This window comes from Chthonobacter rhizosphaerae (assembly GCF_013839525.1).
Classification (GTDB): Bacteria; Pseudomonadota; Alphaproteobacteria; order Rhizobiales; family Pleomorphomonadaceae; genus Chthonobacter; species Chthonobacter rhizosphaerae.
Genome location: NZ_JACDIS010000007.1, coordinates 1 through 227,199, shown reverse-complemented (window position 1 = coordinate 227,199; position 227,199 = coordinate 1). Strand labels below are relative to the sequence as shown.

Genomic DNA, 227,199 nt, shown 5'->3' with positions numbered 1-227,199 from the left:
TGGCTGGACACCTCGAAGGTGCGCTCGGCCCGGTTCCGTCCGCTGTTCAAGATCTTCTTCTGGGTGTTCGCGATCACCTGCGTGATGCTCGGCTGGCTGGGCTCGCGCCCGGCGGAGGGCGGCTACGTGCTGGCGGCGCAGCTCTTCACGGCCTACTACTTCGCGCACTTCCTGATCGTGCTGCCGCTGCTCGGCTTCCTGGAGACGCCGAAGCCGCTGCCGACGTCGATCACGGACGCGGTGCTGGCCAAGAACGGCGGCCACGCGCATCCGGTGGGCGCCGCGGCGTCGCCCGAGAAGCACTGACGAGACCCGACGGAAGGATCGATCCACCATGACCAAGACCATGATCCGTTGGGCCGCCGCCGCCGTTCTCGGCGTCGGCCTCGGCTTCGGCGGCTTCGCCGCCGTCGCCCAGGAGGAGCACGGGGCCGAGGAGGCCCACGCGCCCACCCACTTCCCGATCTACAAGCCCGAGTACGTGGACTGGAGCTTCGCCGGCCCGTTCGGGACCTTCGACAAGGGCCAGCTGCAGCGCGGCTACAAGGTCTACAAGGAGGTCTGCGCCAGCTGCCACTCCATGAGCCTCGTGAAGTTCCGCAACCTCGCCGAAGAGGGCGGGCCGGGCTTCACCGAGGAGCAGGCGAAGGTGCTGGCGGCCGAGTACACGATCGTCGACGGCGTCGACGACTCCGGCGAGCCGCTGGAGCGCCCGCGCGAGCTGAAGGACCCGTTCCCGTCGCCGTTCCCGAACGACAACGCGGCCCGCGCGTCGAACGGCGGCGCCCTGCCGCCGGACTTCTCGCTGATCGCGAAGGCCCGGGCGGTGGAGCGCGGCTTCCCGCAGTTCGTGTTCGACATCTTCGTGCCCTACCAGGAACAGGGACCGGACTACATCCACGCGCTCCTGACCGGCTACCAGGATCCGCCGGAAGGCGTGACGGTGCCGGAAGGCCAGTACTACAACCCGTATTTCATTTCCGGCATGTCGCTGGCGATGGCCCCGCCGCTCTCCGACGAGGTGGTGGAGTATACGGACGGTACGCCGATGACCGTGGACCAGTATTCCAAGGACGTGGCCGCCTTCCTGATGTGGGCCGCCGAGCCCCACCTGGAAGCGCGCAAGCGCCTGGGCTTCCACGCCATGATCTTCATGGCGGTGTTCGCGGGGCTGCTGTACCTGACCAAGCGCAAGGTCTGGCGCGACGTGGCGCACTGATCCGAACGGACGGCGATGCGAAGGGGGCTCCGGAAACGGGGCCCCTTTTTCGTTGGGGCGGGAGATGCGTGGGTGGTCCGCCTGCGCGGACCATGACGGTGGAGGATGGTGGGAGGTGGGTGGGGAAGCTGCCGACGGTGGTCGCCGCCGGCGACGTGGCGGACGGGTGACCCTCGCCATCACCCCTCACCCGTCATGGTCCGCGCAGGCGGACCACCCACGCATTTGGTGCGGCGGGGGAAGGATGCGTGGGTGGTCCGGATGAACCGGACCATGACGGTCGCGGGTGATGAGCACGGCGGTGGAAAGCGCCGACCGTCGCTCGGGTTTCCTCCTAGCGAGCGTCCAACCCGTCATGGTCCGCGGAGGCGGACCACCCATGCATTCGGCGCGGCTGGGGAAGGATGCGTGGGTGGTCCGGATGAACCGGACCATGACGGTGGAGGGGACTGTGGCGGGGACGGCGGTGGAGAGGGCGGCGGGGAGGCGGGAGAGGGACGATGCCGGGCGGCGGGCGCTCTTTTCCCTGAACGGGCGGCGTGGTCTTCTGGCCGAACTGCAAACGGGAGCGGACGGACCATGGCTAGGACGGTGCTGGGGGTGATCGGGGGGTCGGGGCTCTATGACCTGCCGGGGCTCGAAGGGGCGGAATGGGTGACGGTGGAGAGCCCGTGGGGCGCGCCGTCGGACCAGGTGCGGGTGGGCTCGGTGGACGGGCTGACGGTGGCCTTCCTGCCGCGGCACGGGCGCGGGCACCGGATCTCGCCGACGGGCATCAACTACCGGGCCAACATCGACGTGATGAAGCGCCTGGGGGTGACCGACCTCGTATCCGTGTCGGCGGTCGGGTCGCTGCGGGAGGATCTGGCGCCGGGCACCTTCGTGCTGGTGGACCAGTTCATCGACCGCACCGTCGCGCGGGAGAAATCCTTCTTCGGCGACGGCTGCGTCGCCCACGTGGCGTTCGGCCATCCGGTGAGCCCGCTGCTGGTGGACGCGGTGGCGGCGGCCGCGGAGGCGGAGGGCATCCCGGCGGTCCGGGGCGGGACCTATCTGGCGATGGAGGGTCCGCAGTTCTCCACCAAGGCGGAGAGCGAACTCTACCGGGCGTGGGGCTGCTCGGTGATCGGCATGACCAACATGCCGGAGGCCAAGCTCGCCCGGGAGGCGGAGATCTGCTACGCGACCGTCGCCATGGTGACCGACTTCGACTGCTGGCACCCGGACCACGACGTGGTGGACGTGGCGCAGGTGGTGAAGGTGCTGCACCAGAACGCCCACAAGGCCCAGGCCCTGGTGGGGCGGCTCGCCCGGACGATCCCGCGCGAGCATCCGGCCTGCCCGGTGGGCTCCGACACGGCGCTCGAATACGCGCTGATCACCCGGCCGGACGCGCGGGATCCGGCGATTCTCGCCAAGCTGGACGCGGTGGCCGGGCGGGTGCTGGGGCGCTGACGGCCGGGTGCCGGGGTGCTGACGGCCAGGTGCCAGGGCGCTGACGGCCGGGTGCCGGGGCGCTGACGGCCGGGTGCTTCGGCGGCCGACCGGGACCGGGATTGCGGCCGCCGGATCGGGCCGGCTCGTCACCAGTGCATGGAGCCGGACATCATGCCTCCGAACAGGAGGAAGACGAGGCCGACCACCACGTTGACCAGGATGGCCAGGATGATGGCGGCCGGGATGGACGCGAGGGCGATCTTCAGCAGGATGAGAATCAGCCGGCCGAACGGGATGTCCACGTCGGTGATGACGATGCGGGTGGGCGTTTCGGGCATGACGGGCTCCATGAGGTCTGCCGAGGGGCGTCGGGAGGCTGCCGGGATCGGCACTTCCGGTCGGCGGGCTCTCGCGGATGCGAGCGGCCCGTTGTAGGAAGGACGACAGCGTTCCCGCTCCTCACACCCGAGTCCAGCCATGAACCTCGCCGACACCATCCGGGCCATTCCGGACTACCCGAAGCCGGGCATCGTCTTCCGCGACATCACCACCCTTCTCGGCGACGCGCGCGCCTTCCGGCGCACGGTGGACGAGCTGGTGCAGCCGTGGGCGGGCGGCAAGATCGACAAGGTGGCCGGCATCGAGGCCCGCGGCTTTATCCTGGGCGGCGCGGTGGCGCATCAGCTTTCGGCCGGCTTCGTGCCGGTGCGCAAGAAGGGCAAGCTGCCGCACGAGACCGTGTCGATCGCCTACAGCCTGGAATATGGCGTGGACGAGATGGAGGTCCACAAGGACGCCATCCTGCCGGGCGAGCGGGTGATCCTGGTGGACGACCTGATCGCCACCGGCGGCACCGCCACGGCGGCCGCCACCCTGATCCGCGGGCTCGGCGCGGTGGTGGAGGCGGCCTGCTTCATCGTGGACCTGCCCGACCTCGGCGGCGCGAACAAGCTGCGCGCCATGGACGTGCCGGTGCGCACCCTGATCGAGTTCGAGGGACATTGAGGAAGGCGCACTCGCGCGGTCCGATCGTGCGGGTCCTGGAGGGAATGCGTAGATGGTTCGCCTTCGCGGACCACGACGAGTTGGAACGTCGAGCTTGGTTTAACGTGGTCCGCCCTTCGCGGACCATGAGGTGCCAGCGCTGCGAGCCTGGTTTGAGGTCATGCGGGTGGCCCGCCGTCGCGGACCAAGACGCGTTGGCCGGAGGCTGCCGCTTCCCGGCTCCGCTCGGCCTCGGACAGCATGGTCACGAAGGCGGTGACCTTCGCGGGCCGAAAGCGGGCGGGCGGGAAGACGGCGTGGATACCGCCTGAGAGCAGCCGCCATTCGGGCACCGCCTCGACGAGGCCACCGGTGGCGAGATCGTCCTCGATCTGATAGCCCGGCAGCACCGCGAGCCCCGCCCCGGCTTTCACCGCAGCCAGAACGGCTGGCGTGGCGTTGGTCGAGATCGCCGCCTTCATGCGGACGGTGCGCCGGGCGAGATCGCCACGACTGAACTCCCAGACGAGCGGCTCGCGGAGGGCCGTGTTGGCGACGAAAGGAAGATCGGAGAGCGCCTCCGGATCGACGATTCGGGCGAGCCGGTCGGCAAAGACCGCGCCCGCCACCATCCGCTGCTGAAAGGATCCGATCCGACGCGCCTGCAGGCTGGAATCCGTGAGCCAGCCGAGCCGGATCGCCATGTCGGCGTCGCCGGCCGCAAGGTCGGTCCGCTCGTCGCCGAGCGTGAGGTCGACCCGGCAAGCCGGATGGCGAGCCACGAAAGCGGCCGCCACAGGCACGACCGCCGTGGTGCCGTAGTCGTTGGGCGCCAGGATCCGCAGAGTTCCGGTGGGTTCGGCCGCCGCCTCGGCCAATTCGGAGAAGGCGTCCTCCGCTTCCCTGAGGATCAGTCGGCAGCGGACGTGGAAGGCAAGTCCGGCTTCCGTCGGGCGGACGCGGCGGGTGGTGCGCACGAGGAGCGTGGTCCCGACATCCTTTTCCAGCTGCGCGACCTGCTGGCTGACGACGGCCTTGGTGATCCCGAGCCGCTCTGCCGCCTTGGTGAACGAACCCGTGTCGACCACGGCGGCGTAATAGGCGAGGCGATTGAGGTTCAAGGCGGCCCTCCACGGCCGGTCGGTGGATCAGGATTGTTAGTCTTGGACTGACAGTCCGTCAAATTCGTAGGTCTTCTGTATCCATTCGCAGAGCGCCATCTTGCTGTCGACCAACGAGGTTGAGATGAGCGAACCGACCACGATCACCTATCTTTTCGATCCCTTCTGCGGCTGGTGCTACGGCGCCATGCCGGCCCTTTCAGCGCTGTCCGGGCGGCCGGGCATCACGGTCGAGATGGCGCCGACGGGTCTTTTCTCGGGCGACGGCGCCCGGCCGATCGACGAGGGCTTCGCGGCCTTCGCCTGGTCGAACGACCAGCGGATCGCCCGGATCACCGGCCAGCGCTTCTCGGACGCCTATCGCGAGAAAATCCTGGGCGAGCGCTCGCGCCGGTTCGATTCCGGCCCGGCGAGCCTGGCGCTCACGGCTGTCTCGCTGGAGGCGCCCGATCGGGAGCTTCAGATTCTCCAGGCCTTTCAGACCGCCCGCTATGAGGACGGCCGCGACACGGCGGATCCGACCGTGCTGGCCGCGGTGCTCGTCGAAATGGGCCTCCCGTCCGTGGCGGCGCGCATTGCCGCGCCGGACGAAGCGCTTCTGGCCGCCCACCGGGACCGGGTGGCGGCGGCGCGGGCCGCGATGCGCCGCGTGCGGGCCGAGGGGGTTCCGACCGTGATCGCCGAAACCCCGAGCGGCAGGCGGGTGATCCCGTCCGCCGTGCTCTACGGGGACGCCGACGGCCTTCTGGCCGAACTCGGCGCATGAGACCGGCCCCGCCCGTCAAGGTGGGGCGGGGACGGAGACCGACCACCATCGCATGACAGCATTGGAGATACGCGTGTTCACCAGGAGAGAGATCATGAAGACGACGCTCGCGACCGGTGCGGTCGCTTTCATGGCGCCCGCGGGCCTCGGCAATGCCGCCGCCCCGACCCTCCGCTGGCAGCATCTGCCGGCCGGCGAGAATGGCTTCTATCGGGCGCCCGTCCTTCTGACCGGCCCGACCGAGGCTCTGCTGATCGACGGCGGTTTCACGTATCCGGACGGCCGCGCCGTGGTCGAGGCCATCAAGGCCACCGGCCGGACGCTCGGCACGATCTACGTCAGCCAGTCGGATCCCGACTACTACTTCAGCCTGAAGCCGGTGCGCGAGGCTTTCCCGAACGCCCGCGTGATCGCGGCGTCGGCGACCATCGAGGCGATCCGCGGCAACCTGGAGAAGAAGCTGGAAACCTGGGGCCCGCAGCTTGGCGAGAACGGTCCGCAGACCGTGGCCGACATCGTGATGCCCGAAGCCTTCGACGGCGACAGCCTGACGGTGGACGGCGAAACGGTCGAGATCGTCACCGTCGCCGACATGGAGAACCGCCGCTACCTCTGGGTGCCGTCCCTCAAGGCCGTGTTCGGCGGGGTGATGATCTTCTCCGGCGTCCATGTCTGGGTGGCCGACACGGCGACGCCTGAGGTCCGGGCCGTCTGGCGGGCCAATCTCGACGCCATCGCGGCCCGGAACCCGGCCGTCGTCGTCGCCGGCCACATGACGCCGGACGCGCCGACGGACCTCTCCGGCGTGCGGCACACCAAGGCCTATCTGGAGGCCTTCGAAGAGGAACTCGCCCGCGCGGCCGACAGCGCCGCCCTCAAGCAGGCCATGCTGGCCCGCTATCCGAACCTCGGCATGGGCATCGCGCTGGACATCGGTTCGAAAGTCGCGACGGGCGAGATGAAGTGGGGCTGAGGCCGTGTTCGATCACGTCGACGGACGTGGTCGATGGGAGGCTGCTTCGGATCATCGGACCTTGAGCGGTGCGTCGTCGACCGGACGATCGAGTCCGGTCGACAATCGCTTCAGTCTGACGCCATCCCGCACCGTTTCACGAGACGGCATCGTCATGGTCCGCCTGAGCGGTCCATGACGGGTTGGATGGTCGCGCGCGGCTAGAATTTCCAGGTGAGCGACTTGGAGACGCGGGTGGTCACGCGGTCGTAGGTGCTCTTCTCGGAGGCCGGGTAGATGATCTCCACCGTGTGGGCGACCTCGAGGGAGCGGGTGAGCATCAGCTTGCGGTAGAAGATGCGGTCGCCCTCGAAGCCGGACATGACGAACCAGCGGGGGCCGTTGGTCTGGTAGGTGACCCGGTGGGGCGCGGCGTCGTCGTTGGCGGCGGCGAGGAGGTCCTTGAGGGAGAGGCGGTCGACGTTGTAGCCGCCGTAGACGGTGATCTCCGCGCGGCCGTCGGCGGACACGAAGCGGCGGCCGTCGCCGTTGGCCGATTCCGGCTCGGGCGTGAAGATGTCGGCCGGGTAGGTGATGGTCGTGCCGAACTTGGGGTTCGTGTAGGTCTGCCAGTCCTCGGCGAGCGCCGGGGCGGCGGCCGTCACGAGGGCGAAGAGGGCGACGAGCAGACGAACCATGGCCAGACGTCCTGACGGGACAAGGGTTTCCGGGTCCGCCGGGCGGGTCGCCGGGTCGGAGAGCGACCGACGCCGGGGCGGGCCGCATGGTTAAAACACAGTTGATCGGTTCTTGTTAACCCCGGCCGGTTCACGACACGGCGAGCGGATCGTCGCCGGGGGAAGGGCGACGGCAGGGACGGCCGTCGGGTCCGGTGCCGCCGGATGAGGGGCGGCGGGTCGCGGGGGGCGGTCGCAAGGTCAGGTCACGTCATTACATCACGGGCGCCCAGACCACGTCGTCGATGGAGCGGGCGCCGCTGGCGAGGATGACCAGCCGCTCGAACCCGAGGGCGATGCCGGAGGCCGGGGGCATGTGGGCGAGGGCGGCGAGGAAATCCTCGTCGATCGGGTAGCGCTCGCCGTAGATCGCCTGCTTGACGGCCATCTCCTCCTCGAAGCGGCGGCGCTGCTCCACCGGGTCGGTGAGCTCGCCGAAGGCGTTGGCGAGTTCCACCCCGCAGGCGTAGAGCTCGAACCGCTCCGCCACCCGGCCGTCGTGGGCGCAGGGGCGGGAGAGGGCGGCCTCGCAGACCGGGTATTCGCAGAGAACGGTGGCGCGGCCGAAGCCGAGCTCGGGCTCCACGGACTGCACGAGAATGCGCGAATAGAGGTCGGTCCAGCTGTCGTCCGCGACGACCCGGTAGCCGGCTTCGGCGGCCTGCCGGGCGAGGGCGTCGCGGTCCGGGGCGGCGGGGTCATCGGTGAGGGTGGCGAGGAGGTCGATGCCGGCGTGGCGGCGGAAGGCCTCCGCGACGGTGAGGCGTTCCGGCTCGGCGAACGGGTCGGCGGTGCGGCCGCGCCACGTGAAGGCGGAGGCGCCGACGGTCCCGGCGGCGAGGCGCAGGAGGGCGGCGCAGTCGTCCATCAGGGCCTCGTAGGGCGCGCCGGCCCGGTACCACTCCAGGAGCGTGAACTCGGCCGAATGGAGCGGGCCGCCCTCGCGGTTGCGGAACACCCGGGCGAAGTCGAAGATCCGCGTCTCGCCGGCGGCGAGCAGCTTCTTGGCGGTGAACTCCGGCGAGGTGTGCAGGTAACGGCGGCGGGCGACGCCGTCGGGGCCGAGGAGGTCGGTCGCAAAGGCGTGGAGGTGCGCCTCGTTGCCGGGCGAGACCTGGAGGGCGGGACATTCCACCTCGGTGAAGCCCTCCGCCTCGAACCAGCGGCGGACCGCCGCCTTGATCCGGCCCCGCGCCTGAAGGAAGGGGCGGCGGGCCGCGTGCCGCTCGGCGGACCACCAGGGGGAGGAGGGCGGGATCGTCGCCTTGGCCGTCAATGCCTCTTCCTTTTCGGGCTCGAAAATGTCAGGAGAGACGCCAGCGCGCGGTCGCGCCGGGCCTCCGGCGTGAGCGCTTCCCTTTTGTCAAACTCGAGACATCGATTACGCCATGGTCAAGGTCATCGCCAGCCAGATCCGCAAGGGCAACGTGGTGGAGCTCGACGACAAGCTCCACGTGGTGCTCTCGGCCGAAAACTTCCACCCGGGCAAGGGCACCCCGACCACGCAGATCGACATGCGGCGGATCGCGGACGGCACGAAGGTTTCGGTTCGGTACAAGACCACGGAGCAGGTGGAGCGGGCCTTCATCGACGAGCGGCCCTACACGTATCTCTACGAGGACGAACAGGGCTTCGCCTTCATGAACATGGAGAGCTACGAGCAGATCTCCGTGCCGAAGGACGTGGTGGGCGACCAGGCGGCCTATCTGGCCGAGAACATGGAATGCCACGTGGGCGTCTACAATGACGTGCCGGTGTCGATCGAGCTGCCGGCGCGCGTGGTGCTGGAGGTCGTCGAGACCGAGCCGGCCATGAAGGGCCAGACCGCGACCTCGAGCTACAAGCCGGCGGTGCTCTCCAACGGCGTGCGCACCAACGTGCCGCCGTTCGTCACCACCGGCACCAGGATTGTCGTGATGACGGCCGACGGCTCCTATGTGGAGCGGGCCAAGGACTGACCCGGCCTGCCAAAGGCGGCGAGACGACGGGAAGGCGGCCTTCGAGGGCCGCCTTCGGCGTTTCAGGGGGAGGGGATAGAGGTGGCGGGCCCGGGATCAGGGTCCAGGATCGGAGCGCGGGATCAGGGCCAGGGATAGGGGGCGACGGGCGCGCCGTCGGCCTTCAGCCGGGCCGCCACGTGGCGGCGGAGGGCCACCACGTCGGTGCGCGGCAGGGCCTGGGCGGCGGCGACCTCCTCGGCGGTGAAGAGGGGCGTGCCGGGTTTCCACGACGGGCCGGCGAAGGCCTCCACCACGTAGTTGAGGACGGCGGCGGTGCGGGCGGCGTCGAGGTTGGCGCTGCGGACGCCCGGCACGCGGGTCATGTAGGACCGGCCGTCCGGATCGGCGGCGAACGCCCCGACATAGCCGGCAAGATCCGGCACGCCGGCCTTGGCGGCCGCGCCCTTGCCGGCGAGGCCATGGCAGCCGCTGCAGCGGAGCACGTAGTTGGTGCGCGGCGAGTAGTCGGTGGCGGCCCAGTCGGGCTGGGCCGACCGGACCGGATCCGCCGGACCCGCCACCGTCGCCGCCGCGGCGAGCGCGACGGCGGCGATCGGCAGGGCGGCGCGCCGCCAGGGACGGGTACGGCTGGTCATCGCTCGGCTCCCGTCTCGGCGTGCCGTCACTCGGCGAGGCCGACCAGCACCGCGACCGTGCAGTGGTAGCCGACCGAGGTGTTGGCCATGCACCAGTTGATGTCGTTGTGGAGCGCCATCCGGTAGCCGGGCTTCTCGCCTTCGTTGAAGTTGCAGAAGGTGGCGTTGCCGCAGAAGGTCTTGCCGCAACAATCGTTGTAGCTGATCAGGTAGTCCTTCGTGTCGTCCGGGTTGCGGCAGGTGCCGACCCAGCTGACGGTGGACGCCTCCGAGCCCGGCGGGCACATGCTGAGGCTGCCGCCGCACTGGGTGCAGAGAGTGCCGTCGAGCGAGCAGTAGCGCCAGTAGTCGCATTGCAGCGGGTCGGACCCGGCGGCGATGCTGCCGCCGCCGCTGCCGGTGGCGTGGCTCTTGTCGAACGGCAGCATGGGGGCGAGCGCGCCGCCGAGGATCAGCGTCCCGGCCTTGGCGAGAAAGCTGCGCCGGCCGCTGGTCTGGGCGACCCGGCGGGTCCCCGTCTCGGTCAGCCGGTCGAGCCGGGCAAGCATGGTGTCGAAGAAACCGGTCACGGCCGTGGCTCCTCTTCGGGTGGGTTCGGGTTCAGCGGCTGGCGACGGGAGCGCCGCCGAGGTAGTCCTGGATCGAGGCGACGCCCATGTCCTTGGCGTTGAAGAGGCTCTCCAACTGCTCCCGGTTGTTGACGAGGCCCTTGGCGCGGATGGTGCCGGCCGGGTCGATCAGCACCGCGAAGGGCAGGCGCGAAACCCGGTAGGAGATGCCGAGCTCTTCCGAGAGCACGTAGGGGAAGGCCTTGAGGCCGGCGGTCTCGATGAAGCGCTCGTGCTTGGCGCGCTCGCCGTCGGAGGCGAGCACCACGTCCATCCAGCTCTTCTCGGCGGTGCGGACGGACTGGAGGACCGGCAGGAGCTTCTTGCAGACCGGGCAGGTGGGCGAGAGGAAGAAGACGAGGGTCGACCGGTCGGGGCGCGGCCCGATGGTGATCTCGCCGCCGGTGAGGCTCTTCAGCCGCCAAACCGGCGAGGCGTCGCCGACCTTCGGGCCGCTGTCGTTGACGAGGGCGCCCATGGGGGAGACCCGCTCGAAGAGCACGCCGACCTGACGGGCGAGGGCGAACAGCGCGACGGTGAGCCCGATGACCATCAGGACGAGGACCGCCACGACGAAGGTGAGTGCGTTCATGGGATGGAATGACCTTTGACTTGAGGCGTGTCGGTCAGGTGCGGGGCTTCAGGTAGGCGGCGTTGCCGAGGATCTGTTCGACCAGCAGGTAGCCCAGGAAGACGGTGAAGCCGCTGGCGATCACCGCCGCCGCCTCGCCGACGTCGAGGGCGAAGGGCGAGCCGGCGGCGCCGAGAAGCGCCAAGGCGGCCAGCGCGACGTTGCGGCCGACGAGGGTCCAGGACACCGGCTGCACCGCGCCGCCGCAGCCGCACTCGATCCAGCGCCGGCCCATGCGGACGGCGCCGCCGATGGCCGCCGCGTAGCCGAGGAGCATGAGGGCGGCGAGAACCGGCCCGAGCGGCCAGAGCGCCGGCACCACCAGGGCCGCGAGGGTGAGGCCCTCGGCGGCGACGAGGGCGTGGGTGGCCGGGCGCACGAAGTGCTCCGGCAGGAGGCCGTAGTCGGCCACGAAGCCGGAGAAGGCGGTCACGTCCGACAGCTTGTGGACGAGCGCCCGGGCGAACAGGAGGGCGGTGAACACCACCGCGCCGCCCGACGCCAGGAAGAGAAGGCCGCCGCTCATGGGGTGGCCGTCGCCAGGAAGGGCAGGTCCACGAGCGGCAGTTCGCCGGCGACCTTGGTGGCGTAGCCGCCGGCCACGTCGACCTCGTGGCGGATCAGCTTGATGTCGGCCATCAGCGTGTAGAGGACCGGCTTGTCGCCGGGCGCGGCGGTGATGGAGAGCGCGCCGGCGAGCGGCGTGCGGCCGACGACGGCTTTCTTCTCCAGGTCGACCGTCCACACCTCCTCGCTCGGGTTCTTGTGGCTGCCGTCGTAGCCGCCGGAATGCATGAGCACGAACAGGCGCTTCAGGCCGCTGCTGTAGGTGACGAGGTTGTAGCCGCCGGGCACCCAGCCGCCCTCGACGCCGGCGGTCATGGAGAAGCGGTCCACCTTCTTCGGCGTGCCGTCCGCGTCGGACGCGATGACCACGTCGCCCTTGAAGGTGACCATCACGATGCCGGCCTCGGAGCGGGCCGTGGTGGCGAAGACCGGGTCCTCGTCCGGATCGAAGATGTCCGTGCCGGTGGTCTCGGTGGCGGTCTTGCCGTCGGCCGAGAGGGCATAGGTCATCAGGCTGCCGTCGCCGCAGATGGTGGTGAAGCCGCTGCCGGTGGCGGTGGGGTAGATGCCCCAGCACCCGGGCGTGGGGATTTCCTGCGCAACGGCGCCGGCGGCGACGTCCACCACCGTGATGGACGAGGCGGGGGTGGCGTTCTGGGCGAACACGAACTTGCCGTCCGCGCTCTGCTGCAGGAGCGCCGCGTAGGAGAGCGCCATGACGCCCTTCGGCGGCAGCACCACCTCGGACTTCACCGTCAGGGTGGCCACGTCGTAGATCTGAAGCACGGTCTCCATCGGACCGTAGGCGTAGCGCTTCAGGAAGGTGGACAGAGAGTAGGCGACCTTGCCGGCCGGGTCGACCAGCATGGTGCCGAAGCTGCCGCTCGGCATGGTGCCCTTCATGGCGAGGTCGTCCGCCCCGAGCACGACCAGGCTGCCCGGACCGGACAGGCTCTCCTGGTAGACGATGACGTTCGGGCCGGGATCGATGGCCTCCTTCACGCCGAACGTTTCGGACGGAAGGGGATCCTGCGCCAGGGCCGGAGCCGCCATCACGGCGCACGCGACAAGTCCAAGAATGGGTCTGATCAACACCGTGATGTCTCCCGGTTTCGACGGTCCGGACCAGGGTAGGCCTGTCGGTATTGACGGTGCTATCCGGTTTGGGCGTAGTATCTTGCCTAACTGGTGTGCAGATCGGTCTCTGCATACTGATTAGGCTTTGATGGATCGGGGGATTGCCGTGGCCGAGATCCCAGTGCCCTACAGCCGGGCGACATTCGCGGACGCGTCCGAGCAGGAGCGCGGCCTGACGGGCTGGCGGCAGTCCTATTGCCAGCTGAAGCCCGGCCTTTATCGGGGCGAGGTGGAGACGCTGGCGCTGGACGGCGTGACCATCCACCGGGAGCGGATCAACCTGGCGGTCCAGCAGCGCACCGCGCCGCCGCTCGGCAAGGCGGTCTACGCCAAGCTGCTCGGCGACAGCGATCCGTGGCGGGTGAACGCCATGGCGATCGACACGGAGTCGCTGACCATCCTGCGCCGGCCGGAGGAGCAGACCGTCGCCTTCGCGGACAACAGCGACCTCCTCATCCTCTCGGTGGACGAGGCGGCGGTCGGCGCGCCGGAGACGGGCGATCCGACCGCGTCGGCGGCGCCGGCCGGAGAGGCGTTCGGCTTCCTGGCGTCGTGGGTGCTGTCGCTGATGGCGCACTTCTCGGCGGTCGAGGGCGGCGTGGCGGGCGAACTCGCCACCGTGCTCCCCGGCATGATCATCGACCGGGTGCAGTTCGTGCACGGCAAGGTGGTGGAGCGGACGAGCCCGGGGCGGGGCGTGGCGGCGAACGACGTGCGGCTGTTCCGGCTGGCGCGGGACGTGGCCGAGGCGGAAGCCGGCGACGGGCTGACGGTGGCGGACCTGGCGGCGCGCACGGGCGTGCCGCCGGACGTGCTGCGCGACGCCTTCATGCGGACCGTGGGCGTGGGGCCGGGGACATGGCTGCGCAGCCGCCGGCTGGACGGAGCGCGGCGCGATCTCCTGGAGGCCGGCCGCACGGGCGCGCGGGTGACGGACATCGCCGCCAAGTGGGGATTCTGGCACTTCGGCCGGTTCGCGGCGAGCTACGCGGCCTATTACGGCGAGCCGCCGTCGCGGACCGCGCGCCGGGGCGGCGGGGCCTGAGGCGGCCCGACCGGGCTTGCCGGCGCTCGAACCGCGCGAGCCTGGTCTCAGTCCTCGATCGGCACCATGACCGGGCCGCGCATGCGATAGACCTCCTCGCCGCGCTGGTTGAGGCCGAGGGCCTCGTTTCCGATCATCGCCCAGCCGGGGCGGGAGGCGAGCCGGCGCCTGGTGCGGACGGTGTTCGAATAGCGGATCGTGTCGCCCACGTAGACCGGGCGCTTCCAGAGGATCTCGTCGATGCCCGGCGAGATGCCGGCGAGCGTGCCGGTGGCGCGCGCGTGGTCCACCGTCAGGCGCATCCAGGCGGCGGCGGTGTGCCAGCCGGAGGCGCAGAGCGCGCCGAAATGGCTGGCCGCGGCTGCCTCCCCGTCCGTGTGGAAGGGCTGGGGGTCGTAGAGGCGGGCGAAGGCCAGGATGGCCTCCTCGGTGAAGGTGTAGCTGCCGACCTCGACGGGCGTGTCGAGGGGGATGTCGTCGAACCGCATGGGGAAGGCTCCGCGCCGGAACAGGGGCTCAGCGCCCGACGATGATGGTGGTGGCCATGGCGAAGACCGGCTCGCCGGCCTGGTTGGTCATCTCGAAGGCCGCGTCCACATAGCCGCGGTCGTGGCGGGTGGCGGACGGGCGCACGGCCAGGACCGTGTAGCGGGCCGTCAGGGTGTCGCCGACGAGGACCGGCTTCAGCCACTTCAGATCGCGCACGCCCGGCGAGCCCATGGACTTCACCCCGGCGAGAAGACGGGTGGCGAGCAGCCTCATGAGAAGACTCGCCGTGTGCCAGCCCGAGGCCGCGTGGCCGCCGAGGGGCGAGGCGCGGCCGGCCTCCGCGTCGAGGTGGAAGGGCTGGGGATCCCAGTCGGACGCGAAGGCCACCACGTCGCCCGCCTCGATCACCACGCTGCCGAGGTCGCCGGCGTCGCCCTCCCGGAAGCTCTCGAACCCTCTGAGGGCAGGAGCCGCTGGCTCGTTCATGGGACACTCCTTCCGCGCACGTCAGGTGGGAGTGCTAGCACGACGGGCGGAGGCTTGGCGAGGCCATCCCGCGCGGCGGCGGTCGGTAGAGGCCGGCCGGGAAGCACGAGCGGCGGCTCTGCCATGGGATATCATGGGACGAACGGGTGGGTCGTTGCATCGCCCGGTTCTCCACAGGCTGTGGACAAGTTCCGCGCGAGCAACGCAACTCCATGAGACAGCGGCGCGAATGGGTCTCTCTGCGCGTGGATAAGTACGGGAAAACACGGTGACGGATGCGACTAATATGCAACAGTTGGCTCAACTCATATGTGTCGCAAAGCCCAGGGTTCGGGCTGTGAAAACTTGCCGTCAACGCTTTGTTAATCCTAAATAAGATTGAATGAGGAGGCACAGACGGAGCGGCTTCCGGCGGGTCCCGTCGCGTTGACGCCCATAGGCTCCCATGATATCCCAAACGCATCCCGAACCACGCGTCGGACCGGTCGAGATTTCGGCCGGCGAGAGCGCCGGTGCTCGCCACCGGAGCGGGAATTCGTGTGCCGATCGGCAGCGACGGACGAGGGGTCGGGGGGCTCCGCCGGCATTCAGCCGGCACCGGGCTTGCCGGCGGGCATTTCCCTTCCGCGCGGGTCGGCAGGTGCTTTTCAGGGGCAGGCCCCCAAGGGACCCGATGAGCGGCTTCGTTTCGCGCTTCACCAACCGGATCGACAGGAAGGGTCGGGTCTCCGTCCCGGCGTCGTTCCGTCAGGTGCTGGCGAAGGACGGCTTCGACGGGCTCTACTGCTACCCCTCGCTCGACATGATGGCCGTGGACGCGGGCGGCAACGGCCTCCTCGGCGAGATCGAGAAGCGCCTCTCCCGCTTCGAGCCGTTCACCGAGGAGCACGACTACCTGTCGACGGCCTTCTACGGCCTGTCCGAGCGCCTCACCATGGACCCGGAAGGTCGCGTGGGGCTGACGCCGACGCTGGTGGAGTTCGCCGGCATCACCGAGGAGGTGACCTTCGTCGGCCAGGGCTACAAGTTCCAGATCTGGGAGCCGAAGCGCTACCTGGAGCACGAGGCGGAGGCGCGCAAGCGCGCGCTCGCCCTCCGCCGCCCGGCGCGGCCCGACGGAGGGACCGTGCAATGACCGCCCAGACGCCCGTGCCGGCGCCGCACATCCCCGTGCTCCTCGACGAGGTCCTCTCGGCGCTCCGGCCGATCGAGGGCGGCGTGTTCGTGGACGGCACGTTCGGGGCGGGCGGCTACACCCGCGCGCTGCTCGGCGCCGGCGCCCGGACGGTGATCGCCATCGACCGGGACCCGACCGCCATCGCGGCCGGCGCGGCGCTGGTGACGGAGAGCGGCGGACGGCTCAAGCTGGTGCACGGCACATTCTCCGAGCTCGACGCCCATGCAGAGGCATCCGGGCACCCGGCGGTGGACGGCGTGGTGCTCGACATCGGCGTCTCTTCGATGCAGCTCGACGAGGCGGAGCGGGGCTTCTCGTTCCGCCAGGACGGCCCCCTCGACATGCGCATGAGCCTGGACGGCCCATCCGCCGCCGACGTGGTCAACGAGATGGACGGGCGGGACATCGCCCTCATCCTGAAGCTCTACGGCGAGGAGCGGCAGGCCGGCCGGATCGCCCGGGCGATCGTGGCGGCGCGCGGGACCGCGCCGCTGACCCGCACCCGCGACCTCGTCCAGGTCTGCGAGAAGGTGCTGGGCGCCAAGCGCTTCGGCGAAGCCCACCCAGCCACCCGGACCTTCCAGGCGATCCGCATCTACGTGAACCGCGAGCTCGACCAGCTGGTCGAGGCGCTCGCCGCCGCCGAGCGCCTGCTGCCCGAAGGCGGCCGGCTCGCCGTGGTGACCTTCCATTCCCTCGAGGACCGCATCGTGAAGCGCTTCGTCCAGGACCGCAGCCGGACCGTGGCGCAAGGTTCGCGCCACCTTCCGGAGGCTATGGTGCCGCCGGCCACCTTCCGCTTGATCGAGAAGGGGGCCGTGGAGCCGAGCGAGGCCGAATGCGCCCGCAATCCCCGCGCCCGGTCCGCCCGTCTCCGGACCGCAGTCCGGACGGCGGCGGCGCCGCGCCCCGTCGACGGCCGAGCCCTCGGCCTCCCGGACGTCGAGCTCTCCGACCGGAGGGCCGGCGCATGACCCGCTTCGTCAACGCCCTCCTGATCTTCCTGATGGTGCTGAGCGCGGCCGCCGTCTACGACATGAAGTACGAGGCCGAGCTCGCCGCCTCGAACGTGGCCAGGATCCAGCGCCAGATCGCCCAGGAGCAGGAGGCGATCAGCCTTCTCAAGGCCGAGTGGAGCGTGCTGACCCAGCCGGCCCGCCTGCAGGACCTCGTCACCCGGCATGCCGACATCCTGGAGCTGGAGCCCATGCGCGCCGAGCACGTGGGCACGCTCGCCGACGTGCCGCCGAAGCCGGTGGACGTGCCGGTGGAGGAGATGCCGGACGAGCCCGAGGCGCCGGCCACCATCGAGCGCTCCGCCCAGGCCGCCCCGGCGGCGGCCGGCGACCCCATCGACATCCAGTGAGGGAGACGGGAACGATGTCCGCGACGTTCAGGCTGTCCTTCACCAAGTTGGCGCGCGCGGGATCCTCGCACGCCGGCGAGCCGCAGCGCTCGGCCGCCCTGCGCCGCCGCGACGCCGGCGACACCACGCGCAACCGTCTCGTCATCGCCATGGTGGCCTTCGTGGCCGTCTACGGGACGATCGCGGGCCGGCTCGTGCAGTTCGGCCTCTCCACCCCGGCGGACGCGGTCGCGCTCGGCTCGGCGCAGAGCTCCATCGCGGCGTCGCGCCCGGACATCGTGGACCGCAACGGCCAGATCCTGGCGACGGACATCAAGACCGCCTCGCTCTACGCGGAGCCGCGCCGGATCGTGGACCCGGACGAGGCGACGGAACTGCTGGCGACCGTGTTCCCGGACCTCGGCACCGACGCGGTGCGCCAGAAGCTCGCCTCCAAGTCGGGCTTCGTGTGGCTGAAGCGCGAGATCACGCCGACCCAGCAGGAGGCCGTGCACAAGCTCGGCCTGCCGGGCGTGGGCTTCCTGACGGAGAGCCGCCGCTTCTACCCGTCGGGCCGGACCGTCGGCTACGTGGTCGGCCACACCAACGTGGACAACCAGGGCATCGCCGGCATCGAGAAGTACGTGGACGACCAGTGGCTGGGCGACCTGCACCAGCTGGGCTTCGCCATGACGCCGAACCTGGAGCCGGTGAAGCTGTCGGTGGACCTCTCGGTCCAGCACGTGCTCCACGACGAGCTCTCGTCGGCGATGCAGAAGTACACGGCGCTGGCCGCCGCCGGCATCGTGATGAACGTGAAGACCGGCGAGGTGGTGGGCCTGTCGTCGCTGCCGGACTACGACCCGAACAACCCGGTGGAGGCGCTGCAGCCGGACCGCATGAACCGGATCTCGGCCTCGGTGTTCGAGATGGGCTCTACCTTCAAGCTGTTCGCCACCGCCATGGCGCTCGACAGCGGCAAGGTGAAGATCACCGACAGCTTCGACGCCAGCGTGCCGCTGCGGGTGGGCGGGTTCACGATCAACGACTTCCACGGCAAGCACCGGGTGCTGACCGTGCCGGAGATCTTCATCTACTCGTCCAACATCGGCACCGGCAAGGAAGCCCTGAAGGTGGGCCAGGAGGGCCAGCGGGACTTCCTGAAGCGGCTGGGTCTGATGGACAAGCCGCGGACGGAACTGCCGGAAGTGGCCGGCCCCATCCTGCCGAAGCGCTGGTCGGACCTCGTGACCATCACGGTCTCGTTCGGCCACGGCATCTCGGTGTCGCCGCTCGCCACCGCCGTCGCGGCCTCGGCGGTGATGAACGGCGGCTACCTGATCCCGCCGACCTTCTTCCCGCGCACGGAGGAGGAGGCCAAGCTGAAGGCGGAGCGCGTGCTCTCCCCGCAGACCAGCGAGGAGATGCGCTACCTGATGCGGCTCAACGCCATCAAGGGCTCGGGCACGCGCGCCAACATTCCCGGCTACCGGGTGGGCGGCAAGACGGGCACGGCCGAGAAGGTGGTCAACGGCCGCTACTCGTCGAACAAGCGCTTCAACGCCTTCCTGGCGAGCTTCCCGATCGACGATCCGCAGTACCTCGTCCTCATCGTGATCGACGAGCCCAACCCGGAGAAGCCCGGCATGCCGGCCACGGCCGGCCTCAACGCCGCCCCCACCGCCGGCAACGTGATCAGCCGGATCGCCCCCATGCTCGGCGTGATGCCGCGCTTCGACGAGGTCGATCTTCCGCTGCTCGTGTCGTACTGATTTCCGTCCGCCGCGTATGGGCGGACGAGCCTGTTTGCGTTCCCTCCGCCGCGGTCCGGACCGTCCTCATTTCGATCATGAAGTGAAGGCACGGTCCGCCCCGATTCGAGATCACGGAACCGAGAGCCTGGACCATACCCCATGAAGCTTGCCGAACTCGCGCCCGACATCTTCACGCCCGACGCCGCCGTGCGCCGGCTCGTGATCACCGGCGTCACGGCCGACAGCCGTGACGTGCGGCCGGGCGCCCTGTTCGCTGCGCTGCCGGGCACCAAGGTGCGCGGCACGAGCTTCATTCCGCAGGCCGTGCAGGCCGGCGCTTCGGTGATCCTGGTCGGCGAGGGGGAGGACCTGCCGGGCGACGTGGCCGTGCCGGTGCTGCGCGACCCGGACCCGCAGCGCCGCTTCGCCAAGCTGGTGTCGCGCTTCTATTCGCCCCAGCCGAAGACGGTGGTGGCGGTGACCGGCACCAACGGCAAGACCTCCGTCGCCGCCTTCGTGCGCCAGATCTGGGAGGCCCGGAACACCCCGGCGGCCTCGGTCGGCACCATCGGCGTGGTGGTGAACGGGGAGACCCGCTACGGCAACCTGACGACCCCGGACCCGGTGACCCTGCACCGCACCCTGTCGGAGCTCGCCGGCGAGGGCGTGAACCACGTGGCGCTGGAGGCTTCCTCCCACGGGCTCGTGCAACGCCGGCTGGACGGGCTGACCATCGCGGCGGGCGCCTTCACCAACCTGTCGCGGGATCACCTCGACTACCACGGCTCCATGGAGAACTACCTTGCGGCCAAGCTGCGGCTCTTCAATGCGCTGCTGGAGCCGGGTGCGGGCGCGGTGGTGAACGCGGACGACAAGTATTCGGACGCCTTCACGGCGGCCGCCCGGATCGCCGGGCTGGACCTGATGACGGTGGGGCGGAACGGCAAGGCGATCCGCGTCACCGAGGTGGCGCGCGACGGCTTCGCCCAGGTGGTGACGGTGGACGTCGGCGCGGGGCCGCGCAGCATGCGCGTGCCGCTCGTCGGCGCCTTCCAGGTTTCGAACGCCCTGGTGGCGGCCGGTCTCGCCGCGGCGAGCGGCGTGCCCCTCGGCGAGGCGCTGGACGCGATCTCGGACATCAAGGGCGCGGTCGGCCGGCTGGAACTCGTCGCCTACGCGCCGTCGGGGGCGCCGATCTTCGTCGACTATTCGCACACCCCGGCCGCCCTGGAGACGGCGCTCGAGACGCTGCGGCCCTATGTGGACGGCAAGCTGGTGGTGGCGTTCGGCGCCGGCGGCGACCGGGACAAGGGCAAGCGCCCGGAGATGGGCGCGGCGGCGGAGCGGCTGGCGGACCTCGCCATCGTGACCGACGACAACCCGCGCAGCGAGGCGCCGGCGGACATCCGCCGCGCCATCCTGGCCGGAGCGCCTTCGGCGATCGAGATCGGCGACCGGGCGGAGGCGATCCGCCACGGCATCTCGCTTCTCGGCGACGGCGACGTGTTCCTGGTGGCCGGCAAGGGCCACGAGACGGGCCAGATCGTGGGCGCGGAGGTGCTGCCCTTCTCAGACCACGAGGCGATCCGGGCCGCGCTGCCGCAGGGCCCGGCGGAAGAGCGGGCGCTCTGGCCGCGGGCGGACTTCCTGGAGGGCGTCGGCGGCGACCTGATCGGGACGCTCGGCGGGGCGATCAACGGCGTTTCCATCGACAGCCGGACCGTGGAGCCGGGCGAGGCCTTCTTCGCCATCGCGGGCGACCGCTTCGACGGGCACGACTTCGTGCCGGAGGCGCTGAGGCGCGGCGCGGCGGTGGCGGTGGTCTCCACCGACCGGGCGCTCGACTATCCGCCCGAGGTGAAGCCGCTCCTGATGGTGGACGACGTCCTCGACGGGCTGCGCCGGCTCGGCGCCCACGCGCGGGAGCGGTCGACGGCGCGGATCGTGGCGGTGACGGGCTCGGTGGGCAAGACGTCCACCAAGGAGGCGCTGCGGTTCGCGCTCGGGGCGGACGGCCCGGTGCATGCGTCCGTGGCGTCGTTCAACAACCACTGGGGCGTTCCGCTGACGCTCTCGCGCCTGCCGAAGGCCGCCCGCTACGGGGTGTTCGAGATCGGCATGAACCATGGCGGCGAGATCACCCCGCTGACAAGGCTGGTGCGCCCGCACGTGGCGATCGTCACCACGGTAGCGGCGGTGCACCTGGAGCATTTCGACGGCGTGGAGGGGATCGCCCGGGCCAAGGCGGAGATCTTCGCCGGCCTGGAGCCGGGCGGCACCGCCGTGATCAACCGCGACAACGAGTGGCACGGCCTGCTCGCCGAGACCGCCCGCGCGCATGGCGCCGAGGTGGTGACCTTCGGCGAACACGAGGAGGCCGGGGCGCGGCTTCTGAAATGCATGCTGCACGAGACCTGCTCGACCGTGACGGCGTCCATCCTCGGCGACGAGATCACCTACAAGATCGGGGCGCCGGGTCGGCACCTGGTCGACAACTCGCTCGCGGTGCTGGCGGCGGCCAAGCTGGTCGGCGCCGACCTGGTGCGGGCCGGCCTCGCGCTCCAGCGCCTGGAGCAGCCGAAGGGCCGCGGCAAGCGCCACCTGCTGAAGACCGGCACCGGCAGCGCGGTGCTGATCGACGAGAGCTACAACGCCAACCCCACCTCGGTGCGGGCCGCCGTGGCGCTGCTCGGCCAGACGTCCACCGGGATGCTGGGCCGGCGGATCGCGGTGCTCGGCGACATGCTGGAGCTCGGCCCGGAGGCGCCGGACCTCCACGCCGGGCTGGTGGACGCGCTCGTGGAGGCCAAGGTCGACAAGGCCTATCTCTGCGGGCCGCTGATGAAATCGCTCTGGCAGGCATTGCCGCGCCCCATGCGCGGCGCGTATGCGGAAACGTCGGCCGGTCTGGAAGCCACGCTTCTCGACGACGTCCGCACCGGTGACGCCGTGATGATCAAGGGCTCCTTCGGCAGCCGCATGGGGCCGCTGGTCGAGGCCCTGATCAAGCGCAACGGAACCGTCGACGACACTCTTTGAGACGGGCCGCGCGAACGGCGCGACCCGGTACGGGGGCTCTATTCCATGCTGGTCCTACTGGCCGAACTCGCAGGACAGGTGTCCGTCCTGAACGTGTTCCGCTACATCACGTTCCGGACGGGCGCCGCGGTGATGACCGCGCTGCTCTTCGTCTTCCTGTTCGGCCCGGCGATCATCGCCTCGCTGAAGATCCGCCAGGGCAAGGGGCAGCCGATCCGCGCCGACGGCCCGCAGAGCCACCTGATCACCAAGAAGGGCACGCCCACCATGGGCGGCCTGATGATCCTGTCGGGCTTCGTGGTCTCGACCCTGCTGTGGGCGGACCTGAAGAGCGCCTACGTGTGGATCGTGCTGTTCGTGACGCTGGCCTTCGGGTCGATCGGCTTCTACGACGACTTCCTGAAGGTCACCAAGCAGAGCCACAAGGGCTTCTCCGGCCGCTTCCGGCTGGGGATCGAGTTCGTGATCGCGGGCTTCGCCGCCTATGCCATCGCGGCGGTCGGGCCGGAGTCGCTCGGCACCTCGCTGGCCTTCCCGTTCATCAAGGAGGCGATGCTGAACCTCGCGTGGTTCTTCATACCGTTCGGCGCCTTCGTGATGGTGGCGGCCGGCAACGCGGTGAACCTGACCGACGGGCTGGACGGGCTCGCCATCGTGCCGGTGATGATCGCGGCGGCGAGCTTCGGGCTGATCGCCTACCTCTCCGGCAACGTGGTGTTCTCCAACTACCTGCAGATCACCTACGTGCCCGGCACGGGCGAACTCGCCGTGCTCTGCGGCGCGGTGCTGGGGGCGGGCCTCGGCTTCCTGTGGTTCAACGCCCCGCCGGCGGCGATCTTCATGGGCGACACCGGCTCGCTCGCCCTCGGCGGGCTCCTCGGCTCGATCGCGGTCGCCACCAAGCACGAGATCGTGCTGGTGATCATCGGCGGCCTGTTCGTGCTGGAGGCCATGTCGGTGATCATCCAGGTCTTCTCGTACAAGACCACCGGGCGGCGCGTCTTCAAGATGGCGCCGATCCACCATCATTTCGAGCATCTCGGCTGGACCGAGTCGCAGGTGGTGATCCGCTTCTGGATCATCGCCGTCGTCCTCGCGCTGATCGGGTTGTCGTCCCTGAAGCTGCGCTGACCGCCCTTATCCGAGGAGGAAAGCCATGATCCCCGTCACCTGTTACCGCGGCAAGCGCGTCGCCGTCTTCGGCCTCGGTGGCTCCGGCATCGTGACGGCGGAGGCCCTGATCGCGGGCGGCGCCAACGTGATCGCCTGGGACGACACCGAGGCGAGCCGCGAGGCCGCGGCCGCCCGTGACATTCCGGTGGTGGACTGGCGGGACACGGAGTTCGGCGCCTACTCGGCGCTCGTGCTGTCGCCGGGCGTGCCGCTGACCCATCCGAAGCCGCACTGGTCGGTGGAGATCGCCAAGGCGGCCGGCGTGGAGGTGATCGGCGACATCGAGCTGTTCGCCCGGGAGCGGCGGGCGGTGGCCCCGAAAAGCCAGTTCGTCGCCATCACCGGCACCAACGGCAAGTCGACCACCACGGCGCTGATCGCCCACATCCTGGCGACGGCCGGCAAGGACGTACAGCTCGGCGGCAACATCGGCCGCGCGGTGCTGTCGCTCGAGCCGTTCTCGCCGGAGAAGGTGTACGTGGTGGAATGCTCGTCCTTCCAGATCGAGCTCGCGCCGTCGGTGGATCCGACGGTGGCGGTGCACCTCAACATCTCCGAGGATCACCTGGACCGGCACGGCACCATCGAGGCCTATGCGGCGGTGAAGGAGCGGCTCGTCAAGAACGCCGGCGTGGCGGTGGTGGGCATCGACGACGCCTGGAGCCGCGCCATGGCCGAGCGGCGCGAGGAGATGGGCCTGGAGGTGAAGCGCATCTCCACCCACGAGAGCGTCAAGCACGGCGTGTGGGCGATCGCGGGGCGGCTGACCGAGCCGCACGGGCTCGCCCAGATGGTGGTGTCGGAAATGTCCCGCCATCCGGTGCTGAAGGGCGTGCACAACGCCCAGAACGCGGCGGCGGCGGTGGCGGCGGTGCGCTCGCTCGGGCTCGGCCTCGACGAGGTGCGGGCGGGGCTGATGAGCTTCCCCGGCCTCGTGCACCGCATGGAGCCGATCGGCCGGATCGGCCGCGTGACGATCGTCAACGACAGCAAGGCGACCAACGCGGACGCGGCGGCCCGGGCGCTGGCGAGCTTCGAGCGGATCTTCTGGATCGCCGGCGGCAAGCCGAAGACCGGCGGCATCAACGGCCTGTCGGCCTACTTCCCGCGGATCGCCAAGGCCTACCTGATCGGCGAGGCGGCGGAGAGCTTCGCCGCGACGCTGGAGGGCAAGGTGCCCCACGACCTGTCCGGCACGCTGGAGGAGGCGGTGCCGGCGGCGATCGCCGAGGCGCTGGCCACCAGCGAGGCGACGCGGCAGGACACGGTGGTGCTGCTGTCGCCGGCCTGCGCCAGCTTCGACCAGTTCAAGAACTTCGAGGAGCGCGGCGACCGGTTCCGGTCGCTCGCCCTCTCGTATCCGTCCGTGACGCCTTTCGCCTAAGGAGCAGCCCCGATGGTTTCCCGCGCCGAACGTGGCGTCATCGCCGACTGGTGGTTCACGGTGGACAAGCTGCTGCTGGCGGCTTTCCTGACGCTGATCTTCGGCGGCATCATCCTGTCTCTGGCGGCGAGCCCGGCGGTGGCCGAGCGCATCGGCATCGCGGACAGCTACTACTTCGTGAAGCGCCAGGCGGTGTTCGCCATCCCGGCGGTGATCGTGCTGGTCGGCATGTCCTTCCTGGACCCCAAGCAGATCCGCCGCTTCTCGCTGGTCTTCTTCGGCGTCTGCGTGCTGATGCTGATCGCCACGCTGTTCGTCGGCCCGGAGGTGAAGGGCGCGCGGCGCTGGCTCAATCTCGCCGGCATGTCGGTGCAGCCGTCGGAGTTCGTGAAGCCCGTGTTCGTGGTGCTCTGCGGCTTCCTGCTGGCGGAGACGCAGAAGCGGCCCGACATGCCGGGCCGGATCTTTTCCGCGCTCCTCCTCGGCATCGTGATGTCGCTCCTGATCGCGCAGCCGGACTTCGGCCAGACCATGCTGGTCAGCCTGACCTGGGCGGCGCTCCTCTTCCTGTCGGGCATGTCGTGGCTGCTGATCATCGGGCTCGCGGGCCTCGGCGCCGGCGGCATCCTGATCGCCTACACGGAAATCCCGCACGTGCGGGGGCGCATCGACCGCTTCCTCGATCCGGACGCGGGCGACACCTTCCAGGTGGACACCGCCATCGAGAGCTTCGTGCGCGGCGGCTGGTGGGGGCAGGGGCCCGGCGAGGGCACGGTGAAGCGCATCCTGCCGGACAGCCACACGGACTTCATCTTCGCCGTGGCGGCGGAGGAGTTCGGCCTCGTGCTCTGCATCGGCCTCGTCCTGGTGTTCGCCTTCACGGTGCTGCGCGGCTTCGGCCACGCCACCCGGGAGAACGACGGCTTCGTGCGGCTGGCGACGGCCGGCCTCGTGATCCTGTTCGGCCTGCAGAGCTGCATCAACATGGCGGTGAACCTGCACCTGATGCCGGCCAAGGGCATGACGCTGCCGTTCATCTCCTACGGCGGCTCGTCGCTGGTCGCCATGGCGATGTCCATGGGCATGCTGCTGGCGCTGACCCGTCGCCGTCCGGAGCAGACGCGCTTCGTGCAGCCGATCGAGTTCGAAGCCTTCCCGGCGCGGGCGTGAGGGAGGACCGGATGGCGAACCCGGTGCTGATCACGGCGGGGGGAACGGGCGGGCACCTCTTCCCGGCCGAGTCGCTCGCCCATGAGCTGACGCGGCGTGGCATCCCGGTGCATCTCGCCACCGACCACCGGGTGGCCTCCTACGGCCAGGATTTCCCGGCCGAGGCGGTGCACCTGATCGCCTCGGCGACATTCGGGGACCGCTCGCCGCTGGGCCTCGCCAAATCGGGGCTGAAGATCGTGCGCGGGGGCGTCCAGTCGTTCGGGCTGGTGAACCGGATCCGCCCCCGGGCGGCCATCGGATTCGGCGGCTATCCGACCCTGCCGCCCATGCTGGCGGCGGTGGCCCGGCGGGTGCCGACGCTGATCCACGAGGCGAACGCCGTGGCCGGCCGGGCGAACCGCTTCCTCGCCCCGAAGGTGACCGCGGTCGCGACCACGTTCGAGACCACGGGCCTTCTCGGCGAGGCGGCGGCCAAGGCGGTGGTGACCGGCAATCCGGTGCGGCCGCGGGTGATCGACGCCGCGGCGCCCTATGCGACGCCGAGCCCGGACGGGCCGTTCGAGCTGGTGGTGTTCGGCGGCAGCCAGGGCGCGCGGGTCTTCTCCGACCTGGTGCCGCCGGCGCTGGCGGAACTGCCCGGCCATCTGCGCACCCGGATCCGCCTCGTCCAGCAGGCCCGCCCGGAGGACGTGACGCGGGTGGAGGTGCTTCTGAACGGCCTTGGCGTGACGGCCGAGATCGCGCCCTTCTTCACCGACCTGCCGGCCCGGATCGCCCGGGCGCACCTGGTGATCGGCCGGTCCGGCGCGTCGACCGTGAGCGAGCTCGCCATCATCGGCCGGCCGTCGGTGCTGGTGCCGCTGCCGCACGCGCTGGACAACGACCAGAAGACCAACGCGCTGGAACTGGAGCGCGTGGGCGGCGCGGTCATGGCCGAGCAGGCGAGCCTGACGCCGCAGACCCTGGCGGCGCTTCTGTCGGACCTGATGCAGGCGCCGGACCGGCTGGCCGGGATGGCCGAGAAGGCCAAGGCCATGGGGCGGCCCGACGCGGTGGCGCGGCTCGCGGACCTGGTGGAGCACGTGGCCAGCGGCGGCAAGCCGGCGGACTTCAAATCCGGCGAAGCGCCGAAAGGGCTCAACACAGGCGAAGCGCCGACAGAAGCAAAGACCGGCGAAGCGCCGACAGAGGCAAAGACCGGCGAAGCGCCGACAGGACGCGGCGCGTCGCCCAGCACAGAGACCGGCGTTTCGCCGGCGGACCAGACAAGGACCTGATTTCCATGAAGATGCCCCGCGATATCGGGCCCGTTCACTTCGTCGGCATCGGCGGCATCGGCATGAGCGGCATCGCCGAGGTGCTGCTCAACCTCGGCTACCGGGTGCAGGGGTCCGACGTCTCCGAAAGCGCCAACGTGGAGCGCCTGCGCCAGAAGGGCATTCCGGTGACCGTCGGCCACGCGGCGGAGAACCTCGGCCGGGCCGAGGTGGTGGTGGTGTCGTCCGCCATCCGGCGGGACAACCCGGAGCTGATCTCCGCGCGCGAGCGCCATCTTCCGATCGTGCGCCGGGCCGAGATGCTGGCCGAACTGATGCGATTCAAGCAGGCGATCGCCATCGGCGGCACCCACGGCAAGACGACGACCACGTCGCTGGTGGCCGCGCTCCTGGACGCGGGCGGGATCGACCCGACGGTGATCAACGGCGGCATCATCAACGCCTACGGCACCAACGCCCGCATGGGCGCGGGCGACTGGATGGTCGTGGAGGCGGACGAGAGCGACGGCACCTTCGTGAAGCTGCCGGCGGACGTCGCCATCGTGACCAACATCGACCCGGAGCACCTGGACCATTACGGCACCTTCGAGAGGGTGCAGGCGGCGTTTCGGCAGTTCGTCGAGAACGTGCCCTTCTACGGCTTCGCCGTCATGTGCCTGGACCACCCGGAGGTGCAGGCTCTGGTGAGCCGCATCGAGGACCGGCGCATCATCACCTACGGCGAGAACCGGCAGGCGGACGCCCGCTTCGTGGACGTGCGGTTCGAGAACGGCACGTCGCGCTTCTCCGTGACGATCCGCGACCGGGTGACCGGCGAGGAGACCGAAATCCCCGACCTCGTGCTGCCGATGCCGGGCCGGCACAACGTGTCGAACGCCACGGCGGCGATCGCGGTGGCGCACCAGCTGGGCATCCCGGCTGATGCGATCCGGCGCGGGCTCGGCGCGTTCGGGGGCGTGAAGCGGCGCTTCACCAAGACCGGAACATGGAACGGGATCAACGTCTTCGACGACTATGGTCATCATCCGGTCGAGATTCGGGCGGTGCTGAAGGCGGCCCGCGACGGGGCGTCCGGCAAGGTGGTGGCGGTGGTGCAGCCGCACCGCTACACCCGGCTCCAGAGCCTGTTTGACGAGTTCTGCAAGGCGTTCAACGACGCCGACACGGTGATCATCGCGGACGTGTACGCGGCGGGCGAGCAGCCGATCGACGGGGTCGACAAGGCCGCGCTGGTGTCGGGCGCGAAGGCCGCCGGCCACCGCGACGTGCGCGCGCTGCCCGGTCCGGAGCAGCTGGCCGCCATGGTGCGCGAGGTGGCGGAGCCGGGCGACACGGTGGTGCTCCTGGGCGCGGGCAACATCACCCAGTGGGCCTACGCGCTGCCGAAGCAGCTGTCGGAGCTGTCGGTGGTGACGGGAGGCCCGGCGGAATGAGGGCCTGCTCGACCGGCGCGACTGCTTCGTCATGGTCCCCGCTGGCGGACCACCTCCGCATCGGGCGTGCAGGATCCGGGAATGCGTGGGTGGTCCGGATGAACCGGACCATGACGGTCGGCGGTGGGTGTGCCGGGTGCGGGAATGCGTGGGCGGTCCGGGTGAACCGGACCATGACGGTGGGGGGTGGCGATGGGCGGGGCTGAGCTTCTGGCCCGGCTGGGCGATCTCTCCGGCATCCGGGGGCATCTGGAGGCGGACCGCGGCCTGAAGGAGCTCGTGTGGTTCCGCGCGGGCGGGGCGGCGGAGGTGCTGTTCCAGCCGGCGGACGAGAGCGATCTGGCGGGCTTCCTGAGGCTTCTGCCGGCGGACGTGCCGGTGCTCGTTGTGGGGCTCGGGTCCAACCTGCTCATCCGCGACGGCGGCGTGCCCGGCGTGGTGATCCGGCTGTCGGCGCGCGGCTTCGGCCAGGTGGAGCGGATCGGCGAGACGCGGCTGAAGGTGGGCGCGGCGGTGCCGGACAAGCGGGTGGCGTCGGCGGCCCTGGAGGCGGGGCTGTCGGGCTTCGCCTTCTACCACGGGATACCGGGCGGAATCGGCGGCGCCCTGCGGATGAACGCGGGCGCCCACGGCTCGGAGACGCGCCAGCGGGTGGTGGAGGTGCGCGCGGTGACGCGGGCGGGCGAGACGGTGACGCTGTCGCTCGACGACATGGGCTACGCCTACCGGCATTCCTCGGCGCCGGAGGATCTGATCTTCACCTCCGCCATCCTGGAGGGCGTTCCGGAGGACCCGGACGCGATCCGGCGCGACATGGACGCGGTCGCCGAACACCGGGAGAAGGCGCAGCCAATCCGCTCGCGCACGGGCGGGTCCACGTTCAAGAACCCGGACGGCCACTCGGCCTGGAAGCTGGTGGACGCGGCCGGCTGCCGGGGGCTGACGATCGGGGACGCGCAGGTGTCGGAGATGCACTGCAACTTCCTGATCAACACCGGCGCGGCGACCGGCCACGACCTGGAACTCCTGGGCGAAACCGTGCGGGCGCGGGTGCTGCAAACGACCGGCATCCGCCTGGAGTGGGAGATCAAGCGGCTCGGCCGCTTCGAGGACGGACGGGCCGTGGAGCCTTTCCTCGGCCTCTGACCGATGCCTTGGCCCTGAGGGCGGACCGTCCTTCCAAGGGCCGCGCGCCCTGACGGGCGGGACGCCTGGACGAGTGGTTTGCCCCGACGCGCGGGACGTCCTGACGGGGGACGCCCGCGAGGAGGGCGAAGACGAGGCCGCCGGCACCGGCGGCGCAATGACGAACGAGGGAATCAGCCCCATGGTGAAGCACGTCGCCGTCCTGATGGGAGGCTGGTCCTCCGAACGGCCGGTCAGTCTCAACTCGGGCCGGGCCTGCGCGGCCGCGCTGGAGACCGCCGGCTACCGCGTGACGGCCATCGACGTGGACCGGACCATCGCGAGCGTGCTCGACGAACTCCGGCCGGACGTCTGCTTCAACGCGCTCCACGGACCCTACGGGGAGGACGGAACCATCCAGGGGATCCTGGAGGTGCTTGCCATTCCGTATACGCATTCCGGCGTCCTCGCCTCGGCGCTCGCCATGAACAAGCCGAAGGCGAAGGCCGTCATGAAGGCGGCCGGCATACCGGTGGTCGAGCATCGGCTGGTGAATCGCTTCGACGCGGTCCGCGAGCACGCGCTGCCGCCCCCCTACGTGGTGAAGCCGCCGGCGGAGGGGTCGAGCTTCGGCGTCCTCATTGTTCCGGCTGATGCGGCTTTTCCGCCACAGGAGCTCGGTAGTTCTGACTGGCCGTATGGCGATCTCGTCATGGTGGAGACCTATGTGCCCGGACGGGAGCTGACCTGCGGCGTGATGGGCGACCAAGCCCTTGGCGTCATTGAGGTCGTTCCGGCCGGAGAAGGCTTCTACGACTACGACGCGAAGTACCGTCCGGGGGGGTCGCGGCACCTCCTCCCGGCGCCTCTTTCACCCTTTGTTTACCATTATGTTCAAAAGCTTTCACTCGAGGCCCACAAGGCCCTCGGGTGCCGCGGCGTCAGCCGCGCCGACTTCCGATTTGACGACAAGGGCGACGGGACCGGCGACATCGTCTGTCTCGAGGTGAACACCCAGCCGGGGATGACGGCGACGTCGCTTGTGCCGGAGATGGCCGCCCACCTGGGCATGGACTTCCCGGCGCTGGTGAGCTGGATGGTGGAGGACGCAAGTTGCATGCGTTGACGACCAGGTGGTTCGGAAGAGCGACCGGCGCGGGACCGAGGCGGTCCTGGCTGCGCCGTCGCGGCGTTCCGCGCCTCCACCGCCAGCCGGTCTGGCGGCAGGCGGGCGTCCTGGCGCAGCTTCCCCGCGGCGCCGGCGTCATCGCGTCGGTGCTCTACCTGGCCGCCTGGGGCACCTACGGCATGGTGCTCTCCGACAAGACGCTGGACGTTCTGAACGACACGACGGCGCGGGTCGGCTTCAAGGTCTCGGCCATCAAGATCACCGGCCAGCGCGAGCTCGACGAGCAGGACGTGCTCGACACCCTGTCGATCCCGTCCGGCCAGTCGCTGTTCCTCTACGACATCGAGGCCGCGCGGAGCCGGCTGCAGCAGAACCCGTGGCTCTCGGCCGTCTCGGTGATGAAGATCTACCCGGACAAGCTGCGCGTGGTCCTGGAGGAGCGGGTTCCGGCCGCGCTCTGGCAGAAGACCCCGGCCGATCCGGTCGCCATCGTGGACGGCGGTGGGGCGGTGATCACCACCCACCTGGAGCCGCGCTTCACCGCGCTGCCGCGGGTGATGGGCGACGGCGCGGAGACCCGCGTCCACGAGATCATGTCCGTCCTCGACGACGTGCCGGAGCTGAAGGCGCGGGTGCGCGCCTCCATGCTGGTGTCGCACCGGCGCTGGGACCTCTTCCTCGACAACGGCGTGCAGGTGATGCTGCCGGAGCACGATCCGGCCCAGGCGGCGGCGGAACTCGCCCGCGCGGAGGCGGAGAACGGCTTCCTCGACCGCGACCTCACGGCGGTCGACCTGCGCCTTCCCGATCGGATGGTCGTGCGCCTCTCCGACACCGCCAAGGCGGCGCGGGACGAGCTGATCGCGGCGCGCGAGAAGGCCATGAAGAAGAAGGCGAGGGACGCATGAGCCGGTCCGGCGACCATCGTGTCCAGCGCATGCGGCCGCTGCCGGCCCGTCGGCCGGTGATCGTGTCCGTGCTCGACGTGGGCACGTCCAAGATCTGCTGCATCATCGCGCGGCTGACCCCGCGCGCCGCCGGCGACGTGCTGCCGGGGCGCACCCACGCCATCGAGGTGCTGGGCTTCGGCTACCAGCGCTCGCGCGGCATCAAGGCCGGCGCGGTGGTGGATCTCGACCAGGCCGAGAAGGCCATCCGGCTGGCCGTGGACGCGGCCGAGCGGATGGCGGGCCTGACGGTGGAATCGCTGATCGTGTCGCTCTCCTGCGGTCGGCTCGGCAGCGAGACCTTCTCCGCCGGCTTCGACCTGTCCGGCCGCGAGGTGGGCGAGGCGGACATCCAGCGGGTGCTGGAGGCGGGCAGCGAGCACACGGCGAAGGACGGTCGCGCCATCGTGCACGCGCTGCCGATCGGCTACGCGCTCGACGGCAACCGCGGCATCCGCGACCCGCGCGGCATGCTGGGCCAGCGCCTGTCGGTGGACACCCACATGGTGTCGGCGGATTCGGCGCCGGTGCGGAACCTGGAGATCTGCATCAACAGGGCGCACCTCGAAGTGGAGACCATGGTGGCGACGCCCTACGCGTCGGGCCTCGCGGCGCTCGTGGACGACGAGAGCCAGCTCGGCGTGGCCTGCGTGGACATCGGCGGCGGCACCACCAAGATCGCGGTGTTCGCGGACGGCCAGTTCGTCCACGTGGACGGCTTCGCCCTCGGCGGCCACCACGTGACCATGGACCTCGCCCGCGGCCTGTCCGCCCGGCTCGTGGACGCGGAGCGGCTGAAGACGCTGCACGGCTCGGTGATCGCCACGGACAGCGACGAGCGCGACATGGTCACCGTCGAGCCGGTGGGCGACGACGACGTGCCGAGCCATGTGCCGCGCTCGCAGATCGTCCACATCATCCGCCCCCGGGCGGAGGAGATCCTGGAGGTGGTGCGCGACCGCCTGCACGCGTCCGGCTTCGCCGGGCGGGTCGGCCGACGCATCGTGCTCACGGGCGGCGCGAGCCAGCTGACCGGGCTGACCGAGCTCGCCCGCAAGATCCTCGGACGCAACGTGCGTCTCGGCCGGCCGGTCGGGATCGCGGGGCTGCCGGAAGCGGCGCGGGGCTCTGCCTTCGCGACCGGCGTCGGCCTCCTGATCTATCCGCAGGTGGCGCAGATCGAACAGTTCACGACCCGCCGCAAGTCGGTGGCGATCGCCGCGAACGGGGGCTTCGTCTCCCGCGTGGGACAATGGTTTCGCGAAAGTTTCTGAAGGCAGAATGCCGGATCGAGCTTGACGCGACAGAGACACAGTGGATTGGGGCGGCAAGAACAGCCGCCGAGATTTTTCGACGCCAGGGCGCGAGACCGGCGAAGAGGATGACGAGGGTGCCATGACGATCAACTTGAAGATGCCCGACCTGACGGAACTGAAGCCCCGCATCACCGTGTTCGGTGTCGGCGGCGCCGGCGGCAACGCCGTCAACAACATGATCACCTCCGGGCTTCAGGGGGTCGAGTTCGTGGTGGCCAACACCGACGCCCAGGCGCTGACGATGTCCAAGTCGGACCGCATCGTGCAGATGGGCGTGGCGGTGACCGAGGGCCTCGGCGCCGGCTCGCAGCCGGAAGTCGGCCGCGCGGCCGCCGAAGAGGTGATCGACGAGATCAACGACCATCTCGCCGGCTCCCACATGGTGTTCATCACGGCCGGCATGGGCGGTGGCACTGGCACCGGCGCCGCCCCGGTCATCGCGCGCGCGGCTCGCGAACACGGCATCCTCACCGTCGGCGTCGTCACCAAGCCCTTCCAGTTCGAGGGCGTGCGCCGCATGCGCGTTGCGGACGCGGGCATCCAGGAACTGCAGGCCTCGGTCGACACCCTGATCGTCATCCCGAACCAGAACCTGTTCCGGATCGCCAACGAGCGCACCACCTTCGCCGACGCCTTCGCGATGGCCGACCAGGTGCTCTACTCCGGCGTCGCCTGCATCACCGACCTGATGGTGAAGGAAGGCCTCATCAACCTCGACTTCGCCGACGTTCGCTCGATCATGCGCGGCATGGGCAAGGCGATGATGGGCACCGGCGAGGCCTCCGGCGACAAGCGCGCCATCCAGGCGGCCGAGGCGGCGATCGCCAACCCGCTGCTGGACGAAGTGTCCATGAAGGGCGCCCGCGGCCTGCTGATTTCGATCACCGGCGGCAAGGACCTGACCCTGTTCGAGGTGGACGAGGCGGCGACCCGCATCCGCGAGGAAGTGGACCAGGACGCCAACATCATCCTCGGCGCCACCTTCGACGACAGCCTGGAAGGCGTCATCCGCGTGTCGGTGGTCGCCACCGGCATCGACCAGGAGGCCATCCAGCCGAACGAGACCCAGGCCGCCCGCGTGGCGGACGTGTCGAGCCGCGCCGCCCGCGCCCCGTCGCCGGTCGTCGCCGCCGAGGCCCGCCAGTACGGCGCCCGGACGGCAGCCCCGCAGGCGGCTCCCGCCCCGCAGCCGGCGCCCGAGACCGCGTCGGCCGATGCGGCCGCCGCGGCGGCCATCGAGGCGGCGCTCGACCTCGCCCATCACGAGGCGCCGCGCGCCACCCAGGACCCGCGCGTCACCATCGAGCCCTACCAGCCGGCGGCCGCCCACTACGAGCCGGCCATCCCGGCCGATCCGGAGCCCCGCGCCCCGGTGAACGACGTGGCCGAGCCGGCCCCGGCGCCCTACATCCCGCCGACCGCCGAGCGGCCGTCGGGCATGGTGCGGACCCCGCGCATCCCGGAGATCGGCGAGTTCCCGCAGGTCGCCCAGCGCGAGTTCCGCAGCGGCGCCGCCCCGCAGCCGGCCCACGAGGAGCACGAGGAGGAGCGTCGGCCGATGAGCCTTCTGCGCCGCCTCGCCAGTGTAGGTCTCGGCCGGCGTGACGACGACCATGCGCCGGAAGCCGTGACCCCGCGTCCGGCCCCGCAGGCGGCCCGCCCGGCCGCGCCCGCCCCGCAGGCGCCGCGCCAGGCTCCGCCGCAGCAGGCCCGCCCGGCCTCGGCCGGCAGCGAGTACGCCAAGCGTCCGGCGCCCCAGGCGCCGCAGGGCGCCGCCGGCCGCCTCGACCCCCAGGGCCGTCCGCAGCCGCAGCGCGTGACCGAGGACGACCAGCTGGAGATCCCGGCCTTCCTGCGCCGTCAGAGCTGATCCAGCCGGCGAAGAGCCGGACCTGAAACGACGAGGCCCGCGGAGCGATCCGCGGGCCTTTTCTCGTTCAGGCGGGTGGGACAGGGGGGCGGCGACGGACCCGGGAGGGCGGCGCTGCCCGGCTTCGCCTTCCGTCAGCCGACGAGGAGCCGGAAGCCGGCCGCGCTGGCGACGCCGATGGCCACCACGGCGAGGAGCGGCAGCCGGAAGGCGGCCGCGACCGTGACGGCCCCGGCCAGCATCTCCGCCGGACCGGCCAGCACGGCGGGGGCGATGACGGCGGTGAGCACCGCCGGCGGCAACGCCTCCAGGGCGACGCGGATCCGGCCGGTGCGGGGCAGGCGGTCGGCGAGGAGAAGGCCGGCGGCCCGGGTGGTGTAGGTCGCAAGGCCCATGGCCACGATGGCGAGAAGGTTGACCGGGTCGAGGGTCACGGGGCGGTCTCCTCCGCAGGAGCGGGGGCGGGGGCGGGGGCGTCGGCCGGCGTCGTGAGGACGGCGGCGGCGATGCCGGCGAGGGCGCCCGCGATGACGTACCAGGCGCCGGGCACGAGGGCGTGGACGGCGACGGCCGTGAGGGCGGAGGCGGCGATCACCGGGCCGGTGCGCCAGCCCTTCCAGAAGCCGAGCGCCAGGGCGATGAACACCGCCGGGAAGGCGAAGTCGAACCCGTAGCGCTCCGGTTCGGCCACGAGCCCGCCGAGCAGGACGCCGAGCACGGTCCAGATCTGCCAGTTGACGAAGAGAAGCGCGCCGGCCGCGAACCAGTAGGCCGGCGTCAGCGGCCGGTCGAGGGCCCGCCGCTCGGCGAGGGCCCATGTCTCGTCCGTCATCAGATGCGCGCCCGCGAAGCGCTGCCACGCCGGGAAGCGGTCGAGCTTGCGGGCGAGCGAGGCGCCCATCAGCACGTGGCGGAGGTTGATCAGGAAGGCGGCGAGCGCGAGGGCGGCCCACGGAGCCGGGTCGGTCCAGAGGCCGACCGCCAGGAACTGGGAGCCGCCCGCGAACACGATCGACGACATGGCCAGCATGTCGAGCGCCGACAGGCCTTTCTGGGCCGCCTGGCCGCCGAGGAGAAGGGCGAAGGGAATGACGGCCAGGGTGGCCGGAAGGACGTCCGCCAGACCGGCGCGGGCGTCTGAGGACGGGGATGGGGGTGCGAGCATCAGAAACCCTGGAGGGGGAGGGATGAGCGGGTCATTCGTGTCGGTTCGCCCGCCGTGGTGAGGACGGCCGGGACCATGACGGCAAACTGCTATTTCGTCTTGAACGAAATTGCGGGTCCGGCGAGGCGGCGGCCGCCGACAGGAGACGACGGGAGCGTCGGTTCAGGCCACCCGAAACGCGCCGGGCGGCACGCCGACCCGTGCCTTGAACACGCGGGTGAGGTGGCTCTGGTCGCTGAAGCCGCAGGCGGCCGCCACGTCCGCCAGGGCCTCGCCCGCGCCGAGGAGGCGGCGGGCGGTGCGGACGCGCCGGTCGGTCTGGAAGGCGTGGGGTGTCAGGCCGGTGTGGCGCTTGAAGGCCCGGACCAGGTGATGGCGGGAGAGGCCCGCCACGGCGGCGAGGGTGGCGAGGTCCACGTCCTCCGTATGGTGGGCGTCCAGATAGTCGCGGGCGCGCTGGACAGCGGCGGGCGCTTCGGCCAGGGGGCGCGCCGGCACGTCGGCGTGGCGCTCCACCAGGAGGGCGTAGGCTGCCAGGAGGGCCTCGTCGGCCCCGAGGGCGCCGGCGCCCGCCTCCAGCAGGCGATGGGCGCGTCCGAACAGCGCGAAGGCCTCCGGGTCGGTCACGACGGCCGAGCGGAAGTGCGGCACGCCGTGGGCGTCACGGTCCCTGAGATCCGCCGCCACGGCGGCCATCAGCGCCTCGGACGGATAGGTCATGCGATAGGCGTAGCCGTCGCCGAGGGGCTCTCCGTCGTGGACCTCGCCCGGGTTGACGAAACAGACGTCGCCGGCCATCGCGTAATGGCGCTCGCCGCGCAGGCGATAGGCCTCGCAGCCGGCCTCGATGACGCCGATCACAAAGGTGTCGTGGCTGTGCGGCGCGTAGCGATGCACCCGGAAGGCGGCGCTCAGGCATTCGAGCCCGCCATGGCGGGTCTCGCGCCAGAAGCGCGCGCGGTCCGTGTTGCCGAACGTCGAGGGGTCGAGCGCTGCCGACTGGGCGATCGTGTCCATGGATGATGATGTAGGCCGTCGGGTCGCCGCCGTCTTGAACGAAATTGCGCCGGCGGCTCCATTCGTCAGAGGATTTCGGCCGACCGGATGCGGCTAACGCCCGCGGCGGCCATGTCGTCCCAGGCCTTGGCCATGGAGCCGCCGAGGTCGATGCCGCGGCTGGCGTCCTCGATCACCAGGGCGTCGAACCCGGCCGCGCGGGCGTCGAGGGCGGTCCAGGCGACGCAGTAGTCGGTGGCGAGGCCGGCCACGAAGACGCGCAGGATGCCGCGCTCCTTCAGGTAGCCGGCGAGACCCGTGTGGGTGGCCCGGTCCGCCTCCTGGAAGGCGGAATAGCTGTCCACGGTCGGGTGGTAGCCCTTGCGGATGATGAGCTGGGCATGGGGGACGGAAAGATCCGGGTGTAGGTCCGCCCCGGGGGTGCCCTGCACGCAGTGATCGGGCCAGAGCACCTGGACGCCGTAGGGCATGTCGGTGGTCTCGAAGGGCGACTTGCCGGCGTGCGACGACGCGAAGGACGCGTGGCCGGCGGGGTGCCAGTCCTGGGTCAGGATCACGTTGCGGAAGTGCGGCGCGAGCCCGTTGATCACCGGCACCACCGCGTCGCCGTCCGCCACGGCGAGCGCGCCGCCCGGGCAGAAGTCGTTCTGGACGTCGACCACGATGAGGGCGTCGGTCGGGAGAAGGACGAGGGACATGGGCGGTCTCCGGGAACGAGGGTGGAGCGACTATGGGGAGAGGCGGGAGGTCGGGCAAGGGGCGGAGGGATGGGATCCGCCGCATCGGGGAGGGATGGGCGGTGCCGAGGGAAAGGTCGCGTGCGTGACGGGTTCGGTGCGGCAGGAGCATGCGCCAGGCGTGGCATGAGCGTTGAGAGACCGTCCGCACGGTCCTTCGAAAGGCGGGCGACTCCTTTCGGGGCCGTTGAGCGGGTCGCGCAGGTCTGGTAGCATTGCCAAGTGCGAGGCTTGGCTTCCCGCCGTGATCCGCGCGTCCTTTTCGACGAACGCGGACCCTCCTGGTCCCCAGACCCCGCCGAGTATGCGGTAACCGGGGCTGCGTGTCGCGAGCCGGCCTGTACTCTCCCTGACCGAATGACGACCCTTGTTGGGCCGCCCGCCAAGGCTTGTGCAGGCCCCGCGCTGCCCTCCGACCACCTTCAAGGGTGGCCGCGCTCGTGTCGTCGCACCAGGGAGATCACCATGAGACACATACTTGCGCTTCTTCCCGCGCTTGCACTGGTCGCCGTGGGCAGTTCCGGACAGGCCCAGGACCAGCCGACCACCGATGACGCAGCCCTGATCGCCAGCGCCGAAACGGCTGCTCCGACCGCCGTTTCGAGCAATGCCACCGTCTACGCCATGGGGCAGGACGGGACGATGCGGACGGTGCGCGAAGGGACCAACGGCTGGTGGTGCATGCCCGACAGCCCCGCGACGCCCGGCCCCGATCCCATGTGCGGCGACGCCAACGCCATGGAGTGGGCCATGGCCTGGATCAGCAAGACCCCGCCTCCCGAGGACAAGGTGGGCTTCATGTACATGCTGGAAGGCGGCACCGACGCCAGCAACACGGACCCCTATGCCACCAAGCCCACGGAAGAGAACAGCTGGATCACCACCGGCCCCCACGTGATGGTCGTGAACGCGGGCAAACTGATGAGCGGCTACCCTGACGCCGCCGCCCCGGACACCTCGGTGCCTTACGTCATGTGGCCGGGGACGCCCTACGCCCACCTGATGATCCCGGTGGAGTGACGATCGGGGCAGACCGATCAGCCAGAGCGATGCGGACGCCCGGTCGGGCGCCCGCTCCACATCGACCCTCAAGCACAAGCCAAGGGAGGCCGACATGGACGTGTCCAACGTGGTTCGGATGCGAGTGAAGCCGGGGTTCGAGATGCAGTTCCTCGACACGCAGGCGCAGGCCCGCTCGCAGGACTGGTCAGGTTTGCGCGGCGCCTACATCGTCAGGACCGGGGAGCGCGACTTCTGCTTCGTTGGCGAATGGGACAGCATGGAGGCGATGGCGGCCAACCGGCCCGCCATGATCGCCGAACTCGACAAGGTCCGGCACATGCTGGAGGACCGAGGGGGCGGGCTCGGCGTCACCGACCCGGTCTCGGGCGAGATCGTGCTGCGGTTCAACGCCCCTCGGGCGAAGAGCCAGCCGCAGGTGGCCTGACAGGGACCGAACAGGGCCGTCCGGGAAGACCGACGAGGCCGGACCTCACTCGCCCATCACTCTCGCCCATGACCAGGGACGGGGCTCTGGTGAAGACGGCCCCGTCCCGCGCCCGCCGTCAGAGCCCGTTCACCCGCTCCAGCCAGGCGTCCTCGTCGATCACCTCGATGCCGAGTTCGGTCGCCTTGGCGAGCTTGGAGCCGGCGCCGGGGCCGGCGACGACGAGGTCGGTCTTCTTGGAGACGGAGCCGGCCACCTTGGCGCCGAGGCGTTCGGCGGTGGCCTTGGCCTCGTCGCGCGTCATGCGCTCCAGGCTGCCGGTGAAGACGACGGTCTTGCCGGCGACGGGGGAGGCGACCACCGTGGGCGCTTCCATGGGCTGCGGGGCGATCTCGTCCAGGAGCGCGTCGAGGGCTTCGCGGTTGTGCGGTTCGGCAAAGAAGTCCACCACCGCGTCGGCCACCACCTCGCCGATGCCCTCCACGGCGTTGAGTTCGGTCCAGGCCTCGCCGGCCTTGTCGGCGGCGGCGACCATGGCCTCCTCGAAATGCTCCCAGGTGCCGTAGGCGCGGGCGAGGATCTTGGCGTTGGTCTCGCCCACGTGGCGGATGCCGAGGGCGAAGATCAGGCGGTTGAGCGCGATCGCGCGCCGCGCCTCGATGGCGGCGAAGAGGTTCTTCACCGAGGTGGCGCCGAAGCCGGGGAAGTCGCGCAGGCGCTTGAAGCTCTTCGCCTCGCGCCGCTCCAGGGTGAAGATGTCGGCCGGCGTGCGGATGCGCAGTTCCGGTTCCTGGAGCGCGTGGAAGAACTCGATCTGCTTGTCGCCGAGGCCCTCGATGTCGAAGGCGTTACGGGAGGCGAAGTGCTTCAGCTTCTCCACCTGCTGGGCCGGGCAGACGAGGCCGCCGGTGCAGCGGCGGACCGCGTCGAGGCGCCCGTCGCCGCGCTCCTCGCGGACGGCGTGGCTGCCGCAGGCGGGGCACGTGGTGGGGAATATAAAGGGCGCGGAGGTCTCCGGCCGCTTGTCGACCACCACGTCGACGATCTGGGGGATCACGTCGCCGGCCCGCTGGACGATGACCGTGTCGCCGACGCGGATGTCGCGACCTTCGCGGATCGGCAGGCCGGACTGGCCGATGCCCTTGATGTAGTCCTCGTTGTGGAGCGTGGCGTTGGAGACGACGACGCCGCCCACGGTGACCGGCTCCAGCTTGGCGACCGGCGTGAGGGCGCCGGTGCGGCCGACCTGGATCTCGATGTCCTTCAGCACCGTGAAGGCCCGCTCGGCGGGAAACTTGTGGGCGGTGGCCCAGCGGGGGCTGCGGGAGCGGAAGCCCAGGCGCTCCTGGAGGGCGAGATCGTCGACCTTGTAGACGACACCGTCGATGTCGTAGTCGAGCGCCGCCCGGTCCGCCTCGATGCGGTGATAGTGGGCGATCATCTCCTCCACCGAGGCGCAGCGCACCATCAACGGGTTCACCGGAAAGCCCCAGTCGGCGAAGAGGCGCACGGTGTCGTACTGGGTGGCGGCGAGGCGGGGCATCTCGCCCCAGGCGTAGGCGAAGAAGCGCAGCGGCCTTCTGGCGGTGATCGACGGGTCGAGCTGGCGAAGGGAGCCGGCGGCGGCGTTGCGCGGGTTGGCGAACACCTTGCCGCTCTCGGCGCGCATGCGCTCGTTGAGGGCGAAGAAGTCCTGCCGGCCCATGTAGACCTCGCCTCGGATCTCCACCACGTCCGGCACGCCGGCGGGCAGCTGGTTCGGGATGTCCGCGATGGTGCGCACGTTGGCGGTGACGTTCTCGCCGGTCAGGCCGTCGCCGCGGGTGGCGGCAACCGCGAGCCGGCCGCCCTCGTAGCGGATGGAGAGGGAGAGGCCGTCGATCTTCGGCTCGGCGGTGAAGACCGGGACGGTGCCGGCCGGCAGGCCGAGGAAGCGGCGCACGCCCTCGGCGAAGTCGACCACGTCCTCGTCGGCGAAGAGGTTGTCGAGGGAGAGCATCGGCCGGGAATGGCGGATCTCGCCGAAGGCTTCCGACGGTGTAGCGCCGACCCGCCGGGACGGGCTGTCGGCGCGGACGAGGTCCGGGAAGCGGCCCTCGATGGCGAGGTTGCGGGCCCGGAGGGCGTCATACTCCGCGTCGGAGATGAGGGGAGCGTCCTCGGCGTGGTAGGCCCGGTCGTGGGTGGCGATCTCGGCCGACAGGCGGGCGAGTTCGGCTTGAGCCTCGTCCAGGGTCAGGGTGTCCACGGGCTTCAGGGCAAGCGAATTGTCCGACACGGGGGCACCTCGATCCTCTACGCCATACACGACGCGCTGCGCACCGCGACCGGTGTCGCGATCCACAACGCGATTCCGGGCGCATTCGACACCGGACCGCATGGGATCTCAAGTGCGCGTCCGAGGCTGTCAGGAGAGGGCGGCCGCCATGGCGGATCCGGCGAGGAGCGACGCGAAGAGGGCGAGGACGAGCGCGGAGGCGCGGGCGATGCGGGCGGGGGTGAGCCGCGCGCCGGCCGTGCGGGCGAGCGCCTCGCCGAAGAGCGCCCAGCCGCAGGCGACGACCCCGACGAGCGCCGCGAACACCGCCGCGTGGGCCGCTTGGGGCGGCTGGGGGAAGACCGCGAACGCGAAGACGAGCGCCTTGGGGTTCAAAAGCGTGGTGACGAAGACGCGGGCGGGGCCGATCGGCTTCGGCGTGCCGTCGAAGCTGGCACCGGCCTCGCGCCAGAGCCGCAGGGCGCACCAGGCGAGCCAGGCTCCGGCGACGATCCGGAGCGCCGACTGGAGGGTGGGCTCGGCGGCGACGGCCGGCCCGAGGGTGGTCGTCAGAAGGCCGATCGACAGGGCGTAGGCGGAGAGCTCCGCCGGCACGAGCCGCAGAGAGCGCCGGAAGCCGACGCTCGCGCCGGAGGCGGCGATGAGGGTGTTGGTCGGCCCGGGCGTGGCGAGGAGCGCGAGGACGGCGAGGGCGAAGGGGACGAGGTCGGTCATGAGCGGTGAGTAGAGCATGACGGACGCAGGGGCATTGAGGGAGCGCAAACAGGGACGAGGGGAGGGGCGTGAGGGCTGGTGTGGCGCAATGCGTGGGTGGTCCGCCTTCGCGGACCATGACGTTTGGCGGGTTGGGTGTGGGTGGTCCGCCTTCGCGGACCATGACGTTTGGCGGGCTGGGTGTGGTGGTGTGCTCTGGTCTGGCCGGACGTGGGCGATGTTGCCGCGGATGGTCCGCCTTCGCGGACCATGACGTTTGGCGGGCGTGCAGCGATCGGCCTTGTTTCGCCCTTCGCCGTCATGGTCCGCGAAGGCGGGCCACCCGCGCATTTGTCCTCGTCGGCACGAAGGCCTGCCGTCGTCGGCGTCAGGCCGCCTCGCCTCACTCTCCGGCGATCAGCTTCTCGGCGGCTTTCCGGGCTTCCTCGGTGATGCGGCTGCCGGCGAGCATGCGGGCGATCTCCTCCCGGCGGTGGAGCTGGTCGAGGGGCGAGACGCGGGTGGCGACGCGGGCGCCGTTGTCGACGGCTTCCTTGGCGATGAGGAGGTGGCTCATGGCGCGGGCGGCGACCTGGGGCGCGTGGGTGACGGAGAGCACCTGGACCGTCTCCGACAGGCGGGCGAGGCGGGTGCCGATCGCCTCGGCGACCGCGCCGCCGACGCCGGTGTCGATCTCGTCGAAGACGAGCGTCGGGGCCGAGCCCTTGTCGGCGAGCGAAACCTTGAGGGCGAGGAGAAAGCGGGACAGCTCGCCGCCGGAGGCGACCTTCATCATGGGGCCGGCGCGGGTGCCCGGGTTGGTCTGGACCCAGAACTCCACCGTGTCGACGCCGTCGGCGGTGCGCGCCTCCTTGTCGGAGGTGATCTCCACGATGAAGCGGGCGCGCTCCAGCTTCAGGGCCGGCAGTTCGGCCGCGACCGCGTCCTCCAGGTGCCGGGCCGTGACGAGGCGGCGCTTGGTGAGCTCCTCCGCGGCCGCATCATAGGCCGCGCGGGCGGTGGCGCTCTCCTTGACGAGGGCGGCGAGCTTGTCCTCGCCGGCGTCGAGGTCGGCGAGGTCGGCCGCCATGCGGGCCGCGATGACGGGCAGGTCGTCGCAGAGGACGGAATACTTGCGGGCGGCGGCGCGCAGGGCGAACAGGCGTTCCTCGGTGCGCTCCAGCTCGGCCGGGTCGTAGTCGGCGGCGCGGAGCACGGTCTCGAACTCTAGGCGGGCCTCCTCCAGCCCGTCGAGGGCGGCCGAGATGGCGGCGATCGGACGCTCGACGAGAGCGGCGAGCTCGCTCTTGCGCTCCAGGCGGCGGACGAGGGCGGCGAGCTCGGGAATGGGCGAGCCGGAGCCGTTCAGCTGTTCGTAGGCCTCGCGCAGGTCGCCGACCACCTTTTCGGCGCGCATCATGGTCTGGCGCCTCTCGGCGAGCTCGGTCTCCTCGCCGGCGACCGGGTCGAGCCTGGTCAGCTCCTCCACGGCGGCGCGCAGATAGTCGGCCTCGCGGCGGGCGGCCTCGATGCGGGCGGTGAGGTCGGCGAGCGACTTCTCGGCCTTGCGCCAGGTCCGGAAGGCGTCGGCGACGGCGGCCACCTGGGGCTCCAGGCCGCCGAAGGCGTCGATGAGGGCGCGATGGCTGGACGGGTCGACCAGGGCACGGTCGTCGTGCTGGCCGTGGATCTCCACCAGCCGGGCGCCGATCTGGCGCAGGAGGCTGGCGCTGACGGCCTGGTCGTTCGCGAAAGCGCGGGTGCGGCCGTCGGCGGTCTGGACGCGCCGGAGGATCAGGTCGCCGTCGTCGTCGATGTCGTTCTCGCGCAGGAGCGCGCGGACCGGATGGGTCGCCGGCAGGTCGAAGACGGCGGTCACCTGCCCCTGATCGGCGCCGTGGCGCACGAGACCGGCGTCGCCGCGCCCGCCGAGGGCGAGCGACATGGCGTCGAGCAGGATGGACTTGCCGGCGCCGGTCTCGCCGGTGAGCACGGTGAGGCCGCGCGCGAAGTCGATCTCCAGGCGCTCGATCAGGACGATGTCACGAATCGCCAGCGACTGCAGCATGCGGCGGGCGTGCCCCCTCGCGACGTCAGCCGAGGACCGTCTTGAACGCCTTGGAGATCCAGGACGTCCCTTCCTCGCGCGGCTCCAGGCCGTTGGTCTGCAGGAGCACGTAGGCGTCCTTGTACCAGCGGCTGTCGGGATAGTTGTGGCCGAGCACGGCGGCGGCGGTCTGCGCCTCGTTGACGACGCCCATGGCGAAATAGGCCTCGGTGAGGCGCATCAGCGCCTCTTCCACGTGACGGGTGGTCTGGTAGTTGGTGACCACCGTCTTGAAGCGGTTGATCGCGCCGATGTACTCGCGCCGGTTCAGATAGTAGCGCCCGGTCTCCATCTCCTTGGCGGCGAGCTGGTCCTTGGCGATGTCGATTTTCTTCTGACCCTCGGCGGCGTAGGGGCTCTCCGGATAGCGCTGGACCAGTTCGGTCATCGCCTCCAGGGCCTTGTTGGTCATCGCCTGGTCGCGGGTCACGTCCGGCATCTGGTTGAAGTAGGACTGGCCGACGAGGAACTGGGCGTAGGCGGCGTCCTCGGAGCCCGGGTAGAGCGTCACGTAGCGGCGGGCCGAGATGATGGCGTCGTCGTAGGAGCCGCGCGTGTAGTTCGTGTAGGCGGACATGATGAGCGCCTTGCGGGCCCATTCCGAATAGGGGTGCTGCTTGTCGACCTCGTCGAACCGCTCGGTCGCCTGGCTGTAGCTGCCTTCCTTTAGGTAGAAGATGCCCTCGTTGTAGAGCTTCTCCGCCGGGATCTCCACGAAGGGCTCCAGCGGATCGTCGGACGAGCAGGCGGCAAGACCCGAAAGGCTCGCCAGTGCGACGGCGACCACGGCGGAACGAAGGAACGACTGCCTCATGAAGACCCCATGCCGGAGACGGGCGGACCGGGCCGACCCGGTGACTCGCTGCCGATCCGTTGCTTGAACCCGTGCGGTTCTAGCGCAAAGTTTTCCCATGCGCTACGGACCGCCCCTCTTCCATGACGATTAAGGCGGAGCGGCGGCAACCGACGGAGATTCAGGCCTTCGCGGGCGAAAGCGCCGGAACCGCGACGGACAGGCCGCCGGCGGTTTCCACGTGCCGGGTCTCGCCGACCACCTCGAAGGCGGTCTCGTCGGCGAACAGGGCCTTCAGCACCAGCCAGTTCATCTTGTGGCCGCCCTTGTAGGAGCGGAAGTGGCCGATGAAGGGCAGGCCGGCGAGCGCCAGGTCGCCGACGGCGTCGAGCGTCTTGTGGCGGACGAACTCGTCGGCGAAGCGAAGGCCTTCCGGGTTCAGGACCCGGTCGTCCCCGATCGCCACGGAGTTCTCCAGCGAGGACCCGAGGGCGAAGCCGAGCGTCCAGAGCTTCTCCACGTCGCGCATGAAGCCGAAGGTCCGGGCGCGGGCGATCTCGCGGCGGAATGCCGCCGGCGACAGGTCGAGCACGTAGGACTGGCGGCCGATCAGCGGGTTGGCGAAGTCGATGGTGACGTCGTAGCGGGTGCCTTCGAACGGCAGGAGTTCCGCGTAGGCGTCGCCCGCCTCCACGCGCACGGGCTTCAGGATCCGGATGGCCTTACGCGGCGCCTTCAGGGTGACGACGCGCGCGTCCTGGATCGCCGCCACGAAGGCCGCCGAACAGCCGTCGATGATGGGCATCTCCGGGCCGTCGATCTCGACCACCGCGTTGTCGACCGCCATGGCGGCGAAGGCGGCCATCAGGTGCTCGATGGTCGCGACGGTGAGGCCTTCCGCGCCGATGACGGTGCAGAGTTCGGTCGCCACCACGTGGTCGAAGCGGGCTGGGATCTCCACCTCCGCGCCGGTCGGGGCGGTGCGGACGAACACGATGCCGCGATCGGCTTCGGCGGGAGACAGGATGATGGACGCCGGCTTGCCCGAATGAACGCCCACGCCCGTCAGGGTCACGCGACGGGAGAGGGTGGTCTGCTTGCCGAGGATTTTACGCATCGGTGGGATCTGTCTTCTTGTCGTGGCGTCGCCCGAGCGGGCATCCGAACCGTCGTTGCGGCGGCTGGTACTCATTTCCGGGGAGATTCGCCACCCGCCGCCCCCGCGGCGGGTGGCCGGGATTCCCTCCCGTATCTCGTCGGCGACTGCCGGCACGGGCCCCGAGGCGCCCGTTTACTCTCAACCGTGATTAATCACGGCCGTTGCGCCGGCGCTAATCAAGGTTTGTTACCGAATCTTACGCGGCAACCGGCGGCTGCGCGGCCCATCCCGAAAGGCTGCCCGCGGCCGCTTTTCGAAGCTCGGCCGGAAGCGGCGCGGCGCCAGGCGCGCCCCGGTTCAGAGCGGTTCCGTGGCTTCGATCAGGAAGGCCCGGTCGGCGTCGTCGAGGTGCGGCGCGACGGTCTCCCGCACGGCCTGGTGGTAGGCGTCGAGCCAGGCCCGCTCCTCGGCCGAGAGGAGCGAGGGCTCGATCAGGCGGCGGTCGATGGGCGCGAAGGTGATCGTCTCGAATCCCATCATGGGCCGGTCGCCGCCCTCGACGGGCGTCGGCTCGGTGACGACGATCAGGTTCTCGATCCGGATGCCGAACGCGCCTTCCTTGTAGAAGCCGGGCTCGTTGGAGAGGATCATGCCCGGCTCCAGGGCGACGCCGCCGGTCTTGGAGATGCGCTGCGGCCCCTCGTGCACCGACAGGTAGACGCCGACGCCGTGGCCGGTGCCGTGGTCGAAGTCGAGGCCGGCGTCCCAGAGCGCCTGGCGGGCGAGGATATCCAGGTGCGCGCCGGTGGTGCCCTTCGGGAAGCGCGCCCGGGCGATGCGGATGTGGCCCTTGAGGACGCGCGTGTTGCGGTCGCGCATCTCCTCGGTCGGCACGCCGACCACGAGGGTGCGGGTGATGTCCGTGGTGCCGTCCTCATACTGGGCGCCGCTGTCGACCAGATAGATCTCGCCGGTGCGGATCGGCCGGTTGGTGGCAGTCGAGACCCGGTAGTGGGGGAGGGCGGCGTTCGGGCCGGCGCCCGAGATGGTCTCGAAGGAGATGTCCTTGAGGGCGCCGGTCTCGGCGCGGAAGCGCTCCAGCGCCTCGGCCGCCGCGATCTCGTCGAGGCCGCCCTTCGGGGCCTCCCGGTCGAACCAGGCGAGGAAGCGCGTGAAGGCGACCGCGTCGCGCCGGTGGGCGCCACGGGTGGCGGCGAGTTCGGCGGGGGTCTTGCGAGCCTTCGGCAGGACCACCGGGTCGCGCCCGTCCACCACGGCGCCGCCGGTGTCGGCGACCAGGGCGGCGATGCGGGCGGCGGCGGTGGAGCGGTCGATCAGCACGCGCGCGTTGGCGCGGCCGAGCTTTTCGAGGGCGGGCTCGAAGGCGACCGGCTCGAAGATCTCCGCCGCCTCGGCGAGCGTGTGGCGAACCTCGTTGGAGAGCTTGCGGCCGTCGATGAAGAGCGAGGGCTTGCCGTCCTTCGGGACCACCGCGAAGGAGAGCGGCAGGGGGGTGTGCGGCACGTCCGCGCCGCGGATGTTGAGGAGCCAGGCGATGGAATCGGGCTGCGTCAGCACGGCGGCGTCCGCGCCGGCGTCGGCCACCGCCTTGGCGATGCGCGCGACCTTGGCGGCGCGGGCCTCGCCGGCGAGGGCTTCCGGATAGAGCGTGACGGCGCCGAGCGGGGGCGCCGGCCGGTCGTCCCAGACGGCGTCGACCGGGTTGTCGCCGACGGGAACGAGTTCGGCGCCGGCCTCCTTGAGGGCCTTCTCGAACCGCTCCGCCTCGGCGGCGGTGTGGAGCCACGGGTCGAACCCGATCCGCGCACCCTTCGGCACGGCCGTCTTCAGGACGGTGGACGGCGGCTCGTCGATCAGGTGGCGCGGCGTGAAGGCGGCGGTGTCCACCTGGGCGCGGACCTGCACGGTGTAGCGGCCGTCGACGAAGATGGACGCCTGATCCTTCAGCACCACGCAGAGGCCGGCAGAGCCGGTGAAGCCGGTGAGCCAGGCGAGCCGGCGGGCGGCGGCGGGGATGTATTCGCCCTGATGCTCGTCCGCGAGCGGGACCAGGAATCCGTCGAGCCCCCGCCGGGCGAGCTCCGCCCGCAGGAGCGCGAGCCGCGCCGGACCGGTGGACGGGTCGCTGAGGGTGTCGAAGGTCTGGAACATCGGGGCACTCCGGGCGGGCGGGACGGACGGGAGATGAGACGGGGAGACGGGCGGGGCGTCAAGGCGGGGGGTGACGCCACCTTCCGGCCGTCATGGTCCGCGCAGGCTACGGCTGTCCGTTCGGCGGCATCGGACGGGAAAGGGCGTAGATGGTCCGCCTGCGCGGACCGTGACGGCCGGGGGCGAGGCTGTGCCGGCGCCCCGCGCCTATCCGCGCCGCTCCAGGACCAGCGTCGTCCAGCCTTCCTTCGGGACGGTGAAGAGGCGGGTGAAGCCGGCGGAGCGGTAGGTGGCGAGCACCGACGGGGCCTGGGTGGACAGGATGCCGGACAGGACCACGACGGCGCGCGGCGAGGTGTGGGCGAAGACCTTGGGGGCGAGCGCCTTCAGCGGATCGGCGAGGATGTTGGCGACCACCAGGTCGAAGGTGCCGCGGAGCGCCGCATGGTCGAGGCCGGCGGCGGTGACGGCGGTGACGAGCGACGGCACGCCGTTGAGGCGAGCGTTGTCGGCGGCTGTGACCACGGAGATCGGGTCGATGTCGCTGGCGATGACGCGCCGGCGCGTCATTTTGGCGACCGCGATGGCGAGGACGCCGGTGCCGGTGCCGAGGTCGAGCGCGCGCGGGAAGCGATACGCGGGCAGGAGGCGGGAGAGCGCGACGAGACAGCCCCAGGTGGTCGGATGGTGGCCGGTGCCGAAGGCCTGCGCGGCCTCGATCTCCAGGCCGATCAGGCCGGCGGGGAGCTTGTCCCGGTCGTGCGCGCCGTGGACGACGAAGCGCCCGGCGACCACGGGCTTCAGGCCCTCCAGGGACAGCTTCACCCAATCCTCGTCGGGCGTCTCGAACACCGTGACGGGGGCGCCGAAGCCGTCCGCGCCGAGGATGTCGAGCACGCGCGTGCGGACGGTCTCGGCGTCGTCGCCGAAGATCCAGGCGTCCACCGCCCAGCCGTCCGGCACCTCGAACCAGGAGACGGGCGCGCCCTCGTCTTCGAGCGCCGCGTCGAGGAGGCGCGCGATGCGCTCGGATTCCTCGCGGTCGGCGCGGATCTGGACCTGGTACTGGCGCATGGAGGCTCCGGCGGTGTTGCGTCGGCCGGTGGTTTAGGCGCGGGGGCGAGGGGAGGCAAGGGGGGGCGGTGTGGGGAGGGAGGGGCGACGCGCGGTGGCGGTTTCGCCCTCAGCCGCGCTGAGCCGTTCGCCGTCATCCCGGCGACCGCCGGGATCCAGCGGGTGGAGAGGCCCGCACGACGGTTGCCGGCCCGGGTTTGTCGGTGCGACTGGCGCGACGATCGGATGGATCCCGGCCTTCGCCGGGATGACGGGTTTCGGGGGTCAGAGGTCGGCGCAGGCCGACAGGTGTCTCACCCTCCGCCGTCGTGGTCCGCCCTGAACCGCCGGTGGTGGGGACCGTCGTGGTCCGGGATGAACCAGCCGGTGGAGGGGACCGTCGCCCCCTCAGTCCTTGCGTTCCACGAAGCTGTCGACCACGCGTTTCTGGCCGGCCTTGTCGAATTCCACGGTCAGCTTGTTGCCGTCCACGGCGGAGACGATGCCGTAGCCGAACTTGACGTGGAAGATGCGCTCGCCGGTCTTGAACTTGGGCTCGCCGCCGATGACCGACTTGGCGATGAGCTCGCCCTCGATCACCCGGGCGTTGCCGGCGGTGTAGGGGGAGCCGGGGGAGGCGAAGCCGCGCTGGGAACCGGCGGCGGCGCGGTTCTTCTGGGCGCGCTGCCAGCCGGGCGTCTCGTAGGACGAGGCGAAGCGTTCCACCTGGTCGAACCGGGACTGGCCGTAGGGGTTCTGGCGCCCGAAGCCGCCGCCGAGCGCACCGCCGCCGCGGGCCGCGTAGCTGGAATAGCCGCCGTAGTTGGACTGGCTCTCGCTGACGTGGACGTGCGGCTCGGGCAATTCGTCGAGGAAGCGGGACGGCAGGCTCGACTGCCAGGACCCGTGGATGCGCCGGTTGGCGGCGAACCAGATCAGGCAGTGCTTCTTCGCCCGCGTGATGCCCACGTAGGCGAGCCGGCGCTCCTCCTCCAGGCCCGAGCGGCCGCCCTCGTCGAGGGCGCGCTGGTGGGGGAAGAGGCCTTCCTCCCAGCCCGGCAGGAACACGGTGTCGAACTCCAGGCCCTTGGCCGAGTGGAGCGTCATGATCGAGACCGCCTCGTCGGAGGCGTTGTTGTCCCGGTCCATGACGAGGGAGATGTGCTCCAGGAAGCCCGCCATGGAGTCGAAGTCCTCCATGGAGCGGATCAGCTCCTTCAGGTTCTCCAGCCGGCCCGGCGCCTCGGCCGAGCGGTCGTTCTGCCACATGGCCGTGTAGCCGCTCTCCTCCAGGATGAGTTCGGCGAGTTCGGTGTGCTTCAGGGCGTCGAGCTGGTTGCGCCAGCGGTCGACGCTCTCGATGAAGTCGCGGAGCGCGAGGCGGATCTTGCCCTTGAACTCCTCGGTGGCGATCAGCTGGCGCACGGCCTCCGACAGCGGCACCCGGTTGGCGCGCGCATAGTCGTGCAGCACCTTCACGGTGGCGTCGCCGAGGCCGCGGCGGGGGGTGTTGATGATGCGCTCGAAGGCGAGGTCGTCGGCGGGCTGGCTGACCAGCCGGAAATAGGCGAGGGCGTCCCGGATCTCCTGGCGCTCGTAGAAGCGCGGACCGCCGATCACCCGGTAGGGCATGCCCATGGTGATGAAGCGGTCCTCGAACTCGCGCATCTGGAAGGAAGCGCGCACCAGGATGGCCACCTCGTTGAGGTTCACGCCCTTGCGCTGGAAACGTTCGATCTCCTCGCCGATGGAGCGGGCCTCCTCCTCCGAATCCCAGGCGGAGGCGACGTTCACCTTGGCGTCGTCCGGGCCCTCCTCGGCGTCGGTGAAGAGCGTCTTGCCGAGGCGGGCCTCGTTGTGGGCGATGAGGTGGGAGGCGGCGGCCAGGATGTGGCTGGTGGAGCGGTAGTTGCGCTCCAGCCGGATCACCTTGGCGCCCGGGAAGTCGCGCTCGTAGCGCAGGATGTTGTCCACCTCCGCGCCGCGCCAGCCGTAGATGGACTGGTCGTCGTCGCCGACGCAGCAGATGTTGCGGGCGCCCCGGGCGAGCAGGCGCAGCCAGAGGTACTGGACGACGTTGGTGTCCTGGTACTCGTCGACGAGGATGTACTTGAACCGCCGGTGATAGTCGGCGAGGACGTCCGGATTGTCGCGCAGGATGCAGAGCGTCTCCAGGAGGAGGTCGCCGAAGTCGCACGCGTTCAGGACCTTCAGGCGGGCCTGATAGGCGGCGTATAGCTCCCGGCCCTTGCCGTTGACGTAGGCCCGGGCCTCGCCCTCCGGGATGTCGGCCGGGCGCTGGCCCTTGTTCTTCCAGCCGTCGATGGCGGAGGCGAGCTGGCGCGCCGGCCAGCGCTTCTCGTCGATGCCCTCGGCGACGATGAGCTGCTTCATGAGGCGCAGCTGGTCGTCGGTGTCCAGGATGGTGAAGTCGGAGCGGAGGTCGGCGAGCTCCGCGTGCCGGCGCAGCATCTTGACGCCGATGGAGTGGAAGGTGCCGAGCCAGGGCATGCCCTCCACCGTGCCGCCGACGAAGCGGCCGATGCGCTCCTTCATCTCGCGCGCCGCCTTGTTGGTGAAGGTGACGGCGAGGATTTCCGACGGAAACGCCCGGCGGGTGGCGAGGATGTGGGCGATGCGGGTGGTGAGCACGCGCGTCTTGCCCGTGCCGGCGCCGGCCAGGACCAGCACCGGTCCGTCGAGGGCCTCGACCGCCTCGCGCTGCTCCGGATTGAGGCCCTGGAGGTAACCGCCGGCCGGCGGCGCGGCGGCCGCCATGGCGCGGGCGGCGATGCCGCCGGAGCGGGGAGAGGGGTCCTGCACGGCGGGCTCGATGTGATTCTGCTTCGGCTGCATGGGGGAACAATAGAGCAACGGTCGATCCGGAGCGAGGGGCGGCGGATGCTTTTCGGCCAACCGGCCGGAACGGCCCCGGGGGCGTGGCGGACCGGTGGGCGCGCTCCGGCCGGCCGGGGTCAGCGGTGGCGCTCGGCGAAGTCGGCCGCCATGGCGTCGTTGAGCGCCCGCAGCGCCGACACGTGGGAAGCCCAGCCGACGATCCGCTCCGGATCGTCGCCCTCGGCGACGGCGAGATCGGCGCGGCCGGAGAAGTCGAAAAGCTTCAGCGCGTGGGCGAGCGTGTCGCCCGGGGCGAGCAGGGAGTCGCTCGGATAGTCGGCCGGCAGCTTCGCCTTCGGCAGGGCGGGCGTCATGAAGGCGGCGACCTTGAGGGTGCGCATCAGGTGCCGCTGCGGGCCGCTCTGGAGGAGGATGCCGCGCATCTCCAGCTGCCACTGGATGAGCGAGCGCCCGTGGAGCGCCTGGTTGGTGGCGGTGGCGATGGCGACGGTCAGGAGGAGCGCGATGGAGAGCTGGAACCCGCCGGTGAGTTCGAACACCATCACGGCGGTGGAGACCGGCGCGCCGAGCACGGCGGCGGCCACGGCGCCCATCCCGAGGATGGCGTAGAGCGGCTGGGGCGAGGCGAGGTCTGGCGCGACGGAGGCGGCGACCGCCCCGAAGGCGCTGCCGGTGAGCGCACCGAGGTAGAGCGACGGGAAGACGATGCCGCCGCCGAAGCGGGACGCGAGGGTGATGGCGGTCGCGATCATCTTGGCGGCGAGGATGAGGAGGAGCCCGAGGAAGACGCCGTCCGTGTGGAGGGCGCGGTCCATGGCCTCCGCCCCGATGCCGAGCACCTCCGGCATGGCGACCCCGATGGCGCCGACCAGGAGGCCGCCCGCCACCGGGCGGCACCAGAGCGGCATCGGCACCTTGCGGGCCATCACGTCGGTGCCGACCAGGGTCCACTGGAACAGGACGGCCACCACACCGGCGGCGAGGCCGAGGATCGCGAAAGCCGGGAACTCGGAATAGGACTCGATGGCGATCGGGTCGATGTCGAAGATCACCGCCTCGCCGAAGAGGAGACGCGCCGGGATGACGGCGGTGGTGGCGGCGATGACGGTGGGCACGAAGGCGGTCAGCCCGTAGTGGCCGAGGATCACCTCGTGGGCGAACAGCACCCCGGCGATGGGGGTGTTGAACGACCCCGCGATGGCGCTGGCGGCGCCGGCGGCGAGGAGCACGCGTTCCTGCCCGCTGCCGAGGCCGCGCCATTCGCCGAGCTTGGTGGCGATCACGCCGCCGAGGTGGACGATCGGGCCCTCGCGGCCGGCGCTCGCCCCGGCGCCCAGCGACACGATGGTGGCGAAGGCGCTGCCGACGCCGGGCCAGAAGGCCAGAACGGGCTTGCCGGAGGCGCGCGCCTCCACCACGTCGGCGAGGCCGGCGGTACGCTGGCCGGGGTGGACGCGCTGGAGATAGAGGCCGACCACGAGGCCGCCCACCGTCGGGCCGGCGATCACCACCCACCAGGGCGCGGCCGCTGCCACGTCCAGCATGTGGTCGGACGTGGTGCCGAGCCAGAGCCACTGCACCCAGCCGACGCCGTAGTGGAAGAGGATGGTCGCACCCGACACGGCCAGCCCCACCACGAACGCGAGCAGCCACAGGAGCGGCTGGCGCGTGCCGATGAAGGCCGTGAGATGCACGCCGACGGACCGGCGGAAGAGATCGTCTAAAGGGGTCATGCGGGACGACCGGTGGGCGGACAGGGAGGCCGGCGCCGCCCGCATGGGCACCAGGTGCGGACTTTGGGCCGGCAGGCTTCGGGTGGACGGCTTGAGGGCGGCAGGCTTGAGGCGGGGGCAGGCTTCTTATGGCGGAGGTCCGGCTCGCGCCGGCGAGGAGCGATCCCGTCCGACGCGTCGGCGTTCGCGCGGACCGTTCCGCCGGAACGCCCCGTCGACCCGCCGGGTGTTCAGGGTGCGATCGGGCCGGTGGCGTCGCCCGAGGCGCCGACGCGCGTGGACGGGACGCCGGCGTCGGCGAGAAAGCGCTGGACGCTGTCCGGGCCGATCAGGTGGGCCGCGCCGACCGCCACGAAATGCGTGCCGGCGCCGCCGTCCATGACGGCCTTGATGGTGTCCGCCATGCTGGCGTTCCGCCGGGTGACGAGGGTGTCGTAGACCTCCGGGCCCATCTGGCGGATCTCGTCGAGGGCGCGGGTCTCCAGCGTGTGGGTGTCGCCGGAGACCCAGGCGGCCGCCACCGTGTCGAAATAGTCGGACGATCGGGATGCCTCGTCGACGGAGGCGCGCAGGACCGAGAGCTCCGCTTCCGGAGACAGCCCCGCGAAGAGGGCGAACTGGCCGGCGCTCGTCTCGAAGCCGCGCACGGGCTTGCCGGTGCGGGTGGCGAGGCGGGCGAAGACGGCGTCCGGCCCGGTGCTGACGTAGCCGGCCCGCTGCAGGGCCTTGCGGGCGATCATCACCGAGGCGAGCCAGGGACGCATGGGCTCCAGGGTGGCGAACGGGATGTCCAGCTCGGCGGCCGCCTCCTTGACGCGGGCGAGGTCCGCCGGGTCCAGGGCGGCGGAAAGCGGGCGCTCCGGGCGGGTGCCGAGGCTCATCACGCCGGCGCCGCCGCCGGCGGTGGTCAGGTCCACCTCCAGCCAGAGGTCGTCGCTCTCCAGGAAGGCGTTCATGGTCTCCTCGTGCTCCCAGCCGACGCCGCTGCGCAGCACGTGGAAGGTGCCGAAGAGATAGACGGTGCTGTCGGCGTCGCGCGCCATCCAGAGCGCGGGCGTCGCCGCCGCGGGGGCGAGCGTGCCCGCGAGGGCGGACAGCGCCAGAACGAAGCCGCCGAGCGCCCGGACGAGGGTGCTTCGGCGCGACCGGCCGTCGGCTTTCATGGCTTCCTCCGCCTCCTTAGCCTTATCCTCAAAAGATACATCGCTTTTCACCGGACCGCCGTCAAAGGTTTTGGCGGCCGGGCAAGGGTTTGATAGGGTCGCAGGCGGCGCCGCAGGGAAACGTTTCCCAGGCCGCCGGCCCGGCGCCGCGATGGCGATCGGCGCGGCGGCCGCAAGGCGGGCCTCGGCCAGACCGAAAGGGTTGACCCATGGGGACAGTCACGCGCCTCGTCCGCAACGAGACCGGCATCGGCGTCGTCCTCGAAACGCTCGCCGACCTGTTCGGCGACCGCTTCAGCAGCGCTCTATCGGTTCGCGAGCAGCATGGCCATACGACGACCCGGATCGAGAACCAGCCGCCCGACGGAGTGGTGTTCGCCACCACCAACGAGGAGGTGGCGACCGTGGTTCGCCTGTGCGCCGCGAACGGCGTGCCGGTGATTCCGTTCGGCACCGGCACGTCGCTGGAAGGGCACGTGAACGCGCCGGCCGGGGGCATCTCGATCGACCTGTCGCGGATGGACCGGATCCTCGCCGTGCGGCCGGAGGACCTGGACTGCACCGTGCAGGCGGGCGTGACCCGCAAGCGGCTGAACGAGACGCTGCGCGACACCGGCCTGTTCTTCCCGATCGACCCGGGCGCCGACGCCTCCATCGGCGGCATGGCGGCGACCCGCGCCTCGGGCACCAATGCGGTCCGCTACGGCACCATGAAGGACGCGGTGCTCGCCCTCACGGTGGTGACGCCGGACGGCGAGATCGTCCGCACGGGCACGCGGGCGCGCAAGTCGTCGGCGGGCTACGACCTGACGCGGCTGATGGTGGGCTCGGAGGGGACGCTCGGCGTCATCACCGAAATCACCTTGCGCCTCCACGGCATTCCGGAGGAGATCGCCGGCGGCGTCTGCCCCTTCCCGAGCATCGAGGCGGCCTGCGAGACGGTGATCACCACCATCCAGGCGGGCATCCCGATCGCCCGGATCGAGCTTCTGGACGCCCTCCAGGTGAAGGCCGTGAACGCCTATTCCAAGCTCGGCCTCGCCGAGACGCCGACGCTTTTCGTGGAGTTCCACGGCACCAAGGCGGGCGTCGCCGAGCAGATGGAGATCTTCGACGCCATCGCGGCCGACTTCGGCGGCGGTCCGGCGGCCTTCGCCACCAAGGCGGAGGAGCGCACGCGGCTGTGGCAGGCCCGGCACGACGCCTATTGGGCGTCCGTCGGCCTGGTGCCGGGGTGGAAGGGGACGTCGACGGACGTCTGCGTCCCGATCTCCCAGCTGGCCGCCTGCGTGACCGCGACCCAGGAGGACATCGCGGCCTCCGGTCTGATCGCGCCGATCGTCGGCCACGTGGGCGACGGCAACTTCCATGTGCTGGTGCTCGCCGACCCGGCGGACGCGGCCATGAACGAAACGGTGGACGCCTTCATCGGACGGCTCAACGAGCGGGCGATCGCCATGGGCGGCACGTGCACGGGCGAGCACGGCGTGGGGCAAGGAAAGATCGCGTATCTTCCGGCCGAGCACGGCGGCGCGCTGGAGCTGATGCGGGCGATCAAGCGGGCGATCGATCCGCACGCCATCATGAACCCCGGAAAGATCCTGGCGCCCTGACCCCAATGGGACAGCGGCGCCGTCCGGCGCCGCGACGCGCCGGATGAGGACCACGGAGACAGGACCCTGAACTCGATTTACTTCAGCGTCGGTCTGGCCATCATCCTGGCGCTCCTGGTGGCGCTGGTCGGACCGCTGTTCGTGGACTGGACCGCCTATCGGGCCACGTTCGAGCAGCAGGCGACGGAAATCCTCGGCCATCCGGTGCGCGTCACCGGAACGGCGGACGCGTCCATCCTGCCGGTGCCGACGCTCGCCTTCACCGACGTGATCATCGGCGCGCCGGACAGCCCGATCATGACGGTGGCCCGATTCGACCTGGAGGTGGAGCTGTTCCCGCTCCTCTCCGGCGAGGTGCGCGTCACCCAGATGCATCTGGCCGAGCCGGAGCTGACGGTGCGGGTGTCGGAGGAGGGCGCCTTCGAGTGGATCGCCGCCAAGGCGCGCGTGCCGACCGACCCGCGGAAGGTGGTGCTCGACCGGGTGGACATCGTCGGCGGCCGGATCACGATCGCGGATCGGCGGCACGACAGGCCGCTGCAGATCTCCGACGTCAATGCTGTGCTCGACGCCCGCTCGCTGATCGGCCCCTACAAGCTCGACGGGTCGGCCATGGTGGGCGACGACCGGGTCATGATGCGCGTCTCGACGGGAGAGGTGGACGCCGCCGGCGCGGTGGTGGTGAAGGGCGCCTTCACGCCCGTGAACCGGCCCGTGGCGATCTCGATCGACGGGCGGGCGCGGGTGGAGGCCAACGAACCGAAGTTTGCCGGCACCCTCCGGCTGGACCGGGCGGTGGAGAAGGGCGACCCCGCCGAGGCCGCGACGCCCTGGTCGGTGACCGCGACCGTGGAGGCGGACGCCTCGCGCACCGTGGCCAAGCAGCTGGAATATCATTACGGGCCTGAGGACCGGCCGTTCACCGTTTCCGGGTCGGCCTCGCTCGACTATGCCTACGAGCCCCTGTTCGACGCGGTGCTGTCGGCCCGCCAGATCGACCTCGACCGCACGCTGGGCGAGGGTCCCGACAAGCCGGTGTCGTTCGACACCGTGCTGGCGGCGCTCTCGGCCGGCCTCCGGGAGATGCCGGCGCCGCCGGTGCCGACCCGCGTCGGCCTGGACATTCCGGGCATCGTGGTGGGCGCGAGCATCGTCCAGTCGGTCCGGCTCGACGCGTCGAGCACGGCCGACGGCTGGATGATGGAGACGGTGGAAGCCGTGCTGCCGGGCCGTTCGACGCTGCGCGCGCGGGGGCCGCTGGTCACCCGTCCGGTGCTCTCCTTCGAGGGCGACGTGGTGGTGGCCTCCGAACAGCCCGCCACCCTGGTGGCCTGGTGGCACCCGGGCCGGAAGCCGACGACGCTGCAGGCCTTCTCCGCCCAGATGGGCATGTCGGCCTCGGAGGCGGGCCTCCGGCTCGACAACCTGGACGCCACCGTGGGCGGCGCGTCGATCCGCGGCACGGCCGCCTACACGCCGCCGCACGCGAACCGCACCGCGCGGGTCGCGCTGTCGCTGACGGCCGACAGAGTGGCCGTGGAGCAGGTGCAGGCGATGGCCGCCCTCGCGGCGAGCGACGACGGCCGCACGCCGTTCGCCGACGCGGAGCTGGACCTGGAGCTTTCGGCCGGCGCCCTGACGGCCGGCGACGCGGTGGCCGAGGGCGTGGACGTGCGGGCCGCGCTCACGGACGGAACGCTCGCGATCGACCGGCTCTCGGTCGCCAATCTGGCCGGCGCGCGGCTGTCCGCCGCCGGGCGAGTCACCGATCTCGCCACCACGCCGGACGGCTCGATCCAAGCCCGCGTGTCGGCGGAAACCTTCGACGGCGTGACGGCGCTGGTGCGGGCGCTGATGCCCCAGTCGGACCTCGCCGACGCGCTCCAGACCGCCGGACCGGTGCTGGCCCCGGCCGCCCTGGAGGCGACCGTGGAGGCCCGGGCGGCGGCGGACGCCACCGCGCTCACGGTCCGCCTGTCGGGAACGGCCGGAGGATCGATCCTCGACGGATCGCTCGCCTTCGACGGCCGGGTGGACCGGTGGGAGACCGGCACGGTGGACCTGTACGCGAGCGCGGAAGGGCCGAACGGCGCCCGGCTGATGCGCCAGCTCGGCTTCGACGTGCCGGACCGGGGCGGACCCGGCGCCGGCCGCGTCACCGTGGAAGCCAAGGGCACGCCGGAGGCCGGGCTCGCGCTCGTCGGTCGCGGCTCCCTCGGCGCCACGGAGGCGTCGGTCGATGGCACCTTGCGGCTACCCCGGGCGGCGCCGGCGGCCGCCGATCTCGCTGTCCGGTTGAAAAGCGACGACGTAGGGCCGATCCTGGCGCTCAGCGGCAATCTGATGGCCGATCTTCTCGGCTCCATGCCGATCGACGCCTCCGCCGACGTGGCGGTGGTTGGGGCGAAGGCGACCGTCTCGGGGATCACCGGCACCCTCGACGGCGAGCCGATCGCCGGCGACCTGACGACCGACTTCACCGGCGCGACGCCGCGCGTGACCGGGCAACTGGCGCTCCGGTCCGCCACGCTGGAGGGGCTCGGCGAGCTCGCCCTCGGGGCGGGCACGCTCGCCATGCCGTTCGAGACGAGCCGCAACCCATGGCCGGAGGCCCCGTTCGGGGTGGGCGCTCTCGACGGGGTGGACACCGACGTGGCGCTGGCGTTGGAGCGGCTGGAGCTGACGCCGACGGTGGCGGCCGACGGGGTCGCCCTCGCGATCCGCAACGGCGCGAGCGGCCTCGCCTTCGACGGGATCTCCGGCCGGATCGCCGGCGGGACCCTCACCGGCAGCGTGGTGGTGAAGCGCGACCTGGAGGGACAGGCGGCGGTGGACGCCACCTTCAAGCTGGACGGCGCGCCGGTCGACGCCTTCGCGTGGCGGCGGGGCGACCGGCCCGTGGTGACCGGCCGGCTGGGCGTGGACCTCGACCTGCAGGCGAACGGCCGTACGGTGACCGGGCTCGTGTCGTCGTTGTCGGGCGGCGGCGCGATCCGGGTGGAGGACGGCGTGATCCGGTCCATGAACCCGAGCGCCTTCGGGGCGGTGATCCGGGCGGCCGACGCGGACCTCGACCTCAACGACGACGAGATCCGCCAAGTCTTCACAGCCAACATCGACGCCGGAGACCTGCCGTTCGAGCGCCTGGAAGGCGCCTTCACCCTGTCGTCCGGCACGCTCCGGGCGCCGAACCTGGTGGTCTCGTCCGGCACGGCGACCACCAGCGGGTCGGCCGTGCTCGACCTGCCGCGCTGGCGGCTGGAAAGCGACTGGCAGCTCGCCGTCGATCCGGGCGCGGACGCGGTGGCCGGGGCGGTGCCCCAGGTCGCGCTTCTGTTCCGCGGGCCGATCGACGACCCGTCCCGCACCGTGGACGTGACGTCCTTCACGGCATTCCTGACGCTCCGCGCCTTCGAGGCGGAGGTGGAGCGGGTGGAGGTCATGCAGGCGGACATCCAGGAACGTGAACTCCTGCGCCGGACCCTGCAGCGCAGCGAGGACGCGGCGGTCCGTCGCCGACGCGCCGAGGAGGCGGCCGCGCGCCGGGCCGCCGAGGAGGCCGCCGCGCGGCAGGCCGCCGAGGCCGAGGCTCTGCGCCGCGCCGCCGAGGACGCAGCCCGCCGGGCCGTCGAGGACCCGGGTCGCCGGTCCGACACCGGCGGGGCTCCCGCGCCTCCGGCCGGCGCCTCACCGACGACGCAGGACGGCGCGGCGCTCGGCAACGAGGACGACGGCGAGTTCGCGGACGCCATCCGGCGCAAGCTGGAAGCCCTGCGCGACGAGCGCCTCCGCCAGGACGGCACCCTGCAGCCGCTGCCGCAGTCCACGGTGGGCCCACCGCCCGGCGCGGCCTTCCTGCCGGGGCAGCCGCTGGACCTGACGCTGCCCTGAGAGGGCGGGACGGACGGCGGCGCGCCGGTCCATCGGGACGGCTGCGGGAGCGGGTCAGCACAATGTGAAGCGCGCTCCGCCAGCTGGCATCTACAGACGATGAAGTGAACCGCGCCCTCTCGGCCGGACGACGACCGACGTCCTGCGGATGCCATAGGGTTGTTGGCTTGGCAGGCGCACAAACATCGTTGCCGAGCGCAATTTACATGGCTGATCTCTAACCGAAAGGCGTAGACATACGCCTCTGGAATACTCGATCGGGCAACTTGCCCGGCTTCGCAGACAACCCGACAGTCAGATCACGTTGGGACGTGGCCATCGACGATCAAACGATGCTCGGAACGCGCGGTGCAAGTTTTACGATTTGCCGCCAGAAGATCTGCTTCATGTTTCTGGGCGACCGATGCTTCAGCGAACGGTTTTCGTCGCATCGATCGTAAGAAAGATCGTCTACATTACAATATCTATCAGCTTACTGCTAAATTGTTTCCAAACTGATCCGGCTGACCGCATCATCATGAGTAGATTTTGGAGTATAAAAAATGGGCTACCAAATATCTGCCAACGTGAGTACCTTTTTGAATTGGCGGGTCGCTTATCTGAAGCCCAATTCAACATTCACTATTCTAGCCGTTTCTGCCATCTGCTTATTCTTTTTGATCTATGGTCCCTTCTTTGTGGATCCAGGCCCAACAATGGCTTTGAGCTTGAACCCATTCAGGCTGGAAGATCCAGATTTCGAATACTTCACCAGTTCGTTTCTGTTGTATTTTCTGGGCTACGTAGCCGGCTTGGATAGTCGCGTGGAGTACATCATCTTCTACACAGGTGCTGTGCTTCTGGCTGGCTTTTCGCTCATATTCTATGTGCTTAACCGATGGTCGTCTATGGAGGATCGCGCGACCGCTCTGGCGCTGATCGGCCTCTCGCCAATTTTCCTCGTCTTGATTTCCTGGATAGGCAAATCAGATCCGGCTGTCGTGTTCTTCACAGTTCTGCTTACACTGTCCCCAAACCCTGCTGTGATCTGGCTGTGGGCAGCTCTTCTGTTGTGTGCCCATCAGGAGCAGGGACTCGCTATCATCGTTATTCACTGGCTTGCCCGAGAAACAAACGGCATCAGACTTGCATCCCTCGTCGCGGGCGTCATGGTGGGTCTCATCACGGGCTACCTTTACAAGGCAACGCTTGGGCTGGAGAGCAGCGGGCGAGCGGATATGCTCGGCGACATCTTCTGGCTCGTCGTTGCCAGTAATCTCGCCCAACCTGCGTCAACTCTGATGCTCGACCTTACGTGGTTCTGGGGCGCGATCGCCCTTGCGGCCATCTCGGGCTTGATGCGCTGGCGCTTGTGGGCAGCGCTTGCGATCGCGATAGGTGTCGGCGCTTTCACCGCCGATACAACCCGCGTGACTGTATTGCTCAGCCTCCCGGTCTTACTTGCTGTCACCGAACTTTTGATAGACCGCCACGGGCGCAGACTAGCGCCAGTTCTCCCGATCATCGTCATCGCAGCCTTCGTCCAAGCTCAGAAGCTGGGCTTTGGTGATGGCGCTCCACGCGTGCGAGATATCAACTGGGTTCATGTCTGGAAGTACACAACGAACGAACCTGTACAGCGCTAGTCACATCCTGCAGTTTTTTGCTCGAACGAGAAAAACAGAAGGCGCAGGCCTATTCATCACCATTGTGAGACTCTCATGCTTGCAACTCGACACCTTTCCACTTCTGTACTTGTTGTGGACTTGGACAGCTTGCTTCCCCGGCCAGCTGTGCTGATTGAGGTATTGAGATCTAACAGCTTTCGGGATTGGCTTCGCGCTTTGTCGGAATGGCGCGCAAGTTCTGAGATCGAACGGACTTGGGACGCGCTCGTGTCGAACCTCGATGTTGCAAAGCTTTATTTTGATGACGCCGCGATTGCGGTTGTGCGCGCCTGGCGCGATCAAGGCGGACGTACCGCACTCGTATCCGGCTATGGCCAAGCGTTTTCAGAGCGAATTGCTGAAAGCCTCCAACTTTTCGACTTCGTCTGCGGCGCTGGTGTGAAGAATGTATTCAGCAGCACAGAAAGAGACAGGTCTCACTCCGAAGACGTCGGATGCGAAACCTTTGCTTACATGGGGCACTGCAACGTCAAACCATCCATGTGGCGCGAAGCCAGTCATATCATTGCTGTAAATGTGCCGCCGTCTCTACGCAGTAAACTCGAAGGCACGAATAGGACAGTAGAGTATTTAACCACCACTAAAGAATCGCCAAAAATGTACCTAAGGGCCCTGCGGCCTCATCAATGGATCAAGAATATTCTCATTTTCTTGCCTATGCTGGCCGCTCACGAAGTCACCGTGTCGAATTTGTCGCATGCCCTGCTCGCTTTTTTTGCTTTTTGCCTAGTCGCGTCCAGTGCTTACGTCATCAATGACCTTTTCGATCTCGCGTCGGATCGAGCTCATCCACGTAAACGCGTCCGGCCATTCGCATCCGGAAGCATACCGGTGCAGCATGGAATCGGGATGGCCGTGGGTCTTCTTGCTTTCGGTTCGGCATCGGCGGCGTTCATCAATGGAGCTGCACTATTACTGCTGCTTGCGTATTACTTGATAACGTTGGCGTATTCTGCTCACCTGAAGCGGTTCGCGGTTGTAGATATATGCGTTCTCGCTGGGCTGTATTCCGTCAGGATTTTTATGGGCGGGCTTGCGACGGGGATAACTCTTTCAGTCTGGTTGCTGGCGTTTTCGCTCTTCTTTTTCTTTGCCTTGGCGGCGGTCAAGAGACAGGCGGAACTCGTCGATATGGAAAAGCGAGGCCGATTTGTTCTTGCGGGACGAGGCTACAGCGTAAGCGATCTTCCAATTATCAACATCATTGCAATCGCCTCAGGTTATATGTCTGTGGTGGTTCTGGCACTGTACGTGAATTCACCAGCGGTAAATGCGCTTTACCAGCAGCCCGCGGCACTGTGGGGCATCTGTTGCGTGCTGCTGTACTGGCTTACACGCATTGTTCTGATCACGCATCGCGGGGCCATGCACGATGACCCTGTTATCTACGCCGCCACAGACAGAACCAGTCAGGTTTGCTTCGCGATGGCTTTCGGTTTTGCCTTAGGTGCAACGTTTTCGTGATGTCAGGAAAAGGAACCGGTATGTAATTAATGCGGACGATGGTTGAGAAATCAACCTGCCATCAGGTTGGTCATAGCAGGAGGCCTGTGGAGGAGGGGTCGTATTTTGGAGGGGCTCAACGAGCTTCTTCGTCGTCTCGCCCTCCGACAAACGAGAAACGGCCGGTCTTGTGACCGGCCGTTCGTGTTGGGTTATGCGGCCGGGCTCGGGGCTCAGTCGATGCGGACGGCCACGAAGCGCAGTTCGCCGGCGGGGTTGGCGAGGAGGAGGAGGGCGGACTTGCGGCCCATGTCCTTCAGGCGCTTCACGGCCGCCGCGACCGCGTCCGGCGTGGTGACCGGTTCCTGGGCCACCTCCACGACCGTGTCGCCGGCGGCGATGCGCTTCTCGGCGGCCGGGGAGCCGTCGTCCACGGCGGTCACGACCACCCCCTTCACCTCGGGGCTGATCTGGAACTGGCCGCGGTTGGTATCGTCGAGTGGCGCGAGGCTGAGGCCCAGCACCTTCTCTGCGGGCTTCGGCGCCTCAGGAGCCGGCTGTTCGGCGCTCTGCTGCTCGGCGGCGGCGAGGCGCTCGCCTTCCTCCAGGCGGCCGAGGGTGACCTTGACGGTGATCTCCTGACCCTTGCGGATCAGCTTCACGTCCACCTCGCGGCCGATCGGCGTGTTGGCGACGAGCCGGGGCAGTTCGCGCATCTCGCGGATCGGCTGGCCGTTGAAGGAGACGATCACGTCGCCCGGCTCGATCCGGGCCTCAGCGGCCGGGCCGCCCTCGGTGACGCCGGCGACGAGCGCGCCGCGGCTGGAGCCGATGTTCAGGCTTTCGGCCAGATCGTCGGTCACCTGCTGGATGTTGACGCCGAGCCAGCCGCGCCGGGTCTCGCCGAACTCGCGGAGCTGGTCGATGATGCTGACGGCGGTCTCGGCCGGGATGGCGAAGCCGATGCCGATGGAGCCGCCCGACGGCGAGATGATGGCCGTGTTGATGCCGACCACGTTGCCGAACATGTCGAACAGCGGGCCGCCCGAGTTGCCCCGGTTGATGGCGGCGTCGGTCTGGATGAAGTTGTCGTAGGGACCGGCGTTGATGTCGCGGTTTCGGGCCGACACGATGCCGACCGTGACGGTGCCGCCGAGGCCGAACGGGTTGCCGATCGCCATCACCCAGTCGCCGACGCGCAGGGTGGTGCTGTCGCCGAAGCTGACCGCCTTCAAGGGCTTCTCGGGCTTCACCCGCAGCACCGCGAGGTCGGTCTTCAGGTCGCGCCCGACGATCTCGGCGGTGAGCTTGGACCCGTCGGAGAAGTTGGCGATGATCTCGTCCGCGTCCTCGATCACGTGGTTGTTGGTCACGATGATGCCGGAGGCGTCGATCACGAAGCCGGAGCCGAGCGACTGGACGCGGCGCGGCTGGTTGCCGCCGCCTTCGCCGTTGGGGCCGCCGCGCTGGTCGAAGAATTCGTCGAAGAAGTCCTGGAAGGGCGACCCTTCGGGCACCTGCGGCAGGGGCACGGAGCGCTGGTTCGCCACGGTCTGGGACGTGGAGATGTTGACGACCGCGTCGAGCAGATCCTCGGCGAGGTCGGCCACCGAGTCCGGGCCGTTCCGGCGGCCGGGCGTCGTGGGGGCGGGCGCCGCCGGCGGAGGCGCGATCTGCGAGGGGGCGGGCATCGCGGGCGCCGCCTGGGCCAGCGCGGCGCGCGGCGCGAGCGGGCCGGCGAGAAGGGTGCCGCCCACGGCCAGCGCGGCAACGGTCGTCGTCAGCCGGCGCCGCCAGGATGTTCCAGTTACCATGTCGAGGGCCATCGGCCGTTCACCTCCGCTCCCGCATGGCCGCCCGGCCTTGTCTCGCCGATTCGGCCGATCGCGCCACTGCCCCGTCCGGCCGCCAAGGCCGCCGGTCCGCGCCGTGGAGTCTGCACCATCCGGCGCCCGCACGCGAGCACCGGCCACCAACTCATTTTTCAAGCGATAACATGCTGCCGTCAAAAATGTGGCAGCGACCACGGGCGTAAAGGGCCGATCACCGGACGGTGACCCCGGATCAGCCGCGGACCAGCCAGACGACGACGACGCCGATGGTCATGGCTGAAAGGCCGACGATCCTGACCGTGGCGTCCGGCAGGTCGAGAACCTGCCGGATGCTCCGTTTCATGGCGGCGGGAGCCGCCGCATAGAGGACGCCCTCGATGACCGCGACGAGACCGAGGGCGACCAGGAAGTCCTGCATCGGACCTCCGTCAGGGCGTCGCGGCCGTCGGAGCCGCAGGAGCCTGGGCCGCGGTCGCCGGCGGGGGCGCCGCGGGCGCGGGAGCATCCGGAGCGGCCGCCGTGGACGCCGGCGGCGGGGCGCCCGGAGCGCCGACGTCCGGAGCGGTGGCTCCGGGGCCGGGCGCCGCCGGCGGCGCCGGGCGGACGGCGGTCTCGCCGGCGCCGTTGAAGTAGCGGAAGAAGTCGTTGTCCGGCGAGAGCACCATGGTGGTGCCGGTGTTCTCGCCCATCGCCTGACCGTAGGCCTGCATCGAGCGGTAGAACTCGAAGAAGCTCGGGTCCAGCGTGTAGGCCTCGGCGAAGATGCGGCTCCGCTCCGCGTCGCCCTCACCGCGCAGGATCTCCGCGTCGCGGGCCGCCTCGGCGACGAGCACCGTCGCCTGGCGGTCGGCCTCGGCGCGGATGCGCAGGGCTTCCTGCGTGCCCTGGGCGCGCAGTTCCGCCGCTTCCGCCAGACGCTCGGCGCGCATGCGCTCGAAAGTCTGCTGGCTGACCTCGGGGACGAGGTCGGTGCGCCGGATGCGAACGTCCACGATGTTCATGCCGAGACCCTCGGCCTCGGTGCGGACGAGGTCGCGCAGCTCCACCATCATCTCGGCGCGCTCGGAGGAGAGCGCCGCGTCGAAGCTGCGCAGGCCGTAGACCCGGCGGAGCGCCGCGTCGAGGCGGGTGCGCAGGCGCTCGGCCGCAAGGCTGAGATTGCCCGAGACCGACTCGCGGAAGCGCCGCGGATCGGTGATCCGGAAGGTGGAGAACACGTCCACCACGTAGCGCCGGCCGTCGTTGACCTGGACCACCTTGTCGCTGAGCTCGATGGCGAGCAGGCGCTTGTCGATGATCTGCACCGTGTCGACGGTGTTGGTCGGCACCTTGAAGTAGATGCCGGGCTCGGTGATCACCCGCTGAATCTCGCCGAAGCGCAGCTGGATGGCCTGTTCGCGCTCAGAGACGATGAAGGTGGAGGAATAGACGACGAGTAGGACGATGGCCGCCACGATGAGGCTGGCCGGGAACGCGATGGCGCGCATCACTGCGTCTCCCCCTGCTGGGTGGCGCGGCGCTGGATTTCAGGCAGCGGCAGGTAGGGCACGACCCCGTTTCCGCTCGACTGGTCCAGGATGACCTTGTTGGAGTTGGCGAGGACGCCCTCCATGGTCTCCAGGTAGAGGCGCTTGCGCGTGATCTCCGGAGCCTTGGCGTATTCCTCGTACACGTCGCGGAAGCGCTGGCTCTCACCGGTAGCCTCGGCGACGACGCGGTCGCGGTAGCCGAGCGCCGCCTCGCGGATCTGGGAGGACTCGCCTCGGGCGTCGCCGAGCCGCTTGTTGGAGTAGGCCTGTGCGTCCTGCTTGAACTTGTCCTGGTCCTGCTGGGCGCGCTGGACCTCCTCGAACGCGTCGATGACCTCGCGCGGCGGGTCGGCCCGCTCCAGGTTGACGGCCGTCACCGTGATGCCGGCGTCGTAGCTGTCGAGCGTGCCCTGGATGAGGTTGCGCACCGCCTGCTGGGCCGCCTCGCGGCCGCGGGTGCGGAACTCGTCGGCGCGGGTCCGGCCGACGTATTCGCGCATGGCGGATTCGGCCACGACGCGCACCACGTTCTGCTGGTCCGCCACGTTGAAGAGGAACTTCACCGGGTCGGAGATGCGCCAGAGGACGGAGAACTCCACGTCGACGAGGTTCTGGTCGCCCGACAGCATGATGGACGTGTCGTTGGCCGACCGGGCGACGGAGATGCCGATGTTCTCCTGGTTCTCCTTGAGCACCGCCGGCAGTTCGACGGACTCGACGGGCCAGAGATGGAAGTGGATGCCCGGGTCGTTGAGCTCGGGCTTGACCTCGCCGAAGCGAAGCTCGACGCCCACCTCGTCGGGCTGGACGACGTAGATGCTCTCGTAGAGCCAGAGGCCGACCAGGGCCGCGAGCACCAGGGGCACAGCGAGCCGGGAGCCGCCGCCGCCGGGGCCGCCGCCGCCACCGCCGGGCAGGACGCGCTTCAGCCGGTCCTGGCTGCGCCGGAGGAGCTCTTCGAGATCCGGCGGCGCGCCGCCGCCACCGCCGCCGCGGGGAGGCTGGCCCCATGGGCCGTTGCCGCCGCCTTTCCATCCGCCGCCGCCGCTCTGGTTGCTCCAAGGCATAGGGTCGTCTTCCTCTCCGGTCTCACCACCTGGACGATCCGGCGGCTTATACGAACTTGAGCGCGAGGCTGCAATTCGCCGGGCACCAGCCGTCAGTTGCCCAGGAGGTGGGATCTGGGCGCCCTCAAGTCAACGTGAGCGTCGCCGTTTTCAGGGCCGAGCGGACGCGATTCCGACCGATTGGTCAACGGGACGCACCTTGCGGCCGCGAACAGGCTCCGCTGATCATGAACGGACCCTCTCGTAGGTGACCCATCGGGCGTCCGCGTCGTCACGATCGGTTCGCGGCATCGGCTCGTCGTCCACCGGGCGCCAGAGCGCGGGATCGATGGTCGGGAAGGTGGTGTCGCCCTCGACCTCCACGTCCACGTGGGTGATCCGCAGCTGGTCCGCCCGGCCGATGGTCTCCGCGTAGATCTGGCCGCCGCCGCCGATGATCACCTCGTCCGCCGCGGTTTCGGCCGCGATGCGGCGCGCGGCCGCGATGGCGGCGTCGAGGTCCGGGAAGACGGACACGCCCTCGGTGGACGGATCGAGGCTGCGGCTGACGATGAGGTTCGGGCGCCCGGCCAGGGGCCTGCCGATCGCCTCCAGGGTCTTGCGCCCCATCACGACGGGCTTGCCCATGGTGATCCGGCGGAAGTGCCTGAGGTCGGAGGAAAGGCGCCAGGGCATGTCGCCCTCGCGGCCGATCACGCCGTTGCGCGCCACGGCGACCACGAGGGTAAGCGGGATGGCGGCGGGATCGGTCATGGGGCGCTCGCCGCCAGCCTGCGGAGCGCGTCGCCGGTGACGCGGCACGGCTCCCATCCGGTCATCAGTTCGGCGCCCTGGGCCTTGTAGAAGTCGATGGACGGCTGGTTCCAGTCGAGCACCTCCCACTCGAACCGGCCGAGGCCTTCGTCCACGCAGCGGCGGGCGAGAGTGGCGAGGAGCGCCTTGCCGATGCCGTGGCCGCGCATCTCCGGCTTGACGAACAGGTCCTCCAGGAAGAGGCCGTGCCGGCCAAGGAAGGTGGAGAAGGTATAGTACCAGAGCGCGAAGCCGGCCGGCTCTCCGTTCCACTCCGCGATCTCGCAGAACACCTTCGGGGCCGGCCCGAACAGGGCGGCGCGGATGTCCCGGTCGGTCGCCTTCACGTCGTCGAGGAGCTTCTCGTACTCGGCGAGGGCGCGGATGAAGGCAAGGACGAGCGGCGCGTCGTCAGGGCCGGCGGGGCGGATCGTGAGGGTCATGATGCTTTCGCGTGGAGGAGTGGCGCCCGCGGGGATCAGACCGCGAGGCGGATGATGATGCTGTCCGGGTGGTAGATGCCGTTGACCACGGACGCGCCCACCTTGATGGCGGCGATCCTGGCCGCAGAAACCGTGTCGGCGAGGCCGCGCAGGACGTCGTCCTTCGGGGCGACGTACTGGACATCGCCGAAGTCGATTCGCGTCGCCTTGCCCTCGGGGGTGGCGAGCACGCCGGAGACGGCCTTGTAGTAGCCGGTCCTCTCCTCCGCATGGGGCGGCGGGGCCAGCCAGAGGCGCCAGCTGTCGGTCTCCTCCCGGTAGACCCAGAGCGCCGCCTGGGGCGTCAGCCCGGCCTGGTCGAGCAGGCGGACGAGGTCCTGGGCGCCCGCCACGTTCGCCGGCTGGCGAGGGCTGCGGGACGAGCGGGAGGAGGCGCGGCGCGTGTTCATGACCCGGAGAGGTCGGACGAAACGTCCGCGCCGTCAAGGGCGAACGGGCCAGGTCCGTGCCTGTGAAGAGGGGCCCGAAGCGGGCGGAACACTTCGCCCGCCGGGCGGAGGGGCCTTCGTGCCCTGAGGGTGGCGATGGGATGGGAGCGTCGGGGGACTTTGGCGAGCACGGGGACGGGTGGAAGCCAGCCCCTTCCCCCCGCGGCCATTCCCGATGAGCGTTCAGGTGGATCAGGTCGAAGAGGCGGGGTCACGACCGGCCGGGTCTCGGACTGCGAGCGCCTCGGACGGGGTTCGGGCCCCGTGGCTCTATACTCGGCCTTAACTCGGTTAGGTAATTTTGCATTTGAGAACTGGCTTCGCAAAGGCCGGGCCTGTTTCGGCGCGAGGATGGCAATTCCATGCGGTTGATCGTCGGCACACTCGTCGTCTTCGCCTGCGTCTTCGGCGGCTATGCGGCGATGGGCGGCAAGCTCTACGTCCTTTGGCAGCCGTTCGAGTTCGTGATCATCCTCGGCGCGGCGATCGGCGCCTTCATCATCGGCAACACCGCGCCGGTCATCAAGGCGGTGCCGGCCATGTTCGGCACGCTGGTGAGGGGTCCCAAATACACGCAGGCGGCCTATGTCGAGCTGCTGGCGATGCAATACGCCATGTACAAGCTTGTGCAGCAGAAAGGTCTGCTCGAGATCGAGTCTCACCTTGAAGACCCGGGCAATTCGACGCTGTTCAACGCCTTCCCGACTTTTGCGGCGAACCATCACGCGGTCGAGTTCGTCTGCGACTACATGCGCATGGTGACGATGGGCGCCGACAACGTCCACGAGATCGACGCTCTCATGGACGAGGAACTGGAGACGCACCACCAGGAGCAGGAGCGCGTCGTCGCGGCCATGCAGTCGATCGCGGACGGAACGCCGGCGCTCGGAATCGTCGCCGCCGTGCTCGGCGTGATCAAGACCATGGGGTCGATCACCGAGCCGCCGGAGGTGCTCGGACACCTGATCGGCGGCGCGCTGGTCGGCACCTTCTTCGGCGTCTTCGTCGCCTATGGCTTCTTCGGACCCATGGCGCAGTCGCTCAAGAACATCTTCGAGGCGGAGTCCAAGTACTACCTGTCGCTCAAATCGGGCCTCCTGGCCCATATCGGCGGCCAGCCGCCGGTGATGGCGGTGGAGTTCGCCCGCAAGGCTCTGATGAGCGACGTCCGCCCGACCTTCAACGAAGTGGAAGCGGCGACCGCCAAGCTGCCCGCCACGACCTGACCCGATCTCCAGTAGGACCGCGATGGCCAAGCCCAAGTCGCCGATCATCATCAAGAAGGTCAAAAAGGCCGCTCACGCGCACCACGGCGGGGCCTGGAAGATCGCCTATGCGGACTTCGTGACCGCCATGATGGCGTTCTTCCTGCTGATGTGGCTGATCAGCATGACGACGCCGGAGCAGAAGGTCGGCCTGGCGGAGTATTTCGCGCCGGAGGCTGTGAGTCTCACCACCAGTGGCGCCGGCGGCGTCCTGAACGGCAATGCCATAGCCCAGTCCGGCAACCAATCGTCCGGCTCGCGACCCGATATGGTCCGGCGCGATCCTGCCGCGCCTCGCGACGCGGCGAACGGCACCGCCGGGAGGGAGGACGGAGGGCAGGACAGCGCCGGCGACAGCCAGGTCAACCGCCCGGCGGCCGACAAGCAGGCCTACCACAGCGCCGCGGTCAGCATCCGGCAGGCGCTGCAGGCGATGCCCGAGGTGACGCCCTACCTCAGCAACCTCATGATCGAGGCCACGGACGAGGGCCTCGACATCCTGATCGTGGACCAACACGGGCGGCGGATGTTCGCGGAAGGCTCGAAGGTCCCGATGGATCCGACGCGGGTCATGGTCGCGGCCATCGCGCCGATCCTGCAGAAGCTCAACGCGCAGGTGACGATCTCCGGCCATACGGCGGCCGGCGGGCGCTACGCCGACCGTGGCTACGGGCCGTGGGAGTTGAGCGCCGACCGGGCCAACGTGGTGCGCGCGCTCCTGAACGAGTCCGGGCTGTCCAACGACCACATCGATTCGGTGGTCGGCCTGGCGTCCACCGAGCCCTATTTCATCAACGATCCCTACATGTCCTCCAACGAGCGGGTGCGCGTGAGCGTCGTCTTCCCGCCGCCGCCGCTGCCTACGGAGTGGACCCCGTAGGACGGTTCGCGAGCCGAGCCAACCCGCCGACACGGATTCGTTCGATCGAGGCGACGGCGGCAGCCGTCGTCTTCGAAAATGTCGCGGGTCTAGGGGGAGCGCACGCCCGGAACCAGGGCCTAGACGGCCACGTCGGCCTTGATGGACGGGTGCGGGTCGTAGCCCTCGATGGTCGCGTGCTCGTAGCGGAAGTCGAGGGCCGAGCGGACCGACGGGTCGATCGTCAGGCGGGGGAGTGGGCGGAGGTCCCGGGAAAGCTGGAGTTCCGCCTGCTCCAGGTGGTTCAGGTAGAGATGCGCGTCGCCGAGGGTGTGGACGAAGTCGCCGGGCTTGAGGCCGGTCGCCTGGGCCATGACGGCCGTCAGGAGGGCATAGCTGGCGATGTTGAACGGCACGCCGAGGAAGACGTCGGCCGAGCGCTGGTAGAGCTGGCAGGAGAGCCGGCCGTCGGCCACGTAGAACTGGAACAGGGCATGGCAGGGCGGCAGCGCCATCTCGGGCACGTCGGCCGGGTTCCAGGCGGTGACCATCAGGCGGCGGGAGTTCGGGTTGCGGCGGATCTCCGCCTCCACCCATGCGATCTGGTCGATGGCGCCGCCGTCCTTGGTCGGCCAGGAGCGCCACTGCCGGCCGTAGACGGGGCCGAGGTCGCCGTTCTCGTCCGCCCACTCGTCCCAGATCGAGACGCCGTTGTCCTTCAGGTACCGGATGTTGGTGTCGCCGGCCAGGAACCAGACCAGTTCGTGGATGATGGACTTCAGGTGCAGCTTCTTGGTCGTCACCAGCGGAAAGCCGTCGGCGAGGTCGAATCGCATCTGGTGGCCGAACACCGACAGGGTGCCGGTGCCGGTGCGATCCGCCTTGCGGTGGCCTTCCGAGAGGATGCGGCGAAGGAGGTCGTGGTATTGCTGCATGCGGTCCGGCCCGGCTGGCGGCGGCCGACGAGGGCCGTCGTCTTCTTAGCGGTCTTCACCGGATGTTTGGACCAGCGGCGATGACGGGGCAACCGAATGAGGGAACAATCGGCGAGATATCCAGGTGTTTGTCGGGCCGATCAAGGGTCTTGGTACGCGGGCTTGGCAATTTAAGGAGCGCCCAGATGGCGAAGGCGAGCGGGACGGCGCCGGTGATCGAGACGGCGCGGCTCAGGCTGCGGCCTCACGCAGTGGCGGATTTCGACGCGATGCACCGGCTCTGGACCGATCCGGAGGTGGTGCGGTTCATCGGCGGGCGGCCGTCGACGAGCGAGGAGGTCTGGGGGCGGCTTCTGCGCTACGCCGGTCTGTGGCGGCTGCTCGGCTACGGTTATTGGGCCGTGGAGGAACGGCTGACGGGCGGGTTCGTCGGCGATGTCGGGCTGGCGGACTTTCGCCGCACGATCGAGCCGCCGCTCACCGGCGCGCCCGAAATCGGCTGGGTGATGGACCCGGCGGTGCACGGGCGCGGGTTCGCGACCGAGGCGGTGCGGGCGGTGCTCTCCTGGCGCGACAAGGCGCTGCCGCCGGGGCGGACCGTGTGCCTGATTGCGCCGGAGAACGGTCCATCGCTGAAGGTCGCGGCGAAGACCGGGTTCCGGCCGTTCGCCGAAACCCTGTACCACGGCGCGCCGACGACCCTCTTCAAGCGCTGAATCCGGCCGGTCAGCCCGCCGGCAGGGGCAGCACCTGGCCCGTGACGGCGCCGCCGTCGATGACGACTTCCGACCCGGCGGAGTGGCTCGCCTCGGTGAGCGGGCAGCGCGTCATGCGGGCGACCTTGGTCAGGGGAACGGGCTGCCGTCATCGGCCCTTCACAAGGCGGGTGGCGCGGCCTATATGTGTCGGTGCCGGGGCAACCCGGCTATGGCGATAAATTGGCTGCGCAATAAACCTATCGGACCCGGGGGCGGTACCCGGCGCCTCCACCCGAGACCACGGGGCGAAAGCCCTTCCGAGCCTGAAGGTTCGGCTGAGAAACGTGGTTTCCGGCGGGGGCGAAATAGGATCGACGAGGGTGTAAAGGCGGTTCTTTCGCTCGGCATTGTACCGCCGTTATCGGGCTAACCTTATAGTTGCGAATGACAACTATGCTCCGGTGGCCGTCGCCGCGTAATGCGGTGCTGGTACTGGGAATCAAGCCCTGAGGGGTAGCACTTTCAGGCGGGGTTCGGAGGCACCTGGCAACAGAAGCCTCCACTTCTCCCTTCCCTCCCGCGTTCCCTCGAAGCTCCCCCCTTGGCGCTCTCGCCCGACTTTTTGCGATCGTTTCGCCTCCAGGCGTTTTGACCGGCGGTCGCGGTCGGATAGACTTGCCGCCACTGATGATTCATGGCGCGTTCGCCCATGCCCGTCCGGCCGGCGCGCGACGACGCTCCGACCGATGGTGCCGCGGCGGGACGCGCACGGCCTGTCGATCGAAACCGCGACCTATTGCGTTGTCGTGGTCAGGGATGCGGCACGGCGAGCGAGGAACGATGGTTCAGGATCTCATCCGATACGACGTCCTGGCGCAGGAGGCCCTGCGCGGCGTCGTCCGCAAGGTGCTGATGGAGGTGGCGCGGGCCGGCCTTCCCGGCGACCACCACTTCTACATCGCCTTCGACACCAACGCGCCGGGCGTGCGCATCTCGTCGCGGCTGCGCGAGCGCTATCCGGAGGAGATGACCATCGTCCTCCAGCACCAGTTCTGGGACCTGCAGGTGACCGAGCACGCGTTCGAGGTGGGGCTCAGCTTCGCCGGCGTGCCGGAGCGTCTGCTGGTGCCCTTCTCGGCGTTGAAGGGCTTCTTCGACCCGTCGGTGGAGTTCGGGCTGCAGTTCAACGCCATGCACGAGGAGCCGGACGAGGCGGCCGACGTGAACGACGCGGCGGACCCGGCGGCGACGATCGCCCCGGTGGTTCCGGTGCCGCAGCCGCGCCAGCCGAGCGATCCGACCGCGCCGGCCTCCGGCGAGGCGCCGGCGGAGGACGACGGCAAGGCTCCGTCGGACAAGACGGCGGCCGTGGTCTCGCTCGACGCGTTCCGAAAAAAGCCCTGAGCGGAGACGCTGCCGGCTTCCTCGCCGTCGTCGGCCCGCCTATCTGATCCGGGGGGCAACCGGAGACGAGACGCCGTGACCGACACCACAGCCACCCGCGAGGAGAGCGACACCTTCGGGCCCATCGCCGTGCCGGCGGACCGGGCCTGGGGCGCGCAGACCCAGCGCTCCATCGAGAACTTCCCGATCGGCGGAGCCTCCGAGCGGATGCCGCCGCCGGTCGTCCACGCGCTCGCGACCGTGAAAGTGGCGGCCGCCCGGGTGAACCGGGACCTCGGCCTCCTGGAGCCGCGCCTCGCGGAGGCCATCGAGCGGGCGGGCCTGGCGGTGGCGGCCGGGCGGCACGACGAGGAGTTTCCGCTCGTGGTGTGGCAGACGGGCTCCGGCACCCAGTCGAACATGAACGTGAACGAGGTGATCGCCAACCTCGCCAACGAGAGCCTCGGGGGACAGCGCGGCGCCAAGAGCCCGGTGCACCCGAACGACCACGTGAACATGGGCCAGTCGTCCAACGACGTGTTCCCGACCGCCATGCACGTGGCGGTGGCCCGGGCGATCACCACGGACCTTCTGCCTGCCCTTCATCACTTGAAGTATGCGCTTGCCGACAAGGAGAGCGCCTTCGCGGACATCGTGAAGATCGGCCGGACCCATACCCAGGACGCGACGCCGCTGACGCTCGGCCAGGAGTTCTCCGGCTACCGGCACATGATCGCGCAGGGAATCCACCGGATGGAGATGGTACTGCCGGGGGTTCTGGAGCTCGCCCAGGGCGGGACGGCGGTGGGGACGGGCCTCAACGCCCATCCGGAGTTCGCGACCCGTGTGGCGGCGGCCCTCGCCGAACTGACCGGCATCCCGTTCGTGACGGCGCCGAACAAGTTCGAGGCGCTCGCCACCCACGACGCGCTGGTGTTCGCCCACGGCGCGCTTGAGACGGTGGCCATGTCGCTGCACAAGATCGCCAACGACATCCGGTTCCTCGGGTCGGGGCCGCGGTCCGGGCTCGGCGAACTGGTCCTGCCGGAGAACGAGCCGGGCTCGTCGATCATGCCGGGCAAGGTGAACCCCACCCAGGCCGAGGCCGTCACCATGGTGGCCGCCCGGGTGGCCGGCAACCAGACGACGGTGGCCTTCGCGGGCGCACAGGGGCATTTCGAACTCAACGTCTACAAGCCGGTGATCGCGGACGCGGTGCTGCAGTCGGTGCGCCTCATCGGCGACGCGGCGCGTTCGTTCGCGGACCGGTGCGTGGTGGGTCTGGAAGCGGACCGGGGGCGGATCGCGGACCTTGTCGGCCGGTCGCTGATGCTGGTGACGGCGCTCGCGCCGGTCATCGGCTACGACAAGGCGGCGACGATCGCCAAGACGGCGCACAAGAACGGCACCACGCTCAAGGAGGAGGCCGTGCGCCTCGGCTTCGTGAGCGAGGAGGACTTCGACCGCATCGTGCGGCCGGAAGCCATGGTGGGGCCGGGCGGGCCCGGTTGATCCCCGCCATCCGGCCGGCGGCCTTTCCAAGGCCGGGCTTCGGAGTATCATGAGACTTCACGCGTTTCGGGAGACCGCGGCCATGGGCGAGGTCGTCAACCTCAGACTGCACCGCAAGCGCAAGGAGCGAGAGGATCGGGAGCAGGCGGCTTCCGCCAACCGCGCCAAGTTCGGCCGCACCAAGGCGGAGAAGGAGGTCGAGCGCGCCGTGCTCGACCTCGACCGACGCAAGCTGGACGCTCACAAGCGGGAAACGGACCCCGCGGACCCGGCGTGACCGTGAAGCGGTCGGTGTCGCTGGCGGGCCATCGCACCTCGGTCGCCCTGGAGCCGGAGTTCTGGGCGGCCCTGGAGCGCATGGCGGCCGAGCGCGGCCAGTCGATCGCGGCCGTGGTGGCCGGCATCGACCGTACTCGCAAGACCAGGAACTTGGCGAGCGCCCTCCGGGTGGCGGTTCTGACCGATCTTCAGGAGAAGACCGGCCTTGGCAACACGCAGTCGGCGAGTTGAATGCAAGCTATGATATATTACGCATACAGTTTCTTATCGAGCACTCGGCGCGATAAATGTATGGTATTAAAGGAAAGTTCAATTCTCTGACAGCATAGTTTCGGCCAGTCCAATTTGCGCAAAGCGTGGCGGCCGATGTCGATCCGTATCAAGACCCTGATCACGACGTTCCTTTTCCTTGGCCCCATCCTGCTCCTGGCGGCTCTCTTCGCGATACAGAGCAACAAGGAGATTTCCTTCGCCCGCAAAGAGCTGGACGGGGTTCGGTATCTCTCTTCCGTGTGGCCGACGATGGTCGGGCTCGCGGATCCGGCTCGGACGAGCGACCAGATCCGCGCCGCCGCCGAATCGATCGAGGCGATCCGGCCGGAGATGGACACGGTGGTGGCGACTGGAACGGAGTCCGGCGCCTTCCTGGCCCAGGCCGGGTCGGTGACGGACGCCGGGCGCGACGCCGCGATCCATGCCGGGCTGGCGCTCGTCAACCGGATCGGGGACAAGTCCAACCTCATCCTCGATCCGGATCTCGACAGCTACTACGTGATGGACACGGTGGTGCTGAAGCTGCCGCAGGTCCTGGACATTGCGGTCGAACTGCGGGTCGCGCTGGCGGCGATCGCGGCCGGCGCGGCGAGCGAGGACGACCGGATCCGCGCGGCGGTGCTGGCCGACAGGCTGTCGGTCGCCGCGAACGCCACGAAGACGTCCATCGCGGCCGCCATCGACGCGAATGCGGACGGGTCCCTCGCCGCGGGCTATCCGGAGGAGATCGCCCGGTTCGACGCGGCGACGGCCGAGCTGCTGTCGGCGGCGCTGCGCATCTCCAGAGGCGCGGCGGGCGACATGGCGGCGGTCGACGGAGCGGTCGGCGCGGTGACAATGGCGGCGGACGAGCTCTGGCGGCACAGCGCGGCCGAACTGTCGCGGCTCCTGGAGGCGCGGATCGGCGGCTTCATGAACAGCTTCCTTCTCCTCGCCGGCATCGCCGCGGCGGTGACGGTCGCGGCGATGGCGATGTCGCTGGCGGTCGGCCAGTCGGTGGTGCGCTCCGTGCGGTCCGCCGTCTCCGCCATGCGGGCGGTGGCGGACGGAGACTATGCCTCGCCGATCGCCGGGGAAGGGAGCCGCAACGAGTTCGGCGAGATCGCCCGGATGGTGGCGCTGTTCCGGGACAACGCCATTGAGCGCGAACGGCTGGAGGCTCGCCAGTCGGACCTCAAGGCCGCCTCCGAGGCGGAGAAGCGGGCCATGATGGCGGCCCTGGCGACCGACTTCGAGCGCGCCGTGTCGTCGATCGTCCACGAGGTGGGCCGGAGCGCCACCACATTGCGCTCCACCGCCGAAACCATGTCCGGCACCGCCACGGAGACCCTGTCCCAGGCGGCCATCGTGGCCGCCGCCTCGGAAGAGGCGTCGGCGAGCGTCTCCACGGTGGCGAGCGCCACGGAGGAGCTGACCGCCTCGGTCCAGGAGATCCACCGGCAGGCGGACCTGTCGGCGAGGCGGTCGCAGGCGGCGGTGGTGGCGGCGGACGAGACCGTCGCGCGGGTGAAGGGGCTGCTCGACGCCTCGCAACGGGTGGGCGCGATCGTGGACCTCATCCGCGACATCGCCGAACAGACCAATCTCCTCGCGCTTAACGCCACCATCGAGGCGGCGCGCGCCGGAGACGCCGGCAAGGGCTTCGCGGTGGTGGCCACCGAGGTGAAGTCGCTCGCCACCCAGACCGCCAAGGCGACCACGGAGATCGGCGAGCAGATCGCCGGCATCCAGTCGGCCACCAGCGACTCGGCGGCGACCATCACGACGATCGCGGAGATCATCCGCGAGCTGAACGGCATCTCGGCGTCGATCTCCGCGGGCGTCAGCCAGCAGGCCCTGGCGACGCGCGAGATCGCGACGAGCATCACCAGCGCGTCCACCGGGGCGGGCGAGGTGACGGCCAACATCGACGGCGTGCGCAACTCCGCGGCGCGGTCGAACGCCACGGCCGCCCACCTGCTCTCCGCCGCCGACGGTCTGAACCGGCACGCGGACGACATGATGACCGAGGTGGACGGCTTCCTGGCCAAGCTGCGCGTCGCCTGACCGGCGGCGCGCGTCAGGCGGTGACGACCTCGTCGGCCGCATAGCCCTGGATGTAGAGGAGGGCGGTCAGGTCGCCGTGGTCGATCCGCACCCGCGCTTCCGCCGCCACGGCGGGCTTGGCCCGGTAGGCGACGCCAAGGCCGGCGGCCTTCACCATGGCGAGGTCGTTGGCGCCATCCCCGACGGCCAGCGTGTCGTCCGGCGCAAGGCCGTGGGCGGCGCGGAGCTCCAGGAGGGTGGCGAGCTTGGCCTCGCGGCCGAGGATCGGGTCTGCGACCGTGCCGTCGAGGAGGCCGTTCGCCACGGTGAGGGTGTTCGACCGGTCCTCGTGGAAGCCGATCCGCGCCCGAATCGGCCCGGTGAACAGGGTGAAGCCCCCCGAGACGAGCGCCGTGTAGGCGCCGTTCGCCCGCATGGTGCGCACGAGGGCGACCGCGCCGGGCGTGAGCGTGATGCGTTCGTCGAGAACCTCCGCGGCGACCGCCTGGGGCAGGCCCTTCAGGAGCGCGACCCGCTCGCGAAGGGCGGGCTCGAAGGCGATCTCGCCGCGCATGGCGCGCTCGGTGATCGCCGCCACATGGGCCTTGAGGCCGGCGAAATCGGCCAGTTCGTCGATGCATTCCTGGCCGATCATGGTGGAATCCATGTCGGCGAGGAGGAGGCGCTTGCGCCGGTTCGCCGCCGGCAGCACGGCCACGTCCACCGCCCGGCCCGCCACCGCGTCGCGCAGGCGCCGTTCGGCCTCGGCGGCGGTCAGGTCCGACGGGACCGGCCATTCCGCCGCCACGTCGTCGCAGAGGACGCGCGCGTCCGCGCCGCCGAGAGCCGCGCCGGCGGCGGCGAGAACCGCGCCTGTCACTTGCGGATCGGCCGGGGATGAGACAAGCGTGGCGATCAGGGACATGGGATCGGCGGCTCCGGACGAGATGGCACACGGCGGCGACAGAGGCGGAAAACCGCGCGCGGTGGTGATAGCCGGGCCGACCGCGAGCGGCAAGTCGGCTCTCGCCGTGGAGATCGCCCGCGCGCTCGGCGGCACGGTGGTGAACGCCGACAGCATGCAGGTCTATGCGGACCTCTCCATCCTGACCGCCCGGCCGACCGCAGAGGACATGGAGCGCGTCCCGCACCGGCTCTACGGGCACGTGCCGGCGCGGGAGCGCTACACGGTGGCGCGCTGGCTCGGCGACATGGCGACCGTTCTGGCCGAGCTTCGGGACGAGGGTCGGACCCCGGTGATCGTGGGCGGCGCGGGGCTCTACCTCACCGCGCTGACGCAAGGCTTCTCCGCCGTGCCGCCGGTGCCGCCGGCGGTGGAAGCGGCCTGGCGCGAGCGGGCCGGCTCGCTGACGGCGCCCGACCTCCATGGCCTGCTCGCCGACGTCGACCCGGTGATGGCCGAGCGCCTGCGGCCGAGCGATCCGCAGCGCATCCTCAGGGCGCTGATCGTGCGGGATGCGACCGGGCGGTCGCTTGCGGACTGGCAGGCGGAGCGGGACCCGCCGGTGCTGGCGCCGGACCGGGTGGCGAGGCTGGTGCTCGCGCCGGACCGGTCGCTCCTGCACCGGCGCATCGCCGACCGGTTCCGCGCCATGGCGGCGAACGGCGGGCTCGACGAGGCGCGGGCGCTGGCGGCCCTCGACCTCGACCCGGCGCTGCCGGCCATGAAGGCGATCGGCGTGCCGGAGATGATGGCGGCGGCGCTCGGGAAACGACCGGTCGACGAGGCGGTGGAGGCAGCGATCGTGGCGACCCGGCGCTATGCGCGGCGGCAGGAGACCTGGTTCCGGAACCAGTTCGCGCACTGGCGGACGGTGCCGGTGGGCGAAGACGGGGTCGCGATGCGGGCGGCGGAGCTCATGGAGGATCGCGGGACGCGGACGGACGGAGCGGATCCTGCCGGGTGAGGGTGGGGCGGAGGAGGCCGCATTTCACACCCGTCATCGCCATGGACAGGCGGGGGCTGGCCATGGGTCCGGCTGGACGCGGCCCGCCCCAAAACCAATCGACACGCGCGAGGGCTGCCTCCGGAATGTCCTTCTTTCGCCCTCCCGAGGCTGCGACCTCGCGTCATCGTCGCCACAATGGTTAACAAAACGCTTTTATAGATTGTGACATTCGCATACAAAGACATCGCGGGCGAGGCCACACTAACCCACTGACAACGTCCAGGGGGGGCGGAAGAGGTGCGCCGATGCAACGATATGTCGGGCTGGTCCTTGCGATCGGACTCATGCTGCTGGCCCAACCGGGCCGGTCCGAAGGTCTTGTGAAGGACGCTGCCGCGGTTGGGAACACCGCTGCGCGCGTGGCGGAACGATCCCTCGTCGCCTACGTCGTCCAGACCAAGTCGGTGCGGACCAATTGCTTCACCCCCGCGCTGCGAACGCTGCTGACGGACCTTCGGCGCAAGCTGGGGAATCGGCAGATTACCGTGACGTCCGGCTTCCGCGGCGCACAGCGGGCGCGGCGGGGCTCCTACCATCGGCGCTGCATGGCGGCGGACGTGCAGGTGGTGGGCGTGGCGCCGCGCAAGGTTGCGGCGGTTGCGCGCAGCATCCCGGGAATCGGAGGCGTCGGCACCTATTGCCATACCCGCTCCGTGCATGTGGACGTCGGCCCGCGCCGGGACTGGTCGTGGAGCTGCCGCAAGCGGCGCAGGTGAGGGCGGGCAGGGAAGCCGGAAACCGGCCGATCAGGCTTGAACGGGCCGACAGGGCGTCGCGGCGGGCGCAACAAGTCGAAACCCACGGGACGGGTCACCGCAACATTCGAAAAATAGGGGTTGACCTCGTCCCGCCTCCCGCATAGGGTCCGGCCAACTCGGAAGGAACGAAGACCGATGCGTCGGACCCTTATCGTACTTATGTCGCGCACCGTGGCGGGGGCTCCCTGAGGGAGAACCTCCGGACGACATGGTGCGCGAAAGCCAAGGCCCTCTCCGGGGCCTTTTTTATTTCCGGATACGCCTGACGACCTGACGCAGCGCCGAGCGCCGTCCAGGCCGGACACGTGACGAGACAGAGGTTGATGCTATGACACGGCAGATGACGGGCGCTGAGATGGTCATCCAGGCGTTCATTGACCAGGGCGTCGACACCATCTTCGGGTACCCCGGCGGCGCGGTGCTGCCGATCTACGACGAGATCTTCCAGCAGGACAAGATCAACCACATCCTCGTCCGCCACGAGCAGGGCGCCGGCCACGCGGCCGAGGGCTACGCCCGCTCCACCGGCAAGCCGGGCGTCGTGCTGGTCACGTCCGGCCCCGGCGCCACCAACATGGTGACGGCGCTGACGGACGCGCTGATGGACTCCATCCCGCTCGTCTGCATCACCGGCCAGGTGCCGACGCACCTGATCGGCACCGACGGCTTCCAGGAGTGCGACACGGTCGGCATCACCCGGCCCTGCACCAAGCACAACTGGCTGGTGCAGAAGATCGAGGACCTGCCGAAGATCCTGCACGAGGCCTTCCGGATCGCCACCACGGGCCGGCCGGGCCCGGTCGTCGTCGACATCCCGAAGAACATCCAGTTCCAGACGGGCACCTACGTCAACCACAAGGACCAGGCGCAGACCCAGTACAAGCCGCGGGTGAAGGGCGACGACACCGCCATCCGCGAGGCGGTTGCCCTGATGGCGGCGGCCAAGAAGCCGGTGCTCTACACCGGCGGCGGCGTGGTGAACGCCGGCCCGGCCGCGTCCAGGCTGCTGCGCGAGTTCGTCAAGCTGTCCGGCTTCCCGATCACCTCCACGCTGATGGGCCTCGGCGCCTATCCGGCGAGCGGGCCGAACTGGCTGGGCATGCTCGGGATGCACGGCACCTACGAGGCCAACCTCGCCATGCACGACTGCGACGTGATGGTGTGCATCGGCGCCCGCTTCGACGACCGCATCACCGGCCGCATCGACGCCTTCTCGCCCAACTCCAAGAAGATCCACATCGACATCGACCCGTCGTCGATCAACAAGAACGTGCGCGCGGACATTCCGATCGTCGGCGATGTGGCCTACGTGCTGGAGGACATGATCAAGGTCTGGAAGCAGACCCAGCCGGTGCAGGACAAGGCGGCGCTGAACGCCTGGTGGCAGCAGATCGCCGTCTGGAAGGCGAAGAAGTGCCTCGCCTACCGCAAGCATTCCGACGTGATCATGCCGCAGTACGCCATCGAGCGGCTGTACCAGCTGACCAAGGGCCACGATACCTACATCACGACGGAAGTCGGCCAGCACCAGATGTGGGCGGCCCAGTATTTCGGCTTCGAGGAGCCGAACCGCTGGATGACCTCCGGCGGCCTCGGCACCATGGGCTACGGCCTGCCGGCGGCGCTGGGCGTGCAGATCGCCCATCCGGACGCGCTCGTCATCGACATCGCGGGCGACGCCTCGGTGCAGATGAACATCCAGGAGATGGCGACGGCGATCCAGTACGAGGCGCCGATCAAGGTCTTCATCCTGAACAACCAGTACATGGGCATGGTGCGCCAGTGGCAGCAGCTGCTGCACGGCAACCGCCTGTCGCACAGCTACACCGAAGCCATGCCGGACTTCGTGAAGCTGGCCGAGGCCTACGGCGGGGTCGGCATCAAGGCCGAGCGGCCGGACGAGCTGGACGACGCGATCAACGAGATGATCGCGGTGAAGCGCCCGGTGATCTTCGACTGCCGCGTCGCCAACCTCGCCAACTGCTTCCCCATGATCCCGTCGGGCAAGGCGCACAACGAGATGCTGCTCGGGGATGCGTCCGACGACGAGATCGACACGGCGATCGGGGCGTCGGGGAAGATGCTGGTGTGAGGGGGGTGGTTCACCCCTCTCCCCGACCCTCCCCCACAAGGGGGGAGGGGGTGCGTGGCAGGGGGCTTTGAGGGCGCGCTCCATTCACCGCCGCGGGTCTCCCTCCCCCTCGTGGGGGAGGGTTGGGGAGAGGGGGCGCGCCGGATCAGCCGCTCTGTCGTTTCAGGACTTTTGGAGAGATCGGACAACCCATGATGATCGTCGCCGGACAATCCCAGTCCGCCTACTTCCTGGAGGAGACCTCCACCGTCGCGGAGACGCACACGCTCTCCGTGCTCGTGGACAACGAGCCGGGGGTGCTCGCCCGGGTGATCGGGCTGTTCTCTGGCCGCGGCTACAACATCGAGAGCCTCACGGTCTCGGAGGTGGAGCACGAGAAGCACCTGTCGCGGATCACCATCGTGACCACGGGCACGCCGCAGGTGATCACCCAGATCATGAACCAGCTCGGCCGGCTTGTGCCGGTGCACCGGGTGGTGAACCTGACGAAGTCGGGCGACAGCATCGAGCGCGAGCTGGCGCTGGTGAAGGTGGCCGGCAAGGGCGAGCACCGGGTGGAGGCGCTGCGGCTCGCCCAGGCGTTCGAGGCGAAGACCGTGGACGCCACGCTGGAGAGCTTCGTGTTCGAGCTGACCGGCACGCCGGCGGACATCGACCGGTTCGTCAACCTGATGACCGAGTGCGGCCTCGTGGAGGTAGCGCGCACGGGCCTCGCCGCGCTCGCGCGCGGCAAGACGGGCATGTGATCACCGCATTCGGCATGAGGCACTGAAGCAGGAAGCCCTCGTCATGGAACTGGAAGACTTTGAAACCATCCACCTCGCCCACGAACTCGCCCGCGAAAAGGGCTGGGAGCACGTGATCGAGACCATCCGCCGGGCGCTCCGGGAAGAGAACGGCATGGCGGCGGACGAGACGCTGCCGGTGGCCCGGGCGCCGGAGACGAGCGCGAGCTATGTGAGGTTCTGAGGGGGGTGGGGGCGCCTTGGTGCGAAGCGTGGGCGGTTCGGTAGGGCGGTTTGGCTTGAAGGTTGGGCGGTTCCCCCTCTCCCCAACCCTCCCCCTCAAGGGGGGAGGGGGCGCGTTGAGGAGGGGGAGAGGGTGGCGGACTTGCGTTCGGCCAAGGGGCGCTTTCGCTCCGTCCTGAAACGTCTCGCACCGGACCCTCGACGGGCCCTCTCCCCCCTTGAGGGGGAGAGTGGGAGAGAGGGGTGTCGGCGCCGACGCCATCAGTGGCGCGGTTAGGCGTCTCGCACCCGATCCTCGCCGGGCCCTCTCCCCCCTTGAGGGGGAGAGTGGGAGTGGGGGGCGGCTCCGACGCTGAAAGGAAAACCCCTCAGCCGATCGTTCCGATCTGCGCGTAGCCGCCGTGAAGCGAGGTGTGGCGGACCGTGCGGCCGGTGGCGAGCGTATGCATCCGCGCGGCCAGATCCACCCTCGGCGTGACGTGGAACAACGCGAGCCAGCCGTGGAGGAGGCGGCGGGGGAGGGCGCCGAGGTGGGCGGCGTCGCCGAAGTCGACGACGGCGAGGCGGCCGCCGGGGGCGGTGAGGCGGTCGGCCTCCTTGAGGGCCGCGACCCAGTCGGGAATCATCGAGACCGCGTAGGAGAAATAGACCCGGTCGAAGCGCGGGAGGCCGAAGGCCGACGCGGCGTCGAAGGCGGTGGCGTCGCCGGGGGAGAGGGTGATGCGGTGCGTGAGGCCGGCGGCGTCGATGGTGGCGCCGGCGGTGTGCAGCATCTCCGCCGAGATGTCGACGCCGAAGAGCCGGCAATCCGGGTAGCGCCGGGCGACGGCGACGAGGTTGCGGCCGGTGCCGCAGCCGAGTTCGAGCACGGTGCCACCGGGCGGGACGTCCAGCTCCGCGATCATGCGGTCGCGGCCGAGCAGGTAGGGCTTGCGGGTGATGTCGTAGATGTGCCGCGTGTAGCGGTACATCCTGTCCATCGCGGCGGCATGGTTGCCGGGGCGGCGGTCCACCGTGGCGGCGTGGCCGCTTGGGCGATCCATCGCGGCAGGATGGCCGCCGGGCGCGGGGGCGTCCGGCGTGGCGGGTCTGGAGGGCGCCGTGTCGGCCATGCCGGCTCAGCCTTTGTGGATCTTCAGGTGGAAGCCGCCGTAGATGGACGAGCGGTCCTTGGCGCTGAAGGCGGCGGACTCCTCGGCCGCGTAATGCCAGTGGCGGTTGATCTCATCGGGCAGGGTCGCGGCGATGTGGCTCTCCTCGCCGGCGGTGCGGAAGATGACGCGCGCGCCGGGGGCGGCGGTGCGGGTGATCTCCGTCCAGAGGGCGGTGAGCTGCTCGCGGTTCATCCAGTCCTGCGCGTCGAGGAGCACGTAGCCGTCGAGGGAGGCGTCCGGGCGGCCGGCGAGGTGGTCGGTCATGGACTGGTGCAGCACCTCCACCCGGCCGCTGTTGGCGCGCACGGTGTCGTAGTGCTCGCGGCGCAGATACGGCGGCACGGCGACCCGGTGCTGGCGGTCGTAGGAGCGGCCGAAGGCCTGCCAGGCGAAGTAGTTGTCCTCCATGGGGAAGTCGCAGGCGAGCCGCTCCAGCCGGCCCTTCAGGAGGCCCGCCACGTCGCCGCTGGCGGAGGCCTGCAGGTAGGCGTACTGGGCGGGCGGAATGCCAAGGCCGTAGAGCGACACCGGCATCCGGCAGAGCCAGCGGACGAGGCGGGCGTCGAACACCGGCGCGAGGGTCTCCTCGAAGATGCGGCGCTGGTCCTCCAGGCTCTTTGCGGTGAGCATGCGGCGCGGGTTCTGGCCGTAGGCGCGGGAGAGGAGGTGCACCGTGCCGATGAAGCGGCCGAGGAGGCCGAAGCGGTAGACGTTGCGGGCGAAGAGGTTGATCCGCCGGCCGCGAAGCGTGCGCCGGGCCTCCCAGTAGGCGCGGGTGGTCGGGTCCAGGTGGTCGCGCACATAGGCGTCGTAGAGGTGGGTGTTGGCCTTCTCGTCGGCGTGGCCGAAGAAGCGGAAGAAGACCTCGTAGGCCGGCAGGTGCTGGATGCAGGCGAGCTTCAGCTTGACGAGCGCCACGTGGGCCGGGTTGAGGTCGACGGCGGTGACCTCGGCCGGGTCGCGGGTGAGATAGCTCATCACGTTGCAGCCGCCCGACGCGATGGTGACGATCCGCGCGCCGGGGCCGAGAGCGAGGGCCGCCATGTCGACCTCCGGATCCTCCCAGATCTGCGGGTAGACGAGGCCGGAGAAGGCCATGGTGAACAGGCGTTCCAGCATGCCCTGGCGGGTCGTCATGCGGTTGTTGTGGACCGCGTTGTTGAGGATCCGGTTCGACATGTGCGCGCCACCCCCTTCTGGTCAGCCGGGATCCGGTTGGGGATCGCCGTCGATTCGACCCATCGTCGAAGTGGCGGACAAAAATCACAGGCAGGCGACAGTTTCGCGACGGCTGGGGAGGGCCGGGTTCGCCGACCGCCGTGCCGCATTGTGCGGGGGCGGATGCCGCGCTAGAGCAGTCTCCCGCATCCGGATCCCCTTGCCATGACGCCGATCACCAAGCTTTCCGTCAACGTCAACGCCATCGCCCAGCTCAGGAACCGACGCAACCTGCCGTGGCCGAGCGTCACCGGCCTCAGCCGGATCGCCCTGGAGGCGGGCGCCTACGGCATCACGGTGCATCCGCGCCCGGACGAGCGGCACATCCGCCGGACGGACGTGTTCGAGATCCGCGACATGCTCCGGGCGGACTGGGCGGGCAAGGAATTCAACATCGAGGGCTATCCGACCGAGGATTTCCTGGCGCTCTGCGAGGCGGCCCGGCCCGACCAGGTGACCCTCGTGCCGGACGAGCCGGGGCAGGCGACGTCCGACCACGGCTGGGACTGCGTGCGCCACCAGGACATGCTGCGCGCCGTGGTGGACCGGATGCAGGGGCAGGACATGCGCGTGTCGCTCTTCCTCGACGCGGACTGGACCCAGGTGGCCAGCGCCTCGCGCACGGGCGCCCGGCGGATCGAGATCTACACGGGGCCGTACGGGCATACGTTCGACCCGGTGGAGAAGGCCCGGCGGCTGGACGACATCGTGCTGACGGCGGAAGCCGCCGATGCCGCCGCCATGGGGGTGAACGCGGGGCACGACCTGACGCTGGACAACCTGCCGCCGCTGAAAGCCCGCGCGCCGCTGATCGCGGAGGTGTCGATCGGGCATGCGATCACGGCGGACGCGCTGGTCTACGGGATGGCGGAGACGATCCGGCGGTACCGGGCTGCGTGCGGGGATCCGGTGGGGTGAGGGGCGGGGGTGGGGCGAGGTGTGTGCCGCTCCGCCATGCACAACACCGTCATGGTTCCTGAAGGCGGACCAGCCACGCCTTCTACCCGGCCCACGACCTCAAAAAATGCGTGGCTGGTCCGCCTTCGCGGACCATGACGATGGAGGAGGAGCCGGTGCGGCGGGTTTGATGTGCGACCTTGCTGCGTCCCATCCGGTTTACCTCGACGTCATCCCGGCGAAAGCCGGGATCCAACCGCCGGTGCGGGTTCTTCGCTGGTGAGGGTACGGTACCATCGGTTGGGCCCCGGCTTTCGCCGGGGTGACGATTCGGACCGATGGGGGAGGATGTGCCGATGAAGCGCGCAGCCCTTCAATTCCCGTCACGGCGTCTCTCTTGAACCAAGCTGCCCTTGGCGCACCGGTACGACTGGTCACTCTTGAACCAAGCTGCCCTGGACCTCCGCCACCGCCCCAACCCCCTTGACCGGCTTCCCGCACTTCTCTATCACCACCGGGAACCGTACCGTACGGTACACCGCTTGCCGAGTTTCCCGTGGACCAGGTCGCCCCCGCCGCACCGCCGGAGTTTTCCGCCCGCCAGAACGATGTTCTGGAGGTGGCGCTGCGGCTGCTTGTTGAAGGCGGCGACAAGGCGCTGACGACGGCGGGGATCGCGCGCGCGGCGAACTGCTCCAAGGAGAGCCTCTACAAGTGGTTCGGCGACCGGGACGGGCTCTTGGCCGCCATGATTACCTACCAGTCGTCGAAGGTTCGGGCGGCGGCCGGTCCGGGGGCGCGGCCGGGGCGGGAGGCGTTCCGGGGGCTGCTGGTGACGTTCGCGGAGGACCTCCTGACCGTGCTCTCCGGCGACGTGTCTCTGGCGCTGAACCGGCTCGCCATCGGCGAGGCGGGGCGCACGGAGGCGCGGCTCGGCGGGCTGGTGCTGAAGGCCGGCCGCCGGCCGATCGAGGCGCGGGCGCGGTCGCTGCTGGAGGCCGGCCGCGCGGCGGGTCACCTCGCCTTCACGGATACGGGCGACGCCTACCATACGCTCTACGGCCTGATCGTGCGCGACCTGCATGTCCGCCTCCTCCTCGGGGACAGCCCCGATCCGGCGGAGCGGAACGTGCCGGCGCGGGCGGCGACGGCCATCGACCAGTTCCTCCGCCTCCACGGGGCGGATGAGAAGAACGCCAAGGGACCGGGCGGCGACACCGGACCGGCCTGACGGCAGAGAGAAACGCCACGAGGAAAGAAAGGGGATCCCTCCCATGCGCGTCTATTATGATCGTGATGCCGACCTGAACCTCATCAAGGGCAAGAAGGTCGTGATCGTCGGCTACGGCTCCCAGGGCCGCGCCCATGCGCTGAACCTGAAGGATTCGGGCGCCAAGGAGATCGCGGTCGCCCTGAAGCCGGGCTCCGCCACCGCCAAGAAGGTGGAGGCCGACGGCCTCAAGGTCATGACCGTGGCGGAAGCCGCCGCCTGGGGCGACCTCCTGATGATGGCGACCCCGGACGAGCTGCAGGCGGACATCTACCGCGACGAGATCGCCCCGAACATCCGCGACGGCGCGGCGATCGCCTTCGCCCACGGGCTCAACGTGCACTTCGGCCTGATCGAGCCGAAGAAGACCGTGGACGTCATCATGATCGCCCCGAAGGGCCCCGGCCACACCGTGCGCGGCGAATACGAGAAGGGCGGCGGCGTGCCGTGCCTGGTGGCCATCCACCACGACGCGTCGGGCAACGCCCTCGACATCGCGCTCTCCTACGCGTCGGGCGTGGGCGGCGGCCGGTCGGGCATCATCGAGACCACCTTCAAGGAAGAGTGCGAGACCGACCTCTTCGGCGAGCAGGTGGTGCTCTGCGGCGGCCTCGTGGAGCTGATCCGCGCCGGCTTCGAGACGCTGGTCGAGGCGGGCTACGCCCCCGAGATGGCCTATTTCGAGTGCCTGCACGAAGTGAAGCTGATCGTCGACCTCATCTATGAGGGCGGCATCGCCAACATGAACTACTCCATCTCGAACACCGCCGAGTGGGGCGAGTACGTCACCGGCCCGCGCATCGTGACGGCCGAGACGAAGGCCGAGATGAAGCGCGTGCTGAAGGACATCCAGACCGGCAAGTTCACGTCGGAGTGGATGCAGGAGTACCGCGCCGGCGCCGCCCGCTTCAAGGCGATCCGCCGCAACAACGACGCCCACCAGATCGAGGACGTCGGCGCCAAGCTGCGCGGCATGATGCCGTGGATCAAGCAGAAGGCGCTGGTGGACCGCACCCGCAACTAACGACGCGGGGCTGAGCGCCCCACGGCGATCGACGACGCGGCCCGCGGGTGGAGATGCCCCCGCGGGCCGCAGCGCGTTCAGGGCGGGGGGGGGGCCGTGAGCGGTCCGCCCCCGCGGGCCGCGACAGGGGACGGATGGGCCGTGGAGCGCCGGGCCGTCTGTCAGACGACCCCGAGGGCGGTCAGGACGGGGCGGCGCCTGGTTTGGAACGCCTCGTATTGGGCGCGGAACTCGGCGAGGTGTTCGGCGGGGTTTTCCAGGCGGCGGCCGTCCTTGACCACGCGCTGGCCCTGGGCCTCCAGGATGGAGGCGGCGAACTGGGCGGGGTCGGCCTCGCCCTCGATCTCGGCGAGGATGAAGAGCTGGCCGAAACGGTCGACCGCGACGCCGCTGCCGGTGACCGGCGAGGCGAGGCAGCCGAGGTCGGCGCTGGCGCGGGCGCGGAGCACGACGGCGCGGTTGAAGGCGCGGGTGCGCTCCGCCCGGGCGGACTCCCCCGCTTCGCCGAGGCACGGCTGCAGCTGGTCGGTGCCCACGAGGACGGTGATCGCCTGGCGCAGGCGCGCCCAGCCGAGGCCCGCGATGGCGGCATCGGCCGCGATCTGCCGGATGGTGCGCGGGCCGGACGCGAAGGCGTCCAGGATGGGGGCGTAGACCTCCGCGATCAGGCCCATGCGGCCGCCGGCACCGTCCACATGCATGACCGCGTCCTCGCGCCGAATGGAAAGCGCGAAGCGCTGGTCGGCCCAGGCGTCCTGCAGATCGAGGGCGTTGAGGGCGATCGGACCCTTCTGGAACACGTCGCGGCGGAATTGCTGGTTCACCAGGAAGTCGCGCACTGTCTCGCGGAGCGCCGGGGCCGGCACGTCGGCGAGAACGTCGCGGTGCTCCTGGGTGAGGCTGACCGCGTCCACATGGTCGAGGAGGGCGGTGGAGCCCACGAAGGAGAGCTTGGCCTCGTCCAGCTCGGCGGCGACGTCGGCGTGGTAGAAGGGCTCCCAGTCGCGGTTGAGGTGCTCGTGGGCGAGATAGTTGCGGCTCGACGCCTTCATGCGGTCGAGACGCTCGCCGACGCCCGGGTTGACCCGGAAGTAGACGGAGTTGGCGGATCGGATCCGCTCGGAGAAGGCGAGGGCGGCGTCGATGCGCTTCTCGATGGAGCCGGTCGCCACGGCCGCGTGGTCCACCAGGAGGCGGCGCAGCGGCATGCCGGACGCCCAGCCGGGGAGGGCGTTGTAGGAGAGATAGACGAGCCCGCCCACCTTCAGGCGCCGGCGGATGAACTCCACGATCACCCTGCGATTCTCGGCGCTGATCCACGACCAGATGCCGTGCAGGCTGACGATGTCGAAGTCGGGCAGGTCGTCGCGGGCGAGGAAGTCCGCGAAGGCGTCGTCGTAGAAGCGGATGTTGGACGAGCCGGCGGCCGCCGCGAGGGCCCGGGCGCCGGCGACGTGCGTGGGGTTGAAGTCGGTGGCGTGGAAGCTGACGTGCGGGTTGGCGGCGGCGAGGACGTTGGCCGAGAAGCCCTGGCCGCAGCCGAGCTCGCAATAGGCGAGCGGTGCTTCGGCCTTGCGGGCGGAGACGCCCTTGGAAAGGGCCACGAAGCCGAGGACCGCCGGGGTGAGTTCCCGGTAGAACCCTTGCGTGTAGCTGATCTCCGATACGTAGCCGGACGTCCAGGTCGCCATCGCATTCCCCCGATTCGCGCTCAAGAACAGTGCGCGAGCCGCCAGGGCATGGCGAGAGGGGAGGGGCGCAGCGACAGATATTTTAACCAGAATCTACAATGCGATTTCGGGGCAATTTCGCGCCGGGGCCGACCGGCCCGCGCTTGACAGCCGGTGTGCGGTGCGGGATCGAGGGGGCTCGAACCCATGGCGCCGGCGCGAGACCCTTCGATGATCACCCCCATCACGGACGTCAACGTCGTCATGGTTCCCGGTTCGTGGACGATCGACGCAGAGACCCGGGCGCGCATCGACGCCCATTGGGCCGAGGCAATCGCGGACAATCCGAAGCTCTGGAACGGGCGCGTGCTCGGGGCCGTGGCGCCCGGCCTTCCGGGCGGGCTCGCGATCGAGGGCGGTGTCCTGACCGGGACGGCGCAGGAGGGCAACTTCGCCGACTACCTCGCCTGGCGCGACTGGGGCTTCCCGGAGTTCGGCATCCGCAACCTGTTCGGCTCGGCGCTGATCCTGTCGTCGGACGGCGCGCTGATCTACGGCGTGATGGGACGGCACACGGCGAACGCGGGCCGGATCTATCCGCCCGGCGGAAACCTGGAGCCGCGGGACATCACGCCCGACGGTCGGGTGCACGTGATCGGCTCCATCGAGATGGAACTGACCGAGGAGACCGGCCTCACGGCCGAGGAGGCGGACGTCGCCAGCACCCTGGTGGCCTTCGACGGACCGCGGATCTCCGTCGGCCGCATCTTCCGCTTCCGGGACAGCGCGGCGGATCTCGTCGCCCGCATCGAGGCTCATTCCGCGGCCGAGGTCGACCCGGAACTGGACGGGCTCGTGGTGGTGCGTTCGGCGAGCGACCTCACCGAACGCACGCCGGGCTACGCCCATCTGCACGCGCGCGCCGTGCTGGGGCGCTGACCCGGCGCCGAAGACTCGGGGCCCGGCAGGCGTCCGGGCACCCATGGGGTCTCAGGGTCCGCCGGTCCTCGTCTTACGCGGGGTCTCAGGACCCGTAAGGCGAGCGGCAGTTCCGCACCCGGCCGGAGTAGTCGATCCAGGTGTTGTCGTGCGGCCGGTAGGACCGGTAGCGGGCGTTGCACCACTGGACGTGGGCCGACCGGCTTTCGTAATGGCGATAGGCCGTGCGCGGCGGCGCGTAGACGCGGGGCGCCCGGTAGCGGTAGCGCGGCACGGCGTAGACCGGCGGCTCGTCGTAACGGTAGTAGACGCGCGGCTCCCGGTAGGCCGGATAGCCGTAACCGGAGTCGTAGCGGTAGCGCGGGGCGGCATAGACCGGCGGCGCGGCGTAGACCGGCGGCGCCAGGGCCTGGCCGAGCAGAAGGCCGCCCAGCAGGCCGATGCCGGCGCCCGCCCAGACGTCGCCGTTGTGGTGATGCCGGCGCCGATGGTCGCGGGCGTCCGCGTCGCCCGTTGTGGCGACGGTGCCGGTGGCGGCCGTCACGACGATCATGGCGGCGGTGGCGATGCTCCTCAGGGTTTTCATCATCCTCTCCCGTCCAGGCCGCGGGCGGCCTCCGACCCACCAGGGCGAGGCGCCGACGGTGACGCGCGTCCAGTGCAGCGGATCGGCGCGGCGAACCTATGGCAAACGGATGCGATCACAGCAAAATTCCGGCGGAGGACTCCTGGTTCCGCAGGCGGCCCGCCCGGAGCCGGCGTCGCTCGGCGCGGAGCGACGAAGGCCGCGCTCGCATTTCGGCGGTGGCCCGGGGACGCCGTTCGGCTTATCGTCCGGCACAGGAGGGCGGCTCGGGTCGCCCGGGATCCAATCATCGCAAGGGGCAGCGGCGTGGCGCGTCGATACGCAATCCTGGACGTCTTCACCAATCGGGCGCTGGCCGGCAATCCGCTGGCCGTCGTCCTCGACAGCGAAGGGCTGGACACAGCGGCCATGCAGGCCATCGCCCGCGAGTTCAACCTGTCGGAGACGGTGTTCGTGCTGCCGCCGTCGCGGCCGGGCCTGACGGCGCGGGTGCGCATCTTCACGCCCGCCAAGGAGCTGCCGTTCGCCGGCCATCCGACCGTCGGGACGGCGGTGCTGCTGGCGACGGAACGGCTGGACGGCATCGCCCGCGAGACGGACGCCATGGTGGTGCTGCAGGAGGAGATCGGCATCGTCCGCTGCGGCGTCGTGCTGGCGCCCGGGCGCGCCGGCCGCGCGGTGTTCGACGTGCCGAAGCTGCCGGAGGAACACCCGTTCCGCGGCGACATCGGCTTGGCGGCGTCGGCGCTCGGGCTCAACCGGCAGGACATCGGGTTCGAGAACCACGTGCCGTCGGTGTTCTCCGTCGGCCACCCGTTCGTGTTCGTGCCAGTGCGCGACCGGGCCTCGGTGGACGCGATCCGGCCGGAGCTTCGCCACTGGGAGGCGGGCTTCGGCGCGGCGGGCATCAACGTGTTCGCCTACACGCGCGAGTGCGCGCACCAGGACGGCGACTTCCACGCCCGCATGTTCGCGCCCGACCTCGGCATCGGCGAGGACCCGGCGACCGGATCGGCGGCCGCCTGCTTTGCCGGCGTGGTGATGCGCTTCGACGGCTCCTCGGACGGGGAGAAGACGATCATCATCGAGCAGGGCTACGCCATGGGGCGGCCGAGCCGGATCGAGCTCGAACTGGTGGTGGAAAAGGGGCGCCTGCACGCCGGCCGCATCAGCGGCGAGGCGGTGTTGGTGGCGCGGGGCGACCTGCTGCTGTGATGCCCCGAGCCGCCCGCGGCCGTCGCCGCACGGCTGCGGACTTCGCCGTCGTCAGAAGATGATCTCGCCGGCCGTGATGGCGAGGAGCAGGAAGATCACGAAGATCGCCAGGAAGACCGCGAACAGGATCTTGGCGATCCGGCCTGCCGCCGACGAGATGCCGCTGAAGCCGAGCGCGCCGGCGACCAGCGAAATGACGAGAAAGATCACGGCCCACTTCAACATCGGCATGCTCCCGGAACAAGGCTTCGGCGGCGCTTCCGCTTGCCGGAGAAACACGCCCGGCGCGGGAGTGTTCCGTGCCTCAGCACGCGCCGAACTCTTCTCGCGCCCGGGCCGGAGGCGATGGTGGGGCAGGGAAGGGAGGGGCCGTCCGGTGCCGGCTCGACGCGCGACCACTTGGTAGCGGGTGGCCGGTCAGGCCGGAGGCTTCGGCAGGTTCAGCCGGTTGCGGGCGATGGAGTCGATCCCGCGCCGCCAGTCCGCGTCGGTGTTGGCGTGGAGGACCGTGCCGCCCGCCGCCACCGTGCTGCCGTCCGCCACCGAGTAGACGAAAACCTGCAGGTTGATCAGGATGCTGGACACCTTCTGCACTGTCGTGATCATCACGAAGTCTGCGCCGGCCTTGCGGCCGAGGGCGAGTTCGCAGCGGCCGCAGGAGCCGAGGTTGTAGTCGTTGATCTCGGCGGAGACCGCCTCGTTCTCGACGACCGCGTAGTCGGCGGTGGCGGCGGCCACATGGGCCTTCAACCGCTCCTCGATCATCTCCACCCGCTTCAGGTCCGCGGCGCGGGTTTCGTCGGTCTCACCGGCGCCCTCGGCCTCGTACTGCGTGTCGAGCAGAATGACGCGCCGCGGCTCGGCGGACGCGTGGGGCGCGGCGAGGCCGGCCGCGAAGGCGATCGCCGCGAGGACTGGAAATCGCGTCACCAGGTGCTCTCCTCCCTCATGGCCGTGTCCGCCCGGCCGCCAAGAACAAGGTATGGCATCGGAGCGTCCTGTAAAGCGCCGCCGCGCCACGCTTTGCGGGCTGAAGGAGGCAAGGGCGTCCGGCGGGACAGGCGAGGGGGGCGGGCGCGGTCGCGCTTGCAATCGCGATTTCGTTGGGGCACAAACGCCGTCACCCATGGGCGCGCCATCATTCGCCGCCCGAGGCACGAGACGAGACTGGTCCTCATGACGATCGCGGCTCATCCGATCGCATCGACCGCCGAGCGGCACATCCTGTCCGCGCGGACCCTTTCCGCTGCCTTGTCCGCCCTGGCGCCCCGCGCCGGGCTGCTTTCGCTTACGCTTCTCCTTAGCCGCCCCTGAGCGTCGGCTGGCCTGTTCATGGCCGGGCACTCAGGGGACGACCGAGCCGCGGGAGGAGCACCGCTCCTTCATCCGACCGACTTTCCCGTTCGAGCACAAAGAGCGCCATGACAGCCTGAGGCGCACCGCTCCGGGTCCGACACGACTTCGAAGGACGACCAGCATGACCGACGCCGTATCCGCCTCCGCCGCCTCCAAGGACCGCATCGTGATCTTCGACACCACGCTGCGCGACGGGGAGCAGTCGCCCGGCGCATCGATGACCCTCGACGAGAAGCTGCAGGTGGCCGAGCTCCTCGACGACATGGGCGTCGACGTGATCGAGGCCGGCTTCCCGATCGCCTCCAACGGCGACTTCGAGGCCGTGTCGGAGATCGCCAAGCGGATGAAGCGCGCCGTCGTGTGCGGCCTCGCCCGCGCGTCCGCCAACGACATCGACCGGGCCGGCGAGGCGCTGAAGCACGCTCACGCCAAGCGCATCCACACCTTCATCTCCACGTCGCCGCTGCACATGAAGTACAAGCTGCAGCTGGAGCCTGAGGCGGTCTATGAGAAGGTGATCGCGTCGGTGACCCGCGCCCGCCAGTGGACGGACGACGTGGAGTGGTCCGCCGAGGACGGCTCGCGCACCGAGCACGACTTCCTCTGCCGGTGCGTGGAGGCCGCCATCAAGGCCGGCGCCACCACCATCAACATCCCGGACACGGTCGGCTATTCGGTGCCGGAGGAATACTACGCCCTGATCCGCATGCTGCTCGACCGGGTGCCGAACGCCGACAAGGCGGTGTTCTCCACCCACTGCCACGACGACCTCGGCATGGCGGTGGCCAACTCGCTGGCCGGCATCCGGGCGGGCGCCCGGCAGATCGAGTGCACCATCAACGGCCTCGGCGAGCGCGCGGGCAACGCGGCGCTGGAGGAGGTGGTGATGGCCATCCGCACCCGCGGCGATGTGCTGCCCTTCGTGACCGGCGTGAAGTCGCAGATGCTGGTGAGGGCGTCCAAGCTGGTGTCCAGCGCCTCCGCCTTCCCGGTGCAGTACAACAAGGCGATCGTCGGCCAGAACGCCTTCGCCCACGAGAGCGGCATCCACCAGGACGGCATGCTGAAGAACGCCCAGACCTACGAGATCATGCGCCCGGAGGATGTGGGCGTGAAGTCGACCTCGCTGGTGATGGGCAAGCACTCCGGCCGCCACGCCTTCAAGGAGAAGCTGAAGGACCTGGGCTTCGATCTCGGCGACAACGCCGTCGAGGACGCCTTCCGGCGCTTCAAGGACCTGGCCGACAAGAAGAAGCAGGTGTTCGACGAGGACATCGAGGCGCTGGTCTCCGACGAGCTGCAGGCGAGCGCGGAGGGCATCAAGGTGATCGCCCTCACGGTGATCGCCGGCACCGCGGGCCCGCAGACCGCCACCATCACGCTGGACCTCGACGGCACCCACGTGACCAAGATGGCGAACGGCGACGGACCGGTGGACGCCACGTTCAACGCCATCAAGGCCATCGTCCCCCACGAGGCGACGCTGCGCCTCTACCAGGTGAGCGCGGTGACCGAAGGCACCGACGCCCAGGCCGAGGTGGCCGTGCGCCTGGAGGAGCAGGGCCGCCAGGTGACGGGCCGCGCCGCCGACACCGACACGCTGGTCGCCTCCGCCAAGGCCTACGTCGCCGCCGTGAACAAACTCGGCGGCAACCGCGGCCGGGTGAACCCGCAGGCCGTGGCGGTCTGAGCCGGACCGGGGCCTCTCCTTGGGCGAACGCGCTGCGGAGAGGCCTCTTCCAAGCCGAATTGTCGTGTGCTGCCAGATGCTTGGCAGCAAAATGACGGTTCGGCGCACAAAGGGGGTTGCGGCCCGCCGCGCCCCCGGCTATAAGCCCGCCATCCCAACGGGACGGCGCAACCACGCCGCCGGCCCTGGTCGGGCGCGTAGCTCAGTCGGTAGAGCAGCTGACTCTTAATCAGCGGGTCACAGGTTCGATCCCTGTCGCGCCCACCAATCCTTCCAAGCACTTGGCATTCTGTTTTCGGACGGGTTCGGAAGGTCCCGGCCGTTCGCGGCTTAAGGTCGCAAAAAGGGCGGCGCTTTCGCGAACGTCCAGAGGTGTACCGGCATCCCGCATGGATGCGCGGGCCGGCCCGCTCGGGCAGAGCTCGCGAGTTCCCGGTCGCCGCGGATCTCACCACCTTCCCGACGTTGGCCGTAAGCCTGTCATTGGTATGGGAATTCGCATACAGTGACGATGTGGCATCCGGTGCCCTCCGGGTCTTGAATGTCCGGAGGCCGGGACCACCTTAGCGCACTTCAGTGCACTACGCCTGGTCCTTCGGTGGGGCTTGCCCGACATGAACAGCACACGCAAGACAGTTCTCATCGCCGAGGATGAGGCGGTGATCAGCCTCGGCCTGGAGGACGTGGTGGCGGATCTCGGGGCGCGCACGGCCGGGCCGTTCGCCACGTGCCGCGAGGTGATGGACTGGCTGACCGCCAACGAGTGCGATGCCGCCGTCCTGGATCTCACCCTGCGCGACGGCGACCTGATGGACTGCGCGGCCGCCATGGCGGCCAAGGGCGTGCCGGTGCTGATCACCTCCGGCCATATGCCGTCGGACCATCCGGTTCCGGGGGCGTACTGGGTGGGAAAGCCTTTCGCCTTCACGGCCATCCGAGACCGGCTCGCCGACATGCTGGGCGGTCCGGCGCCGTCGGCCTGAGGTCAGATCACCACGTTCAGGAGATCGACCGTCGTCCACGGCTTGCACACGAACCGAACGCAATGGGGCGCGGCCTCGGCGGCCGACAGGTGTCCGGACGTGATGATGACGCGCTTGTCCGGCCACCGGCCGCAGACGATCCGCGCGAGTTCCAGACCATCGATCGAGCCGGGCATCCGGACGTCGGTGAACACGATGTCGATGTCGTCGGGACGAGCCTCCAGAAGAGCGAGCGCCTCGTCCGCCGTGCTCACCGCCATCGTGTCGTAACCCGCTTCCTCCAGCACGTCCTGCGCCAGCATCAACGGTATCGGTTCGTCTTCCACGACGAGGATCATGGGCCGCACCTCCGAACCAGCCATTGAGCCCCGTTAACATATGTTGGCACGTCAAGTTCCCGCTGAGCTCGATATTTCTGACCTTCCGTTGTCGGAGAATTAACCAATCCGGCTTGGCGGCGGCGATGGTGAGCCGGCGGTTGAAAATTGTGCGTATGCGAACAGACTTATCCTGCGCCTGCGGCCCGACGGGGTCGCAGGCGTCGGGTCTTCGTGACCGATGGCGGGGAGGCTGGCCGCCGCGGGCGCGGCGGCCAGGGGTCTCAGGCCGGGAGCCTTTCGGCCGGGGTCTCGACGGCGGTCGCGGTTGCGGACGCGCGCTTCTTCCGCCAGTCGCCCAGGAAGAGCAGGATGGGCGCGGCGATGAAGACCGACGAGGACGCGGCGATCACGATGCCGAAGATCATCGGCACGGCGAAGCTTTCCACCGCGCTGCCGCCCCAGATCGCCATGGGAAGAAGCGACAGGAAGGCGGTGACGGAGGTGTAGAGGCTGCGGGCGAGGGTTTCGTTGATGGAGAGGTCGATGATCTCCCGCAGCGGCATCGCCTTGTAGAGCCGCATGTTCTCGCGCATGCGGTCGTAGACCACGACCTTGTCGTTGACCGAGTAGCCGACCAGCGTCAGGAGCGCCGCGATGGCGGTGAGGTTGAAGTCGAGGCCGGTGAGGGCGAAGAAGCCGATGGTCTTCGTCACGTCCAGCACCAGGGTGGCGATGGCGCCGACCGCGAACGGCCACTCGAAACGCGCCCAGATGTAGACGAGCATCGCGAGGCTGGCGAGCACCACCGACAGGATGCCGGCGGTGGCGAGTTCGCCGGAGACCTTCGGGCCGACCACCTCGGTCCGTTCCACGGCGGCCGTGGCATCGATGGCGCGCACCTCCGCCTTCAGCCGCTCCACCGCCGCCGTCTGCGCCTCCTCGCCGCCGGGCTGACGCTCCACCCGCACCAGGACATGCCGGTCGTCGCCGAAGGCCTGAAGGGCCACTTCGCCGAGGCCGAGTTCGCCGAGGCTGGAGCGGAAGGCCGCGAGGTCGGCAGGCCGCTCGGTCACCACCTCCATCTGGATGCCGCCGCGGAAGTCGACGCCGTAGTTGAGGCCGGGCGTCACGAACAGCACCAGCGACGCGAGCGACAGCACGGCCGAGAAGCCGATGCCGAAGAAGCGCGCCCGCATGAAGCGGATGCGGGTGCCGTCCGGGATCAGCCGGACCGGGAAGAGCGGCTTGATCTCCAGCCGCTTCAGCTTCCGCCGACGCACGATGGCCATCATGATGACGCGCACGATGGAAACGGCCGTGAACATCGAGATGGCGATGCCGAGGCCCATGGTGACGGCGAAGCCGCGCACCGGGCCGGAGCCGAACCAGAACAGCAGCACGGTGGCGATGAGCGCCGTGACGTTGCTGTCCACGATGGTGGCGTAGGCGCGCTTGAAGCCCGCGTCCAGGGCCGCGATGGCGCTGCGGCCCTTGGCGGTCTCCTCCCGGATGCGCTCGTTGATCAGCACGTTGGCGTCGACCGCGAGGCCGATGCCGAGCACGATGCCGGCGATGCCGGGCAGCGTCAGCGTCGCCCCGAGAAGCGACAGGCCCGCGAAGGTGAGCACCACGTTCAGCCCGAGCGCCAGGTTGGCGAGGAGGCCCCAGGCTCCGTAGAGCACCACCATGAAGCCGACCACGAGGCCGAACCCGACGAGGCCCGTGACGATGCCCATCTCGATGGCGTCGGCGCCGAGGTCCGCGCCCACGGTCCGCTCCTCGATGACGGTGAGCTTGGCCGGCAGGGCGCCGGCGCGCAGGAGCGCCGCGAGATCGGTCGCCTCCTCGACGGTGAAACTGCCGGAGATCTGTCCGGAGCCGCCGGTGATCGGCTCGCGGATGACCGGCGCCGACAGCACGGTCTGGTCGAGCACGATGGCGAACGGCTTGCCGACGTGCGTGCGGGTGATCTCGGCGAACCGGGCCGAGCCGGCGGTGTCGAAGCGGAAGGTGACGAGGGGCTCTCGGGTGCTCGGGTCGAAGCCGGCGCGGGCGTCGGTGAGGCGGTCGCCGGTGAGTTCGACCCGGTCGTCCACCGGATAGGCTCGGCCCGCCGCATCCTTCAGGAGCGTCACCCCGGGCGGCACCGCGCCTTCATCGGCCGGCGTGTCGGCGAGGAGATGGAAGGTCATCTTGGCTGTGGAGCCGAGAAGATCGCGGATCCGGGCCGGATCCTGGACGCCGGGGAGCTGGACAAGGATGCGGTCGGCGCCAACGCGCTGGATGGTGGGCTCCGCGACCCCGACCTGGTCGATGCGCTGGCGGATGATCTCCAGGCTCTGTTCCACCGCGGCGCTCGCCCGGTCGGCGAGCCCGGCCTCGTTGAGCGCGACGGTGATGGTCTCGCCCGAGCCCCCGAAGGCGAGGTCCGATCCGCCGGACAGGCCGACCGGGGTGGCGAGCGGGGCGAGAGCCGCGAGGGCGGCCTGACGCTGGCCCGCCTCGGCGAGGCGGATGGTCAGCTGGGCGTCGGACCGGCGGATGGTGGCATCGTTGACGCCGGCATCGCGGAGCGCCCGGCGCGAGTCCTGGGTGAGGGTCTGGAGCCGTTCCTTCACCAGGTCGGCGCCGTCCACCTCAAGGACGAGGTGGGAGCCGCCGCGCAGGTCCAGGCCGAGGGAAACCTGGGTCCGGGGAAACCAGGAGGGCAGGGCGTCGAGGGTGGTTTTCGGAACGATGTTCGGCAGGGCCGTGAGGATGCCGAGGGCGATGATGACCACGTAGGTGGCCACGAGCCAGGGTGACGTTTTCATGAGACATGTCCGTGCAGGCGTTCCTGCGTCCGGCTTTTCGGCCGGCGCAGGAACGCGCCTTGATCAGGGTGACGATCAGGCGGCGGCGGACGGAGGGGCGCGGGGCGTGTGGGCGCGGCGAACCGCGGCCGCCCGCACGGAAGACGCCCGGTTCGGCGGCCGGTCGACAGCCCGTCGGCCGGCAAGGAAGGCAGGTTGCGCGCCGATCGCCGGTCGGCCGGACGGCGGCGGAGCCGCCTTCGGGTCGGCCCGCTCGGCGGCGGCGATCGCGCCGGCATCCGCGCGCGGGGCGAGATGACGGGCGGCACCGGTCGCCTGGACGCCGAACCCGGCGGACGCCGGCCGCACGTCCGGCGCGGGGGCTCCGAGCAGAAAGCCCACATAGGCGAAGAGGAGCGCGACGACCGCGCCGGCCGCGCGGAGCCGCCCAGGCGCCGGGCCCGGTTCGGTCGTCTGCGCGTCGGGGCGGCCGGCCATCGTCATCGCCATGGCATATCAGAGCGGGGCGCGGCCCGTCGACGGGGATCGGCGGGCGGGCGTTGAACGGACGGGCGGAGCACGGCCGAAAGGGTGGCGCGGAGCAGCCGGACGGCTGTGCTCCTGCCGTTACAGAATAGACATGCAGAATAGACGTGCGAAGCACATGCAGTCTCCTGCTCAAGGTCGACGACGCGCTGCGGACCAGACCTCCGCCCCTCGTGATATGACGTCAGTGTGACGCCAGTAGAAGAAGCAGCCGATCGCCGGCGTTCGAATAGTGCGCACCCGAAACCAGCTACTCTGGATTCCTGCGCGATATTTCGGAACCATGCGGGCTACGTCCGGTTGACCAGGTATCTCATCAACATGGAGGGTACGAGATGACCGGAAGACTTTTTGCGATCCTGTTGGCCTCGGCCGCCCTGCCTGCGGCCGCCTTCGCGCAGGACACCAGCACGCCTCCGGCCCAGCAGGACCCGGCCATGATGCAGCCGGCGCCGTCCGGCGGCGGGGGCATGGGGGCCGGTGCGCAGCCCGGCGATCCCGCCCAGGGGCTTCCGGCGGCCGCGGGCGAGGATGCGCGCGGCGGCATGCCCGACACGGACGTCACCCAGGACACCACCGTCACCGGCGGCGAATCCGGGCAGATGACCGCCGGCATGCAGTCTGAAGGTCCGTTCGTGACCGTCCCGGCAGAAGGCGCGTGGCGGGCTGCCGACCTGGAAGGCAAGGCCGTGTTCGGGGCCGACGGCGAGAGCATCGGCGACATCAAGGACATCCTGGTCAACGATCAGGGCCAGGTCGCCGCGGTGATCATCGGCGTCGGCGGGTTCCTGGGCATCGGCGAAAAGGACGTGGCCGTGGCCATGAACGCGCTTCAGTTCGGGCCGGGCATGACCGCTGCCGAGGCCGAGGCCGCCGGTGCGACCGGGCCGGCCGCGACCGGTGAGATGGCCGGAAACGAGACGGCGGTGACCGGCACGACGCCGACCATGGCGCCGACCGGCTCCACGACCACTGGGGACCCGGGTGCCACCGGCTCCACAGGCTCCACCACCGGGACCGGCTACGGCACGGAAAGCGCCGCCAACGACGTCCGGATCGGCGCCGACGGTCTCCCGGACCGCATCGTCCTCAACGTGACCAAGCAGCAGCTCGAGGACGCCCCGGCGTTCGAGGGCATGCAGGCCGCGACCCCGCAGTGATCATCGGGCGGGCGTCCTGCCCGCCCATCCTTCCCACCCATGACCACATGGAGACAACCAATGGCGAGTTCCGACGACAAGGCCAAGGGCACCGGCAACGAGGCTGCCGGCAACATCAAGCAGGCCGCCGGCAAGCTGACCGGCGACGACAAGATGCGCTCCGAGGGCGCCGTCCAGGAGAAGAAGGGCGAGGGCCAGCAGGCGCTCGGCAAGGCCAAGGACAAGATCAAGGGCGCCGTGGACGGCCTCTGACCATGACGCCGCCGCCCGGCCGACACCGGCCGGGCGGCCCCGTCCCAAGGAGTTGACCTCATGCTGAAATTCATCGGCGGCACCCTCGGCATCATCTTCCTGATCGGCCTCCTGGTCGTGATCGGCCTCTTGGCGCTCATCTTCTGATCTCCACCCGACAGGGGATCGCCGGACGGGAGACTGGCTTCATGTTCTTCGACGGATGGGCGGACCTCGGACGTATTCTCCTGGTCGGAACGCTCGCCTACGGCGGGCTCGTCGCGCTGCTCCGGGTCACGGGCAAGCGCACGCTGTCGAAGATGAACGCGTTCGATCTCGTGGTGACGGTGGCGCTCGGCTCCACCCTGGCGACCATCCTGCTCAGCAAGGATGTGGCGCTCGCCGAGGGACTGGTCGCGTTCGCTCTTCTGTGCGGTCTCCAGTATCTGGTCGCCTTCCTGTCGGTCCGGTCGAACCGGTTCCAATCCTTCGTCAAGTCCGAGCCGCGCCTCCTCTACTGGGACGGCGCGTTTCTGATGTCCGCCATGCTGGACGAGCGCGTCAGCAAGGAGGAGGTCCTGGCCGCCGCAAGGTCGGACGGGCACCCGTCGCTGGACGACGTGGGCTTCGTCATCCTGGAGACCGACGGCAGCTTCAGCATCGTCCCGGCCGGAAAAGCCTCGGGCGACCTGCCCGGCGTTTCGAGCGAGCCCTCTGCCTGAGAAGCGGGGTGCGCGAACCGCTCCGGCGCGTCTCCGTCCGGGCCGCGCGCCCCTTCGCCGACGACCTTGTCCGCGCGGCCCCGGTGACGGTTGTCATCCGCCCGGCCAGCGCCTAAGCCTCCTGCGTCCAATCGAACGGCCACGCGCCAAGAACACCCAGGAGCACCCAATGACCATCCGCCGCCACCACACCAACCACCGCATGAGCCAGATCGTCGAGTTCCCGCTGTCGGGGACGATGGTCGCGCTCGCCGGACAGGTGTCCACGGACAGCACGCTCGACGTGGTGGGCCAGACCCGCAACATCCTCGACCGCATCGACACGCTGCTGGCCGAAGCCGGCACCGACAAGACCGCCATCACCCACGCCTACGTGTGGCTGGCGAATATCGACGACTTCGCCGCCATGAACACGGTCTGGGACGCCTGGGTGGCGACCGGCCAGGGTCCGGCCCGGGCCTGCGTGGAGGCGAAGCTCGCCGATCCGGCGCTTCTCGTCGAGATCCAGGTCTTCGCCGTCAAGGCGTGAGACGGCCCGCGCGGGGAGGGCGCCGGCCCACCCCGCGCGGCATTCACGGCGGTCCGGGCCGCCGCTCGGTACGGTCCCGGAGGCCGATCGCCGGGAAGGATGCAGGCGGTCGGTGCGGGCGCTCAGAGCGCCGTGCGCGAGCGCCGCGCTTCGGCGGCGACCGCCGGCTTCTCCGGCCGGGCGGGCTCGTTGGAGAAAGGGACCCGCTCGGGCGCCGAGGCCCCGGCGGAGACCACGAACTGGAGCGCTTCGTCGGTGCTCCAGTCGAGCATGATGAGATCGTCCACCGGGACGATCTCCACATAACCCGACGTGGGGTTCGGGGCCGTCGGCACGTAGACGGCCGCGAGCTGCGCGCCGGAGACGGAATCCTGAAACACGCGGGTGACGAAGCCCAGGGTTCGCATCTCCGGGGTGGGGAAGCGGATCAGCGCCACCTTCTGGACCCCCTCCGTCGGCGCCTGGAAGGCGTCCAGCATGCGCCGGACAGCGCCATAGAGGCTGCGCACGAACGGCACCCGGGCGACGGTGCTGTCGAACACCCCGATGAGCTTGCGGCCGACCACCGCCTTCGTCATGGCGCCGAGCACATAGAGACCGACGAGGACGAGGAGAAGCGCCACGACCGACTGGAAGGCGCTGGTGCGCAGGAAATCGGCAAGGCCGGGAGAGTAGCGCCCGACCGAAATGGCGAGGGCGAACACCAGCGGCCGCCCGAAGGCGATCAGCGTCTCCACCACGAACTGCACGATCCAGAGGGTCACCACGATCGGAATGAGGGTGAGGACCCCGGCAGCTATGTTGTTCTGTATACGACCCATGTCGTCGCCTCCGCCGTTCGGCAACCCCGAGGAGGATCAGCCGGTTCCCGGCGAAGGCCTCGTCGGCCGGGCCCGCGCGCGGTCGCGCGCCCGGATCGGCGGCCGACCATAGCGGACGCGGGGATCGGACAGGTCGGATTTCTCGCCGCTGGTCACGGGATCGACCACGACCGTGTCCCTGGTCCGCGCGGCCCGGAGGAGGCCGCCCTCGTCGAGAAAAGCCCCGAACCCAACCTATGCCTCGGACGCTTGACTCGCATTTCATTTCATATGAAATGGTTTTGGTGGCCGGAGCGGCCGTGCCGGGGGAGGGAGCCTCTGCCCATGATCGATGACCGCTACATGCCGGGTTTCGGCAACGACTTCGAGACCGAGGCGATGCCGGGCGCGTTGCCTCAGGGCCAGAACTCGCCCCAGCGGTGCGCCTACGGGCTCTACGCGGAACAGCTGTCCGGCTCGCCGTTCACGGCGCCACGCGGGGCAAACGAGCGGTCCTGGCTCTACCGCATGCGCCCGTCGGTCCGGCACACGGGCCGGTTCCGGCGCGTGGACCTGCCGTTCTGGAAGACCGCCCCGCACATCGTGGACCATGGCCTGCCGCTCGGGCAGTTGCGCTGGGACCCGGTGCCGATCCCGGACGAGCCGCTGACCTTCCTCACCGGGCTGCGCACGCTCACCACGGCGGGCGACGTCTACACCCAGGTCGGCATGGCGGTTCACGTCTACCTCGCCAGCGCCCCGATGGTGGACGACTACATGGTCGACGCCGACGGCGAGCTGATGGTCGTGCCGGAGACGGGGCGGCTGCGGATCGCCACGGAGCTCGGCGTCCTGGAGGTCGGCGGCGGCGACATCGCGGTCATCCCGCGCGGCATGAAGTTCAAGGTGGAGCCGGTCGGCGGGCCATCGCGCGGCTATGTGTGCGAGAACTACGGCGCCAAGTTCACCCTGCCGGACCGTGGACCGATCGGCGCCAACTGCCTCGCCAACCCGCGGGACTTCAAGACCCCCGTCGCGGCCTTCGAGGAGAAGGACGGCACGCCCTGCCGGCTGTATTTCAAGTGGTGCGGCCAGGTGCACGTGACGGAGATCATGCACTCGCCGCTGGACGTGGTCGCCTGGCACGGCAACTACGCCCCCTACCGCTACGACCTGCGCACCTTCTCGCCGGTCGGCGCCATCCTGTTCGACCACCCGGACCCGTCCATCTTCACGGTGCTGACGGCCCCGTCCGGCGAGGCCGGCACGGCCAACGTGGATTTCGTCATCTTCCCGGAGCGCTGGATGGTGGCGGAACACTCCTTCCGCCCGCCGTGGTATCACATGAACATCATGAGCGAGTTCATGGGACTCATCTACGGCCAGTATGACGCCAAAGAGCGCGGCTTCGTGCCCGGCGGCTTCTCGCTGCACAACATGATGCTGCCCCACGGTCCGGACGCATCGGCCTTCGACAAGGCGAGCTTCGCCGACCTGAAGCCGCACAAGCTGACCGACACGCTCGCCTTCATGTTCGAGACCCGCTTCCCGCAGCAGCTGACCACCTACGCGGCGACCCTTCCGGGGCTGCAGGAGGACTATGCCGACTGCTGGTCCGGGCTGGAGAAGAACTTCGATCGCAACAGGCGGGAGTGGAACGGCTGACATGAAGCTTGCGACCCTGAAGGACCGTACCCGCGACGGCATGCTCGTCGTGGTGTCGCGCGATCTCACCCGCTGCGTCTCCGCGCGGCCGTTCGCCCCCACGCTGCAGGCGGCCCTCGACGACTGGGAGCACGTGGCGCCCCGGCTCGCCGATCTGGCGCACGATCTCGAGCTCGGCGCCGTGCCCGCTCAGCGCTTCCACGAGCACGACGCCCTGTCGCCGCTGCCGCGCGCCTACCAATGGGCGGACGGCTCGGCCTACGTGAACCACGTGGCGCTGGTGCGGAAGGCGAGGGGCGCCGACCTGCCCGACAGCTTCCGGACCGACCCGCTCATGTACCAGGGCGGATCGGACTGCTTCCTGGCGCCCCGCGGCCCGATCGTCGCGGTCAGCGAGGATCACGGCATCGACCTGGAGGCGGAGATCGCCGTGGTGACGGGCGACGTGCCGATGGGCGCCTCGCGCGAGGAGGCCGCCGCCGCGATCCGGCTGGTCATGCTGGTCAACGACGTGTCGCTCCGGGCGCTGATGCCGGACGAGCTCGCCAAGGGCTTCGGCTTCTTCCAGTCGAAGCCGTCGTCCGCCTTCTCGCCGGTCGCGGTCACGCCCGACGAGCTCGGCCCCGCGTGGGACGGCGGCAAGGTGCACCTGCCGATGCTGGTCTCCGTCAACGGCCGGCCGTTCGGCAAGGCGAACGCCGGCATCGACATGACGTTCGACTTTCCGGCCCTGATCGCTCACGCGGCACGGACCCGGCCGCTCTCGGCCGGCACCATCATCGGCTCGGGCACCGTTTCCAACCGGGGCGAGGACGGCGGCCCCGGCCGGCCCATCGCGGAGGGCGGAGTCGGCTACTCCTGCCTCGTCGAGCTGCGCACCGTGGAGACGCTTCAGGGCGGCGCGGCTCGCACGCCGTTCCTGGCCTTCGGCGACACGGTGCGGATCGAGATGAAGGACGCCGGCGGCCATTCGATCTTCGGCGCCATCGAGCAGACGGTGGAACGGGCCGGTGGCTGAGCCGACGCTCCACGGCTACTGGCGGTCGTCGGCGGCCTATCGGGTGCGGATCGCCCTCAACCTCAAGGGGCTGACGGTGCGGCACGTTCCGGTCCCGCTGCGCACCGGTGTGCAGGCCGGCGAGGCGCATCGCGCTCTCAATCCCGCCGGCCTGGTGCCGGTCTGGGAAGAGGACGGCTTTCGGCTCAGCCAGTCGCTCGCCATCATCGAATACCTGGACGAGCGCCATCCCGACCCGCCGCTCCTGTCCGGTGACGCGCGCACGCGGGCGGTGATCCGGCAGATCGCGCTCGATATCGCGGCGGACATCCACCCGATCGGCAACCTGCGCGTCCTCGACGCGCTGACCGCCAACTTCGGGGCAGACGCCGAGGCCCGCGCGGCCTGGAACCGCCACTGGATCGCCGTGGGTTTTGCGGCGGTGGAGGTCCGGCTGGCGGAGACGGCCGGGCGCTTCGCCGTGGGCGACAGCCCGACGCTCGCCGATCTCTGCCTTGTTCCGCAGGTCTACAACGCCCGTCGCTTCGGCCTCGACCTCGATCCCTATCCACGCATCGTCGCCGCGGATGCCGCCGCGCGCGCCCTCGCGGCCTTCGCCGCCGCGGCTCCGGAGGCACAGGCGGACGCCGACTGGAGGGTTCTCCGAACAAGTTGAACGTCTCGATTGGAGAATGCCCAGCTTATTGAAACTGGAGCGATGTCTTGTCGACCTGACGTCTCAGTCGGGTCGGAAAGCGCTCAAGGCGCGCGTCGAGCGTCGGGGCGATGCCTGATGGGGCGGACGCCGTCGGTCCGGCGGGATTTTAGCCGTTGCCTTTAACAAATATTCTCTTCTGAATGTTATCGATCGGCATCGCCAATCGTCCGGCTCTCTCGCCATGACCAGCATCAATTCCCGCGCGCTGTCCCTGCCGACCATGTCGGTGCCGTTGACCCGGCGCTACTGGCTTTTGCTTTCAGCCATCTTCGGAGCGCCTTGGGTGGGGCTCTACATGTCTCTGCCGCTCTATCTCGTGCTGCTCGGCACGGCGGCGACGACCGGGACGCGGGCCATGGTGGCCGTGCCGGTCACGACGGCGGCATGTCTGGCCCACTGGACCATCATGGCGCTCGGGATCAGGGTTTTCGGCGAGGATGACCTGATCGTCTTCTGGTTTCTGTCCGGGGCGGCCACCTATGCGCTGCTTCGGCCGCTGATGGTCCACACCACGGCGACGGCGACGGCGACGGCGGTCGCCGCCGACAGGATCGGGCCGGCCAGCCACGCTTGACGATGCCCGTCAAGCAACGCGCCGGCCGGGAAAAAGTCCTACATCGCGCACGCGCCTGATCTCGCGCCCGCCCGTCAAGTCGAACCGGAGACCGCGGATCGTATCGGCTTGGCCGTTGACATGAACGCGATTTAACGTGAACTCAGCCGTCATCCGGCCGATCACGGTGCGGTCTCGGTCCACGGAGGCGGTCTTGTCCCTGCGCGCGCGCCTGATCGGCGCCATCACGCTGGTTCTCGTCGGCGTCCTCCTCGCGGGCGGCGTGCTTCTCCACTGGCACGCCCAGCGCAAGGTCGCCATCGAGACGGCGGCGGCCCTGGACGTCGCGCGCAACACCGTGGAGCGGTGGGTGCTGTCGTCCGATGGCGTCGGCGTCGGCCGGGACGTGCTCCCGGAGGCCGTCGCGCTGTTCGACGGCGACCGGCACGTGCGGCTGGTGCTCTTCGACGAGGCCGGCCGCGAGATCGCCCGTTCGCGCATCCCGCCCCCCGCCAACGAGGTGCCGGACTGGTTCATCGACCTGATCGCGCCGACGGTCGAGACGGTGCGGATCGACGTGCCGGGCGGGGCGGGCGTCCGAACGCTCGCGCTCGAGCCGGATCCGCGCAGCGAGATGGACGAGGTCTGGGGCGACGTGGTCCTCATCCTGTCGGTGGTGGCCACCTTCTTCCTCGCCGCCTTCGGCTTCATCGTGGCCATCATCGGCCGGGCGCTCGCCCCGATCGCCGCCCTCACAGACGCCATGCGGCGGATCGGCGCCGGCGACTACGCCATCCGCATCCCGGAGGCCGGCTCGCCGGAACTCGCCAGCCTGTGCCGGGGCTGCAACGACATGGCGGCGCGGCTCGGCGACATGGCCGACCGGAACCGCCAGCTGACCGATCAGATCGAGCGCCTCCAGGACGAGGAGCGGGCCGAGCTCGCCCGCGACCTCCACGACGAGGTCGGGCCGTTCCTGTTCGCCGTCGACGTGGACGCGGCCGCCATCGAGGCCCTGGTGGCCGAGACCGGCGGCGGCCCGCGCGGGGCGGAGATCGCCGACCGGGCCGAGGCGGTGCGCGCCGCGGCCGGGCACGCGCGCACCCACGTGCGCGGCATCCTCGGCCAATTGCGGCCGGGCCTTCTCGGCAGCCTCGGCCTTGCCGCCGCGATCCGCGACATGGTCGCCGCCCAGGAGGACCGCCATCCGGCGGTCGACTTCGACCTCGACGTCACCGACGCGGCCTTCGGGGTGGAGACCGAGGCCGCCATCCTGGCGGTGGTGCGCGAGGCGGTCACCAACGCGCTGAAGCACGCTGCGCCCGCGCGGATCGAGATCTCCGTGACCGACCTCGGCGGCGAGGTGGCGATCCGGGTCGCGGACGACGGCTGCGGCCTCAAGGACGCGGGCGGTGGATACGGCCTCATCGGCATGCGCGAGCGGGTGGAGAGTCTTGGCGGCGACTTCACCATCGGCGACCGGCCAGGCGGCCGGGGCGTCGCGGTATCGGCCATCATCCCGGTGCGCGCCGTGGACAACAGGCGGGTCGAACCGCCGCTGGGAAGGGCTGCGGAATGAAGATCCTGATCGTCGACGACCATGTCATCGTCCGGGACGGCGTGATCCGCCTCCTCTCGGCCATCGACGGCGCGGTCATGCGGGAGGCGGCGACGGTGCCGGACGCGCTCGCGCTCTTCCGCAGCGACCGGCCGGACGTGGTGGTGCTCGACATCAACCTCAAGGGCGGCAGCGGGCTGGAACTCCTCCGCCGGATCCGGGCGGAGGATCCGAGCGCCCGGGTGGTGATCTTCAGCATGTATTCCGACGTGGTCTACGCCACGTCCGCCCGGCGCGCCGGCGCGCTCGGCTACGTGTCGAAGAGCGCTACGTCCGACCAGCTGCTGGTCGCCGTCCTGCGGGCCTCCCGCGGCGAGGCCTACGTGGACACCGCGATCGCCGGCGAGATCGCCGAGACGGCCTTCTCCCCCGCCGAGCACGTGACCCAGCTCTCCAACCGGGAGCTGGAAATCCTCAGTATGCTGGCCGACGGCAAGAGCCTGTCGGACATCGCCGACACTCTCGGCGTCGCCTACAAGACGGTCGCCAACACCTGCACGCGCATCAAGGAGAAGCTCGGCGTGGAGCGCACCGCCGACCTCATCCGCTTCGCCGTGGAGAACCGCCACATCCGCGTCGTCGGCACCGGCCGGGAAGCGGGGCCGGCCTGAGCGGCCGGCCCGGACCTCACGTCCGCAGCACCCGGTAGATGGCCGGGATCACCAGCACGGTCAGGAGCGTGGACGAGGCGAGCCCGAACAGGAGCGAGATGGCGAGCCCCTGGAAGATCGGGTCGGTCAGGATCACCGCCGCCCCGATCATGGCGGCGAGCGCCGTCAGGAGGATCGGCTTGAACCGGATCGATCCGGCCTCGATCAGCACCTCCGTTAGCGGCCGGTCCGGGGAGGCGGCGTGCTTGACGAAATCCACGAGCAGGATGGAGTTGCGCACGATGATGCCGGCGAGCGCGATGAAGCCAATCATCGACGTGGCCGAGAAGGGCGCCCCGAACAGCCAGTGCCCGCCGAGGATGCCGATGAAGGTGAGCGGGATCGGCGTCAGGATCACCAGCGGCAGCTTGAACGAGCCGAACTGCGCCACCACCAGGATGTAGATGCCCAGCATGGCGACGCCGAACGCGGCGCCCATGTCCCGGAACGTCACCCAGGTGACCTCCCATTCGCCCTCCCAGAGGAGGCTCGGCCGGCTCTCGTCCTCCGGCTGGCCGTGGAGCACGATCTCCGGGCGGGTGAGCCCGGTCCAGTCCTCCGCGTCGAGAGCCTCGTCCACCGCCAGCATGCCGTAGAGCGGCGCCTCGAAAGCGCCGGCGAGCTCGGCGGTCACCATCTCGGCGAAGCGGCCGTTGCGGCGGAAGATCGGGAAGGACGCCGTCTCCGGCTCCACCCGGATCACGTCGCCGAGTTCCACGACGCCCCGGTCGCCCGGCAGCACGTTGGCCGGGATGGGCGTTGAGAGGAGCCGCTCGTCGAGCACCCGGTCGCCTTTCGGCCGCTCCAGGCGGATCGGGATCGGCGCCCGGCCGCCGCCCCGGTGGGAATAGCCGACCGTGGTGCTGCCGTTGAGGAGGGCGAGCGTGTCGAACACGTCCGCCTCCTGCACCTTGTAGAACTCCAGATCGTCGGTGGAGACGGTGGCGCGCAGCCGCCGGGGCGGAGTGCCGAAGGACGTGTCCACGTCGACCACGAAGGGAACCGAGCGGAACGCCGCCTCCACCTTCTCGGCCACCTTGCGGCGGGTCTCCGGGTCCGGGCCGTAGATCTCGGCGAGGAGCGTGGCGAGCACCGGCGGCCCCGGCGGCGGCTCCACCACCTTCAGCGACGTGCCGGCCGGAACCGGCAGCGAGGCGATCCGCTCGCGAAGGTCCAGCGCCACGTCATGGCTCGGCCGTTCCCGGTCGGCCTTCGGGGCGAGGTTCAGCTGCACGTCGCCGAGGTGCGGCTCTGCGCGCAGGTAGGAGTGCCGGACGAGGCCGTTGAAGTTGAACGGCGCGGCGGCGCCCGCGTGGGTCTGGGCGGAGACCACCTCCGGCAGCGCCAGCGCCGTGCCGGCCACCGCCTGGGCGACGGCGTCCGTCGCCTCCACGCTGGCGCCCTCCGGCAGGTCGATGACGACCTGAAGCTCCGACTTGTTGTCGAACGGCAGGAGCTTGACCGTGACGTCCTTCGTGTAGAAGAGCGCCAGCGAGCCGAGCGTCAGCAGGCCGACGGCGAGGAGGAAGATCCAGCTCGTCCCCTTCGACGACAGGATCGGCCGGGCCACCGCCGCGTAGGCGCGACCGAGGCCGCCGCCGGGATGGCCGTGGTCGCCGTGCCCGTGGGTCGGGGCGTTGCCCGCCACCTTCAGCATCAGCCAGGGCGTGACGATCACGGCGACGAAGAAGCTGAAGATCATCGCCGCCGACGCGTTGGCCGGGATCGGGCTCATGTACGGCCCCATCAGGCCGGACACGAACAGCATGGGCAGAAGCGCGGCGACCACGGTCAGCGTCGCCACGATGGTCGGATTGCCGACTTCCGCGACCGCCTCGATGGCGGCGGTGCGCCGGTCGCGGCCGTCCTTCATCGCCCAGTGGCGGGCGATGTTCTCGATCACCACGATGGCGTCGTCCACCAGGATGCCGATGGAGAAGATCAGCGCGAACAGCGACACGCGGTTGAGCGTGTACCCCATCACGTTGGCGGCGAAGAGGGTGAGCAGGATGGTGACCGGGATCACCACCGCCACCACGAACGCCTCCCGCCGGCCGATGGCCAGCCAGACGAGCGCGATGATCGAAAGGGTCGCGAGCCCCAGGTGGAAGAGGAGTTCGTTCGCCTTCTCGTTGGCGGTCTCGCCATAGTCGCGGGTCACCTCCACGGCCATGCCGTCGGGAACGAGCCCGCCTTTCAAAGCCTCCACCCGGTGCAGGATCTCCTCCGCCACGGTCACCGCGTTGGACCCGGCGCGCTTGGCGACGGCCAGGGTGACGGCCGGCTTTCGGACGATCCGGCCGTTCTCCAGCGTCACCGTCGCAACCTGCTGGTCGGCCGTATCTGCCGCGAACGCCACGTCGGCCACGTCCCGCACGTAGACGGGACGGCCGTCGCGGGTGGTCAGAAGGAGGTTGCCGATGTCGGCGGGCGTCTGCAGCGTCTCGCCGGCGACCACCTGAACCGCGTCGCCCTCGTGGCGGACGACGCCGGTCGGGAGCGACCGGTTCGCGCCGCCCACCTTGGCGGCGAGCTGCTGCAGCGTCACGCCGTGGAGCGCCAGGCGCTCCGGATCCGGCGCGACGCGGATCGCCTCGGCGGTCTCGCCCACGATATAGGTGAGCCCGACGTCCTCGACCTTGGCGATCTCGGTGCGCAGCTCCCGCGCAACCCGGGTCAGGTCGGCGGCGGTGACGCCGTCGCCTGCGGCGTCGGTCGGCGTCAGCGTCAGGGTGACGATCGCCACGTCGTCGATCCCGCGGCCGACGATCATCGGCTCCGGAATCCCGACCGGGATGCGGTCGAGGTTGGCGCGGACCCGGTCGTGCACCCGCAGCACCGCCGCATCCGCGGAGGTGCCCACCAGGAACCGCGCCGTCACCATCACGGCGTCGTCGCGGGTCTGCGAATAGACGTGCTCCACCCCGTCGATCGCCTTCACGATCGTCTCCAGGGGCTCGGTCACCAGCTTCACCGCGTCCTCGGCGCGCAGGCCCGCGGCGCGCACGTGGATGTCCACCATGGGCACGGAGATCTGAGGCTCCTCCTCGCGGGGAAGGGTGAAGAGCGCCACGAGGCCGACCGCCAGGGCGGCCACCAGGAACAGCGGTGTCAGCGCGGAGACGATGAAGGCCCGCGTCAGTCCGCCGGCGATGCCGAGTTTCATGGCAGGATCACCTCGTCACCCGGATTGAGCCCGGTCAGGACCTCGACCCCGTCCGCCATGGCGCGGCCGAGCACGACGGTGCGGTCGGCCTCGCCGGCGGCGGTGCGCACGCGGACGAAGTCGAGGCCGGACCGGCTCGCGACGGCCGCCCGCGGCACCACGATCGTCTCGCGCTCGCCGACCGGAACGCGCACCAGCACGCGCGCGTCCACGAAGGCGGTGGGCAGGTCGTCCACCTCCACGTCGGCGATCACGCGTCCGGTCTCGATCTGCGGATAGACCTTGGCGAGCCGCCCCTCGGCGGCCTTGGCGCCCGCCTCGATCTCCAGCGGCGCCCCTTCCTTGAGGAGGGCGGCATGCCGCTCGGGGATGGCGAGCCTCAGAAAGAAGCCGCCGCCGCCGATGGTGGCGATCACCTCGCCGGGCATCACCACGGCGCCGTCCGTCACCGGCACGGTCAGCACCATGCCGTCGGATGGCGCGATCACCGCCCCTTCGGCGCCCTGCTGGACGATCACCTGCTTCTCCGCCTCAGCCGCCGCGATCTGGTTGCGGAGCACGTCCGCCTGGGTGCGCAACTGGTCCAGCCGCTGGGCGGTCGCGACTCCGCGCTCGACCAGCTGCTGGCCGCGGCCGAGTTCGGCGAGCGCGTTGTCGAGCTGGGCGGAAAGGGCCCTCAACCGGGCGTCGAGGGCGTTGATCTGGAACTCGATCTTGTCGTCCCGGACCGTGCCGATCCGCTGGCCGGCGGTCACCGTGTCGCCCTCGGCGACGTCGAGCGACACCAGCGTGCCGCCGATGCGGGCGCGCGCCGGCACCATGTCGCGCGCCTCCACCCGCCCGTAGACCGCCTTCCATTCCGGCACGGTCACGGGCGAGACCACGACGGACCCGGCCGCCGCCGGTCCGGAGGCGAGGAGGGCGGCCGTCACGACGGCTGGGATGAAGGCGAGGCGAGCGCGCATGAAGGGAAGATCCTTTCCGCTCAGAAGGCGCAGCCGGGCTTAATGCCGAGCGCCTTGAACACCCTGGCGGCGGGGCAGAACCCCGTGAAGGCCGACTGGATGAGGTTGAGGCCGATGAACACCGTCAGCCAGACGAAGTGGCCGGAGACGGTGACGGTGAGCAGCACCGACAGGAGAACCATGAAGCCGGCGAAGGCGAGAACGGTCCGGTCGAGGGTCATGATCGAAGTCCTTGAGGCGAGGTTGAAGGAGGCGGTGTTCGGAAAAGGTCAGCGGTCGATCGGCAGGCCGTGCACCTGCCAGGCGGAGATGCCGCCCGCCATGTGGGTGTCGTGCGGCAGCCCCAGAGCGGTAGCGAGGGCGACCGCTTGCGCGGATCGCGCCCCGGAGAGGCAGTAGAAGACGAGCGGCCGGTCGGCCGGCAGCGAATGCGCCACCTCCCGGAAGGCGGACAGCGGCGCATGGATCGCGCCGGGGATCCGCGCCTGCCGCCATTCGCCGGCCTCGCGGACATCCACAAGCTGCACGGCCCCTTCATCCGCCGCGGCCTTGGCCTCGAGCGGCGAGAGGGTCTTCACCGGGGCGCGACGTCCGAAACCGAACATGGGTAGGCTCCCTTCCTCTGATACTACGTATCTTCGTATCTACTAATATAGAGGGTTTGAGTCCAATTCAAGATCCCTTGGCCTTGGAATCCGGGCCACGCACAAGAAAAACCGATGACGAGCATGAGAAAAGGGCCGGCCACCGTTTGGCAGCCGGCCCTCTCGCGGTCCCGGGAACCCGTCCTTCCCCGGCCGTCGGGTCGGCCGCCTCAGGCGGCGTGAGCGGTGACCCAGCGCTCGATCTGGGCGGCGGTCATCACGCCCGCCTGACGGGCGACCTCGCGCCCCTTGTTGAACAGGATCAACGTCGGAATCGATCGGATGCCAAGCGCCGCCGCGGCGCTCTGCTCGCTGTCCGTGTCGAGCTTCAGAAAGCGCGCCGTCGCGGGCAGCCGGCCGGCGGCCTCCGCGAAGGCTGGCGCCATCATACGGCAAGGGCCGCACCACGCGGCCCAGCAGTCCACCACCACGGGCAGGTCGGACCGCTCGACGTGCCGGCGCAGCGTCTCGCCGGTCACGTCGGCCGGACTGCCGGGAAACAGCGGGGCCGCGCATTTCGGGCAGCGGGCGGCGTGGCTTTCCGCCCGCAGACGTTCATCCGGAACCCGGTTCACCGCCCCGCAGGAGGGGCATACCACATGGATCGCCATGACGACCTCAACGGCAGTAGATGTCGTAAAGAACGGAGATGAGCCGGCGGGCGTCCTCGGACGCGAGGCGGTAGTAGATGGTCTGCCCGTCCCGGCGGGTGGCAACGATCCCGAGATCGCGCAGGCGAGCGAGATGCTGCGACAGGGCGGACTGGCCGAGACCGACCGCCTCCGCGAGCGCGCCCACGGACATCTCCTGGTCGACCAGCCGGCAGAGCGCCATCAGCCGCTTGGTCTGGCCGAGGGCCGCGAGCAGGCGGGCGGCCTGCTCGGCCTTGCCCTCCAGGATCTGGTGATCGGGCCCGTCCGGGCTGCAAAGGGTGGACGATGGGTCGCTCACGCTCCGGTCCTTCGTTCTGATCCTAGTTCCGGCCGCCCCCGTCCGGCTCATGCCTCAGAGGTATATACGAATACGCTAAAATGCAAGCCGCGCCCACCGTGCGCGACCCGCATTTGGCTGCGGACACGCTGCGTGGTTCAGGACGTGCGAGCCTGCGGCAGCACGAACGGCATGCCGGCGGCGGGAAGGCGGCACACGGTGCCGTGGACGCCGTAGACGTCGGCCACCACCCCGTCCGACAGGGCGTGGACCGGCGGGCCGGCAGCCACCAGCCGGCCGCCATCGAGCACGAACACCGTGTCGGCGAACTCGGCGACGAGGTTGAGGTCGTGGAGCACCGCCACCACGCCGCCCCCGTCGCGGGCGAACCGCTTGGCCACGTCGAGCACGCCGATCTGGTGCCTGAGATCCAGGCTGGAGGTGGGCTCGTCCAGGAACAGGAAGCGCGGCGTGCCGTCGCGCACCGGCCTCGGCACCTGGGCGAGCGCGCGGGCGAACTGGACGCGCTGCTGCTCGCCGCCCGACAGGTACTGGTAGAGCCGGCCGCCGAACCCGGAAAGGCCCACGCGCGCCAGCGCATCGTTCGCGATGCCGTCGGCGCTTGGCAGGCCGGAGGCGACGGCACCCATGCGGACGATCTCGTGCACCGTGAACGAGAAGGCGAGGGCGGCGCTCTGGGGCAGCACTGCCCGGCGGCGGGCGAGGGCGCGCGGCGTCCAGCGGCCGATCGGCTGGTCGCCGTAGGCTACGGTTCCGGCGCTCGGCGCCAGTTCGCCGGTCAGCATCTTCAGGAGCGTGGACTTGCCGGCGCCGTTCGGCCCGATGATGGCGGACACCCGGCCGGGCTCCAGGCGGAGGCTGACGTCGTCCACGATCGAGCGGCCGGAGCGCGCCAGGGTGAGGCTGTGGGCGGTGATCATCGGTCAGTCTCCGAGCGGTCCGCGGCGGTGGTTGATCAGGATGGCGAGGAAGACCGGCGCGCCGAGGAGCGCGGTCACGATGCCGATGGGCAGTTCCGCCGGCGAAACCGCCAGCCGGGCGGCGACGTCGGCGAGGAGGAGGAGCGCCGCTCCCGCAAGGGCCGACGCCGGCAGCAGGAAGCGGTGGCCGGGGCCGATCGCGAGGCGCAGAAGATGCGGCACCACGATGCCGACGAAGCCGATCGCGCCGGTCACCGCCACGGTCGCGCCGCTCGCGGCCGCCACGCACACGATCACCACCCGCTTCAGGCGCTGGACCGGGATGCCCATGTGCTGCGCCTCCGCCTCCCCGAGCACCAGCGCGTCGAGGCCGCGGGCGACGAACGGCATCGCGAGGAAGACGATGCCGACGAAGGGCAGGATGGCGAGGATCTTCGGCACGGTCGCGCCGCCGAGCGAGCCGAGGCTCCAGAAGGTGAAGTCCCGGAGCGCCGCGTCGTCGGCGCCGAACACTACGAGCCCGGTGATCGCGCCGCTGAGCGCCCCCACCGCGATGCCGGCGAGGATCAGTGTGACGGTGGAGGTCCGCCCGTTCGCGGTCGCCAGCCGGTAGAGGAGGAGCGTGTTGAGGAGCGCGCCGCCAAAGGCCGCGACCGGCAGAAGCTGCGGGCCGAGAAGCGCAACCACGGGGCCGAGCGCCGCGCCGCCGAACACGATCACCAGAACCGCAGCCGTCGCGGCCCCGGAGGAGACGCCGACGAGGCCCGGGTCCGCCAGCGGGTTGCGGAAGAGGCCCTGCATCATGGCGCCGGAGACCGCCAGCGCCGCCCCGACCAGGGCGCCGAGACCGGCGCGCGGCAGGCGGATCGCCTCCAGCACCAGCCGCTCCCGCGCGCCGACCGCCTCGGGACCGCCGGTCAGATAGGCGGCGAGATCTCCGACCCCGACGCCGGTCGGCCCGAACGAGACGGACGCCGCCGCCGCCGCGATCGCCAGCGCCGCCGTCAGGGCCAGCACCAGGACGGCGCGGCCGGTGCGGTCGCCGTCGAAGCGGGGCCGGGCGCGGTCGCGCCCCACGGCAGCCGGCCCGGTCACGGCGTCGCCGCAGCGGCGACCGCGCCCGGGTAGAGGGCGGCGGCGAGGTCGCGGGCGGCCGCCGGGGTGCGCGGCCCGAAGCCGAGCAGGTAGAGCGCGTCCAGCGACACGAGGGCGCGGTCCGCCGCCGCGGGCGTGCCCTGGAAGGCCGGCAGGCCGAACACCTCGTCCGCCGAGATCCGGGCGCCCGGCCGTTCCATCACCAGCACCACGTCCGGGGCCGCCGCCAGCACGGCCTCGTCCACGATCGGCTTGAACCCGTCCACGTCCGCGGCGGCGTTGATGCCGCCTGCGAGCCGGATCATGGCGTCCGCCGACGTGCCGGCGCCGCCGACGGTCGCCCGGCCGTTGGCGAGCGACAGCACGAACAGCACCCGCTTGCGCTCGGTGATCCGCCCCACGTCCGTGGCGAGTGCCCGGAACCGCGCCGTCACGTCGGCGGCGAGCGCGTCGGCCCGGTCTTGGGCGCCGAGCGCCTCGCCGACGCGGCTGATCTTGGCGGCGATGCCCTCCGGGCTGGTCTCGTCCGGCACGTCGGCGATCGGGATCCCGCTCGCCTTCAACACCGCCAGCGCGTCCGGCGGGCCGGAGCCGTCCTGCAGGAGCACGAGATCCGGCTCCGTGGACAGGAGGCCTTCCGCGGAGAGAGCCCGGTAATAGCCCACCTTGGGCAGGCCCGCCGCCTGGGCGGGATAGTAGCTCGTGGTGTCCACCGCCTTCAGCCGGCTCTCCTCGCCGAGCGCGTAGACGATCTCCGTCACCGCCCCGCCGACGGAGACGACCGAGCGCGGGCCACCGGTGTCGGCCAGGGCGGCGACGGCGGCGCCGACGGTCAGGGCGGCGGCTCCGGCGATGGCCGGCCAGTGGCGGCGGAGGATGGCGGAGGGCAGGGGCATGGGGGACCTCGAGGCAATGGGCGTCCGATCCGGGCGTCGGGAACGCCCGGCCGGTTCGGGACGTGCGGAATGATGACAAGCCGCCGGTGACAATTAACTTGACTCTGATACTCAGGTTTAAGTACCAGCGCAAGGGTCAGCCATGGACCGGCGCGCCTGACCTCCGCGCGCCTTCCGATCGCCAGCTCCCGTCCGCCGCCCGTGCGCGGCGCACCCCATCCGGCGCAGAGGAACCCATGACAGCCCCGTCCCCGTCCGTCGTTCGTGCCCGTCTCCTGGTCCGCCTGTCTCTCCTGGCGTCGGCCGCCGTCGTCCTCCTGCCGGCGGTCGCGATCGCCCAGACGCCGACCCCGGCCCAACCGGTCGCGACGGCGGACGGGGAAGGCGCGGGCGACGCGCCGGTGGCGCTCGACCCCGTCACCCTCCAGGGCGCCGCCCCGGCCGCGCCGGGCGCCCTGCCGTCCACCACCACCGACAGGCGCGAAACGCTCGACCGCGCCCAGGTCCGCAGCCTCACGGACCTTGCCCGGCGCGAATCCGGCATCAGCTTCAACCGGCGCACCAACAGCGTGAACATCCGCGGCCTGGAAGGCCCGCGCGTGCTCACCACCATCGACGGTATCCGCATTCCCTACCTGCAGGACGGCGCCCGGCAGGCGAACGGCGGCACGGACAGCTTCGACTTCGACAGCCTCTCCACGCTCGACCTGATGCGCGGCGCCGACAGCAGCACCTTCGGCTCCGGCGCTCTCGGCGGCGTGGTGGCGGTCCGCACCCTCGACCCGGAGGATCTCCTGCCCGGCGACAAGACCCTCGGCGTCCTGACCAAGACCGGCTTCGACACCGTGGACCGCAGCTGGTTCTCCAACGCCGCGGTGGCGACCCGGGTGGCGGACACCTTCCTGCTCGTCCAGGGCGGCTATCGGCGCGGCCACGAGACCGACAACCAGGGCACGGTCGGCGGCGTCGGCCCCACCCGGTCCGAGCCGAACCCGCAGGACTACGACCAGGTCAGCGGGCTCGCCAAGCTCCGCCAGCATTTCGACGGCGGCCATGTGGTCGGCCTTACTGGCGAGATCTTCGACCGCGACCAGGATTTCGACGGCCGCACCACCCAGACGCTCGCCGGCAACTTCCGCCCTGGCGGCTATCGCAACGGCGAGGCGGTGGAGCGCCAGCGCGTGTCGCTCGACTACGCGTTCGACGCCCCGGAGGACGCGCTCCTCGACGCCGCCCGCGCGGTCGTCTACTGGCAGCGCCTCGTCCGCACCGCCACGGTGGACGCTTACCGGTCCACCTCCGTCATCGGCCCGTTCACCCGCGAGAACGACGTGGAGGATACGGGCTTCGGCTTCAACGGCGACGCCACCGCCCGGTTCGAGACGGGCGCCGTCCGGCACGCGGTGACCGCCGGGCTCGATCTCTTCGCCGGCGAAACGACCCAGTATTCCGCCGGCCGGGATTCCTGCCCGGCGACCGGTCCCTATACGGGTCGCTTCTTCGCCTGCAACAATCTCCACACCAACCAGGCCGACATGCCGACCGTGGACAGCCGGTCCGTGGGCGTGTTCGTCCAGGACGAGATCGGCTTCCTCGACGGCCATGCCCGGCTGACGCCGGGCCTTCGCTTCGACTGGTATTCGGAGGATCCCAAGCTGACACGGGACTATGCCGACAGCGCCGCCTTCACGGGCGCGCTGCCGCCCTCGTCCAGCGACTGGGCGCTCTCGCCGAAGCTCCTCGCCGAATATGACGTCACCGACGCGCTCACCGTCTATGCCCAGTACGCGGCCGGTTTCCGCGCGCCGACCGTGAACGAGCTCTATCTCCGCTTCGGCGCGGTGGGCACCTACCTGCGGACCGGCAACCCGGACCTCGAGCCGGAGACGAGCGACGGCTTCGAGGTCGGCGCCCGCTTCGACGGGGAGCGCGTCGACGGGCGGATCGCCGTGTTCGACACCCGCTATGAGAACTTCATCGATACCGTGCAGATCGCCCCGCCGGGCGGGCTCTACCCGCAGGCCGGCATCACCGGCTACGAGAACATCGCCAACGCCCGGATCTACGGCATCGAGGCGAGCGCGTCGGTGGACATCGCCGAGCGCTGGCACGCCTTCGCGTCGCTCGCCTTCCAGCGCGGCACGAACGAGGACACGGGCGCCTATCTGGACAGCATCCCGCCGCTCCAGGCCGTCCTCGGCCTCGGCTACGCCACCGAGACGTGGGGCGTCGACGTCTCCACCAAACTCGCCGCCGCGCGCGACGACGTGAACACCGGCTTCAAGGCACCCGGCTACGGGGTGGTCGACCTCACCGGCTGGTGGGAGCCGGAGCAGGTCAAGGGCTTGAAGATCGCCGCCGGCGTCTACAACCTCTTCGACCAGACCTACTACGACGCCCTGAACGTGCCCGACCCCAATGCCGCAGGCCGCCTGGCCCAGCCGGTGGAGTACTATTCCGAACCCGGCCGCTCGTTCAAACTCACCGCCACCTATGCGTTCTGACCGGAACAGCCGCTTGTAGCCGGACGAGAGACGGTTCGCAGATCCGTCCCCTCGGGGACAGGATGAAATGCTCACCCTCGATGCAAAACCGAAAGGCCCGATCCATGTACATTGCGATGAACCGCTTCCGGGTGATCCGTGGCGAGGAAGAAACCTTCGAGACGATGTGGAAGACGCGCGAGCGGCACCTGAACACCGTGCCGGGCTATGTCGAGTTCCACCTCCTGCGCGGCCCGGCGCACGACGACCACACGCTCTATGCGTCCCACACCATCTGGGAGAGCCACGAGGCCTTCGTGGCCTGGACCAGGTCGGAGCAGTTCCGGCAGGCGCACGCCCGCGCCGGCGGCACCAAGCCGCTCTATCTCGGCGGACCGCAGTTCGAAGGCTTCGAGGCCGTCATCATCGAAGGCAAGGACGGCTCGCGCGTCGGCGACGCCGCCTGAGGCGTCGTCCCGCCTGACACCGCGAACGCAAAACGGCCGCCGGACAGGGATGTCCGACGGCCGCTCGCTTGGCAGATCAGGCCGAGCCCGAAGGGTTACGGCTGTGCCGGGCGCTCCTCGGGGGTCTCCGGCGGCACCGGGCCGGGCTCCGGAGAGGCGCTCGGCGTCGGCCGGTCGGCCGGGGTCGGCGCGTCCGGGGTGTCCGGACGGTCGGTGGGCGGCGGCGGGGTCACGGCGCCAGTGTTCGGGGTCGTCCCGGTCGCCGAGCCGCCGGCGGCCGTGCCGGACGGCGCGGGGCCGGTGGCCGGAGCGCCCGCGTTCATGTCGGCCTCCGGAGCGGGCGCGCCCGCCGTGGTCGCGTCGGTCTCCGGCGCGGCGCCGTCGGCGCTGCCGGTTTTCGTGACGCCCGACGGGGTTTTCTCGAACGCCGCCCTCAGGTCGGCCGCCGCGAGCTCCTGGGCGTCCTTGGCGTCCGCCACCACGTCAGCCATGCCGAAGAACTCGTGGGTCACGCCCAGGTAGGTGCGCCCGTTCACCGGCACGCCGGCCTCCTGGAGCTTGTTCGCCAGCTGCTGCCCTTCGGTCTGCAGCGGGTCGATCTCGGCGGTGATCAGGGTGGTCGGCGGCAGGCCCGACATGTCCGCCTCGCCGACGAGGTTGATCCGCGGGTCCTGCTTGTCGCTCTCGTTGGCGACGACCTGCTTCACGAACCACTCCATCATCGGCTTGTTCAGCGGCTTGGCGTCGGCGTTCTCCATGTAGGACTTGGTGTTCGTGTCGACGCCCGCCACCGGGTAGACCAGCACCTGGTGCACCGGCATCTGCAGGTTCAGTTCGCGCGCCGCCATCGAGACGTTGATGGCCAGGTTGCCGCCGGCGCTCTCGCCCATCACGGCGATCTTGGCCGGGTCGCCGCCCCAGCTCTCGGCCTTCTCCAGCACCCACCGGTAGGCCGCCACCGCGTCGTCGTGGGCGGCCGGGAACTTGTGCTCCGGCGCCTGCCGGTAGTGGGCCGACACCACGATGGCGTTGGCCGCCTCGGCCATGGCCCGGGGCGTCGCGTCATAGGTGTCGAGATCGGCGATCACCCAGCCGCCGCCGTGGAAGTAGAGCACCACGGGAAGCGGTCCGCTCGCGCCTTCCGGCTTGTAGATGCGGGCGGGGATCTCGGTCTCGGCGCCCGGGAAGCTCACGTCCTCGGTGGTGACCCCGCCCTCGGGCGCGGCGGCCTGGCCGCCCTCTGCCTGCGCCTGATCCTGCCCCTGGTTCCGGCCCTCGAGCACCTTCTTCACCGCGTCGGCCGGCGACGGCTGCCGGCGGGCCTCCTCCGGGGAGAGCTCGGCGATTGGCTTGGGGTCGAGCGAGGCGAGCGCATCGAGCACGGCCTTCATGTCGTCGTCCGCGCGCGCCATCGGGTCGGCCGCGATGGCGGCGCTCTCGGCGGCGGTGGTGCCGCCCGACCCGGACCCGCCCGTCCCGGACCCGCCCGACGCGGAACCGCGCGGCCGGGCGTTCGGCACGCCGGTGACCGGCTCGTTGCCGGGCGTCATCTGCTCGATGGTGCCGGCGTCGTTCTCGGTTTCGGTCGGGTTGACCGTGGTGGCGCCCGGCACGGTGGTCTGGGCGATGGCGATGCTCGAAACGCCGACGGAGAGGGCGATCGCGAACGCCGGGAAGGACAGGGATTTCATGATGGCCTCCAGGCTCATGCGCGCCTTTGGCAAGGCGCGCTCGCCTGAAGAACGGGTGGCCCGGGATAGGCGTTCCGACCCGCCGACCCGGGCGTCTCACACGTTTCGGTGTGCGGACTTTTGATGATTCCAGGCGCTCCGGTCCGGAACTTTCCGGGTGTGTATGCCAGGATACGCGGGGGAGGATGCACGATCGAGTGGTCAGTCCGCCCGGCACTCCACATGCCACCAGCGCGGCCGGCCCGCCTTGTGGCTGTGCCGCGTCGGCATTAAAGTCAGCGCCTTCGGGGTGTCGAACACGCCGACCATGAGGGCGACCACGGGCGCGTCGTCCACCGCCCCGAGAGTGCTGCCGCAGGCCGGGCAGAAGGCGCGGCTCGAAGCGTCCGAGGAGCGCCACAGGGCCGGCGCTCCGCCGGCCCCGGTCCAGCGCACCCTGTCCTTGGCGAACTCCACCCACGCCGTCGTGAGCGCTCCCGAGTGGCGCTGGCACATGCGGCACGAGCAGGTGTGCGGCTTGTCCGCCGGGCCGATCGCCTCGAAGCGGATCGCCCCGCACAGGCAACCCCCGACGTACACCGGTTTCGATTTCGACGCCCTGGTCCTTTGCTGGTCCGTCATGCCGCACGCTCCACCGCTCGAAAGCCTCGGCGCCACCTTGAGCATGCGCCGGACGCTTCTCAACAGGAAGCATGGCCGCATCCCTCCTTTGGCGGCTGGACGGGACCGTTCCCATTGCGCACAGTCGGGCGGGGGCGAAAGGGAGGAAGCAGTTCATGACCACCCGTGACGTCGTGCTCGTCAGTCCCGTCCGCACGCCGATCGGCGGCTTCAACGGCGCCTTCGCCGGCGTGCCGGCCACCGACCTCGGCGCCGCCGCGATCCGCGCCACCCTCGAACGCTCCGGTCTCGACCCGTCGCGCCTCTCCGGCGTGGTGATGGGCAACGTGGTCCAGGCCGGCAACCGCATGAACCCGTCGCGCCAGGCGGCGATCGGCGGCGGCGTGCCGGTCTCCGTGCCGGCGGTCAGCGTCAACCGGGTCTGCGGCTCGGGCGCCGAGGCCATCGCCGCCGCCGCCCGCGAGGTCTGGCTCGGGTTCGCCGATGCCATGTTGGCCGGCGGCATGGAGAACATGGACCGCGCCCCCTACCTTCTTCCCAGCGGCCGCTTCGGCCTCCGGCTCGGCCCCGGCGAGGTGCTGGACGCCATGCTCCTCGACGGCCTCCACGACGCCTTCTCCGGCCGACATTCCGGCTGGCACGCGGAGGACCTGATCCGCCGGATGGACATCAGCCGCGAGGCGCAGGACCGTTGGGCCGCCCGCTCGCAGCAACGCTTCGCCGCGGCCCGGTCGGCGGGCGCCTTCGCCGACGAGATCGTCCCGGTCACCGTGAAGGGCCGCAAGGGCGACGTCACCGTGTCCGACGACGAAGCGCCCCGGCCGGACACCACGGCGGAGACGCTCTCCCGGCTGAAGCCCGCCTTCCGGGACGACGGCACCATCACGGCCGGCAACGCCCCCGGCCTCAACGCGGGCGCCTCGGCCATGATCGTCGCCGACCGGGCTTTCGCCGAGCGGGAGGGGCTTCGGCCGCTCGGCCGCCTGGTCGCCACCGGACTCGCCGCCGTGGAGCCGGACATGTTCGGCCTCGGCCCGGTGCCGGCGGTCCACCAGGCGCTCGAGCGCGCCGGCTGGACGCTGGCCGACGTGGACCGGGTGGAGATCAACGAGGCCTACGCGGCCATCGCCATCGCGGTGCTCCGGGCCGTCGGCTTCCCGGAGGAGATCGTCAACGTGGAGGGCGGCGCGGTCGCCCACGGCCACCCGATCGGCGCCACGGGCGCGGTGCTCACCACCCGGCTTCTCCAGTCCATGCGGCGCGACGGGCTGAAGCGCGGCATCGTCACCCTCTGCATCGGCGGCGGCCAGGGCATCGCGCTCGCGGTCGAGACCCTCTGACGCGGCGGCCTGCGGCGGCCCGGCCCACCGGCCGGGCTACCCACCGCCGCTCCGGGCCCTTACATTCCCCGGAAGCATCAGAACCCGAGGAAGCCCCGATGACGTCCGTCCGCGTCGACACCCTCCGCCTCGCCCCCGACGCCCGCGAGGCGCGCGACCGGGTGGTGCCGGACGAGACGCCGATCGCCCTGGTGCACGACGGCTCCACCCACGCGGTCATGATGGCGACCCCCGCCGACCTGGAGGATTTCGCCGTCGGCTTCTCCCTCAGCGAAGGCGTGATCGCCGACCCGTCCGACATCCGCGACCTCGACATCGTGGAGCATGACGAGGGGTTCGAGCTCCGCATGTGGCTGGCGCCCAACATGGGGCGGGTGGTCGTCGAACGCCGCCGGCTGATCGCCGGCCCCACCGGCTGCGGCCTCTGCGGGGTGGAAAGCCTGCAGGCGGCCTGCGCGCCGGCGCGTCTGGTGCAGGCGGGCGGCAGCGTCCGGCGCGAGGACGTCGTCTCCGCCATGGACGCCATGTCCGACCGCCAGTCGCTCGGCCACGCCACCCGCGCCACCCACGCCGCCGGCTTCTGGCGGCGGGGCGAGGGCCTGATCGCCGTCCGGGAGGACGTCGGCCGCCACAATGCCCTCGACAAGCTGATCGGCTTCACCGCCCGCGAAAAGATCCCGACCGCCGACGGCATCGTGGTGATCACCAGCCGCGTTTCCATCGAAATGGTGCAGAAGACCGCCGTCCTCGGCGCCCCCGTGCTCGCCGCCATCTCGGCCCCGACCGCGCTCGCCGTCCGCACCGCCGAAGCCGCCGGCATCACCCTGGCGGCCATCGTCCGCGGCGACACCTTCGAGGTCTTCACCCACCCCCACCGCATCCCCGCGCCCGAGCCCGCCACGGCCACTGCGTGAGGGCGGGTCAGTGTCCCGGATAGCGGTCCCAGACCGATTCCGCGTCGAGACGGCCCTCGATCATGGTGGCGAAGTCGGCCGAAAGGGCCGCGATCACGTCCGCGAGTTCCACCCGCTCGGTCCACCGGGTCGGGAACGCCGCCGAGCCGTGAAGCGTGCCGAGGAGATTGCCGGCGATGGCGCCGGTGGAGTCCGAGTCGCCATCGTGGTTCACGGCCGCGATCAGCGCCTCCTCTGGAGTGTCGGCCGCCAGAGCACACAGAACCGAAATGGCAAGCGCCTCCTCGGCCACCCAGCCGCGACCGACTTCGGGCAGGCGCTGTCGCCAGTCAGGCTGACCGGCGATGTCGAGAGCTTTCCGAACCGACTCCACCACCTCGCCCGCCCCATCTTCTCCTCGCAGACGGACGAGAGCAGCCTGAACGGCATCGGGCAACGAGCACCCCTTGGCCAGGCTGTTGATCATCAGGGCCAGCGCGCCCGACGAGAAAGCGGCCGAGGGATGTCCGTGGGTTGTCCGCGCGGTCTGGACCGCGAACCGGAATGCTTGCTCCACGTCCGGCAGAAACCCGAACGGGGCGTCCCGCATGACGGTGCCACAGCCTTTGCTGTCGTTCTTGGCTGATTCGCTCAGAGAGCGATTGGTCTTCAGCGCAGACAGACACGTGTTTCCTGGCGCGCGCCGCGACCACAGCCGTCGCTCCTTAATCAACCACCCGTCGAGGTCGAGTAACTCTGGATTATCGTCATACCCGTTCTGCTGCGTTGCGTACCAACGCTGGTAGGCGTGATGGACGACTGCCGGTGGATGACAGATCCCCTTTAGGGAAAAGCGCACCTCGGCTCGGATAAGGCCCTCCACGGTGAACAGCGTCATCTGCGTGTCGTCAGTGATCGCGCCGAACACGCCATAAGCAGTGTCGAAATCCGTGATCCCTCGATCTCCGTAGACGCGCCGGATCTCCGGAATGTGGAGGAATTCCACAGGTGCGCCGAGCGCATCACCGCAAGCGCCGCCGATCAGGCAGCCGAAGATCCGGTCGTGGAGAGTAAGAGGCGTAAGGGTCACGAGTGGTCCTACCGACGGTGGCGAGGCAGAACTCCAGTCAACCACACCGGAAATGCGTCAGCAAACCGATTGCTGCCCGTGCGATCTCACCCCGCGAACCGGCGCATGAACCGACGGTCGATGCGGTCCTTCCACCACCAGACCCAGCGGCCGCCCACGGCGATCCGGTCGCCGCGGCCGCCGATGGCGTGGCCGTCTCCGGTGGTCATCAGGACGAGCCAGTCGGTCTGGGCGCGGTACGGCCGCAGCGGCTCGCCCGCGAGGGCCCGGCGGAGGTTGTCGGCCAGCACCGGGCCCTGGCGGACGGCGAACACGCCGGCCTTTTCGGTCGGCTCGTTGGCGACGGTCGCGCAGTCGCCGACGGCGAAGACGGCCGGGTCGGTCAGGGTCTGGAGGGTGAACCGGGTGAGGAGCGTGCCGTCCCGGGCCGTCGGCAGGCCCAGGCGCTCCAGGAATGACGGCGCCCGCGCCTTGGTGGAGATCACCACCGCGTCCGCCGGAATCCGCTCGCCCGCGTCCGTGGTGACGCCCTCGGCCGAGACGGCGGCGATCCGCCGGTCCTCCAGTACGGCGATTCCCCGCGCCTTCAAGGCCCCGTGGATCCGGCGCCGGACCCCGTCGTTGAGCCCCTTCAGGATCGTCCCGGACGTGACGATCGCCACCTGGAGACCGCCAGGCTCCAGCCCCGCCGCGGCGAGGTCCGCCCGCAAGCGCTCGCGCAAGCTGAACGCGAGTTCCACGCCCGCCGGTCCGCCGCCGACGACGAGCACCCGCCGGCCGCCGTCCGGGCTCGCCACGGCCGCCCTCAGGTCGGCGAGCTTCTCCAGGAAGCGCCCGATCGGCTTCACCGCGATCCCGTGCGCCTCCGCACCGTCGATCGCCGACAGGTCGGGCGTGATGCCGACGTCGAAGGACGCGATGTCGTATTCGATCGGCGCCGAGCCCTCCACCACAAGCCGCCGGCCCGCCCGGTCGAGGCCCGTGGCGGCGCCGCGCACGAACCGCGCGCCGGTGCGGGCGGCAAGGCCCTCCAGATCGATGTGGATGTCGTCGCGGCGATAGAGCCCCGCCACGTGGCCGGGCAGCATGCCGGAATAGGGCGTGTCCCGGTCGCGGCTGACGAGCGTAAGCCGGGCGTCGGCCCATGGCCGCCCGGCGCGCGCGGCGGCCGCGAAGGCGGTCATCACCTGGACGTGGGTGTGACCGCCGCCGACGAGGATGACGTCGCGGGCCGCCGGCCCGGCGGTCACTTGGCCGCCTGGGCGAGGCCGTTGATGATCGGCGCGTAGGGCGAAAGGTCGTAGCCGCCCTTGGCGGCGTCGGCGATCACCTCGCCGATGGGCGCGCCGAGCGAGACGGCCGCCGCCGAATAGAGCACCGACGAGCGGGTGCCGCTCCGGCAGAAGGCCAGCACCGGGCCGGCGGCCGGGTCGTTCAGGATGTCCGCGAGCGCCTTCACCTGGTCGGGCGAGGCGTCCGCGCCCGTGAAGGGCAGGTGCACGTAGGCGAGGCCGGCGGCCTTCGCCGCCTCGGCCACATCCGCGCTCGACGGCTGGTCCATGGCCTCGCCGTCCGGCCGGTTGTTCACGATGGTGCGATAGCCGGCCTCGGCCGCCGCCGCCACGTGGGACAGCTCGATCTGCGGCGACACGGCGACCCGGTCGTTGAGCGGCCGGAAGGGGAGGGTCATGGCAGGTCCTCGGGTGATGACGGATCAACTGGCCGGACCATAGACCAGCCCGCCGACCGTCGCCAAGCGGGCGCCGCGAAGCCGCGCCCGAAGGCCGGACCGTCCGCGAGATGGACCATCCGAAGCGGGTCCAGCCCGGGGCGGCCGGAGCCCGCCGGTTCCGCGCCGGTCAGCGCAGCTCGGCTTCCTGTCCGATGCGACGGACGGAGCTCGCCTGCGGGCCCATGGGCCCCTCGGTGGTCGCCACGGTCACCCGGACCGACTCGCCGACGGCGAGATCGTCATAGGACCCGGACACCACCGCGTTGCGCGTGAAGTAGAGGTCGGGGGAGCCGGCCACTTCGATGAAGCCGTAGTTCTGGTCGGGGAAGAGGCGCACGATGCGGCCGGTGGTGCCGTCGCTCTCGTGGACCTTCACCTCGCCGCGGCGGATGCTGCTGTGGTCCTCCAGCTGCCGCTGCACCTTGTCGAAGGTCCGGTTCACCACGGCGGTGTGGTCGTTCTTGCTGTCGTGCCGCTCTTCCTGGTCCTTGGCGACGATGCTCTTGGCCCCGGGCACCTCCACCTCCACCGAGATGCCGATCGGCACCTTGCCGCCGGCCGGCGCGCGATAGGGCACCTCGACGAGCACGCGGCAGCCGACGATGTGGTCGTGATAGCGCTCCAGACGGGCGACCCGTTCCCGGATGAGGGTCTCCAGGAATTCCGAGCTCTCCAGGTTCTTGAAGGCGATCTGCAGCGGAACGTCCATGTATGCTCTCCTTTTGGGGTCCGCTCCGGCGCGATCCGTTCGGCCCGCGCCGGAGCCTCATGGTCGGGGTCCGCCCGCGAGCGGACCCCGGCTGGTCGTCAGTGCTGCCGGTTCGTGGTCGAGCCGGTCGAGCCCGTGTTCGATCCGGTCACGGACGCGCCGGACGTGGAGCCGGCTGCGGACTGGGTTCCGGTCGAGCCGGAGCCCGCCTGGGTGCCGGGCGAGCCGGAGCTCGACATCTCGCTGGCGGTCTGGCCCAGCCGATGGCCGCTGCCGCCCTGCGTCCCGCCCGACTGCGCCCCGGACGACTGCGTCTCGGAGCCGCCGGTGTGCGAGCCGTAGCTGCCGCCGGAGGCGCCGCCCGACGAGCGGCCCATGCCCGAGCCGGTCTCGCCCGCCGAGCCGCCCATGCCGAAGGACGAGCCCCAGCCGGAGCGCTCCTGCTGACGGATGCGCAGGTTGTTCTGGCAGTGGGTCACGCCGGTGACGCTCTCCACGATGTCTTCGGCGTGGCGCTTGGCATGGCGGCTGTCCACCGTGCCGGTCAGCGTCACCTCGCCGCCCTTCACCTCGATGTCGATCTCGCTGGCGTCGATCATCGGGTCGTCCGTCAACCGGTCGTTGACGTCGTCGCGGATCCGGTCGTCCGAGCGCTGGTAGCCGCGCGGCCCGCGGCCCCGGTGCATGCCCATGAAGCCGCCCGAGCCCGATCCGCCCTGGTCGCCCATGCGCTGCCAGCTCGGCTTCTCGCCGGTGGGACCGCCCCACCAGCCCTGGTCGTCGCGCCGGTTGCCGAAGCCGCGCTCCTCATGGAACGCGCCCTGCTGGCCGCGGAAGTCGCCCGAGGAATAGCCCGGCTCGACATAGCCGCCGGCGAAGCCGCGACCGCCGCCCGCAAGGCCGCCGCCGCGCTCCATGCCGCCGCCCATCAGGCCGCCGCGCTGGTCCATGTTCACGCGCTCGCCCCGGTAGGAGGCGCCGTAGCCGCCCACGTCGGACTGGCCGTAGCCGCCATATCCGGCGCGGCCCTCGGTGTTGTAGCCGCGGCCCTGGCCACCCATGCCGCCTCCCTGGCCGCCATATCCGCCCTGGCCGCCGTAGCCGCCGAAGCCCGACTGGGGCCGGCCGCTGCCGCCGGAGAACGACGGGAAGCCCGACCGCTCGCGGCTGTTGCCGTAGTTCGGCTCGTCCCGATACATGTCGCCGACGCCGGTGCCATAGTCGTTGGAGAAGTCGTCGTCGGCGTTGCGCCAGCCGCTTTCCGACGCGCCGCCGGCGCTCTGGCGGTCCCAGCCGCCGCCGCGATAGCCGCGGTCGTAGTCGCGATAGCCGCGGTCGTACTGGCCGCCCTGCTGGCCGCCGCCCGTGCCGCCGAACTGCTGGTGCTGCTCGCCGCGGCCATAGTCGCCGCGCCCCTGCTGGCCGCCCGGGCCATAGGTCGAGCCGTAGTCGCCACCCTCGCGGCGGCGGAACCGGTCCTCGCCCTGACGATAGCGATCGTCGCGCCAATCCTGGGCCATGATGTCCTCCATGGTTCATTTCGGAGCCGGACCCCCGGCGCGGGCTGACGGCCCGTCGCGCGGGTCGGGTCCGGGGCGCCGCTCGTCGTGCGGTTGTTCCGGCCGCCGCGGCGCGTGGCGGCCGGGATCGGGTTGGGCGGCCCGGCCGCTCGGCCGGGCGCCCGCGTCACTGCGGGGCCGACGGGGCCGGAGAGCCGGTGCCGGACTCGAAGTTCTCGATCGACGGGTCGCCTTCGGCGCCCATGCTGCCGCCCTCGGTCCGCGCGCCGCCGGTGGAGCCGGTGGCCGGGGAGGTCGGCGCACCCGGCAACTCCTGCACATGCGCCAGGTGCTGCTGCAGGATCGGCAGCGTCTCGGCGGCGAACGCCTTGATAGCCGACTGGTCGCCGTTCTGGGCGTAGGCCTCGAACATGCGCACGGCCTCCTCGTGGGCCTGGTACTGGGCGCGCACATAGGCCTGGTCGAAGTTGCCGGAGGCGCTCGCCAACGTGTCCATCATCTCCTTGTGGCGGACCTCCAGGTCGGCTTCCGACTGCGGCACCGACGCCATCTCCAGGCCGGCTTCCTGAACGGCCGTGCGCATCTTCTCGCCGGCGGAGGTATGATCGGCGATCATCTGGCGGGCGAACGCCTTCACCTGCTCGTCCTGGGCCTGCTGCTCGGCGAGGCGGCTCGACAGGATCTCGAACTGGTTGGAGCTGGTCGCCATGCGCAGGAAGGTCGGCGTGTCGATCTTCATGCTCTCCATCGGGACGTCGCTCATGGTCGGCGTCGTCGTCGGCGGGGTCGACTGGGACAGCGCCGGAACGGTCACGCCGGCCATGACGAGCGCGCTGGCGAGGGCGGCGAGACGAAGCGTGCGAAGGGTCATGGAGGTCTCCTCGGAAACGTTTGGCCGGTCGGCTCGCGCCGTGTCCCGGCCCCTCGCTGGCAACGGCCCTCGGCTTATGAAGTTCCTTTGAATCCTGAATGACTTAGCTGTAGCTTAAGGCGTCTTGCGCCGCGGTGGCCGGCCTCGTTGCGGGCGGGCGGCGAACGGGCTCGCGGGCTTTTGCGTTGATGGCGGAGAGCATGGCTCGAGAGCCGACGAGGGAGCCGCCGATGGCCAGACAGACCGACGCGCAGAAGGAAACCGTCGAACGTGTCATGCACGAGTTCAAGCATGGCGAACTGGAGCAGCGGAACGGCAAGCGCGTGCGCAACCCGCGCCAGGCGATCGCCATCGCGCTCTCCGAGGCCGGCGCCTCCAACCGGCAGTCGCCGGAGGAGAACCGCCGCCGTCTGAAGGACACCAAGCGCAAGGAGCGGTCGGGACGAACCGCCCGGGACGCGGCTGAGGGCAAGGGACCAACGAGGGCCGAGCTCTACGCCGAGGCCCGGAAGCGGGATCTGCCCGGCCGGTCCAGGATGACCAAGGATGAACTCGCCCGCGCGTTGAAGGCCTGATCGGGATCGCGCCCGCTCGGGCGACCGCCGCCGACCGGAGGGCGTCATGACCGACGACACCCGCGACGAGGACCGACGCCGCATGGTGGACCTGATCCGCCGCGCCGGCGTGCGGGATCCGGACGTGCTGGCCGCCATGGAAGCGGTCCCGCGCGACGCCTTCGTGCCCGAGGCCGAGCGGTTCCGGGCCTATGACGACCGGGCGCTGCCGATCGAAGCCGGCCAGACCATCTCGCAGCCCTTCATCGTCGCCCTCATGGCCGAGGCCGCGCGCCTGGAGCCCGCCGACCGGGTGCTGGAGATCGGCACCGGCTCCGGCTACGGGGCCGCGGTCCTCTCCCGGCTTGCCGGCTCGGTCGTTACTGTGGAGCGCCATCCGGACCTGGCGGAGACCGCGCGCCGCCGCCTCGCCGCCCTCGGCTACGACACCGTCGAGGTCGTCGTCGGCGACGGCACAAGGGGCTGGCCCGATGCCGCTCCCTTCGACGCCATCGTGGTGACCGCCGGCGGCCCGGCGATCCCGGCGCCGCTGAAGGAGCAGCTCGCCCTCGACGGCCGCCTCATCATCCCGGTCGGCCCGGCGCCCGGCGACCTCGACCTCCTTCGGCTCACCCGCCGGGGACCCGACAGCTTCGACGAAGACGATCTCGGCCGCGTCGCCTTCGTGCCGCTGATCGGCGCCCACGGCTGGCCGGACGGAACGACGCCGGGCCGATCCTAGCCCGTCGCCCGCCACGATCATGGCCCGTGACGCAGGTCCCCAAATCGCCGCTGCGACACGTGGCGGTCTCGACGCGTGCAACGTCTCGCCGCATCCGATGATATAGGCCCGGGGAAGCCGTATCCGATCCCGGGGAGGAGAGACGACGTGACCATCGATCCGCGCACATTCCTGAAGAGCCTCTACGACGCCGCCGTCGCGGCCGCGGATCCGGCGGAGGTGATCGGCGCCTATCTTCCGGCGCCCGTGAAGGGTCGCACGGTGGTGGTCGGCGCCGGCAAGGCGTCCGCCGCCATGGCGGCCGCGTTCGAGGACGCCTGGGAGGCCAAGGGTCATGGCCCGCTCGAAGGCCTCGTCGTCACCCGCTACGGCCACGGCCATCCGACCCGCCACATCGAGATCGTCGAGGCGGCGCATCCGGTGCCGGACGAGAAGGGCGCCGCCACGGCTGGCCGGATCTTCGACCTCGTCAAGGACCTCGGCCCGGACGACCAGGTGGTCGCGCTCATCTCCGGCGGCGGCTCGTCGCTCCTCTCCCTGCCGCCGGACGTGATCGGCAAGGAGGCCAAGCGCGCCGTCAACAAGATCCTGCTCGCCTCCGGCGCGTCCATCCACGAGATGAACTGCGTGCGCAAGCACCTGTCGCTGATCAAGGGCGGCCGGCTCGCCCGCGCGGCGCACCCGGCCCGGGTGATCTCGCTCGTCCTCTCCGACATCCCGGGCGACGACCCGGCCCTGGTCGCCTCCGGTCCCACCATCCCGGACGGCACCACCCGCGCCGACGCGCTCGCCATCGTGGAGCGCTACCGGATGGATCTCCCCGAGGCGGCGCTCGCGTGGCTGAACAGCCCGGAGGCCGAGGCGCCCAAGCCGTCCGACCCCGACTTCGCCCACGACACGCACCACGTCATCGCGGCCGCCCAGATGTCGCTCGACGCGGCCGCCGCCAAGGCGCGGGAGGCCGGCTTTACCCCCTACATCCTGTCCGATTCCATCGAGGGCGAGGCCCGCGACGTGGGCGAGGTGCACGCCGGCATCGTCCGCCAGGTGGTTGCGCGCAATCAGCCTTTCGCCCGGCCCTGCGTGATCCTCTCCGGCGGCGAGACCACCGTGACCGTGCGCGCCAAGGGGCGGGGAGGGCGGAACGCGGAATTCCTGCTGTCCTTCGCCATCGGCGTCGCCGGCGTGCCGGGCGTCACCGCGCTCGCCGCCGACACGGACGGCATCGACGGCTCGGAAAACAACGCCGGGGCCTTCTGCGACACCACATCGTCCGACAGGTTGTTCGCCACCGGCACCAACCCCAAGGCTTTCCTCGCCGGCAACGATGCCTATAGTGCGTTCGAGACGCTCGGTGACCTCTTGGTGACGGGGCCGACCCGCACCAACGTCAACGACTTCCGGGCGATCCTGATTGAGTGACATCGACCACCTGAGCCGGCGCCTGCCGCCGCCCGACCGACTCGCCCTGTTCCTGGACGTGGACGGCACCCTGATCGCCGCCACCCACGATGCGCGCGAGCACGGCATCACGCCCGAGCGGATCGCCCTTCTGGAGGCTCTCAGCGCTCGCCTCGGCGGTGCGCTCGCCATCCTGACCGGCCGCACGATCGAATCGGTCGACCGCTTCCTCCACCCGCTCGTGCTTCCCTGCGGCGGCCTCCAGGGCGCGGACCGGCGCTTCGCCACCGGCAAGCGCGTCATGCCCGTGCTCACCGCGGAGGCGCGGCGCCTGTTCGAGGGCATCGTGGAGGACGTCTCCGCCTTCTTCCCCATGGTGGAGATCGAGTGGAAGCCGGGCGGCCTCAGCTTCGTCTACGAGGAAGGCTCCGCCTTCATCGGCCAGCTGCACGCCCTCCTCACCGACCGGGTCGACGGCGAGTTCAAGGTGATGCGCGGCCGCGTCGCCATCGACGTGGTGCCGCTCGACGCCGACAAGGGCCATGCCCTCGACGACTTCATGAGGACCGAGACCTTCGCGGGCCGGACGCCGGTCCATGTCGGCGACGACACGCCCGACGAGCCGGCCTTCCGGGCAGCGGCCGCCGCCGGCGGATTCGGCATCTCGGTCCACCGCAAGGCCCCCGGCGTTCCCTTCACCATCGGTTCGGAAACGGACACCTGGACCTTGCTCAGAACTTACGCTGATTTGCATAAGTGACGGGTTCGAAAGGGCTCTCCCGACCCGCGACCGTTCCGTCCCCAGCATTACATCGATTTAATTTGCATGAGGAGACGGATCGGGAAAAAGTCCCTGTGTCAGCCAAACACAGGAGGAAAAAATGGCCTGGACTGCTCCGAAGATCGAAGAGATGTGCGTCGGCATGGAAATCAACATGTACTTCCCGCCGGAAGTCTGATTTCCGATGCCGTCTCGCGCACCCAAGGTGACGAGATGAGCACGGGGCGCGGAGCCGCCAACGGGCGGCTTCGGGCTCTGGTCCTCGGCGCGGCGGCCGGCGGGGGATTCCCCCAATGGAATTGCAACTGCGCCAACTGCGCCGACGTCCGGCGCGGCGTGAGGGGCCTGGAGCCGCGCACCCAGTCGTCCCTGGCGGTGACGGCGAACGGCGCCGAGTGGGCGATCCTCAACGCCTCGCCCGAGATCACCACGCAGCTGATCCGCACCCCGGCGCTGCATCCGGCCGATCCGGCCTCGGTCGGAAACCGGCACACGCCGATTCACACGGTTCTGATCACGAACGGCGACATCGACCACGTGACCGGGCTGCTGGGCCTGCGCGAGAAGCAGGCCTTCCGGGTGCTCGGCACGGCCGAGATCCTGGCCGTGATCGACCAGAATCCCATCTTCCAGGCGCTCGACCGCAGCCTCGTCCGCTTCGAGCCGGTCGCCCTCGACGAGCCGTTCGCGCTCGTGCCGGGCGTCACCGCGACGCTCTTTCCTGTACCGGGAAAGGTGCCGCTCTATCTGGAAGGCGAGACCGTGGTGACGGACCTCGAAGGCGAGAACACCGTCGGCGTCGACCTCGTCGGGCCATCGGGCGAGCGGATCGCCTACGTGCCCGGCTGCGCCCGCATGACGGGCCGCCTGAAGGACCGGCTCGCCGGCGCGGACGTCGTCTTCTTCGACGGCACCGTCTTCACCGACGACGAGATGATCGCCCAGGGCGTCGGCCAGAAGACCGGCCGCCGCATGGGCCACATGGCGATGAGCGGACCGGACGGGTCCCTCGACGCCTTCCGGGACATTCCGGTCAAGCGCCGGATCTATGTCCACATCAACAACACCAACCCGGCCCTCCGGGAGGGATCGTCCGCGCGCCGGACGGTGGAGGAGGCGGGATGGGAGATCGCGACCGACGGAATGGACGTCACCCCATGACGATGGCCAAGCACACCGACCAGACGCCGATGTCCCCGGATCAGCTGGAAGCCGCCCTGCGCAGGATCGGCGCGGAGCGCTATCACAGCCTCCATCCCTTCCACAAGAAGCTCCACGGCGGCCAGTGCTCGATCGACCAGGTCCGGGCCTGGGCGCTCAACCGCTACTGCTACCAGTCCATCATCCCGCAGAAGGACGCCGCCCTGATGGCGCGCTGCGAGGACCGGGAGCTGCGCCGGGAGTGGCTGCACCGGATCACGGACCACGACGGCCTCGACGGCGGGGAGGGCGGCATCGACCGCTGGCTCATGCTGACCGACGGTCTCGGCTTCGACCGCGACTACGTGATGTCCAAGCGCGGCGCCCTGCCGGCGACGCGCTTCGCCACCGAGGCCTATCTCCATTTCGTCCGCGATCGCACGCTCCTGGAAGCCGTCGCTTCGTCGCTGACCGAGCTGTTCGCGCCCCAGCTCCACGAGGAGCGGATCTCGGGCATGCTCGGCCACTACGACTTCATCAACGAGCGCGTGATCGCCTACTTCCGCCGCCGCCTCGACCAGGCCCCGCGCGACGCCGATTTCGCGCTGCGCTACGTTCTGGAGAACGCCCGCACGGTGGAGCAGCAGCAGGCCGCCCTCGGCGCGCTGACCTTCAAGACCGAGGTGCTCTGGGCCCAGCTGGACGCGCTCTGGCTCGCGTATGTGGACCCGGCCATGCCCGCCCCCGGCGCCTGGCGCCCCGGAGAGGGCATGGCGACAGCGCGCGAGGCGGCGGAGTAGGGCTCTGACACGCCGGTGGACCTCTGGTCCGACCCTCCCGACGGGGGGCATTCGCACTTCTGAGGCACCAGCCTCGACCGCACGGGACGCCCATGACCGCGACGCCTGAAGACCGCCTTCCCGATACGGCGACGCCGCGGATCTCGCGCGGCGTGCGTCTTCGCTTCGACGAGGCGCGCGAGACCTACATGCTGCTCGCACCGGAGCGCGCCGTGAAGGTGGACCCGATCGCCGCCGCCATCCTCGAGGAGGTGGACGGGACGAAGACCTTCGCGGCGATCGTCGATACTCTGGCGGCGAAGTACGCCGCGCCCCGCGAGCAGATCGCCGGCGACGCCCGCCGCATGCTCGTGGACCTGTTGGACAAGCGCATGCTGGAGATCGCGCCATGAACGCGCCCGTCGTCTCGCCGGAACCCGTGAAGGCCGTCCGCCGCGTGCCGCCGCCCATGGCCATGCTGGCGGAACTCACCCATCGCTGCCCGCTGAAGTGCCCCTACTGCTCCAACCCGCTGGAGATGGTGAAGCGCGCCGACGAGCTCACCACCGAGGAGTGGACGAGCGTTTTGCGCCAGGCCGCCGCCATGGGCGTCCTCCACGTGCACTTCTCCGGCGGGGAGCCGGCCGCCCGGCGCGACCTGGAGGACCTCGTCACTGTTGGGCGCGAGGTGGGCCTCTACACCAACCTCATCACCTCCGGCGTCGGCCTCACCGAGGCGCGGGTGAAGGACCTGTCCGCCCGCGGGCTCGACCACGTGCAGCTCTCCATACAGGGCACGGACTCCGAAACCGCCGACCTGGTGGGCGGTTACCGCGGTGGCTTCGACCACAAGATGAAGGTTGCTGCATGGATCGGCGCCGAGGGGCTGCCGCTCACGGTCAACGCCGTCATGCACCGGCGCAACCTCCACAAGGTGCGTGAGACGATTCATCTGGCGGTCGAACTCGGCGCCCGGCGCATCGAGATCGCCAACACCCAGATCCACGGCTGGGCGGTGAAGAACCGCGCCGCCCTCCTGCCGACCCGCGCCATGGTGGACGCCTGCACGGCCGTCGTCATGGAGGAGCGCGAGCGGCTGAAGGGCACGCTCGTGATCGACTACGTGCCGCCGGACCACCATTCCATCTACCCGAAGGCCTGCATGGGCGGCTGGGGACGCGTCGGAATCAACATCGAGCCGAACGGCAAGGTGCTGCCCTGCCACGCGGCCGCCACCATCCCGCACCTCACCTTCGAGACCGTGCGGGAGAAGCCGCTCGCCTGGATCTGGAACGAAAGTTCCTCCTTTAACGCCTATCGCGGCACCGACTGGATGCCCGAGCCCTGCCGCTCGTGCGAGCGCAAGACCGTCGATTTCGGCGGCTGCCGTTGCCAGGCCATGGCCTACGCTGGCGACGCCTCCGCCACCGATCCCATGTGCATCAAGTCGCCGCTCCGCGACACGATCCGCCAGCTGACCGAGGCGGAAAGCGAAGTCGGCGAGATCCCGGCCTACGAGTACCGGACGATGTGAGGGCGGGGCGGCATTTAGGGGCAGGATCGGTCGAAATGCAGCGCCGACCAATGTCCGCCCGATCTGCCTCGATCGTCATGGTCCGCTTCAGGCGGACCACCCACGCATTCCGGAGTTGACAGCAAAAATGCGTGGATGGTCTGCTTTCGCAGACCATGACGAGGGAGAGTAGTCGGTGGCGCGGAGGGCGCTTGCCGCCTCAGATCTGCATCGCCGTCAGGATCGGGCCGATCTTCGTAGCCCAACCCTTCGACCGTCATGGTCCGCGCAGGCGGGCCACCCACGCTTTGCTTCCCCCGCGACCCTCACGACCCCACTCACCCCTCCAACCGCCCCCCTTGGGTGAGCACGCGGCTCTTCAGGATGTCTGCCGCCTCGATGGTCGAGAGCGCGTCCGCCCCGACTTCCCCTTCCGCCTCCTCCAGCAACCGGTTGGCCTGCCGCAGCTTCGCCCGGTCGAGCGCGTTGCGGATGCTGCGGGCGTTGGCAAAATGGGGCTGCGTGCGCCGGGCCGCCACATAGGCCGCGAACGCCGTCCGGCCGGCCTCCGACAGCCGATACGCCTGCCGCGCCAGCATCCGCTCGGCGATCTCGATCAGTTCATCGTCCGAATAGTCCGGAAAGTCGATGTGGTGGGCGATGCGCGAGCGGAAGCCGGGGTTGCTCTCGAAGAAGGTCTCCATCCGCTTGCCGTAGCCGGCGAGGATCACCACCAGGTCGTCCCGCTGGTTCTCCATCACCTGCAAGAGGATTTCGATCGCCTCCTGGCCGTAGTCGCGCTCGTTCTCGGGCCTGTAGAGATAGTAGGCCTCGTCGATGAACAGCACGCCGCCCATGGCCTTCTTGATCACGTCCCTCGTTTTCGGGGCGGTGTGGCCGATGTACTGGCCGACGAGATCGTCCCGCGTGACCGAGACGAGGTGGCCCTTGCGGATGTAGCCGAGCCGGTGCAGAAGGCTCGCCATCCGCAGCGCGACCGTGGTCTTGCCGGTGCCCGGGTTGCCGGTGAAGCTCATGTGCAGCGTCGGGGTTTCGTGCACGAGCCCGAGGTCCGCCCGCGCCCGGTCCACGAGCAGCAGCGCCGCCGTCTCGCGGATCCGCCCCTTCACGGGCTTCAGCCCGACGAGGTCGCGGTCGAGCTCGGCAAGAACGGCCGCCACGCCGGATTCCTCGAAGGCGCGGCGAAGGTCGACGGCGCCCGTCATGGCAGACGGGCCTCGGCGGCGAGGGCTGGAACCGGAGGCCTGGACACTGGACCCACTTTCCGCGTTGATCGGCAATCACCCGACCATCCACGGATTTCCGCGGAAGGGAAAGGGGCTCCGTCGCCGTCCGGTGTGACCAGACGTCCGACGCGCCGCTGCCGCACCCATCACGATTTACGCCGTCATGGTCTGCGCAGGCAGACCACCCACGCATTCCTCTTTCGAGCCGCCGATAGCATGGCTGATCCGCCTTCGCGGACCATGACGGCGTTGAGGCATGGACACCGCTGGCAAGTGAACGCCGGCCGTCTCCACCCGCCCTCGGTCGTCATCCCGGCGAAAGCCGGGATCCAGCCGACGCGAGCGCCACCCGCGCCGTCGACACCAATCCAAAATGGGTTGGACCCCGGCTTTCGCCGGGGTGATGTTTTCACGTAGAGGGTCGGCGGCGCGCACTGAGCCCACCCATGGGGCCACGTGGGCCCCCGCCGATCCCGTTCTCAGTTGATCTTCTGGTCCAGGCTGCCGCTCTTGTAGCGCTTGGCCATCTCGGCGAGCGGAATCGGCTTGATGCGGGCGGCGTTTCCGGCCGTGCCGAACTCCTCGAAGCGCTGGATGCAGAGCTTGCGCATCGCCTCCATGGCGGGCTTCAGGTACTTGCGCGGGTCGAACTCGCTCGGGTTCTCGGCGAACACCTTGCGGATCGCGCCGGTCAGCGCCATGCGGTTGTCCGTGTCGATGTTGATCTTGCGCACGCCATGCTTGATGCCGCGCTGGATCTCCTCCACCGGCACGCCCCAGGTCGGCTTCATCTCGCCGCCGTACCGGTTGATGATCTCCTGCAGCTCCTCCGGCACCGACGACGAGCCGTGCATGACGAGGTGCGTCGTCGGCAGGCGGCGGTGGATCTCCTCGATCACGGTCATCGCCAGCACTTCGCCGTCCGGCTTGCGGGTGAACTTGTAGGCGCCGTGGCTGGTGCCCATGGCGACGGCGAGGGCGTCCACCTTGGTGTCCTTGACGAACTGCACCGCCTGCTCCGGGTCGGTCAGCAGTTGGTCGTGGGAGAGCACGCCCTCGAAGCCGTGGCCGTCCTCCTTCTCGCCCATGCCGGATTCCAGCGAGCCGAGCACGCCGATCTCGCCTTCCACCGAAACGCCGCCCCAGTGGGCCATGTCCACCACGCGGCGGGTGATGCCGGCGTTGTAGGCGTAGTCGCCCGGCGTCTTGCCATCCTCCTTCAGCGAGCCGTCCATCATCACGGAGGTGAAGCCGTTTTGGATGGCGGTCATGCAGGTGGCTTCGTTGTTGCCATGGTCGAGATGCATGCAGATCGGGATGTCCGGATGCAGCTCGACGAGACCGTCGATCAGCTTGGCGAGGATGATGTCGTTCGCATAGGCACGCGCGCCGCGGCTGGCCTGGATGATCACCGGGGAATCCGTGGCCGCCGCGGCCTCGAGGATCGCCAGCCCCTGTTCCATGTTGTTGATGTTGAAGGCCGGCACGCCATAACCGTGCTCGGCCGCATCATCCAGCAACTGCCGAAGCGTAATACGGGCCATCTGTCATCCTCTCGTTTGGCCGGCCGCCCGCCGGGGGAGGGGAGGGAGGCGGAAGCGGTCCGGCGCGGAAGCAGTCGGGCTATGAAATACCCACAAACGTGACGTCTTGATCTACGCCTTTGGGCGGATTGAGGCGATAAGTCCCGCCGGGCCGCATCCCGCGTCACGCACGCTGCTGAACTTCACTCTTTAATATTAACGAGGCCGGTCTCCGTTCTTTCGTGCCCAACCTCCGGCGCCGATCCGTGGAACCGGCGAACCGGCCGCCGCACAGCGGCTTGGGACGTCGTCGTTCGGTGCAACGTTACTCGACGACTATTTGTCAGTTTTAACACTTTCGTGCGCATCTACTGTTGTGTCCTGCAATTCTGGTTGGTACCTTGCGCACTCCGCCATCTTGTTGGAGATGCGCTCCATGAACGCCCGCGCTACACACGGCTTGTTGTGGCTCATCGGCATTCTGGCTTGTGGAATGGTCTTTCTGGCTGGGGCTGCCGCGGCGCTCGCCAATCCACCGGCGGAAAAGCGGGTCGCCCTTGTGATCGGCAACGGAGCCTATACGGGCATCGCGGCTCTCACCAATCCGGCGAACGATGCCCGCGCCGTGGCGACGAAGCTGCGCGCGCTCGGGTTCGACACGGTGGAGGCGATCGACGCCAACGACACCGCCATGAAGAAGGCCATCCGCGAATTCGCCAGTCGCCTGGACGAGGCGGACGTCGGCCTGTTCTACTATGCAGGCCACGGAATCCAACTCGACAACGTCAACTACCTCCTCGCCGTCAATGCCGAGATCGCCGAAGAGGACGACGTCAACTACGGTGCCGCCGCCATCCGGGTGGACGACTTCCTGAAGCCGATGGACGACAAGGCGAACATCAAGGTCGTCATCCTCGACGCCTGCCGCAACAACCCGTTCGTGGCCGAACTCCAGCGCAGCATGGGGAAGCGGAGCGTGGCGGTCGGGCGCGGTCTCGCCCGGCTCGACCCGGGCATCAACCGGCTGATCGCCTACTCCACCGAGCCCGGCAACACGGCGAGCGACGGCAGCGGCGACAACAGCCCTTTCACCAAAGCGTTGCTCAAGCACATCGACGCACCGGGCATCAGCTTCGGCGACATGATGTCGGAAGTGACCGCCGACGTCGCCTCCGCCACCAACAACGCCCAGATCCCGTCGGTCGTGCAGTCGCTCCGGCAGCGCTTCCAGATGCGCCCGGCCGCGGAGGTGCAGGTCGCCGTGGCGGCGCCCCAGGCTGTCGCGCCCGGCGATCAATCGACCGTCGCCCCGGGCACCGTCTACAGTCAGCCGGTGCCGGCAGCGCCGACGGGGCCCGACCTCGCCGGCGAGGACGCGCTCTGGGAGATGGTTCAGGACTCCGACGACCCGAGCGACCTGCAGTACTATCTCGATCTCCACCCCTATGGTCGCTACGTGGGCGCGGCGCGCTTCCGGCTCGGCAAGCTGAAGGCCAAGGCCGAACCGTCCGCCGCGGTCGCTGCCGAACCCGCACCGCCCGCACCCGTGGCGCAACCGGTCACCGCCGCGCCGATGGTCGGGCCGGCGCCCGTCGGTCAATCGCCCATGGTCCAGACGGCGCCGCTGCAGCAGCCCAACCCCTACGGCCAGCCGCCTGTGGCCGGCGCCGCGGTGATGGCCGCGGTCAATCCTGGATACGCCGCGGCCCAGCCTGGCGCCCCCGCGCAGCGGAGCCTGTTCGACCTGTCGCAGCCCGGCGACCCGACAACCGAGGCGGCTTTCACCCGGGAGATCCGGCGCGAGATCCAGGGCCGATTGACAAGCCTCGGCTTCTCCACCGGCGGTGTCGACGGCGCCTTCGGCAATCGGACCCGAGACGCTATCCTGAGCTGGCAAGTGAGCGCCAGCGCCGCTCCGACCCGCTACTTGACCCAGCAGCAACTCGTCGCTCTCCGCGTCATGTCGGAGGAACGTTATTCGGTCTGGCTCGCCGAGCAGCAGCAGCGCGCGGCGGCCGCCCGCACCCAGTCCCGGCTTCAGAAGAAGCAAAACTCCGGCAACGACGCCTTCAGCGGCGCCCTGCTCGGCGGTGCCATCGGCGGCTTTGTCGGCAGCGTGATCGGGCGGCACTGACTCGCCCGCCGGGCGGCCGCTGTCCGGATTCGGGATGCCACAGGGCGCCGTCACCGGCCTTGGCGCCACAGTCGCCGGCCTCTGCGTCGCCGGCCCCTGGCGCCGAGCCGCTCCGTTCGCGCCTGAGGGGGCACGGAAGGGGGCACGGAGCGGCTTTGCTCGCTCGTGAGGGAGACGGCTTCAGTCACCCCCTCGAGCTGCACGGTCTCCCCGATCTCGCGCCCGGTGCCCTGGCCGGGTCGACCGTTCCGGGTGCCCGCCTGAAGTCCGCGGGAGGGTCGACCCACCGAAGTCGTGCCGCTCAAGTCGTGCCGCTCAGATCCGGCTCTTGCGCTCCATGAGACGCATGATCTTCGGCGTCAGGATCAATTGCATCGCAAGCTCCATCTTAGAGCCCGGCACCACGATGGAATTCGCCCGCGACATGAAGCTGTTGTGGATCATCGACAGGAGATACGGGAAGTCGATGCCCCGCGGGTTGCGGAAGCGGATCACCACCATGCTCTCGTCGGCGGTCGGGATCCAGCGCGCGACGAACGGGTTGGACGTGTCCACCGTCGGCACCCGCTGGAAGTTGATGTCCGTCTCGGTGAACTGCGGGCAGATGTAGTGCACGTAATCGTGCATGCGCCTCAGGATCGTGTCCGTCACCGCCTCGGTGGAATAGCCCCGGGTGTCGCGGTCCCGGTGGATCTTCTGGATCCACTCTAGGTTGATGACCGGCACCACGCCCACCTTCAGGTCCACGTACTGGCAGATGTTGATGTCGCCGGTCACCACGGCGCCGTGAAGGCCCTCGTAGAACAGGAGGTCCGTCTCCTCCGGGAACGGCACCCAGGGCGTGAACGTGCCAACGGGGGCGCCGAACAGGCGCTCCTCCTCGTGGTCGTGGATGTAGTTGCGCGTCTTGCCCCGTCCGGCCTCGCCATACTGGCGGAACACCTCCTCCAGCAGTTCCAGCTGGTTGGCGTCCGGTCCGAAGTGGCTGAAGGTCGGGTTGCCCTTCGCCATCTCGTCCGTCGCCTTGGCCTTCATGGCGTCGCGGTCGTAGCGGTGGAAGGCATCGCCCTCGATATAGGCGGCCTTGATGCCCTCGCGCCGGAAGATGCGTTCGAACGTGTAGCGCACCGAGGTCGTGCCCGCACCGGACGAGCCGGTGACGGCGATGATCGGATGGCGTTCGGACATGGGCGTCCCTTCTCAACCCCGTCGCGGCCTTGTCTGGCGCCGCCCCCCTTCTCGCAGGGGGCGGGGTGCCGCGTTGCCGATCAGGCTAGCACGTCCCGGAAGAGGATGCCCCAGGGCCGGACGCCGCGCCTGGAGCGCTTTTCCGACCTGACGGAACCGTCAGGTCGACAAGGCAACGCTTCAGGTTCGATGAGCTGGAGCATGCTCTCGGCGATCAAGTCGCGTGACGTGATCGGAGAATGCTCCAGCCGGCCGACGCGCGGATCAGGCGCGGAACAGGCCGCGGTAGCCGAACAGCGGCGAGCGCTCGCCGAGCGTTTCCGGATTGGCCTCGTACTGCTCCACCCGTTGCACCTCCTTGGCGGCGCCGAAGATGATCGGCGTGCGCTGGTGCAGGTCCGTCGGCACCACGTCGAGAATGCGCTCCTTGCCGGTGGAGGCGCGCCCGCCGGCCTGTTCCACCAGGAAGGCGATCGGGTTCGCCTCGTAGGTCAGGCGGATGCGGCCGCTGGTGTAGCCCTTCCGGGTGTCGCCCGGGTAGAGGAAGATGCCGCCGCGCGCCAGGATGCGGCTGGTATCGGCCACGAGGGACGCCACCCAGCGCATGTTGAAGTCCTTCTCGCGCGGCCCGTCCGTGCCGGCGAGGAGGTCGTCGATGTAGTGGCGGATCGCCGGCGACCAGAAGCGGTAGTTCGACGCGTTCACGGCGAACTCCTTGCACTCCTCCGGAATCGCCGCGTGCGGGTTGCGCACGTAGAAGGTGTTGTCGGCCCGGTCCAGGGTGAACACCTCCACGCCCGTGCCGAGCGTCAGCACGATGTCCGTGTGCGGGCCGTAGATCACGTAGCCGGCGGCGAGCTGGCGGTTGCCGGGCTGCAGGAAGGAGTCGCCCTCCGGCAGGACCGGCAGCACCGAGAAGATTGTGCCGACGGAGACGTTCGTCTCGATGTTGGACGAGCCGTCCAGCGGGTCCACGGCCACGACCACCAGGCCGGCGTCGTTCAGGTGCTCGACCTCGTCGGATTCCTCCGAGCCCACCGAATGCACGCCGGCGTCCCGAAGCGCCGCGACCACCAGGTCATGCGCCTTCACGTCCAGCGCCTTTTGGGCGTCGCCGCCGGCGTTGCCGCCGATGACCGAGGCATGGTCGGTTCCGTGCGGTCCCTCGGCCACGAGCGCGCCGAGCGTTGCCCCGGCTTTTGCGATCCCCGCCACGGCGCGCGCGACGGCGGTCCGCAGTGGATCGCCGCCGGCAAACCCGTCCAGAAACACCTCGAGGCTGTCTTGGCTGGCCATAATCCCCGTCCCTTCCTAGCCCCCGCCGCGGTTGGGGGCCAATCAAGCACCGGGATCGATAGCCTTGTCGAGCCCGGCAGTGCGTCGCAGGACAGGACGATCACACCACACTAGGCGGAGCAAGAGGGTGCCGGAATTTAATTGTTTTACGCTACTGTTCAAAAAAGCTAAACATGACGGCTGTCTCGTCCAGGTCTCGTCCCATGCGCCATACCACTCTCAAACAGCTCCGCTCCCTTGCCGCCGTGATTCGGACCGGCACGGTGACGGCCGCCGCCAACGAGTTGAACGTCACGCCTCCGGCCATCACCGCCCAGGTGAAGGCGCTCGAGGATCTGGTGGGGCTGCCGCTGATCGAGCGCGTCAGCGACCGGTTCAAGCCCACCGCCGCCGGCGAGGAGATCGCCACCACCTTGATGCGGATCGAGTCGCTCCTGTCGGAATGCGGCCACGCGCTCGCGGAGCTCAAGGACGCAGGGGCCGGCAAGGTCACCATGGGGGCGGTCTCCACCGCCAAGTATTTCGCCCCGCGCGCCATCGCGGCCTTCCGTAAGGAGCGGCCCCGGGTGGACATCCGCCTCTTCGTCGGCAACCGCGAGGACATGGTGGAGGCGCTGCGCACCTACGAGATCGACATCGCCATCATGGGCCGCGCCCCGCGCGAGCTGGACGTGGAGTCCTGGGCCATCGGCGAGCACCCCCTGGTGATGATCGCGCCGGCCGACCACCCGCTCGCGGGCGTCCGCCAGATCCCGCCGGGGGATCTTCTCGGCGAGACTTTTTTGGTGCGCGAGAGCGGGTCGGGCACACGCCTCTCGTTCGAGGGCTTCATGCTCGACGTCTGCCAGGGCTCGCCGCCGAACGTGATCGAGGTCAGCTCCAACGAAACCATCAAGCAGGCGGTCATGGCCGGGCTCGGCATCGCCTTCATCTCGGCCCACACGATCGCCACCGAGGTGGAGATCGGCCGCATGGCCATCCTGGACGTGGTCGGCCTGCCGATCCGCCGGCACTGGTTCATGGTCCGCCGGACCGACAAGCGGCTGCTGCCGGCGGCCGCGGCCCTCCGCGATTTCTGGATCAAGCGCGGGGCGAGCTTCCTCCCCACGGTTCCCGGCCTGGAGCGGGCCGAGGGCGGCGAGCCGGCCGCCTGATCGGGGGGATCAGTCCCAGCGGTCCACCACGGCGGACGTGTCGCCGCCGACGAGATCGATCAGGGTCCGCAGCGCCGTGAACTCCTGGCAACCGTCGCCGAAGGCGCCGTCGGAGAAGGTGATCTCCACGCGCTTGCACTCCTCGCCCAGCCGGTCCAGCACCTCCACGGCCTCAACATAGCGGCCGAGCTCCACATAGGCCTCGCCCAGATATTCCAGAGCGGCCCGGTTGTGCTTGTTGATCTCCAGCGCCCGCCCGTAGGCGGCCAGCGAGGCGTCGTATTTCTTCAGCTTGCGGTGGGCGAACCCGAGGCGGGCCCAGGCGTTGTCGTGATGGGGACGGTTCGCCACCACGCGAGCCATGTGGAAGACGACCGCCGGCCAGTCCTCCTTGTCCCAGGCCGCCATGCCCTTGGCGTACTCCGGGTCGCCGGATGGCGCGCGCGGGCTCATGTCGCCGCTGAACACCGCGAAGGCCGGACCGCACAGCAAAGAGATGGCGGCCGCGGCAAGCACGGTCACCAAGGTGGTCCGCATCGTCTGGCGTGAGCCGGGCGACCGGACGGTCGTGTCGATCTTGGTCGACGCCATCGTCCCCTCCTCGAGGGCTGGACGATGACTTCTACGGCCCTCCCGGTGCGCTGGATCATCCATCCGTAACTCGCGCGTCCTCGGCCGTCACTGCCCTGTGATGATCCGGTCGGCGTCGAATGCAGTATGTAAAACCATGCGGCAGAGCAGACCGGCATGAAGATCCCGAAGCGGTCGGGACAGGCCGGCCGGCAAGAGAACCGCGCGCCACAAAGGAAATGTCGATGAGCGCCATTCAGATCGTCATGTATGTGTGCCTTCTGGCCAATCCCTCAGCCTGCGAGGAGAAGGCCATTCCGGCGAACGACGCCGGCACTGTCAGCCAGTGCATGTTCTGGGCCCAGCCTCACATCGCCCAGTGGTCCGTCACCCACCCGAAGTACAAGATCGTCCGCTGGAAGTGCTCCGTCCAGGGCGCCGACGGCGAGCCCATCTGACCTCCCGATCACGCTCGCGCATCATCGTGGCGAACGGTCGCACCCGGCGCGCCGACGGCTGACGCGGCCCGCGTCGAAGCCTCGGCGTTCCGGCCCTCGCACCGTCCCGTCGGCGACCGGCTGGTCGCCGACGCGCGCCGCGGCTCCTGTCGCAATCGGCGGCGTTCCGGTGTAGACGTGCCGGCCGGAAACGCCGGAGCCGCGCCATGTCTGTCCTGATCGCCCCGTCCATGCTGTCGTGCGACTTCGCGCGCCTCGCGGATGAACTTGCCGCCATCGACCGCGCCGGCGCCGACTGGATCCACCTGGACGTCATGGACGGGCATTTCGTGCCGAACATCACGTTCGGCCCGCCGGTCATCAAGGCCATGCGGCCGCACACGCCGAAGGTGTTCGACGTCCACCTGATGATCGACCCGGTCGATCCCTTCCTCACGGCGTTCGCGGACGCGGGGGCGGACGTGATCTCCGTCCACGTGGAAGCCGGCCGGCACGTGCACCGCACCCTCCAGGCGATCCGCGGCCTCGGCCGCAAGGCGGGCGTCGTGCTCAACCCGGGCACGCCGGAAGGTGCCATCGCCTACCTCCTCGACAGCGTCGATCTCGTCCTCCTGATGACCGTGAACCCGGGTTTCGGCGGCCAGGCCTTCATCCCGGCGGTGGTCGAGAAGGTCCGGCGCGTGAAGGCCATGATCGGCGACCGGCCGATCCACATCGAGATCGACGGCGGCGTCACGCCCGAGACCGCCCCGGCCCTGGTGGCCGCTGGGGCGGACGTGCTCGTCGCCGGCACCGCCGTCTTCAAGGGCGGCACCGAGGCGGCCTACGCGGCGAACATGGAAGCCATCCGCACCGCCGCCGGAGCGCCGCGCTGATGGGCGCGCCCCGGCCCGCCGGCATCCTGTTCGACCTCGACGGCACGCTGGTGGACAGCCTGCCGGACATCGCCGACGCGCTCGGGGATCTGATGGTCGAGCACAGCCTGCCGCGCCATCCCGCGGACGCCGTCCGGCGCATGATCGGCAAGGGCGTCGCCGTCCTGGTGGAGCGCGCCTTCGCGGCGCACGGCGCCAACCTGCCGGCGGACGACCGCCGGCGCGCCGTCGACCGCTACCTCGCCCTCTACGAGCCCCGCGCTCTCAGGGACACGCGCCTCTTCCCGCACGTGGAGGACGCGGTGCGCGCGCTCGCAGCCGCCGGCCACCGCCTGGGCGTCTGCACGAACAAGCCCACCGCCGTCTCGCGGGAGATCGTCGCCGGTTTCGGCCTCGCCGACGTGCTGCCGGTGGTGATCGGCGGCGATTTCGGCCCGCCGCGCAAGCCCGCCCCCGACCTTCTCGTCACCGCCGCCGAGCATCTCCGCGTGTCGCCGGCCGACATGCTGATGGTCGGCGACAGCGCCTCCGACGTGGAGGCGGCGCGGGCGGCGGGCATGCCTGTGATTGTCGTAGAATATGGGTATACTGACGTTTCGCCGGCTGATCTCGGGGCGGACCGGCTGATCGGCGACTTCGCCGGTCTGTCGGCGGCCATCCGGTCGCTCTACGGAGAAGTCTGATGCGCGGGCTGAAGGCCCTCATCTTCGACGTCGACGGCACCCTCGCCGAGACCGAGGAAGTCCATCGCGCCGCCTTCAACGACGCGTTCAAGGCCTGCGGCCTGCCGTGGGCGTGGGACCAGCCGCTCTATCGCCTGCTGCTCGCGGTCAGCGGCGTGCGCGAGCGCATCGTCCACTATGTCGAGACCTACGATCCGCCGAGCGGCGCGGAGGCCATGGCGCGGATCGACGAGATCCAGGCGCTGAAGACCCGCATCTTCAACCGCCTCGTGGACGACCGCCACTGCCCGTTCCGCCCCGGCGTGGAGCGGCTCCTGGAGGAGGCGAAGAGCCGGGGCCTCAAGCTCGCCCTCGCCACCACCGGGCCGATCCCGAACGTGGAATCGCTCATCATCGCCAACCTCGACTACGCGGGCCTCGACCGGTTCGACGCCATAGTGGGCGGCGAGGCCGTGGAGGCGCGCAAGCCCGCGCCCGACATCTACCGGATGGCGATCGACGCCCTCGGCCTGCCGGCGCGCACGTGCCTGGTCTTCGAGGACAGCCTCAACGGCCTGAAGGCCGCCACGGCGGCGGGCGCCCGCACGGTCGTGACGCCCAGCGTCTACACCGCCAACCAGGACTTCTCCGGCGCCTTCGCTGTCGTCTCCCATCTGGGCGACCCGTTCGACCCCTACGAGCACCTGGGCGGGGCAGGGGACCGGGACCGCATGGTCACCGTCAACGCTCTCCGCCGCTGGATGGACGACGACGACGATATGCGCAGCCTGCTGACCATCGGCGGCCGCAGCGTCTACTGACCGGCCGGAGCCGACGCCGGTCAGCCGGCCGGATTGCATACGATGCACAAGAATTAGGCTCGGTGGAGTGGATTGCATGCAATCCGCTGGCGTGCCCGCGTGCCGCTGGGCCTCCAGCCGTTTGTCCGGATGCGGCGGCAACGTCCTGCAAAGCCGCCGCTTTTTCCCCGCCGTCGAGGCCGTCCGGCCGAGTGGCACGCCCATTGCTCATCAACCCTCGAGCGGACACGGCCGATCGCAACGAGCCGGCCTCCGTCGTCAACAGGGGGATGAAGCGTGATGTTCAAGCGGCCATTCGACCGTCGTACGTTCCTGAAGGGCACCGGCGCGGGCGCTCTCGCCCTCGGCTCGGGCCTTCTCACCCGCCCGGCCCATGCCGCCGGGCTCACCATCGGCATCCTCTACGTGGGGCCGCGTGACGACTTCGGCTGGAACCAGGCGCACGCGGTCGCCGCCGCCGCGCTGAAGCAGGTGCCGGACGTGACCGTGGTCGAGGAGGAGAACGTGCCGGAGACGGTGGCGGTCGCCCAGTCGATGGAATCCATGATCAGCCTCGACGGCGCCAAGCTGATCTTCGCCACCTCGTTCGGCTACTACAATCCCTTCATGGTCGACATGGCCAAGAAGTACCCGGACGTGGAGTTCCGTCACGCCGCTCCGCTGTGGACCGAGGCCGACCCCAAGAACGCCGGCTCCTATTTCGGCCAGCTCGACCAGGCCCACTACATCGACGGCGTCGCCGCCGGCCTCTGCACCAAGTCCAACAAGCTGGGCTTCGTCGCCGCCAAGCCGATCGGCACCGTGCTGCGCAACATCAACTCCTTCGCCCTCGGCGTCCGCGCCGTGAACCCGGCCGCCACCGTGCAGGTGATCTTCACCGGCGAGTGGTCCATGCCGGTGCGCGAGGCCGAGGCCGCCAACGCCCTGGTGGACGCCGGCTGCGACGTGCTCACCTGCCACGTGGACGGCCCCAAGGTGGTGATCGAGACCGCCGAGGGTCGCGGCGTGAAGTCCTGCGGCCACAACGCCTCCCAGGCGCCGCTCGCCCCGAAGGGCTTCATCACCGGCGCCGAGTACAAGTGGGAGACCATCTACAAGGACTACGCCGCCAAGCTGGCGGCCGGCGAGGCTCTGCCGAACTTCATCGGCGGCGGCTTCGACAAGGACTTCGTCCAGAACACCCCGTACGGCGCCGGCGCCACCCCGGAGGCGATCGCCGCCGCCGATGCCGCCCGCGCGGGCGTGACGGCCGGCAAGCCCATCTTCGTCGGCCCGATCAAGAAGCAGGACGGCTCGGTCCTCGTGGCCGAGGGTGCTTCGCTCGACAACTACGCCCCGGAGCTGAACGCCACCGACTACCTGATCGAGGGCGTGGTCGGCTCGATCACCTGAGGACGGTGGGGTCGACCCCTCTCCCCGACCCTCTCCCACAAGGGGAGAGGGGGACCCCCTGCGGTTCTGGTATTCGAGGCGGTGGCCGCGTCAGCCAATCGGCTCTTCCGAGCGTCCCCTCCCCCCTTGCGGGGGAGGGACAGGGAGAGGGTGAACCTCCGCCCTCCCGAATGGATCAGACTGAAGGAACCCCCATGGCCGACACCACCGTCCCGGCTCCGTCCTTCGCCTTCGCGGACGCTTTCGACCGCGTCCGACGGTCGTCGGAATACGTGGTCATCCCGCTCCTGGCGCTCCTCGCCTCGGCGGTGCTCTTCTCGCTCTTCCTGCTCGCCCTCGGCAAGAACCCGGTCGACTTCTACAGCCTCGTCTGGCGCGGCGGGTTCGGCACGTCCTTCTCCTGGCAGAACACCCTGGTGCGCGCCTCGCCGCTCATCCTCGCCGGCCTCTGCGTCGCCATCCCGGCGCGGCTCGGCATGGTGGTGATCGGCGGGGAGGGGGCCCTGGTGCTTGGCGGCTTCGCGGCGGCCGTCACCGCCATCCCGATGGTCGGCTGGTCGCCCGCGCCGCTCACGCTGGTCATGATGGCGATCTCCGCCATGGCGGTCGGCGGGCTCTGGATCGGCTTCGTCGGCTACCTGCGCCACTATCGCGGCATCAACGAGACGATCTCGTCGCTCCTCCTCAGCTACATCGCCATCTCGATCCTGAACTTCTTCGTGGAAGGCGCGCTCCGCGACCCGTCGGACCCGAACAAGCCCTCCACCATGCCGATCGGCCCGGAGACCATGATCGGCCCCATGCCGGGCACCTCCGTCCACTGGGGTCTCGCCGCCGGCATCGTGGCGTGCGTGGCCGTGTGGGTGCTGATGAACCGCACCACGTTCGGCTTCGCGGCCCGCATCACCGGCGGCAACGTGCGCGCCGCCATGGCGCAGGGCCTGCCGGTCGGCAGGCTCGTGCTCGTCTCCACCGCGCTCGCGGGGGCGCTGGTCGGGCTCGCCGGCTTCTTCGAGGTGGCGGCCATTCACGGCAAGGCGAACGCGTCGCTCATCGCCGGCTACGGCTTCACCGGCATCCTCGTCTCCTTCCTCGCCCGCCACAACCCGCTCGCCATCATCCCGGTCGCCATCTTCCTCGGCGGCATCGACGCGGCCGGCGGCCTCGTCCAGCGGCGGATGGAGCTGCCGGACGCCACCGTCCTGGTGCTCCAGGGTCTGATGTTCGTGGTGCTCCTCGTGTCCGAGACGCTCTACGGCCGCTTCGCCATCTTCAAGTCCAAGGGAGCGTGACCGCCATGGACGACGTCGGCCTCTCCACCGTTCTCCTCGCCATGCTGGCGGGCGCCATCCGGGTGTCCACGCCCTTCCTGTTCGTCGCCCTCGGCGAATGCCTCACCGAGAAGTCCGGCCGCATCAACCTCGGCCTCGAAGGCACGCTCGTGTTCGGCGCCATGGCGGCCTACGCGGTCTCCTACGAGACGGGCAGCCCGTGGCTCGGCGTCTTCGTCGCGGGCCTCACCGGCGTCTGTTTCGGGGCGCTGCACGGGGCGATCTGCAAGCTGAAGGGCGTGAACGACATCGCCATCGGCATCGCGCTGATGCTGTTCGGCACCGGCTTGGCCTTCTTCTTCGGCAAAGGCTACATCCAGCCGGTCGCCCCGCGGCTGGAGGGCGTGCAGCTGGGCTCCTGGTCCACGGACCCGAGCGTCCAGAAGGCGCTCGAGGTCAACCCGCTCTTCCTCATCGGCATCGCGCTCGCCGTCGTCATGTGGTGGGCCTTCCGCAACACGCGTCTCGGCCTCGTGGTCCGCACCACCGGCGACAGCGCCCCCGCCGCGCTCGCCCTCGGCATCAATGTGGACCTGGTGCGCTTCCTCGCCACGGCCGCCGGCGGCTTCCTGGCCGGCGTCGGCGGGGCCTTCCTGTCGCTCTACTACCCGGGCTCCTGGACCGAGGGCCTCTCCTCCGGCCAAGGCCTGATGGCCGTGGCGCTCGTCATCTTCGCCCGCTGGAACCCGCTCGCCTGCTTCGGCGCGGCGCTCCTCTTCGGGGCGGCGGGCGCGCTCGGGCCGGCGCTCCAGTCCATCGGCATCAGCCGCGGCTACCACTTCTTCAACGCGGCTCCCTACCTGATGACGCTCGTCATCATGATCCTGTCCATCTCGCCCAAGCGGTCGCTGCGCGGCGCGCCGGGCGAACTCTCCATCACCAAGTGACCACGGCCGGGCCGGCGCCCCCGCGCGGCGCGCCGGCCATGGCGATCGACAAGACGGAGGAGGCAATCCGATGAACGGTCTCGGCGGGCTCAACAAGTCGGACAACGGCGTCGTCATCGGCCTCGTGCAGCTGCAGCTGCCGGTGGTCGTCACCCCGGCCGACCTCAAGGCGCAGACCGACAAGGTCGTCGCCATGGTGGCCAAGGCCCGGCGCAATCTCGCCGGCATGGACCTGGTGGTGTTCCCGGAATACATGCTCCACGGCCTCTCCATGGACATCAACCCGGAGATCATGTGCCGGATGGACGGGCCGGAGGTCGCGGCCCTGAAGCAGGCCTGCGTGGACAACCGCATCTGGGGCTGCTTCTCCATCATGGAGTTCAACCCCGACGGCATGCCCTGGAACACGGGCCTCATCATCGACGACGCGGGCGAGGTGAAGCTCTACTACCGCAAGCTCCACCCCTGGGTGCCGGTGGAGCCGTGGGAGCCGGGCGACCTCGGCATCCCGGTCATCGAGGGGCCGAAGGGCGCCAAGATCGGCCTCATCATCTGCCACGACGGCATGTTCCCGGAGATGGCCCGCGAGTGCGCCTACAAGGGCGCCGAGATCATGATCCGCACGGCCGGCTACACCGCGCCGATCCGCCAGTCCTGGCGCTTCACCAACCAGGCGAACGCCTTCCAGAACCTGATGGTCACCGCCAACGTCTGCATGTGCGGCTCGGACGGCACGTTCGACTCCATGGGCGAGGGCATGATCGTGAATTTCGACGGCACGGTCATCGCCCACGGCACCACCGGCCGGGCCGACGAGATCATCACCGCCGAGGTCCGCCCGGACCTCGTCCGCGAGGCGCGCGCCGGCTGGGGCGTGGAGAACAACCCCTACCAGCTCTGGCATCGCGGCTACGTGGCGGTGAAGGGCGGCGCCATGGACTGCCCCTACACCTTCATGCACGACATGGTGGCCGGCACCTATCGGCTGCCCTGGGAGGACACGGTGAAGATCACCGACGGCACCCCCTGCGGCTTCCCGGCCCCCACCCGGCTCTTCGGCGAGAGCGCCCTCAAGGACGCGGCGGAGTGACGGCCATGCACGGGTTCGACCTGGTGGTGAGGCCGGTGCTGCGGGAGCGGGTGCGAGGGGCGGGGGTTCACCCCTCTCCCTCACCCTCTCCCACAAGGGGAGAGGGGGCGGCCGACCACGTGTCGTCATCGGCCCGCGTCTCGCGTCTTCAGCCGCTAAACGCCCGGCCGAGCCGGCTCCGAGATCTGACCATCTATCTCGTCGGGGCAGTATCCCCTCTCCCCTTGTGGGAGAGGGTTAGGGAGAGGGGTCTCTCCACCGCCCGAAAACTGTCTCCCACCCCTCGGAGGCCCGCATGACCACCCTCGACGAGCGCATCACCGCCGCCCTCGTGCCGGCGCCCCGCACGATCGCGGCCGATCCCTATCCCTGGCCCTATGACGGCGACCTGCGCCCCGACAACACCGCCCTCGTGGTCATCGACATGCAGACGGATTTCTGCGGCCCCGGCGGCTATGTCGACTGCATGGGCTACGACATCTCGCTCACCCGCGCGCCCATCGAACCCATCGCGGCGCTTCTCGCCGCCATGCGGCCCAAGGGCTACACCATCATCCACACCCGAGAAGGCCACCGGCCGGACCTCTCCGATCTGCCGGCGAACAAGCGCTGGCGATCCCAGCGGATCGGCGCCGGCATCGGCGACCAGGGGCCGGCGGGCCGGATCCTGATCCGCGGCGAACCGGGCTGGGAGATCATCCCCGAACTCGCGCCGCTGCCCGGCGAGACCGTCATCGACAAGCCGGGCAAGGGCTCCTTCTGCGCCACCGACCTGGAGATGATCCTGCGCCTCAAGGGCATCCGGAACGTCATCCTCACCGGCATCACCACCGACGTGTGCGTCCACACCACCATGCGCGAGGCCAACGACCGGGGCTTCGAATGCCTGCTCGTGGAGGATTGCTGCGGCGCCACCAAGCACGAGAACCACCTCGCCGCCATCGACATGGTGAAGATGCAGGGCGGCGTGTTCGGCGCCGTCGCGACCAGCAAGGCCCTCCTGGAGGTCGTATCATGAGCGCGCTGCCCGCCGCCGCCCCGAGCCGCGCGATCGGCCTGGAAACCCGCGGCATGACCAAGGTGTTCGGCTCGCTGGTCGCCCTCGACGACGTGTCGATCGACGTGAAGCCCGGCTCCTTCCACGCCCTCCTCGGCGAGAACGGCGCCGGCAAGTCCACGCTCGTGAAGTGCATCATGGGCTTCTACCAGCCCACCCGCGGCCAGGTTCTGGTCAACGGCGCCGAGGTTCAGATCCCGAACCCGAAGGCCGCCCGCGACCTCGGCATCGGCATGGTCTACCAGCACTTCACCCTGGTGCCGTCGCTCACCGCCACCGAGAACCTCGTCATCGCACGGGCCGACGTGCCCGCCGTCATCGACTGGCGCAAGGAGAAGAGGACCCTCGCCGAACTCATCGACCGGCTGCCCTTCAAGGTGCCGATGGATGTGCCCGTGTCCGGCCTCGCCGCCGGCGAGAAGCAGAAGCTCGAAATCCTCAAGCAGCTCTACCTCGACCAGCGCTTCCTGATCCTCGACGAGCCCACCTCCGTGCTCACCCCTCAGGAGGCGGACGAGATCCTCGGGCTCCTGCGCGGCATGACCGACGCGGGCGACCTCACCATCCTGATGATCAGCCACAAGTTCCGCGAGGTCACCCAGTTCGCCGACGACGTGACGGTGCTGCGCAAGGGCGCCTTCGTGGGCTCCGCCCCGGCGAAGGATCTCACCGTCGGCGCCATGAGCCGCATGATGATCGGCGACATGAAGCTGCGCGAGCGCGCCGCCCGCAAGCCCTACACCAACCAGCCGGTGGTGCTGGAACTCGCCGGCCTGTTCGCGGACGACGACGAGGGCCTGCCGGCGGTGGAGGCGGTCAGCCTCAAGGTGCACGCCGGCGAGATCGTCGGCATCGCGGGCGTATCCGGCAACGGCCAGTCCGAGCTCATCGAGTGCCTCTCCGGCCAGCGCCCGCTCACCGACGGGCGGCTGTTCGTGAAGGACGAGCCCTACGAGCCGGAGCGCCGGAAGATGGCGCGCTTCAAGGTGTTCGGCCTGCAGGAGGAGCCGTTGAAGAACGCCGCCGTCCCGAAGATGAGCGTGGCGGAAAACCTCGCCTTCCGGTCCTTCGACCAGCCGCCCATCTCCAAGGGGCGCGGATGGCTCTCGCCGGGGCCGATGCGCGCCCGGGCCAAGGAGCTGATCGCCGCCTACCGGGTGAAGACGCCCGGCCCCGACGAGCCGATCCAGAACCTCTCCGGCGGCAACGTCCAGCGCGCCATCCTGGCCCGCGAGCTGTCGTCCGACGTGGACGTGCTGGTGGTCGCCAACCCCTGCTTCGGCCTCGACTTCGCGTCCATCGCCGAGATCCGCGGTCAGATCATGGACCAGCGCAACCGTGGCGCCGCCGTGCTCCTCGTCTCGGAAGACCTCGACGAGATCCTGGAGCTCGCCGACCGGGTCGCCGTCATGAGCGAGGGCAAGATCACCTACGTGGCGCTCGCGTCGGAAACGGATCGCAACACCATCGGCCAGCACATGGCCGGGCACCATTGAGGGGAGGGGGATCGTTCGGGTTCGGCGGCCATGAGGTCGCCGGCCACGGGTCCACCGGGTGTGTTCCCCCCTCTCCCCAACCCTCCCCCTCCAGGGGGGGAGGGGGTCCGTCGAGGCTGAAGGAAAAGGCGGCTCGTTCCCATCAACCGCCACCCGCCCCCTCTCCCCTTGAGGGAGAGGGTTGGGGAGAGGGGTGAACCTCCGACGCCAAACGCCTCGAACACCCTTTGACGGAGAGGGCACACCGCCCTCCACCCCCGCCCTCCTCCCGAACCGGTACCCACCGCCCCATCCCCACCCCCCACGAGCCCCCGCCCATGTACACCGTCGCCGCAGAGCCCTTCGACTTCACCTTCCCGGCCGAGACGGTCGCCCTCATCGTCATCGACATGCAGCGCGACTTCATCGAGCCGGGCGGGTTCGGCGAGACGCTCGGCAATGACGTGGCGCTCCTGGAGGCGATCGTGCCCACCACGGCCGCCCTGATCGGCCTCTTCCGCCGGATGGGCTGGCCCGTCATCCACACCCGCGAGACCCACGCGCCGGACCTCTCCGACTGCCCGCCCGCCAAGCGCGAGCGCGGCAATCCGGCGCTGCGCATCGGCGACGAGGGGTCCATGGGCCGCATCCTGATCCGCGGAGAGCCGGGCGCCGACATTATCGAGGCGCTCTATCCGGTGGAGGGCGAACATGTGGTCGACAAGCCCGGCAAGGGCGCCTTCTACGCGACGCCCCTCACAGGCATCCTGAAGGACCTCGGCACCACCCATCTCGTCTTCGCGGGTGTCACCACGGAGGTCTGCGTGCAGACCACCATGCGCGAGGCGAACGACCGGGGCTTCCACAATCTTCTCATCGAGGACGCCACGGAGAGCTATTTCCCGGCCTTCAAGCAGGCCACACTGCAGATGATCCGCGCCCAGGGCGCGATCGTCGGCTGGACCGCGCCCTTCAGCGCCCTGGAGGCCGCCGTATCCCGAGGTGACGCATGACCGAATTCGACCCGAAAGCCCACGTGACCCACATGGCGCCGGTGATGGGCCTCACCATCCCGCCCGAATGGCGCGACGGCGTGGAGGCGAACGTGGCCGCCACCGCCCGCATGGCCGCGCTGGTCCTCGCCTTCCCGCTGCCGGACGAGGTCGAGCCCGCCGCCGTCTACGAGGCCGGCCGATGAGCCTCGACCCCCTCAACGGCACCGCCACCGAGATCGCCGCCCGGGTGAACCGGCGCGAGATCTCCGCCCGCGACATCGCCCGCCTGACCGTGGAACGCATCGGCGCCATCGACGAGGCGGTGAACAGCTTCACCGACGTCACCGCCGCGCGCGCCATCGCCGAGGCGGAGATCGTCGACAGCCGCGTGGCCTCGGGCGAGACGCTGCCGCTCGCCGGCGTGCCCTACGCGGTGAAGAACCTGTTCGACCTGGAAGGCGTCGTCACCCGCGCCGGCTCCCGGATCAACCGCGAGAACCCGCCGGCCGCCCACGACGGCGTCCTGGTCACGCGGCTGCGCGAGGCCGGCGCCGTCTGTCTCGGCGCGCTCAACATGGGCGAGTACGCCTACGACTTCACCGGCCAGAACGCCCACGACGGCAACTGCAACAACCCGCACGACCTTTCCCGCATCACCGGCGGCTCGTCGTCCGGCTCCGGCGCGGCGCTCGCCGCCGGCCTCGTCGCCGTCACCCTCGGGTCGGACACCAACGGGTCGATCCGGGTGCCGTCGTCCTTCTGCGGCACCTTCGGGCTGAAGCCCACCTACGGCCGCTTGAGCCGCGCCCGCACCTTCCCGTTCACCGCGAGCCTCGACCACCTCGGCCCGCTCGCCCGGTCGGTGGAAGACCTCGCCACCGTGTTCGACGTTCTGCAGGGCGACGACCCGCTGGACCCGCATCTCGCCCGCCGGCCGCCCGTCATGACCGCGCCCGAACTCGCCAGGGGCGCCGAGGGCCTGCGCATCGCCGTCGCCGGCGGCTATTTCCGCGACCCGGGCTTCCCGATCGCCCAGGCGGCGGTGGACCATGTGGCGAAGGCGCTCGGCGTCGCCGCGCAGGTGGAGATACCCGAATCCGCGCGCGCCCGCGCCGCCGCCTACGTGATCACCAACGCGGAATCCTCCGCCCTCCACCTGCCGCGCCTCCAGGCCCGCGCGGCCGACTACGACCCGGACACGCGCGATCGCTTCCTCGCGGGCGCCATGGTGCCGGCCGCCTGGTACGTGGCCGCCCAGCGCTTCCGCAGCTGGTACCGCGCCGCGGTCGACCGGGTGTTCGAGGACGTGGACGTGATCCTCGCCCCGGCTACGCCCTTCCCGGCGCTGAAGGCGACGGAGAAGACCATGATGGTCGGCGGCCAGGAGGTTCCGGCGCGCCCGAACATCGGCATCTTCACCCAGCCGATCTCCTTCGCCGGCCTGCCGGTCGCCTCCGTGCCGGTGTGGCTGGAGGGCGAGCGGATGCCGATCGGCGTCCAGGTGATCGCCGCCCCCTGGCGGGAGGACCTGGCGCTCCGGGTCGCCGCCGCGCTCCAGGCCGTCGGGGCCGTGAAGGCGCCGGTCGCCCTGATCGGCTGACCGGAGACGGCGCAACCGAGACCGTCTTCCGGCCACGGCCGGGAGGCCGGCACGTCGATGAACACGCATTGGCAACTGGCATGAGGCACAAGATGGCGGACGATGGGCGTTGGGCCGGGCGCAACGCGGACAAGGACAGGCTCCGCAGCGCCATCTGGAACCGGCTCGTGGAGACGGGCGTGAACGTCGGGCCGGTGCACAGCCGGATCCCGAACTTCGCCGGCGCGGACCTCGCCGCGCTCCACCTCTCCCGGGCGCCGGGCTGGGCAACCGCCCGGATCGTCAAGTGCAACCCGGATCCGCCGCAGATCCCGGTGCGGCTTCGCGCGCTCTACGACGGCAAGACCGTCTACGCGCCGGTGCCAGAGCTCACGGCCGGCTTTCCCTACATCAAGCTCGACCCGGCCGATCTCGCCGAGCGCGGGGTGGACTTCGAGCTCGCCGCCACCTCCCAGGGCTATCTCATCTACGGCGAGCCGCTGGAGTTCGAGGCCATGGAGCGGATCGACTTCGCGGTGGTCGGCTCGGTGGCGGTCAGCCGTGCCGGCGGGCGCACCGGCAAGGGCGCCGGCTTCGCCGACCTGGAGACGGGCATCTTCCGCGAGCTGGGCATCCTCGACGAGACCACCCCGCTCGCCACCACGGTGCATTCCCTCCAACTCGTGGACGACGCCGTCCTGCCCATGCAGGCGCACGACAGCGCGCTCCACTACGTCGCCACCGAGATGGGGTTGATCGCCACGAACACCACCCACCCGCAGCCGAAGGGCGTCGACTGGGCCATGGTCCAGCCGGACCAGTTCCGGGACATCCCCTTCCTCACCGCCCTCCGGGCGCGCATGGAGGCCCGCTCGTGACCGGGCTCGCCATCAACATCCCCTCCGTCGTGGCCGAGGTGGAAGCCGCGTTCGCCCGCTACGAGACCGCGCTCGTCACCAACGACGTCGCCACCCTGGACGAGCTCTTCCACGACGCGCCCACCACCATCCGCTACGGCATCACCGAGAACCTCTACGGCTACGGAGAGATCGCCGCCTTCCGGGCCGGTCGGCCCTCGGTCGGGCTCGCCCGCACCATCGAGCGCACGGTGATCACCACCTACGGCGCCGACATGGCCACCGCGTCCACCCTGTTCCGGCGGCCGACCGCGCCCGGCATGATCGGCCGGCAGATGCAGACCTGGATGCGCACGCCCGCCGGCTGGCGGGTGGTGGCCGCCCACGTGTCGGTCATCCCCGATCCGGACGCCGGGCCGCCGCCCGCGAGCGCCCCATGACCGACCTCGACGGACGACTGGAGCGGCGCTCGCGCACGCGGACGGAGGATCTCCGGCTGCAGCTCGCCGACGAGATCGTCCGTGGCGACCTCGCTCCCGGCACGCCCCTCGACGAGATGGGCATCGCGTCCCGGTTCGGGGTGTCGCGCACGCCCGTGCGCGAGGCGCTGCGCCAGCTGGCGGCGAGCGGCCTCATCGAGATCCGCCCGCACCGGGGCGCCGTCGTCGCGCGGCTCTCCACGGAAAAGCTGCACGAACTGTTCGTCGCCATGGCGGAGCTGGAGGCGATCTGCGCCGGGCTCGCCGCCAGCGCCATGACGGCCAATGAGCGCCGGTCCCTGGAGGAGATCCACGGCTTCCTGCGCGATCTCGTCCGCACCGGCGACCCGCAGCGCTATCACGAACTCAACGAGAGCTTCCACACCGCCATCTACTTCGGTTCGCACAACGGCTATCTGGCTGACATCGCGCTCGCCACGCGGGTGCGGCTGCAGCCGTTCCGGCGCGCGCAGTTCCGCACCCTCGGCCGGCTCTCCCGCAGCTTCCGGGAGCACGACGCCATCGTGCAGGCGATTCTGCGCGGCGACCGCGATGGCGCCTCCCAGGCCATGCGCGATCACATCGGCACGGTGGAGACGGCCTTCGGCGAATATGTCGAGATGCTCTGACGGGTGCCGGTGCCGGCTCAGGGATAGCCTTCGGTCGGCAGGTGCAGCACCGTCCCGCAGTGCTTGCAGTGAACCGCGTCCGGATCGTGCCGGTAGAGGCCGCAGACCGTGCACTCGAACCGCACCTTGTTGGGCCGGAACAGAACCTGCGCGAGGCGGAGGAACAAGGTGACGCCCGCGATCATGATGATCACCGACAGCAGCCGCCCGGTCGTCCCTTCCAGGGTGATGTCGCCGAACCCCGTGGTGGTCAGCGACGTCACGGTGAAGTAGAGCGCGTCGACCCAGTTGTTGATGTCCTCGTTCCGGGCGTGCTGGGTCTCGTAGACGATGCCGGTCATCACGTACAGGAAGACGCAGAAGTGAACGGCGGCGACCAGCACCTCCTCGTGCTTGCGGAAGTAGGTGAAGTCTTCGCGAAGCTTGCGCATCAGCTGGTAGGTGTGGAGGAAGCGCACCGTGCGCAGGATGCGCAGGAAGGCCGCGCCTTCGCCGATCAGCGGCGCCAGGAAGGAGAGGATGGCCGCCAGGTCCGCCAGCGACGTGGGGTGGATCAGGTCCCGCCACGGCCGGTGGCTGATCCAGAGCCGGGCCAGGAAGTCCGTCAGCACCATCAGGCCGAACACCACGTCCAGCACCTCGATCACGATGGACCGGGGCACGAACGAGGTGGCCACGATGAAGAGGATGACGGCGATGTCGATGATCACCAGCGCGTACCGGAACCGGTGCGCTTCGGGGCTGTCGCCGTGATAGAGGCGGCGAACGCGCGTCCTGAGGTCGTCGGAACGGGTCTGGCGGCCTCCGGTCAAATCCATCTCGGCGCTCACGGCTCCTCCGGCACGCTCCTCGGTGTCTCCCCGCCAGTCTAGGCGAGAGCGAAGAGCACCGCACCTGCGGACCAATACAGCCACGCCTGCGTTCGTTCCGCCGGTCAACCGCCTAAAATATAGGCGTATTTACCTGGATTGTATGCACTGCCCGGCGCAAGGTCGTGAGATTACCGCTCGGAGGCTCTGGCATGGGCTTTGCGACCATCCGGTGCACCTTCGGCCTCGGTCCCCTACGCAAGCATGTGGAACATCACCATGACGATACTCGCGCTCGACCTCGCACGCCTGCGCGACGGGTACGAGAACGGACTGACCCCGGCCGATGTGATCGAGGAGGTCTACCGACGCATCGAAGCCTGCGGCGACCCCGGCGTCTTTCTCACCCTGGTGCCGAAGGAGGACGCGCTCGCCGCCGCCGCCGCCCTCGGCCCTTACGATCCCGCCCGACCGCTCTATGGCGTCCCGTTCGCCGTGAAGGACAATATCGACGTCGCCGGCCTGCCGACCACCGCCGCCTGCCCGGATTTCGCCTACCGGCCGGCCGAGGACGCCGCCGTCGTCGCCCGGCTGAAGGCGGCCGGCGCCATCGTGATCGGCAAGACCAACCTCGACCAGTTCGCCACCGGCCTCGTCGGCGTGCGCACGCCCTTTCCGGTGCCGCGGAACGCGATCGACCCGGCCCTCGTGCCGGGCGGCTCCTCGTCCGGGTCGGCGGTCGCGGTGGCCCTCGGCCTCGTCAGCTTCGCCCTCGGAACCGACACCGCCGGGTCCGGCCGCGTGCCGGCCGGCCTCAACAACATCGTCGGCCTGAAGCCGTCGGTCGGCGCCGTGTCCACCCGCGGCGTCGTGCCGGCCTGCCGCACCCTCGACTGCGTGTCCGTGTTCGCCGGCACGGTGCCGGACGCCCACGCGGTCTTCTCCGTCATGGCCGCTTTCGATGCGGCGGATCCCTATTCCCGGCCCGTTCCCCTCGGTCCCATGGCCGCCTCATCTTCCGTCCGGATCGGCGTCCCGATGCCCGAGACGCTCCGCTTCTTCGGCGACACGGCGGCGGAAACCGCGTTCGCGGAGAGCGTCGCCGACCTGAAGGCGCTCGGCTGCGTGCCCGTGCCGGTCGACCTCACGCCCTTCTTCGAGGTGGCGGCGCTCCTCTACGAGGGCGCGTGGGTGGCCGAGCGCTACGCCGCCATCGAGAGCTTCATCACCGCCTCGCCGGACAGCCTCCACCCGGTCACCCGGTCGATCACCCTTGGAGGCCTGAACCAGTCGGCCGTGGAGGCCTTCAAGGGCTTCTACCGCCTCGCCGCCCTGAAGCGCGCGGTGGAGCCGGTGCTCGCGTCCATCGACTGCCTCGTGGTGCCGACCTTCCCGTCGCCGGTGACCCTGGAGGAGATCGCCGCCGAGCCTGTCGCCGCCAACAGCCGGCTCGGCACCTACACCAATTTCGTCAACCTCCTCGATCTCGCCGCCCTGGCGATTCCCGGCCGCTTCCGCCCGGATGGCCGGCCCGCCGGCGTCACCCTGATCGGCCGGTCCGGAACCGACGGGCTGCTCGCGGCCCTCGGCGCCGCCCTCCACGGACACATCGCCCCCACGATCGGCGCCACCGGCCTGCCGCTGCCGAAGGCGACGCCCGCGCCCGCCGCCGTCCCGGACGGCTGGATCCGCGTGGCGGTGGTCGGCGCGCATCTCTCCGGCATGCCGCTCAACCCGGAACTGACGCGTCTCGGCGCCCGCTTCGTGGCGGCCGGCCACACGGCGCCCGACTACCGGCTCTACGCCCTCGCGGGCGGGCCGCCGTTCCGGCCGGGCCTGTCGCGGGTGGAGGAGGGCGGCGCGTCGATCGCGCTCGAAACCTGGGTCCTGCCGCCCGAGGGCTTCGGCCGATTCGTCGCCGGCATCCCGGCGCCGCTCGGCATCGGCACGGTGACGCTGGTCGACGGATCCACCGTGAAGGGCTTCATCTGCGAGGCGGCGGGGCTGGCCGGGGCGGTGGACATCACCGTCCACGGCGGCTGGCGCGCCTATCTGGCGGCGAAGGCCGCCGCGGCCGAATGACCGGCCGGCTCCTTGCCGTTTCACCGACTCTCATCCTTCACACGGATGACGCAGCGTGCATGCTACCTAGTATAGTTGGTGGCCCGCATGCCGACCGGTGCCAATGCTCGCGCGAGGCTGAAGGCCGATAACGATTTGAGATTGCGTCGAGCCAGATTCTCGAAGGGGGGCTCCGTCCTATGGATGTCCAGAAGATTATTGCGTCCGCAGCCGGCCAGGCGCCCGGTTTCCTGTCCTCCAACTACAGCCAGTTCGTGGGCGGCTCGTCCACGGCGATGCGTGTCGCGCTGGGCGTGACGCTCGCGCTCGCGGTGGTCGGCTGGTCGCTCGCGGTCAGCCGCGGCTCCGACATCGCCACCTACGAGAGCCAGCTCGCCGAGGCGGGCCTCGTCGGCATCGAGCCGGACCGGCTCACCGCCACGCTCGCCGAGCGCCGCCGCGACCTCAACCGGGTGGAGAGCGCGCTCGTCGCCCGCGCGGCCGCCCTCGCGGCCCGCGAACAGCATCTCGCCAAGGCCGTCGCCGCGCAGGAGCGGGCCGAGACCATCGCGGCCGATGCCGCCAAGGCCAAGGCCGCCGCCGACCAGGCCATCGTCACCGCCGCGATCGAGAAGCAGGGCCTCGACCGCACCATCATCCGCAGCGAGAACGCCCTCGTGTCGCTGACCGCCGCCGTGGGCGCCCGCGAGAAGCAACTCGCCGCTCTCTCGGCGAAGGCGAACGCCCAGTCCCGCGAGCTTGACGAGCTCCGCCGCTTCCAGGCGTCCATGAACCAGTATCTCGCCGAGCGCGAAACGCTGAAGCGCGATACCATCCGCACCGAGAACCGCCTCGTGTCCCTCGAGGCCGCGGCGGGCTTCCGCGATCGGCAGCTCGGCACCCTGATCACCAAGGTGAACGCCGCGTCCGACCGCCTGCGCGAGGCCGATCTCTGGGCCGCCAACAAGGACCGCATGCTGGCCGAGACGGCCGAGATCGCCCGCGAGGTCACCCGCACCGAGAACCGTCTGGTCTCCACCGCCGCCGCCGCCAACGCCCGCCAGGGCCAGGTGGACAAGGCGGCCACCCGGCTCGCCGCCATCGAGACGGAAGCCGAGGCGCTGAACCGCGCGATCCTGTCGTCCGAGAGCCAGAAGAAGGCGCTCGGCGCCGAGATCGTCGCCCTAGACGGGGAGGCCGCCGCCAAGTCGCGCGACCTCGTCCGCGTCAACAACCAGCTGGTTCCGCTCATCGCCGCCGTCGGCGCCCGCGAGCAGCAGATCGCCAAGCTGACCGCCCGCAGCAGCGCCCTGGAGGCGGACGCCATGGAGCTCACCCGCAAGATGGCCATCGAGGACCGTCGCCTCGACGAGATGACCGAGACCGCCACCATCGCGGCCGAGCGCCTGAAGGCCCTGAGCGACTTCCTCAGCACCCAGGCGACCCCCGTCGCCACGCAGTAAAAAACATCAGGCGGCGAGACGCCGCTCGGCTGAAATCCACCGCATCCCGAGAACGGCGGCCCCCGAGCCGCCGTTCGCCGTTGAGGCCCCCCGCTCGTCGCCCACATGAGCGCCGAACCGCCTCGCCGCCACCCAACCCCCTCCGGATCCCCCCGACCTCTCACGACGGCGGGTCGGACTCACGACGGCGGGTTAGGACTCACGACGGCGGGTAGGACTCACGACGGCGGACAGATCCCCCGAACCTCGACGAGCCCTCTCCCCCCTTGAGGGGGAGAGTGGGAGAGGGGGGTGCCACCGCCACCCGTCCGCCCCGCCCCCACCCCCCACCCAACCCTCCCCCGCAAGGGGGGAGGGCTCACGGAGGCGGAGAGGGCCACGATGGCGGAGAGGACTCACGACGGCGGGTCGGACTCACGACGGCGGGTAGGACTCACGACGGCGGATAGATCCCCCGAACCTCGACGAGCCCTCTCCCCCCTTGAGGGGGAGAGTGGGAGAGGGGGGTGCCACCGCCACCCGTCCGTCCCGCCCCCACCCCCCACCCAACCCTCCCCCGCAAGGGGGGAGGGCTCACGGAGGCGGAGAGGGCCACGACGGCGGGTCGGACTCACGACGGCGGGTCGGACTCACGACGGCGGGTCGGACTCACGACGGCGGGTAGGGCTCACGACGGCGGATAGATCCCCCGAACCTCGACGAGCCCTCTCCCCCCTTGAGGGGGAGAGCGGGAGAGGGGGGTGCCACCGCCACCCCTAACCGTCCCGCCGCCACCCCAACCGTCCCACCCCCCTCAGATCCGTCCTTCCCGCACCGCGTGGCAGGCCACGAGCAGATCGCTGCCAGGCACCGCCAGGTCCGGGCGGTTCACCGGGCAAGGCTCGTAGGCGAAGGGGCAGCGCGGGTGGAAGGCGCAGCCGGTGGGCGGGCGCAGCGGGGAGGGCAGTTCGCCCTTCAGGCGGATGCGCTCCTTCTTGCCGCCCGCGTCCGTGGTCGGCGTCGCCGACAGCAGCGCGCGGGTGTAGGGATGCTGCGGGTCGGCGAAGATCCGCTCGCGCGGGCCGTATTCCACCGGCCGGCCGAGGTACATCACCATCACGTCGTCGGCGATGTGCCGAACCACGCTGAGATCGTGGCTGATGAACAGGTAGGCGAGGCCCATCTCCTCCTGCAGGTCCATCAGGAGGTTCAGCACCTGCGCCTGGATCGACACATCGAGCGCCGAAACCGGCTCGTCCAGCACCAGGATCTTCGGGTTCAGCATCAGGGCGCGCGCGATGGCGATGCGCTGGCGCTGGCCGCCGGAGAACATGTGCGGATAGCGGTCGTAGTGCTCCGGCCGCAGGCCCACGCGCCGCATCATCGCCTGCGCCTTCGCCCGCCGGGTCGCCGCGTCGTCGCGCGTGTTCACATAGAGCGGCTCCTCCAGGATGGCCCCGATCGTCTGGCGCGGGTTCAGCGAGCCGTAGGGGTCCTGGAACACGATCTGCACCGACTGGCGCAGGTGCCGGGCGTCGGCCGCCGACCGGCCGTCCACCGCGCGCCCGTCCACCAGCAGGCGACCGGCGGTCGGCTCCTCGATCATGGTGACCACCCGGGCGAGGGTGGACTTGCCGCAGCCGCTCTCGCCGACGACCGCGAGCGTTCGGCCGGCCTTCAGCTCGAACGACGCCTCGGCGAGCGCCCGCACGATGGCCGGTTTGGCGAACAGCCCGCGGGAGAGCTCGTAGTGGCGCGCCAGCCCCTCGGCGGCGAGCACCACCTCGGCGGGCTTCACGGGGACGGTCATGCGACCTCCAGGAGTTCGGGATGGAGCACGGCGCCCGGGCCCGGATGGCCCACCGGCTTGCCGTTCGCCAGCGGATAGTGGCAGAGCGCGAAGCCGGCCGCCTTGCCCTGCACCGGCGGCACCTTCTCCACGCAGCGCTTGGTGGCGAAGCGGCAGCGCGGCGAGAACAGGCAGCCCACCGGCCGGTCGAACTGGCCGGGCACCACGCCCGGGATGGAGGGCAGGCGGCGCGTGGTCGCCCGCTCCGGCAGCGCCGCCAGCAGAGCGGCCGTATAGGGATGGTGCGGGTCGGCGAAGAGGCCCGCCACCGGCTGCTCCTCCACCTTCTGGCCGGCGTACTGCACCGACACCCGGTGCGCCGTCTCGGCCACCACGCCCATGTCGTGGGTGATCAGCACGAGGCCCATGCCGGTCTCCTTCTGGAGCGAGACCAGCAGTTCCAGGATCTGCGCCTGGATGGTCACGTCGAGGGCCGTGGTCGGCTCGTCCGCGATCAGGAGCTTCGGCCGGCAGGCGATCGCCATGGCGATCATCACGCGCTGGCTCATGCCGCCGGACAGCTGGTGCGGGAAGGCGTTCACCCGGTCCGCCGCCGAGGGAATCCCGACCAGCTCCAGAAGCTCGATCACCCGGCGCTTGCGCGCCGCCCGGTCGAGCTTCAGGTGCACCTTCAGAGCCTCGCCGATCTGGAAGCCCACCGTGAAGCACGGGTTGAGGCTCGACATGGGCTCCTGGAAGATCATCGCCATGTCCTTGCCGACGATCCGCCGCCGCTGTCGCGCCGAGAGGCCGCGCAGGTCGTGGCCGTCGAAGCTCATCCGGTCGGCCGTGATGGTGGCGGTCCAGGGCAGGAGGCCCATCAGCGCCAGCATGGAAACCGACTTGCCCGACCCGGACTCGCCCACGATGGAGACGATCTCGCCCGCGTCCACGGTCATCGACACGGAGTCGACGGCCCGGAACTGCCCGTTGGCGGTCTTGAAGTCGACCGAAAGGTTCTGGATGTCGAGGAGTGGCATGGCGCCTTCGCTTTGTAGTCCGATCCCATGGATCTGTTTGATCGCTGCCGTTCTGAGGGGCCGGTCCGTCATCGGCCCCTGGCGCCCTCGCCGGTCCGTCTTCGATGGCGAAACGCTCGTCGGCTCTTCGCTTTGCCGGTCCGATCCACTATATGTGGCTCATCAGGAACGCGTGGAGGTCTGATCATGAGCCGTCCCATTCGCCCGCTGGTTTGACTGCTCTGAACGCCGCCGTTCCGCGGCGATCCGCTTTTGGGCCAGCTTCAGGCCGTTCGCCGCCCCGAAATCCTCCAGGGCCGTATAGGCCACCACTGCCGCCGCCTCCAGCTGCTGAAGAAGCGCTATGAGGTTGGACAGGTATTTTCGTTTCTCCTCCGGAGATTGGGCCTGGAACATGGGGTGGTTCAGGTTCTCCGTGTAGATGATCGACTGTGCCGAGAGCTTGTAGTAGTCCACAATCTCGTGGATCACCTCGATCGGCAGGATCGTCAGGTCCTCCTTGATCGATGCGAACACGAAGTCGGTGTCGTCCGCCGGCCCGAACGGCGTTTCATTCTCCGTCACATAATGCACCTCCGCGTCCGCCGTCTGCAGGGCGGCGGTGTCTCGCCCGGCGATGATCTCGGCGTGGAGGGCGGTCACGATGTCCAGCATCTTCTCGTACCGGCGGCGCTGCTCGATCAGGCGCGAAATCAGGTTCGACAGGAGAATCCCGAGGATCGCGCCGATGAGGCCGACCAGCGCCGGCTCCATGGCTCTCCTCAGCTCCGCTTCAATTTGGGGTCCAGCGCGTCCCGCAGCCCGTCGCCCAGGAGATTGATGGCGAGCACGGTGATCAGGATCGCGAGGCCCGGGAAGGTCACCACCCACCAGGCCCTGAGGATGAACTCGCGCGCCGAGGCCAGCATGGAGCCCCACTCCGGCGTCGGCGGCTGGGCGCCGAGGCCGAGGAAGCCGAGCGCCGCCGCCTCCAGGATGGCGTCCGACACGCCGAGCGCCGCCTGCACCAGGATCGGCGCCAGGCAGTTCGGCAGCACGGTCACGAACATCACCCGGAAGCGCGAGGCGCCGATCACCCGCGCGGCCGTCACGTAGGGCTTGATCTTCTCCGCCTTCGCGGTCGCCCGGATCAGGCGCACGTAGCGCGGCAGGTAGACGATGGTGACCGCGATGATGGTGTTGGTCAGCGACGGGCCGATGATCGCCACGATGACGATGCAGAGCACCAGGCTCGGCACCGACATGATCAGGTCCATCAGGCGCTCGACCATGATCTCGTAGAAGCCGCCGAAGAAGGCGGCGGTCACGCCGAGCACGATGCCGAGCACCAGCGACACCGCCACCACCGAGAAGCCGATGAAGAGCGAGTAGCGCGCGCCGTAGATCAGGCGGCTGAGGATGTCGCGCCCCACCTCGTCGGTGCCGAGCACGAAGTCCCACGATCCGCCCTCCACCCAGGCGGGCGGGGTCAGCACGAACTGGCGGAACTGCTCGTAGGGGTCGTGCGGCGCGAACACCGGCGCCAGAACGGCCACCACGATTAGCGCCACCACCACGCCGAGGCTCGCGACCGCGCCGCGGTTCTCGGCGAAGTGCTTCCAGAACGCCCGGAGCGGATGGGGCGGCGTGCCCGACGGGGCGAGGACGATCCCCGTCTCGGGCGCCGCGGAGACGACGGCGGGATCAGCGGGCATGACGGATCCTCGGATTGACGGCGGCGTTCAGCAGGTCGACGCCGAGGTTGACGAACACGAGGAGGGTGGAGACGAGGAGCACGCCGCCCTGCAGCGCCGGATAGTCGCGCCGGGCGATGCTCTCGATCAGCCACTTGCCGATCCCCGGCCAGGCGAAGATGGTCTCGGTCAGCACCGCGCCGGCGAGAAGCGTGCCGCCCTGGAGGCCGATGGTGGTCACCACCGGGATGAGGGCGTTCCGGAGCGCGTGCAGGCCCACCACCCGGAACGGCGACAGGCCCTTGGCGCGGGCGGTCCGCACATAGTCCTCGCCCAGCACCTCCAGCATGGCGGAGCGCGTCATCCGGGCGATGGCGGCGAGCGGGATAGTGCCGAGCACGACCGCCGGCAGCACCAGGTGCGAGAGCGCCGACGACACCGCGCCCTCCTCGCCTGACAGCCATGCGTCGATCACCATGAAGCCGGTCACGGGCTCGAAGAAGTAGAGGAGGTCGATGCGGCCGGAAACCGGCGTCAGGTCCAGCGTCACCGAGAAGAAGAGGACCAGCAGCAGGCCCCACCAGAAGATCGGCATCGAATAGCCGAAGAGGGCGACGCCCATCAGCGAATGGTCCACCACGCTGCCCCGCTTCAGGGCGGCGATCACGCCCATCGGAACGCCGAACAGCACGGCGAACACCATGGCGAAGAAGGAGAGCTCCAGCGTCGCCGGGAACAGGGTGGCGAATTCCTCGATCACCGGGCGGTGGCTGATGATGGACGTGCCGAAGTCGCCGGAGAAGAGGTCGCGCACATAGTCGAAGAACTGCACCACGATCGGCTGGTCCAGCCCCAGCTGCTGGCGGAATTCCTCCAGCCGCTCCGGCGAGATGCCGCGCTCGCCGGTGCGCACCTCCACCGGGTCGCCCGGCACCAGCCGGATGGCCACGAAGGTGAGGAACATCAGCGCGAAGATGGTCGGGATCGTCAGCAGGAGCCGACGGACGAAGTGGGCGAGCATCGGGCGTCCTTGTCGGACGGACGGGCGAGGGGGCCGGTCCGGGTCCGAATGGGTGGCGGCTCCGGCCGGATGGTCGGCCGCAGGCGTCGAGGCGGAGCGGGGCGCGGCTGTCGATAGCGCCGCCGGCCGTTCCGGTCAAACGAAGGCGTCGGCTGGGCGGCCGGAAGGACGCGTGGGCGGATCGCAGACCCGCCCACGCCTGTCGTCAGATCGGGGACGGCGTCACTCGATCGAGACGCCGTAGAACTCGTGCCGGCCGAACGGCGAGATCTTGTAGTCCTTCACTTCCTTGCGGGTCGGCTCGTACACCACCGAGTGCGCGATGGTCACCCAGGGCGCCTCCTCCTTGGCGATGACCTGCATCTCCTCGTAGAGCTTGGTGCGCTCGGCCTTGTCGGTCAGCTTGCGCGCCTGCAGAAGCCGGTCGTCGAAGTCCTTGTTGCACCACTTGGAGAGGTTCTGGCCGCCCTCGCGGGCCGCCGCGCAGCCGAGCAGGAAGAAGAAGTTGTCCGGGTCGCCGTTGTCGCCGGTCCAGCCCAGCTGGCCCAGCATGTGCTCGCCGGCCTGCAGGCGCTTGCGGTACTCGCCCCACTCGTAGGTGACGAGCTTGGCGTTGAGGCCCACCTTGGCGAGGTCCGCCTGCATCATCTCGGCGATGCGGCGGGCGTTCGGGTTGTACGGGCGCTGCACCGGCATGTACCAGAGGTCCACCTCCATCGGGGTGGTCACGCCGGCGGCGGCCAGCATCTCCTTGGCCTTGTCCGGGTTGTACTCGTAGTCCTGCACCGCGTCGTTGTACGACCAGATGGTCGGCGGGATCGGGTTCGTGGCCGCCTGGCCGGCGCCCTGGTACACGTCCTTGATCAGCGCCGCCTTGTCGATGGCCATGTTGACGGCCTGGCGCACTTCCTTCTTGTCGAAGGGCGGCTTCTCCACGTTCATCGACAGGTAGGCGATGTTGAGGCCCGGCTGGCTCATCAGGTTGATGTTCTGGTCTTCCTTCATCGCCGCGAGGTCGGCCGGGTTCGGGCCGAACATCACGTGGCACTCGCCCTTCTGCAGCTTGGCGTAGCGGGCGGTGGCGTCCGGCGTGATGGCGAACACCAGGCCGTCGAGCGGGGCCGCGCCGGCCCAGTGGTCCGGGAAGGCCCGGTAGCGGATCACGGCGTCCTTCTGGTAGCCCACGAAGGAGAACGGACCGGTGCCCACCGGAACCTGGTCGAACTCCTCCGGCTTGCCGGCCTTCAGCAGAAAGTCGGCGTATTCGGCCGAGTGGATCGTGCCGAAGTCCATGGCGAGGTTGGCCAGGATCGGGGCGTTCGGCTCCTTCAGCACCATCTTGATGGTGAGATCGTCCACCTTCTCCAGGGAGGCGATCAGGTCCGGCATGCCCATGTCGTTGTAGTAGTCGTACGCGCCGCCGGAGATCTTGTGATACGGGTGGTTCGGGTCGCCCTGCCGGTTGAACGAGAACAGCACGTCGTCGGCGTTAAAGTCGCGCGACGGGGTGAACTCCTTGGTGGAGTGGAATTTCACGCCCGAGCGCAGCTTGAACGTGATGGTCAGGCCGTCGTCCGAGACGGTCCAGCTCTCGGCGAGGCCGGGCGACACCTCGGTGGTGCCGCGGGCGAACTCGACGAGCTGGTTGTAGACCGGCCGGGCCGCGTCGAAGCTGGTGCCGGTGGTGTTCAGGGCCGGCGTGAAGTTTTCGGGGCTGCCCTCGGAGCAATAGACGAGGGTCTTGGCGTTCGCGGCGGTGCTGAGGCCAGCCGCGAGGATCGTTGCCGCCAGAAGGCGGGTCGCAAAAGTCATGAGTGCGCACTCCCCTGAGCCGGCCCCCCGGACCGGCAAGACGCGTCCGCGGCGACATCGTTTTGCTTGGTTATGACGCCGCCGCGCGAGCCGTATCGGAGCGGACAAAACGGCCGATTGCAATGGCCTTTCCGGTACTTTTTTCCATGTCTCCTCGAAACATTCAGACATATTTGCCTTGCGTTCGGGCAATGACCGCGGGTTGACGCAGCGTCCGCGCGGGTTCCGCCGGGCGAGCCTGCGGCGGGCGCCGCCGCGCATCAGGACCGCTCGATTCGGCGGATGGCTTTCCCTTCGCGCCCCGCTCTGGCAAAGAGGAGGCGGCGTGCGGCGCAGCATGCCGGGTGTGCCATCGAGGAGGTGTGATGTTCGAGTGGGTCGTCGGTTTCGTCCAGCAGGGTGGCTATCTCGGCGTCGCCTTCCTGATGTTCCTGGAAAACGTGTTTCCGCCCATCCCGTCCGAGGTGATCATGCCGCTGGCCGGCTTCGCGGCCGCCCGGGGCGACCTCAACATCGCCCTCGTGATCCTGTCGGGAACGATCGGCTCGCTGGCCGGCGCGCTCTTCTGGTACTGGGTCGGCGTCTGGCTCGGCGTCCGCAAGGTGGAATGGGCGATCGACCGGTTCGGCCGCGTCCTCACCATGAGCCACGACGACCTGGAGAAGGCCCGCGAGTGGTTCCGCTGGAAGGCGAGCTGGGCCGTCTTCCTCGGCCGCCTGGTGCCCACCGTCCGCACGCTGATCTCGGTCCCGGCCGGCATCGCCGGCATGCCGTTCTGGTCCTTCACCTTCTGGACCACGCTCGGCACCGCCGCCTGGACCACGATCCTGGCCATGGCCGGCTATCTCCTGGAAAGCCAGTACGAGACGGTCGAGGCCTATCTGGATCCCGCGTCCAAGGTGGTGGTCGCCGTCATCGTGCTCGCCTATCTCTACCGTCTCGTCACCTACAAGCCGCGGGCCGCGGCCGAAAAGTGATCGCTCCGCCGGAGCGCGGCGACCGTCCGGCCGCCGCGCCCGACCGGGTCGGCGCAGCCTCCGCGGGCGGCCGTCGGACCGGTTCGCGAGAGCAGCGGGATTGACCTTACGGACAGGTGCGGTAGCACTAAGTGCGTTGCTCGTGAACGAAAGCGAGCGTCAGGGGGCACTCATGACATCGACCGTCGAGGCCGAGCTGAAGTTTCAGTTGACGCGCGCCGATCTCGCCCGCCTGTCGGCCGGCACCGGCATCGAGGATCTGGTGGTCGGCACGACCGAGGTGGCCGACCTCGTCACCACCTACTGGGATACGCCGGACGGCGACCTGAAGGCCGCCAAGATCTCCCTCAGGGTCCGCCGCAGGAACGGCGCCTTCGAACAGACCGTCAAGGCCGGCGGCGAGCCGGGCCTGGCGCTGTCCTCCCGCACCGAATGTTCGGTCGACATCGACACCGACACGCCCGACGTGGCGCTCATCCCGGACCCGGAGGTGCGCGCGCTCGTGGCGGGGCGCCTCAACGGCGCGCCGCTCGAGCCGGCCTTCTCCATCGAGGTCCGGCGGACGTCGCGCATCCTCGTCACCCGGGCCGGCGACGAGATCGAATATGTGCTCGATGACGGCGCCGCCGTGTCCGGGGCCGACCGCGCCGACATCCTGGAGGCCGAGTTCGAGCTGAAGAGCGGCGATCCCCGCTCCCTGTTCGCCGTCGCCAAGCAGGCGCTCGCGGGCGTCCCGATCCGTTTCTCCCGCGACACCAAGGCCGATCGCGGCTTCCGCCTCAAGGCCGGCGACGGCGGCGCCACATGGTCGCCGGTGAAGGCCGTGGAGCCGGTGCTCGATCCGGACGGCACGGTCGAGGAGGCGCTCCGGGCGGTGCTGCGGTCCTGCCTCGCCCAGATCGCCGCCAACGCCGTCGCCGTCCAGACGAGCGACGACGCGGAAGGCCCGCACCAGCTCCGCGTCGGCCTCCGGCGCCTGCGCAGCGCCCTCCTGGTGTTCCGCTCGGTGATCGACCCGGTCAGCGCCGCTCGGCTCAACGAGGAGGTGAAGTGGCTCGGCCAGGTGGTCGGCGACCTCCGCGACGTCGACGTCCTCATCGACGAGATCGTCGAGCCCTGCGGCGCCCACATCGACGTCTCCGGGCTCGTCTCCGTCCTGAAGGAGCGTCGCGTCCGCATCCGCCAGACGGTGGTCTCCACCCTCGCCAGCGACCGGGTCGGCGGCTTCCTGATCGACCTCGCCGCCTACACCGAGGGGCGCGGCTGGCTGTCCTTCTCCGACCTCAACCAGACGGCCGCCCTGTCGGCGCCGGTCGCCTCCTTCGCCAAGACCGCCATCGTCAGGCGCTGGGGCAAGGTGGCCCGCATGGGCCGGCGGGTCGACGAGCTTGACGGCGAGGAGCGGCACGACCTCCGCAAGGCGTTCAAGAAGCTGCGCTACACGCTCGACTTCTTCGCCGGCCTCGTGGACCGCAAGGACGAGAAGCGCATGCTGCGCGACGTCAAGCGCGCGCAGGAGATCCTGGGCTATCTCAACGACGTCCGCATGGCCGAGGGTCTGCCGACCCTGATCCACGCCGATCCGGCCGTCCGCAAGCGCAAGGACGCCGCCGGCTTGGAGCGCACTGTCGGCTTCTGCCTCGGTTGGCACCAGGCCCGGGCCGACGCCGCCTGGGCCGAGGCCAAGCCTGTCGTCGCCCTCGGCGACGTCCCGATCTGACGCGCCAGCCCGATCGGCAGGACGCGCGGCCTCCCGCCGAGACCGGTCGGCTCACGCCCGACGATCCGCCCGCGGGGCAGCGGAGGCGGTCGTCCGGACGGCGACACGCACCCTGTCGGGACAGCTTGATCGGATGCTCAACGGTCCGGAAATCCGTTTCAAATTTCGCCTTGTTTGCGGTCGAAAAGTGCGCGAAATGGCCGCTTCCGGCCTCTAAGTGCCTGAATTATGGTTAAAATTAAGTGTCTGGTAAAAATCTGTTCGCGTTTCGATCTCGCGCCGCACAAACGTTTTTGCTTGCGGACCCGGAAATCCAGACTAGTTTGGTCGAGTGACTATGACATAGAGGAGTCCGGCAGCCATGAGCGTGACCAGAAGCCTCGACGTACTGATCCTGTGCGCCGCCTTCGCGTTCGTCGGCGCAATCGTCATCGGCGCCTTCTGACGGCGTCCTGACCAGGAGTTGGAACGGTGGGGCGGCCCCCGAGGCGCCCCGCGGCGTATCACGACGAACCCGGCCGCGCCCTCCCGGTGCCCGGCCCGGTTCAGACGAACCGGAACGCGGCCAAGAGGCCTCGTCCACGAAGCCCGCCAGGGAGGACCGGCCGAAGCGCCGGGCCGAGGCGATGCTCTCGTCGGACCGGACCACGAACGGTCCGGCCGGCGCTTTCACTCCAGGCTTTCGCCCCTCACGCAGGACGATCCCCAAACGGATCGTCCCGAACGCGCTCGGTCTCGGACCGGCTGTGCGGGGGAGCGTGCGGATCGGACGTCGCGGACCACCCGTCCGGGCGGCCTGAAGGCGCGGACGATCAGGCCGCGAACACGAACCGTTCGACTTCCGCCCGGCGGCCGTCGAACCGGCCGAAGGCGTGCGCCGTGATGGCCGTGTCGGTGCCCTTGACCACCACCTTGGCGGTGCTGTCGAACAGGCAGTCCACCGTGGAGATGGAGTTGGGCTCGGCTTCGATGCGCTCGATTTCCAGCGGCCGGCCGCCGGAGATCTTGGCCCATTCGGTGGTGGTTTGCAGCGGAAAGCGGCTGACGGCTTCGGCAATCAAAACTTTGGTCGTGTCCATTGTGTCTTCATCCCGGTACGCGACGATGAAACTCTGCCATCGTACGGCGGACGGCTTCCTTTCCGCCTAATGGCGACGAATCTGTGGCGAATGTTCCCGGCCAAATCCGGTCTTTCCGCCGTTAGTACAAACAAAACATGGACCGATTAGAGCAAGTTCCGCCTTACCGGTCAGCCCATCCAAAATCATGTGGCATTTCTGCGGATGGCCCCCGCCGGAATGACGACCCGTTGCGCAAAGGCAACGAGGGCGGACTTTTCATTCGCGGCACCTTTGGCCCGATCGGCGGCACCCGGAGAATCGCGCAATTCCGACAGGGAAACGGGGTGCCGACAGGTTGACGAACCGTGAATCGGAGGGTGCCGCCGCCCGTCGGCTCGCGCCGTCGCCGGAGCGCGAGTCAGCGCGCGCGTCCGGCCGCGCGCAGGCGCGCGCCGTGCGCCGTCCGGCGCCCGCGCGCGTCCCTCTCGCCACCCTTGCACGATCGCCGACGCGCGCCCGCCGTCAGCTTCGCGGCGGGCCGTAGCCGCCGCCCGTCGGCGTGCGGACGATCACCGCCTCGCCGGCCCGGACCACCGTCTCGTCGGAGCTCGCCAGCGTCTCCACCCGGCCGTCCAGGCGGCGCACCAGGGTCGCGCCCACCTGGCCGGGATGCCCGCCCTCCAGGCCGTGCGGGGCGACCCGCCGGTGCGAGGCGAGGATCGCCATGGAGAGCGTCTCCAGGAAGCGGATGGTCCGCTCCGTGCCGCCGCCCGCCGACCAGGTGCCCCGTCCGCCGGAGCCGCGGCGGATGTGGAAATCCTCCAAGAGCACCGGGAAGCGCGCCTCCAGAACCTCCGGGTCGGTCAGGCGCGAGTTGGTCATGTGCGTGTGCACGCCGTCGGTGCCGTCGAAGCCCGGCCCGGCCGGCGAGCCGGAGCAGATGGTCTCGTAATACTGGTACCGCCCGTCCCCGAACGTCAGGTTGTTCATGGTGCCCTGCGCCGCCGCCATGGCCTTCAGGGCGCCGAACAGGCAGTCGGTCACGTGCTGGCTGGTCTCCACGTTGCCGGCCACCACGGCCGCCGGCCACTGGGGCTTCAGCATGGACCCCTCCGGCACGACGATCTCGATCGGCCGCAGGCAGCCCGCGTTCATCGGAATGTCGTCCTCCACCATCACGCGGAAGCAGTAGAGCACCGCCGCGCGCGTCACCGGCTCCGGGGCGTTGAAGTTCGTGCGCCGCTGGCCGCTGGTGCCGGTGAAGTCCACGGTGGCGGACCGCGCCTCCCGGTCCACCCGGATCGCCACCTTGATGATCGCGCCGTCGTCCATCTCCACCTGGAAGCCGGAATCCGACAGCCGGTCGATCACGCGCCGCACGCTCTCCTCGGCGTTGTCCTGCACGTGGCCCATGTAGGCCTGGACCACCGGCAGCGAGAACTGCGCCACCATCTTGCGGAGTTCGGCGACGCCCTTCTCGTTGGCGGCGATCTGCGCCTTCAGGTCGGCCACGTTCTGCGCCACGTTGCGCACCGGGTGCGGGTGGTCGGTCAGCAGGGCCCGCAGCTTCGGCTCCCGGAACCGGCCGTCGGTGCCGTCGACCAGCAGGAAGTTGTCGATCAGCACGCCTTCCTCGTCCACCGTGGTGGCGCGCGGCGTCATGGAGCCGGGCGCCGCGCCGCCGACGTCCGCGTGGTGGCCGCGGCTCGCCACGTAGAACAGCAGCGTCTCGCCCGCGTCGTCGAACACCGGCGTCACCACCGTGATGTCCGGCAGGTGGGTGCCGCCGTTGTAGGGCGCGTTCAGCGCGTAGACGTCGCCGGGCCTGAGGTCTCCCCCGTTCGCCCGGATCACCGCCTCCACCGACCGGTCCATGGACCCGAGGTGCACCGGCATGTGCGGCGCGTTGGCGACGAGCCGGCCCTCCCGGTCGAACACCGCGCAGGAGAAGTCCAGCCGCTCCTTGATGTTCACCGACGAGGCGGTGTTCTGCAGCGTCACGCCCATCTGCTCGGCGATGGACATGAAGAGGTTGTTGAACACCTCCAGCATCACCGGGTCGGCGGTGGTGCCGATCGGGCGGGCGCGCTCCATGGCCTCCACCCGGGTCAGCACCACGTGGTCGCGGGAGGTGATCTCCGCCCGCCAGCCCGGCTCCACCGAGATCGTCTGATGCGGCTCGATCAGGAGCGCCGGGCCCGGCACCTGCTGGCCGGGGCGCAGGTGCTCGCGCGTCACCACGGGCGCCGTCCGCCAGCGCCCTCCGGAGAAGAAGCGCGTGATGGTGATCGGCTCCGGCGCGTCGGCCGTCAGGTCGCTCGGCTGCTCGGGGGCGGGGCCGAGGCGCTCGTCGGCCGCCTCCACCTCCGCCGCCTCCACGACGATCGCCCGGTCCGGGAACAGGAAGCCGAACCGCGCCCTGTGCGCCGCCTCGAACGCCGCCACCGCGTCCTCGCGGGAAAAGCCCGCGAACGGGATGGCGAGCGGGCTGTCGGTCCCGTCGTACTTCAGGTGCACCACCGGCCGCCAGCCCACGCAGTCGGCCGGTACGCCCTGGCCGATCAGCTCGTCCACCGCCTCGGTGGCGATCAGGTCGATCGCCGCCTTCAGGTCGCCCAGCGTCTCCTCCACGAACGGCTTGCCGACCGCCCGGCTCCGGTTCGCCCGGATCGCCGCCAGCCCCATGCCGTAGGCCGAGAGCACGCCCGAGAAGGCGTGCACGAACACCCGCGTCATGCCCAGCGCGTCCGCCACCGCGCAGGCGTGCTGCCCGCCCGCGCCGCCGAACGTGGTCAGAGTGTAGCCGGTCACGTCGTAGCCGCGTTGCACCGAGATCGTCTTGATGGCGTTCGCCATGTTGGCGACGGCGATCTCCAGGAAGCCGTCCGCCACCGCCTCGGGCGTCCGCCCGTCGCCGATCCGGTCGGCGAGGTCCGTGAAGGCGGCGCGCACCGCGTCCGCGTCCAGCGGCTGGTCGCGGCCCGGCCCGAAGATGGCCGGGAAGAAGGCCGGCACCAGCTTGCCGACCATCACGTTGGCGTCCGTCACCGTCAGCGGTCCGCCGCGTCGGTAGCTCATCGGCCCCGGGTCGGCGCCGGCGGAATCCGGCCCCACCCGGAAGCGCGCGCCGTCATAGTGCAGGATGGATCCGCCGCCCGCCGCCACCGTGTGGATGCGCATCATCGGTGCGCGCATGCGCACGCCCGCCACCTCGGTCTCGAACGCGCGCTCGTAGTCGCCGTCGTAGTGCGATACGTCCGTGGACGTGCCGCCCATGTCGAAGCCGATCACCTTGGAGAAGCCGGAGATCCGCGCCGTCTCCACCGCCCCCACCACGCCGCCCGCAGGGCCGGAGAGGATGGCGTCCTTGCCCTGGAACAGGTCGGCGGAGGTGAGCCCGCCCGCCGACGTCATGAAGAAGAGCCGCGGCCCGGTCCCGTCGCCCGTCGCCCTGTCGCGGCCCACGTCGCCGATCGCCCCCGCCACCGTGTTCACGTAGCGCCTCAGGATCGGCGACAGGTACGCGTCCACCACCGTGGTGTCGCCGCGCCCCACCAGCTTCATCAGCGGCGACACCTCGTGGCTCACCGACACCTGCGGGAAGCCCAGCGCGCGCGCCACCTCGGCCACACGGGCCTCGTGCTCCGGGAACGCGTAGGCGTGCATGAACACGATCGCGACGGACTCGATCCCGTCCGCCAGCGCCGCCTGCAGCGCGTCGCGCACGGCCTCGAGGTCCGGCTCCGCCTCCACCGTGCCGTCCGCCCGCACCCGTTCGGCCACCTCCACCACGCGCTCGTAGAGGAGGTCCGGCTTGACGATCCGCTTGGCGAAGATGTTCGGCCGCGCCTGGTAGCCGATCTCCAGAGCGTCCCGGAATCCCTTGGTGATCAGCAGCAGCGTCCTGGCGCCCTTGCGCTCCAGGAGCGCGTTGGTCGCCACCGTGGTGCCCATCTTCACCGCGCCGATCCGGTCGGAGGGGAGGGGGGCGTCGCCCGCCACGCCCAGGAAGTCACGGATGCCCTGGATCGCGGCGTCCGCATAGGCCTCCGGGTTCACCGACAGCAGCTTCCTGGCCGCCAGCGAGCCGTCCGGCCGGCGGGCCACGATGTCCGTGAACGTGCCGCCGCGATCGATCCAGAAGTCCCACAGGCCGGTGTCGCTCATTCGTCCATCCTTAACCCTGCCGGTTGAACTCGACACGACCCCGGCCCCGAGGTCAACCGTCATGCCGCACTGCGGCGCGCCACCGCCGCACGCCGCGCGAGCAGCACCACCGCCATGACGGCGACCGCAAAGCCGAGCGTCGTCGCGTCGATCGTCTCGCCGAGAAGGGCGGCCGAGATGGCGAGCGTGACGAAGGTCTGCAGCAGCTGCACCTGCCCGACCCGCGCCACGCCGCCGATGGCAAGGCCGGCGTTCCAGAAGAAGAAGCCGATGAAGACCGAGAAAACCGCCACATAGAGGAGGGCGCCGACCGCTGCGCCCGGCGCCGCCGCATAGTCTGGCCGGAAGAGAACGAGCGATCCGGTCACTGTCACTGGCGCCATCAGCACCAGCGCCCACGAGATCGCCTCCCAGCCCGACACCCAGCGGCTCGCCCGGGCGAACAACGCGTACCCGGTCGAGGCCGCCACCACCGAAAGGACGAGGAAGATGTCGCCCGCCCCCATGGAGGCGTCCGTCGTCCGCAGCGTGAAGGCGAGCACCAGGCCGGCGCCGACGAGGCTCCACACCCAGAAGAGCGCCGACGGCCGCTCGCCGTTGATCACCACCGCGGCCATCGATGTGGCGAGCGGCAGGAGCCCGAGCACCACGCCCCCGTGCGAGGCCGGCACCGTCGTCATGGCCAAGGCGGAGAAGATCGGAAAGCCGATCACCGCCATCAATGCCGCCCCGGCGAGCGTCGGCCAGGCGGCCCGCGGCGGTGGACGGCGGCGGAGCACCATGAGCAGGCTCGCCGCCAGGAGCGCCGCGATCCCGGCCCGGCCGAGGGTCACGAACCACGGGTCGAAGGTCGCGACCGCGATCCGCGTCATTGGCAGCGTGCCGCCGAAGATGGCGATGCCCACGAAGCCGAACGCGAAGCCGATCAGGTCGCGGTGGCTGGCGGGCGGCGTGGCAACGTCGGCGTCGGACATGATCACCAAAGGCGGTTGGGACAGCGGAACGGCCCGCGTCCGCGGGAGAGGGATGTTTCCATCGCCCGTCCGCGGTCGGAAGGAAACCCCGCATCCCGGCACAGCACCTTCGTCCCGCCGGCGTCCGTCGCACCGAAGCGGGTCGGGACGGGTGACGGATTACGATTTCGGTAACCCTGTCCTGCGAAAACATAGCTAACCGTTTATGTCCGAAGAGGTGCGCCATGGCGGTCGGCAAGACCTATGGCTACCGGGCGGGCTATCAGCCCCTCCGCTCGCCGTCCTACCAGCCGAAGCTCTACGGGACCGCCGGCAAGTGGTCCGCCGAGGCGGTGCGCACGCGCGGCACCAGCGGCGCGACCGCCGCCGACCTCTTCATGGGCCCGGCCCAGACCGGCCCGGACTGGGCCGCCGCCTTCCTCACCGCCGGCAGCAACGACAGCGCCTTCTCCGACTACGTGAAGCGCAACCACGAGAAGTTCACCGGTCCGGTTCTTGAGGCCATGCTCACCCAGGCCAATCTGGTCGATTGGTACAAGGAGGAGCAGCAGAAGAAGATCAGCGAGCTCACCGAGAGCATCGCCGAAACGTCCGCCGACATCGACCTGCCCGGCGCCCTCGGCGGCGGCGCTCCGGCCGGCGATGCGGCCGGAAGCGAGGGCGCGGACGCGACCGGCGGCGCGAAGGCCGCCGAACCGTCCAAGGGCGTGAACATCACCGTCTGACACGCCCGGCCCTCATCAACTCTTGCGTCCGCGTCCCCGGGTCACACGCCGGTAGCCGACCCGTGATTTCCCCTCCATCGCGAACAATGGCACGTTTTTCGCCGTGCCGTGACAACACGGCAAGCCATGCCTCGATCTGTGGACGTGGATGCCCTAATGTTCGCTCTCATGAGCCTCTGGTCCCGCCTTTCCGACGTCCTCGCCCGTCTTCCCCTCGTGGACAGCGTCACTCCGATCCTCGACCGCATCGTCGAGGCGGTGCGCTCGTCGCTCGGCGCGGACGCGCGCCGGCAGGTCGCCTTCACCGTTTCGATGATCGCGCTCTCGGCCAAGATGGCCAAGGCCGACGGCGTCGTGACGGAGGACGAGGTGTCCGTGGTCAAGCGCCTGTTCGAGGTGCCCGACGACGAGCGGCGCAACGTCGCGCGCCTGTTCAACCTCGCCAAGCAGGACGTGGCCGGCTTCGAGGCCTACGCTCACAAGATCCTCGCGCTGCATGCCGAAGAGCCCCAGCTCCTGGAGGACATCGTCGACGGCCTGTTCGTGATCGCCAAGGCCGACGGCATCGTCCACGACCGGGAGCTCGCCTTCCTGGAGCGGGTCGCCGAGATCTTCCAGGTGGCGCCGCAGACCTTCGTGCGCATCCAGGCCCGCCACGTGCGGGTCGGCGACTTCGACCCCTATCTCGTCCTCGGCATTCCCCGCGGGTCCTCCCCGGACGAGGTCAAGACCGCCTACCGCCGGCTCGCGACCGAACACCACCCCGACCGTCTCGTCGCCCGCGGCGTCCCCGCCGAATGCATCCGCCTCGCCACCGATCGCATGGCCTCCCTCAACAAGGCCTACACCCTCATCACCCGCGGCGTGCCGGCCTAACCCGATGACCCTCGGCGTGACGGCATAGGGGGGCGTCCTCGATCGGCCCCATCCCGCGCCGACCGACGCCCATCCTCCATCCGTCATGGTCCGCTAAGGCGGACCGCCACGCGCCGACCGACCGCCCCATCCTCCACCCGTCATGGTCCGCGCAGGCGGACCACCCCCGCATTTCGCCGCGCGCCCGCCGGCCACCGTCCTTCCGAACCACATCCCTCCTTCCCCATCGCCACCCCCCCTTCCGAAGCACCCATCGCCTTTCCCCGATGGCTGGCGCCGGACCGCCCGTCCACACTCCCGCCCCATCCCCCTGGACAAATCGTCCGTCCCGTGGTCTTTCCCGCCGACCAGCATGTAAAAAGGATCTGCCCATGGCCGACGCGGCCCCGCATCTGCTCGTCATCGACGCGCGGTTCTACGACGATCTTGCCGACGAACTGCTCGCCGGCGCCACCGAGGCGCTCGCCGCCCGTGGCGCGACCTGGGATCGGATCTCTGTCCCGGGCGTTCTGGAGATCCCGGCCGCCCTCGCCATGGCGCTCGACGCGGTGGAGGACGGCACGGTCGAATACGACGGCTACGTGCTCCTCGGCATCGTCATCCGCGGCGAGACGACCCATTACGACATCGTGGCCAACGAGTCGGCGCGCGTCGTGATGGAACTGGTGGTCAGCGAGAGCCTTGCGCTCGGCAACGGCATCCTGACCGTCGAGAACGGCGATCAGGCCTGGGCCCGCGCCCGGCGCACGGACAAGAACAAGGGCGCCGCCGCGGCGGAGGCCGCCCTTGCGATGATCGAAGTCAGGACGAAATTCGGATCTTGAGGCCCATGACGACTCCCGACGGCACGGACAAGCGAAACGCGCCGGGCGGTGCCGGCCACCGCTCGGCGGAGCCGCGTCCCGCCAACCAGCGCGGCGCGGCGCGGCTCGCGGCCGTGCAGGCGCTCTACCAGATGGAGATCGGCGGCGAGGACATCGTGTCCGTCGTCACCGAGTTCGAGACCTTCAGGCTCGGCAAGGAGATCGATGGCGTGGAGTATCGCCAGGCCGACGCGGCCTGGTTCCGCGACATCGTCTCCGGCGTCGTCGGCGAGCAGCGGCGGATCGACCCCATGATCCACACCGCCCTCGTGGAGGACTGGCCGCTGAAGCGGGTGGACGCCACGCTCCGGGCCATCCTGCGTTGCGGCACCTACGAGCTCCTGAAGCGCCCGGACGTGCCCGGCAAGGTGATCATCACCGAGTACATCGATGTCGCCCGCGCCTTCTTCAGCGACGACGAGCCCAAGCTCGTCAACGGCGTGCTCGACCGGATCGCCCATCTGGCGCGCCCGGACGAGTTCCCCGGCCAGGCGCGGAGCGCGCCGTGACCGGCTCCGGCCGCCCGGACGATCCTTCCGGCGGCCCGTCGCGTGCTTCCGCCGACGCCGCCCCGGCGTCGCGCATCGGCGAGTTCGACCTTATCGCCCGCGTCTTCGCCCCGCTCGCCGGGGAGGGGGCGCTCGGCCTCGTGGACGACGCGGCCGGCTACGCCCCGCCGCCCGGCTTCGACCTTGTCCTGACCAAGGACGCGCTCGCCGCCGACGTGCATTTCTTTCGGGCCGACCCGTGGGACGCGGTCGCCCGCAAGGCGCTCCGGGTCAACCTGTCCGACCTCGCCTCCAAGGGCGCCACCCCCGTCGGCTACCTCCTCGGCCTCGGCCTGCCCGCGGACTGGACCGTCGGCCACATGGACGCCTTCGGCCGAGGCCTCGCCGCCGACCAGGAGGCGTTCGGCATCCGGCTCTTCGGCGGCGACACCATCCAGTCGCCGGACCGCCTCGTCCTCTCCGTCACGGCCATCGGCACCGTGCCGGCCGGCCGCATGGTCCGGCGCGGCGGCGCCTGTCCGGGCGACCTCGTGGTGGTCACCGGCACCATCGGCGACGCCGCCCTCGGCCTGAAGCTCCGTCTCGACCCCGGACTTGCCGGGCGCCTCGGCCTTTCCGAGGACGACCGCGCCCACCTTCTCGACCGCTATCTCCTGCCGCAGCCGCGCACCGCGGTCGCCGAGGCGGTCCTCGCCCACGCGTCCGGCGCCATGGACGTGTCGGACGGTCTCGTCGGCGACCTCGCCAAGATGGCCGCCGCCTCCCGGGCCCACATCCAGATCGACGCCGACCAGGTGCCGCTGTCCGACGCCGCCCGGCGGTTCGTCGCGCTCCACGACGCCGCCTCCGGCGACGACGCGGCTCTGCGCGCCGCGCTCACGGGCGGCGACGACTACGAGATCGCCGCCGCCATCCCGGAGATGCAGGTGGACGCCTTCCTGGCCGACTGCCTCGCCGCCGGCGTGCCGGCCACCGTCATCGGCCGTGTCACGGCCGGGGAGGGGATCCGCGTGAACGACCGGTCCGGCGCGGCCATGGACCTCGGCGACGGCAGTTTCCGTCACTTTTGAATCACTTGGCGTATCACATTCGCACATCAGGTTATTTCTGAGAGTCGTCTCCGCCCGCGGCAGGATCAAAACGCCGCCGCGGGGCGTTTTCCCTCCGATCCGCCAGGCGTTTCGGGAGAAGCCTTGATGAACACCGCCAATCTGCAGCTCGAGGGCATCTACACGGTCTTGGCCGCGCTCATCCAGGCGCTGGAGAAGAAGGAGATCCTCTCCTCCGAGGATCTCCTCGCCGCCCTCGACGAGGCCGAGCGGACCATCGAGACCGACGGCCGGCGGTCCGGCGACATCTCCCACGCCAACCTCGAGGCGATCCGCTTCCCGGTCCGCTACATGAAGGCGGTGGTCGGTCGCGGCCGCGACGGCGCGCCCCTGCCGGCCTTCGGCGAGGTCGCCACCTCGATCGGCCGCCGCAAGCCCGACTGATCGCGTTTGCGCGATGCGCTTTCCGGCGGAAAGTGGTTCCCCTTTCCGCCGGACGCGCTAGAACGGCACGGCCTGACCCATTCCCGGAGTCGCCCGTGACCGCCCCCCTGCCGCTCGCCGAAGCCAAGACCGCCGCCCGCCTGCTCGCCGCGGCCAACGCCCTCGGCGGCACCGTGGGCACGATCGCGGTCGGAACCGGCGGCCTCGTCGGCGCGGCCATGCTGGCGCCGGAGAACCGGGCGCTCGCCACGGTGCCGGTCTCCACCTTCATCATCGGCGGCGCGATCGCCTCCATCCCGGCCGCGCTCCTCATGCGCCGGATCGGCCGGCGGGCCGGCTTCATCACCGGCGCGCTCATCGGCTGCCTCGGCGCGCTCGCGGCCGCCGGCACGGTGGCGGCCGGGTCCTTCTGGCTTTTCTGCCTCGCCATGGCGGCCATGGGCGCGGCCAACGCGTTCAACCAGCAGTACCGGTTCGCCGCCGCCGACGCGGCCGAGCCCGCCTTCAAGCCGAAGGCGATCAGCTGGGTGCTCGTCGGCGGCATCGTCAACGCGGTGCTCGGCCCGCAGGCGTCCATCCATGGTCTCGACCTCCTGCCGGCCGTCCCCTACGCGGGGCCGTTCGTCATCATGGCGGGCCTCTTCGTGCTCACCGCGCTCCTCCTCACCCGGCTCCACGTGCCGCCGCCGCCGCCCCTCTCGCTCAAGGCCGCCGGCCGCCCGATCGGCCGGATCGTCGCCAACCTGCGCTTCGTGGTGGCGCTCTCCGCCGCGGTCGCGTCCTTCGCCCTCATGAGCTTCGTCATGACGGCGACCCCGCTCGCCATGATCGACCACCACCACGGCCATGCGGACGCCCAGCATGCCATCCAGTGGCACGTTCTCGCCATGTACGGGCCGAGCTTCTTCTCCGGCGGCCTCATCGCCCGGTTCGGCAAGGCCCCGGTGGTGGCGGCCGGCCTGCTCCTCATCGCCCTCGCGGCCGTGGTCGGGCTGATGGGCACCAGCCTCGGCCACTTCTTCACCGCGCTCGTCCTCCTCGGCGTCGGCTGGAACTTCGGCTTCGTCGGCGCCACCGCCATGGTGACCGAACTCTACCGCCCGGAGGAGGCCTTCCGCCTCCAGGCCTTCAACGACGCGGTTCTGTTCGGCTGCGTCGCCGCCGCGTCCTTCTCGTCCGGGCGGATTCTCGCGGTCAGCGGCTGGGAAATGGTGAACTGGATCGTCTTCCCGGTGGTCGCCGTCTGCCTCGCGCTGCTCGTCGTGGACGGAATGCGCCGCCCGGCCCAGGTCCCGCGTACGTAGACTGCCGACCTGCACGCTATTTCGGCGGAGGGACGGAGTTCTCCTGCTTGACGGCTCCCGCCCCTCCGATACCCTCCCCCTGAACCCGCCCGTCAAGGAGCGGGACCGACTCTTCGCCGGACCCGGCCCGCCAACGGGCACAACGACAAGAAACCGGGCCGGATCAAGCCTTTGAGGGGTCGAGAACGAGACTGGCCGAACCGGTTCGGTCGGCATTCGGGAGGGATCATGATCGCACTCTATTTGATCGTAGCCTGTGGGTTGCTATCCATTGCCTACGGCGTCTGGGCCATCCGCTCGGTGATGGCCGCGGACCCCGGTAGCCCGCGCATGCAGGAGATCGCCGGCTATGTGGCGGAAGGCGCCCAGGCCTACCTGCGTCGCCAGTACGTCACCATCGGCATCGTCGGGGTCGTGATTTTCGCGATCGTCGGGCTCCTGCTCGGCTGGCTCGTGGCCATCGGCTTCGCCATCGGGGCGGTGCTGTCGGCCGTCGCCGGCTTCATCGGCATGAACGTGTCGGTGCGCGCCAACGTCCGCACCGCCCAGGCGTCCACCATGTCGCTCGCCGGCGGCCTCGACATCGCCTTCAAGGCCGGCGCCGTCACCGGCATGCTGGTGGCCGGCCTCGCCCTCCTCGGCGTCGCCATCTACTACATGATCCTCACCGGTCCGCTCGAGCTGGCCCCCACCAGCCGCCCGGTCATCGACAGCCTCGTGGCGCTCGGCTTCGGCGCCTCGCTCATCTCCATCTTCGCCCGTCTCGGCGGCGGCATCTTCACCAAGGGCGCGGACGTCGGCGGCGACCTCGTCGGCAAGGTCGAGGCCGGCATCCCGGAGGACGACCCGCGCAACCCGGCCACCATCGCGGACAACGTCGGCGACAACGTGGGCGACTGCGCCGGCATGGCCGCCGACCTGTTCGAGACCTACGCGGTCACCGTCGTCGCCACCATGGTGCTCGCCGCCATCTTCTTCGGCGGCCAGGAGATCGTCTCCTCGGTGATGGTCTACCCGCTCGCCATCTGCGGCATCTGCATCGTCACGTCCATCATCGGCACCTTCTTCGTCCGCCTCGGCTCGAAGAATTCCATCATGGGCGCGCTCTACAAGGGCCTCTGGGCCACCACGCTCCTCTCCGCCGTCGGCGTCGCGGGCGCCACGTGGCTGACGGTCGGCTTCGGCGACATCGGCACGCCCATCGTGGACGGCGTGCAGCTCACCGGCCTCAACCTCTTCTTCTGCGGCCTCATCGGTCTCGGCGTCACCGGCGCGATCGTGTGGATCACCGAATACTACACGGGCATCGGCTTCCGGCCGGTGAAGTCCATCAGCCAGGCGTCCGTCACCGGTCACGGCACCAACGTCATCCAGGGCCTCGCGGTCTCGCTGGAATCGACCGCTCTGCCGACGTTGGTGATCGTCGTCGGCATCATCTCGACCTTCCAGCTCGCCGGCCTCTTCGGCACGGCGATCGCCGTCACCACCATGCTCGGCCTCGCCGGCATGATCGTGGCGCTCGACGCCTTCGGCCCGGTCACCGACAACGCCGGCGGCATCGCCGAGATGGCGGGCCTGCCGAAGGAGGTGCGCCAGACCACCGACGCCCTCGACGCGGTCGGCAACACCACCAAGGCCGTCACCAAGGGCTACGCGATCGGCTCCGCCGGCCTCGGCGCCCTGGTGCTCTTCGCCGCCTACAACTACGACCTCCAGTACTTCATCGCGGAGGCCAACAAGCCGGGCGCCACGGAATACGCCTTCTTCCAGGGCGTCACCCCGGACTTCCAGCTCTCCAACCCCTACGTGGTGGTCGGCCTCCTGTTCGGCGGCCTCATCCCCTACCTGTTCGGCGGCATCGCCATGACGGCGGTCGGCCGGGCGGCCGGCTCGATCGTCGAGGAGGTGCGGCACCAGTTCAAGAAGAAGCCGGGCATCATGACCGGCCACGACAAGCCCGACTACGGCCGCGCGGTGGACATCCTCACGAAGGCCGCCATCCGCGAGATGATCGTGCCCTCGCTCCTGCCGGTCCTCGCGCCCGTGGTCACCTTCTTCGCAGTCTACGCCATCGCGGGCAAGAGCCAGGCCTTCTCCGCCGTCGGCGCCATGCTGCTCGGCGTCATCGTGACCGGCCTCTTCGTGGCCATCTCGATGACGTCCGGCGGCGGCGCCTGGGACAACGCCAAGAAGTCGTTCGAGGACGGCTTCGTGGACGCCAACGGGGTGAAGCACTACAAGGGCTCCGACGCCCACAAGGCCTCCGTCACCGGCGACACCGTCGGCGACCCCTACAAGGACACCGCCGGCCCGGCGGTGAACCCCGCCATCAAGATCACCAACATCGTGGCGCTCCTCCTCCTCGCCGTGCTCGCCCACGGCTAGCGAGGGTCGAACGCTCCGAACACAAAAACCCCGCGGGCAACCGCGGGGTTTTTTCATGCGCCAAGGGGAGGGCACCGCGCGGCCCGTTGCCCCCTAACGCGACGACCGGCCCCTCATCCCCCACCGTCATCCCGGCGAACGCCGGGATCCAACCATCCCCGGCCACCCCGCCGCTGCCAGCTGGCCCCCACCGCCGGTTGGGCCCCGGCTTCCGCCGGGGTGACGCCTCGCCGAAACGGAAGCTGGAAAACACCTCCCGCCCGAACGTGACGACCGGCCCCTCATCCCCCACCGTCATCCCGGCGAACGCCGGGATCCAACCGTCCCCGGCCACCCCGCCGACGCCAGCAGGCCCCCACCGCCGGTTGGGCCCCGGCTTCCGCCGGGGTGACGCCTCGCCGAAACGGAAGCTGGAAAACACCTCCCGCCGCGAACGCGACGACCGGCCCCTCATCCCCCACCGTCATCCCGGCGAACGCCGGGATCCAACCGTCCCCGGCCACCCCGCCGACGCCAGTAGGCTCCCACCGCCGGTTGGGCCCCGGCTTTCGCCGGGGTGACGCCCTGCCGAAACGAAAGCTGGAAAACACCACCCGCCGCGACCGCGACGACCGGCCATCGTCCGCCGGGGTGACGCCCCGCGCGAACGAAAGCGTGCGGACTCGCGCCGTCGCGAACCGCCGCCCCTGCGACTCCCGCCGCCGCGACCTGCCCGTCCGCGCCCGGCCGCCGCCCTTACGGGCGCGCCTGGCTGTTGCCGAACGGGTTGGTGCGGCCCACCGAGCCGAGGATCTGCGAGATGAGGTTGAGGTCGGCGCCGCCCGCGCGGGTCCGGCGTTCGATGAAGTCGAACACGCGGCCGTCCTTCAGGCCGTAGTTCGCGATCTCGCGCACCGTGCCCTCTTCGGTGAAGTACACCGCCAGCACGCGCTGGTCGGTCACCGAGCGGCCGGTCCAGGGGCTGTCCTGGGTGGTCTGCGAGATGTAGTAGAAGGTGTCGCCCGCCAGCGTCGACGTGGTGGATGGGGTGCCGAGCACCAGGAGCACCTGCTCGCGCGAGGAGCCGACGGGCACCTGCTCCAGGGCGGATTCGGAGAGAACATAGCCGTGCTGGCGCGGAGGCGTGCCGCAGGCGGTGAGCGTGAGCGCGGTGACTGCGGTCAGGACCACCACTCGGGCGCACAGCTTGATCGTCATCATGTCCCCATCGAAGGCCGGTCTAGCGGAAGGCCGCCCGGCGCCGCCGCCCGGTCACGGGCGGCCGCTCGCCGACAGCTTGGCAACACGGTTATCCTGCGTTAGGTCACGAAGCAACGCCTATTGACGAGCCGCGCCGACGTCCGGCGTCCGGCGGACCCAGCGAGCACCCCGTTGCCATGATCCTGAACCTGTTCGGAAAACGCGGTCCGGATCCGGTCGCGGACCTTTACGTGGCGATCACCGCCGAGGCCAGGCGGCCCGACTATTTCGCCCGCATGGGCGTGCCGGACACCGTCGAGGGGCGGTTCGAACTCCTCATGCTGATGACAGGCCTCGTGCTCGCACGGCTGAACGGCGCCGGCGGCCCGCACCAGGACGAGGCCCGCCGGCTCAGCGAGGCGTTCTTCGACGACATGGACCGCACGCTGCGCGAGATCGGCGTCGGCGACCCGTCGATGCCGAAGAAGATGAAGAAGATCGCCGGCGCCTTCTTCGGCCGCACCGGCGCCTACCAGCAGGCGCTCGGCTCCGCCGATCAAGCGGCCTTGGAGCGGGCGCTCCGCCGCAATATCTATGAGGGCACGGGCGACGAGGCGTTCGAGATGATCCGCTCCGGCGGGTCCGCTCCGCCGGTGTCGGCGGACGACGTCGCGGCTCTTTCGGTCCACGTCCGCCGGATCGCCGCCGCCCTGTCGGCGACGCCCGCCGAGGCGATCGTCGCCGGGCCGTTCGCCTTTCCCGCTCCGGACCTTCCGTCCACGGACCAGACTCCATGACCCACGACCACACCCCCGCGCGGCCGCCGCGCTCACCTCTCTCCAAGCCCCAGTCGGTCACCGCGCTTCCCGCCAAGGGCACCACCGTGGTGATCGAGGCGAACGAGGCCGAGCGCGCGGCCATCGCCCGGGACATCGACATCCTGGCGGTCGACCGTCTCACCGCCACCTTCCTGGTCGCGCCCTGGCGCAAGCACGGCGTGAAGGTCACCGGCGAGGTGCGCGGCACCGTCCGGCAGGAATGCGTCGTCACCCTGGAGCCGGTCGTCGAGGAGGTGTTCGAGACGGTCGAGCTCACCTTCCTGCCGGAGAGCGAGATCGGCCCCGTCTCCGACGAGATCGAGATCGACCCGGAGGCCGCGGACCCGCCGGAGGCCCTGGAGGGCAACACGGTGGACCTCGGCGCCATCGCGGCCGAACACCTCGCGCTCGGGCTCGATCCCTACCCGAAGGCGCCCGGCGTCACCTTCGACGGCCTGATCGAGGACGACGGTTCGGCCGACGCGGTGACGCCCTTCGCGGCGCTCGCGTCGCTGAAAGGCAAGGGCGGCGGAGACGCGGGCGGCTGACGCCCTCCGCCGGCGCCCGCGAACCCATCCGGCCCGGCCGCCGTTCGGGCAGGCGACGCCGGTTCCGTTTCCGTGGAGCCACATCGGTGGCGAAACCGGCGGCGGGATGGTCCGTTGCGGCAGCTCGGCTTGTGTTTTTTCATTGTCTGGGCACCGCAACCGGGTATGGTCCGGCCGCGCCGAAGGCCGCCCGCGGGCCCGATCGGCGAAGGCATTGAGTTACGGTTTCCGATGGCCCAAGCGATGATCATTTCCGTCGACGTCATGGGGGGCGACCACGGTCCATCGGTCGTCATCCCGGGCTGCGACCTGCTCCTGTCGCGTCGTCCCGACGTGCGCTTCGCCCTGTTCGGCGACGAGGCGGTCGTCCGGCCGCTTCTCGACAAGCATCCCCGGGTCCGCGAAGCCTCCACCTTCACCCATTGCGAGGTGACGGTCGGCATGGACGAGAAGCCCAGCCAGGCGCTCCGCCACGGCCGGCGCACGTCGTCCATGTGGAAGGCCATCGAGGTCGTGAAGCGCGGCGAGGCCAATGTGGCCGTGTCCGCCGGCAACACCGGCGCGCTCATGGCCATGTCGAAGATCTGCCTGCGCGGCCTCGCCGGCATCGAGCGTCCGGCCATCGCGGCCATCTGGCCGACGCTGCGCGCCGAATCCATCGTCCTCGACGTGGGCGCCACCGTCGGGGCGGACGCCCAGCAGCTGATGGATTTCGCCGTCATGGGCGGCGCCATGGCGCGGGCGCTGTTCCAGGTGGAATCGCCCACCATCGGCCTCCTCAACATCGGCGTGGAGGAGATGAAGGGCAACGAGGAGGTGCGCGCCGCCGGCCAGCTCCTGCGCGAATCGAACCTGCCGAACCTCACCTACATGGGCTTCGTGGAGGGCGACGACATCGGCCAGGGCAAGGTGGACGTGATCGTCACCGAGGGCTTCGCCGGCAATATCGCCCTGAAGACCGCCGAGGGCACCGCCCGGCAGGTGGGCGCCTATCTGCGCGCCGCCATGAGCCGCACCCTGTTCGCCCGCATCGGCTACCTGTTCGCCCGCACCGCCTTCCAGCGCCTGCGCGACAAGATGGACCCCCGTAAGCTGAACGGCGGCGTCTTCCTGGGGCTCAACGGCATCATCATCAAATCGCACGGCGGAACCGACGCGGAAGGCTTCGCGAGCGCGCTGGACCTTGGATTCGACATGGTTCGCAACGATCTGATGGCCAAGATCAACGCGGATCTCTCCGTCTATCATCGTGGAAGGCTCGGCGTCGCCAACGTCGAACCCTGAAAGGCATCGCTCTCGTGACCGTCACCCGCTCCGTCGTCATCGGGACCGGCAGCCACCTGCCCGCCCGCGTGGTCACCAACGACGAACTCGCAACGCGCGTGGAAACCTCCGACGAGTGGATCGTCCAGCGCACCGGCATCAAGCAGCGCTACATCGCCGCGCCGGAGGAGACGACCGCGAGCCTCGCCACCGAGGCCGCCCGCAAGGCCATGGCCGCCGCCGGCGTCACCGCCGACGACATCGATCTCGTCGTGCTGGCGACCGCCACCCCGGACAACACCTTCCCGGCCACGGCCGTGGAGGTGCAGGCGCGCCTCGGCATCACCCGCGGCGCCGCCTTCGACATGCAGGCCGTCTGCAGCGGCTTCATCTTCGCCATGACGACCGCCGACAGCATGATCCGCACCGGCCTCGCCAGGCGGGCGCTGGTCATCGGGGCGGAGACCTTCTCGCGCATCCTGGACTGGAGCGACCGCACCACCTGCGTGCTCTTCGGCGACGGCGCCGGCGCCGTCGTGATGGAAGGCCGGACCGGGGAGGGGACCAACGCCGATCGCGGCGTGCTCACCTCCCACCTGCGCTCCGACGGCCGCCACAAGGAGAAGCTCTACGTGGATGGCGGCGCATCCTCCACCGGCACGGTCGGCCATCTGCGCATGGAGGGCCGCGAGGTGTTCAAGTTCGCCGTCGGCGCCGTGACCGATGTGATCGAGGACGCCTTCTTGGCCACCGGCTTCGACGGCGACAGCATCGACTGGTTCGTGCCGCACCAGGCCAACCGGCGCATCATCGAAGGATCGGCCAAGAAGCTCGGCATCGACCTCGCCAAGGTCGTCATCACGGTGGACCGGCACGGCAACACGTCGGCCGCGTCCATCCCGCTCGCCATCGACGCGGCGGTGGCCGACGGACGCATCCGCGAGGGCGATGTGGTGCTCCTGGAGGCCATGGGCGGCGGATTCACCTGGGGATCGGTGATCGTGCGCTGGTGAACCGCGGCAAATTCGCAACGGGTCCGATTCGAGTTTCCAAATATCGTTATGTGGTAACGGGTTGGCCGTTGCCCCGGTTGACCGTGACAGACCACCGGCTTAGGGTGGCGGGCTTGAGCGCCCGTGTCCAATCCGAAGCTGTGAAGGCCTGAACGTTCACCAGGGAGACAACGACCGATGGGGGGCAAGACCGTCACGCGTGCCGATCTGTGTGAAGCCGTGTACCAGAAGGTGGGGCTGTCCCGCAGCGAGTCGGCCGAGCTCGTCGAGGCTGTGCTCTCCGAGATCGCCGATTGTCTGGTCACCGGCGAGTCCGTGAAGCTGTCCTCCTTCGGCACCTTCACCGTGCGCTCCAAGACCGAGCGGATCGGTCGCAACCCGAAGACCGGCGAGGAGGTGCCCATCCTTCCCCGCCGCGTGCTGGTGTTCAAGCCGAGCAACGTGCTGAAGCTGAGGATCAACGGCGAGGACGTCACCGACGCCGTCGACTGACCGGCGGAGAAGCAGGCAGGCGCCGGCGAACCGGCGCGGCGGAGCGGCCGTCCGACCGGCCGGCTCGAACCAGACCGGACCAGACGCCCGGCGGCCCGGTTCCAAGCAAGATGGGGCGGATAGCGACCCGTGGACAAATCACCCGACGCCTTCAGGACGATCAGCGAAGTGGCGGAAGACCTGGATCTTCCCCAGCACGTGCTTCGATTCTGGGAAACGCGGTTCAGCCAGATCCGGCCCATGAAGCGGGGCGGGGGTCGTCGCTACTATCGGCCGGACGACGTCGAGCTCCTGCGCGGCATCCGCCATCTTCTCTACGGCGAGGGCTACACCATCAAGGGCGTCCAGCGCATCCTCAAGGAGCAGGGCGTGCGCTTCGTCATGGAGATCTGGCGCAATCCCGGCATGCCCATCCCGGCCGACGGCGGCGCCCGCGGCGGCGCGCCCGGGTCGCGGCGGCTGCTGCCCGCCGGGTCGGAGCCGGACGACGGGGAGGACGAGGTGGTCTACGTGTCCGAGGACGACGAGGACGCGGACGACGTGCCGCCGCCTCCCGGCCCCGCCCGCGCCGGCGAGACGCCGAAGCCCGCCCGGCCGATCGGGGACGAGCCTCTGCCCGCCGGCATCCTGCCGGACGACATGCCGCCCCGCGGCGGCTTCCGCTTCATGGAGCGGTTCCGCAGTTCGGACGTCTCCCACCCGACCGGCGCCCTCTCGCGGGAGGACATTCGCCGCCTCCAGTCCACCCTGTTCGAGCTCCTGGAGTGCAAGCGCCTCCTGGACCAGACCCGCTGATCCGGACCCGGCCCCCCTCCGGCCCTGCCGGGCCGGCCGCCCCGACCGAATGGGCGGGCTCTCCCCCGGATGGGCGGACAACCATCCGCTCGCACGGGCCGGCGGCCCCCACCCGGATCGGCCGGCGGCCCCCGCCCGGATTGGCCGCTCGCGCCCGCCCAGATCGGCCGGCCGGCCCCCGCTCGGACCGGCCGGCGCCGCGATTGCCTCTTGTCCTTCAAGGCGGAAGGGGGTAAACCCCACGCCGTGCCGGATCTCGGCGTCGGCGGTCCGTGCCCTGGTGGGGCATGACCAGGTCTCCTCTTCGGACCGACGCCCCGCCACAAGGGCTTCTTTCCGCCGGGCAGTAGCGCAGCCTGGTTAGCGCACTAGTCTGGGGGACTAGGGGTCGGAGGTTCAAATCCTCTCTGCCCGACGGAAAGAAGCCCGACGGACCTTCGCTCCGCCGCCGATCGCCGCCCGCTTCGGGCCGCGCGCACCGGCCGGCGGTTCGAACGGCCTCCGGTCGGACGAGCATCGACAAGGGTCGTCGCCAGCCATGGCGGCGGCCCTTTTTTCGTGGTCGCCTCCGGTGCTCCCCGTCGGCCCGGGAACGCGGGTCCGCCACCCCCGTCACCCGCCGCCCCGTCACCCCGTCAGTGGTAGTGCTTGGAGCGGGGCAGGCGGCTCGCAAGGTTCGACACCAGGTCCCGGACCCGGTCGTTGAACATCTGCTCGTCGCACCATTCCTTGGCGGCGACCGCCGTCCGGAACTGCTGGCCCGTCCGCGGCTCCCGATTCTCCGGCGCCAGCAGGCAGGCCCAGGTGCCGTCCTTGGTGCGCCAGATCACCACGTCGTATTCGTCACAGCGATACTCGAGGACGTCATCGCTGACCGTCTTCCATTCCATCTTCATCGGAGTGCCTCTCTCGCGATGTCGGTGGGCAAAGGAAAGGTCGCCGGCGTCGTCTCGTCGGCGACCTCTCCAAGCGCCTCGGGGCTGAAGCGCGATCGGTGATCGATCGTTCGTACTGGGCCGTAGAACGGATCTCCACCGGGTCTGTTCCGCGGATGCTGTCTTTTTCTTCCCTTTTACTGCGCCGTGAGCTCAGCCTGAAAGCCGCAGGCCGCCCGCGCCGTTTCGGAAGGTCCGGTCGGGCCGCTGGACATGCAAAAAATACCGGTGATATGTCGCATCAGTGCCGCCAACGAGGGTCTCGACGACACCGCATCCATGGTAGACGATGTCAGAATTCGCTAGTCGTCTGCCGAACTTGCCGCGTCGGATTTATGCACAAACATGTATACGCCAAGATGAGCGCGCAGCTTGTGGATAACGACATCTTAACGGGACTGCCGCACGGTGGCCGGAGGAGGAAACCGATGACCGCCGCGACCGAGATCGAATCAGAGATCCGGGTGGGGGAACCCGCCACGGCCACGCCGGCGCTTCCGCCGGCTCCGTCGGCAGCCGAGGTGCTGGCGACCGACCTTCCCGCCCCGAAGGGGCCGATGCTCACGCTCGCCCTGGTGGCGGGCGCCGCGGCCTTCTTCGCCGCCTCGGCGATCGTGATCGGCTGGATGACGGACTGACCCTCGCCAGCCCTCAACGCCGCCGACGCCGGCCCGTGACGCGCCTGAGGATGCGCGACAGTTCCTCCACCGCATAGGGCTTCTGCAGGAGTTCGAACCCGTGCCGCCCTTCCTCGGCGAGCACGTGGCTGTAGCCGCTGGTCAGCACCACCGGCAGGCCGGGATGACGCCTGCGGATCTCCCGGCCGAGTTCCACGCCGTTGATCCCGGGCATGATGACGTCGGAGAATACCACGTCGAAGTCGCCCGGCCGCTCGGCCAGGATGGCGAGCGCCTCGTTGGCGTTCGCCGCCCACGTGGTCTCGTAGCCGAGGTCCTGCAGGCTTTGGGTGGAGAAGCGGCCCACCTCGATGTTGTCCTCCACCACCAGCACCCGCCGGCCCCGGCCCATCTCCTCGCCGATCGCCTCGCCCGCGTCGGCCACCTCGTCGGTGTCGTCCGGGGCGTTCACGCGCGGCAGATAGAGGGTGAAGGTGGTGCCCTTGCCGGGCGTGCTCTCCACCGCCACGTCGCCGCCCGACTGCTTGGCGAAGCCGTAGACCTGCGAAAGGCCGAGCCCCGTGCCCTTGCCCACCTCCTTCGTGGTGTAGAAGGGCTCGAACACGTGCGGCAGCTGCTCCGGGGCCATGCCGGCGCCCGTGTCGGTCAGCGACACGCACACGAACTCGCCGTCGCCGCCCGCATGGTCGCGGATCGCCGGCATCCGGTCGACGGCGCGCACCGCGATGGCGAGCCGGCCTTCGCTATCCATGGCGTCGCGCGCGTTCACCGCCATGTTGACGAGAGCCGTCTCGAACTGGCTGACGTCCGCCTCCACGTGGCATTCCTCGCAGCCGACGTCCGTGGTGATCTCGATCCGGCTGCCGACCAGCGTCCGCAACATGTCGCTGATCGTCTCCACCCGGGCCGGCACGTTGAACACCTCCGGCTTCAGCGCCTGGCGCCGGGCGAACGCCAGAAGCTGGCCGGTCAGCTTGGCGGCGCGCTCCACGGTCTCGACGATCGCGTCCACATAACGCCGCCGCCGCTCCTCCGGCAGGTCGCGCCGGCGCAGGAAGTCCACCGACGTGCGCACGATGGTGAGGAGGTTGTTGAAGTCGTGCGCGACGCCGCCGGTCAACTGGCCGATCGCCTCCATCTTCTGCGACTGGCGCAGCGCTTCCTCGGTCCGGGCGCGCTCCTTCACCTCCTGGAGCACGCGGCTCTCCAGCGTCTCGTTCAGGTTCCGCAGCGCCTCCTCGGCCCGCTTGCGCTCGGCGATCTCCCGCTGGGAGGCCCGGTACAGGCTGGCATTGTCGATGGCGATCGCCGCCTGTCCGGCGACGCCGATCAGCAGCTGCTCGTGCTCGTGGGTGAACATCCCGGTCTTGCGGTGCCCGAAGAACAGCCCGCCGAGCACGGCCCCGGACCGGGACACGACCGGGACCGCCAGGTAGCTCCGCACCGGCAGGTGGCCTTCGGGCATGCCGCGATGGGGCGCCCTCTGGCCATAGCGCGGGTCCTTCACGATGTCGTCGGAGCGGATCACGCTTTCCCCGGTGAAGGTGGGCTTGAACACCGGCGTGTTGCGCGGCATCGGAAAGCGCGCGAAATCCTCGCGCGCCGCGCCTGCCAGGGCATAGAGCGTGTAGTGCTCCCCGGCCTCGTCGGTCACGTTATAGAAGAAGGCGCCGAAGTCCGCCCCGGCCAGCGCGGTCCCGGCGTCGACCGCCGCCTGCACCAGCTTGTCCAGGTCCAGTTCCGACGCGAGCGTCGCCCCCACCCGGTTCAGGATGGTCAGCCGCTCCGTCTCCCGCGACAGGTTCCGTTCCGCCTGGTGGCGTTCGGAGATGTCCGTGTGGACGCCCACCCATTCGGTCACGTTGCCGTCCCGGTCCAGCACGGGGATCGCCCGGACGGAGAACATCCGCCACTCGCCGTCGCGCCGCCGCACCCGGTGCTGGAATTCGAACGGAGCCCGCGTCCGCACTGCCTGCCGCCAGGCCGCGACCGTTCCCTCCACATCGTCCGGATGGACCGCTTCCGACCAGCCGTAGCCCTCGTATTTCTCGAAGGTCTGGCCGGTCAGCGCCGTCCAACCCGGCTGGTGGCCCACCATCCGGCCCTCGCCGCTATTGGTCCAGAGCACGCCCTGCAAGGCTTCCACCGCGGCGCGGAAGCGGCCCTCGCTGATCACGCGCTCCTCGTCCGCGTGGGCCCGCTCGATGGCCGAGGCGGCGAACTGGGCGAGCTGGACGATGATCGCCTCGTCCGTCTCGTCGAAGTCCCCGTCCACCTTGTCGGAGAGCTGGATCAGGCCGAGGTTGCGCCCGTCGCTGCCCACGAAGGCGGTGGCCAGCCAACCGCGCATGGGCGGGTGCTCGTTGGCGTGCCCGCCGAAGCCGCGCCAGCGCGGGTGCGCCTCCAGCTCGGCTTCTGTCATCCGCACCGTGCGATTGCCCTCGCAGACCCAGCCATAGATGCCGGACCCGTCGGGCCGGTCCGCGTAGTCGTTCCAGGCCGCATATTTGTCGGACATCGAGGTCGCGGTCACGGCCTGCGACCAGTCGGGGCCGCGCGTGATGCTGCTCACCGCTTGGTGCGCGCCGATGATGCGCCGGGCCTCGTCCGTGATCGCCTGGAGCGTCCCCTTCAGCCCGGTGGTCGACATGATCGTCCGGGCGGCATGCGCAAGCGACCGCATCTGCTCCAGGTGGCGCAGCTGGTTGCGCTCGGCCTGGAGGTGTTCCGTCCGGTCCCTCATGATCTTGAGGAAGCCGCCGGAGCCGTCCCGAAGCGTCATCAGCAGCCCGCTTGCGAAGAAGCGGTCGCCGTCCTTGCGCGCGTGCCAGCGCTCGTCTTCCGCGGTCCCGTTCCTCAGCGCCGTCGCGCGCTCCTGCTGAGGTGCGCCGGCCGCGATGTCCTCCGGCACGAAGACCATGTCGGCGCTCCGGCCCAGCATCTCGTCTTCCGACCAGCCAAGCAGCCGCCGCGCCCCCTCGTTCCAGGAGGTCACCAGGCTGTCCTTGTCCATGGTGATGATCGCATAGGCGACGGCGCTCTGGCGCAGCGCGTCCGCCACCCCCGCCTCGTGGGCATCACCGGCCGTCCTGTCCCGGCCGTCGCCTCCTTCGGATCCGATCGATGTCAAGGCGGTTTCCGAGCCCTCCAGCCGTGGTCGTCAACGCGGTTCGATCAGCGGGGTTTCCCGGCATGCGCAATATCCCGGGCGACGTGCGGCAGCACCGACGTGCCATAAGCCTCGATGAAAGCGTCCTGGTTCCGCCCGAGCGCGTGCACCTGCAACTCGTCCGCCCCGAGGGCGGCGAACTCGGACAGCCAGTCCACATGTTGCTGGGCGCTCGCCGACACCAGATAGGACGAGCGCACGTCCTCCGGCCGCACGAAGCGGGTGGCGAGATCGAAATCGGCGGGCCGGCGCAGCTCCCAGTTCACGTCGCCGCCGATGATGTTCGGCGCCCACTGCTGGTGCGCCTCGCGCAGGGCCTCGTCCTCGGTCGCGCCCCAGGACACCGCCATCTGGATCATGATCGGCTTGCCCTCGCCGCCGCCGCGCCGGAAGGCGTCCATCACCTTGCGCAGCTGATCCGGCTCGGCGTGCACGGTGATCATCCCGTCCGCCCAGCTCCCCAGCCATTCGGCCGTCGCCTCCGAGACCGCCGCGCCGATCAGCTTCGGCGGCCGCGCCGGCCGGGTGTAGAGCTTCGCCTCGATGCAGGTGATCCGGCCCCGGTGCGTCACCGTCTCGCCCGCCAGAAGCGCGCGGATCACGTCCACGCACTCGCGCAGCCGGGCGTTCCGCTCCGCCTTCTCCGGCCAGGGCAGGCCGGTGATCGCCTCGTTGATGGCCTCGCCGCTGCCGAGCGCCAGCCACAGCCGGTCGGGAAACATCTCCAGAAGCGTCGCGGCGCCCTGGGCGATGATGGCCGGGTGATAGCGCCAGCCCGGCGCCGAGATGATGCCGAACGGCAGTCGCGTCGCCTGCATGGCCGCGCCGAGCCACGACCACGCGAACCCGGACTGCCCCTGCCGGTCGCTCCACGGGTGGAAATGGTCCGACGACATGGCGCAGTCGAACCCGGCTTCCTCCGCCATCGTGACCCAGCGCAGAAGGTTGCTCGGGGCGAACTGCTCGTGCGAGGCGTGATAGCCGATGCGGACCATGGGATGCGCTCTCCTGACCGGGAGCGACCGCAACCCGGTCCCGCCGGCCTGTGTTCCGGCTCGCGGCGATCACTACAAATTTCCGTTCACCCCGCGAACTTTGTCGATCGCTCCGGGGTTTGAGGAAGCCGTTCACCAAGAGGCTTCCCATGACCGCCCCGTCCCGCCGTCTGCCTGTCGTCGCCACCCTCGCCAGGCGCGAGGTCCGCCGGGGCGGGGAGGGGGCGGGCGGTCCCGTCCGGGCGGTCGCGCCGGTTCCGACGGTCTGAGAGGGGCGACGATGACGGACGCCACCTCCCGCCCGGTTCCCCGCGCCACCTACCGCTTCCAGTTCAACGCCGACTTCGGCTTCGCCGCGGCCGCCGCCGTGGTGCCCTACGTGGCGAGGCTCGGCGTCAGCCACGTCTACGCCTCGCCCTTCCTGAAGGCCCGTCCCGGCAGCACCCACGGCTACGACATCGTGGACCACGGCCGGCTCAATCCCGAGCTCGGGTCCGACGCCGACTTCGAGACCTTCGTGTCGGCGCTCCGGGACAACGGCCTCGGCCTCATCCTTGACTTCGTGCCCAACCACATGGGCGTCGGCGGCGCCGACAATCCGTTCTGGCTCGACGTCCTGGAATGGGGCCGCGCCTCCGACTACGCCGGCTGGTTCGACATCGACTGGCACCCGGAAGCGCCGCACCTGGAGCGCAAGGTGCTGATCCCCGTGCTCGGCGACCACTACGGCAAGGTCCTGGAGGCCGGCGACCTGGACCTTCGCTTCGACCCGGAGGACGGCGCCTTCGCGGTCTGGGCCTACGGCACCCACAAGCTGCCGATCCATCCGGTCTGCTACGCCCGGGTCCTCCACACCTGCCACGCCGCCCTGGAGCGGCTCGGCGACGCCTTCTCGCACCTGGAGGCCTACCGGCCGCACGAGCGGCGGCGGGTGGCGGAGCTGAAGGCGGAACTCGCCGACCGCGCCCGCGATCCGGCCCTCCGGTCCGCCATCGACAAGGCGCTCGCCCGCTATCGCGGCACGGCGGGCGACCTTGAGAGCTGGTCCCGCCTCGACCGCCTGATCCAGGACCAGAGCTGGCGCGTCGCCTTCTTCCGGGTGGCGGCGGACGACATCAACTACCGCCGCTTCTTCAACGTCAACGAGCTCGCCGGCGTGCGCATCGAACACCAGGAGCTGTTCGAGCACGCCCACCGGCTGGTGTTCGACCTGATCGACCGAGGCATCCTCGATGGCCTCAGGATCGACCACATCGACGGCCTCCTCGACCCGAAGACCTATTGCCATCGCCTCCGCGAGAGGGCGCCGAAACCCATCTACCTCGTGGTGGAGAAGATCCTCGCCGAGCACGAGCCGCTCCGGCCCGACTGGGACGTGGACGGCACCACCGGCTACGAGGTCACCAACCTCCTCACCGGCGTCCTCACGGACCCGGCCGGCGAGCGGACCCTGACGGAGAGCTACCGCGCCTTCACCGGCCAGACCCAGTCCTTCCCGGCCATCGTGCGCGCGTCGAAGCTCGCCATCATGGACAACGAGATGGCCGGCGAGCTCAACACGCTCGCCCGCGACGCCGCCCGGATCGCCCGCTCCAACCCGCGCACCGCCGACTTCACCCAGAACGTGCTCCGCCGCGCCCTGAAGGAGATCGTGGCGGCCTTCAAGGTCTACCGCACCTACGTGGACGCGGACGGCGCGTCCGCGGAGGACCTCGCCGAGCTCGGCGGCGCGATCGAGCAGGCCCGCGTCAAGGCGTCCGCCATCGACCCGTCCGTGTTCGACTTCCTGGAGAGCATCCTCAGCGTCCGGGCGACCGCCGAGCCCGGCAGCGGCTTCAGCCACCAGGAGGTGCTGCGGCTCGCCATGCGCTTCCAGCAGTACACCGGCCCGGTCATGGCCAAGGGCCTGGAGGACACCGCCTTCTACCGCTATAACCGCTTCGTCGCCGCCAACGAGGTCGGCGGCGAGCCGGAGACGATCTCCACCTCGGTCGAGGCCTTCCACAGGGCCAACCTGGAGCGGCTGGAGCGCACGCCCGCCGCCATGCTGACCACCTCGACCCACGACACCAAGCGCGGCGAGGACACGCGCGCCCGTCTCGCCGTCCTCTCCGAGATGGCGGACGCCTATGCGGACGCCGTCCGGGGCTGGTCGGAGACCCTCGCCGGGGACGGTGCGCCGGGCTTCGACCGAAACGACGAATACCTCCTCTACCAGCTCCTCGTCGGCGCCTGGCCGGCCGACCTCGGCTTCGGCGACGCGGAGGGACTCGCCGGGTTCCGCGAGCGCATCTCCGGCGCCATGCTGAAGTCGATCCGCGAGGCCAAGACCCGCACCAACTGGTCGCGCCCGAACGCCGACTACGAGGGCGCCCTCCAGGCCTTCATCGACCGGGCGTTCGCGTCGGAGGCCTTCCAGGAAAGCTTCCTCGCCTTCCACACCCGCGTGGCCGAGCTCGGCGCGTGCAATTCGCTCGCCCAGGCGGTCCTGAAGCTCACCGTCCCCGGCGTGCCCGACATCTACCAGGGCGCCGAGCACTGGGAGCTCAGCCTCGTCGACCCGGACAACCGCCGCCCGGTGGACTATGCCCTCCGGCAGGCCATCCTGGAGCGGGACGGCGTCTCCCTCGATCCCGCCGCGCTCCGCAACGGCACAGCCAAGACGGTCGCGATCGCCCGCCTTCTCGCGGCCCGCCGGGCGCGCCCGGCGCTGTTCGCCAGCGGCAGCTACGAGCCGATCGACACCGGCACCGACCAGGTGGTCGGCTTCCAGCGGGTGCTCGGCGCCGACCGGCTCACGGTCCTCGTCCGCCGCTTCCCGTCGAAGCCGCTGCCGACCCTGTCGATCGGCCTCGATGCGGCCACCGCGCACGACCTCGTGCGTGCCGCCGCCGTGGACCTCTCCGGCGGCCGCCTCGCCGCGCTTCTCGGCGAGCTCCCGGCGCTCGTGCTCCACGACGGGCCCATGCCGATCGCCTGACCTCCCGCGCACCGGACCGGCGCGACCCCGCCGGCTCCGGACCCGCCGTCCTCTCCATCCCTCGGGAGACGTTCATGACCGCCTCAGACCCGATCGCCCGCGCCCATGCCATGCCCTTCGGCTCCGTCATTATGGGCGACCAGGTGGCGCTCCGGCTCTGGGCACCGCTCGCCGACGCCGTTTCCGTGGAGCTCGACGGCGGCGAGCCCGTCCCCATGGACCCCATGGACGACGGCTGGTTCGAGGCCCGCGTGCCCGGCGCCGCCGGCCTTCGCTACCGCTTCGTCCTGCCGGACGGCACCCGCGTCCCCGATCCCGCCTCGCGCTTCCAGCCGGACGATGTCCTCGGACCGTCGGAGGTGGTCGACCCGCATGCCTACCGCTGGTCCGACGGCGCCTGGCAGGGCCGGCCCTGGCGGGAGGCGGTGATCTACGAACTCCACGTCGGCACGTTCACGCCGGAGGGCACGTTCCGCGCCGCGATCGACCGCCTCGACCATCTGGTCGACCTCGGCGTCACCGCCATCGAGCTGATGCCGGTCGGCGACTTCGGCGGCGACCGCAACTGGGGCTATGACGGGGTGCTGCCCTACGCGCCCGACAGCGCCTACGGCCGCCCGGACGACCTGAAGGCCCTCGTGGACGCCGCCCACCGGCGCGGCCTGATGGTCTTCCTCGACGTCATCTACAACCACTTCGGTCCGGAGGGGAATTTCCTGCCCCTCTACGCGCCCGTCTTCACCGACCGCCACAAGACCCCCTGGGGCGCCGGCATCAACTACGACGACGAGGGCAGCCGCTGGATCCGCGAGTTCGTGATCCACAACACCCTCTACTGGATCGAGGAATTCCACCTGGACGGCCTGCGCCTCGACGCCGTCCACGGCATCGTGGACGACAGCCCCAGGCACCTTCTCGACGAACTCGCCGAGCGCATCCGCGCCGCCGTCCCGGACCGGCCGGTCCACCTCGTCCTGGAGAACGAGGAGAACGAGGCCGAGCGCCTCGCCCGGCGGGACGACGATCCGGTCACGTACACCGCCCAGTGGAACGACGACGTCCACCACGTCCTCCACACCGCCGCCACCGGCGAGAACGCTGGCTACTACGCCGACTATCGCGGCAAGACCGATCTCCTCGGTCGCGCGCTCGCGGAGGGCTTCGCCTACCAGGGCGAGGAGATGCCCTATCGCGGCTCCGCTCGCGGCGAGCCGAGCGGGCACCTGCCGCCCACCGCCTTCGTGGCCTTCCTGCAGAACCACGACCAGATCGGCAACCGCGCCTTCGGCGACCGCATCACCGACAAGACGCCCGCCGAAGCCGTCCGGGCCGCCGCCTGCGTCTGCCTGCTGTCGCCCCAGGTGCCGCTGCTCTTCATGGGCGAGGAGTGGGCCGCCCGCCAGCCGTTCCCCTTCTTCGTCGGCTTCGAAGGCGACCTCGCCGACGCCGTCCGCGAGGGCCGCCGGTCCGAGTTCGCCCGCTTTCCGGAGTTCCAGGATCCCGAGCAGCGCGAGCGCATCCCGGACCCGGTCGCCGAGGCGACCTTCCGGTCGGCGAAGCTCGACTGGTCGGATCTCGACAGGGAGCCGCACAAGGGCTGGCACGACTGGTACCGCCGCGTCCTCGCCGTCCGCCACGCCGAGGTGGTGCCCCGGCTCGCCGGCCTGGACGGTCACGGCGCCGCCTACGAGATCGTCGCCGACGGCGCCGTCGCGGTCCGCTGGCGGCTCGGCGACGGCTCCACGCTCCACCTCCACTGCAACCTCTCGCCCGCCGAGGCCGCCGGCTTCCCGGAGCAGCCGGGCGAGGTGATCTGGCGGGAGGGCAGGGCGGATGGGCCGGACGGCGTGCTCGGCCCCTGGTCGGTCCGCTGGAGCGTGTCGCAAGCCGGTTGAACCCACGCCCGCGTCCCCGCCCGCCTCAGCGGGTGGGGAACCGCCCGGCCCGGTGGTACCGCTCCACCGCCACCAGCCCCCAGATCAGCCCGAAGGCCAGATACATGTGCCGCCAGTGGTCGGTGTCGATGATCCAGCCGACCAGGAGATGCAGCACGAATGAGACCAGCACGCACTGGGCGAACGGTTGCCACGGCCGCGGCTGGAAGGCCAGCGGCAGGCCCTTGACGAGCGTCATGGCCACCAGCGTCACATAGGCCGAGAAGCCGAGCCAGCCGTATTCCAGGATGCTCTTCAGGTAGGTGTTGTGGGTCGCCTCCACGAAGGCGAGCGGAAACTCGTACGGACCGATCCCGAGCGGATGCTCCGCCGAAAGGGCGAACCCCACCCAGTGGCGGGCGAACCGGCCGAGTTCCGCGCCGGTCTTGGCGTCATAGTCCTGCACCAGCTTGGCGCGCTGGACGAGGAGGTCCGACACCGCCGGGATCGACATCGCCACCGCGACGAGAACCGCCGCCGCCGCGATCCCCGCCGCGCCGAGCCCGATCAGCCGCAGCCGCGCCCGGTTGGTCGTGGCGGTGGCCGACACGACGGCGGCGAGGAGCGGCAGGCCGAACGCCAGCATCGCCCAGGCGGCCCGCGAGAAGCTGAGGAAGATCCCGATCGCCAGCACGGCGAGCATCGCGAGGGCGCCTAGGTTGCGCGCGAGCGGCGCCGTCATGATCCGCCGCGCGAGGATGAGGGCGGGCAGGAGCAGGAAGGGCCCGAACACGTTCGGGTCCTGAAAGGTCGCCTTGGCGCGGCCGTAGAGCAGGAACTGGTCCGATCCGGGCAGCAGGCGGAAATAGCCCAGGATGCCGATCGCCGACACCAGCACGGCCGTTCCCACATAGGTCCGCTCGATCACCCGGATCCGGCGCCAATCCTCCGCCACGAGGGCCGCGAACCAGACGGACGTCAGCCCCAGGAACAGGCTCACCGCCATGTAGAGCAGGCCGTCGGAGAACTTCTCCGGCCGGATCTGGGTCACCGACAGGAAGCCGCCGGCATTGTAGACGAGGACGAGCGCGAGAAGCGGCGCGAACGCCCCGCGCAGCTTCAGCCCGCCGAGGAAATAGAGCGGGATCAGCAGCGCCAGCGCCAGTTCGTAGGGCGCCGGCTCCACGATCACGAACCCGCCGAGGAAGACCGCGAACCACAGCCCGCCGTCCCTCAGAGCCTTCACCGACACGAGCCCGTAGGCGGACGGGGCGGACGAAGCGATCGCCGACATGCGTATGCGTCCCTCTCCGCCGTCGCTGGATCACCCGGCCCGCGGGCCCGGTATGGTGGCCCGTCAGTAGGCGTTGTCCTGGTTGAAGATGCGGATCGGCGTCAGCGCCAGGATGTAGAGATCGAACAGCACCGACCAGTTCTCGATGTAGTGGAGGTCGTAGTCCACGCGGGCGCGGATCTTCTCCGGGGCGTCGATCTCGCCGCGCAGGCCGTTCACCTGCGCCCAGCCGGTCACGCCGGGCTTCACCCGGTGGCGGGCGAAATAGCCGTCCACCACCTCCTCCCAGAGCTGGTCGTGGGTGTGGGCGTTCACCGCGTGGGGCCGCGGCCCCACCAGCGACAGGTCGCCCCGCAGCACGTTGAAGAGCTGCGGCAGCTCGTCGAGCGAGGTCTTGCGGATGATCCGGCCCACGCGCGTCACCCGCGGGTCGTCCCGGGTCACCACCTTCTTGGCGGCCGGGTCCGCCATGTCGGCGAACATGGAGCGGAACTTCCACACCGAGACCACCTCGTTGTTGAAGCCGTAGCGCTTCTGGCGGAACAGCACCGGGCCGCGCGAGTCCCACTTCACCGCCGCCGCCACCGCCAGGAACACCGGCGACAGCGCCACGATGGCGAGGCTCGCGATCGTCACGTCGAACACCCGCTTCACGATGCTGTCCCAGCCGCTGATCGGCTTGTCGAACACGTCGAGGAGCGGCACGCCGCCGATGTAGGAATAGCTGCGCGGCCGAAGCCGCAGGCGGTTGGCGTGGGCGCTCAGGCGGATGTCCACCGGCAGCACCCAGAGCTTCTTCAGCATCTGGAGGAGGCGCGTCTCCGCCGTCATCGGGATCGACACGATCACCAGGTCCACCGTCGCCGTGCGGGCGAACTCCACGAGGTCGTCCAGGGTGCCGAGCTTCGGATGGCCCGCCTGGCTCTCCGGGCTCCGGTCGTCCGCCCGGTCGTCGAAGATGCCGAGGATGGACACCTCGTTGGCGGCGGTGCGCTCCAGCGCCTCGATCAGCGCCTCCGCGTTCGGGCCGCCGCCCACCAGCACCGTCCGCCGCTGCAGCCGGCCTTCCGCCGTCAGCTGGTGGATGGCGGCCGAGACCGTCAGCGTGCTCGCGCCGAGCGTCGCCGCGCCCGTCAGGAACCACACCGCGAAGCCCCCGTGGGCCTCCGATCCGGTGCCGAGCAGCACCAGCAGCACCGCCGCGAACGCGATCGTCCAGGCCGCCAACGCCCGGGCGAGGCGCACCACCGGCCGGCGCAGCACGGCCAGTTCGTAGCCGCCCGCGATCCGGCTCGCCAGCACGGCCACCAGCGCCACGACCGTCACCACCGGCACGCGCCAGAGGCCGAGGTCGAGGCCTGCGCCGCCGGAGACCGCCAGGGTGGCGGCGAGCAGCGCCATCGCCTCGGCGGCGACCGCGACGCCGGTGACCACCGGGTGCGGGATCATCCGCTCGCGGGTTTCCGCCGCCCGGGTCCTGGCAAGCTCGCGGGCCGTGCGCTCCGAAGGTTCGGACGGGACCGCCCCGGCGGCGTCGAGGTGGGCGTGGTGGGACAGGCTTGTCATCTGGTCTCGCATTCCGAGGAGGCCGATCCGTTCACGATCGACGATCAAGATTGCCCTGGGCTGGCGAACGGGCGTCCCGCCCCGCCGGGAATCGACACCCCGCCCGGCAGCGCCTGTCCGCCGGAAGCGGCCGCGCCGCCGATCAGCGCGCCGCCGGTTGCCGGTTCGCCGGCGGTCGACCGGCGGCGGGCGTCCGCCAGCTCGGTGTAGAAGTCCTCGATGTCCGCCGACATCCGCTCCAGCGAGAAGCGCCCGGCGAGGTCGCGGCCGAACGCGGCCGCCTCGTCCCGGGCCGCCGTCTCGTTCCAGAGCGTGCGACTGATCGCGGCCGCGAGGGCAGGGGCGTCGCCCGGCTGCACCAGGGCGCCGGACCGGTCGCCGAAGATCTCCGGGATGCCGCCCACCCGGGTGGCGATCAGCGGGATCCGGGCGGCGATCGCCTCCAGCACCACATAGGGCATGGACTCCGCGAGGCTCGGCACCACCAGCACGCGGCCCTCCGCGAGCGCCTGCCGCGTCGGCAGCGGGTCCTTGAAGGTCACCCGGTTGTCGAAGCCGAGATCCCGCACCGTCCGCTCGTAGGCGGGCCGGTCCGGCCCGTCGCCGAGGAAGCGCACGGTCGGCGTGAGGTCATAGTCCTCGGCGAGGATCTTCAGGCTCTCGATGAGAACCTGCGGCCCCTTCAGGTCGCGCATCACGCCCATGTAGAGGAGGTCCGCCGCCCCCTCCACGGCCGTCACCGGCTCGTATTCCTCCGGCTTCAGCCCGTTCAGCACGCGCCGGACCGGCCGCTCCGGCCAGCTCACCTTGTCGCGGTAGCTGGTCTCCTCGTAGCCGGACACGAACACGAACCCGTCGGTCACGTTCTCCAGCATGCGCTCCAGGGTGAAGTAGGCGCGGCCCTCCCGGGTGCCGGCGTCGAAGTGCAGGCTGCCGCCGTGGGGGCAGTAGACCCGGAGCACGCGTCGCCCGAAGAAGCGCAGCGCCGTCCCGATCAGCCGCGCGTAGGCGCCGCCCTTCGCGCCGTGCCCGTGCAGCACGTCCAGCTCCAGCCCGCGCAGATGCGACAGCAGCCGGATCGTCGCCCGCACGTCGTCGGCCGAGACGCGCCGCTCCATCGGGAAGCGCCGCACGCCGAACGTCAGGCGCGGCGCGAGGTCGGCGATCACGCCGGCCTCGAACGCTCCTCCGGTGACGCTGTCGCAGATGATCCCCACCTGGTGGCCCGCCGCCTCCTGGGCGGTGGCGAGGTCCACGATGTGGCGGAAGATGCCGCCCACCGGGGAGCGGACGCAGTGAATGATGCGGAGAGGCTTGGGTCCGGGCATGAGCGGCGCATTCCATCGCGCTCCCGCTTCGATCGGGAGCTGATCTGCCCGCACATTGCCTCCGCACATGGAGCCAAGCGGTTAAATCCGTTGGCTTTTTCGCGCTAGGCTTACAAACATATGAACTTCAATATTAGAGACTCTCGCCCGTCGAAAACCATCAGATCAGGCGCTGGCGCACGCGCAGCACGTCGCCGGGGCGGACGGCGGCGGAGAGCGGCACGAGGCCGGTCATCACCTTGCCGTTCATCTGCCGGGTGATCTCCACCACGTCCTCCGAAGCGCGCGGCGTGAAGCCGCCCGCGATGGCGACGGCCGTCTGCACGGTGAGGCCGGTCACGTACACGTACTGCCCCGGCGCCCGCACCTCGCCCATGATGAAGAACGGCCGGTAGGTGTCCACCTCCACCGAGACGTCCGGGTCGCGCAGGAAGCCCTTCTTGAGGGCGCCGGCGATCGCGCCGCCCAGCTCCTGCGTGGTGCGGCCGCGCGCCCCCACCGGGCCGATCAGCGGCAGCGTCACGTGGCCCGCCTGGTCGACCGCGTAGGTGTTCGTCAGCGACGGCTGCTCGAACACGGTGATGCGCAGCCGGTCGCCGCTGTCCAGCCGGTAGGGCTCCGTCAGCGCGCTCACCAGCACCGGCCCGGGCAGCGGCTCGGACGAGCGGCAGCCCGCCAGCGAGGCGGCCATCAGGGTCAGGAAGGTGCGCCGATGCATGAGGCCGTTCACCCGTCGGAATGTTTTCGGCACCCTAGGCGGACATGGTTAACGAAGCGGAAACCGGCCCGCCCGCGGGGGTCCGTCCGTCAAGCTTCGTTAAGCCGGTCACCCCAATCCGACGGATGGTCTTAACAGAATGGAAACCATGTCGGCCGACACTCGCCTCACTCAGCGTACCCGAGGCATGTGTGATGATCGGTTCGACGGACGGACGGCCTGAGTTCGAGGACGACGTGGCCCTGGATCTTCCCGGGGTCCTCAAGGCCGTCTGGCGTCGCCGCCTGATGGTGGCGCTCACCACGGCCGTGTTCGGCCTCGGCACCTTCGCGACCCTCTCCGTCACGCCGCCGAGCTATCGCGCCGAGACCAAGATCCTCGTGGAGAACCGCGAGGTCGACCTGCGCCGCGACGGCTCCGCCGTCCCCGACAAGGCGGTCATCGACAAGGAGACGGTGGCGAGCCAGGTCCAGCTCCTCACCTCCCGCGATCTCGTCCGCCGGGTCGCCGAGAAGCACCGGCTCGCCGAGCGCGACGAGTTCGACGGCACCCGCCCGTCGCTCGTCTCCCGGGCGCTCGTCGCCGTCGGCCTCGGCAGCGACCCGATGCGCGTGTCCCCGGAGGAGCGCGTCCTCGACGCCTTCATGGAGCACACCGAGGTCTACCAGGTGGACGGCTCGCGCGTGCTCGTCATCCGCTTCGCGTCGGAGGACCGGGCGCTCGCCGCCGACGTCGCCAACTCCATCGCCGAGGAGTACATGGCGCTCCAGGGCGAGGCCAAGCGGCGCACCAGCGAGGACCAGACCCGCTGGCTCGGCGAGGAGATCGAGCGGCTGCGCGTCAAGGTCCGCGAGGCGGAGGAGGGCATCGAGGCCTACCGCACCGGCAAGGACCTGTTCGTCGGCGAGAACAACGCCACGCTCACCCGCCAGCAGATCACCGACCTCACCAACAGCCTGTCGGCCGCCCGCGCCGCCAAGGCGGAGGCCGACAGCCGCGCCCGCCAGCTGAAGAGCCTCCTCGATCGCCAGTCCAGCCTGGACAACGCCGCCGACGTCCTCGACAGCGACACCTACCGCTCGCTCCGCGCCCGCGAGATCGCGCTCCGCAACCGCCTGTCGGAACTGTCCGTCACCCTGCTGCCCGGCCACCCGCAGGTGCGCGCCGTCCAGTCGCAGATCGCCGACATCACCGTCCAGCAGACCGCCGAGGCCCGCCGCGTCCTCGCGTCCCTGCAGAACGACGCGCGCATCGCCGACGCCCGCGTCGCCTCCCTCACCACCGAGCTCGACGCCCTCAAGGGCGCCTCCGCCGTCGACGCCGAGAGCGAGGTCCAGCTCCGCGCCCTGGAGCGCGAGGCCGCCTCCCAGCGCGACCTTCTCTCCGGCCTCCTGGTGCGCTACCGCGAGGCGGTGGCCCGCCAGGGCGCGGCCGTGCTGCCGGCGGACGCGCGGGTCATCTCCCGCGCCTCCATGCCGGCCGAGCCCACCTTCCCGAAGGTCGGCCCGCTCACCCTGATGGCGACGGTCGCCGGCTTCCTCCTCGCCATCGCGTGGATCGTCACCGGCGAGTTCCTCGGCGGCCGCGCGCTCCGCCGCATCCCGGTCAACGTGGGCGGCCCGATCTCCCGCGAGGCGGCCGCCGAGGCCATCCGCGACCTCGAGGCCGCCTCCCGCGAGCCCGGCGCCCATGCGCCGGAGACCGCGCCCGCCTTCCACCCCGTCGAGGTGCCGGAGGTGGTGCCCGACCCGCTCGTCATCTCCGCCGCCGACCTGGAGCCCACCGACGACCCGCGCGTCATGCGCTTTCGCGCCGCCGTCGGCCGCGCCGCCGCCGCCCGCGCGCCCCACCGGGCCCGGTCCCACGAACCCGCCGGTCCGGACGCCGCCGACCTCCACACCGTGCTCGTCAGCGAGGGCACCAGCCGCGTGGTCGTCACCGGCGCCACCAGCGCCGACGCCGTGGAGCGCGTGGTCGCCGACTTCGCCCGCCTCGCTACCGCCGAGGGCGCCCGCGTGGTGGTGGTCGACACCGTGCCCGGCCACGCCGGCGCCGACGGCCCCGGCCTGTCCGACCTCATCACCGGCGCGTCCGCGTTCGACGACATCATCCGCCGCAACCCGCTCACCCGCGCCCACGAGATCGGCGTCGGCACCCGCCCGCTCCACCCGGAGGAGCTCGCCGGCGAGGAGATCGACACCGTGCTGACGGCGCTCGCCCACACCTACGACGTGGTCGTCCTCGACCTCGGCCTCATCGAGCCGGATCCCCTCTGGTTCTCCCTCATCGCCACCGCCGACCACACCATCCTGGTCGGCGACGCGACCGATCCGGACGTCCTCCGGATCCACGACCTGATGGTCGAAGGCGGCATCGCGCCGGTGTCGATCATCCCCCTGTCCGACGCCACCCTCCACGCCGCCGCCTGAAGGCCCGCCGGACACGAAAGAGACAAGACCCGCCTACGCAGCCGATATTTAAGAGAGTGAGACGAATGGAGCGCCCGCTGGTCGTTTGACCGGCGGGCGTTTTTCTGTGGAGGACCACTTCTGACAGCAAGTTGCCCTTGTGCGCCACTTTGTCGCTATTACATTCCACTGGACACCACTCAATCGAGGCGCTTGCTGATGTCTACTCAAGGAGGGCGGAAACCGCCCCAGGTTCCGCTTTCCGGCCTTTTCGGCACTTCCATCAATACCGTGCCCGGCGTTCCGCCAACGCCGTCGACGGAGCTCGTTGAGTCGATCAGGCGGCGTGGGTCGTGGAACGAGCGATTCAGACATTGGGAGCGCCCCGAGAGCACGACCGAGACGAAACGGATCGAGCGCGCCCGCAATATGGTCCAGGAGGCACTAGCAAATAACGAGTGGCTCAACCGCGAAGGCTGTCGGCTTGCGCAACAGGGCAGCTTCACGAATCGCACTAACACTCGAGGCGAAAGCGACATCGACCTCCGCGTCCAGCATCCCAGTCTGGTGATCAGGTACGGCGATGGTGTCAACACCGACTTGGCATACAACGCAATGGCCTACTACGACACGGGACGCCCGTTCCAATCCATTCTTGCCGAAATGAGGAAGCACATCGTAACCGACTTGGTTGGGTCATTCGGACGGGCGGCTGTTGACGACACCGGCAAAAGAGCGATCCGCGTTAATGGCCTTGAGGGCAGCAGGGCGGAAGTAGACGTGGTTCCCGCCTTCACCCTCCACTTCATACGCCGGGGCTTTTCGTTGATGCAACCATACATTACAACCGAGGGCGTTGGTCTGTTAAACCCACCGGCGGACTGGACCTTCAATTTTCCCGATCTCCACATCGCCAACGGCCGGTCCAAGCGCCAGCGCACCGGTCTGCAGTTCAAGCGCGTCGTTCGCATCATCAAGCGTATGCAGTCGGACATGATGGCCTACGAAGCCACCGATAAGCGAGTGCCATCGTTCCTGATCGAGTGCCTGGTCCATTCCGTCGAGGACGGTTTTTTCAACGTCGAAGATGATGACCGCTACGGGCGCGTCAAACGGGTGCTCGAGCGCATCGCTTATCTGATTAATGGGGAGGCACATACCTTCCGGTTGCTCGAAATAAACGACGTGAAACTTTTGTTTGGCTCTCATCAAGGGTGGCGCTTGCAGGACGCGCAGGAATTTGTCGCTTCGGCCTTAGCTCATCTGGGCGACGCTTAATGTGGCATCTGCTTTCGGCGCGTTTGCAAGTAATAATCGTCGGGGCGGCAACCATAGTGGTTGTCTACGGCATCAATGCCCTAATGACGCATTTGACTGAGAAGCACGCGGGCTTTTGGAACTATTTGTCGCTGGCGGCAACAATTATCACCACCGGTCTGGTGATTGCCGCCCAGTTTTTATGGTTTAAGCTCGTCAGCTGGGTACCATGGTTACAGACTAAGACTTTTCCGAACCTTAACGGGACGTGGAACGGTTTTATGCACTCGACTTACAAGGTCCCCGGGACCGGCGAGGCGTGGCCTCCGATCTTGACGACAATCACGATTCGCCAAACACTTTTCTCGATCAGCGTCACTATGAAATCGGGTGAATCGACGTCGTACTCGAGTCGGGAGACGCTTGAGGCGGATTACGCGAACAAGCGATTCCGGGTTTGGTACAGTTACTCGAACGAGCCCAAGGCGGCGGTCCGGGATCGCAGCGCTCCCCACAATGGCGTCGCCTTCCTGGAAATTGACTGGGACGACAACCAGAACAGGCTTGTTGGTCGCTACTACAATGATCGGGGATCGAGCGGCGATATGAATATAGAGCGAGCAAACAGGACGTAATCGGCTTCGTCTACTCCGGATGCGCTTCGAGATAGAGCTCGTTATTAGCTGGAGGTCTAGCGGGCACCAGGGTCAACGTCTGAACTCTTGAACTTTATACTACTACCGTCGCATTGTTGAGTTATCGGAGCGCCGCAGCTGCCGGAACTTCGCCGGCAGCCAGCGCTGCTGGCAGCGTAACGAGTGCAGTACCACGATTGCCCTCCGCCTAGGCCAATAGGGCAGGATCGGTGACCGCTCCTGGCGCATCGATCACTTCCAAAATCCCCGCCTAACCCTTTGCACCCACCCGTACACCCCCGGGTGCCGCCCCAGCCACGCCCTCGCGCGGCGCTTGGCCTCCACCGCGCCCAGCGCCATGGCGCCGAGGGTCGTCAGGGGCACGGCGGTGTCGTGGAGCGGGGTTTCCTCGTCGATCCACGAGCGCTTGTAGCGCGCGTCGCCGATGCCGAAGTCGAACAGGGCGAAGCCGCGGGCGGCGGCGTCCTCGATCAGGTGGTGGTTGATGAAGTCGCCGGGGCTGAGGTGGGCGTGCTCGTCGAGCTCGACCGAGTTCATCATGCCGTGGAGCGCCGGCCCGTGGGCGGCCACGAAGAAGGTGGCGCGCAGGGTGCCGGCCGTCTCCAGGAGGTAGACGTCGAAGAGGCCGCGGTCGGTCGTAAAGGCGCGGTCGATCAGGCTGTGGAACCAGGGCAGGGTGCCGGGGGCCGCGAACACGTCGGGCAGGCCCTGGTCGGCGAAGCGCGCCGCCTTCTGCTGGGCGAAGGCGTCGAGCGCCCGGTGCGCCTCCCCGGCGTCGGCGGCGCGGCGCACGGTGGCGCCGCCCAGCGGCTCGTAGCCGCGCGCCTGCTGGCGCAGCCGCTTGCGCTTCTTCGCGCCGTTGTGGCGGGCGAGCACCGCCTCGAAGCCGTCCGTCAGGTCCACCCGGTAGGTGGCGTGGGCGGACCGGCGCGAGGCGCCGTCCACGAACGGGTTGGGGCGCCCGTCCAGGTGCTCCGGCAGGCCGGTCAGGTGCACGAGGTCCACGCCCGCGCCCCGGTCGGCGAGGGCGCTGAGCGCCGCCCGCGCGTCCGCCGCCGTCAGGGCGGAGAGGGCGGCCGGGTGGATCAGCGCCGTGTTCACCGTGGCGTGGCTGCCGCCCGGAAAGCGCGCCACCGTCACCGGCCCGGCGCGGGTCACCGCCAGCGGCAGCACGAAGGCGGGGCCGTCCGGCCGGTGGGCGGTCAGCACCAGCGGCGCGGCCTTCTGGTGCCGGCCGAGGGTGTCGAACCAGGCCGCCACCATGTCGAACCGCTGGAAGGGCGCGCCGCCGCACGCCGCCTCCACGGTGCGCCACGCCGGCTCGGCCGTGTCCAGCGCCCGGTGGATCGTCACCGTCAGGGGGGAGGGGGCCGCCGCCGCCGTCTCGTCCGGCGTCCACGGGATGTGAGTGGCGACCATCGGGTCCGCGCTCCGGTCATATGGAATGATCGGAATATGTTACGCGCGCGATCTCAACAGTCCGTTGCGGCCCGTCAGGCCTTGGGGGCCGGGTCGCGCCGGCCGATCAGCCAGATCAGGAAGGCGGCGGGCGGCACCCACAGGAGGCCGCCGACGGCGTAGAAGGCCAGCTGCGTCCAGCCGCTCGATCCGGGAAGGATGGCGGCGGCGAACACCACCACCAGGAAGGGATAGGTCACCACCAGGAGGACGAGGAGCATGGCTCCGATCAGCTTGCGCAGGCGCGGGGGCATCAGGCGTCTCCGTTCCGGTCGGCCGAGCCGATAGCACCCCGGCCCGCCGGCGAAAAGCCCCGCGACCGGTCGCCGCGCTCCTTTCTCGGCGCGCGGCCGCGCCATAAGTGTGCTAACACCCGTGCCGCACCGCGAAAAGACAACCTCGGCCCCGACCCATGCCCCTCACCGCCACCTATCGATCCGTCCCGTCCGCGTCGGCGAACGCCCATGGCGACCGCCTCGTCCGCATCTGGCTCTGGGTCATCGCGGCCTTCGTGTTCGCCATGGTGGTGGTCGGCGGCGCCACGCGCCTCACCGAGAGCGGCCTCTCCATCACCGAGTGGAAGGTCATCCACGGCATCCTGCCGCCGCTCACCCACGCCGACTGGCTGGTGGAGTTCGAGAAGTACAAGCGCATCCCCGAGTACCAGCAGATCAACAAGGGCATGAGCCTGTCCGACTTCCAGTTCATCTACTGGTGGGAATACGGCCATCGCCTTCTCGGCCGCGTCATCGGCTTCGTCTTCCTCCTGCCCTTCCTGTGGTTCGCCGTGCGCGGCTACATTCGCCGCGACATGCTCGGCCGCATCGGCCTCCTGTTCGTGCTCGGCGGCATCCAGGGCGCCATCGGCTGGTGGATGGTGGCGAGCGGCCTCACCGAGCGCACCGACGTCAGCCAGTACCGGCTCGCCACGCATCTCACCTTCGCGTGCATCATCTTCGCCGCCACGGTCTGGATCGCCGAGGGCTTCCGCGCCGTGAAGCCGGCGCTCGCCGAGCCCGCCGGCCTCGGCACCCTCGCCAAGGCGGTGGTCGTCCTCACCCTGGCGCAGATCTTCCTCGGCGGCCTCGTCGCCGGCCTCGACGCCGGCACCATCTACAACACGTGGCCGCTCATGGAGGGCCGCCTCGTGCCGGACGGGCTCCTCTTCCAGAACCCCTGGTGGATCAACTTCTTCGAGAACCACATGACGGTGCAGTTCGTGCACCGGATCGGCGCCTACACCCTGTTCGCGCTCGCCTTCGTGCAGTGGATGGCCGTCTCCGCGCTCGCCGCCGACAGGGCCCGCGCCCGCGCCGCCGGCCTCGTGTTCGGCCTCGTCACCGTGCAGGCGATCGTCGGCATCGCGACCCTCGTCCACGTAGTGCCGCTCGGCCTCGCGCTCGTCCACCAGGGCCTCGCCGTGGTGGTGCTCGCCGCCGCCGTCGTCCACGCCCGCCGCCTGCACGACAGCCGCGCCGGCTGGCCCGCGCCCGTCGCCGCCGAAGCCCCCGCCCGCGCCCCGGTCCCCACCGCCGTCTGACCGGGGGAGGGCGCGTCAGGCCGCCAGCCGCGCCCGCGGATCCTCGCCGAACCGGTTCGGCCCGTCCGTCCCCGGCATCAGCGCCAGGTCCGTGATCGCCCACGCCAGCACCGCCAGCGCCGCGTAGTGCGCCAGCGGCGCCGGCCCGGCCAGCGCCTCGATCGCCAGCACCAGCACCGGCCCGATCACCATCGCGACGAGCGCCCCGCCCGAGCGGTCCAGGTCGTGCAGCCGCTTCACCGCCAGCGCGCTGAAGGCGATCAGCCCCACCGCGCCGGCGAACACGATCCCGTAGAGATGCGCCATCGGCAGGAAGCCGCGCGGCAGCATGGCCGGCGCCAGCTCGAACACCAGCACCTCCTGCAGCGCCGCCACGGCGGCCAGCATCAGCATGCCCGCGTTGAACAGCCCGCGCGACACGCGTCCCCTGAACCCGAACAGCACTTCCGTGGCGGTCATCGAAGCGTCCTCGCCCTTGTGACAAGTCACAACGAAACGTACGGACCTCTCAACGCGCCGGATTAGACGAAAGTTCAGGAGATTCGTGCGCAGCCGCCGCTCACAGCCCCAGGCGTGGCGCCTCGATGGCCGGGCAGCGGTCCATCACCACCGTCACGCCCGCCGCCTCGCCGCGCCGCGCGCCGTCCTCGTTCACGACGCCGAGCTGCAGCCACACCACCTTCGGTTTCGGCTCCAGGGCCAGAGCCTCGTCGATCACCGCGCCGGCGGCGTCGGAGTTGCGGAACACGTCCACCATGTCCACCGGCTCCGGCAGGTCCTTCAGCGAGGCGTACACCGTCGCCCCGTGGATCGTCTTGCCGGCGAGCCCCGGGTTGATCGGGTGCACCCTGTAGCCCCGCCGCAGCAGGAAGCCCAGCACGCCGTAGGACGCCCGCGCCGGGTTGTTGCTCGCGCCCACCAGGGCGATCGTCTTCGTGTCGGTCAGGATGGACCGGATCTCGTCGTCCGTCTTGCCGTCGATCCCCATCGCGTCCTCGCTCCTATCGGCCGATCCCATCGTCAGGCCTGAAACGCCGCCCCGCCGCCGCCGGTTGCCGCCCACCGCCGGGGAGGGCGGTCGCGGCGAAGCGGTCCTCAGACCCACTCGCCCTTGCGCATCACCGGCTCCTCGGCGCCGTCGGCCATGATGCCGTCCACGTCCACCTCGCCGGATCCGATCATCCAGTCGATGTGGATGACGCTCTGGTTCGCACCCTTCGCCGCCAGGTCCTCCTGCGAGAGGCCCGCGCCGCCGCCCACGAAGCACTTCGAATAGGCCTGCCCCAGCGCGATGTGGCTGGAGGCGTTCTCGTCGTAGAGCGTGTTGTAGAAGAGCAGCCCGCTGCGCGAGATCGGCGAGGAATGCGGCACCAGCGCCACTTCGCCCAGCCGGCGCGCGCCCTCGTCCGTCTCCAGCACCTTGGCCAGCACGTCCGCCCCCTTGGAGGCCGTCGCCTCCACGATCCGCCCGCCCTCGAACCGCACCGCGATGTCCTCGATCAGGGTGCCCTGGTAGGAGAGCGGCTTGGTGGAGCGCACATAGCCCTCCACCCGATCCTTGTGGGGTGTGGTGAACACCTCTTCGGTCGGGATGTTGGCGTTGCAGGTCTGGCCGTTCTTGGCGGTCGCCGACCCGCCGCACCACTCGTGGTCGTCCGCGAGGCCCACGGTCAGGTCCGTGCCCGGCCCGCGGAAGCGGATCGCCGCGAAACGGCGGGCGTTCAGCGCGTCCATGCGCCGGTGCAGCTCGCCATTGTGCCGGTCCCACTCGGCCACCGGGTCCGCCGCGTCGATGCGCGAGGCCGCGAAGATGGCGTCCCACAGCTTGGCCACCGCCTTCTCCTCGGTGTCGTCCGGGAACATGGCCTTGGCCCAGGCGGGCGTCGCGTAGGACACGATGGTCCAGTTGATGTCGAAGTTCACGATCGGCTGCATGGCCGGCATGTAGGCGGCGCTGTTGGCCTTGTTCGCCCGCGCCACCTTGTCCGGATCCTGCCCGGCGAGAAGGCTCGGGTTCGCGCCCGAGATGGCGAGCCGCGCCGCGCCCGCCTTGTAGGCCTCCGCCATGCCGGCATAGAGCCAGTCCGGCGCCGTGTCGAACGCCCCGTCCGTTCCGTGCCGATAGCGCGCGAGCGTCGCCTCGTCGTCGCCGTAGAGGGTGGTGACGAGGCTCGCGCCGGCCTTGTAGGCCTCCTCGGTGATCTTGCGCACCAGCGGCTGCGCCTCGATCGGCGCGGTCATCACCAGCTGCTGCCCCGCCTTCAACCCCAACCCCACCTTCACGGCCACTTCGGCCAGTTTCTCAAGACGGGTATCGTTGGGACGGCGAGACGGGGCGTTCATGGGCGGGGTCTCCGAGGACTGGTGATCCCCAAGATATAAGCCGCCCCACCGCCCTTGTCAGCCGCGGCGCGGGCCACGAACCGGCCGCGCCTTCAGGCCGGCTGCCTGTCCGTCCGCTCGATACAGCCGGTGGAGCGCTCTCGGCACCGCCCGGATGGTCGCCGTCTACTCCCGGTCGTCACCCCGGCGAAAGCCGGGGTCCAACCGTCCCCCGTACACCCGCGACCGCACCAACGACCCACGTCGGCTGGATCCCGGCTTTCGCCGGGATGACGGCAAACCAGAACCGTATGCGATCAAACCAACGCAGGACCTTCACCCCCCAACCACCTCGATCGTCATGGTCCGCGCAGGCGGACCACCCACGCATTCTCCGTCACCCCACCCCTCACGCCGGCTCGGCGGCCCGCATTCCCTGCATGGCCCGGTGCGCCGGCCGTCCCTGGCACGCCGCCATCCATGCACCCAGCGCCGGCAGCCCCTCGAACAGGTCCGGGGCGGGCTGCACATAGCGCATCACCTCCGCGACGATCAGGTCGGCGATGGTGAACCGCCCGCCCACCAGGTGGCCGCCGCCGGCCGCCAGCGCCGCGTCCAGCTGCTCCATCCGCGGTCGCAGCGCCGCCTTCGCGGCCGCCACCGCCGCCTCGTCGCCATTTCCGGGCGCCGCGTCGGCCACGTTGAGCACGATCGTCACCGCATGCGCCTCGCACTGGGTCGCCGCCCAGAGCATCCAGTTCAGCGTCAGCGCCTCCTCGTCGAGGGACGACGGGGCGAGCGGCCCGCCGTGCTTGCGCGCAAGATGGAAGCAGATGGCGAGGCTTTCCGTCATCACCAGCCCGTCGTCCACCACCGCCGGGATCTGCCCGGCCGGGTTGATCGCCAGGAAAGCCGGCGTGCGCGTGTTCATCGGCGCGTCCGGCGCCAGCGGATCGGCCACCCTACGCGCCTGGGTCACCGGCACATGCTCGAACGGCACCCCCAGTTCCAGGCAGGTCCACATCACCCGCGCCGCGCGCGACCGCGCCACGCCATAGAGGGTCAGGGTCACGATGCCGTCTCCTTGCAGTCAACCGACACCGCACCAGACCGCCTGCCGCGTCTCCGGTCAAGCCCGCGCGCCGGCCGCCGGCCCGGTCGTCCCCATCCGCCGTCCGCCGTTCTCCGCCCGGTTCGGTCTTCTCACCCCGCCCGGCCATGCTATCCTCGCTCCCATGAACATCCGGAGCATCATCGCCGCCGACGGACTGCCCCGCCGCGCCTTCACGGTCGCGGAGGTGGAGCGCATGGTCGAGGTCGGCTTGATCGAGGAGGGCGAGCGCGTCGAGCTCGTCGAAGGGGAACTCATCCCGATGTCGCCCAAGGGCAATGAGCACGAGATTGTCAAAAGCGCTTTGAACATCCGTCTCGCGCGCCTTTGCCCGCCCGACCTGATGTTCGTTCCGGAAACCACTTTGCGGCTATCGGCGGAGACGTTCCTGGAGCCGGATTTCGTCATCATGAGCCGCGCCACCGGGATCCGCGGACTGACAGCCGCAACGGCACTGCTCGTGATCGAGATCGGCGTCTCGTCGCTCGCCTACGATCTCGGCCGCAAGGCCCGCATCTACGCCGCTTTCGGCGTTCCGGAACTCTGGGTCATCGACGCCGGATCGCGGATCGTCCACGTCCACCGGCGTCCCGGCCCTGATGGGTACGCCGACATCACCCCCTGGCACGCCGACCACCTCATCCGCCCCGAGCAAGCCCCCGCCTTCACCCTCCGCCTCGCGGACCTCGACCTGTCGGACTAGGGCGGACGGTCCGACCTCGCCGGGTCCGACCTCGCCGGGGGCATGCTCCGACCTCGCCGGCCAACCGACCGCACCATCACCCGCGACCGTGGGAAATTCCCCCCGTCGGCTGGATCCCGGCTTCCGCCGGGATGACGATCGAGCGTTCGGCGGCCGACCAGCGAAGCTCGCCCGCTCCGCCCCGGTTGTCACCCCGGCGAACGCCGGGGCCCAACCGACCGCACCATCACCCGAAACCGTGGGAAATTCCCCCCGTCGGCTGGATCCCGGCTTCCGCCGGAATGACGATCGAGCGTTCGGCGGCCGACCAGCGAAGCTCGCCCGCTCCGACCCAGGTCGTCACCCCGGCGAACGCCGGGGCCCAACCGACCGCACCATCACCCGCGACCGTGGGAAATTCCCCCCGTCGGCTGGATCCCGGCTTCCGCCGGGATGACGATCGAGCGTTCGGCGGCCG

207 protein-coding genes, 2 tRNA genes, 1 other RNA gene and 1 pseudogene (1 of these 211 only partly in view) are annotated in these 227,199 nt (G+C 70.0%); 121 read left to right on the top strand and 90 right to left on the bottom strand.

Annotated features, from left to right (window positions below; all coding sequences use genetic code 11):
• The 3 genes from HND91_RS14760 to HND91_RS14750 form a co-directional block, all read left to right on the top strand.
• On the top strand, positions 1 to 306 hold the final stretch of the coding sequence (locus HND91_RS14760) for a cytochrome b (RefSeq protein WP_181707354.1). 987 nt of this gene lie to the left of the window's left edge; only the last 306 of its 1,293 coding nucleotides appear in the window; its start codon lies off the left edge, out of view; it ends in the stop codon at positions 304 to 306.
• Between the two features lie 28 nt (positions 307 to 334).
• A complete protein-coding gene (locus tag HND91_RS14755; protein WP_246329488.1) occupies positions 335 to 1,219 on the top strand; it encodes a cytochrome c1 in 885 nt (294 codons plus the stop codon).
• Positions 1,220 to 1,798: 579 nt separating this feature from the next.
• On the top strand, positions 1,799 to 2,674 hold the full coding sequence (locus HND91_RS14750; RefSeq protein ID WP_181707353.1) for an S-methyl-5'-thioadenosine phosphorylase: 876 nt from the start codon (positions 1,799 to 1,801) through the stop codon (positions 2,672 to 2,674).
• Between the two features lie 128 nt (positions 2,675 to 2,802).
• On the opposite strand, the gene HND91_RS14745 is transcribed toward HND91_RS14750, so the two are convergent.
• On the bottom strand, positions 2,803 to 2,994 hold the full coding sequence (locus HND91_RS14745) for a hypothetical protein (RefSeq protein WP_181707352.1): 192 nt from the start codon (positions 2,992 to 2,994) through the stop codon (positions 2,803 to 2,805).
• Positions 2,995 to 3,133: 139 nt separating this feature from the next.
• Here HND91_RS14745 and HND91_RS14740 point away from each other — a divergent pair, with 139 nt between their 5' ends.
• A complete protein-coding gene (locus HND91_RS14740; RefSeq protein ID WP_181707351.1) occupies positions 3,134 to 3,661 on the top strand; it encodes an adenine phosphoribosyltransferase in 528 nt (175 codons plus the stop codon).
• Positions 3,662 to 3,819: 158 nt separating this feature from the next.
• Here the strand turns inward: HND91_RS14740 and HND91_RS14735 are convergent, their stop codons facing one another.
• Positions 3,820 to 4,761: a LysR family transcriptional regulator gene (locus HND91_RS14735; RefSeq protein WP_181707350.1), complete on the bottom strand. Its 942-nt coding sequence runs from the start codon at positions 4,759 to 4,761 to the stop codon at positions 3,820 to 3,822.
• A 124-nt stretch (positions 4,762 to 4,885) separates the two neighbouring features.
• On the opposite strand from HND91_RS14735, the gene HND91_RS14730 reads away from it, so the two are divergent.
• Both HND91_RS14730 and HND91_RS14725 read left to right on the top strand, forming a co-directional pair.
• Positions 4,886 to 5,527, top strand: a complete 642-nt coding sequence (locus HND91_RS14730) for a DsbA family protein (protein ID WP_181707349.1) — start codon at positions 4,886 to 4,888, stop codon at positions 5,525 to 5,527.
• A 73-nt stretch (positions 5,528 to 5,600) separates the two neighbouring features.
• Positions 5,601 to 6,500, top strand: a complete 900-nt coding sequence (locus HND91_RS14725; protein ID WP_181707348.1) for an MBL fold metallo-hydrolase — start codon at positions 5,601 to 5,603, stop codon at positions 6,498 to 6,500.
• 200 nt (positions 6,501 to 6,700) lie between these two features.
• Here the strand turns inward: HND91_RS14725 and HND91_RS14720 are convergent, their stop codons facing one another.
• A complete protein-coding gene (locus HND91_RS14720; protein WP_181707347.1) occupies positions 6,701 to 7,177 on the bottom strand; it encodes a hypothetical protein in 477 nt (158 codons plus the stop codon).
• Between the two features lie 253 nt (positions 7,178 to 7,430).
• Positions 7,431 to 8,474 carry an EF-P lysine aminoacylase EpmA gene (gene epmA, locus HND91_RS14715; protein WP_181707410.1) on the bottom strand — a complete coding sequence of 348 codons (1,044 nt, stop codon included), beginning with the start codon at positions 8,472 to 8,474 and terminating at the stop codon, positions 7,431 to 7,433.
• Positions 8,475 to 8,604: 130 nt separating this feature from the next.
• On the opposite strand from epmA, the gene efp reads away from it, so the two are divergent.
• Positions 8,605 to 9,174 carry an elongation factor P gene (efp, locus tag HND91_RS14710; protein WP_181707346.1) on the top strand — a complete coding sequence of 190 codons (570 nt, stop codon included), beginning with the start codon at positions 8,605 to 8,607 and terminating at the stop codon, positions 9,172 to 9,174.
• 122 nt (positions 9,175 to 9,296) lie between these two features.
• Here efp and HND91_RS14705 read toward each other — a convergent pair whose 3' ends face one another.
• Genes HND91_RS14705 through HND91_RS14685 form a run of 5 tightly spaced genes read right to left on the bottom strand, consistent with a single transcriptional unit; the run spans position 9,297 to position 12,710 of the window.
• Positions 9,297 to 9,812, bottom strand: a complete 516-nt coding sequence (locus HND91_RS14705; protein WP_181707345.1) for a hypothetical protein — start codon at positions 9,810 to 9,812, stop codon at positions 9,297 to 9,299.
• Between the two features lie 26 nt (positions 9,813 to 9,838).
• Positions 9,839 to 10,381, bottom strand: a complete 543-nt coding sequence (locus tag HND91_RS14700) for a methylamine dehydrogenase light chain (RefSeq protein ID WP_343057346.1) — start codon at positions 10,379 to 10,381, stop codon at positions 9,839 to 9,841.
• Positions 10,382 to 10,412: 31 nt separating this feature from the next.
• The gene (mauD, locus tag HND91_RS14695) at positions 10,413 to 11,012 is read right to left on the bottom strand and encodes a methylamine dehydrogenase accessory protein MauD (RefSeq protein WP_181707344.1); all 600 of its coding nucleotides are present in this window, start codon (positions 11,010 to 11,012) and stop codon (positions 10,413 to 10,415) included.
• A gap of 34 nt (positions 11,013 to 11,046) precedes the next feature.
• A complete protein-coding gene (locus tag HND91_RS14690) occupies positions 11,047 to 11,577 on the bottom strand; it encodes a MauE/DoxX family redox-associated membrane protein (RefSeq protein WP_181707343.1) in 531 nt (176 codons plus the stop codon).
• Positions 11,574 to 12,710: an amine dehydrogenase large subunit gene (locus HND91_RS14685; protein WP_181707342.1), complete on the bottom strand. Its 1,137-nt coding sequence runs from the start codon at positions 12,708 to 12,710 to the stop codon at positions 11,574 to 11,576. Before HND91_RS14685 ends, HND91_RS14690 begins: the two co-directional genes overlap by 4 nt.
• A gap of 151 nt (positions 12,711 to 12,861) precedes the next feature.
• Between HND91_RS14685 and HND91_RS23230 the strand changes: the two genes are divergently transcribed.
• Positions 12,862 to 13,800: a helix-turn-helix domain-containing protein gene (locus HND91_RS23230; protein ID WP_181707341.1), complete on the top strand. Its 939-nt coding sequence runs from the start codon at positions 12,862 to 12,864 to the stop codon at positions 13,798 to 13,800.
• Between the two features lie 47 nt (positions 13,801 to 13,847).
• Here HND91_RS23230 and HND91_RS14675 read toward each other — a convergent pair whose 3' ends face one another.
• The gene (locus HND91_RS14675; protein ID WP_181707340.1) at positions 13,848 to 14,288 is read right to left on the bottom strand and encodes a MaoC family dehydratase; all 441 of its coding nucleotides are present in this window, start codon (positions 14,286 to 14,288) and stop codon (positions 13,848 to 13,850) included.
• Positions 14,289 to 14,316: 28 nt separating this feature from the next.
• Positions 14,317 to 14,775 (bottom strand): MaoC family dehydratase, encoded by a 459-nt coding sequence (locus HND91_RS14670; protein ID WP_181707339.1) that lies wholly within the window; start codon positions 14,773 to 14,775, stop codon positions 14,317 to 14,319.
• Positions 14,776 to 15,448: 673 nt separating this feature from the next.
• On the opposite strand from HND91_RS14670, the gene mraZ reads away from it, so the two are divergent.
• The 16 genes and pseudogenes from mraZ (at position 15,449) to ftsZ (ending at position 34,917) form a co-directional block, all read left to right on the top strand.
• Positions 15,449 to 15,910 (top strand): division/cell wall cluster transcriptional repressor MraZ, encoded by a 462-nt coding sequence (gene mraZ, locus HND91_RS14665; protein WP_181707338.1) that lies wholly within the window; start codon positions 15,449 to 15,451, stop codon positions 15,908 to 15,910.
• Positions 15,907 to 16,926, top strand: coding sequence for a 16S rRNA (cytosine(1402)-N(4))-methyltransferase RsmH (gene rsmH, locus HND91_RS14660; protein ID WP_181707337.1), 1,020 nt, complete (start codon positions 15,907 to 15,909; stop codon positions 16,924 to 16,926). The genes mraZ and rsmH overlap by 4 nt, the downstream gene beginning before the upstream one ends.
• On the top strand, positions 16,923 to 17,318 hold the full coding sequence (gene ftsL / locus HND91_RS14655) for a cell division protein FtsL (RefSeq protein ID WP_181707336.1): 396 nt from the start codon (positions 16,923 to 16,925) through the stop codon (positions 17,316 to 17,318). Before rsmH ends, ftsL begins: the two co-directional genes overlap by 4 nt.
• 14 nt (positions 17,319 to 17,332) lie before the next feature.
• Positions 17,333 to 19,069, top strand: coding sequence for a peptidoglycan D,D-transpeptidase FtsI family protein (locus HND91_RS14650; protein ID WP_181707335.1), 1,737 nt, complete (start codon positions 17,333 to 17,335; stop codon positions 19,067 to 19,069).
• Positions 19,070 to 19,210: 141 nt separating this feature from the next.
• Positions 19,211 to 20,641 (top strand): annotated as a pseudogene (locus tag HND91_RS23360) (UDP-N-acetylmuramoyl-L-alanyl-D-glutamate--2,6-diaminopimelate ligase); the annotation flags it as partial.
• Between the two features lie 6 nt (positions 20,642 to 20,647).
• Complete coding sequence (locus HND91_RS23355; RefSeq protein WP_246329502.1) at positions 20,648 to 22,090, top strand: UDP-N-acetylmuramoylalanyl-D-glutamyl-2,6-diaminopimelate--D-alanyl-D-alanine ligase; 1,443 nt, start codon at positions 20,648 to 20,650, stop codon at positions 22,088 to 22,090.
• A gap of 45 nt (positions 22,091 to 22,135) precedes the next feature.
• Entirely contained in the window at positions 22,136 to 23,221 is a 1,086-nt protein-coding gene (gene mraY, locus HND91_RS14640; protein ID WP_181707333.1) for a phospho-N-acetylmuramoyl-pentapeptide-transferase, read from the top strand.
• 25 nt (positions 23,222 to 23,246) lie between these two features.
• Positions 23,247 to 24,647, top strand: a complete 1,401-nt coding sequence (murD, locus tag HND91_RS14635) for a UDP-N-acetylmuramoyl-L-alanine--D-glutamate ligase (RefSeq protein WP_181707332.1) — start codon at positions 23,247 to 23,249, stop codon at positions 24,645 to 24,647.
• Between the two features lie 12 nt (positions 24,648 to 24,659).
• Positions 24,660 to 25,817 (top strand): putative lipid II flippase FtsW, encoded by a 1,158-nt coding sequence (ftsW, locus tag HND91_RS14630; RefSeq protein WP_181707331.1) that lies wholly within the window; start codon positions 24,660 to 24,662, stop codon positions 25,815 to 25,817.
• Positions 25,818 to 25,828: 11 nt separating this feature from the next.
• Positions 25,829 to 27,097 carry an undecaprenyldiphospho-muramoylpentapeptide beta-N-acetylglucosaminyltransferase gene (murG, locus tag HND91_RS14625; protein WP_181707330.1) on the top strand — a complete coding sequence of 423 codons (1,269 nt, stop codon included), beginning with the start codon at positions 25,829 to 25,831 and terminating at the stop codon, positions 27,095 to 27,097.
• Positions 27,098 to 27,102: 5 nt separating this feature from the next.
• Positions 27,103 to 28,530 carry a UDP-N-acetylmuramate--L-alanine ligase gene (gene murC, locus HND91_RS14620; RefSeq protein ID WP_181707329.1) on the top strand — a complete coding sequence of 476 codons (1,428 nt, stop codon included), beginning with the start codon at positions 27,103 to 27,105 and terminating at the stop codon, positions 28,528 to 28,530.
• A gap of 186 nt (positions 28,531 to 28,716) precedes the next feature.
• The gene (murB, locus tag HND91_RS14615; RefSeq protein ID WP_425485464.1) at positions 28,717 to 29,676 is read left to right on the top strand and encodes a UDP-N-acetylmuramate dehydrogenase; all 960 of its coding nucleotides are present in this window, start codon (positions 28,717 to 28,719) and stop codon (positions 29,674 to 29,676) included.
• Between the two features lie 181 nt (positions 29,677 to 29,857).
• Positions 29,858 to 30,781 (top strand): D-alanine--D-alanine ligase, encoded by a 924-nt coding sequence (locus HND91_RS14610; RefSeq protein WP_181707408.1) that lies wholly within the window; start codon positions 29,858 to 29,860, stop codon positions 30,779 to 30,781.
• Positions 30,778 to 31,692: a cell division protein FtsQ/DivIB gene (locus tag HND91_RS14605; protein WP_181707327.1), complete on the top strand. Its 915-nt coding sequence runs from the start codon at positions 30,778 to 30,780 to the stop codon at positions 31,690 to 31,692. Before HND91_RS14610 ends, HND91_RS14605 begins: the two co-directional genes overlap by 4 nt.
• On the top strand, positions 31,689 to 33,005 hold the full coding sequence (gene ftsA / locus HND91_RS14600) for a cell division protein FtsA (protein ID WP_181707326.1): 1,317 nt from the start codon (positions 31,689 to 31,691) through the stop codon (positions 33,003 to 33,005). The genes HND91_RS14605 and ftsA overlap by 4 nt, the downstream gene beginning before the upstream one ends.
• Before the next feature lie 121 nt (positions 33,006 to 33,126).
• On the top strand, positions 33,127 to 34,917 hold the full coding sequence (gene ftsZ, locus HND91_RS14595) for a cell division protein FtsZ (protein ID WP_181707325.1): 1,791 nt from the start codon (positions 33,127 to 33,129) through the stop codon (positions 34,915 to 34,917).
• 134 nt (positions 34,918 to 35,051) lie between these two features.
• Here the strand turns inward: ftsZ and HND91_RS14590 are convergent, their stop codons facing one another.
• From HND91_RS14590 to pncA, 4 genes are all read right to left on the bottom strand, one after another.
• Positions 35,052 to 35,351, bottom strand: a complete 300-nt coding sequence (locus HND91_RS14590) for an AzlD domain-containing protein (protein WP_181707324.1) — start codon at positions 35,349 to 35,351, stop codon at positions 35,052 to 35,054.
• Positions 35,348 to 36,082, bottom strand: coding sequence for an AzlC family ABC transporter permease (locus HND91_RS14585; RefSeq protein WP_181707323.1), 735 nt, complete (start codon positions 36,080 to 36,082; stop codon positions 35,348 to 35,350). Before HND91_RS14585 ends, HND91_RS14590 begins: the two co-directional genes overlap by 4 nt.
• A gap of 162 nt (positions 36,083 to 36,244) precedes the next feature.
• Positions 36,245 to 37,099, bottom strand: a complete 855-nt coding sequence (locus tag HND91_RS14580) for a helix-turn-helix transcriptional regulator (RefSeq protein ID WP_181707322.1) — start codon at positions 37,097 to 37,099, stop codon at positions 36,245 to 36,247.
• A gap of 65 nt (positions 37,100 to 37,164) precedes the next feature.
• Positions 37,165 to 37,797 carry a bifunctional nicotinamidase/pyrazinamidase gene (pncA, locus tag HND91_RS14575; protein ID WP_181707321.1) on the bottom strand — a complete coding sequence of 211 codons (633 nt, stop codon included), beginning with the start codon at positions 37,795 to 37,797 and terminating at the stop codon, positions 37,165 to 37,167.
• A gap of 504 nt (positions 37,798 to 38,301) precedes the next feature.
• Here pncA and HND91_RS14570 point away from each other — a divergent pair.
• Positions 38,302 to 38,856 (top strand): hypothetical protein, encoded by a 555-nt coding sequence (locus HND91_RS14570; protein ID WP_181707320.1) that lies wholly within the window; start codon positions 38,302 to 38,304, stop codon positions 38,854 to 38,856.
• A 94-nt stretch (positions 38,857 to 38,950) separates the two neighbouring features.
• A complete protein-coding gene (locus HND91_RS14565) occupies positions 38,951 to 39,283 on the top strand; it encodes an antibiotic biosynthesis monooxygenase (RefSeq protein WP_181707319.1) in 333 nt (110 codons plus the stop codon).
• Positions 39,284 to 39,401: 118 nt separating this feature from the next.
• Here the strand turns inward: HND91_RS14565 and ligA are convergent, their stop codons facing one another.
• The 10 genes from ligA to HND91_RS14515 all read right to left on the bottom strand — a co-directional run bounded on the left by ligA (position 39,402) and on the right by HND91_RS14515 (position 55,233).
• Positions 39,402 to 41,561, bottom strand: a complete 2,160-nt coding sequence (gene ligA / locus HND91_RS14560) for an NAD-dependent DNA ligase LigA (RefSeq protein WP_425485462.1) — start codon at positions 41,559 to 41,561, stop codon at positions 39,402 to 39,404.
• Positions 41,562 to 41,690: 129 nt separating this feature from the next.
• Complete coding sequence (locus tag HND91_RS14555; RefSeq protein WP_181707317.1) at positions 41,691 to 42,293, bottom strand: LysE family translocator; 603 nt, start codon at positions 42,291 to 42,293, stop codon at positions 41,691 to 41,693.
• A gap of 364 nt (positions 42,294 to 42,657) precedes the next feature.
• Positions 42,658 to 44,322, bottom strand: coding sequence for a DNA repair protein RecN (gene recN / locus HND91_RS14550; protein ID WP_181707316.1), 1,665 nt, complete (start codon positions 44,320 to 44,322; stop codon positions 42,658 to 42,660).
• Between the two features lie 25 nt (positions 44,323 to 44,347).
• Positions 44,348 to 45,175 (bottom strand): outer membrane protein assembly factor BamD, encoded by an 828-nt coding sequence (locus HND91_RS14545; RefSeq protein WP_181707315.1) that lies wholly within the window; start codon positions 45,173 to 45,175, stop codon positions 44,348 to 44,350.
• A 160-nt stretch (positions 45,176 to 45,335) separates the two neighbouring features.
• The gene (lpxC, locus tag HND91_RS14540) at positions 45,336 to 46,271 is read right to left on the bottom strand and encodes a UDP-3-O-acyl-N-acetylglucosamine deacetylase (RefSeq protein WP_181707314.1); all 936 of its coding nucleotides are present in this window, start codon (positions 46,269 to 46,271) and stop codon (positions 45,336 to 45,338) included.
• 339 nt (positions 46,272 to 46,610) lie between these two features.
• Positions 46,611 to 48,425, bottom strand: coding sequence for an aminopeptidase P family protein (locus HND91_RS14535; RefSeq protein WP_181707313.1), 1,815 nt, complete (start codon positions 48,423 to 48,425; stop codon positions 46,611 to 46,613).
• 207 nt (positions 48,426 to 48,632) lie between these two features.
• Complete coding sequence (locus HND91_RS14530; protein WP_181707312.1) at positions 48,633 to 49,499, bottom strand: 50S ribosomal protein L11 methyltransferase; 867 nt, start codon at positions 49,497 to 49,499, stop codon at positions 48,633 to 48,635.
• 387 nt (positions 49,500 to 49,886) lie between these two features.
• Positions 49,887 to 52,334, bottom strand: coding sequence for an ATP-dependent helicase (locus HND91_RS14525; RefSeq protein ID WP_181707407.1), 2,448 nt, complete (start codon positions 52,332 to 52,334; stop codon positions 49,887 to 49,889).
• Positions 52,335 to 52,453: 119 nt separating this feature from the next.
• On the bottom strand, positions 52,454 to 54,070 hold the full coding sequence (locus HND91_RS14520) for a chloride channel protein (protein ID WP_181707311.1): 1,617 nt from the start codon (positions 54,068 to 54,070) through the stop codon (positions 52,454 to 52,456).
• 230 nt (positions 54,071 to 54,300) lie between these two features.
• The gene (locus HND91_RS14515) at positions 54,301 to 55,233 is read right to left on the bottom strand and encodes a TraB/GumN family protein (protein WP_181707310.1); all 933 of its coding nucleotides are present in this window, start codon (positions 55,231 to 55,233) and stop codon (positions 54,301 to 54,303) included.
• A gap of 209 nt (positions 55,234 to 55,442) precedes the next feature.
• Here HND91_RS14515 and HND91_RS14510 point away from each other — a divergent pair, with 209 nt between their 5' ends.
• From HND91_RS14510 to HND91_RS14495, 4 genes are all read left to right on the top strand, one after another.
• Positions 55,443 to 56,846 (top strand): FAD-binding oxidoreductase, encoded by a 1,404-nt coding sequence (locus tag HND91_RS14510; protein WP_181707309.1) that lies wholly within the window; start codon positions 55,443 to 55,445, stop codon positions 56,844 to 56,846.
• Positions 56,847 to 56,912: 66 nt separating this feature from the next.
• The gene (locus HND91_RS14505; RefSeq protein ID WP_343057349.1) at positions 56,913 to 60,737 is read left to right on the top strand and encodes an AsmA family protein; all 3,825 of its coding nucleotides are present in this window, start codon (positions 56,913 to 56,915) and stop codon (positions 60,735 to 60,737) included.
• A gap of 542 nt (positions 60,738 to 61,279) precedes the next feature.
• A complete protein-coding gene (locus tag HND91_RS14500; RefSeq protein WP_181707307.1) occupies positions 61,280 to 62,362 on the top strand; it encodes a hypothetical protein in 1,083 nt (360 codons plus the stop codon).
• Positions 62,363 to 62,437: 75 nt separating this feature from the next.
• Positions 62,438 to 63,868 (top strand): UbiA family prenyltransferase, encoded by a 1,431-nt coding sequence (locus tag HND91_RS14495; protein ID WP_181707306.1) that lies wholly within the window; start codon positions 62,438 to 62,440, stop codon positions 63,866 to 63,868.
• Positions 63,869 to 64,080: 212 nt separating this feature from the next.
• Here the strand turns inward: HND91_RS14495 and HND91_RS14490 are convergent, their stop codons facing one another.
• The 7 genes from HND91_RS14490 to HND91_RS14460 all read right to left on the bottom strand — a co-directional run bounded on the left by HND91_RS14490 (position 64,081) and on the right by HND91_RS14460 (position 69,959).
• Positions 64,081 to 65,673: a Do family serine endopeptidase gene (locus HND91_RS14490; RefSeq protein WP_425485461.1), complete on the bottom strand. Its 1,593-nt coding sequence runs from the start codon at positions 65,671 to 65,673 to the stop codon at positions 64,081 to 64,083.
• 238 nt (positions 65,674 to 65,911) lie between these two features.
• Positions 65,912 to 66,097, bottom strand: coding sequence for a DUF2065 domain-containing protein (locus HND91_RS14485; protein ID WP_181707305.1), 186 nt, complete (start codon positions 66,095 to 66,097; stop codon positions 65,912 to 65,914).
• 10 nt (positions 66,098 to 66,107) lie between these two features.
• Entirely contained in the window at positions 66,108 to 67,166 is a 1,059-nt protein-coding gene (gene hflC / locus HND91_RS14480) for a protease modulator HflC (RefSeq protein WP_181707304.1), read from the bottom strand.
• Positions 67,166 to 68,275, bottom strand: a complete 1,110-nt coding sequence (gene hflK, locus HND91_RS14475; RefSeq protein ID WP_181707303.1) for an FtsH protease activity modulator HflK — start codon at positions 68,273 to 68,275, stop codon at positions 67,166 to 67,168. The genes hflC and hflK overlap by 1 nt, the downstream gene beginning before the upstream one ends.
• A 225-nt stretch (positions 68,276 to 68,500) precedes the next feature.
• On the bottom strand, positions 68,501 to 69,028 hold the full coding sequence (locus HND91_RS14470; protein WP_181707302.1) for a dihydrofolate reductase: 528 nt from the start codon (positions 69,026 to 69,028) through the stop codon (positions 68,501 to 68,503).
• Positions 69,025 to 69,510, bottom strand: a complete 486-nt coding sequence (locus HND91_RS14465) for a GNAT family N-acetyltransferase (RefSeq protein ID WP_181707301.1) — start codon at positions 69,508 to 69,510, stop codon at positions 69,025 to 69,027. Before HND91_RS14465 ends, HND91_RS14470 begins: the two co-directional genes overlap by 4 nt.
• A 35-nt stretch (positions 69,511 to 69,545) precedes the next feature.
• The gene (locus HND91_RS14460; protein ID WP_181707300.1) at positions 69,546 to 69,959 is read right to left on the bottom strand and encodes a hypothetical protein; all 414 of its coding nucleotides are present in this window, start codon (positions 69,957 to 69,959) and stop codon (positions 69,546 to 69,548) included.
• A gap of 401 nt (positions 69,960 to 70,360) precedes the next feature.
• Here HND91_RS14460 and motA point away from each other — a divergent pair, with 401 nt between their 5' ends.
• Positions 70,361 to 71,224 carry a flagellar motor stator protein MotA gene (gene motA / locus HND91_RS14455; RefSeq protein WP_181707299.1) on the top strand — a complete coding sequence of 288 codons (864 nt, stop codon included), beginning with the start codon at positions 70,361 to 70,363 and terminating at the stop codon, positions 71,222 to 71,224.
• A gap of 22 nt (positions 71,225 to 71,246) precedes the next feature.
• Positions 71,247 to 72,143 carry a flagellar motor protein MotB gene (locus HND91_RS14450; protein WP_181707298.1) on the top strand — a complete coding sequence of 299 codons (897 nt, stop codon included), beginning with the start codon at positions 71,247 to 71,249 and terminating at the stop codon, positions 72,141 to 72,143.
• Between the two features lie 119 nt (positions 72,144 to 72,262).
• Here HND91_RS14450 and HND91_RS14445 read toward each other — a convergent pair whose 3' ends face one another.
• Positions 72,263 to 73,057 (bottom strand): thymidylate synthase, encoded by a 795-nt coding sequence (locus HND91_RS14445; protein ID WP_181707297.1) that lies wholly within the window; start codon positions 73,055 to 73,057, stop codon positions 72,263 to 72,265.
• 185 nt (positions 73,058 to 73,242) lie between these two features.
• Between HND91_RS14445 and HND91_RS14440 the strand changes: the two genes are divergently transcribed.
• The 7 genes from HND91_RS14440 (at position 73,243) to HND91_RS14410 (ending at position 79,248) form a co-directional block, all read left to right on the top strand.
• Positions 73,243 to 73,773, top strand: coding sequence for a GNAT family N-acetyltransferase (locus HND91_RS14440; RefSeq protein WP_181707296.1), 531 nt, complete (start codon positions 73,243 to 73,245; stop codon positions 73,771 to 73,773).
• A gap of 154 nt (positions 73,774 to 73,927) precedes the next feature.
• Positions 73,928 to 74,319, top strand: a transfer-messenger RNA (tmRNA) gene (gene ssrA / locus HND91_RS14435).
• 276 nt (positions 74,320 to 74,595) lie between these two features.
• Complete coding sequence (locus HND91_RS14430; RefSeq protein WP_181707295.1) at positions 74,596 to 75,159, top strand: SspB family protein; 564 nt, start codon at positions 74,596 to 74,598, stop codon at positions 75,157 to 75,159.
• A 75-nt stretch (positions 75,160 to 75,234) separates the two neighbouring features.
• Positions 75,235 to 76,650: a class II fumarate hydratase gene (gene fumC, locus HND91_RS14425; protein WP_181707294.1), complete on the top strand. Its 1,416-nt coding sequence runs from the start codon at positions 75,235 to 75,237 to the stop codon at positions 76,648 to 76,650.
• A gap of 82 nt (positions 76,651 to 76,732) precedes the next feature.
• A complete protein-coding gene (locus tag HND91_RS14420) occupies positions 76,733 to 76,927 on the top strand; it encodes a DUF4169 family protein (RefSeq protein ID WP_181707293.1) in 195 nt (64 codons plus the stop codon).
• Positions 76,924 to 77,160, top strand: coding sequence for a ribbon-helix-helix domain-containing protein (locus tag HND91_RS14415; protein ID WP_181707292.1), 237 nt, complete (start codon positions 76,924 to 76,926; stop codon positions 77,158 to 77,160). Before HND91_RS14420 ends, HND91_RS14415 begins: the two co-directional genes overlap by 4 nt.
• A 135-nt stretch (positions 77,161 to 77,295) precedes the next feature.
• Positions 77,296 to 79,248, top strand: a complete 1,953-nt coding sequence (locus tag HND91_RS14410) for a methyl-accepting chemotaxis protein (RefSeq protein WP_181707291.1) — start codon at positions 77,296 to 77,298, stop codon at positions 79,246 to 79,248.
• A gap of 13 nt (positions 79,249 to 79,261) precedes the next feature.
• Here HND91_RS14410 and serB read toward each other — a convergent pair whose 3' ends face one another.
• The gene (gene serB / locus HND91_RS14405; RefSeq protein ID WP_181707290.1) at positions 79,262 to 80,152 is read right to left on the bottom strand and encodes a phosphoserine phosphatase SerB; all 891 of its coding nucleotides are present in this window, start codon (positions 80,150 to 80,152) and stop codon (positions 79,262 to 79,264) included.
• On the opposite strand from serB, the gene miaA reads away from it, so the two are divergent.
• The 5 genes from miaA (at position 80,136) to HND91_RS14380 (ending at position 85,016) form a co-directional block, all read left to right on the top strand.
• The gene (gene miaA / locus HND91_RS14400) at positions 80,136 to 81,155 is read left to right on the top strand and encodes a tRNA (adenosine(37)-N6)-dimethylallyltransferase MiaA (protein WP_343057345.1); all 1,020 of its coding nucleotides are present in this window, start codon (positions 80,136 to 80,138) and stop codon (positions 81,153 to 81,155) included. The two genes, serB and miaA, sit on opposite strands and share 17 nt — an antisense overlap.
• A gap of 287 nt (positions 81,156 to 81,442) precedes the next feature.
• Entirely contained in the window at positions 81,443 to 81,913 is a 471-nt protein-coding gene (locus HND91_RS14395) for a YcbK family protein (protein ID WP_181707289.1), read from the top strand.
• A 370-nt stretch (positions 81,914 to 82,283) separates the two neighbouring features.
• The gene (locus tag HND91_RS14390; RefSeq protein ID WP_181707288.1) at positions 82,284 to 84,047 is read left to right on the top strand and encodes an acetolactate synthase 3 large subunit; all 1,764 of its coding nucleotides are present in this window, start codon (positions 82,284 to 82,286) and stop codon (positions 84,045 to 84,047) included.
• A 194-nt stretch (positions 84,048 to 84,241) separates the two neighbouring features.
• Positions 84,242 to 84,793, top strand: coding sequence for an acetolactate synthase small subunit (gene ilvN / locus HND91_RS14385; protein WP_246329498.1), 552 nt, complete (start codon positions 84,242 to 84,244; stop codon positions 84,791 to 84,793).
• A 43-nt stretch (positions 84,794 to 84,836) separates the two neighbouring features.
• Entirely contained in the window at positions 84,837 to 85,016 is a 180-nt protein-coding gene (locus HND91_RS14380; RefSeq protein ID WP_075218206.1) for a hypothetical protein, read from the top strand.
• Positions 85,017 to 85,383: 367 nt separating this feature from the next.
• Here the strand turns inward: HND91_RS14380 and HND91_RS14375 are convergent, their stop codons facing one another.
• Positions 85,384 to 86,058, bottom strand: a complete 675-nt coding sequence (locus tag HND91_RS14375) for a class I SAM-dependent methyltransferase (protein ID WP_181707285.1) — start codon at positions 86,056 to 86,058, stop codon at positions 85,384 to 85,386.
• A 75-nt stretch (positions 86,059 to 86,133) separates the two neighbouring features.
• Positions 86,134 to 87,348 carry a BtaA family protein gene (locus HND91_RS14370; protein ID WP_181707284.1) on the bottom strand — a complete coding sequence of 405 codons (1,215 nt, stop codon included), beginning with the start codon at positions 87,346 to 87,348 and terminating at the stop codon, positions 86,134 to 86,136.
• 204 nt (positions 87,349 to 87,552) lie between these two features.
• Between HND91_RS14370 and HND91_RS14365 the strand changes: the two genes are divergently transcribed.
• The 3 genes from HND91_RS14365 (at position 87,553) to ilvC (ending at position 90,578) form a co-directional block, all read left to right on the top strand.
• Positions 87,553 to 88,305: a pyridoxine 5'-phosphate synthase gene (locus tag HND91_RS14365; protein WP_181707283.1), complete on the top strand. Its 753-nt coding sequence runs from the start codon at positions 87,553 to 87,555 to the stop codon at positions 88,303 to 88,305.
• 535 nt (positions 88,306 to 88,840) lie between these two features.
• Entirely contained in the window at positions 88,841 to 89,515 is a 675-nt protein-coding gene (locus HND91_RS14360; RefSeq protein WP_181707282.1) for a TetR/AcrR family transcriptional regulator C-terminal domain-containing protein, read from the top strand.
• A gap of 43 nt (positions 89,516 to 89,558) precedes the next feature.
• On the top strand, positions 89,559 to 90,578 hold the full coding sequence (ilvC, locus tag HND91_RS14355) for a ketol-acid reductoisomerase (protein WP_181707281.1): 1,020 nt from the start codon (positions 89,559 to 89,561) through the stop codon (positions 90,576 to 90,578).
• Positions 90,579 to 90,739: 161 nt separating this feature from the next.
• On the opposite strand, the gene HND91_RS14350 is transcribed toward ilvC, so the two are convergent.
• The gene (locus tag HND91_RS14350; RefSeq protein ID WP_181707280.1) at positions 90,740 to 92,269 is read right to left on the bottom strand and encodes a class I SAM-dependent methyltransferase; all 1,530 of its coding nucleotides are present in this window, start codon (positions 92,267 to 92,269) and stop codon (positions 90,740 to 90,742) included.
• A 210-nt stretch (positions 92,270 to 92,479) separates the two neighbouring features.
• Here HND91_RS14350 and HND91_RS14345 point away from each other — a divergent pair, with 210 nt between their 5' ends.
• Positions 92,480 to 93,187 carry an NUDIX hydrolase gene (locus HND91_RS14345; protein ID WP_181707279.1) on the top strand — a complete coding sequence of 236 codons (708 nt, stop codon included), beginning with the start codon at positions 92,480 to 92,482 and terminating at the stop codon, positions 93,185 to 93,187.
• A gap of 85 nt (positions 93,188 to 93,272) precedes the next feature.
• Here the strand turns inward: HND91_RS14345 and HND91_RS14340 are convergent, their stop codons facing one another.
• Entirely contained in the window at positions 93,273 to 93,773 is a 501-nt protein-coding gene (locus tag HND91_RS14340) for a BA14K family protein (RefSeq protein ID WP_181707278.1), read from the bottom strand.
• Between the two features lie 306 nt (positions 93,774 to 94,079).
• Between HND91_RS14340 and HND91_RS14335 the strand changes: the two genes are divergently transcribed.
• Complete coding sequence (locus HND91_RS14335; RefSeq protein WP_181707276.1) at positions 94,080 to 94,988, top strand: PhzF family phenazine biosynthesis isomerase; 909 nt, start codon at positions 94,080 to 94,082, stop codon at positions 94,986 to 94,988.
• Between the two features lie 51 nt (positions 94,989 to 95,039).
• Here HND91_RS14335 and HND91_RS14330 read toward each other — a convergent pair whose 3' ends face one another.
• Together HND91_RS14330 and HND91_RS14325 are read right to left on the bottom strand one after the other, a co-directional pair.
• The gene (locus tag HND91_RS14330; RefSeq protein WP_181707274.1) at positions 95,040 to 95,213 is read right to left on the bottom strand and encodes a DUF1328 domain-containing protein; all 174 of its coding nucleotides are present in this window, start codon (positions 95,211 to 95,213) and stop codon (positions 95,040 to 95,042) included.
• Between the two features lie 192 nt (positions 95,214 to 95,405).
• Positions 95,406 to 95,918, bottom strand: a complete 513-nt coding sequence (locus HND91_RS14325) for a DUF2380 domain-containing protein (protein WP_181707273.1) — start codon at positions 95,916 to 95,918, stop codon at positions 95,406 to 95,408.
• A gap of 547 nt (positions 95,919 to 96,465) precedes the next feature.
• Between HND91_RS14325 and HND91_RS14320 the strand changes: the two genes are divergently transcribed.
• The 3 genes from HND91_RS14320 to HND91_RS14310 all read left to right on the top strand — a co-directional run bounded on the left by HND91_RS14320 (position 96,466) and on the right by HND91_RS14310 (position 99,017).
• A complete protein-coding gene (locus tag HND91_RS14320; protein ID WP_181707271.1) occupies positions 96,466 to 98,034 on the top strand; it encodes a 2-isopropylmalate synthase in 1,569 nt (522 codons plus the stop codon).
• Positions 98,035 to 98,225: 191 nt separating this feature from the next.
• Positions 98,226 to 98,301: transfer RNA gene (locus tag HND91_RS14315), tRNA-Lys, on the top strand.
• 347 nt (positions 98,302 to 98,648) lie between these two features.
• A complete protein-coding gene (locus tag HND91_RS14310) occupies positions 98,649 to 99,017 on the top strand; it encodes a response regulator (protein WP_181707269.1) in 369 nt (122 codons plus the stop codon).
• Between the two features lie 2 nt (positions 99,018 to 99,019).
• On the opposite strand, the gene HND91_RS14305 is transcribed toward HND91_RS14310, so the two are convergent.
• From HND91_RS14305 to HND91_RS14295, 3 genes are all read right to left on the bottom strand, one after another.
• Positions 99,020 to 99,355 carry a response regulator gene (locus HND91_RS14305; protein WP_246329487.1) on the bottom strand — a complete coding sequence of 112 codons (336 nt, stop codon included), beginning with the start codon at positions 99,353 to 99,355 and terminating at the stop codon, positions 99,020 to 99,022.
• A 263-nt stretch (positions 99,356 to 99,618) separates the two neighbouring features.
• The gene (gene secD / locus HND91_RS14300; protein WP_181707267.1) at positions 99,619 to 102,150 is read right to left on the bottom strand and encodes a protein translocase subunit SecD; all 2,532 of its coding nucleotides are present in this window, start codon (positions 102,148 to 102,150) and stop codon (positions 99,619 to 99,621) included.
• Positions 102,151 to 102,225: 75 nt separating this feature from the next.
• The gene (locus tag HND91_RS14295) at positions 102,226 to 102,639 is read right to left on the bottom strand and encodes a hypothetical protein (RefSeq protein WP_181707266.1); all 414 of its coding nucleotides are present in this window, start codon (positions 102,637 to 102,639) and stop codon (positions 102,226 to 102,228) included.
• 371 nt (positions 102,640 to 103,010) lie between these two features.
• Here HND91_RS14295 and HND91_RS14290 point away from each other — a divergent pair, with 371 nt between their 5' ends.
• The 5 genes from HND91_RS14290 to HND91_RS14275 all read left to right on the top strand — a co-directional run bounded on the left by HND91_RS14290 (position 103,011) and on the right by HND91_RS14275 (position 105,317).
• Positions 103,011 to 103,835, top strand: a complete 825-nt coding sequence (locus tag HND91_RS14290; protein WP_181707265.1) for a PRC-barrel domain-containing protein — start codon at positions 103,011 to 103,013, stop codon at positions 103,833 to 103,835.
• 60 nt (positions 103,836 to 103,895) lie between these two features.
• Positions 103,896 to 104,087: a CsbD family protein gene (locus tag HND91_RS14285; RefSeq protein ID WP_181707264.1), complete on the top strand. Its 192-nt coding sequence runs from the start codon at positions 103,896 to 103,898 to the stop codon at positions 104,085 to 104,087.
• A 60-nt stretch (positions 104,088 to 104,147) separates the two neighbouring features.
• A complete protein-coding gene (locus HND91_RS23405) occupies positions 104,148 to 104,234 on the top strand; it encodes a small membrane protein YohP (RefSeq protein WP_484482107.1) in 87 nt (28 codons plus the stop codon).
• A gap of 41 nt (positions 104,235 to 104,275) precedes the next feature.
• The gene (locus tag HND91_RS14280) at positions 104,276 to 104,788 is read left to right on the top strand and encodes a DUF421 domain-containing protein (protein ID WP_181707263.1); all 513 of its coding nucleotides are present in this window, start codon (positions 104,276 to 104,278) and stop codon (positions 104,786 to 104,788) included.
• 169 nt (positions 104,789 to 104,957) lie between these two features.
• Positions 104,958 to 105,317, top strand: coding sequence for a RidA family protein (locus HND91_RS14275; protein WP_181707262.1), 360 nt, complete (start codon positions 104,958 to 104,960; stop codon positions 105,315 to 105,317).
• 122 nt (positions 105,318 to 105,439) lie between these two features.
• On the opposite strand, the gene HND91_RS14270 is transcribed toward HND91_RS14275, so the two are convergent.
• Positions 105,440 to 106,138, bottom strand: coding sequence for a DUF502 domain-containing protein (locus HND91_RS14270; RefSeq protein WP_181707261.1), 699 nt, complete (start codon positions 106,136 to 106,138; stop codon positions 105,440 to 105,442).
• 324 nt (positions 106,139 to 106,462) lie between these two features.
• Between HND91_RS14270 and hmgA the strand changes: the two genes are divergently transcribed.
• From hmgA to HND91_RS14240, 6 genes are all read left to right on the top strand, one after another.
• Complete coding sequence (hmgA, locus tag HND91_RS14265) at positions 106,463 to 107,782, top strand: homogentisate 1,2-dioxygenase (protein WP_181707260.1); 1,320 nt, start codon at positions 106,463 to 106,465, stop codon at positions 107,780 to 107,782.
• A gap of 1 nt (position 107,783) precedes the next feature.
• On the top strand, positions 107,784 to 108,800 hold the full coding sequence (locus HND91_RS14260; RefSeq protein ID WP_181707259.1) for a fumarylacetoacetate hydrolase family protein: 1,017 nt from the start codon (positions 107,784 to 107,786) through the stop codon (positions 108,798 to 108,800).
• The gene (maiA, locus tag HND91_RS14255; RefSeq protein ID WP_181707258.1) at positions 108,793 to 109,455 is read left to right on the top strand and encodes a maleylacetoacetate isomerase; all 663 of its coding nucleotides are present in this window, start codon (positions 108,793 to 108,795) and stop codon (positions 109,453 to 109,455) included. The genes HND91_RS14260 and maiA overlap by 8 nt, the downstream gene beginning before the upstream one ends.
• Before the next feature lie 223 nt (positions 109,456 to 109,678).
• On the top strand, positions 109,679 to 110,071 hold the full coding sequence (locus HND91_RS14250; protein WP_181707257.1) for a hypothetical protein: 393 nt from the start codon (positions 109,679 to 109,681) through the stop codon (positions 110,069 to 110,071).
• 193 nt (positions 110,072 to 110,264) lie between these two features.
• Positions 110,265 to 111,629: an ATP-binding protein gene (locus HND91_RS14245; RefSeq protein ID WP_181707256.1), complete on the top strand. Its 1,365-nt coding sequence runs from the start codon at positions 110,265 to 110,267 to the stop codon at positions 111,627 to 111,629.
• Entirely contained in the window at positions 111,626 to 112,279 is a 654-nt protein-coding gene (locus HND91_RS14240; RefSeq protein ID WP_181707255.1) for a response regulator, read from the top strand. The genes HND91_RS14245 and HND91_RS14240 overlap by 4 nt, the downstream gene beginning before the upstream one ends.
• Before the next feature lie 16 nt (positions 112,280 to 112,295).
• Here the strand turns inward: HND91_RS14240 and HND91_RS14235 are convergent, their stop codons facing one another.
• The 9 genes from HND91_RS14235 to HND91_RS14195 form a co-directional block, all read right to left on the bottom strand.
• Complete coding sequence (locus HND91_RS14235) at positions 112,296 to 115,484, bottom strand: efflux RND transporter permease subunit (RefSeq protein ID WP_181707254.1); 3,189 nt, start codon at positions 115,482 to 115,484, stop codon at positions 112,296 to 112,298.
• Positions 115,481 to 116,449: an efflux RND transporter periplasmic adaptor subunit gene (locus HND91_RS14230; RefSeq protein ID WP_181707253.1), complete on the bottom strand. Its 969-nt coding sequence runs from the start codon at positions 116,447 to 116,449 to the stop codon at positions 115,481 to 115,483. The genes HND91_RS14235 and HND91_RS14230 overlap by 4 nt, the downstream gene beginning before the upstream one ends.
• A gap of 20 nt (positions 116,450 to 116,469) precedes the next feature.
• Positions 116,470 to 116,670: a YgaP family membrane protein gene (locus HND91_RS14225; RefSeq protein ID WP_181707252.1), complete on the bottom strand. Its 201-nt coding sequence runs from the start codon at positions 116,668 to 116,670 to the stop codon at positions 116,470 to 116,472.
• Between the two features lie 48 nt (positions 116,671 to 116,718).
• Positions 116,719 to 117,054, bottom strand: coding sequence for a rhodanese-like domain-containing protein (locus tag HND91_RS14220; protein WP_181707251.1), 336 nt, complete (start codon positions 117,052 to 117,054; stop codon positions 116,719 to 116,721).
• Positions 117,055 to 117,263: 209 nt separating this feature from the next.
• On the bottom strand, positions 117,264 to 117,704 hold the full coding sequence (gene trxC / locus HND91_RS14215; protein ID WP_181707250.1) for a thioredoxin TrxC: 441 nt from the start codon (positions 117,702 to 117,704) through the stop codon (positions 117,264 to 117,266).
• Positions 117,705 to 117,711: 7 nt separating this feature from the next.
• Positions 117,712 to 118,044, bottom strand: a complete 333-nt coding sequence (locus tag HND91_RS14210; RefSeq protein WP_343057344.1) for an ArsR/SmtB family transcription factor — start codon at positions 118,042 to 118,044, stop codon at positions 117,712 to 117,714.
• 137 nt (positions 118,045 to 118,181) lie between these two features.
• The gene (locus HND91_RS14205; RefSeq protein ID WP_181707248.1) at positions 118,182 to 118,964 is read right to left on the bottom strand and encodes a heme ABC transporter ATP-binding protein; all 783 of its coding nucleotides are present in this window, start codon (positions 118,962 to 118,964) and stop codon (positions 118,182 to 118,184) included.
• A gap of 3 nt (positions 118,965 to 118,967) precedes the next feature.
• Positions 118,968 to 120,059, bottom strand: a complete 1,092-nt coding sequence (locus HND91_RS14200; protein WP_343057343.1) for a FecCD family ABC transporter permease — start codon at positions 120,057 to 120,059, stop codon at positions 118,968 to 118,970.
• A complete protein-coding gene (locus tag HND91_RS14195) occupies positions 120,056 to 120,955 on the bottom strand; it encodes a heme/hemin ABC transporter substrate-binding protein (RefSeq protein WP_181707247.1) in 900 nt (299 codons plus the stop codon). Before HND91_RS14195 ends, HND91_RS14200 begins: the two co-directional genes overlap by 4 nt.
• Before the next feature lie 236 nt (positions 120,956 to 121,191).
• Between HND91_RS14195 and HND91_RS14190 the strand changes: the two genes are divergently transcribed.
• Positions 121,192 to 123,459: a TonB-dependent hemoglobin/transferrin/lactoferrin family receptor gene (locus HND91_RS14190; protein WP_181707246.1), complete on the top strand. Its 2,268-nt coding sequence runs from the start codon at positions 121,192 to 121,194 to the stop codon at positions 123,457 to 123,459.
• Between the two features lie 104 nt (positions 123,460 to 123,563).
• Complete coding sequence (hmuQ, locus tag HND91_RS14185) at positions 123,564 to 123,905, top strand: heme-degrading protein HmuQ (protein ID WP_181707245.1); 342 nt, start codon at positions 123,564 to 123,566, stop codon at positions 123,903 to 123,905.
• A gap of 95 nt (positions 123,906 to 124,000) precedes the next feature.
• On the opposite strand, the gene HND91_RS14180 is transcribed toward hmuQ, so the two are convergent.
• Together HND91_RS14180 and HND91_RS14175 are read right to left on the bottom strand one after the other, a co-directional pair.
• Positions 124,001 to 125,596, bottom strand: a complete 1,596-nt coding sequence (locus tag HND91_RS14180) for an alpha/beta hydrolase (RefSeq protein ID WP_246329486.1) — start codon at positions 125,594 to 125,596, stop codon at positions 124,001 to 124,003.
• A 201-nt stretch (positions 125,597 to 125,797) separates the two neighbouring features.
• On the bottom strand, positions 125,798 to 126,217 hold the full coding sequence (locus HND91_RS14175; protein ID WP_181707244.1) for a GFA family protein: 420 nt from the start codon (positions 126,215 to 126,217) through the stop codon (positions 125,798 to 125,800).
• 155 nt (positions 126,218 to 126,372) lie between these two features.
• Between HND91_RS14175 and HND91_RS14170 the strand changes: the two genes are divergently transcribed.
• Positions 126,373 to 127,557: a thiolase family protein gene (locus HND91_RS14170; RefSeq protein WP_181707243.1), complete on the top strand. Its 1,185-nt coding sequence runs from the start codon at positions 126,373 to 126,375 to the stop codon at positions 127,555 to 127,557.
• 98 nt (positions 127,558 to 127,655) lie between these two features.
• On the top strand, positions 127,656 to 128,471 hold the full coding sequence (gene fdhD, locus HND91_RS14165) for a formate dehydrogenase accessory sulfurtransferase FdhD (RefSeq protein WP_181707242.1): 816 nt from the start codon (positions 127,656 to 127,658) through the stop codon (positions 128,469 to 128,471).
• A gap of 7 nt (positions 128,472 to 128,478) precedes the next feature.
• Here fdhD and HND91_RS14160 read toward each other — a convergent pair whose 3' ends face one another.
• The 6 genes from HND91_RS14160 to HND91_RS14135 all read right to left on the bottom strand — a co-directional run bounded on the left by HND91_RS14160 (position 128,479) and on the right by HND91_RS14135 (position 134,372).
• Positions 128,479 to 129,540: an ADP-ribosylglycohydrolase family protein gene (locus tag HND91_RS14160; protein ID WP_181707241.1), complete on the bottom strand. Its 1,062-nt coding sequence runs from the start codon at positions 129,538 to 129,540 to the stop codon at positions 128,479 to 128,481.
• An 86-nt stretch (positions 129,541 to 129,626) separates the two neighbouring features.
• On the bottom strand, positions 129,627 to 130,790 hold the full coding sequence (locus HND91_RS14155) for an FAD-dependent oxidoreductase (RefSeq protein WP_181707240.1): 1,164 nt from the start codon (positions 130,788 to 130,790) through the stop codon (positions 129,627 to 129,629).
• A complete protein-coding gene (locus HND91_RS14150) occupies positions 130,787 to 131,230 on the bottom strand; it encodes a protein tyrosine phosphatase family protein (RefSeq protein ID WP_181707239.1) in 444 nt (147 codons plus the stop codon). The genes HND91_RS14155 and HND91_RS14150 overlap by 4 nt, the downstream gene beginning before the upstream one ends.
• 169 nt (positions 131,231 to 131,399) lie before the next feature.
• The gene (locus HND91_RS14145; RefSeq protein WP_181707238.1) at positions 131,400 to 131,981 is read right to left on the bottom strand and encodes an HPF/RaiA family ribosome-associated protein; all 582 of its coding nucleotides are present in this window, start codon (positions 131,979 to 131,981) and stop codon (positions 131,400 to 131,402) included.
• 98 nt (positions 131,982 to 132,079) lie between these two features.
• On the bottom strand, positions 132,080 to 133,501 hold the full coding sequence (locus tag HND91_RS14140; RefSeq protein ID WP_181707237.1) for a BON domain-containing protein: 1,422 nt from the start codon (positions 133,499 to 133,501) through the stop codon (positions 132,080 to 132,082).
• Between the two features lie 166 nt (positions 133,502 to 133,667).
• Positions 133,668 to 134,372, bottom strand: a complete 705-nt coding sequence (locus HND91_RS14135) for a DUF4142 domain-containing protein (RefSeq protein ID WP_181707236.1) — start codon at positions 134,370 to 134,372, stop codon at positions 133,668 to 133,670.
• Positions 134,373 to 134,602: 230 nt separating this feature from the next.
• Between HND91_RS14135 and HND91_RS14130 the strand changes: the two genes are divergently transcribed.
• The 9 genes from HND91_RS14130 (at position 134,603) to pqqE (ending at position 141,303) form a co-directional block, all read left to right on the top strand.
• A complete protein-coding gene (locus HND91_RS14130) occupies positions 134,603 to 134,947 on the top strand; it encodes a DUF6496 domain-containing protein (protein WP_181707235.1) in 345 nt (114 codons plus the stop codon).
• Positions 134,948 to 134,993: 46 nt separating this feature from the next.
• Positions 134,994 to 135,668, top strand: a complete 675-nt coding sequence (locus tag HND91_RS14125) for a protein-L-isoaspartate(D-aspartate) O-methyltransferase (RefSeq protein ID WP_181707234.1) — start codon at positions 134,994 to 134,996, stop codon at positions 135,666 to 135,668.
• 147 nt (positions 135,669 to 135,815) lie between these two features.
• Entirely contained in the window at positions 135,816 to 137,090 is a 1,275-nt protein-coding gene (locus tag HND91_RS14120) for a DUF4147 domain-containing protein (protein WP_181707233.1), read from the top strand.
• Positions 137,083 to 137,829, top strand: coding sequence for a trehalose-phosphatase (locus tag HND91_RS14115; RefSeq protein ID WP_181707232.1), 747 nt, complete (start codon positions 137,083 to 137,085; stop codon positions 137,827 to 137,829). The genes HND91_RS14120 and HND91_RS14115 overlap by 8 nt, the downstream gene beginning before the upstream one ends.
• A 121-nt stretch (positions 137,830 to 137,950) precedes the next feature.
• Positions 137,951 to 138,028 (top strand): pyrroloquinoline quinone precursor peptide PqqA, encoded by a 78-nt coding sequence (pqqA, locus tag HND91_RS23080; protein ID WP_139315263.1) that lies wholly within the window; start codon positions 137,951 to 137,953, stop codon positions 138,026 to 138,028.
• A gap of 35 nt (positions 138,029 to 138,063) precedes the next feature.
• Entirely contained in the window at positions 138,064 to 139,011 is a 948-nt protein-coding gene (pqqB, locus tag HND91_RS14105) for a pyrroloquinoline quinone biosynthesis protein PqqB (protein ID WP_181707231.1), read from the top strand.
• A complete protein-coding gene (gene pqqC, locus HND91_RS14100; protein WP_181707230.1) occupies positions 139,008 to 139,790 on the top strand; it encodes a pyrroloquinoline-quinone synthase PqqC in 783 nt (260 codons plus the stop codon). Before pqqB ends, pqqC begins: the two co-directional genes overlap by 4 nt.
• A gap of 92 nt (positions 139,791 to 139,882) precedes the next feature.
• Positions 139,883 to 140,182 (top strand): pyrroloquinoline quinone biosynthesis peptide chaperone PqqD, encoded by a 300-nt coding sequence (pqqD, locus tag HND91_RS14095; protein WP_181707229.1) that lies wholly within the window; start codon positions 139,883 to 139,885, stop codon positions 140,180 to 140,182.
• Positions 140,179 to 141,303, top strand: a complete 1,125-nt coding sequence (pqqE, locus tag HND91_RS14090) for a pyrroloquinoline quinone biosynthesis protein PqqE (protein WP_181707228.1) — start codon at positions 140,179 to 140,181, stop codon at positions 141,301 to 141,303. Before pqqD ends, pqqE begins: the two co-directional genes overlap by 4 nt.
• Positions 141,304 to 141,620: 317 nt before the next feature.
• On the opposite strand, the gene cbbX is transcribed toward pqqE, so the two are convergent.
• Positions 141,621 to 142,508 (bottom strand): CbbX protein, encoded by an 888-nt coding sequence (gene cbbX, locus HND91_RS14085; RefSeq protein WP_181707227.1) that lies wholly within the window; start codon positions 142,506 to 142,508, stop codon positions 141,621 to 141,623.
• 500 nt (positions 142,509 to 143,008) lie between these two features.
• Positions 143,009 to 144,073, bottom strand: a complete 1,065-nt coding sequence (gene fba, locus HND91_RS14080; RefSeq protein ID WP_181707226.1) for a class II fructose-bisphosphate aldolase — start codon at positions 144,071 to 144,073, stop codon at positions 143,009 to 143,011.
• Between the two features lie 472 nt (positions 144,074 to 144,545).
• On the opposite strand from fba, the gene HND91_RS14075 reads away from it, so the two are divergent.
• Positions 144,546 to 146,186 carry a caspase family protein gene (locus HND91_RS14075; RefSeq protein WP_181707225.1) on the top strand — a complete coding sequence of 547 codons (1,641 nt, stop codon included), beginning with the start codon at positions 144,546 to 144,548 and terminating at the stop codon, positions 146,184 to 146,186.
• A 315-nt stretch (positions 146,187 to 146,501) separates the two neighbouring features.
• On the opposite strand, the gene HND91_RS14070 is transcribed toward HND91_RS14075, so the two are convergent.
• Both HND91_RS14070 and HND91_RS14065 read right to left on the bottom strand, forming a co-directional pair.
• A complete protein-coding gene (locus HND91_RS14070; RefSeq protein WP_181707224.1) occupies positions 146,502 to 147,374 on the bottom strand; it encodes a phosphoribulokinase in 873 nt (290 codons plus the stop codon).
• 264 nt (positions 147,375 to 147,638) lie between these two features.
• A complete protein-coding gene (locus HND91_RS14065; protein ID WP_181707223.1) occupies positions 147,639 to 148,670 on the bottom strand; it encodes a class 1 fructose-bisphosphatase in 1,032 nt (343 codons plus the stop codon).
• A gap of 203 nt (positions 148,671 to 148,873) precedes the next feature.
• On the opposite strand from HND91_RS14065, the gene HND91_RS14060 reads away from it, so the two are divergent.
• Positions 148,874 to 149,824 carry a LysR family transcriptional regulator gene (locus HND91_RS14060; RefSeq protein WP_181707222.1) on the top strand — a complete coding sequence of 317 codons (951 nt, stop codon included), beginning with the start codon at positions 148,874 to 148,876 and terminating at the stop codon, positions 149,822 to 149,824.
• Between the two features lie 9 nt (positions 149,825 to 149,833).
• Here HND91_RS14060 and HND91_RS14055 read toward each other — a convergent pair whose 3' ends face one another.
• On the bottom strand, positions 149,834 to 150,415 hold the full coding sequence (locus HND91_RS14055) for a tetratricopeptide repeat protein (protein WP_181707221.1): 582 nt from the start codon (positions 150,413 to 150,415) through the stop codon (positions 149,834 to 149,836).
• A gap of 224 nt (positions 150,416 to 150,639) precedes the next feature.
• On the opposite strand from HND91_RS14055, the gene HND91_RS14050 reads away from it, so the two are divergent.
• From HND91_RS14050 to HND91_RS13975, 16 genes are all read left to right on the top strand, one after another.
• On the top strand, positions 150,640 to 150,852 hold the full coding sequence (locus tag HND91_RS14050; protein ID WP_181707220.1) for a hypothetical protein: 213 nt from the start codon (positions 150,640 to 150,642) through the stop codon (positions 150,850 to 150,852).
• 206 nt (positions 150,853 to 151,058) lie between these two features.
• Positions 151,059 to 151,727, top strand: coding sequence for a ribulose-phosphate 3-epimerase (gene rpe, locus HND91_RS14045; RefSeq protein ID WP_181707219.1), 669 nt, complete (start codon positions 151,059 to 151,061; stop codon positions 151,725 to 151,727).
• Complete coding sequence (gene gph / locus HND91_RS14040; RefSeq protein WP_181707218.1) at positions 151,727 to 152,410, top strand: phosphoglycolate phosphatase; 684 nt, start codon at positions 151,727 to 151,729, stop codon at positions 152,408 to 152,410. The genes rpe and gph overlap by 1 nt, the downstream gene beginning before the upstream one ends.
• A complete protein-coding gene (locus HND91_RS14035) occupies positions 152,410 to 153,210 on the top strand; it encodes an HAD-IA family hydrolase (RefSeq protein WP_181707217.1) in 801 nt (266 codons plus the stop codon). Before gph ends, HND91_RS14035 begins: the two co-directional genes overlap by 1 nt.
• 279 nt (positions 153,211 to 153,489) lie before the next feature.
• Entirely contained in the window at positions 153,490 to 154,602 is a 1,113-nt protein-coding gene (locus tag HND91_RS14030; protein ID WP_181707216.1) for a BMP family ABC transporter substrate-binding protein, read from the top strand.
• Positions 154,603 to 154,796: 194 nt separating this feature from the next.
• Entirely contained in the window at positions 154,797 to 155,894 is a 1,098-nt protein-coding gene (locus tag HND91_RS14025; protein ID WP_181707215.1) for an ABC transporter permease, read from the top strand.
• A gap of 5 nt (positions 155,895 to 155,899) precedes the next feature.
• On the top strand, positions 155,900 to 156,820 hold the full coding sequence (locus HND91_RS14020; protein WP_181707214.1) for an ABC transporter permease: 921 nt from the start codon (positions 155,900 to 155,902) through the stop codon (positions 156,818 to 156,820).
• Between the two features lie 70 nt (positions 156,821 to 156,890).
• Positions 156,891 to 157,910, top strand: coding sequence for a formamidase (locus HND91_RS14015; protein WP_181707213.1), 1,020 nt, complete (start codon positions 156,891 to 156,893; stop codon positions 157,908 to 157,910).
• Positions 157,911 to 158,205: 295 nt separating this feature from the next.
• Positions 158,206 to 158,928: a biuret amidohydrolase gene (gene biuH, locus HND91_RS14010; RefSeq protein ID WP_181707212.1), complete on the top strand. Its 723-nt coding sequence runs from the start codon at positions 158,206 to 158,208 to the stop codon at positions 158,926 to 158,928.
• Positions 158,925 to 160,463, top strand: a complete 1,539-nt coding sequence (locus HND91_RS14005; protein ID WP_210272713.1) for an ABC transporter ATP-binding protein — start codon at positions 158,925 to 158,927, stop codon at positions 160,461 to 160,463. Before biuH ends, HND91_RS14005 begins: the two co-directional genes overlap by 4 nt.
• A 317-nt stretch (positions 160,464 to 160,780) precedes the next feature.
• Positions 160,781 to 161,455, top strand: a complete 675-nt coding sequence (locus HND91_RS14000) for a cysteine hydrolase family protein (protein WP_181707211.1) — start codon at positions 160,781 to 160,783, stop codon at positions 161,453 to 161,455.
• Positions 161,452 to 161,640, top strand: a complete 189-nt coding sequence (locus HND91_RS13995; RefSeq protein ID WP_181707210.1) for a DUF4089 domain-containing protein — start codon at positions 161,452 to 161,454, stop codon at positions 161,638 to 161,640. The genes HND91_RS14000 and HND91_RS13995 overlap by 4 nt, the downstream gene beginning before the upstream one ends.
• On the top strand, positions 161,637 to 163,037 hold the full coding sequence (locus tag HND91_RS13990) for an AtzE family amidohydrolase (RefSeq protein WP_181707209.1): 1,401 nt from the start codon (positions 161,637 to 161,639) through the stop codon (positions 163,035 to 163,037). Before HND91_RS13995 ends, HND91_RS13990 begins: the two co-directional genes overlap by 4 nt.
• A gap of 92 nt (positions 163,038 to 163,129) precedes the next feature.
• Positions 163,130 to 163,894 (top strand): 5-formyltetrahydrofolate cyclo-ligase, encoded by a 765-nt coding sequence (locus tag HND91_RS13985; RefSeq protein WP_210272712.1) that lies wholly within the window; start codon positions 163,130 to 163,132, stop codon positions 163,892 to 163,894.
• Entirely contained in the window at positions 163,891 to 164,313 is a 423-nt protein-coding gene (hpxZ, locus tag HND91_RS13980; protein WP_181707207.1) for an oxalurate catabolism protein HpxZ, read from the top strand. The genes HND91_RS13985 and hpxZ overlap by 4 nt, the downstream gene beginning before the upstream one ends.
• Entirely contained in the window at positions 164,310 to 164,981 is a 672-nt protein-coding gene (locus tag HND91_RS13975; RefSeq protein ID WP_181707206.1) for a GntR family transcriptional regulator, read from the top strand. The genes hpxZ and HND91_RS13975 overlap by 4 nt, the downstream gene beginning before the upstream one ends.
• 17 nt (positions 164,982 to 164,998) lie before the next feature.
• Here HND91_RS13975 and HND91_RS13970 read toward each other — a convergent pair whose 3' ends face one another.
• Positions 164,999 to 165,799 carry a potassium channel family protein gene (locus HND91_RS13970; protein ID WP_181707205.1) on the bottom strand — a complete coding sequence of 267 codons (801 nt, stop codon included), beginning with the start codon at positions 165,797 to 165,799 and terminating at the stop codon, positions 164,999 to 165,001.
• Positions 165,800 to 166,069: 270 nt separating this feature from the next.
• On the opposite strand from HND91_RS13970, the gene atzF reads away from it, so the two are divergent.
• Both atzF and HND91_RS13960 read left to right on the top strand, forming a co-directional pair.
• Positions 166,070 to 167,872 carry an allophanate hydrolase gene (gene atzF / locus HND91_RS13965; RefSeq protein ID WP_181707204.1) on the top strand — a complete coding sequence of 601 codons (1,803 nt, stop codon included), beginning with the start codon at positions 166,070 to 166,072 and terminating at the stop codon, positions 167,870 to 167,872.
• A gap of 179 nt (positions 167,873 to 168,051) precedes the next feature.
• The gene (locus HND91_RS13960; protein ID WP_181707203.1) at positions 168,052 to 169,314 is read left to right on the top strand and encodes a coiled-coil domain-containing protein; all 1,263 of its coding nucleotides are present in this window, start codon (positions 168,052 to 168,054) and stop codon (positions 169,312 to 169,314) included.
• A 793-nt stretch (positions 169,315 to 170,107) separates the two neighbouring features.
• Here the strand turns inward: HND91_RS13960 and HND91_RS13955 are convergent.
• The 6 genes from HND91_RS13955 to HND91_RS13930 form a co-directional block, all read right to left on the bottom strand.
• A complete protein-coding gene (locus tag HND91_RS13955; RefSeq protein ID WP_181707202.1) occupies positions 170,108 to 171,103 on the bottom strand; it encodes a dipeptide ABC transporter ATP-binding protein in 996 nt (331 codons plus the stop codon).
• Positions 171,100 to 172,122, bottom strand: a complete 1,023-nt coding sequence (locus HND91_RS13950; protein WP_181707201.1) for an ABC transporter ATP-binding protein — start codon at positions 172,120 to 172,122, stop codon at positions 171,100 to 171,102. The genes HND91_RS13955 and HND91_RS13950 overlap by 4 nt, the downstream gene beginning before the upstream one ends.
• Positions 172,123 to 172,284: 162 nt before the next feature.
• A complete protein-coding gene (locus tag HND91_RS13945) occupies positions 172,285 to 172,875 on the bottom strand; it encodes a hypothetical protein (RefSeq protein ID WP_181707200.1) in 591 nt (196 codons plus the stop codon).
• Positions 172,876 to 172,883: 8 nt separating this feature from the next.
• Positions 172,884 to 173,816 (bottom strand): ABC transporter permease subunit, encoded by a 933-nt coding sequence (locus tag HND91_RS13940; protein WP_181707199.1) that lies wholly within the window; start codon positions 173,814 to 173,816, stop codon positions 172,884 to 172,886.
• The gene (locus tag HND91_RS13935) at positions 173,806 to 174,816 is read right to left on the bottom strand and encodes an ABC transporter permease subunit (protein ID WP_181707198.1); all 1,011 of its coding nucleotides are present in this window, start codon (positions 174,814 to 174,816) and stop codon (positions 173,806 to 173,808) included. Before HND91_RS13935 ends, HND91_RS13940 begins: the two co-directional genes overlap by 11 nt.
• A gap of 222 nt (positions 174,817 to 175,038) precedes the next feature.
• A complete protein-coding gene (locus HND91_RS13930) occupies positions 175,039 to 176,628 on the bottom strand; it encodes an ABC transporter substrate-binding protein (RefSeq protein ID WP_181707197.1) in 1,590 nt (529 codons plus the stop codon).
• 365 nt (positions 176,629 to 176,993) lie between these two features.
• Here HND91_RS13930 and HND91_RS13925 point away from each other — a divergent pair, with 365 nt between their 5' ends.
• Positions 176,994 to 177,605 (top strand): DedA family protein, encoded by a 612-nt coding sequence (locus HND91_RS13925; protein ID WP_181707196.1) that lies wholly within the window; start codon positions 176,994 to 176,996, stop codon positions 177,603 to 177,605.
• 172 nt (positions 177,606 to 177,777) lie between these two features.
• Positions 177,778 to 179,325 (top strand): CYTH and CHAD domain-containing protein, encoded by a 1,548-nt coding sequence (locus tag HND91_RS13920; protein ID WP_181707195.1) that lies wholly within the window; start codon positions 177,778 to 177,780, stop codon positions 179,323 to 179,325.
• 812 nt (positions 179,326 to 180,137) lie between these two features.
• On the opposite strand, the gene HND91_RS13915 is transcribed toward HND91_RS13920, so the two are convergent.
• The 3 genes from HND91_RS13915 to HND91_RS13905 form a co-directional block, all read right to left on the bottom strand.
• Positions 180,138 to 180,404 (bottom strand): hypothetical protein, encoded by a 267-nt coding sequence (locus tag HND91_RS13915; RefSeq protein WP_181707194.1) that lies wholly within the window; start codon positions 180,402 to 180,404, stop codon positions 180,138 to 180,140.
• A 504-nt stretch (positions 180,405 to 180,908) separates the two neighbouring features.
• On the bottom strand, positions 180,909 to 184,553 hold the full coding sequence (locus HND91_RS13910) for a hydantoinase B/oxoprolinase family protein (RefSeq protein ID WP_181707193.1): 3,645 nt from the start codon (positions 184,551 to 184,553) through the stop codon (positions 180,909 to 180,911).
• Positions 184,554 to 184,612: 59 nt separating this feature from the next.
• Positions 184,613 to 185,527 carry a DMT family transporter gene (locus HND91_RS13905; protein WP_181707192.1) on the bottom strand — a complete coding sequence of 305 codons (915 nt, stop codon included), beginning with the start codon at positions 185,525 to 185,527 and terminating at the stop codon, positions 184,613 to 184,615.
• Positions 185,528 to 185,751: 224 nt separating this feature from the next.
• On the opposite strand from HND91_RS13905, the gene HND91_RS13900 reads away from it, so the two are divergent.
• The 8 genes from HND91_RS13900 to HND91_RS13865 all read left to right on the top strand — a co-directional run bounded on the left by HND91_RS13900 (position 185,752) and on the right by HND91_RS13865 (position 193,682).
• Complete coding sequence (locus tag HND91_RS13900; RefSeq protein ID WP_181707191.1) at positions 185,752 to 186,252, top strand: SGNH/GDSL hydrolase family protein; 501 nt, start codon at positions 185,752 to 185,754, stop codon at positions 186,250 to 186,252.
• A gap of 156 nt (positions 186,253 to 186,408) precedes the next feature.
• Positions 186,409 to 187,128 carry a molecular chaperone DjiA gene (locus HND91_RS13895; protein ID WP_246329485.1) on the top strand — a complete coding sequence of 240 codons (720 nt, stop codon included), beginning with the start codon at positions 186,409 to 186,411 and terminating at the stop codon, positions 187,126 to 187,128.
• Positions 187,129 to 187,499: 371 nt separating this feature from the next.
• The gene (gene ribH, locus HND91_RS13890; RefSeq protein ID WP_181707190.1) at positions 187,500 to 187,952 is read left to right on the top strand and encodes a 6,7-dimethyl-8-ribityllumazine synthase; all 453 of its coding nucleotides are present in this window, start codon (positions 187,500 to 187,502) and stop codon (positions 187,950 to 187,952) included.
• Positions 187,953 to 187,957: 5 nt separating this feature from the next.
• Complete coding sequence (gene nusB / locus HND91_RS13885; protein ID WP_181707189.1) at positions 187,958 to 188,500, top strand: transcription antitermination factor NusB; 543 nt, start codon at positions 187,958 to 187,960, stop codon at positions 188,498 to 188,500.
• A complete protein-coding gene (gene thiL / locus HND91_RS13880) occupies positions 188,497 to 189,570 on the top strand; it encodes a thiamine-phosphate kinase (protein WP_343057342.1) in 1,074 nt (357 codons plus the stop codon). Before nusB ends, thiL begins: the two co-directional genes overlap by 4 nt.
• Positions 189,571 to 189,696: 126 nt before the next feature.
• Positions 189,697 to 189,993, top strand: a complete 297-nt coding sequence (locus HND91_RS13875; protein WP_181707188.1) for a hypothetical protein — start codon at positions 189,697 to 189,699, stop codon at positions 189,991 to 189,993.
• Between the two features lie 95 nt (positions 189,994 to 190,088).
• Positions 190,089 to 191,297 carry an MFS transporter gene (locus tag HND91_RS13870; protein WP_181707187.1) on the top strand — a complete coding sequence of 403 codons (1,209 nt, stop codon included), beginning with the start codon at positions 190,089 to 190,091 and terminating at the stop codon, positions 191,295 to 191,297.
• 228 nt (positions 191,298 to 191,525) lie between these two features.
• Positions 191,526 to 193,682, top strand: coding sequence for a sodium-translocating pyrophosphatase (locus HND91_RS13865; protein ID WP_181707186.1), 2,157 nt, complete (start codon positions 191,526 to 191,528; stop codon positions 193,680 to 193,682).
• 735 nt (positions 193,683 to 194,417) lie between these two features.
• On the opposite strand, the gene HND91_RS13860 is transcribed toward HND91_RS13865, so the two are convergent.
• The gene (locus HND91_RS13860) at positions 194,418 to 194,882 is read right to left on the bottom strand and encodes an outer membrane protein assembly factor BamE (protein WP_181707185.1); all 465 of its coding nucleotides are present in this window, start codon (positions 194,880 to 194,882) and stop codon (positions 194,418 to 194,420) included.
• A 176-nt stretch (positions 194,883 to 195,058) separates the two neighbouring features.
• Between HND91_RS13860 and HND91_RS13855 the strand changes: the two genes are divergently transcribed.
• The 7 genes from HND91_RS13855 to HND91_RS13825 all read left to right on the top strand — a co-directional run bounded on the left by HND91_RS13855 (position 195,059) and on the right by HND91_RS13825 (position 200,205).
• Entirely contained in the window at positions 195,059 to 195,658 is a 600-nt protein-coding gene (locus HND91_RS13855; protein ID WP_181707184.1) for a ubiquinol-cytochrome C chaperone family protein, read from the top strand.
• Positions 195,655 to 196,227: a DUF177 domain-containing protein gene (locus HND91_RS13850; RefSeq protein ID WP_181707183.1), complete on the top strand. Its 573-nt coding sequence runs from the start codon at positions 195,655 to 195,657 to the stop codon at positions 196,225 to 196,227. The genes HND91_RS13855 and HND91_RS13850 overlap by 4 nt, the downstream gene beginning before the upstream one ends.
• Before the next feature lie 231 nt (positions 196,228 to 196,458).
• On the top strand, positions 196,459 to 197,511 hold the full coding sequence (plsX, locus tag HND91_RS13845; protein WP_181707182.1) for a phosphate acyltransferase PlsX: 1,053 nt from the start codon (positions 196,459 to 196,461) through the stop codon (positions 197,509 to 197,511).
• A 14-nt stretch (positions 197,512 to 197,525) separates the two neighbouring features.
• The gene (locus HND91_RS13840) at positions 197,526 to 198,503 is read left to right on the top strand and encodes a beta-ketoacyl-ACP synthase 3 (RefSeq protein WP_181707181.1); all 978 of its coding nucleotides are present in this window, start codon (positions 197,526 to 197,528) and stop codon (positions 198,501 to 198,503) included.
• Between the two features lie 177 nt (positions 198,504 to 198,680).
• Complete coding sequence (locus HND91_RS13835; RefSeq protein ID WP_181707180.1) at positions 198,681 to 198,995, top strand: integration host factor subunit alpha; 315 nt, start codon at positions 198,681 to 198,683, stop codon at positions 198,993 to 198,995.
• Positions 198,996 to 199,124: 129 nt separating this feature from the next.
• Positions 199,125 to 199,790, top strand: coding sequence for a MerR family transcriptional regulator (locus tag HND91_RS13830; RefSeq protein ID WP_181707179.1), 666 nt, complete (start codon positions 199,125 to 199,127; stop codon positions 199,788 to 199,790).
• A 340-nt stretch (positions 199,791 to 200,130) separates the two neighbouring features.
• Positions 200,131 to 200,205: transfer RNA gene (locus tag HND91_RS13825), tRNA-Pro, on the top strand.
• A gap of 220 nt (positions 200,206 to 200,425) precedes the next feature.
• Here HND91_RS13825 and HND91_RS13820 read toward each other — a convergent pair.
• On the bottom strand, positions 200,426 to 200,686 hold the full coding sequence (locus HND91_RS13820) for a hypothetical protein (protein ID WP_181707178.1): 261 nt from the start codon (positions 200,684 to 200,686) through the stop codon (positions 200,426 to 200,428).
• 467 nt (positions 200,687 to 201,153) lie between these two features.
• Between HND91_RS13820 and HND91_RS13815 the strand changes: the two genes are divergently transcribed.
• The gene (locus HND91_RS13815; protein ID WP_181707177.1) at positions 201,154 to 201,363 is read left to right on the top strand and encodes a hypothetical protein; all 210 of its coding nucleotides are present in this window, start codon (positions 201,154 to 201,156) and stop codon (positions 201,361 to 201,363) included.
• Between the two features lie 13 nt (positions 201,364 to 201,376).
• On the opposite strand, the gene HND91_RS13810 is transcribed toward HND91_RS13815, so the two are convergent.
• Together HND91_RS13810 and HND91_RS13805 are read right to left on the bottom strand one after the other, a co-directional pair.
• Complete coding sequence (locus HND91_RS13810; RefSeq protein WP_181707176.1) at positions 201,377 to 204,493, bottom strand: PAS domain S-box protein; 3,117 nt, start codon at positions 204,491 to 204,493, stop codon at positions 201,377 to 201,379.
• A gap of 44 nt (positions 204,494 to 204,537) precedes the next feature.
• Positions 204,538 to 205,527 (bottom strand): TIGR03885 family FMN-dependent LLM class oxidoreductase, encoded by a 990-nt coding sequence (locus HND91_RS13805; protein ID WP_181707175.1) that lies wholly within the window; start codon positions 205,525 to 205,527, stop codon positions 204,538 to 204,540.
• 280 nt (positions 205,528 to 205,807) lie between these two features.
• On the opposite strand from HND91_RS13805, the gene treY reads away from it, so the two are divergent.
• A complete protein-coding gene (gene treY / locus HND91_RS13800; protein WP_181707174.1) occupies positions 205,808 to 208,507 on the top strand; it encodes a malto-oligosyltrehalose synthase in 2,700 nt (899 codons plus the stop codon).
• A 74-nt stretch (positions 208,508 to 208,581) separates the two neighbouring features.
• Positions 208,582 to 210,402, top strand: a complete 1,821-nt coding sequence (gene treZ, locus HND91_RS13795; RefSeq protein WP_425485458.1) for a malto-oligosyltrehalose trehalohydrolase — start codon at positions 208,582 to 208,584, stop codon at positions 210,400 to 210,402.
• A 25-nt stretch (positions 210,403 to 210,427) separates the two neighbouring features.
• Here the strand turns inward: treZ and HND91_RS13790 are convergent, their stop codons facing one another.
• The 4 genes from HND91_RS13790 to HND91_RS13775 all read right to left on the bottom strand — a co-directional run bounded on the left by HND91_RS13790 (position 210,428) and on the right by HND91_RS13775 (position 215,287).
• A complete protein-coding gene (locus tag HND91_RS13790; RefSeq protein ID WP_181707173.1) occupies positions 210,428 to 211,675 on the bottom strand; it encodes an O-antigen ligase family protein in 1,248 nt (415 codons plus the stop codon).
• A gap of 63 nt (positions 211,676 to 211,738) precedes the next feature.
• Positions 211,739 to 213,241, bottom strand: coding sequence for an undecaprenyl-phosphate glucose phosphotransferase (locus HND91_RS13785; protein ID WP_343057341.1), 1,503 nt, complete (start codon positions 213,239 to 213,241; stop codon positions 211,739 to 211,741).
• Between the two features lie 44 nt (positions 213,242 to 213,285).
• Positions 213,286 to 214,569, bottom strand: a complete 1,284-nt coding sequence (locus tag HND91_RS13780) for a glycosyltransferase family 4 protein (RefSeq protein ID WP_181707171.1) — start codon at positions 214,567 to 214,569, stop codon at positions 213,286 to 213,288.
• 160 nt (positions 214,570 to 214,729) lie between these two features.
• Entirely contained in the window at positions 214,730 to 215,287 is a 558-nt protein-coding gene (locus tag HND91_RS13775) for a polysaccharide biosynthesis/export family protein (protein ID WP_181707170.1), read from the bottom strand.
• A gap of 194 nt (positions 215,288 to 215,481) precedes the next feature.
• Here HND91_RS13775 and HND91_RS23075 point away from each other — a divergent pair, with 194 nt between their 5' ends.
• From HND91_RS23075 to HND91_RS13760, 3 genes are all read left to right on the top strand, one after another.
• Positions 215,482 to 217,716, top strand: coding sequence for a GumC family protein (locus HND91_RS23075; RefSeq protein ID WP_181707169.1), 2,235 nt, complete (start codon positions 215,482 to 215,484; stop codon positions 217,714 to 217,716).
• A 198-nt stretch (positions 217,717 to 217,914) separates the two neighbouring features.
• Positions 217,915 to 218,973, top strand: a complete 1,059-nt coding sequence (locus tag HND91_RS13765; protein ID WP_181707168.1) for a nucleotidyltransferase-like protein — start codon at positions 217,915 to 217,917, stop codon at positions 218,971 to 218,973.
• Positions 218,973 to 219,587, top strand: coding sequence for a Cap15 family cyclic dinucleotide receptor domain-containing protein (locus tag HND91_RS13760; RefSeq protein WP_181707167.1), 615 nt, complete (start codon positions 218,973 to 218,975; stop codon positions 219,585 to 219,587). The genes HND91_RS13765 and HND91_RS13760 overlap by 1 nt, the downstream gene beginning before the upstream one ends.
• 252 nt (positions 219,588 to 219,839) lie before the next feature.
• Here HND91_RS13760 and HND91_RS13755 read toward each other — a convergent pair whose 3' ends face one another.
• Both HND91_RS13755 and HND91_RS13750 read right to left on the bottom strand, forming a co-directional pair.
• Entirely contained in the window at positions 219,840 to 221,027 is a 1,188-nt protein-coding gene (locus HND91_RS13755; protein ID WP_181707166.1) for a GNAT family N-acetyltransferase, read from the bottom strand.
• A 74-nt stretch (positions 221,028 to 221,101) separates the two neighbouring features.
• The gene (locus tag HND91_RS13750) at positions 221,102 to 221,320 is read right to left on the bottom strand and encodes a DUF2842 domain-containing protein (protein ID WP_181707165.1); all 219 of its coding nucleotides are present in this window, start codon (positions 221,318 to 221,320) and stop codon (positions 221,102 to 221,104) included.
• A 158-nt stretch (positions 221,321 to 221,478) separates the two neighbouring features.
• On the opposite strand from HND91_RS13750, the gene HND91_RS13745 reads away from it, so the two are divergent.
• Entirely contained in the window at positions 221,479 to 222,606 is a 1,128-nt protein-coding gene (locus HND91_RS13745) for a COX15/CtaA family protein (protein ID WP_181707164.1), read from the top strand.
• Positions 222,607 to 222,621: 15 nt separating this feature from the next.
• On the opposite strand, the gene HND91_RS13740 is transcribed toward HND91_RS13745, so the two are convergent.
• From HND91_RS13740 to HND91_RS13725, 4 genes are all read right to left on the bottom strand, one after another.
• Complete coding sequence (locus tag HND91_RS13740) at positions 222,622 to 223,065, bottom strand: DUF805 domain-containing protein (RefSeq protein ID WP_181707163.1); 444 nt, start codon at positions 223,063 to 223,065, stop codon at positions 222,622 to 222,624.
• Between the two features lie 100 nt (positions 223,066 to 223,165).
• Entirely contained in the window at positions 223,166 to 223,594 is a 429-nt protein-coding gene (locus HND91_RS13735) for a CoA-binding protein (protein WP_181707162.1), read from the bottom strand.
• Between the two features lie 107 nt (positions 223,595 to 223,701).
• Positions 223,702 to 224,949: an aminopeptidase gene (locus HND91_RS13730; RefSeq protein ID WP_181707161.1), complete on the bottom strand. Its 1,248-nt coding sequence runs from the start codon at positions 224,947 to 224,949 to the stop codon at positions 223,702 to 223,704.
• A gap of 388 nt (positions 224,950 to 225,337) precedes the next feature.
• Entirely contained in the window at positions 225,338 to 226,003 is a 666-nt protein-coding gene (locus tag HND91_RS13725; RefSeq protein ID WP_181707399.1) for a glutathione S-transferase N-terminal domain-containing protein, read from the bottom strand.
• A 160-nt stretch (positions 226,004 to 226,163) separates the two neighbouring features.
• On the opposite strand from HND91_RS13725, the gene HND91_RS13720 reads away from it, so the two are divergent.
• Positions 226,164 to 226,742 carry a Uma2 family endonuclease gene (locus HND91_RS13720; RefSeq protein ID WP_181707160.1) on the top strand — a complete coding sequence of 193 codons (579 nt, stop codon included), beginning with the start codon at positions 226,164 to 226,166 and terminating at the stop codon, positions 226,740 to 226,742.
• Positions 226,743 to 227,199 lie beyond the last annotated feature (457 nt).

Bases quoted from the DNA above. Each gene is read 5' to 3' on its own strand.
- HND91_RS14755 (WP_246329488.1), top strand. From the start codon at position 335: ATGACCAAGACCATGATCCGTTGGGCCGCCGCCGCCGTTCTCGGCGTC.
- HND91_RS14750 (WP_181707353.1), top strand. From the start codon at position 1,799: ATGGCTAGGACGGTGCTGGGGGTGATCGGGGGGTCGGGGCTCTATGAC.
- HND91_RS14745 (WP_181707352.1), bottom strand. From the start codon at position 2,994: ATGCCCGAAACGCCCACCCGCATCGTCATCACCGACGTGGACATCCCG.
- HND91_RS14740 (WP_181707351.1), top strand. From the start codon at position 3,134: ATGAACCTCGCCGACACCATCCGGGCCATTCCGGACTACCCGAAGCCG.
- HND91_RS14730 (WP_181707349.1), top strand. From the start codon at position 4,886: ATGAGCGAACCGACCACGATCACCTATCTTTTCGATCCCTTCTGCGGC.
- HND91_RS14720 (WP_181707347.1), bottom strand. From the start codon at position 7,177: ATGGTTCGTCTGCTCGTCGCCCTCTTCGCCCTCGTGACGGCCGCCGCC.
- efp (WP_181707346.1), top strand. From the start codon at position 8,605: ATGGTCAAGGTCATCGCCAGCCAGATCCGCAAGGGCAACGTGGTGGAG.
- HND91_RS14705 (WP_181707345.1), bottom strand. From the start codon at position 9,812: ATGACCAGCCGTACCCGTCCCTGGCGGCGCGCCGCCCTGCCGATCGCC.
- mauD (WP_181707344.1), bottom strand. From the start codon at position 11,012: ATGAACGCACTCACCTTCGTCGTGGCGGTCCTCGTCCTGATGGTCATC.
- HND91_RS14690 (WP_181707343.1), bottom strand. From the start codon at position 11,577: ATGAGCGGCGGCCTTCTCTTCCTGGCGTCGGGCGGCGCGGTGGTGTTC.
- HND91_RS14675 (WP_181707340.1), bottom strand. From the start codon at position 14,288: ATGCGGTTCGACGACATCCCCCTCGACACGCCCGTCGAGGTCGGCAGC.
- HND91_RS14670 (WP_181707339.1), bottom strand. From the start codon at position 14,775: ATGAACGAGCCAGCGGCTCCTGCCCTCAGAGGGTTCGAGAGCTTCCGG.
- mraZ (WP_181707338.1), top strand. From the start codon at position 15,449: ATGAGCGGCTTCGTTTCGCGCTTCACCAACCGGATCGACAGGAAGGGT.
- rsmH (WP_181707337.1), top strand. From the start codon at position 15,907: ATGACCGCCCAGACGCCCGTGCCGGCGCCGCACATCCCCGTGCTCCTC.
- ftsL (WP_181707336.1), top strand. From the start codon at position 16,923: ATGACCCGCTTCGTCAACGCCCTCCTGATCTTCCTGATGGTGCTGAGC.
- HND91_RS14650 (WP_181707335.1), top strand. From the start codon at position 17,333: ATGTCCGCGACGTTCAGGCTGTCCTTCACCAAGTTGGCGCGCGCGGGA.
- mraY (WP_181707333.1), top strand. From the start codon at position 22,136: ATGCTGGTCCTACTGGCCGAACTCGCAGGACAGGTGTCCGTCCTGAAC.
- murD (WP_181707332.1), top strand. From the start codon at position 23,247: ATGATCCCCGTCACCTGTTACCGCGGCAAGCGCGTCGCCGTCTTCGGC.
- ftsW (WP_181707331.1), top strand. From the start codon at position 24,660: ATGGTTTCCCGCGCCGAACGTGGCGTCATCGCCGACTGGTGGTTCACG.
- murG (WP_181707330.1), top strand. From the start codon at position 25,829: ATGGCGAACCCGGTGCTGATCACGGCGGGGGGAACGGGCGGGCACCTC.
- murC (WP_181707329.1), top strand. From the start codon at position 27,103: ATGAAGATGCCCCGCGATATCGGGCCCGTTCACTTCGTCGGCATCGGC.
- HND91_RS14610 (WP_181707408.1), top strand. From the start codon at position 29,858: ATGGTGAAGCACGTCGCCGTCCTGATGGGAGGCTGGTCCTCCGAACGG.
- ftsA (WP_181707326.1), top strand. From the start codon at position 31,689: ATGAGCCGGTCCGGCGACCATCGTGTCCAGCGCATGCGGCCGCTGCCG.
- ftsZ (WP_181707325.1), top strand. From the start codon at position 33,127: ATGACGATCAACTTGAAGATGCCCGACCTGACGGAACTGAAGCCCCGC.
- HND91_RS14585 (WP_181707323.1), bottom strand. From the start codon at position 36,082: ATGCTCGCACCCCCATCCCCGTCCTCAGACGCCCGCGCCGGTCTGGCG.
- HND91_RS14580 (WP_181707322.1), bottom strand. From the start codon at position 37,099: ATGGACACGATCGCCCAGTCGGCAGCGCTCGACCCCTCGACGTTCGGC.
- pncA (WP_181707321.1), bottom strand. From the start codon at position 37,797: ATGTCCCTCGTCCTTCTCCCGACCGACGCCCTCATCGTGGTCGACGTC.
- HND91_RS14570 (WP_181707320.1), top strand. From the start codon at position 38,302: ATGAGACACATACTTGCGCTTCTTCCCGCGCTTGCACTGGTCGCCGTG.
- HND91_RS14565 (WP_181707319.1), top strand. From the start codon at position 38,951: ATGGACGTGTCCAACGTGGTTCGGATGCGAGTGAAGCCGGGGTTCGAG.
- HND91_RS14555 (WP_181707317.1), bottom strand. From the start codon at position 42,293: ATGCTCTACTCACCGCTCATGACCGACCTCGTCCCCTTCGCCCTCGCC.
- recN (WP_181707316.1), bottom strand. From the start codon at position 44,322: ATGCTGCAGTCGCTGGCGATTCGTGACATCGTCCTGATCGAGCGCCTG.
- HND91_RS14545 (WP_181707315.1), bottom strand. From the start codon at position 45,175: ATGAGGCAGTCGTTCCTTCGTTCCGCCGTGGTCGCCGTCGCACTGGCG.
- lpxC (WP_181707314.1), bottom strand. From the start codon at position 46,271: ATGCGTAAAATCCTCGGCAAGCAGACCACCCTCTCCCGTCGCGTGACC.
- HND91_RS14535 (WP_181707313.1), bottom strand. From the start codon at position 48,425: ATGTTCCAGACCTTCGACACCCTCAGCGACCCGTCCACCGGTCCGGCG.
- HND91_RS14530 (WP_181707312.1), bottom strand. From the start codon at position 49,499: ATGCGCCAGTACCAGGTCCAGATCCGCGCCGACCGCGAGGAATCCGAG.
- HND91_RS14525 (WP_181707407.1), bottom strand. From the start codon at position 52,334: ATGCAGCCGAAGCAGAATCACATCGAGCCCGCCGTGCAGGACCCCTCT.
- HND91_RS14520 (WP_181707311.1), bottom strand. From the start codon at position 54,070: ATGACCCCTTTAGACGATCTCTTCCGCCGGTCCGTCGGCGTGCATCTC.
- HND91_RS14515 (WP_181707310.1), bottom strand. From the start codon at position 55,233: ATGAAAGCCGACGGCCGGTCGCGCCGAAGCACCCTCGTCCGGGCGCTC.
- HND91_RS14510 (WP_181707309.1), top strand. From the start codon at position 55,443: ATGGGGACAGTCACGCGCCTCGTCCGCAACGAGACCGGCATCGGCGTC.
- HND91_RS14500 (WP_181707307.1), top strand. From the start codon at position 61,280: ATGGGCTACCAAATATCTGCCAACGTGAGTACCTTTTTGAATTGGCGG.
- HND91_RS14495 (WP_181707306.1), top strand. From the start codon at position 62,438: ATGCTTGCAACTCGACACCTTTCCACTTCTGTACTTGTTGTGGACTTG.
- HND91_RS14490 (WP_425485461.1), bottom strand. From the start codon at position 65,673: ATGGCCCTCGACATGGTAACTGGAACATCCTGGCGGCGCCGGCTGACG.
- HND91_RS14485 (WP_181707305.1), bottom strand. From the start codon at position 66,097: ATGCAGGACTTCCTGGTCGCCCTCGGTCTCGTCGCGGTCATCGAGGGC.
- hflC (WP_181707304.1), bottom strand. From the start codon at position 67,166: ATGCGCGCCATCGCGTTCCCGGCCAGCCTCATCGTGGCGGCCATCGTC.
- hflK (WP_181707303.1), bottom strand. From the start codon at position 68,275: ATGCCTTGGAGCAACCAGAGCGGCGGCGGCGGATGGAAAGGCGGCGGC.
- HND91_RS14470 (WP_181707302.1), bottom strand. From the start codon at position 69,028: ATGACCGATCCCGCCGCCATCCCGCTTACCCTCGTGGTCGCCGTGGCG.
- HND91_RS14465 (WP_181707301.1), bottom strand. From the start codon at position 69,510: ATGACCCTCACGATCCGCCCCGCCGGCCCTGACGACGCGCCGCTCGTC.
- HND91_RS14460 (WP_181707300.1), bottom strand. From the start codon at position 69,959: ATGAACACGCGCCGCGCCTCCTCCCGCTCGTCCCGCAGCCCTCGCCAG.
- motA (WP_181707299.1), top strand. From the start codon at position 70,361: ATGCGGTTGATCGTCGGCACACTCGTCGTCTTCGCCTGCGTCTTCGGC.
- HND91_RS14450 (WP_181707298.1), top strand. From the start codon at position 71,247: ATGGCCAAGCCCAAGTCGCCGATCATCATCAAGAAGGTCAAAAAGGCC.
- HND91_RS14445 (WP_181707297.1), bottom strand. From the start codon at position 73,057: ATGCAGCAATACCACGACCTCCTTCGCCGCATCCTCTCGGAAGGCCAC.
- HND91_RS14440 (WP_181707296.1), top strand. From the start codon at position 73,243: ATGGCGAAGGCGAGCGGGACGGCGCCGGTGATCGAGACGGCGCGGCTC.
- HND91_RS14430 (WP_181707295.1), top strand. From the start codon at position 74,596: ATGGTTCAGGATCTCATCCGATACGACGTCCTGGCGCAGGAGGCCCTG.
- HND91_RS14420 (WP_181707293.1), top strand. From the start codon at position 76,733: ATGGGCGAGGTCGTCAACCTCAGACTGCACCGCAAGCGCAAGGAGCGA.
- HND91_RS14410 (WP_181707291.1), top strand. From the start codon at position 77,296: ATGTCGATCCGTATCAAGACCCTGATCACGACGTTCCTTTTCCTTGGC.
- serB (WP_181707290.1), bottom strand. From the start codon at position 80,152: ATGTCCCTGATCGCCACGCTTGTCTCATCCCCGGCCGATCCGCAAGTG.
- HND91_RS14395 (WP_181707289.1), top strand. From the start codon at position 81,443: ATGCAACGATATGTCGGGCTGGTCCTTGCGATCGGACTCATGCTGCTG.
- HND91_RS14390 (WP_181707288.1), top strand. From the start codon at position 82,284: ATGACACGGCAGATGACGGGCGCTGAGATGGTCATCCAGGCGTTCATT.
- ilvN (WP_246329498.1), top strand. From the start codon at position 84,242: ATGATCGTCGCCGGACAATCCCAGTCCGCCTACTTCCTGGAGGAGACC.
- HND91_RS14380 (WP_075218206.1), top strand. From the start codon at position 84,837: ATGGAACTGGAAGACTTTGAAACCATCCACCTCGCCCACGAACTCGCC.
- HND91_RS14375 (WP_181707285.1), bottom strand. From the start codon at position 86,058: ATGGATCGCCCAAGCGGCCACGCCGCCACGGTGGACCGCCGCCCCGGC.
- HND91_RS14370 (WP_181707284.1), bottom strand. From the start codon at position 87,348: ATGTCGAACCGGATCCTCAACAACGCGGTCCACAACAACCGCATGACG.
- HND91_RS14365 (WP_181707283.1), top strand. From the start codon at position 87,553: ATGACGCCGATCACCAAGCTTTCCGTCAACGTCAACGCCATCGCCCAG.
- ilvC (WP_181707281.1), top strand. From the start codon at position 89,559: ATGCGCGTCTATTATGATCGTGATGCCGACCTGAACCTCATCAAGGGC.
- HND91_RS14350 (WP_181707280.1), bottom strand. From the start codon at position 92,269: ATGGCGACCTGGACGTCCGGCTACGTATCGGAGATCAGCTACACGCAA.
- HND91_RS14345 (WP_181707279.1), top strand. From the start codon at position 92,480: ATGATCACCCCCATCACGGACGTCAACGTCGTCATGGTTCCCGGTTCG.
- HND91_RS14340 (WP_181707278.1), bottom strand. From the start codon at position 93,773: ATGAAAACCCTGAGGAGCATCGCCACCGCCGCCATGATCGTCGTGACG.
- HND91_RS14330 (WP_181707274.1), bottom strand. From the start codon at position 95,213: ATGTTGAAGTGGGCCGTGATCTTTCTCGTCATTTCGCTGGTCGCCGGC.
- HND91_RS14320 (WP_181707271.1), top strand. From the start codon at position 96,466: ATGACCGACGCCGTATCCGCCTCCGCCGCCTCCAAGGACCGCATCGTG.
- HND91_RS14310 (WP_181707269.1), top strand. From the start codon at position 98,649: ATGAACAGCACACGCAAGACAGTTCTCATCGCCGAGGATGAGGCGGTG.
- HND91_RS14305 (WP_246329487.1), bottom strand. From the start codon at position 99,355: ATGATCCTCGTCGTGGAAGACGAACCGATACCGTTGATGCTGGCGCAG.
- secD (WP_181707267.1), bottom strand. From the start codon at position 102,150: ATGAAAACGTCACCCTGGCTCGTGGCCACCTACGTGGTCATCATCGCC.
- HND91_RS14295 (WP_181707266.1), bottom strand. From the start codon at position 102,639: ATGGCGATGACGATGGCCGGCCGCCCCGACGCGCAGACGACCGAACCG.
- HND91_RS14290 (WP_181707265.1), top strand. From the start codon at position 103,011: ATGACCGGAAGACTTTTTGCGATCCTGTTGGCCTCGGCCGCCCTGCCT.
- HND91_RS14285 (WP_181707264.1), top strand. From the start codon at position 103,896: ATGGCGAGTTCCGACGACAAGGCCAAGGGCACCGGCAACGAGGCTGCC.
- HND91_RS23405 (WP_484482107.1), top strand. From the start codon at position 104,148: ATGCTGAAATTCATCGGCGGCACCCTCGGCATCATCTTCCTGATCGGC.
- HND91_RS14280 (WP_181707263.1), top strand. From the start codon at position 104,276: ATGTTCTTCGACGGATGGGCGGACCTCGGACGTATTCTCCTGGTCGGA.
- HND91_RS14275 (WP_181707262.1), top strand. From the start codon at position 104,958: ATGACCATCCGCCGCCACCACACCAACCACCGCATGAGCCAGATCGTC.
- HND91_RS14270 (WP_181707261.1), bottom strand. From the start codon at position 106,138: ATGGGTCGTATACAGAACAACATAGCTGCCGGGGTCCTCACCCTCATT.
- hmgA (WP_181707260.1), top strand. From the start codon at position 106,463: ATGATCGATGACCGCTACATGCCGGGTTTCGGCAACGACTTCGAGACC.
- HND91_RS14260 (WP_181707259.1), top strand. From the start codon at position 107,784: ATGAAGCTTGCGACCCTGAAGGACCGTACCCGCGACGGCATGCTCGTC.
- HND91_RS14250 (WP_181707257.1), top strand. From the start codon at position 109,679: ATGACCAGCATCAATTCCCGCGCGCTGTCCCTGCCGACCATGTCGGTG.
- HND91_RS14240 (WP_181707255.1), top strand. From the start codon at position 111,626: ATGAAGATCCTGATCGTCGACGACCATGTCATCGTCCGGGACGGCGTG.
- HND91_RS14235 (WP_181707254.1), bottom strand. From the start codon at position 115,484: ATGAAACTCGGCATCGCCGGCGGACTGACGCGGGCCTTCATCGTCTCC.
- HND91_RS14230 (WP_181707253.1), bottom strand. From the start codon at position 116,449: ATGCGCGCTCGCCTCGCCTTCATCCCAGCCGTCGTGACGGCCGCCCTC.
- HND91_RS14225 (WP_181707252.1), bottom strand. From the start codon at position 116,670: ATGACCCTCGACCGGACCGTTCTCGCCTTCGCCGGCTTCATGGTTCTC.
- HND91_RS14220 (WP_181707251.1), bottom strand. From the start codon at position 117,054: ATGTTCGGTTTCGGACGTCGCGCCCCGGTGAAGACCCTCTCGCCGCTC.
- trxC (WP_181707250.1), bottom strand. From the start codon at position 117,704: ATGGCGATCCATGTGGTATGCCCCTCCTGCGGGGCGGTGAACCGGGTT.
- HND91_RS14205 (WP_181707248.1), bottom strand. From the start codon at position 118,964: ATGATCACCGCCCACAGCCTCACCCTGGCGCGCTCCGGCCGCTCGATC.
- HND91_RS14195 (WP_181707247.1), bottom strand. From the start codon at position 120,955: ATGCCCCTGCCCTCCGCCATCCTCCGCCGCCACTGGCCGGCCATCGCC.
- HND91_RS14190 (WP_181707246.1), top strand. From the start codon at position 121,192: ATGACAGCCCCGTCCCCGTCCGTCGTTCGTGCCCGTCTCCTGGTCCGC.
- hmuQ (WP_181707245.1), top strand. From the start codon at position 123,564: ATGTACATTGCGATGAACCGCTTCCGGGTGATCCGTGGCGAGGAAGAA.
- HND91_RS14180 (WP_246329486.1), bottom strand. From the start codon at position 125,596: ATGAAATCCCTGTCCTTCCCGGCGTTCGCGATCGCCCTCTCCGTCGGC.
- HND91_RS14175 (WP_181707244.1), bottom strand. From the start codon at position 126,217: ATGACGGACCAGCAAAGGACCAGGGCGTCGAAATCGAAACCGGTGTAC.
- HND91_RS14170 (WP_181707243.1), top strand. From the start codon at position 126,373: ATGACCACCCGTGACGTCGTGCTCGTCAGTCCCGTCCGCACGCCGATC.
- fdhD (WP_181707242.1), top strand. From the start codon at position 127,656: ATGACGTCCGTCCGCGTCGACACCCTCCGCCTCGCCCCCGACGCCCGC.
- HND91_RS14150 (WP_181707239.1), bottom strand. From the start codon at position 131,230: ATGACCCTCCCCTTCCGGCCGCTCAACGACCGGGTCGCCGTGTCGCCG.
- HND91_RS14145 (WP_181707238.1), bottom strand. From the start codon at position 131,981: ATGGACGTTCCGCTGCAGATCGCCTTCAAGAACCTGGAGAGCTCGGAA.
- HND91_RS14140 (WP_181707237.1), bottom strand. From the start codon at position 133,501: ATGGCCCAGGATTGGCGCGACGATCGCTATCGTCAGGGCGAGGACCGG.
- HND91_RS14135 (WP_181707236.1), bottom strand. From the start codon at position 134,372: ATGACCCTTCGCACGCTTCGTCTCGCCGCCCTCGCCAGCGCGCTCGTC.
- HND91_RS14130 (WP_181707235.1), top strand. From the start codon at position 134,603: ATGGCCAGACAGACCGACGCGCAGAAGGAAACCGTCGAACGTGTCATG.
- HND91_RS14125 (WP_181707234.1), top strand. From the start codon at position 134,994: ATGACCGACGACACCCGCGACGAGGACCGACGCCGCATGGTGGACCTG.
- pqqA (WP_139315263.1), top strand. From the start codon at position 137,951: ATGGCCTGGACTGCTCCGAAGATCGAAGAGATGTGCGTCGGCATGGAA.
- pqqB (WP_181707231.1), top strand. From the start codon at position 138,064: ATGAGCACGGGGCGCGGAGCCGCCAACGGGCGGCTTCGGGCTCTGGTC.
- pqqC (WP_181707230.1), top strand. From the start codon at position 139,008: ATGACGATGGCCAAGCACACCGACCAGACGCCGATGTCCCCGGATCAG.
- pqqD (WP_181707229.1), top strand. From the start codon at position 139,883: ATGACCGCGACGCCTGAAGACCGCCTTCCCGATACGGCGACGCCGCGG.
- pqqE (WP_181707228.1), top strand. From the start codon at position 140,179: ATGAACGCGCCCGTCGTCTCGCCGGAACCCGTGAAGGCCGTCCGCCGC.
- cbbX (WP_181707227.1), bottom strand. From the start codon at position 142,508: ATGACGGGCGCCGTCGACCTTCGCCGCGCCTTCGAGGAATCCGGCGTG.
- fba (WP_181707226.1), bottom strand. From the start codon at position 144,073: ATGGCCCGTATTACGCTTCGGCAGTTGCTGGATGATGCGGCCGAGCAC.
- HND91_RS14075 (WP_181707225.1), top strand. From the start codon at position 144,546: ATGGTCTTTCTGGCTGGGGCTGCCGCGGCGCTCGCCAATCCACCGGCG.
- HND91_RS14070 (WP_181707224.1), bottom strand. From the start codon at position 147,374: ATGTCCGAACGCCATCCGATCATCGCCGTCACCGGCTCGTCCGGTGCG.
- HND91_RS14065 (WP_181707223.1), bottom strand. From the start codon at position 148,670: ATGGCCAGCCAAGACAGCCTCGAGGTGTTTCTGGACGGGTTTGCCGGC.
- HND91_RS14060 (WP_181707222.1), top strand. From the start codon at position 148,874: ATGCGCCATACCACTCTCAAACAGCTCCGCTCCCTTGCCGCCGTGATT.
- HND91_RS14055 (WP_181707221.1), bottom strand. From the start codon at position 150,415: ATGGCGTCGACCAAGATCGACACGACCGTCCGGTCGCCCGGCTCACGC.
- HND91_RS14050 (WP_181707220.1), top strand. From the start codon at position 150,640: ATGAGCGCCATTCAGATCGTCATGTATGTGTGCCTTCTGGCCAATCCC.
- rpe (WP_181707219.1), top strand. From the start codon at position 151,059: ATGTCTGTCCTGATCGCCCCGTCCATGCTGTCGTGCGACTTCGCGCGC.
- gph (WP_181707218.1), top strand. From the start codon at position 151,727: ATGGGCGCGCCCCGGCCCGCCGGCATCCTGTTCGACCTCGACGGCACG.
- HND91_RS14035 (WP_181707217.1), top strand. From the start codon at position 152,410: ATGCGCGGGCTGAAGGCCCTCATCTTCGACGTCGACGGCACCCTCGCC.
- HND91_RS14030 (WP_181707216.1), top strand. From the start codon at position 153,490: ATGTTCAAGCGGCCATTCGACCGTCGTACGTTCCTGAAGGGCACCGGC.
- HND91_RS14025 (WP_181707215.1), top strand. From the start codon at position 154,797: ATGGCCGACACCACCGTCCCGGCTCCGTCCTTCGCCTTCGCGGACGCT.
- HND91_RS14020 (WP_181707214.1), top strand. From the start codon at position 155,900: ATGGACGACGTCGGCCTCTCCACCGTTCTCCTCGCCATGCTGGCGGGC.
- HND91_RS14015 (WP_181707213.1), top strand. From the start codon at position 156,891: ATGAACGGTCTCGGCGGGCTCAACAAGTCGGACAACGGCGTCGTCATC.
- biuH (WP_181707212.1), top strand. From the start codon at position 158,206: ATGACCACCCTCGACGAGCGCATCACCGCCGCCCTCGTGCCGGCGCCC.
- HND91_RS14005 (WP_210272713.1), top strand. From the start codon at position 158,925: ATGAGCGCGCTGCCCGCCGCCGCCCCGAGCCGCGCGATCGGCCTGGAA.
- HND91_RS14000 (WP_181707211.1), top strand. From the start codon at position 160,781: ATGTACACCGTCGCCGCAGAGCCCTTCGACTTCACCTTCCCGGCCGAG.
- HND91_RS13995 (WP_181707210.1), top strand. From the start codon at position 161,452: ATGACCGAATTCGACCCGAAAGCCCACGTGACCCACATGGCGCCGGTG.
- HND91_RS13990 (WP_181707209.1), top strand. From the start codon at position 161,637: ATGAGCCTCGACCCCCTCAACGGCACCGCCACCGAGATCGCCGCCCGG.
- HND91_RS13985 (WP_210272712.1), top strand. From the start codon at position 163,130: ATGGCGGACGATGGGCGTTGGGCCGGGCGCAACGCGGACAAGGACAGG.
- HND91_RS13975 (WP_181707206.1), top strand. From the start codon at position 164,310: ATGACCGACCTCGACGGACGACTGGAGCGGCGCTCGCGCACGCGGACG.
- HND91_RS13970 (WP_181707205.1), bottom strand. From the start codon at position 165,799: ATGGATTTGACCGGAGGCCGCCAGACCCGTTCCGACGACCTCAGGACG.
- atzF (WP_181707204.1), top strand. From the start codon at position 166,070: ATGACGATACTCGCGCTCGACCTCGCACGCCTGCGCGACGGGTACGAG.
- HND91_RS13960 (WP_181707203.1), top strand. From the start codon at position 168,052: ATGGATGTCCAGAAGATTATTGCGTCCGCAGCCGGCCAGGCGCCCGGT.
- HND91_RS13955 (WP_181707202.1), bottom strand. From the start codon at position 171,103: ATGACCGTCCCCGTGAAGCCCGCCGAGGTGGTGCTCGCCGCCGAGGGG.
- HND91_RS13950 (WP_181707201.1), bottom strand. From the start codon at position 172,122: ATGCCACTCCTCGACATCCAGAACCTTTCGGTCGACTTCAAGACCGCC.
- HND91_RS13945 (WP_181707200.1), bottom strand. From the start codon at position 172,875: ATGGAGCCGGCGCTGGTCGGCCTCATCGGCGCGATCCTCGGGATTCTC.
- HND91_RS13940 (WP_181707199.1), bottom strand. From the start codon at position 173,816: ATGCCCGCTGATCCCGCCGTCGTCTCCGCGGCGCCCGAGACGGGGATC.
- HND91_RS13935 (WP_181707198.1), bottom strand. From the start codon at position 174,816: ATGCTCGCCCACTTCGTCCGTCGGCTCCTGCTGACGATCCCGACCATC.
- HND91_RS13930 (WP_181707197.1), bottom strand. From the start codon at position 176,628: ATGACTTTTGCGACCCGCCTTCTGGCGGCAACGATCCTCGCGGCTGGC.
- HND91_RS13925 (WP_181707196.1), top strand. From the start codon at position 176,994: ATGTTCGAGTGGGTCGTCGGTTTCGTCCAGCAGGGTGGCTATCTCGGC.
- HND91_RS13920 (WP_181707195.1), top strand. From the start codon at position 177,778: ATGACATCGACCGTCGAGGCCGAGCTGAAGTTTCAGTTGACGCGCGCC.
- HND91_RS13915 (WP_181707194.1), bottom strand. From the start codon at position 180,404: ATGGACACGACCAAAGTTTTGATTGCCGAAGCCGTCAGCCGCTTTCCG.
- HND91_RS13910 (WP_181707193.1), bottom strand. From the start codon at position 184,553: ATGAGCGACACCGGCCTGTGGGACTTCTGGATCGATCGCGGCGGCACG.
- HND91_RS13905 (WP_181707192.1), bottom strand. From the start codon at position 185,527: ATGTCCGACGCCGACGTTGCCACGCCGCCCGCCAGCCACCGCGACCTG.
- HND91_RS13900 (WP_181707191.1), top strand. From the start codon at position 185,752: ATGGCGGTCGGCAAGACCTATGGCTACCGGGCGGGCTATCAGCCCCTC.
- HND91_RS13895 (WP_246329485.1), top strand. From the start codon at position 186,409: ATGTTCGCTCTCATGAGCCTCTGGTCCCGCCTTTCCGACGTCCTCGCC.
- ribH (WP_181707190.1), top strand. From the start codon at position 187,500: ATGGCCGACGCGGCCCCGCATCTGCTCGTCATCGACGCGCGGTTCTAC.
- nusB (WP_181707189.1), top strand. From the start codon at position 187,958: ATGACGACTCCCGACGGCACGGACAAGCGAAACGCGCCGGGCGGTGCC.
- HND91_RS13875 (WP_181707188.1), top strand. From the start codon at position 189,697: ATGAACACCGCCAATCTGCAGCTCGAGGGCATCTACACGGTCTTGGCC.
- HND91_RS13865 (WP_181707186.1), top strand. From the start codon at position 191,526: ATGATCGCACTCTATTTGATCGTAGCCTGTGGGTTGCTATCCATTGCC.
- HND91_RS13860 (WP_181707185.1), bottom strand. From the start codon at position 194,882: ATGATGACGATCAAGCTGTGCGCCCGAGTGGTGGTCCTGACCGCAGTC.
- HND91_RS13855 (WP_181707184.1), top strand. From the start codon at position 195,059: ATGATCCTGAACCTGTTCGGAAAACGCGGTCCGGATCCGGTCGCGGAC.
- HND91_RS13850 (WP_181707183.1), top strand. From the start codon at position 195,655: ATGACCCACGACCACACCCCCGCGCGGCCGCCGCGCTCACCTCTCTCC.
- plsX (WP_181707182.1), top strand. From the start codon at position 196,459: ATGGCCCAAGCGATGATCATTTCCGTCGACGTCATGGGGGGCGACCAC.
- HND91_RS13835 (WP_181707180.1), top strand. From the start codon at position 198,681: ATGGGGGGCAAGACCGTCACGCGTGCCGATCTGTGTGAAGCCGTGTAC.
- HND91_RS13820 (WP_181707178.1), bottom strand. From the start codon at position 200,686: ATGAAGATGGAATGGAAGACGGTCAGCGATGACGTCCTCGAGTATCGC.
- HND91_RS13815 (WP_181707177.1), top strand. From the start codon at position 201,154: ATGACCGCCGCGACCGAGATCGAATCAGAGATCCGGGTGGGGGAACCC.
- HND91_RS13805 (WP_181707175.1), bottom strand. From the start codon at position 205,527: ATGGTCCGCATCGGCTATCACGCCTCGCACGAGCAGTTCGCCCCGAGC.
- treY (WP_181707174.1), top strand. From the start codon at position 205,808: ATGACGGACGCCACCTCCCGCCCGGTTCCCCGCGCCACCTACCGCTTC.
- treZ (WP_425485458.1), top strand. From the start codon at position 208,582: ATGACCGCCTCAGACCCGATCGCCCGCGCCCATGCCATGCCCTTCGGC.
- HND91_RS13790 (WP_181707173.1), bottom strand. From the start codon at position 211,675: ATGTCGGCGATCGCTTCGTCCGCCCCGTCCGCCTACGGGCTCGTGTCG.
- HND91_RS13785 (WP_343057341.1), bottom strand. From the start codon at position 213,241: ATGACAAGCCTGTCCCACCACGCCCACCTCGACGCCGCCGGGGCGGTC.
- HND91_RS13780 (WP_181707171.1), bottom strand. From the start codon at position 214,569: ATGCCCGGACCCAAGCCTCTCCGCATCATTCACTGCGTCCGCTCCCCG.
- HND91_RS13775 (WP_181707170.1), bottom strand. From the start codon at position 215,287: ATGCATCGGCGCACCTTCCTGACCCTGATGGCCGCCTCGCTGGCGGGC.
- HND91_RS23075 (WP_181707169.1), top strand. From the start codon at position 215,482: ATGATCGGTTCGACGGACGGACGGCCTGAGTTCGAGGACGACGTGGCC.
- HND91_RS13765 (WP_181707168.1), top strand. From the start codon at position 217,915: ATGTCTACTCAAGGAGGGCGGAAACCGCCCCAGGTTCCGCTTTCCGGC.
- HND91_RS13760 (WP_181707167.1), top strand. From the start codon at position 218,973: ATGTGGCATCTGCTTTCGGCGCGTTTGCAAGTAATAATCGTCGGGGCG.
- HND91_RS13755 (WP_181707166.1), bottom strand. From the start codon at position 221,027: ATGGTCGCCACTCACATCCCGTGGACGCCGGACGAGACGGCGGCGGCG.
- HND91_RS13750 (WP_181707165.1), bottom strand. From the start codon at position 221,320: ATGCCCCCGCGCCTGCGCAAGCTGATCGGAGCCATGCTCCTCGTCCTC.
- HND91_RS13745 (WP_181707164.1), top strand. From the start codon at position 221,479: ATGCCCCTCACCGCCACCTATCGATCCGTCCCGTCCGCGTCGGCGAAC.
- HND91_RS13740 (WP_181707163.1), bottom strand. From the start codon at position 223,065: ATGACCGCCACGGAAGTGCTGTTCGGGTTCAGGGGACGCGTGTCGCGC.
- HND91_RS13735 (WP_181707162.1), bottom strand. From the start codon at position 223,594: ATGGGGATCGACGGCAAGACGGACGACGAGATCCGGTCCATCCTGACC.
- HND91_RS13730 (WP_181707161.1), bottom strand. From the start codon at position 224,949: ATGAACGCCCCGTCTCGCCGTCCCAACGATACCCGTCTTGAGAAACTG.
- HND91_RS13720 (WP_181707160.1), top strand. From the start codon at position 226,164: ATGAACATCCGGAGCATCATCGCCGCCGACGGACTGCCCCGCCGCGCC.